The organism is Kitasatospora cineracea, from assembly GCF_003751605.1.
GTDB lineage: Bacteria > Actinomycetota > Actinomycetes > Streptomycetales > Streptomycetaceae > Kitasatospora > Kitasatospora cineracea.
Map to the genome: position 1 here is coordinate 1,305,001 of NZ_RJVJ01000002.1, position 225,697 is coordinate 1,530,697.

The 225,697-nt window shown below is 74.3% G+C and carries 198 protein-coding genes, 5 pseudogenes and 1 riboswitch (2 of these 204 running past the window's edge); of the genes and pseudogenes, 92 read left to right on the top strand and 111 right to left on the bottom strand.

Going from position 1 to position 225,697, the window contains the following annotated elements:
• Positions 1-501 carry the 3' portion of an HNH endonuclease gene (locus EDD39_RS32015; protein ID WP_030461160.1) on the top strand. 42 nt of this gene lie to the left of the window's left edge, so the window shows 501 of its 543 coding nt (coding positions 43-543); its start codon lies beyond the left edge, outside the window; it ends in the stop codon at positions 499-501.
• A gap of 103 nt (positions 502-604) precedes the next feature.
• On the opposite strand, the gene EDD39_RS32020 is transcribed toward EDD39_RS32015, so the two are convergent.
• The 6 genes from EDD39_RS32020 to EDD39_RS32045 all read right to left on the bottom strand — a co-directional run bounded on the left by EDD39_RS32020 (position 605) and on the right by EDD39_RS32045 (position 6,466).
• The gene (locus tag EDD39_RS32020) at positions 605-2,569 is read right to left on the bottom strand and encodes an outer membrane protein assembly factor BamB family protein (protein WP_123562726.1); all 1,965 of its coding nucleotides are present in this window, start codon (positions 2,567-2,569) and stop codon (positions 605-607) included.
• 122 nt (positions 2,570-2,691) lie between these two features.
• A complete protein-coding gene (locus EDD39_RS32025; RefSeq protein ID WP_030461158.1) occupies positions 2,692-2,988 on the bottom strand; it encodes a 4a-hydroxytetrahydrobiopterin dehydratase in 297 nt (98 codons plus the stop codon).
• A 157-nt stretch (positions 2,989-3,145) separates the two neighbouring features.
• The gene (locus tag EDD39_RS32030) at positions 3,146-3,913 is read right to left on the bottom strand and encodes a sulfite exporter TauE/SafE family protein (RefSeq protein ID WP_123562728.1); all 768 of its coding nucleotides are present in this window, start codon (positions 3,911-3,913) and stop codon (positions 3,146-3,148) included.
• Between the two features lie 187 nt (positions 3,914-4,100).
• On the bottom strand, positions 4,101-5,126 hold the full coding sequence (locus EDD39_RS32035) for an SPFH domain-containing protein (protein WP_030461156.1): 1,026 nt from the start codon (positions 5,124-5,126) through the stop codon (positions 4,101-4,103).
• A gap of 10 nt (positions 5,127-5,136) precedes the next feature.
• Positions 5,137-5,571, bottom strand: a complete 435-nt coding sequence (locus tag EDD39_RS32040) for an NfeD family protein (protein ID WP_123562730.1) — start codon at positions 5,569-5,571, stop codon at positions 5,137-5,139.
• A 103-nt stretch (positions 5,572-5,674) separates the two neighbouring features.
• Complete coding sequence (locus EDD39_RS32045; protein WP_123562732.1) at positions 5,675-6,466, bottom strand: ABC transporter ATP-binding protein; 792 nt, start codon at positions 6,464-6,466, stop codon at positions 5,675-5,677.
• A 132-nt stretch (positions 6,467-6,598) separates the two neighbouring features.
• Here EDD39_RS32045 and EDD39_RS32050 point away from each other — a divergent pair, with 132 nt between their 5' ends.
• Complete coding sequence (locus tag EDD39_RS32050) at positions 6,599-7,399, top strand: hypothetical protein (protein ID WP_123562734.1); 801 nt, start codon at positions 6,599-6,601, stop codon at positions 7,397-7,399.
• 33 nt (positions 7,400-7,432) lie between these two features.
• On the opposite strand, the gene EDD39_RS32055 is transcribed toward EDD39_RS32050, so the two are convergent.
• From EDD39_RS32055 to EDD39_RS32065, 3 genes are all read right to left on the bottom strand, one after another.
• Complete coding sequence (locus EDD39_RS32055; protein WP_030461152.1) at positions 7,433-8,077, bottom strand: response regulator; 645 nt, start codon at positions 8,075-8,077, stop codon at positions 7,433-7,435.
• Entirely contained in the window at positions 8,070-9,209 is a 1,140-nt protein-coding gene (locus EDD39_RS32060) for a GAF domain-containing sensor histidine kinase (RefSeq protein ID WP_123562736.1), read from the bottom strand. The genes EDD39_RS32055 and EDD39_RS32060 overlap by 8 nt, the downstream gene beginning before the upstream one ends.
• Before the next feature lie 294 nt (positions 9,210-9,503).
• Positions 9,504-12,212: an FHA domain-containing protein gene (locus EDD39_RS32065; protein ID WP_244257385.1), complete on the bottom strand. Its 2,709-nt coding sequence runs from the start codon at positions 12,210-12,212 to the stop codon at positions 9,504-9,506.
• Positions 12,213-12,483: 271 nt separating this feature from the next.
• Between EDD39_RS32065 and serB the strand changes: the two genes are divergently transcribed.
• Positions 12,484-13,746 carry a phosphoserine phosphatase SerB gene (gene serB, locus EDD39_RS32070; RefSeq protein WP_123563468.1) on the top strand — a complete coding sequence of 421 codons (1,263 nt, stop codon included), beginning with the start codon at positions 12,484-12,486 and terminating at the stop codon, positions 13,744-13,746.
• Between the two features lie 61 nt (positions 13,747-13,807).
• On the opposite strand, the gene EDD39_RS32075 is transcribed toward serB, so the two are convergent.
• The 3 genes from EDD39_RS32075 to EDD39_RS32080 all read right to left on the bottom strand — a co-directional run bounded on the left by EDD39_RS32075 (position 13,808) and on the right by EDD39_RS32080 (position 15,862).
• Positions 13,808-14,335 (bottom strand): SixA phosphatase family protein, encoded by a 528-nt coding sequence (locus EDD39_RS32075; RefSeq protein WP_123562740.1) that lies wholly within the window; start codon positions 14,333-14,335, stop codon positions 13,808-13,810.
• A gap of 101 nt (positions 14,336-14,436) precedes the next feature.
• Positions 14,437-14,559, bottom strand: coding sequence for an SGM_5486 family transporter-associated protein (locus tag EDD39_RS42350; protein ID WP_255358097.1), 123 nt, complete (start codon positions 14,557-14,559; stop codon positions 14,437-14,439).
• A 10-nt stretch (positions 14,560-14,569) separates the two neighbouring features.
• A complete protein-coding gene (locus EDD39_RS32080; RefSeq protein ID WP_123562742.1) occupies positions 14,570-15,862 on the bottom strand; it encodes a CynX/NimT family MFS transporter in 1,293 nt (430 codons plus the stop codon).
• Positions 15,863-15,939: 77 nt separating this feature from the next.
• Between EDD39_RS32080 and EDD39_RS32085 the strand changes: the two genes are divergently transcribed.
• The gene (locus EDD39_RS32085) at positions 15,940-16,614 is read left to right on the top strand and encodes a FadR/GntR family transcriptional regulator (RefSeq protein ID WP_123562744.1); all 675 of its coding nucleotides are present in this window, start codon (positions 15,940-15,942) and stop codon (positions 16,612-16,614) included.
• A gap of 87 nt (positions 16,615-16,701) precedes the next feature.
• Here EDD39_RS32085 and fabI read toward each other — a convergent pair whose 3' ends face one another.
• Positions 16,702-17,469 (bottom strand): enoyl-ACP reductase FabI, encoded by a 768-nt coding sequence (gene fabI, locus EDD39_RS32090; protein ID WP_030461145.1) that lies wholly within the window; start codon positions 17,467-17,469, stop codon positions 16,702-16,704.
• A 2-nt stretch (positions 17,470-17,471) separates the two neighbouring features.
• Complete coding sequence (gene fabG, locus EDD39_RS32095) at positions 17,472-18,191, bottom strand: 3-oxoacyl-[acyl-carrier-protein] reductase (protein WP_123562746.1); 720 nt, start codon at positions 18,189-18,191, stop codon at positions 17,472-17,474.
• A gap of 254 nt (positions 18,192-18,445) precedes the next feature.
• Between fabG and EDD39_RS32100 the strand changes: the two genes are divergently transcribed.
• The 6 genes from EDD39_RS32100 (at position 18,446) to EDD39_RS32125 (ending at position 24,210) form a co-directional block, all read left to right on the top strand.
• Positions 18,446-19,576, top strand: coding sequence for an MBL fold metallo-hydrolase (locus tag EDD39_RS32100; RefSeq protein ID WP_030461143.1), 1,131 nt, complete (start codon positions 18,446-18,448; stop codon positions 19,574-19,576).
• A gap of 148 nt (positions 19,577-19,724) precedes the next feature.
• A complete protein-coding gene (locus EDD39_RS32105; RefSeq protein ID WP_123562748.1) occupies positions 19,725-21,251 on the top strand; it encodes a TldD/PmbA family protein in 1,527 nt (508 codons plus the stop codon).
• Positions 21,251-22,645: a metallopeptidase TldD-related protein gene (locus tag EDD39_RS32110; RefSeq protein ID WP_208765697.1), complete on the top strand. Its 1,395-nt coding sequence runs from the start codon at positions 21,251-21,253 to the stop codon at positions 22,643-22,645. Before EDD39_RS32105 ends, EDD39_RS32110 begins: the two co-directional genes overlap by 1 nt.
• A 26-nt stretch (positions 22,646-22,671) precedes the next feature.
• Entirely contained in the window at positions 22,672-23,220 is a 549-nt protein-coding gene (locus EDD39_RS32115; RefSeq protein WP_123562750.1) for an RNA 2'-phosphotransferase, read from the top strand.
• Between the two features lie 142 nt (positions 23,221-23,362).
• Positions 23,363-23,713 carry a DUF3099 domain-containing protein gene (locus tag EDD39_RS32120; RefSeq protein ID WP_123562752.1) on the top strand — a complete coding sequence of 117 codons (351 nt, stop codon included), beginning with the start codon at positions 23,363-23,365 and terminating at the stop codon, positions 23,711-23,713.
• 236 nt (positions 23,714-23,949) lie between these two features.
• Complete coding sequence (locus tag EDD39_RS32125) at positions 23,950-24,210, top strand: hypothetical protein (protein WP_123562754.1); 261 nt, start codon at positions 23,950-23,952, stop codon at positions 24,208-24,210.
• Positions 24,211-24,263: 53 nt separating this feature from the next.
• Here EDD39_RS32125 and moaA read toward each other — a convergent pair whose 3' ends face one another.
• The 4 genes from moaA to EDD39_RS32145 form a co-directional block, all read right to left on the bottom strand.
• Positions 24,264-25,253, bottom strand: a complete 990-nt coding sequence (moaA, locus tag EDD39_RS32130; RefSeq protein WP_123562756.1) for a GTP 3',8-cyclase MoaA — start codon at positions 25,251-25,253, stop codon at positions 24,264-24,266.
• Positions 25,254-25,390: 137 nt separating this feature from the next.
• Positions 25,391-26,998, bottom strand: coding sequence for a solute symporter family protein (locus tag EDD39_RS32135; RefSeq protein ID WP_123562758.1), 1,608 nt, complete (start codon positions 26,996-26,998; stop codon positions 25,391-25,393).
• Complete coding sequence (locus tag EDD39_RS32140) at positions 26,995-27,372, bottom strand: DUF485 domain-containing protein (RefSeq protein ID WP_030911028.1); 378 nt, start codon at positions 27,370-27,372, stop codon at positions 26,995-26,997. Before EDD39_RS32140 ends, EDD39_RS32135 begins: the two co-directional genes overlap by 4 nt.
• Before the next feature lie 212 nt (positions 27,373-27,584).
• Positions 27,585-28,628, bottom strand: coding sequence for a zinc-dependent alcohol dehydrogenase family protein (locus tag EDD39_RS32145; RefSeq protein WP_123562760.1), 1,044 nt, complete (start codon positions 28,626-28,628; stop codon positions 27,585-27,587).
• Positions 28,629-28,752: 124 nt separating this feature from the next.
• Between EDD39_RS32145 and EDD39_RS32150 the strand changes: the two genes are divergently transcribed.
• Entirely contained in the window at positions 28,753-29,742 is a 990-nt protein-coding gene (locus EDD39_RS32150) for a DEDDh family exonuclease (protein ID WP_123562762.1), read from the top strand.
• A gap of 31 nt (positions 29,743-29,773) precedes the next feature.
• A complete protein-coding gene (locus EDD39_RS32155) occupies positions 29,774-30,571 on the top strand; it encodes an SURF1 family cytochrome oxidase biogenesis protein (protein ID WP_123562764.1) in 798 nt (265 codons plus the stop codon).
• A 47-nt stretch (positions 30,572-30,618) separates the two neighbouring features.
• Here EDD39_RS32155 and EDD39_RS32160 read toward each other — a convergent pair whose 3' ends face one another.
• Complete coding sequence (locus tag EDD39_RS32160) at positions 30,619-32,913, bottom strand: SpoIIE family protein phosphatase (protein WP_244257386.1); 2,295 nt, start codon at positions 32,911-32,913, stop codon at positions 30,619-30,621.
• A gap of 168 nt (positions 32,914-33,081) precedes the next feature.
• Between EDD39_RS32160 and EDD39_RS41610 the strand changes: the two are divergent.
• From EDD39_RS41610 to EDD39_RS32170, 3 genes and pseudogenes are all read left to right on the top strand, one after another.
• A pseudogene (locus EDD39_RS41610) lies at positions 33,082-33,507 on the top strand (carbohydrate binding domain-containing protein); the annotation flags it as partial.
• 147 nt (positions 33,508-33,654) lie between these two features.
• Positions 33,655-34,575, top strand: coding sequence for a right-handed parallel beta-helix repeat-containing protein (locus EDD39_RS41615; RefSeq protein WP_244257445.1), 921 nt, complete (start codon positions 33,655-33,657; stop codon positions 34,573-34,575).
• 42 nt (positions 34,576-34,617) lie between these two features.
• Positions 34,618-35,373, top strand: coding sequence for an SDR family oxidoreductase (locus EDD39_RS32170; RefSeq protein WP_123563470.1), 756 nt, complete (start codon positions 34,618-34,620; stop codon positions 35,371-35,373).
• Positions 35,374-35,506: 133 nt separating this feature from the next.
• Here EDD39_RS32170 and EDD39_RS32175 read toward each other — a convergent pair whose 3' ends face one another.
• From EDD39_RS32175 to EDD39_RS32215, 9 genes are all read right to left on the bottom strand, one after another.
• Positions 35,507-36,142 (bottom strand): Asp23/Gls24 family envelope stress response protein, encoded by a 636-nt coding sequence (locus EDD39_RS32175; protein WP_123817082.1) that lies wholly within the window; start codon positions 36,140-36,142, stop codon positions 35,507-35,509.
• On the bottom strand, positions 36,139-36,735 hold the full coding sequence (locus EDD39_RS32180; RefSeq protein WP_123562772.1) for a DUF6286 domain-containing protein: 597 nt from the start codon (positions 36,733-36,735) through the stop codon (positions 36,139-36,141). Before EDD39_RS32180 ends, EDD39_RS32175 begins: the two co-directional genes overlap by 4 nt.
• 56 nt (positions 36,736-36,791) lie before the next feature.
• Positions 36,792-37,124, bottom strand: coding sequence for a hypothetical protein (locus EDD39_RS32185; RefSeq protein ID WP_123562774.1), 333 nt, complete (start codon positions 37,122-37,124; stop codon positions 36,792-36,794).
• On the bottom strand, positions 37,124-37,315 hold the full coding sequence (locus EDD39_RS32190; protein WP_030461125.1) for a hypothetical protein: 192 nt from the start codon (positions 37,313-37,315) through the stop codon (positions 37,124-37,126). The genes EDD39_RS32185 and EDD39_RS32190 overlap by 1 nt, the downstream gene beginning before the upstream one ends.
• Positions 37,316-37,361: 46 nt before the next feature.
• Positions 37,362-37,838, bottom strand: coding sequence for an Asp23/Gls24 family envelope stress response protein (locus EDD39_RS32195; protein WP_123562776.1), 477 nt, complete (start codon positions 37,836-37,838; stop codon positions 37,362-37,364).
• Between the two features lie 161 nt (positions 37,839-37,999).
• Positions 38,000-38,800, bottom strand: coding sequence for an enoyl-CoA hydratase/isomerase family protein (locus EDD39_RS32200; RefSeq protein WP_123562778.1), 801 nt, complete (start codon positions 38,798-38,800; stop codon positions 38,000-38,002).
• Positions 38,801-39,040: 240 nt separating this feature from the next.
• Complete coding sequence (locus EDD39_RS32205; RefSeq protein ID WP_030461122.1) at positions 39,041-39,274, bottom strand: helix-turn-helix domain-containing protein; 234 nt, start codon at positions 39,272-39,274, stop codon at positions 39,041-39,043.
• A 348-nt stretch (positions 39,275-39,622) separates the two neighbouring features.
• Positions 39,623-41,221, bottom strand: coding sequence for an ABC-F family ATP-binding cassette domain-containing protein (locus tag EDD39_RS32210; RefSeq protein WP_123562780.1), 1,599 nt, complete (start codon positions 41,219-41,221; stop codon positions 39,623-39,625).
• 117 nt (positions 41,222-41,338) lie between these two features.
• Positions 41,339-42,253 carry a PQQ-binding-like beta-propeller repeat protein gene (locus EDD39_RS32215; RefSeq protein WP_123562782.1) on the bottom strand — a complete coding sequence of 305 codons (915 nt, stop codon included), beginning with the start codon at positions 42,251-42,253 and terminating at the stop codon, positions 41,339-41,341.
• Between the two features lie 199 nt (positions 42,254-42,452).
• On the opposite strand from EDD39_RS32215, the gene ypfJ reads away from it, so the two are divergent.
• Positions 42,453-43,340 (top strand): KPN_02809 family neutral zinc metallopeptidase, encoded by an 888-nt coding sequence (ypfJ, locus tag EDD39_RS32220; RefSeq protein ID WP_123562784.1) that lies wholly within the window; start codon positions 42,453-42,455, stop codon positions 43,338-43,340.
• 102 nt (positions 43,341-43,442) lie between these two features.
• Positions 43,443-44,525: a glycoside hydrolase family 26 protein gene (locus EDD39_RS32225; RefSeq protein ID WP_123562786.1), complete on the top strand. Its 1,083-nt coding sequence runs from the start codon at positions 43,443-43,445 to the stop codon at positions 44,523-44,525.
• Here EDD39_RS32225 and EDD39_RS32230 read toward each other — a convergent pair.
• The 9 genes from EDD39_RS32230 to EDD39_RS32270 all read right to left on the bottom strand — a co-directional run bounded on the left by EDD39_RS32230 (position 44,502) and on the right by EDD39_RS32270 (position 55,085).
• A complete protein-coding gene (locus EDD39_RS32230) occupies positions 44,502-45,677 on the bottom strand; it encodes a GNAT family N-acetyltransferase (protein ID WP_123562788.1) in 1,176 nt (391 codons plus the stop codon). The two genes, EDD39_RS32225 and EDD39_RS32230, sit on opposite strands and share 24 nt — an antisense overlap.
• On the bottom strand, positions 45,674-46,342 hold the full coding sequence (locus EDD39_RS32235) for a Wzz/FepE/Etk N-terminal domain-containing protein (protein WP_123562790.1): 669 nt from the start codon (positions 46,340-46,342) through the stop codon (positions 45,674-45,676). The genes EDD39_RS32230 and EDD39_RS32235 overlap by 4 nt, the downstream gene beginning before the upstream one ends.
• A 73-nt stretch (positions 46,343-46,415) precedes the next feature.
• Positions 46,416-47,654, bottom strand: coding sequence for a glycosyltransferase (locus EDD39_RS32240; protein ID WP_123562792.1), 1,239 nt, complete (start codon positions 47,652-47,654; stop codon positions 46,416-46,418).
• The gene (locus tag EDD39_RS32245; protein WP_123562794.1) at positions 47,651-48,451 is read right to left on the bottom strand and encodes a polysaccharide deacetylase family protein; all 801 of its coding nucleotides are present in this window, start codon (positions 48,449-48,451) and stop codon (positions 47,651-47,653) included. Before EDD39_RS32245 ends, EDD39_RS32240 begins: the two co-directional genes overlap by 4 nt.
• The gene (locus EDD39_RS32250; protein ID WP_123562796.1) at positions 48,441-50,171 is read right to left on the bottom strand and encodes a lipid II flippase MurJ; all 1,731 of its coding nucleotides are present in this window, start codon (positions 50,169-50,171) and stop codon (positions 48,441-48,443) included. Before EDD39_RS32250 ends, EDD39_RS32245 begins: the two co-directional genes overlap by 11 nt.
• Positions 50,168-51,490, bottom strand: coding sequence for an O-antigen ligase family protein (locus tag EDD39_RS32255; RefSeq protein WP_123562798.1), 1,323 nt, complete (start codon positions 51,488-51,490; stop codon positions 50,168-50,170). Before EDD39_RS32255 ends, EDD39_RS32250 begins: the two co-directional genes overlap by 4 nt.
• Before the next feature lie 4 nt (positions 51,491-51,494).
• Positions 51,495-53,054 (bottom strand): sugar transferase, encoded by a 1,560-nt coding sequence (locus EDD39_RS32260; protein ID WP_123562800.1) that lies wholly within the window; start codon positions 53,052-53,054, stop codon positions 51,495-51,497.
• Between the two features lie 296 nt (positions 53,055-53,350).
• Complete coding sequence (locus tag EDD39_RS32265) at positions 53,351-54,514, bottom strand: glycosyltransferase (protein WP_123562802.1); 1,164 nt, start codon at positions 54,512-54,514, stop codon at positions 53,351-53,353.
• 130 nt (positions 54,515-54,644) lie between these two features.
• Positions 54,645-55,085, bottom strand: coding sequence for an SRPBCC family protein (locus EDD39_RS32270; protein ID WP_030459347.1), 441 nt, complete (start codon positions 55,083-55,085; stop codon positions 54,645-54,647).
• A 263-nt stretch (positions 55,086-55,348) separates the two neighbouring features.
• Here EDD39_RS32270 and EDD39_RS32275 point away from each other — a divergent pair, with 263 nt between their 5' ends.
• Complete coding sequence (locus EDD39_RS32275) at positions 55,349-56,248, top strand: HipA family kinase (protein WP_123562804.1); 900 nt, start codon at positions 55,349-55,351, stop codon at positions 56,246-56,248.
• A 15-nt stretch (positions 56,249-56,263) separates the two neighbouring features.
• Here EDD39_RS32275 and EDD39_RS32280 read toward each other — a convergent pair whose 3' ends face one another.
• Both EDD39_RS32280 and EDD39_RS32285 read right to left on the bottom strand, forming a co-directional pair.
• Positions 56,264-57,742: a S8 family peptidase gene (locus EDD39_RS32280; protein WP_123562806.1), complete on the bottom strand. Its 1,479-nt coding sequence runs from the start codon at positions 57,740-57,742 to the stop codon at positions 56,264-56,266.
• Between the two features lie 236 nt (positions 57,743-57,978).
• The gene (locus tag EDD39_RS32285; RefSeq protein WP_123562808.1) at positions 57,979-60,888 is read right to left on the bottom strand and encodes a glycoside hydrolase family 48 protein; all 2,910 of its coding nucleotides are present in this window, start codon (positions 60,886-60,888) and stop codon (positions 57,979-57,981) included.
• Positions 60,889-61,193: 305 nt separating this feature from the next.
• On the opposite strand from EDD39_RS32285, the gene EDD39_RS32290 reads away from it, so the two are divergent.
• The gene (locus EDD39_RS32290) at positions 61,194-62,762 is read left to right on the top strand and encodes a cellulase family glycosylhydrolase (RefSeq protein WP_123562810.1); all 1,569 of its coding nucleotides are present in this window, start codon (positions 61,194-61,196) and stop codon (positions 62,760-62,762) included.
• Positions 62,763-62,811: 49 nt separating this feature from the next.
• Here EDD39_RS32290 and EDD39_RS32295 read toward each other — a convergent pair whose 3' ends face one another.
• Complete coding sequence (locus EDD39_RS32295) at positions 62,812-63,570, bottom strand: DeoR/GlpR family DNA-binding transcription regulator (protein WP_030911129.1); 759 nt, start codon at positions 63,568-63,570, stop codon at positions 62,812-62,814.
• Positions 63,571-63,664: 94 nt separating this feature from the next.
• Between EDD39_RS32295 and EDD39_RS32300 the strand changes: the two genes are divergently transcribed.
• Both EDD39_RS32300 and EDD39_RS32305 read left to right on the top strand, forming a co-directional pair.
• Complete coding sequence (locus EDD39_RS32300) at positions 63,665-64,033, top strand: DUF4406 domain-containing protein (protein WP_123562812.1); 369 nt, start codon at positions 63,665-63,667, stop codon at positions 64,031-64,033.
• Positions 64,030-64,710 carry an NUDIX domain-containing protein gene (locus tag EDD39_RS32305; protein WP_123562814.1) on the top strand — a complete coding sequence of 227 codons (681 nt, stop codon included), beginning with the start codon at positions 64,030-64,032 and terminating at the stop codon, positions 64,708-64,710. The genes EDD39_RS32300 and EDD39_RS32305 overlap by 4 nt, the downstream gene beginning before the upstream one ends.
• 84 nt (positions 64,711-64,794) lie before the next feature.
• On the opposite strand, the gene EDD39_RS32310 is transcribed toward EDD39_RS32305, so the two are convergent.
• A complete protein-coding gene (locus EDD39_RS32310; RefSeq protein WP_123562817.1) occupies positions 64,795-65,355 on the bottom strand; it encodes a GNAT family N-acetyltransferase in 561 nt (186 codons plus the stop codon).
• 160 nt (positions 65,356-65,515) lie between these two features.
• Between EDD39_RS32310 and EDD39_RS32315 the strand changes: the two genes are divergently transcribed.
• Both EDD39_RS32315 and EDD39_RS32320 read left to right on the top strand, forming a co-directional pair.
• A complete protein-coding gene (locus EDD39_RS32315; RefSeq protein WP_123563471.1) occupies positions 65,516-66,061 on the top strand; it encodes a SigE family RNA polymerase sigma factor in 546 nt (181 codons plus the stop codon).
• A gap of 86 nt (positions 66,062-66,147) precedes the next feature.
• Complete coding sequence (locus EDD39_RS32320) at positions 66,148-67,350, top strand: hypothetical protein (protein ID WP_123562819.1); 1,203 nt, start codon at positions 66,148-66,150, stop codon at positions 67,348-67,350.
• Positions 67,351-67,368: 18 nt separating this feature from the next.
• On the opposite strand, the gene EDD39_RS32325 is transcribed toward EDD39_RS32320, so the two are convergent.
• The gene (locus EDD39_RS32325; protein WP_123562820.1) at positions 67,369-68,679 is read right to left on the bottom strand and encodes a type I glutamate--ammonia ligase; all 1,311 of its coding nucleotides are present in this window, start codon (positions 68,677-68,679) and stop codon (positions 67,369-67,371) included.
• Between the two features lie 196 nt (positions 68,680-68,875).
• Here EDD39_RS32325 and EDD39_RS32330 point away from each other — a divergent pair, with 196 nt between their 5' ends.
• The 11 genes from EDD39_RS32330 (at position 68,876) to EDD39_RS32380 (ending at position 83,057) form a co-directional block, all read left to right on the top strand.
• Positions 68,876-69,511, top strand: a complete 636-nt coding sequence (locus EDD39_RS32330) for a TetR/AcrR family transcriptional regulator (protein ID WP_030459335.1) — start codon at positions 68,876-68,878, stop codon at positions 69,509-69,511.
• A 131-nt stretch (positions 69,512-69,642) separates the two neighbouring features.
• A complete protein-coding gene (locus tag EDD39_RS32335) occupies positions 69,643-71,130 on the top strand; it encodes an MFS transporter (RefSeq protein WP_123562822.1) in 1,488 nt (495 codons plus the stop codon).
• A 491-nt stretch (positions 71,131-71,621) separates the two neighbouring features.
• Positions 71,622-73,397 (top strand): 3-hydroxyacyl-CoA dehydrogenase family protein, encoded by a 1,776-nt coding sequence (locus EDD39_RS32340; protein WP_123562825.1) that lies wholly within the window; start codon positions 71,622-71,624, stop codon positions 73,395-73,397.
• A gap of 194 nt (positions 73,398-73,591) precedes the next feature.
• Positions 73,592-74,503 carry a TetR family transcriptional regulator gene (locus EDD39_RS32345; protein ID WP_123562827.1) on the top strand — a complete coding sequence of 304 codons (912 nt, stop codon included), beginning with the start codon at positions 73,592-73,594 and terminating at the stop codon, positions 74,501-74,503.
• Positions 74,504-74,879: 376 nt separating this feature from the next.
• Positions 74,880-76,217: a crotonyl-CoA carboxylase/reductase gene (gene ccrA / locus EDD39_RS32350; protein WP_123562829.1), complete on the top strand. Its 1,338-nt coding sequence runs from the start codon at positions 74,880-74,882 to the stop codon at positions 76,215-76,217.
• Complete coding sequence (locus tag EDD39_RS32355) at positions 76,217-78,241, top strand: protein meaA (RefSeq protein WP_123562832.1); 2,025 nt, start codon at positions 76,217-76,219, stop codon at positions 78,239-78,241. Before ccrA ends, EDD39_RS32355 begins: the two co-directional genes overlap by 1 nt.
• 19 nt (positions 78,242-78,260) lie before the next feature.
• Positions 78,261-79,238: an HpcH/HpaI aldolase/citrate lyase family protein gene (locus EDD39_RS32360; RefSeq protein ID WP_123562834.1), complete on the top strand. Its 978-nt coding sequence runs from the start codon at positions 78,261-78,263 to the stop codon at positions 79,236-79,238.
• A gap of 4 nt (positions 79,239-79,242) precedes the next feature.
• Positions 79,243-79,740 (top strand): MaoC family dehydratase, encoded by a 498-nt coding sequence (locus EDD39_RS32365; RefSeq protein WP_123562836.1) that lies wholly within the window; start codon positions 79,243-79,245, stop codon positions 79,738-79,740.
• Positions 79,741-79,880: 140 nt separating this feature from the next.
• Positions 79,881-81,083: an acyl-CoA dehydrogenase family protein gene (locus tag EDD39_RS32370; RefSeq protein ID WP_123562838.1), complete on the top strand. Its 1,203-nt coding sequence runs from the start codon at positions 79,881-79,883 to the stop codon at positions 81,081-81,083.
• Between the two features lie 431 nt (positions 81,084-81,514).
• On the top strand, positions 81,515-82,192 hold the full coding sequence (locus EDD39_RS32375) for a phosphatidylserine decarboxylase (RefSeq protein WP_123562840.1): 678 nt from the start codon (positions 81,515-81,517) through the stop codon (positions 82,190-82,192).
• Positions 82,193-82,205: 13 nt separating this feature from the next.
• Positions 82,206-83,057, top strand: coding sequence for a CDP-alcohol phosphatidyltransferase family protein (locus tag EDD39_RS32380; RefSeq protein ID WP_030459325.1), 852 nt, complete (start codon positions 82,206-82,208; stop codon positions 83,055-83,057).
• Positions 83,058-83,174: 117 nt separating this feature from the next.
• Here the strand turns inward: EDD39_RS32380 and EDD39_RS32385 are convergent, their stop codons facing one another.
• The 4 genes from EDD39_RS32385 to EDD39_RS32400 form a co-directional block, all read right to left on the bottom strand.
• The gene (locus tag EDD39_RS32385; RefSeq protein ID WP_435818776.1) at positions 83,175-84,455 is read right to left on the bottom strand and encodes a hypothetical protein; all 1,281 of its coding nucleotides are present in this window, start codon (positions 84,453-84,455) and stop codon (positions 83,175-83,177) included.
• A gap of 450 nt (positions 84,456-84,905) precedes the next feature.
• On the bottom strand, positions 84,906-86,027 hold the full coding sequence (locus EDD39_RS32390; protein ID WP_123562842.1) for an alpha/beta hydrolase family protein: 1,122 nt from the start codon (positions 86,025-86,027) through the stop codon (positions 84,906-84,908).
• Between the two features lie 112 nt (positions 86,028-86,139).
• Positions 86,140-86,820: a helix-turn-helix domain-containing protein gene (locus tag EDD39_RS32395; RefSeq protein ID WP_123562844.1), complete on the bottom strand. Its 681-nt coding sequence runs from the start codon at positions 86,818-86,820 to the stop codon at positions 86,140-86,142.
• A gap of 109 nt (positions 86,821-86,929) precedes the next feature.
• On the bottom strand, positions 86,930-87,298 hold the full coding sequence (locus tag EDD39_RS32400) for a VOC family protein (protein ID WP_030459321.1): 369 nt from the start codon (positions 87,296-87,298) through the stop codon (positions 86,930-86,932).
• 63 nt (positions 87,299-87,361) lie between these two features.
• Here EDD39_RS32400 and EDD39_RS32405 point away from each other — a divergent pair, with 63 nt between their 5' ends.
• The 7 genes and pseudogenes from EDD39_RS32405 (at position 87,362) to EDD39_RS32435 (ending at position 97,118) form a co-directional block, all read left to right on the top strand.
• Positions 87,362-87,820: a MarR family winged helix-turn-helix transcriptional regulator gene (locus tag EDD39_RS32405; RefSeq protein ID WP_123562847.1), complete on the top strand. Its 459-nt coding sequence runs from the start codon at positions 87,362-87,364 to the stop codon at positions 87,818-87,820.
• Positions 87,821-87,998: 178 nt separating this feature from the next.
• Positions 87,999-90,224: a rhamnogalacturonan lyase family protein gene (locus tag EDD39_RS32410; protein ID WP_123562849.1), complete on the top strand. Its 2,226-nt coding sequence runs from the start codon at positions 87,999-88,001 to the stop codon at positions 90,222-90,224.
• Between the two features lie 91 nt (positions 90,225-90,315).
• Positions 90,316-90,446, top strand: a riboswitch (cobalamin riboswitch).
• Between the two features lie 31 nt (positions 90,447-90,477).
• Positions 90,478-91,416 carry a cobalamin biosynthesis protein gene (locus EDD39_RS32415; protein ID WP_123562851.1) on the top strand — a complete coding sequence of 313 codons (939 nt, stop codon included), beginning with the start codon at positions 90,478-90,480 and terminating at the stop codon, positions 91,414-91,416.
• Positions 91,417-91,537: 121 nt separating this feature from the next.
• Positions 91,538-93,087, top strand: a pseudogene (locus EDD39_RS32420) (cobyric acid synthase).
• A 35-nt stretch (positions 93,088-93,122) separates the two neighbouring features.
• Entirely contained in the window at positions 93,123-95,129 is a 2,007-nt protein-coding gene (locus EDD39_RS32425) for a putative cobaltochelatase (RefSeq protein ID WP_244257447.1), read from the top strand.
• Between the two features lie 5 nt (positions 95,130-95,134).
• Complete coding sequence (gene cobO / locus EDD39_RS32430; RefSeq protein WP_030459316.1) at positions 95,135-95,731, top strand: cob(I)yrinic acid a,c-diamide adenosyltransferase; 597 nt, start codon at positions 95,135-95,137, stop codon at positions 95,729-95,731.
• Between the two features lie 13 nt (positions 95,732-95,744).
• Positions 95,745-97,118, top strand: a complete 1,374-nt coding sequence (locus tag EDD39_RS32435; protein WP_425269797.1) for a cobyrinic acid a,c-diamide synthase CobB — start codon at positions 95,745-95,747, stop codon at positions 97,116-97,118.
• A 70-nt stretch (positions 97,119-97,188) separates the two neighbouring features.
• On the opposite strand, the gene EDD39_RS40170 is transcribed toward EDD39_RS32435, so the two are convergent.
• Positions 97,189-98,832, bottom strand: a complete 1,644-nt coding sequence (locus EDD39_RS40170) for a DUF4190 domain-containing protein (RefSeq protein ID WP_167518089.1) — start codon at positions 98,830-98,832, stop codon at positions 97,189-97,191.
• Between the two features lie 148 nt (positions 98,833-98,980).
• On the opposite strand from EDD39_RS40170, the gene EDD39_RS32445 reads away from it, so the two are divergent.
• The 5 genes from EDD39_RS32445 to EDD39_RS32465 all read left to right on the top strand — a co-directional run bounded on the left by EDD39_RS32445 (position 98,981) and on the right by EDD39_RS32465 (position 105,250).
• A complete protein-coding gene (locus tag EDD39_RS32445) occupies positions 98,981-99,631 on the top strand; it encodes a GntR family transcriptional regulator (protein WP_123562857.1) in 651 nt (216 codons plus the stop codon).
• A gap of 5 nt (positions 99,632-99,636) precedes the next feature.
• Positions 99,637-100,119 carry an OsmC family protein gene (locus EDD39_RS32450; RefSeq protein ID WP_123562859.1) on the top strand — a complete coding sequence of 161 codons (483 nt, stop codon included), beginning with the start codon at positions 99,637-99,639 and terminating at the stop codon, positions 100,117-100,119.
• A gap of 96 nt (positions 100,120-100,215) precedes the next feature.
• Complete coding sequence (locus tag EDD39_RS32455; RefSeq protein WP_123562861.1) at positions 100,216-100,941, top strand: WXG100-like domain-containing protein; 726 nt, start codon at positions 100,216-100,218, stop codon at positions 100,939-100,941.
• Entirely contained in the window at positions 100,938-104,741 is a 3,804-nt protein-coding gene (locus EDD39_RS32460) for a DUF6531 domain-containing protein (protein WP_123562863.1), read from the top strand. Before EDD39_RS32455 ends, EDD39_RS32460 begins: the two co-directional genes overlap by 4 nt.
• Positions 104,738-105,250 (top strand): SUKH-3 domain-containing protein, encoded by a 513-nt coding sequence (locus tag EDD39_RS32465; RefSeq protein ID WP_123562865.1) that lies wholly within the window; start codon positions 104,738-104,740, stop codon positions 105,248-105,250. The genes EDD39_RS32460 and EDD39_RS32465 overlap by 4 nt, the downstream gene beginning before the upstream one ends.
• A 7-nt stretch (positions 105,251-105,257) precedes the next feature.
• On the opposite strand, the gene EDD39_RS32470 is transcribed toward EDD39_RS32465, so the two are convergent.
• Entirely contained in the window at positions 105,258-106,886 is a 1,629-nt protein-coding gene (locus EDD39_RS32470) for an ABC transporter permease (RefSeq protein ID WP_123562867.1), read from the bottom strand.
• A complete protein-coding gene (locus tag EDD39_RS32475) occupies positions 106,883-107,797 on the bottom strand; it encodes an ABC transporter ATP-binding protein (RefSeq protein ID WP_123562869.1) in 915 nt (304 codons plus the stop codon). The genes EDD39_RS32470 and EDD39_RS32475 overlap by 4 nt, the downstream gene beginning before the upstream one ends.
• A gap of 104 nt (positions 107,798-107,901) precedes the next feature.
• Here EDD39_RS32475 and EDD39_RS32480 point away from each other — a divergent pair, with 104 nt between their 5' ends.
• Positions 107,902-108,384, top strand: coding sequence for a GbsR/MarR family transcriptional regulator (locus EDD39_RS32480; protein ID WP_244257388.1), 483 nt, complete (start codon positions 107,902-107,904; stop codon positions 108,382-108,384).
• Positions 108,385-108,391: 7 nt separating this feature from the next.
• Here the strand turns inward: EDD39_RS32480 and EDD39_RS32485 are convergent, their stop codons facing one another.
• The 3 genes from EDD39_RS32485 to EDD39_RS32495 are packed head-to-tail and all read right to left on the bottom strand — an operon-like array spanning position 108,392 to position 111,738.
• Positions 108,392-109,486 (bottom strand): TolB family protein, encoded by a 1,095-nt coding sequence (locus tag EDD39_RS32485; RefSeq protein WP_425269786.1) that lies wholly within the window; start codon positions 109,484-109,486, stop codon positions 108,392-108,394.
• Between the two features lie 50 nt (positions 109,487-109,536).
• A complete protein-coding gene (locus tag EDD39_RS32490; protein WP_123562873.1) occupies positions 109,537-110,838 on the bottom strand; it encodes an MFS transporter in 1,302 nt (433 codons plus the stop codon).
• Between the two features lie 6 nt (positions 110,839-110,844).
• On the bottom strand, positions 110,845-111,738 hold the full coding sequence (locus EDD39_RS32495; RefSeq protein ID WP_123562875.1) for an alkaline phosphatase family protein: 894 nt from the start codon (positions 111,736-111,738) through the stop codon (positions 110,845-110,847).
• Positions 111,739-111,942: 204 nt separating this feature from the next.
• Between EDD39_RS32495 and EDD39_RS32500 the strand changes: the two genes are divergently transcribed.
• A complete protein-coding gene (locus EDD39_RS32500) occupies positions 111,943-112,443 on the top strand; it encodes a cobalamin biosynthesis protein (RefSeq protein ID WP_244257389.1) in 501 nt (166 codons plus the stop codon).
• Positions 112,440-113,498: an Rv2231c family histidinol phosphate aminotransferase CobC gene (gene cobC / locus EDD39_RS32505; protein WP_123562877.1), complete on the top strand. Its 1,059-nt coding sequence runs from the start codon at positions 112,440-112,442 to the stop codon at positions 113,496-113,498. The genes EDD39_RS32500 and cobC overlap by 4 nt, the downstream gene beginning before the upstream one ends.
• Positions 113,499-113,547: 49 nt before the next feature.
• Here the strand turns inward: cobC and EDD39_RS32510 are convergent, their stop codons facing one another.
• From EDD39_RS32510 to EDD39_RS32520, 3 genes are read right to left on the bottom strand one after another with little or no spacing between them, the layout of a single operon-like run.
• The gene (locus tag EDD39_RS32510; protein WP_123562879.1) at positions 113,548-114,324 is read right to left on the bottom strand and encodes an MOSC domain-containing protein; all 777 of its coding nucleotides are present in this window, start codon (positions 114,322-114,324) and stop codon (positions 113,548-113,550) included.
• A complete protein-coding gene (locus EDD39_RS32515) occupies positions 114,321-114,857 on the bottom strand; it encodes a hypothetical protein (RefSeq protein ID WP_123562881.1) in 537 nt (178 codons plus the stop codon). The genes EDD39_RS32510 and EDD39_RS32515 overlap by 4 nt, the downstream gene beginning before the upstream one ends.
• A complete protein-coding gene (locus tag EDD39_RS32520; RefSeq protein ID WP_123562883.1) occupies positions 114,857-116,014 on the bottom strand; it encodes a M48 family metalloprotease in 1,158 nt (385 codons plus the stop codon). Before EDD39_RS32520 ends, EDD39_RS32515 begins: the two co-directional genes overlap by 1 nt.
• A gap of 216 nt (positions 116,015-116,230) precedes the next feature.
• Here EDD39_RS32520 and EDD39_RS32525 point away from each other — a divergent pair, with 216 nt between their 5' ends.
• On the top strand, positions 116,231-116,992 hold the full coding sequence (locus EDD39_RS32525; protein ID WP_123562885.1) for a GNAT family N-acetyltransferase: 762 nt from the start codon (positions 116,231-116,233) through the stop codon (positions 116,990-116,992).
• 91 nt (positions 116,993-117,083) lie between these two features.
• Here EDD39_RS32525 and glnII read toward each other — a convergent pair whose 3' ends face one another.
• Positions 117,084-118,106, bottom strand: coding sequence for a glutamine synthetase GlnII (gene glnII / locus EDD39_RS32530; protein WP_123562887.1), 1,023 nt, complete (start codon positions 118,104-118,106; stop codon positions 117,084-117,086).
• 209 nt (positions 118,107-118,315) lie between these two features.
• Entirely contained in the window at positions 118,316-119,266 is a 951-nt protein-coding gene (locus EDD39_RS32535) for an SCO1860 family LAETG-anchored protein (RefSeq protein ID WP_123562889.1), read from the bottom strand.
• A 416-nt stretch (positions 119,267-119,682) separates the two neighbouring features.
• On the opposite strand from EDD39_RS32535, the pseudogene EDD39_RS41625 reads away from it, so the two are divergent.
• Positions 119,683-120,183, top strand: a pseudogene (locus EDD39_RS41625) (ATP-binding cassette domain-containing protein); the annotation flags it as partial.
• Between the two features lie 225 nt (positions 120,184-120,408).
• Positions 120,409-121,509 (top strand): annotated as a pseudogene (locus EDD39_RS41630) (SpoIIE family protein phosphatase); the annotation flags it as partial.
• A 27-nt stretch (positions 121,510-121,536) separates the two neighbouring features.
• Here EDD39_RS41630 and EDD39_RS32545 read toward each other — a convergent pair.
• From EDD39_RS32545 to EDD39_RS32555, 3 genes are read right to left on the bottom strand one after another with little or no spacing between them, the layout of a single operon-like run.
• Positions 121,537-122,211 carry a uracil-DNA glycosylase gene (locus EDD39_RS32545; RefSeq protein ID WP_123562893.1) on the bottom strand — a complete coding sequence of 225 codons (675 nt, stop codon included), beginning with the start codon at positions 122,209-122,211 and terminating at the stop codon, positions 121,537-121,539.
• 47 nt (positions 122,212-122,258) lie between these two features.
• Positions 122,259-122,864: a hypothetical protein gene (locus EDD39_RS32550; RefSeq protein WP_244257390.1), complete on the bottom strand. Its 606-nt coding sequence runs from the start codon at positions 122,862-122,864 to the stop codon at positions 122,259-122,261.
• Positions 122,861-123,946 (bottom strand): amidohydrolase family protein, encoded by a 1,086-nt coding sequence (locus EDD39_RS32555; protein ID WP_123562895.1) that lies wholly within the window; start codon positions 123,944-123,946, stop codon positions 122,861-122,863. Before EDD39_RS32555 ends, EDD39_RS32550 begins: the two co-directional genes overlap by 4 nt.
• Before the next feature lie 125 nt (positions 123,947-124,071).
• On the opposite strand from EDD39_RS32555, the gene EDD39_RS32560 reads away from it, so the two are divergent.
• Complete coding sequence (locus tag EDD39_RS32560; RefSeq protein ID WP_123562897.1) at positions 124,072-125,160, top strand: aminotransferase class V-fold PLP-dependent enzyme; 1,089 nt, start codon at positions 124,072-124,074, stop codon at positions 125,158-125,160.
• Here the strand turns inward: EDD39_RS32560 and EDD39_RS32565 are convergent.
• Positions 125,150-125,827, bottom strand: a complete 678-nt coding sequence (locus EDD39_RS32565) for an SMI1/KNR4 family protein (RefSeq protein ID WP_123562899.1) — start codon at positions 125,825-125,827, stop codon at positions 125,150-125,152. The genes EDD39_RS32560 and EDD39_RS32565 overlap by 11 nt on opposite strands.
• Before the next feature lie 166 nt (positions 125,828-125,993).
• On the opposite strand from EDD39_RS32565, the gene EDD39_RS32570 reads away from it, so the two are divergent.
• A complete protein-coding gene (locus EDD39_RS32570; protein ID WP_123562901.1) occupies positions 125,994-127,595 on the top strand; it encodes a TauD/TfdA family dioxygenase in 1,602 nt (533 codons plus the stop codon).
• A gap of 70 nt (positions 127,596-127,665) precedes the next feature.
• On the opposite strand, the gene EDD39_RS32575 is transcribed toward EDD39_RS32570, so the two are convergent.
• Positions 127,666-129,930, bottom strand: coding sequence for a PP2C family protein-serine/threonine phosphatase (locus EDD39_RS32575; RefSeq protein ID WP_123562903.1), 2,265 nt, complete (start codon positions 129,928-129,930; stop codon positions 127,666-127,668).
• 113 nt (positions 129,931-130,043) lie between these two features.
• On the opposite strand from EDD39_RS32575, the gene EDD39_RS32580 reads away from it, so the two are divergent.
• Positions 130,044-130,295, top strand: a complete 252-nt coding sequence (locus EDD39_RS32580; protein WP_123562905.1) for a hypothetical protein — start codon at positions 130,044-130,046, stop codon at positions 130,293-130,295.
• Here EDD39_RS32580 and EDD39_RS32585 read toward each other — a convergent pair.
• The gene (locus tag EDD39_RS32585) at positions 130,244-130,651 is read right to left on the bottom strand and encodes a RidA family protein (RefSeq protein WP_123562907.1); all 408 of its coding nucleotides are present in this window, start codon (positions 130,649-130,651) and stop codon (positions 130,244-130,246) included. The genes EDD39_RS32580 and EDD39_RS32585 overlap by 52 nt on opposite strands.
• Positions 130,652-130,758: 107 nt before the next feature.
• A complete protein-coding gene (locus EDD39_RS32590) occupies positions 130,759-131,526 on the bottom strand; it encodes a GntR family transcriptional regulator (protein ID WP_123562909.1) in 768 nt (255 codons plus the stop codon).
• A 350-nt stretch (positions 131,527-131,876) separates the two neighbouring features.
• Here EDD39_RS32590 and EDD39_RS32595 point away from each other — a divergent pair, with 350 nt between their 5' ends.
• The 6 genes from EDD39_RS32595 to EDD39_RS32620 all read left to right on the top strand — a co-directional run bounded on the left by EDD39_RS32595 (position 131,877) and on the right by EDD39_RS32620 (position 137,082).
• Positions 131,877-133,046 carry an ABC transporter substrate-binding protein gene (locus tag EDD39_RS32595; protein ID WP_123562911.1) on the top strand — a complete coding sequence of 390 codons (1,170 nt, stop codon included), beginning with the start codon at positions 131,877-131,879 and terminating at the stop codon, positions 133,044-133,046.
• An 8-nt stretch (positions 133,047-133,054) separates the two neighbouring features.
• Positions 133,055-134,011, top strand: a complete 957-nt coding sequence (locus EDD39_RS32600) for an ABC transporter permease (protein ID WP_208765698.1) — start codon at positions 133,055-133,057, stop codon at positions 134,009-134,011.
• Complete coding sequence (locus tag EDD39_RS32605; protein WP_208765699.1) at positions 133,999-134,826, top strand: ABC transporter permease; 828 nt, start codon at positions 133,999-134,001, stop codon at positions 134,824-134,826. The genes EDD39_RS32600 and EDD39_RS32605 overlap by 13 nt, the downstream gene beginning before the upstream one ends.
• 23 nt (positions 134,827-134,849) lie before the next feature.
• The gene (locus EDD39_RS32610; protein WP_123562913.1) at positions 134,850-135,944 is read left to right on the top strand and encodes an ABC transporter ATP-binding protein; all 1,095 of its coding nucleotides are present in this window, start codon (positions 134,850-134,852) and stop codon (positions 135,942-135,944) included.
• 152 nt (positions 135,945-136,096) lie between these two features.
• Positions 136,097-136,762, top strand: a complete 666-nt coding sequence (locus EDD39_RS32615; protein WP_123562915.1) for an HAD family hydrolase — start codon at positions 136,097-136,099, stop codon at positions 136,760-136,762.
• Entirely contained in the window at positions 136,762-137,082 is a 321-nt protein-coding gene (locus EDD39_RS32620; RefSeq protein WP_123562917.1) for a DMT family transporter, read from the top strand. The genes EDD39_RS32615 and EDD39_RS32620 overlap by 1 nt, the downstream gene beginning before the upstream one ends.
• 29 nt (positions 137,083-137,111) lie before the next feature.
• On the opposite strand, the gene EDD39_RS32625 is transcribed toward EDD39_RS32620, so the two are convergent.
• Positions 137,112-137,549, bottom strand: coding sequence for a MarR family winged helix-turn-helix transcriptional regulator (locus EDD39_RS32625; protein ID WP_123562919.1), 438 nt, complete (start codon positions 137,547-137,549; stop codon positions 137,112-137,114).
• Positions 137,550-137,657: 108 nt separating this feature from the next.
• Between EDD39_RS32625 and EDD39_RS32630 the strand changes: the two genes are divergently transcribed.
• Complete coding sequence (locus EDD39_RS32630) at positions 137,658-138,581, top strand: alpha/beta hydrolase (RefSeq protein ID WP_123562921.1); 924 nt, start codon at positions 137,658-137,660, stop codon at positions 138,579-138,581.
• A 52-nt stretch (positions 138,582-138,633) separates the two neighbouring features.
• Here the strand turns inward: EDD39_RS32630 and EDD39_RS32635 are convergent, their stop codons facing one another.
• The 5 genes from EDD39_RS32635 to EDD39_RS32655 form a co-directional block, all read right to left on the bottom strand.
• Complete coding sequence (locus EDD39_RS32635; RefSeq protein WP_244257391.1) at positions 138,634-139,884, bottom strand: glycoside hydrolase family 3 N-terminal domain-containing protein; 1,251 nt, start codon at positions 139,882-139,884, stop codon at positions 138,634-138,636.
• Positions 139,885-139,995: 111 nt separating this feature from the next.
• Positions 139,996-140,679, bottom strand: coding sequence for a phosphonatase-like hydrolase (locus tag EDD39_RS32640; RefSeq protein ID WP_123562926.1), 684 nt, complete (start codon positions 140,677-140,679; stop codon positions 139,996-139,998).
• Between the two features lie 49 nt (positions 140,680-140,728).
• The gene (locus EDD39_RS32645) at positions 140,729-141,850 is read right to left on the bottom strand and encodes a TIGR03364 family FAD-dependent oxidoreductase (protein ID WP_123562928.1); all 1,122 of its coding nucleotides are present in this window, start codon (positions 141,848-141,850) and stop codon (positions 140,729-140,731) included.
• Positions 141,851-141,990: 140 nt separating this feature from the next.
• A complete protein-coding gene (locus EDD39_RS32650) occupies positions 141,991-142,503 on the bottom strand; it encodes a pyridoxamine 5'-phosphate oxidase family protein (RefSeq protein WP_123562930.1) in 513 nt (170 codons plus the stop codon).
• A gap of 153 nt (positions 142,504-142,656) precedes the next feature.
• Positions 142,657-143,295 (bottom strand): phosphatase PAP2 family protein, encoded by a 639-nt coding sequence (locus EDD39_RS32655; RefSeq protein ID WP_244257392.1) that lies wholly within the window; start codon positions 143,293-143,295, stop codon positions 142,657-142,659.
• 185 nt (positions 143,296-143,480) lie between these two features.
• Here EDD39_RS32655 and EDD39_RS32660 point away from each other — a divergent pair, with 185 nt between their 5' ends.
• From EDD39_RS32660 to EDD39_RS32670, 3 genes are all read left to right on the top strand, one after another.
• Positions 143,481-143,849, top strand: a complete 369-nt coding sequence (locus tag EDD39_RS32660; RefSeq protein WP_030910514.1) for a BlaI/MecI/CopY family transcriptional regulator — start codon at positions 143,481-143,483, stop codon at positions 143,847-143,849.
• Positions 143,846-144,832 (top strand): M56 family metallopeptidase, encoded by a 987-nt coding sequence (locus tag EDD39_RS32665; RefSeq protein ID WP_123562934.1) that lies wholly within the window; start codon positions 143,846-143,848, stop codon positions 144,830-144,832. Before EDD39_RS32660 ends, EDD39_RS32665 begins: the two co-directional genes overlap by 4 nt.
• Positions 144,833-144,959: 127 nt before the next feature.
• Entirely contained in the window at positions 144,960-146,351 is a 1,392-nt protein-coding gene (locus EDD39_RS32670) for a GAF domain-containing protein (RefSeq protein WP_123562937.1), read from the top strand.
• Here the strand turns inward: EDD39_RS32670 and EDD39_RS32675 are convergent.
• Positions 146,270-146,770, bottom strand: a complete 501-nt coding sequence (locus EDD39_RS32675; RefSeq protein ID WP_123562939.1) for an SsgA family sporulation/cell division regulator — start codon at positions 146,768-146,770, stop codon at positions 146,270-146,272. The genes EDD39_RS32670 and EDD39_RS32675 overlap by 82 nt on opposite strands.
• A gap of 301 nt (positions 146,771-147,071) precedes the next feature.
• On the opposite strand from EDD39_RS32675, the gene EDD39_RS39975 reads away from it, so the two are divergent.
• Positions 147,072-148,043: a hypothetical protein gene (locus EDD39_RS39975; protein ID WP_123562941.1), complete on the top strand. Its 972-nt coding sequence runs from the start codon at positions 147,072-147,074 to the stop codon at positions 148,041-148,043.
• 225 nt (positions 148,044-148,268) lie between these two features.
• On the opposite strand, the gene pepN is transcribed toward EDD39_RS39975, so the two are convergent.
• A complete protein-coding gene (gene pepN, locus EDD39_RS32690; RefSeq protein WP_123562945.1) occupies positions 148,269-150,758 on the bottom strand; it encodes an aminopeptidase N in 2,490 nt (829 codons plus the stop codon).
• A gap of 135 nt (positions 150,759-150,893) precedes the next feature.
• Between pepN and EDD39_RS32695 the strand changes: the two genes are divergently transcribed.
• The gene (locus EDD39_RS32695) at positions 150,894-152,147 is read left to right on the top strand and encodes a TerD family protein (RefSeq protein WP_123563477.1); all 1,254 of its coding nucleotides are present in this window, start codon (positions 150,894-150,896) and stop codon (positions 152,145-152,147) included.
• 223 nt (positions 152,148-152,370) lie between these two features.
• On the opposite strand, the gene EDD39_RS32700 is transcribed toward EDD39_RS32695, so the two are convergent.
• Together EDD39_RS32700 and pruA are read right to left on the bottom strand one after the other, a co-directional pair.
• Complete coding sequence (locus EDD39_RS32700; RefSeq protein WP_123562947.1) at positions 152,371-153,300, bottom strand: proline dehydrogenase family protein; 930 nt, start codon at positions 153,298-153,300, stop codon at positions 152,371-152,373.
• 88 nt (positions 153,301-153,388) lie between these two features.
• A complete protein-coding gene (gene pruA / locus EDD39_RS32705; protein WP_123562950.1) occupies positions 153,389-155,017 on the bottom strand; it encodes an L-glutamate gamma-semialdehyde dehydrogenase in 1,629 nt (542 codons plus the stop codon).
• A 277-nt stretch (positions 155,018-155,294) separates the two neighbouring features.
• On the opposite strand from pruA, the gene EDD39_RS32710 reads away from it, so the two are divergent.
• Complete coding sequence (locus EDD39_RS32710; protein WP_123562952.1) at positions 155,295-156,899, top strand: PucR family transcriptional regulator; 1,605 nt, start codon at positions 155,295-155,297, stop codon at positions 156,897-156,899.
• Between the two features lie 111 nt (positions 156,900-157,010).
• On the opposite strand, the gene EDD39_RS32715 is transcribed toward EDD39_RS32710, so the two are convergent.
• The 3 genes from EDD39_RS32715 to EDD39_RS32725 form a co-directional block, all read right to left on the bottom strand.
• Positions 157,011-158,504 (bottom strand): alkaline phosphatase PhoX, encoded by a 1,494-nt coding sequence (locus tag EDD39_RS32715; RefSeq protein WP_123562954.1) that lies wholly within the window; start codon positions 158,502-158,504, stop codon positions 157,011-157,013.
• A gap of 162 nt (positions 158,505-158,666) precedes the next feature.
• The gene (locus EDD39_RS32720; protein WP_148089573.1) at positions 158,667-159,779 is read right to left on the bottom strand and encodes a hypothetical protein; all 1,113 of its coding nucleotides are present in this window, start codon (positions 159,777-159,779) and stop codon (positions 158,667-158,669) included.
• Positions 159,780-159,929: 150 nt separating this feature from the next.
• Positions 159,930-161,519: a hypothetical protein gene (locus EDD39_RS32725; protein WP_123562958.1), complete on the bottom strand. Its 1,590-nt coding sequence runs from the start codon at positions 161,517-161,519 to the stop codon at positions 159,930-159,932.
• Positions 161,520-161,894: 375 nt separating this feature from the next.
• Between EDD39_RS32725 and EDD39_RS32730 the strand changes: the two genes are divergently transcribed.
• Entirely contained in the window at positions 161,895-163,217 is a 1,323-nt protein-coding gene (locus tag EDD39_RS32730; protein ID WP_123562960.1) for an MFS transporter, read from the top strand.
• A gap of 34 nt (positions 163,218-163,251) precedes the next feature.
• On the opposite strand, the gene EDD39_RS32735 is transcribed toward EDD39_RS32730, so the two are convergent.
• From EDD39_RS32735 to EDD39_RS32775, 9 genes are all read right to left on the bottom strand, one after another.
• Positions 163,252-163,785 (bottom strand): hypothetical protein, encoded by a 534-nt coding sequence (locus EDD39_RS32735; protein ID WP_148089574.1) that lies wholly within the window; start codon positions 163,783-163,785, stop codon positions 163,252-163,254.
• A gap of 107 nt (positions 163,786-163,892) precedes the next feature.
• Complete coding sequence (locus EDD39_RS32740; RefSeq protein WP_051817190.1) at positions 163,893-164,180, bottom strand: metal-sulfur cluster assembly factor; 288 nt, start codon at positions 164,178-164,180, stop codon at positions 163,893-163,895.
• A 142-nt stretch (positions 164,181-164,322) separates the two neighbouring features.
• The gene (gene sufU / locus EDD39_RS32745) at positions 164,323-164,784 is read right to left on the bottom strand and encodes a Fe-S cluster assembly sulfur transfer protein SufU (RefSeq protein WP_123562964.1); all 462 of its coding nucleotides are present in this window, start codon (positions 164,782-164,784) and stop codon (positions 164,323-164,325) included.
• A gap of 10 nt (positions 164,785-164,794) precedes the next feature.
• On the bottom strand, positions 164,795-166,057 hold the full coding sequence (locus EDD39_RS32750) for a cysteine desulfurase (RefSeq protein ID WP_123562966.1): 1,263 nt from the start codon (positions 166,055-166,057) through the stop codon (positions 164,795-164,797).
• Positions 166,054-166,818, bottom strand: coding sequence for a Fe-S cluster assembly ATPase SufC (gene sufC, locus EDD39_RS32755; protein ID WP_123562969.1), 765 nt, complete (start codon positions 166,816-166,818; stop codon positions 166,054-166,056). The genes EDD39_RS32750 and sufC overlap by 4 nt, the downstream gene beginning before the upstream one ends.
• A gap of 7 nt (positions 166,819-166,825) precedes the next feature.
• Entirely contained in the window at positions 166,826-167,143 is a 318-nt protein-coding gene (locus tag EDD39_RS32760; RefSeq protein ID WP_030461481.1) for a non-heme iron oxygenase ferredoxin subunit, read from the bottom strand.
• Positions 167,140-168,372 (bottom strand): Fe-S cluster assembly protein SufD, encoded by a 1,233-nt coding sequence (sufD, locus tag EDD39_RS32765; RefSeq protein WP_123562971.1) that lies wholly within the window; start codon positions 168,370-168,372, stop codon positions 167,140-167,142. Before sufD ends, EDD39_RS32760 begins: the two co-directional genes overlap by 4 nt.
• Before the next feature lie 55 nt (positions 168,373-168,427).
• Positions 168,428-169,840: a Fe-S cluster assembly protein SufB gene (gene sufB / locus EDD39_RS32770; protein ID WP_123562973.1), complete on the bottom strand. Its 1,413-nt coding sequence runs from the start codon at positions 169,838-169,840 to the stop codon at positions 168,428-168,430.
• On the bottom strand, positions 169,837-170,691 hold the full coding sequence (locus tag EDD39_RS32775) for a helix-turn-helix transcriptional regulator (RefSeq protein WP_123562975.1): 855 nt from the start codon (positions 170,689-170,691) through the stop codon (positions 169,837-169,839). The genes sufB and EDD39_RS32775 overlap by 4 nt, the downstream gene beginning before the upstream one ends.
• 124 nt (positions 170,692-170,815) lie before the next feature.
• Here EDD39_RS32775 and EDD39_RS32780 point away from each other — a divergent pair, with 124 nt between their 5' ends.
• Together EDD39_RS32780 and EDD39_RS32785 are read left to right on the top strand one after the other, a co-directional pair.
• Positions 170,816-171,733: an ABC transporter ATP-binding protein gene (locus EDD39_RS32780; protein WP_123562976.1), complete on the top strand. Its 918-nt coding sequence runs from the start codon at positions 170,816-170,818 to the stop codon at positions 171,731-171,733.
• A complete protein-coding gene (locus tag EDD39_RS32785; protein ID WP_123562978.1) occupies positions 171,730-172,500 on the top strand; it encodes an ABC transporter permease in 771 nt (256 codons plus the stop codon). Before EDD39_RS32780 ends, EDD39_RS32785 begins: the two co-directional genes overlap by 4 nt.
• A 64-nt stretch (positions 172,501-172,564) precedes the next feature.
• Here the strand turns inward: EDD39_RS32785 and EDD39_RS32790 are convergent, their stop codons facing one another.
• A complete protein-coding gene (locus EDD39_RS32790) occupies positions 172,565-173,860 on the bottom strand; it encodes a choice-of-anchor A family protein (protein WP_123562980.1) in 1,296 nt (431 codons plus the stop codon).
• A 227-nt stretch (positions 173,861-174,087) separates the two neighbouring features.
• Here EDD39_RS32790 and EDD39_RS32795 point away from each other — a divergent pair, with 227 nt between their 5' ends.
• Entirely contained in the window at positions 174,088-175,038 is a 951-nt protein-coding gene (locus EDD39_RS32795; protein ID WP_123562982.1) for a COX15/CtaA family protein, read from the top strand.
• A 67-nt stretch (positions 175,039-175,105) separates the two neighbouring features.
• On the opposite strand, the gene EDD39_RS32800 is transcribed toward EDD39_RS32795, so the two are convergent.
• Both EDD39_RS32800 and EDD39_RS32805 read right to left on the bottom strand, forming a co-directional pair.
• Positions 175,106-175,438: a hypothetical protein gene (locus EDD39_RS32800; RefSeq protein ID WP_123562984.1), complete on the bottom strand. Its 333-nt coding sequence runs from the start codon at positions 175,436-175,438 to the stop codon at positions 175,106-175,108.
• Positions 175,439-175,447: 9 nt separating this feature from the next.
• The gene (locus tag EDD39_RS32805) at positions 175,448-176,695 is read right to left on the bottom strand and encodes an FAD-dependent monooxygenase (protein WP_123562986.1); all 1,248 of its coding nucleotides are present in this window, start codon (positions 176,693-176,695) and stop codon (positions 175,448-175,450) included.
• A gap of 123 nt (positions 176,696-176,818) precedes the next feature.
• On the opposite strand from EDD39_RS32805, the gene EDD39_RS32810 reads away from it, so the two are divergent.
• Entirely contained in the window at positions 176,819-177,463 is a 645-nt protein-coding gene (locus EDD39_RS32810) for a DUF2461 domain-containing protein (protein ID WP_123562988.1), read from the top strand.
• A gap of 28 nt (positions 177,464-177,491) precedes the next feature.
• Here EDD39_RS32810 and EDD39_RS32815 read toward each other — a convergent pair whose 3' ends face one another.
• Positions 177,492-178,436: a heme o synthase gene (locus EDD39_RS32815; protein WP_030461469.1), complete on the bottom strand. Its 945-nt coding sequence runs from the start codon at positions 178,434-178,436 to the stop codon at positions 177,492-177,494.
• Between the two features lie 401 nt (positions 178,437-178,837).
• On the opposite strand from EDD39_RS32815, the gene tkt reads away from it, so the two are divergent.
• The 6 genes from tkt to EDD39_RS32845 all read left to right on the top strand — a co-directional run bounded on the left by tkt (position 178,838) and on the right by EDD39_RS32845 (position 187,350).
• Positions 178,838-180,934, top strand: coding sequence for a transketolase (gene tkt / locus EDD39_RS32820; protein WP_123562990.1), 2,097 nt, complete (start codon positions 178,838-178,840; stop codon positions 180,932-180,934).
• A 96-nt stretch (positions 180,935-181,030) separates the two neighbouring features.
• A complete protein-coding gene (tal, locus tag EDD39_RS32825) occupies positions 181,031-182,170 on the top strand; it encodes a transaldolase (protein WP_123562992.1) in 1,140 nt (379 codons plus the stop codon).
• Positions 182,171-182,241: 71 nt separating this feature from the next.
• On the top strand, positions 182,242-183,801 hold the full coding sequence (zwf, locus tag EDD39_RS32830) for a glucose-6-phosphate dehydrogenase (RefSeq protein WP_123563478.1): 1,560 nt from the start codon (positions 182,242-182,244) through the stop codon (positions 183,799-183,801).
• The gene (gene opcA, locus EDD39_RS32835) at positions 183,798-184,925 is read left to right on the top strand and encodes a glucose-6-phosphate dehydrogenase assembly protein OpcA (RefSeq protein WP_123562994.1); all 1,128 of its coding nucleotides are present in this window, start codon (positions 183,798-183,800) and stop codon (positions 184,923-184,925) included. The genes zwf and opcA overlap by 4 nt, the downstream gene beginning before the upstream one ends.
• The gene (gene pgl / locus EDD39_RS32840; protein ID WP_123562996.1) at positions 184,922-185,662 is read left to right on the top strand and encodes a 6-phosphogluconolactonase; all 741 of its coding nucleotides are present in this window, start codon (positions 184,922-184,924) and stop codon (positions 185,660-185,662) included. The genes opcA and pgl overlap by 4 nt, the downstream gene beginning before the upstream one ends.
• Positions 185,663-185,733: 71 nt before the next feature.
• Positions 185,734-187,350: an NB-ARC domain-containing protein gene (locus EDD39_RS32845; protein ID WP_162870282.1), complete on the top strand. Its 1,617-nt coding sequence runs from the start codon at positions 185,734-185,736 to the stop codon at positions 187,348-187,350.
• Positions 187,351-187,375: 25 nt separating this feature from the next.
• Here the strand turns inward: EDD39_RS32845 and EDD39_RS32850 are convergent, their stop codons facing one another.
• The 11 genes from EDD39_RS32850 to uvrA form a co-directional block, all read right to left on the bottom strand.
• Positions 187,376-187,663 (bottom strand): RNA polymerase-binding protein RbpA, encoded by a 288-nt coding sequence (locus EDD39_RS32850; protein ID WP_014138616.1) that lies wholly within the window; start codon positions 187,661-187,663, stop codon positions 187,376-187,378.
• Between the two features lie 162 nt (positions 187,664-187,825).
• Positions 187,826-188,059: a preprotein translocase subunit SecG gene (gene secG, locus EDD39_RS32855; protein WP_123563000.1), complete on the bottom strand. Its 234-nt coding sequence runs from the start codon at positions 188,057-188,059 to the stop codon at positions 187,826-187,828.
• Positions 188,060-188,147: 88 nt separating this feature from the next.
• Entirely contained in the window at positions 188,148-188,933 is a 786-nt protein-coding gene (gene tpiA / locus EDD39_RS32860; protein WP_030459654.1) for a triose-phosphate isomerase, read from the bottom strand.
• A gap of 8 nt (positions 188,934-188,941) precedes the next feature.
• Complete coding sequence (locus EDD39_RS32865; protein WP_123563002.1) at positions 188,942-190,147, bottom strand: phosphoglycerate kinase; 1,206 nt, start codon at positions 190,145-190,147, stop codon at positions 188,942-188,944.
• A gap of 164 nt (positions 190,148-190,311) precedes the next feature.
• Positions 190,312-191,319 (bottom strand): type I glyceraldehyde-3-phosphate dehydrogenase, encoded by a 1,008-nt coding sequence (gap, locus tag EDD39_RS32870; RefSeq protein WP_123563004.1) that lies wholly within the window; start codon positions 191,317-191,319, stop codon positions 190,312-190,314.
• A 238-nt stretch (positions 191,320-191,557) separates the two neighbouring features.
• Complete coding sequence (gene whiA / locus EDD39_RS32875) at positions 191,558-192,538, bottom strand: DNA-binding protein WhiA (protein ID WP_014138611.1); 981 nt, start codon at positions 192,536-192,538, stop codon at positions 191,558-191,560.
• Positions 192,529-193,563 carry a gluconeogenesis factor YvcK family protein gene (locus EDD39_RS32880; RefSeq protein ID WP_123563479.1) on the bottom strand — a complete coding sequence of 345 codons (1,035 nt, stop codon included), beginning with the start codon at positions 193,561-193,563 and terminating at the stop codon, positions 192,529-192,531. The genes whiA and EDD39_RS32880 overlap by 10 nt, the downstream gene beginning before the upstream one ends.
• An 86-nt stretch (positions 193,564-193,649) precedes the next feature.
• On the bottom strand, positions 193,650-194,528 hold the full coding sequence (rapZ, locus tag EDD39_RS32885; RefSeq protein ID WP_030459657.1) for an RNase adapter RapZ: 879 nt from the start codon (positions 194,526-194,528) through the stop codon (positions 193,650-193,652).
• 2 nt (positions 194,529-194,530) lie between these two features.
• Positions 194,531-196,537, bottom strand: coding sequence for an excinuclease ABC subunit UvrC (gene uvrC, locus EDD39_RS32890; protein WP_123563006.1), 2,007 nt, complete (start codon positions 196,535-196,537; stop codon positions 194,531-194,533).
• 52 nt (positions 196,538-196,589) lie between these two features.
• Entirely contained in the window at positions 196,590-197,009 is a 420-nt protein-coding gene (locus EDD39_RS32895; RefSeq protein ID WP_123563008.1) for a Rieske (2Fe-2S) protein, read from the bottom strand.
• A gap of 112 nt (positions 197,010-197,121) precedes the next feature.
• On the bottom strand, positions 197,122-200,001 hold the full coding sequence (gene uvrA / locus EDD39_RS32900) for an excinuclease ABC subunit UvrA (RefSeq protein ID WP_123563010.1): 2,880 nt from the start codon (positions 199,999-200,001) through the stop codon (positions 197,122-197,124).
• Positions 200,002-200,256: 255 nt separating this feature from the next.
• Here uvrA and EDD39_RS32905 point away from each other — a divergent pair, with 255 nt between their 5' ends.
• Together EDD39_RS32905 and EDD39_RS32910 are read left to right on the top strand one after the other, a co-directional pair.
• Positions 200,257-201,036: a maleylpyruvate isomerase family mycothiol-dependent enzyme gene (locus tag EDD39_RS32905; RefSeq protein ID WP_123563012.1), complete on the top strand. Its 780-nt coding sequence runs from the start codon at positions 200,257-200,259 to the stop codon at positions 201,034-201,036.
• 49 nt (positions 201,037-201,085) lie between these two features.
• Positions 201,086-201,739, top strand: coding sequence for an MBL fold metallo-hydrolase (locus EDD39_RS32910; protein WP_123563014.1), 654 nt, complete (start codon positions 201,086-201,088; stop codon positions 201,737-201,739).
• A 61-nt stretch (positions 201,740-201,800) separates the two neighbouring features.
• On the opposite strand, the gene EDD39_RS32915 is transcribed toward EDD39_RS32910, so the two are convergent.
• From EDD39_RS32915 to zapE, 4 genes are all read right to left on the bottom strand, one after another.
• The gene (locus EDD39_RS32915) at positions 201,801-202,781 is read right to left on the bottom strand and encodes a TerC family protein (RefSeq protein ID WP_123563016.1); all 981 of its coding nucleotides are present in this window, start codon (positions 202,779-202,781) and stop codon (positions 201,801-201,803) included.
• A 272-nt stretch (positions 202,782-203,053) separates the two neighbouring features.
• Entirely contained in the window at positions 203,054-203,638 is a 585-nt protein-coding gene (locus EDD39_RS32920; protein WP_030459664.1) for a TerD family protein, read from the bottom strand.
• Between the two features lie 222 nt (positions 203,639-203,860).
• On the bottom strand, positions 203,861-205,951 hold the full coding sequence (gene uvrB / locus EDD39_RS32925; RefSeq protein WP_123563018.1) for an excinuclease ABC subunit UvrB: 2,091 nt from the start codon (positions 205,949-205,951) through the stop codon (positions 203,861-203,863).
• Positions 205,952-205,989: 38 nt separating this feature from the next.
• Positions 205,990-207,036 (bottom strand): cell division protein ZapE, encoded by a 1,047-nt coding sequence (gene zapE, locus EDD39_RS32930; protein WP_162870283.1) that lies wholly within the window; start codon positions 207,034-207,036, stop codon positions 205,990-205,992.
• A gap of 59 nt (positions 207,037-207,095) precedes the next feature.
• On the opposite strand from zapE, the gene EDD39_RS32935 reads away from it, so the two are divergent.
• From EDD39_RS32935 to EDD39_RS32955, 5 genes are all read left to right on the top strand, one after another.
• Positions 207,096-207,872 (top strand): pyrimidine reductase family protein, encoded by a 777-nt coding sequence (locus EDD39_RS32935; RefSeq protein WP_123563020.1) that lies wholly within the window; start codon positions 207,096-207,098, stop codon positions 207,870-207,872.
• 133 nt (positions 207,873-208,005) lie between these two features.
• Positions 208,006-208,470 carry an indole-3-glycerol phosphate synthase gene (locus EDD39_RS32940; RefSeq protein WP_123563022.1) on the top strand — a complete coding sequence of 155 codons (465 nt, stop codon included), beginning with the start codon at positions 208,006-208,008 and terminating at the stop codon, positions 208,468-208,470.
• Between the two features lie 99 nt (positions 208,471-208,569).
• Positions 208,570-209,976, top strand: coding sequence for a UDP-N-acetylmuramate--L-alanine ligase (murC, locus tag EDD39_RS32945; protein WP_123563024.1), 1,407 nt, complete (start codon positions 208,570-208,572; stop codon positions 209,974-209,976).
• A 197-nt stretch (positions 209,977-210,173) separates the two neighbouring features.
• Positions 210,174-210,578 (top strand): peptide-methionine (R)-S-oxide reductase MsrB, encoded by a 405-nt coding sequence (gene msrB, locus EDD39_RS32950; protein WP_123563026.1) that lies wholly within the window; start codon positions 210,174-210,176, stop codon positions 210,576-210,578.
• A 96-nt stretch (positions 210,579-210,674) separates the two neighbouring features.
• Complete coding sequence (locus tag EDD39_RS32955) at positions 210,675-212,762, top strand: restriction endonuclease (protein ID WP_123563028.1); 2,088 nt, start codon at positions 210,675-210,677, stop codon at positions 212,760-212,762.
• Between the two features lie 94 nt (positions 212,763-212,856).
• On the opposite strand, the gene EDD39_RS32960 is transcribed toward EDD39_RS32955, so the two are convergent.
• Positions 212,857-213,774, bottom strand: coding sequence for a GNAT family N-acetyltransferase (locus tag EDD39_RS32960; RefSeq protein ID WP_123563030.1), 918 nt, complete (start codon positions 213,772-213,774; stop codon positions 212,857-212,859).
• Positions 213,775-213,986: 212 nt separating this feature from the next.
• Here EDD39_RS32960 and EDD39_RS32965 point away from each other — a divergent pair.
• From EDD39_RS32965 to EDD39_RS32980, 3 genes and pseudogenes are all read left to right on the top strand, one after another.
• A pseudogene (locus EDD39_RS32965) lies at positions 213,987-215,247 on the top strand (MbnB/TglH/ChrH family RiPP precursor modification enzyme).
• A gap of 33 nt (positions 215,248-215,280) precedes the next feature.
• Complete coding sequence (locus EDD39_RS32975) at positions 215,281-216,327, top strand: TIGR04222 domain-containing membrane protein (protein WP_123563037.1); 1,047 nt, start codon at positions 215,281-215,283, stop codon at positions 216,325-216,327.
• An 80-nt stretch (positions 216,328-216,407) separates the two neighbouring features.
• Positions 216,408-217,163 carry a TIGR04222 domain-containing membrane protein gene (locus EDD39_RS32980; protein ID WP_123563039.1) on the top strand — a complete coding sequence of 252 codons (756 nt, stop codon included), beginning with the start codon at positions 216,408-216,410 and terminating at the stop codon, positions 217,161-217,163.
• Positions 217,164-217,197: 34 nt separating this feature from the next.
• On the opposite strand, the gene hemQ is transcribed toward EDD39_RS32980, so the two are convergent.
• Both hemQ and hemG read right to left on the bottom strand, forming a co-directional pair.
• Positions 217,198-217,908 (bottom strand): hydrogen peroxide-dependent heme synthase, encoded by a 711-nt coding sequence (gene hemQ, locus EDD39_RS32985; protein ID WP_123563041.1) that lies wholly within the window; start codon positions 217,906-217,908, stop codon positions 217,198-217,200.
• Positions 217,905-219,308, bottom strand: a complete 1,404-nt coding sequence (gene hemG, locus EDD39_RS32990) for a protoporphyrinogen oxidase (protein WP_123563043.1) — start codon at positions 219,306-219,308, stop codon at positions 217,905-217,907. The genes hemQ and hemG overlap by 4 nt, the downstream gene beginning before the upstream one ends.
• Positions 219,309-219,492: 184 nt before the next feature.
• Here hemG and EDD39_RS32995 point away from each other — a divergent pair, with 184 nt between their 5' ends.
• Positions 219,493-220,482, top strand: coding sequence for a DUF4349 domain-containing protein (locus EDD39_RS32995; RefSeq protein ID WP_123563045.1), 990 nt, complete (start codon positions 219,493-219,495; stop codon positions 220,480-220,482).
• A 19-nt stretch (positions 220,483-220,501) separates the two neighbouring features.
• Here EDD39_RS32995 and EDD39_RS33000 read toward each other — a convergent pair whose 3' ends face one another.
• Together EDD39_RS33000 and EDD39_RS42355 are read right to left on the bottom strand one after the other, a co-directional pair.
• Positions 220,502-220,780: a hypothetical protein gene (locus tag EDD39_RS33000; protein WP_123563047.1), complete on the bottom strand. Its 279-nt coding sequence runs from the start codon at positions 220,778-220,780 to the stop codon at positions 220,502-220,504.
• Between the two features lie 331 nt (positions 220,781-221,111).
• Positions 221,112-222,962, bottom strand: a complete 1,851-nt coding sequence (locus tag EDD39_RS42355; protein WP_123563049.1) for an FtsX-like permease family protein — start codon at positions 222,960-222,962, stop codon at positions 221,112-221,114.
• Positions 222,963-223,093: 131 nt separating this feature from the next.
• Between EDD39_RS42355 and EDD39_RS33015 the strand changes: the two genes are divergently transcribed.
• Positions 223,094-224,404, top strand: coding sequence for a sensor histidine kinase (locus EDD39_RS33015; protein WP_123563061.1), 1,311 nt, complete (start codon positions 223,094-223,096; stop codon positions 224,402-224,404).
• Positions 224,332-225,003 (top strand): response regulator transcription factor, encoded by a 672-nt coding sequence (locus EDD39_RS33020; protein ID WP_208765701.1) that lies wholly within the window; start codon positions 224,332-224,334, stop codon positions 225,001-225,003. Before EDD39_RS33015 ends, EDD39_RS33020 begins: the two co-directional genes overlap by 73 nt.
• Before the next feature lie 261 nt (positions 225,004-225,264).
• On the opposite strand, the gene hemE is transcribed toward EDD39_RS33020, so the two are convergent.
• Positions 225,265-225,697, bottom strand: the final stretch of a protein-coding gene (gene hemE, locus EDD39_RS33025; RefSeq protein ID WP_123563063.1) for a uroporphyrinogen decarboxylase. The gene runs 647 nt beyond the window's last position; only the last 433 of its 1,080 coding nucleotides appear in the window; the start codon falls outside the window, past its right edge; the stop codon is at positions 225,265-225,267.

A 225,697-nucleotide genomic window follows, 5' to 3' on the forward strand; every position in this document is an offset into this window, starting at 1 on the left:
AGCACGGTGCCGCTGCGCCGTGCCGTCGTGCTGGTCCTGCAGGACAAGGCGGTGGTCGAGCAGGCGCATCCGCTGCGGGTGGTGCGCGGCTCGGGGGTGCAGTTGCCGGTGCCGCGGGTGATCAGGCTGACCAGGTACGTGCGGGTGCCGTTCCGACAACGGGCTCCGTGGTCGCGGCGGGGGGTGCTGGCGCGGGACCAGTTCCGGTGCGCGTACTGCGGGCGGCGGGGCACCACGGTGGACCACCTGGCGCCCAAGTCGCGTGGTGGGGCGGACAGTTGGCTGAACACCGTGGCGGCCTGCGCGGAGTGCAACCAGCACAAGGCGGACCGGACGCCGGAGCAGGCGGGGATGCGGCTGCTGCGGCGGCCGTTCGAGCCGACGCCGGAGGCGACGCTGATGCTCGCGCTCGGGCTGCGGGCCGGTGAGCTGGGGGAGCTCGCCGCCTGGCTGCCGCAGCGGCCGGAGGACCGGAAGGCGGCCGCGGCCGCGGGCGTGTGAGAGGCCGACGGGCCCGACCTGATCAGGGGACAGGTCGGGCCCGTCGTCATTGCACGGACCGCACGGACCTCACGAACCGCACGGGGTGCGGGGCGGGGGCGGGTCAGCCCTTGCTGGTGAAGGCGGTGGCCACGCCGTAGTTGGAGGCGTGCTCGGGGACGGCCACCAGGTGTCCGGGGGCGGTGCGCACCCGGCCGGCCGTGAGCAGCGAGCCGGTGCCCTGCGGGAAGGCGCCGCCCTGGGTCTCCTGGCCGCCGGCCAGGGCGAAGCGGCTGAGGTGGGCGGGCTGGTCGCCGCGTTCGTCGGCGGCGGCCACCAGGCCGCCGGCGTCGACCCCGATCGGGCGGGCCTTGCTCTTCTCGGCGACGGGGGTGCGCCACTGCGGCTTGCCGGTGGCGAGGTCGTACGCGGTGATCGCGGTGGGGTTGCCGCCGCCGTCGGGGACGACCGCGGCGAACATGGTGCTGCCCTGGAAGTACACGGCGGGGACGGGGTCGAAGCTGCCGCGGCCGACGTCCAGCCGGCCGCCGCCCTCGACGGCCACCGGGATCTCCGCCGCCGGGTCGCCCTCCGCGCCCCAGGCGAACACCCGGTCGTCGGCGGGCTTCTCGCCGGTGGTGAGCACCACGGCGGGTTCGGCGGAGAGCACGGTGACGGTGGTGGGCTGGTTGTTCAGGCCCCGCCAGAACTTGACCTTGCCGTCGGAGACGTTGAGCGCGACGGCCTGGTCGGCGGGCGTGGAGTCGGCGCAGCGGCTGTGCAGCACCACGACGGAGGCGCCGGCGTTGCCGGACAGCGTGCAGAACTTGCCCTGGCCGGTGTACTGCCAGGCTTCGGCGCCGTCGGCGGCGGCCCAGGCGGACGCCTTGTCGTCGCCGACCGCGACGACCTTGTCGTCGGTGACGGCGACGTGGGTGGTGTAGCTGTCCTTGGCGTCGGACAGGGTCTTCGTCCAGACCGCCTGGCCGGACTTGGTGTCGACGGCGGCGACGGTGCTGCAGGGGCTCTTCGGGTCGGCGGCGGGGCGGTAGGCGACCGCGCCGAGGCCGGCGGCGTTGACGGCCGGGGACAGGCCGCAGGGGACGGCGCCGTCGGCGGGGGCCTTGAGCGTCCAGGTGGGCTTGCCGTCGGCGAGGGCGTAGGCGTGCACGCCCGTGCCGTCGGCGCGGACCACGCTGTCGGCCAGCAGCCAGCTGCCGACCAGGGTGTCGTCGGCGCCCTGGGCCCCGGCGGCGGCCTGGTCGGCGGGCACCGTCCAGGACTTGGTGTGGGCGACGGCGATGTTCTGCGAACTGCCCTGGGGGCTCTGGGCGGTGGGCTTGTCGCCGTCGTCGGACATGGCGAGCACGCCGGCGGTGACCAGTACGGCCAGCGCGGCGACGCCCGCGCCGACCCGGATCGCCAGGCCGCGGCGGCTGGGGGCGCCCTCGCCGGAGAGCACCGCGGCGCGGGCCTTGGCGGCGAAGCCGCCGGCGGCGGGGCGCTCCCGGCCGGTGCCGGTGCCGGTGCCGATGTCGGCCGGGCCGGTGGCGGAGCCGGCCGGCACGCCGGTGCCGCCGGGGGCGAACGGGTCCTCGGCGCTGGTCTGCGGGTAGTCGGCGGCGGCGGCCGGGGCGGGCGCGGCGGCCGGTTGCCCGTACGGGTCCGGCCGGCCGGCCGGCTCGGCGGCGGGAGGTGCGTAGAGCTGCTGGGCGGACGGGTCCTGGTAGCCGTTCTGTTGCTCGGCGTAGCCCTGCTGCTGCGGGTCGGCGTACGGCTGCTGCTGCTCGGGGTAGCCGTAGGACTGCTGCTGCGGGTCCTGGTAGGTCTCCTGGTAGCCGTAGGACGGCGGCTGCTGCGGGAAGGGCGGCTGCCCGTACGCCTGCTGCTGGTCCGGGTAGCCGTAGCCCTGCTGCTGCGGGTCCGCGTACGGCTGCTGCTGCTCGGGGTAGCCGTAGGACTGCTGCTGCTGCGGGTCGCCGTAGGACTGCTGCCCGTACGCCTGCTGCTCCGGGTAGCCCTGCTGCTGGGGCTGGGGGTACCAGGGCTGCTGGTCGTACCCGGGTGTCGTGGGAGGTTCCTGAGCCATGCGTTCCGTCCGTCCCGACTGCGGTCTGGCAAGGGGCCAGCATCTCACGGCGCGGGAACGGGTTTTGCCGGGGCTTTGCGCGGGGTTCGGGGGCGGGTGGGGGGCTGCGGGGGCGGTCGGGGTCAGGCGGCGTCGTCGAGGGCGCGGTCGATCAGGTGGGCGACCGTGATGTCGAGGCTGGTCAGGCCGCCGGAGCTGTGGGTGGTGAGCAGGAAGGTGAGGGTGCGCCAGCGGATGTCGATGTCGGGGTGGTGGTCGAGTGCCTCGGCCTGTTCGGCGACGGCGTCGACGACCTTGATCGCGGTGGGGAAGCTCGCGGTCTCGGCGGTGCGGGTGATGGCTTCGCCGGTGCGGGTCCACTGCGGGAGGTCGGCGAGGGCGTTGGCGATCTGTTCCTCGCTGAGGCGGGTGCGGCTCATGGCGGTCTCCGTCCTGGCTGCGGCCGCGGGGGCGGCCGTCACCGCCGAGCCTACGTCGCGCGGGGCGGCCCGTCGGGTCCGCGGACCGCAGGTCGACCTGCGGTCCGCACGGCGTGCGGGCGGCCGGGCGGGGAGGGTCGGAAGACGGCGGGGACGGTCAGAAGAACAGCAGTTTGGTGACGGCGGCCAGGCCGACCAGCACGATCAGGCCGCGCAGCGCGATCGGCGGGAGGCGGCGGCCGACCTTGGCGCCGAGCACGCCGCCGAGGGTGGCGCCGGCGGCGATCAGCAGGGCGGCGGTCCAGTCGATGTGCGAGGTGAAGAGGAAGAAGAGGGCGGCGACGCCGTTGACGATCACGGCGAGGACGTTCTTGATCCCGTTGATCGTCTGCAGGTCGTCGGGGAGCAGCATGCCCATCAGGGCGAGCAGCAGGACGCCCTGGGCGGCGCCGAAGTAGCCGCCGTAGACGCCGGTGAGGCCGATGCAGAACAGCAGCGGCCAGCCGCCGTCGGTGGCGGGGGCGGCGGTGCCGGCGGCGCGGCGGGCGGCCATCGCGCGGGCCACCCGGGGCTGCAGGACGACCAGGACGAGGGCGGTGAGGATCAGGACCGGGACGACGGCCTCGAAGGCGCTGCCGGGGAGGGTGACCAGCAGGGCGGCGCCGGTGAGTCCGCCGAGCAGCGAGGCGGTGCCGAAGCGGAGCAGGCGGGGGCGCTGGCCGGCGAGTTCGGCCCGGTAGCCGATCGCGCCGGCCAGTGAACCGGGCACCAGGCCGAGCGAGTTGGAGACGTTGGCGGTGACGGGGGGCAGGCCGACGGCGAGCAGGACGGGGAAGGTGATCAGGGTGCCGGAGCCGACGATGGTGTTGATGGCTCCGGCCGCGGTCCCGGCCAGCAGGACGGCGGTCATCTCCCACAGCGTCATTGGCTTCCCCCTCGTTGGCTGCTGTCACGCGCCGGTCGATCATGCCGGAGCGGTGCGCGGCTTGGCCAGGGTCGTCCGGAAAGTGGACAGGTGTTCCGCGATGCGAGACGCGCGGGCCGGGCGGCCCGGGACGCGGACGGGCCCCGGCCGACGCGGGGTCGGCCGGGGCCCGTCGGGGCGCTGCGGGTTACTCGTCGATCTTGGGGTACTCGCGGGTGGGCTCGACCCGGGGTCGGGCGGTCTTGTTCTCGGTGTCCACCGGGCGCGGGCCGGCGGCCGGGTCGACCGGGACGCGGGCGGCCGGCGGCGGGACGGCGGGGGCGGCCGGGGTGGCGCCGCCGCCGGTGACGCCCTGGAAGGCGCCGCCGAGGCCCTTGAGCGCGTCGCCGACCTCGCTGGGGATGATCCACAGCTTGTTGGCGTCGCCCTTGGCGAGCTCGGGCAGGGTCTGCAGGTACTGGTAGGCGAGCAGCTTCTGGTCGGCGTCGCCCTCGTGGATGGCCTCGAAGACGGTGCGGATCGCGGCGGCCTCGCCGTCGGCCTTGAGGACGGCGGCCTGCGCCTCGCCCTCGGCCTGGAGCACGGCGGCCTGCTTCTCGCCCTCGGCGCGCAGGATCTGGGCCTGCCGGGCGCCTTCGGCGGTGAGGATCGCGGCGCGCTTGTCGCGGTCGGCGCGCATCTGCTTCTCCATCGAGTCCTGGATGGAGGTCGGCGGCTCGATCGCCTTCAGCTCGACCCGGTTGACCCGGATGCCCCAGCGGCCGGTGGCCTCGTCCAGGACGCCGCGCAGGCCGGCGTTGATGACCTCGCGGGAGGTCAGGGTGGACTCGAGGTCCATCGAGCCGATGATGTTGCGCAGGGTGGTGACGGTGAGCTGCTCGATGGCCTGGATGTAGCTGGCCACCTCGTAGGTCGCGGCCCGCGGGTCGGTCACCTGGTAGTAGATGACGGTGTCGATGTTGACGACCAGGTTGTCCGAGGTGATGACGGGCTGCGGCGGGAACGGGACGACCTGCTCGCGCAGGTCGATCCGGTTGCGGATGGTGTCGATGAACGGGACCACGATGTTCAGGCCGGCGCTCAGGGTGCGGGTGTAGCGGCCGAAGCGCTCCACGATCGCCGCGCTGGCCTGCGGGATCACCTGGATCGTCTTGATCAGGGCGATGAAGGCCACCACGACCAGGACGATCAGGACGATGAGGACGGGTTCCAACGCTTCTCCCCTAGACGACCAGGGCGGTGGCGCCCTGGATTTCGACGACGTCGACCTGCTGCCCCGGCTCGAACACCGAGCCCGGGTGGAGCGCGCGGGCCGACCAGATCTCGCCGTTCAGCTTGATCCGTCCGCCCTCTCCCCCGTCGACTGTTTCCTGTACCACTGCGGTGGCGCCGGTCAGCGCCTCCACGCCCGTGCGGTAGCCCGGGCCCTTCTTGAGCTGGCGGTAGGCGATCGGGCGCACGAACACCAGCAGCGCGGCCGACACCCCGACGAACACCAGGAACTGCGGGACCACACCGCCGCCCAGACCGGCCGTCAGCGCGGCGGCGCCGGCACCGACCGCGAACATGGCGAACTCGGGCATCGCGGTGACCACCAGCGGAATGCCCAGCGCGACGGCGAGCAGCAGCCACCAGATCCAGCTGTCCACGGGCTCCATCCTAGGGAAGTCGAGTCTCTCCCCGCGTAGCTTCCCGCAGGTGGGGCGGCGGAAACCGGCCGTGTGTACGACCGGTTCCCGCCGTTCGCCCCGGCGGCGCGATTCAGCCGAGCGGGAGGCCCTGCGCGGTCCACCGGTCGCCGCGCTGCTCGAGGGTCAGCGGCAGGCCGAAGCAGTGCGACAGGTTGCGGGCGGTGAGGGTGCTCCCGATCGGACCGGCCGTCATCACCTTGCCCTGACGGATCATCAGCACGTGGGTCATGCCGGGGACGATCTCCTCGACGTGGTGGGTGACCATCACCATGGACGGCGCGTACTCGTCCCGGGCGAGCGCGGCGAGGCGGCGGATCAGGTCCTCGCGGCCGCCGAGGTCGAGGCCCGCGGCGGGCTCGTCGAGCAGCAGCAGCTCGGGGTCGGTCATCAGGGCGCGGGCGATCAGGGTGCGCTTGCGCTCGCCCTCGGAGAGGGTGCCGAACCTGCGGTCGGTGAAGGCGGCCATGCCGAGCAGGTCGAGCAGCACCAGGGCGCGGGCCTCGTCCGGCTCCTCGTAGGTCTCCTTGCCGTGCACGGTCTGCCCGTACGCGGCGGTCAGCACCGTCTCCAGCACGGTCTGGCCGACCGGCAGCTTGTCGTACATCGCGGCGCTGGCCAGGCCGATCCGGGCGCGCTGCTCGAACACGTCGACCTGGTCGAGCTTCTCGCCGAGCACCACGGCCTCGCCGGAGCTCGGGAACAGGTAGGCGCCGGCGATCTGGAGCAGCGTGGTCTTGCCCGCTCCGTTCGGGCCGAGCACCACCCAGCGCTCGCCCTCCTTGACCGACCAGGACACGTGATCGACGAGCGCGCGCCCCTCCCGGACCACGGAAACGTCCACCAGCTCCAGCACGTCGCTCATGCCTACGCCTTCCCCAAATGCAAGAATCCGGCCGTCCGTGGGACCTGGGCGTGAGGTCCTCGGGGTGCGGTCCACCTGTGTCAGGCCAAACCTACGCCACCCGCCCGGCGCGCTTGTCCGTAGGCTGGTCCGATGCTCGCCACTCCTGCCGACAATCCGTACCAAGAACCCCGTTCGGGGCGGCTCACCGCCTGGGGGAACGCGCTGCTGACCGGTGCCGCCTCCCCCGACGACGCGGCCGCCGCCGTCCAGGGCACCGACGACGCCCACCGGGTGACCGGCCTGCCCGGCGAGGCCCCGGACTCGCTGCACGGCCTGACCTGGGCGCTGGGACGGCTGCGCGTCATGGGCGCGAAGGGCCTGCGGCTCGCCCTCCCGGTGGCCGGGCACCCGCTCGGGCTGACCGGGCCGCCGGCCTTCAACTCGCTGGCGCTGGGCGCCGGCGAGGCCGTCCTGGCGGTCGGCGTCCCGTACGGGCTGGTGCCGGAGGTCGAGGTGTACGGACCGGCCGGCGACCAGGGCGTGCGGGTGCTGTGGCAGTGCCTGCCGGTGAACGACGCGCTGCCGGCCGACGTGCCCTCGCTGGACGAGGCCGAGCGCGAACTCGCCGACGGGCTGCGGCAGGCCACCGCGGTGCTGGCCCGGCTGGACGTGGCCGGGGCCGGGCCGGAGACGCTGCGGGCGCTGGAGTCCTTCCGGCGGCGCGGCCACCGCGAGGCGCTGGCGCCCGGCTACCCGCAGCGCGCGGTGCGGGTGCTGGAGTCGGCCCGGCAGGTGTCCGCGCTGCTGCACATCGCGGCGGGCGGGCACGGGGCGGCGGTCTCCGCCTCCGAGATGGCCGCCCGGCGGGACGCCCTGGCCCCGCTGGAGCGGACCGCCCGGCGGGCCCAGGTGGCGGCGCACAACGCGGCCGTGGACGAGCTGCGGGGCTGAGCGGCGGGGCTGAGCGGCGGGGCCGACGGGCGCTCAGCCCTGGTTGCGGACCGCCCACAGCGCGGCCTGGGTGCGATCGGCGACGTCCAGCTTCATCAGGATGTTGGAGACGTGCGTCTTGACGGTCTTCTCCGACAGGTGCAGCGAGCGGGCGATCTCCCGGTTGGAGCGGCCGTCGGCGATGTGCGAGAGCACCTCGCGCTCGCGGTCGGTGAGGGTGCCGCCGCGGCCCTGCGGCGGGGCCGGGACGTCCTCGGCGAGCAGGGCGGCGGCGAGTTCGGGCTGGAGCAGCACGTGGCCGGCGTGCACCGAGCGGATCGCCCCGGCCAGCGCCTCCGGGTCGACGTCCTTGTACACGTAGCCGGCCGCGCCCGCGCGCAGCGCCGGGACCATGGTGCGGTGCTCGGTGAAGCTGGTGACGATCAGCACCCGGGCGGTGCTGCCGCGTTCGCGCAGCAGGCGCAGCGCCTCGATGCCGTCGACCTTGGGCATCTTGAGGTCCATCAGGACCACGTCGGGGGCGAGGTCGGCGGCCCGCTCGACGGCCTGCTCGCCGTCCGCGGCCTCGCCGACCACCTCGATGTCGTCCTGCACCTCCAGGAAGGTGCGCAGGCCGCGCCGGACCACCTGGTGGTCGTCCACCAGCAGCACGCGGATCGGTGACGCGGTGTCAGGCACCGGGGACCTCCAGTTCGACCAGGGTGCCCCGGCCCGGGGCGGACTCCAGGGACAGCCGGCCGCCGACCGCGGCGGCCCGGTCGCGCATCGACACCAGGCCGAGGTGCCGGCCGGCCCGGCGCACCGACTCCGGGTCGAAGCCGCGGCCGTCGTCGCGGACGGTCAGCTTCGCGCCGCGCGGCGGGGTGCCGGTGAGGGTGACCGTGACGCTGCCGGCGCCGGCGTGCCGCAGCGCGTTGTGCAGCGCCTCCTGGGCGACCCGCAGCACGGCCGCCTCCTGGGCGGCGGGCAGCGCGCGGACGCCGGTGGCGGTGAAGGCCACCGCGGCGCTGTGCGCCCGGTCCAGCACCTGGGCCTGCGAGGCGAGGGTGGCCACCAGGCCGTCCTCCTCCAGCGCGGCGGGGCGCAGTTCGACCACCACGGCGCGCAGTTCGTCGGCGGCCTCGGCGGCCAGCCGGGCCACCTCGGCGAGGTTCTCACGGGCCCGGGCCGGGTCGCGGTCGACCTGCTTGGCGGCGGCGCGGGCGGTCAGGCGCAGCGAGAACAGCTTCTGCGAGACGGCGTCGTGCAGGTCGTGGGCGATCCGGGCGCGCTCGCCGGAGAGGGTGAGTTCGCGGCTGCGCTCGTAGAGCCGGGCGTTGCCGAGGGCGAGGGCGGCGTGCGCGACCAGGATCCGCAGCAGTTCCTCGTCGTGGTCGGTGAAGCCGCCGGGCTTGTTGGCCAGGAACAGGGCCCCGGCGATCTCGTCCTCGTCCATGATCGGCATCCCGAGGAAGTCGGTCATGTCCGGGTGGGCGTCCGGCCAGCCGCCGAACGCGGGGGCGGTGCGGACGTCCGTCAGCCGGGTCGGTTCGCGGTCGTGCAGCATCGAGGCCAGCACGCCGTGCTGACGGGGCAGCGGGCCGATCGCCCGCCACTGCTCGTCGCTCACCCCGTCGACCACGAACTGGGCGAACCCGCCGTGGTCGTCCGGCAGCCCCAGCGCGGCGTACTCGGCGCCCAGCAGGGTGCGGGCGGAGGCGGTGATCCGGCGCAGCACCTCCCGGACCTCCAACGGCCGGGACATCGCCAGCACCGCGGCGCTGACCGCCTCGATCGCCTGCAACGACGGGTCGCACCCGGGACTGTCCATGCCGCCCACGCTACCGCCGGGGCGGCGCCCGCCACCTCGGGCGGGAGACCTAGGCCCTGTCCGGCCGATCTCGCCGGGCGCCCGACGCCGGGCATCCCGCCTGGAAGCACCGGCCCAACACCCGAGTACATCCAGTACGAGGGCGTCGGGCCGGCACTCCCAGCCGGGCGCCCACCGCCGCGCGCCGATCCGACAAGACCGACCGGACAGGACCTAGGCCGGAGGCCCCCGGTCCGGTGGCCCCGGGAACGCCGAAGGGCCCCCGGAGGGGCCCCTCGCCGTGCGCGCCGCGGGTCAGCCGTTCTGCATGACCTCGGGTTCGTGCCGCTTCTGGAAGCGCTGGATCGCCAGTCCGATGCCCACCGAGATGACGATCATGACGGTCCAGTTGAGGAACATCATGCCCGCGGAGTGGTCCCAGATGGAGTCCAGCGGGGGCGTCTCCGGGGGCTTGACCACCACCACGGGTGAGACGTGGGCGAGGTCGAGCGTGTTGCCGCTGGCGGCGACGCCCCAGCGGGCGGGCATCAGCCAGCCGAGCTGCTCGAGGCCGGGCTTGTCGAAGAGCTGGAAGATGGCGCCGGTGAAGACCATCTGGACGATGGCGAACATGACCAGCAGCGGCATGGTCTTCTCGGCGGTCTTGACCAGCGAGGAGATCGCCAGGCCCACCATCATCGAGGTGAAGCTGAGCAGGATCACGCCGACGGACATCTCGACCGCGGGCAGGTGCTTGAGGAGCAGGCCCTCGGCGGGGAGCTTGCGGACCTTGAAGGCGATCGCCGAGATGATGCCGCCCTGCAGGAAGCTGATCGCGCCGAGCACGATGAACTTCGAGGTCAGGTAGGCGGAGCGGGACAGGCCGGTGGCGCGTTCCCGTTCGTAGATCGCGCGTTCCTTGATGAGTTCGCGGACCGAGTTCGCCGAGCCGGACAGGCAGGCGGAGAACGCGACGACCATCAGGATCAGCCGGGCGATGTCGTTGCGGCCGTTGCCGCAGGGCGCCAGGCCGCACTTGCTGGGGATGACGGCGGAGACCGCGCCGAGCACCAGCGGGAGCAGCAGGGACAGCGCGATGAAGCCCTTGTCGGAGGCGATCACCGCCAGGTAGCGGCGGATCAGCGTCCACAGCTGGGAGCCCCAGCTCTGCGGCTTGGGCGGGCGCAGCTGGTTGAGCGCGTTGGGCTGCTGCACCTGGGAGACCGCGGCGTCCACGTTGGCCGAGTACTGCTGGTAGTGGACGGAGTTGCGGTAGCGGCCGGCCCAGTCGTGGTCCGGGTAGTTCTCGAACGCCTGGAAGACGTCCGCCCAGGTCTCGTAGCCGAAGAAGTGCAGGGCCTCGCCGGGCGGGCCGAAGTAGGCCACCGAGCCGCCGGGGGCCATCACCAGCAGCCGGTCGCAGAGCGCGAGTTCGGCGACCGAGTGGGTGACCACCAGGACGGTGCGGCCGTCGTCGGCGAGGCCGCGCAGGGTCTGCATGACCTCGCGGTCCATGCCCGGGTCGAGGCCGGAGGTGGGCTCGTCCAGGAAGATCAGCGAGGGCTTGGTGAGCAGCTCCAGGGCGACCGAGACGCGCTTCTGCTGGCCGCCGGAGAGCGCGGTGATCCGGTTGTCGGCGCGCTTGTCGAGGCGCAGCTCGTACAGCACCTCGTCGATCCGGCGGTCGCGCTCGGCGGCCTCGGTGTCGCCGGGGAAGCGCAGCCGGGCGGCGTACTTGAGGGCGGTGCGGACGGTGAGTTCCTTGTGCAGGATCTCGGACTGCGGGACCAGGCCGATCCGGGAGCGCAGTTCGGCGAACTGGCGGTACAGGTTGCGGCCGTCGTAGAGCACGTCGCCGCGGTCGGCGGGGCGGTAGCCGGTGAGGGCGCGCAGCAGGGTGGACTTGCCGGAGCCGGACGGGCCGATGACCGCGACCAGGGACTTCTCCGGGACGGAGAAGCTGACGTCGTTGAGCAGGACCTTCTTGCCGCCCTTGAACTCGACCTCGACGGTCAGGTGGTGGGCGGAGAAGGAGACCGCGCCGTCGTCGACGAACTCCTGGAGCTGGTCGCCGACCAGCACGAAGGAGGAGTGGCCGACGGTGAGCCGGTCCTGCGGGCCCATCAGCTGGCGGCGGGTGGGCTGGCCGTTGAGGAAGATCCCGTTGTGGCTGCCGAGGTCGACGATCTCCCAGCGGCCGTCCGGGAGCTGGCGCAGCTCGGCGTGGTGGCGGGAGACCTGGAGGTCGGAGACCACGATGTCGTTGTCGAGCGCGCGGCCGATCCGGATGGTGCGGCCGCCGGCCAGGCTGCGGATCATCGTCGGGTTGCCGAGCCCGCCGACCGGGGCGCCCGGCTGCTGCCCGCCCTGCTGCTGGTGCACCGGCTGCGGCTGCGGCTGCGCGGGCTGCTGCGGCGGGAACTGCTGTTGGAACTGCGGCTGCGGCGGCTGGAACTGCTGCGGGGCCGGCGCGGCGACCTGCTGCTGCGGGAAGCCGGGGCGCGGGGTGGGTGCGTCCCAGCCCTGCGGGATCGGCTGCTCGACCGGCGGCGGCCGGTGGCCCTGCGCCGCGGCGGCCGGCCCGGGGCCGAACTGCTGCTGCTGGTACGGGGCCTGGCCCTGCTGCGGGCCGGGGGCCCGGCTGGTGGCGGCCTCGTGGATGCTGCCGCCCTGCGGGGCGGAGGCGGCGGCCGGCGCGGTGAAGGCGAGCCGGGGCCCGTTCTGGCCGTTGCCGAGGTGCACGACGGTGCCGGGGTGGACCGCGCTCTGGGCGACCCGGGCCCCGGCGACGAAGGTGCCGTTGGTGGAGCCGTGGTCGGCGAACTGCCAGGTGGTGCCGTCGAAGCTCAGGCTGGCGTGCCGCCAGGAGACCCTGGCGTCGTCGAACGGGAAGTCCGAGGCCGGATCACGGCCGATGGTGTAGGCACGGCCGGGTTCGAGTACCCGCTGCCGGCCGTCGATTTCTAGTACGAGTTGCGGCAACTCTCCGCCCGCCCCGCTCTCCGGTCCCCCAGGATGTTGCATCTGACGGGGGAATCATTCCAGCCCCGCCGGTGTACTCGGAAGTCGGGCCGGGCTTCTGTGACCGGTCGGCAACCAGGTCGGGACGGTGCCGGGGCCCGCGGCCGGGCCCGCGGCGGGGCTTTCCGCGGGGCCCGGGCCGGGTCCGGGCGGGGCGGCGGCCGGGGCGGCGGCCGGGTGCGGGCGGGGCGGCGGGCGGCGGCCCCGGCGGGCGTCCCACCTCGCGGACGCCCGCGGTCGGGGCGGGGGCGGGCCGGGTAGCGTGGGGGGCACCATGAACGCAACTGATCCGGCCGCTCAGGCCCTTTCCGCCGCGCCGCCCGTGAGCACCGACGCCGAGCGCACGCTGCTGGTCAAGGTGTTCGGCAAGGACCGCCCCGGGATCACCGCGGGCCTGTTCGACCGGCTCGCCGGCTTCGACGTCGAGGTGATCGACATCGAGCAGGTGGTGACCCGTGGCCGGATAACGCTGTGCGCGCTGGTCACTCCCCCGACCGCCCCGGGTGCCGAGGGCGCGCTGCGGGTGACGGTGCACCGCTGGGCGGAGGAGCACAAGCTCCAGGCCGAGATCATCTCCGGCACCGGCGACAACCGCTCGCGCGGCGAGGGCCGTTCGCACGTGACGGTGCTCGGCCACCCGCTGACGGCGGCCGCGGTGGCCGCGCTGTCGACCCGGGTGTCGGAGGCCGGCGGCAACATCGACCGGGTCTTCCGCCTCGCCAAGTACCCGGTGACGGCCGTGGAGTTGACCATCTCGGGGGTGCCGACCGAGGAGCTGCGCGCGGTGCTGGCGGTGGAGGCCGCGGTCCAGCGGGTGGACATCGCGGTGGTCCGGGCGGGCCTGCTCCGGCGGGCCAAGCGCCTGGTGGTGATGGACGTGGACTCCACGCTGATCCAGGACGAGGTGATCGAGCTGTTCGCGGCCCACGCGGGCTGCGAGGAGCAGGTCGCCGCGGTGACCGCGCAGGCGATGCGCGGCGAGCTGGACTTCGCCGAGTCGCTGCGCGCCCGGGTGGCGCTGCTGGCCGGGCTGGACGCGGCGGTCACCGAGAAGGTCCGCGCCGAGGTCCGGCTGACCCCGGGCGCCCGGACGCTGATCCGTACCCTGAAGCGGCTGGGCTACCAGGTGGCGATCGTCTCCGGCGGGTTCACCCAGGTCACCGACCACCTGGTGGAGCGCCTGGGCCTGGACTTCGCGGCCGCCAACACGCTGGAGGTCGAGGACGGGAAGTTCACCGGCCGGGTGACCGGCGAGATCGTCGACCGGGCCGGCAAGGCCCGCTGGCTGGCCCGCTTCGCCGAGCGGGCCGGGGTGCCGCTGGAGCAGACGGTGGCGATCGGCGACGGCGCCAACGACCTCGACATGCTGAACGCGGCCGGCCTGGGCGTCGCTTTCAACGCCAAGCCGGTGGTCCGCGAGCAGGCCGACACCGCGGTGAACGTGCCGTTCCTGGACACCGTGCTGTACCTGCTCGGGGTGACCCGCGAGGAGGTCGAGGCGGCCGACGAGCTGGACGGCACGCCCACCGAGGACTGAACCGACGCGGGAGGGGCGGCACCCGGGCCGGGTGCCGCCCCTCCCGCGTCGCCGCCGCGGGTCAGTCCTGCGGCATGAAGTACGAGTCGAGCCGGGCCACTCCGGGCTCGACCAGCTTCCACGGGCCCCCGAAGCTGAGCACGGCGACCGCGGCGGGCGGGAAGCCGTTCAGGCGCAGCCGGTTGAGCGCCTCGGTGTCGCCCTCGTCGCCGGCCAGCACCTGGGTGAGGCCGAGCACGCCGGGGTTGTGGCCGACCAGCAGCAGGTCGGCGTGCTCGTCGGGAGTCTCCTGGATCACCTCGATCAGCCGGCCGGGCTGGGCCTCGTACACCCGGTCCTCGTAGACCGTCTTCCGGGCCCGCTTGGGCAGCTCGTGGGCGACCAGCTTCCAGGTCTCCCTGGTCCGCAGCGCGGTGGAGCACAGCACGTGGTCGGGGTTGATCCCGGAGTCCGCCAGCCAGCGGCCCGCGTCGACGGCCTGGCCGCGGCCGCGGTCGGCGAGCGGGCGGTCGTGGTCGCTGACCTGGTTGGGCCAGTCGGCCCGGGCGTGGCGGAGGACGATGATCCTACGAGGGGTGTCGGCGCTCATACCCCTAGAGCTTCGCAGAAAACCGCCGTCCGGTCGCGTGCTCCGGGAAGCTGCCACCCCTGCGGGTGGCGGTGCCTCCGGAGCCGCCCCGGGGCGGCGGTTCAGCCCATCGCCTGCGCCACCGTCGCCACGACGGCGATGACCACGACGATGGCGGCGATCAGGCCGAGCATCTGCAGCAGCTTCTTCTGCCCGCCCTGCGGGTTCGGGTCCAGTACTGGCATGGCGCCGAGCCTAACGGACGGCCTCGTCCTCGATGTGCCGGGCCCTGGCCGCGCGCAGTCCGACCAGCATCTGCGGCACCAGCAGCAGCGCGAGCAGGCCCAGCGGCAGGTACCACCGGCCGGTGCTCTGGTAGAGCGCGCCCATCAGGATCGGGCCCGGGATGGAGATCAGGTAGCCCAGGCTCTGCGCGAACGCCGACAGCTGGGTCACCCCGCCCGGGGTGCGGGCGCGCAGGCCGAGCATGGTCAGCGCCAGCGGGAACGCGCACATCGACAGGCCGACCAGCACCGCCCACAGCCACGGCACGGTGCCGGCCGCCAACATCAGCCCGAGGAAGCCGGCGATCCCGGCCAGGCCGAGCACCACCACGTACAGCCGCTGGTCGCCGCGCCGGGCGGCCAGGTTCGGCAGCAGGAAGGAGACCGGCACGCTGACCGCCATCACCAGGGCCAGCAGCACGCCGGACGCGGACTCCGAGACCCCGGCGTCGTGGTAGATCTTCGGCAGCCAGCCCATCGCGCTGTACGCGCTGGTGGACTGCAGGCCGAAGAACGCGCCCAGCGCCCACGCGGTGCGGCTGCGCAGGATCGGCAGCTTGACGTGCGCGGCCGCCGGGCCCGCCGCCGTCGCCGTCGCCGGGCCGGACTTCTCCCGGCGGGCGAACAGCACCCCCAGCCAGACCAGCAGCGCGACCACCGCGAGCAGGCCCCAGACGCCCAGGCCGAGCCGCCAGTCGCCGCCCATCGCGTTCGTCAGCGGCACGGTGGTGGCGGCGGCCAGCGAGGTGCCCACCGACAGCGACATCGAGTAGAGGCCGATCATCGGCGCCACCCGGTCCGGGAAGTACCGCTTGATCACCACCGGGATCAGCACGTTCGCCAGCGCCACCCCGGCCAGCGCCAGCGCGGTCAGCAGCAGGAACACCACGGCGGAGCCGGTGAACGAGCGGGCCAGCACGCCCGCCGCGATCGCGGCCATGGCGGCCGTCACCACGGCGATCGGCCCCGTCCGGCGGGCCAGGCCGGGGGCGCAGACGCCGAGCAGCGCGAAGCACAGCGGCGGCACCGCGGCCAGCAGGCCGGCCGTCGTGGCGCTCATCCCGAGCCCGTCGCGGACCGGGTCGAGCAGCGCGCCGAGGCTGGTGACCACGGGACGCAGGTTCACCGCGGCGGCGGCCACCGCGACGGCGAGCAGGACGGCGGCGCCGTTGCGCACGGCGGCGGGGGTGGTCTTCTCGGTGGACGGGGCGGCGGGTGGGCGGCTCCCGGTCTCGGTGGCGGCGGGGTCTGCTGCGGTAGACATGGCGCAATCATAGAATCATGGGATGACTTACCGCACCCCGGTATCCTGATGACGTGGACCACAGAAGGAGCACGACCTTGGCGCTGTCGACCACCCGCCGCACCCCGCTCTCCGACCAGGTGATCGCCCAGCTCCGGGCCCAGATCACCTCCGGCGAGTGGCCGGTGGGTTCCCGCATCCCCACCGAAGCGGAGCTCGTCGACCAGCTCGGCGTGGCCCGCAACACCGTCCGCGAGGCCGTCCGGGCCCTCGCCCACAACGGGCTGCTCGACATCCGCCAGGGCTCCGGCACCTACGTCCTGGCCACCAGCGAGCTCGCGGGCGTCCTGCACCGCCGGTTCGCCGACGCCGACCAGGACCAGGTCGCCGAGCTCCGCTCCACCCTGGAGACCTCCGCCGCCGGCTTCGCCGCCCTCCGCCGCACCGCGCGCGACCTCGAACTCCTCGACGCCGCGCTCGCCCGCCGCGACGCCGCCTGGCACGCCGGCGTCCCCGAGGACTTCATCCAGGCCGACGCCGCCTTCCACCAGGCGGTGGTCGCCGCCGCCCACAACGACGTCCTGGCCGCCGTCTACGCCGACCTCGGCGAGGTCCTGCGCGCCCACCTGCGGCACGACGTCGGCCCCGACCTGCTCCCGCACCGCTGGGTCCCGCACGCCGCGATCCTCGAAGCGATCCGGGCCGGCGACCCGGAGAAGGCCGCCGACGAGGCGGGCCGCGCCATCGGCTTCTGCAAGGCCGAGAACCGCTAGGCCCCCGCGCCCGGTGTCGCCGGAACGCCCGCGGGGCCCGGCGACACGTGCGGTCACCGGGCCCCGCGGGGCGGAGGGGCGGAGCGCTCAAGCCCCGATCGCGTGCAGGCCGCCGTCCACGTGGACGATCTCGCCGGTGGTCTTCGGGAACCAGTCGCTGAGCAGCGCGACGACGCCGCGGCCGGCCGGCTCCGGGTCGGTGAGGTCCCACTTGAGCGGGGAGCGGGAGTCCCAGGTCGCGGCGAGGTCCGGGAAGCCGGGGATCGACTTCGCGGCCATCGACCCGATCGGGCCGGCCGAGACCAGGTTGCAGCGGATGTCGCGCGAGCCCAGGTAGCGGGCCAGGTACCGGTTGGTCGACTCCAGGGCGGCCTTCGCCGGGCCCATCCAGTCGTACTGCGGCCAGGCGAACTGCGCGTCGAAGGTCAGGCCGACCACCGAGCCGCCGTCCTGCATCAGCGGGAGCAGCGCCGTGGTGAGCGACTTGAACGAGTACGCGGAGACGTGCATCGCGGTGGCCACGGACTCCCACGGGGTGTCCAGGAAGCTGCCGCCGAGGGCGTCCTGCGGCGCGAAGCCGATCGAGTGGACGATGCCGTCGAGGGTGGGCAGGTGCTCGCGGACCTGGTCGGCGATGCCGGCCAGCTGCTCCGCGTTGGAGACGTCGAGCTCCAGGACCTTGACGGGGTTGGGCAGCTTCTTGGCGATGCGCTCGGTGAGGCTGGGCCGGGGGAAGGCGGTGAGGATGATCTCGGCGCCCTGCTCCTGGGCCAGCTTCGCGGTGTGGAAGGCGATGGAGGACTCCATCAGCACGCCGGTGATCAGGATGCGCTTGCCTTCGAGAATTCCAGTCATGGTCAGTGACCCATGCCCAATCCGCCGTCGACGGGAACGACGGCTCCGGTGATGTACGCGGCCTCGTCGGAGGCCAGGAACCGCACGGCCGAGGCGATCTCGGCGGGGGCGGCGTAGCGGCCCAGCGGGACGCCGGAGACGATCTCCTGGCGGCGCTCCTCGCTGAGCACCGCCGTCATGTCGGTGTCGACGAAACCGGGCGCCACCACGTTGACGGTGATGCTGCGGGAGCCGAGCTCGCGGGCCAGCGAACGGGCGAAGCCGACCAGGCCGGCCTTGGAGGCGGCGTAGTTGGCCTGCCCGGCGGAGCCGCTGAGGCCGACCACCGAGGAGATCAGCACGACCCGGCCCTTGCGGGCCCGCAGCATCTTCGCCGCGGCGCGCTTGACGACCCGGAAGGTGCCGGTGAGGTTGGTGTCCAGGACGGAGCTGAAGTCGTCCTCGGACATCCGCAGCAGCAGGGTGTCCTTGGTGATGCCGGCGTTGGCGACCAGCACCTCGACCGGGCCGTGGGCGGCCTCGACCTCGGTGAAGGCGGCGTCGACCTGCGCGGCGTCGGTGATGTCGGCGCGGACGGCCAGCACGTCGTACTTGGCGAGTTCCGCCGGGACCTCGCCGCTCCGGCTGGTGATGGCGACCTTGTCGCCCGCCTCGGCGAAGCTCTGGGCGATGGCCAGGCCGATGCCCCGGTTACCTCCGGTGACCAGTACCGAGCGGCTCAAGGGTCCACCTCTTCTCTCGATGTGCGTACGTTGTGCGTCCGCGGCTGCGCGCGCAGTTCACCAGCGACGCTATCGGTAGGGTGCGAGCGCGGACGAAGCGGCCTCCGACAGGGGCGTCCGACGAGAACTGTCGCATCTCCACAATGGAGTCATCCAGGGGGCGGGGAACGCCGCGCAGGCCGCGGGCGTTGCCCCGAAGGTGTTCCGGAGAGCCCGGGGCGCCGATTTCGGGCGAGCCGATCGGAGCGGACGCAATGAGTGGTGCACACCCTGACCGGACCGGTCGCCGCAGGCTGGCGGCGCTGGCGGCGCTGGCCCTGGCGGGCGCGGCGGCGTGGGCGCTGCGCGAGGTGCCGGCCCAGTTCGGGCGCCGTCCGGACGCGTCGGACCTGCGGCTGCGGGCGTCCCCGCAGTACCGCGACGGGGTGTTCCACAACGCGCCGTCCGAGGTGTCCGCCGGGGCGCCGGGCCGGCCCGACTCGGCGACGCTGCGCCGGATGCTGTTCGAGAAGGAGGGCCGGGTGCCGGCCGCGCCGGTGCCGCTGGCGGTGCCGGAGGTGTCCGGCGGGGCCTCCGAGGGCGTCGCGGTGACGTGGTTCGGGCACGCCTCGGCGCTGCTGGAACTGGACGGCTGCCGGGTGCTGGTGGACCCGATCTGGTCGGACCGCTGCTCGCCCTCGCAGCTGACCGGCCCGAAGCGGCTGCACCCGGTGCCGGTCGAGCTGGCCGAACTCCCGCAGGTGGACGCGGTGCTGATCTCGCACGACCACTACGACCACCTGGACATGGCCACCGTGCGCCGCCTGGTCGAGCTGCAGTCGGCGCCGTTCGCGGTGCCGCTGGGCATCGGCGGCCACCTGCGCCGCTGGGGCGTGCCGGAGCACCGGATCATCGAGCTGGACTGGGACGAGACCTGCACGCTCGGCGAGTTGACGCTGACGCTGACCGCCGCGCACCACTTCTCCGGCCGCAGCCTGGCCCGCAACACCACGCTGTGGGGCTCCTGGGTGGTGGCCGGCCCGGAGCGCAAGGTGTTCTTCACCGGCGACTCCGGCTACTTCGAGGGCTTCGCCCGGATCGGCGAGCAGCACGGCCCGTTCGACGCGGCGCTGATGGCGATCGGCGCGTACGACGACGCCTGGGCCGACATCCACCTGAACCCGGAGGAGGCGGTGCGGGCGCACCTGGAGCTGCGCGGCGGGCTGCTGCTGCCGATCCACTGGTGCACCTTCAACCTGGCGCCGCACCGCTGGGCGGAGCCGGTGGAGCGGCTGCTCGCGGAGGCCAAGGCCCAGGCCGTGCCGCTGGCCGTGCCGCGGCCGGGGCAGCGGGTCGAGGTGGCCAACCCGCCGGAGCTGGACGGCTGGTGGGAGGCCCTGGCGTAGGCCCCCGCCCGGCGCCGATCTGACGGCCCATCAGCGTGGCGCGGCGAATATTGGCTGGCCGTACGCCCTGCGGCCGGGGATGATGCGAGCGGGTGCGCCCTCGGCCGGGGGCGGCCCGCCGCGTCCGACCCTCGACCCAGGGAGCCCGATGCCCCCCTCCGCGCTGGATCCTCAGTTCCTCTCCTACCCGTTGCGCCCGCTGGCGGACGCGGCCCTCTCCCGGGCCCGGCAGCTGGGGGTGTCGCACGCCGACTTCCGCCTGGAGCGGGTCCGTTCGGCGTCCTGGCGGCTGCGGGACGCCCGCCCGGCCGGCTCCTCGGACACGGTGCAGCTGGGCTTCGCCGTCCGGGTCCTGCTGGACGGCGCCTGGGGCTTCGCGGCGGGCGTCGACCTGACGCCGGAGGCGGCGGCCGCGGTGGCCGAGCAGGCGGTGGCGGTGGCCCGGCTGTCGGGCGGCATCAGCCGCGCCGCGGGCTCCGCCGAGCGGGTCGAGCTGGCCCCGGAGCCGGTGTACCCGGCCGCCGAGTGGGTCTCCGCGTACGAGGTGAACCCGTTCGACGTGCCGGACGCGGAGAAGACCGGCCTGCTGGCCGACTGGTCCGCCCGGCTGCTGGCCGCCGACGGCGTCTCGCACGTGTCGGCCGCGGTGCTGACGGTCCAGGAGAACAAGTTCTACGCGGACACCGCGGGCACCGTGACGACCCAGCAGCGGGTGCGCCTGCACCCCTGGCTGGAGGCCACCAGCGTGGACGAGCGCACCGGCGCGTTCGACTCGATGCGCACCATCGCCCCGCCCGCGGGCCGCGGCTGGGAGTACCTGCGCGGGGTCGGCTGGGACTGGGACGCCGAACTCGCCGAGCTGCCCGGGCTGCTGGCCGAGAAGATGCGGGCGCCGAGCGTCGCCGCGGGCCGCCACGACCTGGTGATCGACCCGTCCAACCTGTGGCTGACCATCCACGAGTCGATCGGCCACGCCACCGAGCTGGACCGCGCGCTCGGCTACGAGGCCGCCTACGCGGGCACCTCGTTCGCCACCTTCGACCGGCTGGGCAGCCTGAAGTACGGCTCCGAGCTGATGCACGTCACGGGAGACCGGACGGCCGAGCACGGCCTGGCCACCATCGGCTGGGACGACGAGGGCGTCGCCACCCAGTCCTGGGACCTGATCCGCGACGGCGTCCTGGTCGGCTACCAGCTCGACCGCCCGATGGCGAAGCTCAAGGGCTTCGAGCGCTCCAACGGCTGCGCCTACGCCGACTCCCCGGCGCACGTGCCGGTGCAGCGGATGGCCAACGTCTCGCTCCGGCCGGCCGACGGCGGGCCGGACACCGCGGGCCTGGTCTCCCAGGTGGAGAACGGCCTGTACATCGTCGGCGACCGCTCCTGGTCGATCGACATGCAGCGCTACAACTTCCAGTTCACCGGCCAGCGCGCCTACGCCATCCGCAACGGCGAACTCGCGGGCCAGGTCAAGGACTTCGCCTACCAGGCCACCACCACCGACTTCTGGGGCTCGATGAGCGCCGTCGGCGGCCCGCAGACGTACGTGCTCGGCGGGGCCTTCAACTGCGGCAAGGCCCAGCCGGGCCAGGTCGCCGCGGTCAGCCACGGCTGCCCGTCCGCGCTGTTCCGCCAGGTCAACGTGCTCAACACCCAGCAGGAGGCGGGTCACTGATGTCCCTCACGCACCCCCACGAGCTGGTGGAACGCGCCCTCGAACTCTCCCGCGCGGACGGCTGCGTGGTGATCGCCGACGAGGAGTCCACCGCCAACCTGCGCTGGGCCGGCAACGCGCTGACCACCAACGGCGTCACCCGCGGCCGCCGCCTCACCGTGATCGCCACCGTGGACGGCGCCACCGGCACCGCCTCCGGCGTGGTCGCCCAGGAGGCCGTCACGCTCGACGAGGTCGAGCAGCTGGTGCGCGCCGCCGAGGCCGCCGCCCGGGCCGCCGAGCCCGCCGAGGACGCCCAGCCGCTGATCGCGGGCCGGGCGGCCGACCCGCGCTTCACCGAGGCCCCCGAGACCACCGACATCGGCGTGTTCACCGCCTTCGCGCCCGCCCTCGGCGAGGCCTTCGCCCGGGCCCGTTCGAACGGCGAGCTGCTGTACGGTTTCGCCCGGCACGAGCGCACCACCTCCTACCTGGGCAGCTCCACCGGCCTGCGGCTGCGCCACGACCAGCCCACCGGCACCGTCGAGCTGAACGCCAAGACCGCCGACCTGTCCGCCTCCGCCTGGGCCGGCGCCGCCACCCGGGACTTCACCGACGTCGACGTCACCGCCCTGCACACCGACCTGACCCGCCGCCTCGGCTGGGGCCGCAAGCGGATCGACCTGCCCGCCGGCCGCTACGAGACGCTGCTGCCGCCGTCCGCCGTCGCCGACCTGATGGTCTACCTGTCCTGGTCGGCCGGCGCGCGGGACGCGGTGGAGGGCCGCTCGGTGTTCTCCAAGCCCGGAGGGGGCAGCCGGGTCGGCGAGCGGCTCAGCCCGCTGCCGCTGACCCTGCGCTCCGACCCGGCCGAGCCGGGCCTGCAGGCCGCCCCGTTCGTGCTCACGCACTCCTCGGGCGAGAACGACTCGGTGTTCGACAACGGCTCCCCGCTGGCCGCCACCGACTGGCTGCGCGACGGCCGCCTCGCCCACCTGCTCACCACCCGGCACTCCGCGGGCCTGGCCGGCCTCCCGCTCACCCCGCCGGTCGACAACCTGGTGCTGGAGACCTCCGCCCCCGGCGCGCCCACGCTGGAGGAGATGGTCGCCCGCACCGAGCGCGGCCTGCTGCTGACCTGCCTGTGGTACATCCGCGAGGTCGACCCGGCCAGCCTGCTGCTCACCGGCCTCACCCGGGACGGCGTCTACCTGGTCGAGAACGGCGAGGTGGTCGGCGCCGTCAACAACTTCCGCTTCAACGAGTCCCCGGTCGACCTGCTCGGCCGGATCACCGAAGTGGGCCGCACCGAACGCTGCCTGCCCCGCGAGTGGGGCGACTGGTTCACCCGGGCGGCGATGCCGCCGGTCCGGGTGCCCGACTTCAACATGAGCTCGGTCAGCCAGGCCTCCTGAGCCGACCGGAACCCGAGGGGGCCCCGATGGACGAGAAACGCACCGTGAAGACGTCGAAGATGCTCTCCCGCATCCTGCGGCACGACCCGGGCGCCGTCGGGGTCACCCTGGACGCGGCGGGCTGGGTCGGCGTCGACGCCCTGCTCGCCGCCCTGGCCCGGCACGGCCGCCCGCTGAGCCGCGCCGAGCTGGACCACGTGGTCGCCACCAACAACAAGCGCCGCTTCGCCTACTCCGAGGACGGCCGCTCGATCCGCGCCAGCCAGGGCCACACCGTCGAGGTCGACCTCGGCCTGCCCGCCGCCGCCCCGCCGGACGTGCTCTTCCACGGCACCGCCGAGCGCACCCTGCAGTACATCCTGGCCGAGGGCCTGCGCCCGATGTCCCGGCAGGACGTGCACCTGTCCGCCGACACCGGGACGGCCGCCAAGGTCGGCTCCCGGCACGGCCGCCCCGTCGTCCTGGCGGTCGACGCGGCGGCGATGGCCCGGGACGGGCACGAGTTCCGGGTGTCCGCGAACGGCGTCTGGCTGACCGGCCCGGTCCCCGCCCAGTACCTGCGCCGCACGCCCTGACCCCCGCCGGGCCCGGCCCGCGCGCCCCGCCGGGCGCCCCGCCGGGCGCCGCGCCGGACCCGGGTGGGTCCGGTCGGCGTCAGCGGGGTTACCGTGGTCGACCGTAGGGGCCGCACCGACCCGAGGAACGGATGGGGACGACATGCCCAAGAACGCGGACGACGGCCAGGTCTTCCGGATCACCGGGGCCCGCAGCAGCCTGAGCGAGGACGTCCGGGGGCGCCAGCGCCGCTACGTGGTCTCGATGCTGATCCGCACCGCGTGCGTCCTGCTCGCCGTCGTCCTCTGGGACGTCCAGCGCTGGCTGGCCTTCGTCGCGCTGGCCGGCGGCATCCTGCTGCCCTACTTCGCCGTCCTGATCGCCAACGCGGGCCGCGAGCGCGCCCCGGGCCTGCCGTCGACGTTCGCCTTCGCCCCCGACACGCCGCTGATGCTCGGCCCGGGCGGCACGGGGGGCCGCGGCGCGGGGGCCGAGAATCAGCCACAGGACTGAGAATCCCTCAAATCTGCTGTCCGGTATGGGCGTTCATATGCCGCTATGACCGCCCGAAAGCTCAGACGATCCTCAAATTAATCATCGGACAGGCGCACCGACGGCCCTTCCGCCGTGCCATACTTCCTTAGCGCTCCGCATCCCCCGTCGGAGCGACAGACCGACGCCGGGCAGCTCCCCCCGTGGCTGCCCGGCGTCGTCATGCCCGGACACGGACCGGACATAGGATCGACCGCATGGACACCCCCGCGCACCCCCTCTTCGGCACTCCCCCCGGCGGCCCCGACAGCCCCGAGGGCCCCCCGAAGTGCTCCGCCAAGGGCTGCCGCGACCTCGCCGCCTGGTCCCTGCGCTGGAACAACCCCAAGCTGCACACCCCCGACCGCCGCAAGACCTGGCTCGCCTGCGACGCCCACCGCGACTCGCTCAGCCAGTTCCTGGCCGTCCGCGGCTTCCTCAAGGAGACCGAGCCCTTCTCCGGGCCCGTCCCGGAGTAACGCCGGACGCCGTCCCGCCCAGCCGCCGGGGCCCGGGCCGGGGCGGGCTCCGCTCAGCCGCCGATCGCCGACATCGGCCGCTCCGGCTGGAGGAACTCCGGCCGGTCGATGCCCGCGCCGGCCTTCTTGCCCCACATCGCCGCCCGCCACAGCTCCGCCAGCTCCGCGTCGCCCGCGCCGGAGCGCAGCGCGCCGCGCAGGTCGGTCTCGCCGGTGGCGAACAGGCAGTTGCGGACCTGGCCGTCGGCGGTGAGCCGGGTGCGGTCGCAGGCCCGGCAGAACGGGCGGGTGACGGAGGCGATCACGCCGACCGTCGCGGGCCCGCCGTCGACCAGCCAGCGCTCGGCGGGGGCGGCGCCGCGGGCGGCGGCCGGTTCGGGGGTCAACTCGAAGCGGGTGCGCAGCAGTTCGAGGATCTCCTCGGCGGTGACCATCCGGGTGCGGTCCCAGCCGTGCTGCGCGTCCAGCGGCATCTGCTCGATGAAGCGCAGCTGGTAGCGGTGCTCGATCGCCCAGGCCAGCAGGTCGGCGGCCTCGCCGTCGTTGACGCCGCGCATCAGGACGGCGTTGAGTTTGACCGGCCGCAGCCCGGCGGCCTCGGCGGCGGCCAGGCCGTCTAGCACGTCCTGGTGGCGCTTGCGCCGGGTGAGCCGGGCGAAGGTGTCGGGGTCGAGGGTGTCGAGCGAGACGTTGACCCGGTCGACGCCGGCGTCGCGCAGGGCGGGGGCGATCCGGGCCAGTCCGATGCCGTTGGTGGTGAGCGAGATCTCCGGCCGGGGCTCCAGCGCGGCGCAGGCGGCGATGATCGCCACCAGTCCGGGCCGCAGCAGCGGTTCCCCGCCGGTGAAGCGGACTTCGCGCACGCCCAGCGTGCCGACGGCGAGGCCGACCAGGCGGACGATCTCCTCGTCGGTCAGCAGTTCCGGTTTGCCGAGCCAGTTCAGGCCCTCTTCGGGCATGCAGTAGGTGCAGCGCAAGTTGCACCGGTCGGTGAGCGAGACCCGCAGGTCGACGGCCTGCCGGCCGTAGGTGTCGAGGAGCATCCCGGCGCCCGCCTTCCTGGAAAAAGCCCGCTGGCCCGGCCACCGTGCGGCGGCCGGGCCAGCTTAACGCCGCTCCCGGACAGCGCCGGGGAGCGGACCGTTCCGTGGGCGCCTCGGTCGGCGCCTCCGCGGCCGCCTCAGTGGGCGCCCAGGCCGGTGAGCGAGCGGACTTCCAGTTCGGCGTACTTCGCCGGGTCGGCCTTCTCCCGGGCGAGGTAGGTGCCGATCACGCCGGCCAGGAAGCCGACCGGGATGGAGACCAGGCCGGGGTTCTCCAGCGGGAACCAGTCGAAGGAGGCGCTCGGGACCAGGGCCTTGGCGTTGCCGGAGACCACCGGGGAGAAGACCACCAGGGCGACGGAGGTGATCAGGCCGGCGTAGGTGGAGGCGACCGCGCCGGTGGTGTTGAACCGCTTCCAGAACAGCGAGTACAGCAGGGTGGGCAGGTTGGCGGAGGCGGCGACCGCGAAGGCCAGCGCGACCAGCGCGGCGGCGTTCAGCTTGTCGGCGAAGATCGACAGCAGGATGGCGACCGCGCCGATCGCCACCGCGGCGAACTTGGCGCTGGCCACCTCCTCCTTCTCGGTGGCCTTGCCGCGCCGGATCACGTTGGCGTACAGGTCGTGGGCGAAGGAGGACGAGGAGGCCAGGGTGAGTCCGGCGACCACGGCCAGGATGGTGGCGAAGGCGACCGCGGAGATCACCGCGAGCAGCACCGCGCCGCCGGTGGTGCCGGCGCCGCCGCCGAGGTGTTCGGCGAGCAGCGGGGCGGCGGTGTTGCCGGACTTGTCTGCGGCCAGCGCCTTGCGGCCGACCAGGGCGGCGGCGCCGAAGCCGAGGGCGAGCGTCATCAGGTAGAAGACGCCGATGATGCCGATCGACCAGAGCACCGACTTCCGGGCGGTGCGCGCGGTGGGCACGGTGTAGAAGCGCACCAGGATGTGCGGCAGCGCGGCGGTGCCGAGCACCAGGGCGATGCCGAGGCTGAGGAAGTTGAGCTTGGTGGTGCCGTTGGTGCCGTACTTGAGGCCGGGTTGCAGGAACTTGTCGCCGCTGCCGCTGGCCTTGGCGGCGGAGCCGAGCAGTTCGGACAGGTTGAAGTGGAACTTGGCCAGCACCAGGACGGTCATCAGCCCGGCGCCGAGGATCAGCAGCACGGCCTTGATGATCTGCACCCAGGTGGTGCCCTTCATGCCGCCGATGACGACGTACAGCACCATCAGGGCGCCGACCGCGACGATGGTCCAGCGCTTGGCGGAGTCGCTCTGGGCGCCGAGCAGCAGGGCGACCAGCGAGCCGGCGCCGACCATCTGGGCCAGCAGGTAGAAGATCGACACCACGATGGTGGAGATACCGGCGGCGGTGCGGACCGGGCGCTGGCGCATCCGGAAGGCCAGCACGTCGGCCATGGTGTAGCGGCCGGAGTTGCGCAGCGGTTCGGCGACCAGCAGCAGGGCGACCAGCCAGGCGACCAGGAAGCCGATCGAGTAGAGGAAGCCGTCGTAGCCGGAGAGCGCGATGGCGCCGGTGATGCCGAGGAAGGACGCGGCGGACATGTAGTCGCCGGAGATCGCCAGTCCGTTCTGGAAGCCGGTGAAGCTGCGACCGCCGGCGTAGAAGTCGGAGGCGTCGCGGTTGTTGCGGCCGGCCCACAGGGTGATGCCGAGGGTGGCGACGACGAACACCCCGAACAGGGACATGATCAGGGTGCGGTGGTCGCTCGCGGAGGTGGCCAGCTGCGTCATTCGGCGGCCTCCTCGGCCACGGCGGTGTGGTCGGCGCCCTGGGCGGGCAGCGTGGCGTCGGCGCGGCCGCGGATCACGGCGGCCCGCGGGTCCAGTTGCCGGTCGGCGAACCGGGCGTACCAGGCGGCGATGGCGAAGGTGCTGGCGAACTGGAGGAGGCCGAGCACCAGCGCGATGTTGATGTTGCCGACGACCTTGGTGCTCATGAAGCCGGGGGCGTAGCAGCTGAGCAGGACGTACAGCAGGTACCAGAGGACGAATCCGGCCGTGACCGGGAAGGCGAAGTTCCGGAACGAGCTCCGGAGTTGCCGGAACTCGGGTGAGCCCTCGATACGTTGGAACGATTCGGGGACTGTCTCGGGCGGGGGTGCCACGCGGGGTCTCCTGACGTCTTCGGTGCGACGGACGATCAGATGGACGTGAGTGACGTCACATTGAGTGCGCTGCATGCTAGATCGAGGAGCGGGTGCCGAGAAGCTTCCCCACGCGATGTGGCCGAAAACTGACCAGAACACGCCACCGGGGCGGCCGCTTTGCAGCCACCCCGGTGTGATGATCAGTCAATTAGCCCTGTTTGCGGGCCGGTTCAGAACGCGATCCGGACCTTCAGCGCCGTCCGCTCGTCCATCGCCCGGTACCCCTCCGGCACCTCGTCCAGCCCGATCGTCCGGTCGAACACCGCGCCCGGGTCGATCGCCCCGGAGAGCACGTCCGGCAGCAGCTCGGGGATGTACGCCCGGGCCGGGGCGACGCCGCCGACCAGCCGCACGTTCCGGTTGAACATCTGGCCGATGTCCACGCCCGCGCTGCCCCCGTGCGGCACGCCCACGTAGCCGACCGCGCCGCCGTCCCGGGCGATCGACAGCGCGGTGCGCATCGACTCCTCGGTGCCCACCGCCTCCAGCACCGCGTGCGCGCCCTGCCCGCCGGTCAGCTCCCGCACCGCCTCGACCGCCGCCTCGCCGCGCTCCGGCACCACGTCGGTGGCGCCGAACGAGCGGGCGATCGCGGTGCGGCCCGCGTGCCGGCCGAGCGCGATGATCCGGCCCGCGCCCAGCCGGTGCGCGGCCAGCACGCCGCACAGCCCGACCGCGCCGTCGCCGACCACCGCGACCGTCGCCCCGGGCCGCACGCCCGCCGAGACCGCCGCGTGGTGCCCGGTCGCCATCACGTCGGACAGCGCCAGCAGCCCGGGCAGCAGCTTCGCGTCGCCGGCCGCCTCCTTGGGCAGCTTCACCAGCGTCCCGTCCGCGAACGGCACCCGGACCGCCTCGCCCTGCCCGCCGTCCGACCCCGGGGTGCCCCAGAACCCGCCGTGCGGGCAGGAGGTCTGCAGGCCCTCGCGGCAGTACTCGCACACGCCGTCCGACCAGACGAACGGGGCCACCACCAGGTCACCGACCGCGAAGCCGCGCACCTCGGCGCCGGCCTCCTCGACGAAGCCCAGGAACTCGTGCCCGATCCGCTGCCCGGCCTGGCGCTTGGACACCCCCCGGTACGCCCACAGGTCGCTGCCGCAGATGCAGGCGTTCAGCACCCGGACCACGACGTCGGTCGGCCGCTCGATCCGCGGGTCAGGCACCTCCTCGATCCGGATGTCCTGGGGGCCGTGGATCACGGTGGCGCGCATGAGGGAGTTCCTTCGTTCTACGGGGTACCGCGGGCGTCCGCACCCGCGTCTCCAGTGCCAAGGCACCGCCCGCCCCCGCTATTCCGTCCGGAGCCGCCCGCCGCTCCCCGTACAGTGGTGCGTTATGTACGCGCCATTCCCGACCTCGCCGCTCCCGGCACCGCGCACCGGCCCCGGCGGGGACGCCGGGCGCGGCTTCGCCGTGGTCGACGTGGAGACCACCGGTCTCGGCCGCTCCGACCGGGTGATCTCGGCGGGTGTCTACCAGCTCGACCCGGACGGCGAGATCACCGACCACTGGTACACCCTGGTCAACCCCGAGCGGGACCCGGGACCGGTCTGGATCCACGGCCTGACCAGCGAGGTGCTGACCGGCGCGCCGACCTTCCCGGAGGTCGCCGCCGAGTTCGCCGAGCGGCTGCGCGACCGGGTGCTGGTCGCCCACAACGCGCTGTTCGACTGGAACATGATCTCCCGCGAGTTCTCCCGGGCCGGCCTGCGCGCCCCGGTCGAGCAGCGGCTGTGCACCATGGTGCTGGCCCGCGACCTGCGGCTGCCGCTGCCCAACGGCAAGCTCTCCTCGCTGGCCGCCCACTTCGGCGTGCACCAGCGCCAGGCCCACCACGCGCTGGACGACGCCCGGGTGCTCGCCGAGGTGTTCCGCCCCTCGCTGGAGCTGGCCCGCAACGGCGGCGTCCCGCTGCCGCTGACCGCCTGCGTCGCCGTCACCGACCTCGGCGAGGACGCCGCCGCCACCGCGGCGGCCCCGGCCCGCGGCTCCTGGGGCTCCTCCTACCGCCCCGGCCGCAAGCGCCCGGCCTGCCCGTACCCGAACCCGGGCCGCTGGGCGGACGGCTCCCCGCTGGTGCAGGGCATGCGGGTGGCGATCACCGGCGACACCGCCACCGACCGCGAGCTGCTGGAGGACCGGGCCACCGAGGCCGGCCTGCACATCGCCTCCTCGGTCAGCCGGCTCACCAGCCTGCTGGTCACCAACGAGCCCGCCTCGTGGAGCGGCAAGGCCCGCAAGGCCCGCGAGTACGGCACCCCGGTGGTCGGCGAGGACGCCTTCCTGCAGCTGCTGCGCGAGGTCGCGCCGCACCCCGGTGCCTGACGCGGCGGTAAGGAGGGTTAGCGTGCCGGGTGTGTACCGATTCCTGCTGTCCCTGCGCTGGGCGGTCATCGTCCTGGTGGCCGCGGTGCTGGTCCCGACCATGATCAAGCTGGGGTTCTGGCAGTACCACCGGCACGAGGCACGGGTGGCCCGCAACGACCTGGTGGCGCGCAACCTGGGCAGCGCCCCGGTCGCCTTCGACTCGCTCTCCGCCCCCGGCTGGTCCGTCCCGACCGGCGAGCTCTGGCGCACCGTGACCGCCACCGGCAGCTACGACACCGCGCACGAGGTGGTCGTCCGCGGCCGCACCGAGCCCGGCGGCTCCACCATCGGCTACTTCGTGGTCACCCCGCTGGTGCTCGCCGACGGCAAGGGCTCGGTACTGGTCAACCGCGGCTGGGTGGAGTCCGCCGCGGACGCCGCCAGCATCCCGGACGTCCCGGCCCCGCCGTCCGGCGAGGTCACCGTCACCGGCCGGCTGCGCGCCGACGAGACGTACGCCTCGCTGGGCGTGAAGAACCGCGGCGGCCTGCCCGAGCGGATGTACAAGGTGATCAACACCGCCGAGCAGGCCAAGTACGCGAACAGCACCGTGCTCGGCGGCTACCTGGAGCTGTCCTCCTCCCGGCCCGCCGCCGGCCCCTCCCCCGAGCTGCTCGCCGAGCCCGGCCACTCCGACATCGGCCCGCACATGGCGTACGCGATCCAGTGGTGGCTGTTCACCTCGCTGATCCCGATCGGCCTGGTGGTGATGGCCCGCCGCGAGGCCGGGCAGCACGCCTCCGAACGGACCGCCGAGTCCGGGGAACTGGTCGGCGCCACCAGCTGAGCGGGGGCGGGTCGGGGCCTGCCTGACGGCCCCGCCCGGCTGGGCCGTCAGGCAGGCCCCATCGGCTGCTCGGCCCAGATGGTCTTGCCGCTGCGGGTGTAGCGGCTGCCCCAGCGCTCGGTCAGCTGGGCGACCAGGTACAGGCCGCGGCCGCCCTCGTCGGTGAGCCGGGCCCGGCGCATCCGCGGCTGGGTGGCACTGGGGTCGGAGACCTCGCAGGTCAGCACCGAGGAGCGGATCAGCCGCACCATCACCGGCCCGCCCGCGTACCGGATCGCGTTGGTGACCAGTTCGCTCAGCACCAGCTCGGTGGTGAACACCAGCCCGTCCAGCCCCCACTCCTCCAGCGTCCGGGTGGCGGCCTCGCGCACCCCGGCGACCGCCGACGGGTCGGCCTCGATGGTCCACACGGCGGTGTCCGCGGGCGGCACCGGGTGCAGCCGGGCCAGCAGCAGCGTGACGTCGTCGCTGAGCCCGGCGGTGGACATCTCGGCGACGATCGCCCGCCCGGCCGCCGCCAGGTCCCCGCCCAGGTCGGCCTCGCCGAGCCGGACGGCCAGCTGCGCCATGCCCTCGTCCAGGTCGCCGCCGGTGCCGCCCTCGATCAGCCCGTCGGTGTACAGCGCCAGCACGCTGCCGCCGCTCAGCGCGCACTCGACGGTCTCGAACGGCAGCCCGCCGACGCCGAGCGGCGGCCCGGGGTTGACCGGCAGGTACTCGACCCGCCCGTCGGGGTGCACCAGGGCGGGCGGCGGGTGCCCGGCGCTGGCGGCCTGGCAGATGCCGGAGACCGGGTCGTAGACGGCGTACACGCAGGTCGCCCCGGACGGGTCGGCGACGCCGCGCTCGCGCTCCTCCTCGCTGCCCTCGACGACCAGCTGGGAGACCAGGTCGTCCAGGTGCACCAGCAGCTCGTCGGGCTCCAGGTCGAGGTCGGCCAGGGTGCGCACGGCGGTGCGCAGCCGGCCCATGGTGGCGCTGGCCTGCAGGCCGTGGCCGACCACGTCGCCGGCCACCAGGGCGACCCGGGCGCCGGAGAGCGGGATCACGTCGAACCAGTCGCCGCCGACGCCGGTCGCGGTGTCGGTGGGCCGGTAGACGCTGGCGGTGGTGGCGGCGGGCACCGCGGTCTCGGCGGGCGGCAGCAGCGAGCGCTGCAGGCCGACGGCGGCCCGGTGCTCGCGGGTGTAGCGGCGGGCGTTGTCGAGGGCGAGCGAGGCCCGGGCGGCGATCTCCCGCAGCAGTTCCAGGTCCTCGCCCTCGTACGGGCCGTCGTCGGGGCCGCGGTGGACGGTGACCCGGCCGAGCGGGCCGCCGCGGGCGTGCAGCGGGGCGCTCATCGTGGGCCGTCCGGCGGCCGCGGCGGCGGCGCGGCCGAGCTCCTCGCGGGCGATCGGGCCGAGCGGCCCGAGCGGGCGGTCGTCGGGCCCGGGCGGCCCGGCGGTGGCGGTGCGGCGGACGGGGAGCAGCCCGTCGGCGCCGGGCACCGGTTCGTCGCCGGTGAAGACGGCTTCGGCGATGTCCACCTCGGCGCGGTCGCCGAGCCCGGGCACCAGCACGCCGGCCAGGTCCTCGGCGGTGCCGGCCACCGAGAGCGAGCCGCCGACGGCGGCGGTGGCCCGGTGCAGCACGTCGGCGCGCCGCCGGTAGCGGTGCAGTTCGGTGACGTCGCCGAACAGCGCGGTGACGCCGATCAGCGCCCCGTCGGGGGCCTGTAGCCGGAAGGCCTGCACCTCCATCATCACGGCGGGGCCGGGGTCGTCCAGGGTGCGGATCGGCAGTTCGGCCCGGACCACCGGCTCCCCGGTGTCGAGTACCCGGCGCAGGATCGCCTCGGCGTCCTCGGCGTCCCGGGGCTGCAGGAAGTCGCCGAGCCGGTGGCCGGCCAGGTGGTCGGGCAGTCCGGTGTAGGGCAGCAGGTGGGTGTTGGTGCGCAGCAGCCGCAGGTCGGTGTCGAAGAAGGCCAGGCCGAGCCGGTCCTGGAGGAACAGCTCCCGGGTGAACGCCTCGTCCTGGCGCCACCGGGTGACGGTATCGGCGGGGGTGGCCAGCACCAGGGCCCGGACTTCGCCGTGCTCGCCGGCCAGCGGCAGCACCTGGTAGGCGACCTCCAGCGGGGGGCCGCCGCCGGTGCGCAGCCGCACCTCGCCGGCCCGGCGGCCGAGCGCGGCGGCGTCGGCCGCGCCGTCGGCCAGCAGGTCGGCGGCCGGGCGGCCGGTGACCTGGGCTGCGGCCAGGCCGAGCAGCTGCTCGGCGGCGGCGGTCCAGCCCACGACGCGTCCGTCGCCGTCGACCAGGGCCGCCGCGACGCCGTCGATGTTCGGCAACCGCCGACTGTCCATGCGCTGCACCTCGGGTGGGTGGTCCGATTCCCCCATCTTCGGACGGTTCCCGGCCGCGCGCCATCGACACCCGGTCGGCGCACACCCATTGACGCCCCGTATTGGTCTAGTCCAAATTGGCCGTGCACATGCCCTGAACGCTCTTTCCCCCACTCTGGAGCGACTTCCATGACGCACCGCCTCCACCGCGGCGCCGCCGCGACCGGCGCCCTGGCCCTGGGCTCCGCCGTGCTGGCCCTGCTGCCCGCCCAGGCCGGCGCGGCCACCGAACTCCTGGCCAACGGCGGCTTCGAGTCCGGCGCGCTCTCCCCCTGGAGCTGCACCGGCACCGCCGCCCTCACCGCCTCCGGGCCGCACTCCGGCGCCGCCGCGCTGAGCGCCACCCCCGGCGCGGGCGACCTCGCCCCGTGCACCCAGGGCGTCGACGTCCGACCGAACACCGGCTACACCCTGTCCGCCTGGGTGAAGGGCTCCTACGTCACCCTCGCCGCCACCGGCACCGGCGTGTCCACCTCCACCTGGGCGAACGCCGCCGGCTGGACGCAGCTCACCCGCACCTTCACCACCGGCCCGGACACCACCCGGGTGACGGTCGCCCTCAGCGGCTGGTACGGCAGCCCCTACCAGGCCGACGACGTCTCGCTGACCGCCCTCGGCGCCGTCCCGACGACCTCCCCCTCACCGTCCGCGCCCCCCTCGCCCTCCCCGTCCACCAGCACCCCGGGCCAGGGCGACGCCACCCTGTCGCCGTCCGCCCCGGCCTCCTCGGCCGCCGCGAACACCGTCCGGGTCTCCACCGCCAAGGAGCTGCAGGCCGCGCTGAGCGCCGCCGTCCCCGGCCGCACCATCCAGCTCGCCGACGGCACCTACAGCGGCAACTTCAAGATCACCACGGCGGGCACGGCCGCCGCCCGGATCACCCTGACCGGCTCGCCGAACGCCGTCCTCACCACCTCCACCGGCGGCGGCTACGGCCTCTCGCTGGCAGGCGCCCCCTACTGGACCGTCCAGGGCATCACCGTCACCAACGCCCAGAAGGGCATCATGGTCGACTCCTCGGACTACGTGGTGCTCGACGGCGTGACGGTCCACCACACCACCATGGAGGGCGTGCACTTCCGCAACTCCTCCAGCCACGGCGTGCTGCGCAACTCGACCGTGCACGACACCGGCACCGCCCACGACGGCAAGGGCGAGGGCGTCTACGTCGGCACCGCCAACACGCTCACCGACAAGAGCGACTACGTGCAGATCGTCGGCAACACCATCGGCCCCAACATCGGCGCCGAGAACATCGACCTCAAGGAGGGCACCACCGGCGGCTTGGTCTCCGGCAACCGCTTCGACGGCAGCGGCCTGACGAACATCAACTACGACGACTCCTGGGTCGACGTGAAGGGCAACGGCTACGTCATCGAGAACAACACCGGCGTGCGCACCATGAACGACGGCTACCAGACCCACACCCAGCAGCCCGGCTGGGGCTGCGGCACCGTCTTCCGGGGCAACAGGTCCGACCTGACCGGCGCGAACGGCGCCAACGCCGCCAAGTACGCGATCGACGTCACCAACTACAGCGCCGCCTGCCCGGTCACCGTCACCGCCGACAACACCGTCACCGGAGGCACCACCCTGGTCAACCCCGGCATCCCGGTGGGCTGACCCGCCGTCCGGGATCCGTGCCGACCGGCGAGAATGGTCGGCATGGATCTCGGACTCAAGGACAAGGTGTACGTGGTCACCGGCGCGACCCGGGGCCTCGGCCACGCCACCGCCCGGCAACTCGTCGCCGAAGGCGCCAAAGTGATCGTCACCGGCCGCACCCAGGCGGCCGCCACCGCCGCCGCGGCCGACCTCGGCGAGAACGCCCACGGCGTCGGCGCCGACAACGCCGACCCGGCCACCCCGCAGCGCCTGATCGACGCCGCCCGCAGCCGCTTCGACGGCTTCGACGGCATCCTGATCAGCGTCGGCGGCCCCGCCGCCGGCCCGGTCGCCACCGCCACCGACGACGCCTGGCGCAGCGCGTTCGACTCCGTCTTCCTCGGCGCCCTGCGGCTGGCCCGCACCGCCGCCGAACGCCTCCCCGCCGGGGGCGTCATCGCCTTCGTGCTCTCCACCTCGGTCCGCCAGCCGATCGGCGGCCTCGGCATCTCCAACGGCCTGCGCCCCGGCCTCGCCATGGCCGCCAAGACCCTCGCCGACGAACTCGGCCCGCGCGGCATCCGCGTCCTCGGCCTGCTCCCCGGCCGGATCGACACCGACCGGGTCCGCGAACTCGACTCCCTCGCCGCCGACCCCGCCGCCGCCCGCGAGGCCGCCGCCGAGGGCATCCCGCTGCGCCGCTACGGCACCCCCGAGGAGTTCGGCCGCACCGCCGCCTTCCTGCTCTCCCCCGCCGCCTCCTACCTCACCGGCCTGATGCTCCCGGTCGACGGCGGAGCCATCCGCAGCCTGTAGCGCCGATACGCAGCCAGGGGCGCGAGGAACCGGGCGGCCGGCCGGGCCCGCACAGCCGGATCGCGAAGCGGGACAACCGCTCGCCCCACCCCGCGCCCCTGGTTCCGCACCGGTCCGCACCGCGCCCTCCCGGCTACTTCACCCGCGGGGCCTTCTTGCCGGAGCGCTCGCGGCGGGGCTTCGCGCCCCGCAGCCGCAGTTGGGCGGGGAGCGACGTCAGGCCCAGCGAGTGGCGGGCGTGCTCGACCGGGCCGGTGCGGTAGGCGGCGAGCAGGGCGGCGGTGTCGGCGCCGGGGGCGAGCCGGACGGCGGTGTGCACCTCGGGGCGGCGGGCCGCCCCGGTGACCTTGGCGGTGACCCGGTCGACGCCCGGGAGCGCCACCGTCTCGGCCTCGATCGCGTCCTCGACCGCCCGGCTGCGCACGTGCAGGGCGAAGTGCGGTTCGCCGGGCGCCGCGGGCGAGGGCAGGTCGACCCCGGCCGGGCCGCCCCGGCGCAGTTGGGAGAACAGCCACCACAGGCAGCCGAGGACCACCAGCGCGGGCACCGCGATCGCCACCGGCCACCACCAGTCGCGGTCGGTCCAGCGGGTGCGGCTGGCCGTGCTGAGCACGGGCTGGTCGGGCGAGGTGAGCGGCCACCAGTGGGGCGGGGTGATCCCGAGGTGCCGGTAGGCGTCGAGCCCGCCGAGCAGCACCAGGGCCCCGCCCGCCAGCAGGGCCAGCCCGACCAGGGCCAGCAGGGTGCGGTTGACGGCGCGTCGGCTCATCGGGGCGGCTCCCACTCGGCGAGTTCCCGGCGGTGGTGGCGCTCGTGCACCGGCCGGGTGCGGACGTCCAGCCGGTGCGGCGCGGCCAGCGGGATCCGGTCCAGTTCGGCCCGCAGTTCGCGCTCCGCCCCGGCCGGGTCGGTGGTGCCGGTCAGCGTGACCCGGGTGCGCCGCCGGCCGACCTTCACCTGCCAGGAGTGCACGTCGGCGCGCCGCCGGGCGCGCCCGGCGATCAGTGCGGCGACCGCGCTGCGGTGGATCGCCGCCCCGCGCGGCTCCAGCGCGAGCCAGCCGCGCAGGCCGCGGGCGAACGCCAGCCACAGCAGCAGCAGCCCGAGGGCGACCGCGCCGCCCGCGATGCCCAGCACCCACGGGTCGTCCAGGTGGCGGGTCGCCAACTGCTCCGACAGCTCCCGCCGCCAGGGCCTGGCCTGCCCGCCGGCCCGCACCGCGATCACGTCGTACAGCAGCGCGCCGGACGCCACCAGCAGCACCGCCACCACCAGCGCGGCCGGCACCGCCCGCTGGGAGCGCAGCCACCGCCCGGCCCGCCGCCGCCTGGCCTCCAGCCCGCTCGGCCCGCTCCCGTGCACCGGCTCCGCCCTCCGGACGGGCCGCGGCTCCGGCCGCGGCTCCGGTCCCGGCGCGGTCATCCGGCGGCCGCCGGGTGCAGCCGGTCCACGATCACGTCCGCGCCGGTCACCGGCGTGCCGGTCAGCTCGGCGACGGTGCGGCAGGCCGCGTCCCGGGCCGTCCGGGCCAGCGTGCCGACATCGGACGGGAACGGCAGTTCCAGGTGCAGCGTCAGCCGGACCCGGCCGTGCGAGAACAGCGCCGAGACCTTCGGGCGGGGGACCGGCCCGGGCCGGTCCCGCCAGGCCGGGGCGAGCGCGTCGGCGGCGGCGCGGGCCGCGATCCGCCGGTACACCCGGTCCGCGACCCGTTCGCCGCCGCGCTGCGCGACCACCCCCGGGTGGGCCATCAGCGCCGCCGGTCCCGGCCGCGCAGCAGGTCGCCGAGGTCACCGAGCTCGATGTCCCCCTCGATCAGCCGCCCGACCACGAAACCCACCGCCCCGAGCACCGCCACCAGCAGGAACGCGGCGAAACCGCCGAAGTAGCCGGCGAAGCCGAGGGCCATGCCCGCGAGCAGGCCCACCAACGCCAGATTCATCCGCTACTCCTTCGGCTTTCCGCTCGGCACTCGGGACGGTCACGACTCACTGCACGCGGGGACGCCGGCCGGAGGAGGCGGACTCCTCCTCCTCGTCCTCGTCCTCCTCGTCGGGCAGGTGGACGTCGTTGACGGCGATGTTCACCTCGACCACCTCCAGGCCGGTCATCCGCTCGACCGCCTCGATGATGTTCGACCGCACCTCGCCGGCCAGCGCGGGGATCACCACCCCGTACTCGACCACCAGCGCGATGTCGATGGCGGTCTGCTTCTCGCCGACCTCCGCCTTGATCCCGCGCCCCACGCTGGACTTCGAGCCCGGCACCCGGTCCCGCATCGCCCCGAACGTCCGGGAGAACCCCGAGCCCAGCGCGTGGATGCCCGACACCTCCCGGGCCGCCATGCCGGCGATCTTCTCCACCACTCCGACCGCGAGGGCGGTACGGCCGCGCTCACCGCTCGGCCGGTTCTCCGTCGCGCTCTTCTGCAGGTCCGCGGGGGTGGGGGTGTGAGGCTGCGTCATCTCGGGTCTCCTGACGTTCGACACCAGCTATATCGCACTTCCTCCCAACCCTGACATTTCGCCACGCGGTGCGCAGCACGGGTGCCTGCGGACGGGCGCACCGGACACGCCGGCAGGGGCGCGGCCCGGCGGCCGCGCCCCTGCTGGTGTCGTGCGGCCGGTCAGCGGCCCGCGAGGTCGCGGAGGCGGCGGGCCTGGGACTCGCGCTCGGCGGCGCGCTGCTGGTCGTAGGTGCGGTCGATCGCGCCGCGCAGCAGGGACTTGGTCTCGATGACGGCGTTGCGGGGGGCGGCCAGCAGCGCGGCGGCCAGGTCGGCGGCGGCAGCGTGGAGGTCGTCCGCGGGGACGGCGAGGTTGGCGAGGCCGATGGCGACGGCCTCGTCCGCGCCGATCCGGCGGCCGGTGGCGCAGATCTCCAGGGCGCGGGCGTAGCCGACGAGTTCGGTGAGCGGCTTGGTGCCGGTGAGGTCGGGGACCAGGCCGAGGGAGGTCTCCTTCATGGCGAACTGGACGTCCTCGGCGACCACCCGCAGGTCGCAGGCGAGGGCGAGCTGGAAGCCCGCGCCGACCGCGTGGCCCTGGACGGCGGCGACGGTGACCAGGTCGGTGCGGCGCCACCAGGTGAAGGCCTCCTGGTAGAAGGCGATGGTGGCGTCGAGCTCGGCGTCCGGGGAGGCGGCGAGCTGGAGGAAGCCGGTCTCGCCGGGGATGCCCTCGGGGGTGAACATGGCGCGGTCGAGGCCGGCCGAGAAGGAGCTGCCCTCGCCGCGGAGCAGGACGACCCGGACGGTGCCGGGCAGCGCGCGGCCGACGGCGGCGAGGGCGCGCCACATCGCGGGGGTCTGGGCGTTGCGGCGGGTGGGGTCACAGAGGGTGACGGTGGCGAGTTCGCCGTCCAGGTCGAGGCGGACGCCCGCCTTCTCCCACGCGGTGCGGTCGGCGTCGGGGATGTCGGTGGTCATGGCGGTTACCTTCCAGCGGCGGGGCGGGGCTGCCCGCCGACCCCGACGGGCTACTGGAGAGTAACAAAGCGGCCGACCCGCGTACAGGAACGGTCCGCGCCGGGCCCGGAAACGGCGGTCGGCGGCTCGGGAGAACCCGGCCGCCGATCCGTTGTGGAGCATCGTGCATGGCGAGCAGCGCGATGGTGAGCCGGGGCGGCCGGAGCTGCTCGGGTGTCGCCCGCCCGGGGTGACGGACCGTCAGGAACCGGCAGCGGCAGTGGCCTTGCCCTTGCCGCGGGTGGCTCCGCCACGGCCCCGGAGGTTGACCCCGGACTCGCTGAGCATGCGGTGGACGAAGCCGTAGGACCGGCCCGTCTCCTCCGCGAGGGCGCGGATGCTCGCCCCGGAGTCGTACTTCTTCTTGAGATCGGCCGCGAGCTTCTCACGCGCGGCACCTGTTACCCGGCTGCCCTTTTTCAGAGTCTCGGCCACCCGTGCCTCCTCGTAGAGGTGATCGGTCAGAATCCCATGATCACCCATTGCAAGGCTCCTGGCCACCCATTCGACAAGGTCCGTCGCGGGAAAGCAGGCTCGAGCGGTGGTGCGCGCTCCGCACCAGGGCGCTCACGGAGGGTGCGCGCGCCCCTCGGTCGTTCACCGCGGTGAGCGAATCCGCTGCTCAGCCCGGACCGTCAGCGGGCAAACCGCGCGCGGCCGGACGGAGAACGGAGACGCACCTCCCGGTGTTCCCGGGATCGACGGAGGACGAGTTCTTCTCGTACCGGTGGTGGACCCCGCGTCCACCCGCCCGGTCCGGGCGGCGGCCCGGGCGGGCGGTGGTCAGGCCAGCGACACCAGGTCGTGGTAGGCGGGGCTCCACAGGTCCTCGACGCCGTCGGGGAGCAGGATGATCCGCTCCGGCTGGAGCGCCTCGACCGCGCCCTCGTCGTGGGTGACCAGCACGACCGCGCCGGTGAAGGTGCGCAGCGCGCCGAGGATCTCCTCGCGGCTGGCCGGGTCGAGGTTGTTGGTGGGCTCGTCGAGCAGCAGCACGTTGGCGCTGGAGACGACCAGCGAGGCCAGCGCGAGCCGGGTCTTCTCGCCGCCGGAGAGCACCCCGGCGGGCTTGTCCACGTCGTCGCCGGAGAACAGGAAGGAGCCGAGGATCTTGCGGATCTGCACCAGGTCGGTGTCCGGCGCGGAGGAGCGCATGTTCTCCAGCACGCTGCGCTCGGGGTCGAGCGTCTCGTGCTCCTGCGCGTAGTAGCCGATCTTCAGGCCGTGGCCGGGGATCACCTCGCCGGTGTCCGGCTGCTCCACGCCCGCGAGCATCCGCAGCAGGGTGGTCTTGCCCGCGCCGTTGAGGCCGAGGATGACGACCCGGGAGCCGCGGTCGATCGCCAGGCCCACGTCGGTGAAGATCTCCAGCGAGCCGTAGGACTTCGACAGGCCCTCGGCCGTCAGCGGGGTCTTGCCGCACGGGGCCGGGTCCGGGAAGCGGAGCTTGGCGACCTTGTCGGAGACCCGGACCTGCTCCAGGCCGGAGAGCAGCTTCTCGGCGCGGCGGGCCATGTTCTGCGCGGCGACCGTCTTGGTGGCCTTGGCGCGCATCTTGTCGGCCTGCGAGTTGAGCGTCGCGGCCTTCTTCTCCGCGTTGGCCCGCTCGCGCTTGCGGCGCTTCTCGTCGTCCTCGCGCTGCTGCTGGTACTGCCTCCAGCCCATGTTGTAGATGTCGATGGCGGAGCGGTTGGCGTCCAGGTAGAAGACCTTGTTGACGACCGTCTCGACCAGCTCGACGTCGTGCGAGATGACGATGAAGCCGCCCTTGTAGGTCTTCAGGAAGTCCCGCAGCCAGGCGATGGAGTCCGCGTCGAGGTGGTTGGTGGGCTCGTCGAGCAGCAGGATGTCGGCGTCCGAGAAGAGGATCCGGGCCAGCTCGACGCGGCGGCGCTGGCCGCCGGAGAGGGTGTGCAGCTCCTGGCCGAGGATGCGGTCGGGCAGGCCGAGCGCGGCGGCGATGGTGGCGGCCTCCGCCTCGGCGGCGTAGCCGCCCTTGGTGAGGAACTCGGTCTCCAGCCGGGCGTACTTCTTCATCGCGTTGTCGCGGGTGGCGCCCTTGCCGTTGGCCATCCGCTCCTCGTTCTCGCGCATCTTCCTCAGCACGGTGTCGAGGCCGCGGGCGGACAGGATGCGGTCCCGGGCGAGGACGTCGAGGTCTCCGGTGCGCGGGTCCTGCGGGAGGTAGCCGACCTCGCCGGAGGAGGTGACCGTGCCGCCGGCCGGGAGGCCCTCGCCGGCCAGCACCTTCGTCAGCGTGGTCTTGCCCGCGCCGTTGCGGCCGACCAGGCCGATCCGGTCGCCCGGGGCGATCCGGAAGCTGGCGGACTCGATCAGGATGCGGGCACCGGCACGAAGCTCCAGGGCGTTCGCGGAAATCATGGCTGGGGTCTCTCCTCGGCGTGGGTATGGCTCTCAGCCATCGGACCCAAGTTTACGGGAGCATCGGCGAACTCTTTTTCGCGCCGGCCGACGCGGCTTCCGGACCGGTGACGGCGCTCACTTCCCGCAGGACGGGCGGGCCGCGGCGAACGGGACGGCGGCGGTGCCGCAGGCGGCCTCGCGGGTGCCGAGGGTGGTGTCGTACACCCAGCTGCCGATCACCGGGCCGTCCTCGACCATCACCCGGTGGCCGTCCAGCGGGCGCATCACCACGTCCGGGCCGGTGTTGAGGAAGCCGCCGTGGTCGGTGAGCGAGAACACCATGACGCCGCCGGGCAGTTGGCGGGCGGCCGAGCCGCCGGCCGGCGGGCACAGCCGCGGCACCAGCACCGCGTCGTCGGTCTGCGCGGTGCGCGCCGGGTCGAAGTCGCAGCCCGCCGGGGGGCGGGAGTTGAAGCGCAGGTCGCCGTCGCGCTCGCGGAAGCCCATCAGCAGGCCGGGGGTGACCACCGTCACGAACGCGTCGTTGACCTTGTCGTCGGACGGGTGCAGCGCGTCGGCGGCGCGCTGCAGCATGGTCTGCTTGCGCTGCTCCTCGGTGCGGGTGTCCGCGCCCGGCTCGCCGTCGGCGCGCAGCCAGTCGGCGAGGTCCGGGAAGCCGCGGTGCCAGCGCACCGAGTGGTCGGCGGTGTTGACCGCGGTGATCATGCCGTCGTCCCAGAGCACCACGGCGTCCTCGCCGACCCGGGCCAGGTGCAGCGCGGTGGCGCCCTCCCGGCGGTAGGACCACAGGCGCTCGCCGGTGGACCGCGAGTAGGCCTCCACGCCGGGGCCCACCTGGAGGTCGGCCTGCTCCGCGCCGGTCGACTGCGCGCTCACCGGGCTGGCGTCCGACGCGCCGGGGACCACCCGGTCGCCGAACGGCTCGGGCCGGTTGGCGTGGGCCGCCGCACCGGCCGCGAGGACCAGCAGGACGGCGGCGGCGGGCAGGGCCGAGCGGGGCGACAGGCTTCGCAGCGGGTTGAAGGACACGGGCGGAGTTTATCCGGCGGGTACTGACGGGAGCCCCCGGTTTACCGCCCGGCCCGCCCGGGCGTGTCACTGGTCCAGACCTTTATCCGGGCCTGACGCGACCCGGCCCGACCTGCGGGTCAGCCGGGCGGGCGGATGGACGCGGCCCGTTAGGGTACCCGTGCGGTGGCCCGACCGACTGTTACAGAGGTGAGACGGAATGCAGTTCGACGACGAGGCGGAGCTCGACGCCTCACAGGTGCAGGACCGGCGCGGCATCCCCGGCGGCGGACTGGCGGTCGGCGGCGGGGCGATCGGCATCCTCGGGCTGGTCGTGGCGCTGCTGTTCGGCATCGACCCGGGGATGTTCGGCGCCGCCGACCAGCCGGCCGCGCCCCCGGTCGGGAAGGCCACCAGCCCCGCCCAGCTGAGCGCGGCCTGCAGGACCGGCGCGGACGCCAACAAGCGGCAGGACTGCCGGATCCTGGCCGTGGTCAACAGCGTCCAGGCGTACTGGCAGGCCGACTTCGCGGCCCGCGGCCGCAGCTACGCCCCGGCCGACACCGTGCTGTTCACCGACCGGGTCGCCACCGCCTGCGGCACCGCGACCTCCGCGGTCGGGCCGTTCTACTGCCCCGGCGACCGCAAGGCCTACTTCGACCTGGGCTTCTTCGACGACATGACCCGGCAGCTGGGCGCCAAGGGCGGGCCGTTCGCCGAGGCGTACGTGGTGGCGCACGAGTACGGGCACCACGTGCAGGACCTGCTGGGCACCATGGGCAAGGTCGGCAACGACCGGCAGGGCGCGGACAGCGCCTCGGTCAGGCTGGAGCTGCAGGCCGACTGCTACGCGGGCGTGTGGACGCACCACGCCACCACCACCCCGCAGCCCTCCACCGGGCGCCCGCTGATCACCTCGCTGACCGACCAGGACATCGCACTGGCGCTGGACGCCGCCGAGTCGGTGGGCGACGACCGGATCCAGCAGCGGGCCACCGGGCGCAGCAACCCGGAGACCTGGACGCACGGCTCCTCGGCGCAGCGGAAGCAGTGGTTCACCACCGGCTACCGCACCGGCGACCCGGCGCAGTGCGACACCTTCGGCTGACCGGCCCCCGGGTTGACCCGTTGGGGTGACATGGGGCATTTATGACGGTCCGTCAGGCTAGGCTCCTGGGGCCGGAATCGTCCCTGGACCCACGGAGATCCCATGCGTCTCGGCCGCCTGACCCTGGCCGCTGCCGCGCTGCTGCTGGTGACCACCGCGAGCGTGCCCTCGGGCACCCCGCTCAGCCAGACCGAGCGCCACGCCGCGCTCTCCTCCGACGCCATCCAGCCGCGCGGCGCGGCGCCCCGGCCGGTGGTGCAGCGGGCGGTGCACGAGGTGCCGTTCGGCGCGTTCGTCGGCTCCTGGGACACCTACATCCCGAACATCGCCCGGATGTCCTCCTGGCTGAACAACGCCAACCTGCAGGTCGGCCACACCTACCTGGCGGGCAACGGCTGGCAGGACGTCGAGGGCGAGCCGATGGTGCTCGGCCTGTGGTCGCAGTGGCGGCAGTCCGACCCCGGGCGGCGGCTGGTGCTGGGCGTGCCGATGCTCGTCCCGAACGAGGGCAACGTGCCGGACGCCGAGGTGGCCCGGCTGCTGGCCCGCGGCAACCAGGGCGAGTTCGACCAGCACTTCCTGCGGCTGGCCCGGAAGCTGGTCGCGTTCGGCGGCGGCGACACCGTCATCACCCTCGGCTGGGAGATGAACGGCGTCACCTACACCTCGCGCTGCAAGCCCGACCCGGCGGCCTGGAAGGCGTACTGGCGGCGGATCGTCGGCGTGATGCGCTCGGTGCCCGGCCAGCGCTTCTCCTTCGACTTCACCCCCACCCGCGGGCTGGACGCCATCCCCTGGACGCGCTGCTACCCGGGCGACGACGTGGTCGACATCATCGGCATGGACAGCTACGACCAGCCCGCCGGCGGCACCTTCGACGAGTACGTCTCCGAGCCGTACGGGCTGCAGGACCAGGTCGAGTTCGCCGCCAAGCGCGGCAAGCCGGTGTCCTACCCGGAGTGGGGGCTGTTCCGCAACGGCGACAACCCGGAGTTCGTCCGGCGGATGGTGGAGTGGATGCGCACCCACGACACCGCCTACCAGACCGTCACCGACTACTGCCCGCACGGCTTCTGGGCCTGCAAGGACAACCCGAAGTCGGCCGCGGTGTACAAGCAGCTGATGTCGGGCTCCTCCGGGGCCGTCGGGCCGGTGAGGACCTCACCGCAGTCGCCGCTGCGCTAGCGCCTCCTTCAGCTTCGGCATCCGGGTCCGCAGCAGGTGCACGACGGCGATCCGGGCCCGGACCCGCAGCGCGCGGGCGGCCGCCGCGGGGGCCAGCCGGCCGGGGCCGAGCACCAGGCGCTGGTTGGGCAGCTGGTCCGGGCGCCAGCGCTGCTTGTACGGCTCCTGGCCGCGCAGCAGGCTGAGCTGCGGGATCCCGGCGGCGCGGACCGCGTCCAGCGCGGCGCCGAACAGCAGCCCGGCGATGTCCAGCTTCTCCCGGAGCCGGGGGTGCGCGCCGTACATGTACAGGCCGCCGAACGGGGCGCAGAGGATCACCAGGTTCACCGCCACCACCTCGCCGTCCAGCTCGAACCGGTGTATCACCGCCCGGCCGGTCGCCACCAGGCCGGTGGTCGACTCGGTCAGGTGCGCGGCGAAGCGCGCGGTGCGGTGCTCCGGGGTGACCCCGCGGTCCTGCCACTGCAGCATGTGCAGCCGCAGCAACTCCCCCACCGTGTACGGGACTTCCTCGGCCGTCGCGGAGTGCACCACCACCCCGGACTGGGCGATCCTGCGGAGCTTGACCCGGCTGCGCTGGGCGGTCTTGCCGGGCAGCCGCTTCAGCAGCTCCTCCATCGGGACGGCCGGCAGGTACTGGCAGAGCGAGTCCGCGTAGCGGTGCCGGCGGCCGCGCCAGTGCGCGTACACCCGCTGCACGGCCGCCGACGGGTGCACCTCGCGCAGCTCCAGGCTGTGCCAGGGGCGGTGCAGCGGCAGGGCGGCGGCCAGCTCGGCGGCGGCCCGGTCGGCGCAGTCGTCGTCGAGCAGCACGTCGGTGAAGTCGACCAGGCCCGCGCCCAGGTTGGTCAGGCCGCCGAACGGGCCGCGGCGGCGCAGCGCGGCGGCCCCGACCAGCCGGCCGTCGCGGCGGACCAGCACCAGCACCAGCGCGCCGGGGCGGCCGTAGCCGCGCCACCAGGAGCGCAGCCACGGGGCGGCCTGGAAGGCGGTCGCGGTGGCGCAGCGGCGGTGCAGGTCGTCCCAGTCGTCGGCGACCCGGTCCAGGGCGTCGTCGGCGCGCAGCACCTCGGCGCTCCACTGCTCGCGGTCGGCGGCGCAGCGGGCCGGCTGGGCGGGCACCCGGGGGCCGCGCCGCTGGCGGAGCTTCACCGGGCGGCCGCCGGGGCGCGGGTCTTCCCGGGAGCGGGCTCGGCGGCCTCGGCCTGGGCGGGCAGCGCGGGCTCGGGCTCCGCGGCCTGCGGGGCTTCCGGGGTGGCGGACGGCTTGCGGCGGGTGAGCAGCACCAGGGCGCCGACCAGCACGCCGGCGGCCGCGCCGACCGCGGTGTCCAGGCTCGCGGACGGGGAGGCGGGGGCGTCGGGCTCGGCGGCGGGGGCCAGCGGGACCAGGCGGACGCCGGTCTCCTTGCTGCTGGCGTTGCCGAACGCGATCAGCGACTTGGCGACCGCGTCGGCGTTCTTCACCGCCTCCTCGCCGCGGGCGCCGGTGCCGGTGATCTCGATCATCGGGGCGTCCGGGGAGGTGGTGCCGCGGACCAGCCCGGCCAGCGCGGTCACCGTCCGGCCGGTCTCGGCGGCGGCCCCGATCAGCACCTGCGGCTGGCCGGTGAGCCGGCCGTACGCCTGGGCGAAGTTGACGGCGGTGGAGTTCTCGCCGGGGTTGTTCGGGACCACCACCACGTAGGAGCTGGCCGAGTAGCTGGGGTGCGAGACGAGGGCGTAGCCGGCACCGGCCGCCGCGCCGAGCGGGACGGCGAGGGCCAGCGGCCACCATCGGCGGGCCAGCGCGCGGGCGCTGCGGCGTGGTTCGGGCATCGGTGGCTCCAGGGGGTGAGAGGGACGGACGGATCAGTGCGCGGCGGCCCGGCGGCGGGCCGGGTCGGCGGGGTCAGGCGTCGGGGCGCCGGCGGCGGCCGGCCGGTGTCCGGCGGGGGGTGCGCGCGGGAGTCCGGCTCGGACCGCGGGCGGGCGGGACCCGGGCCGGGGGTTCCGGGTGCGGCTGCGCGGGCTTGCGGCGGCCCGGCAGGGCGGCGGCCGACTCGCGGTAGAGGGCGGCGAGTTCGGCCGCGATCCGGGCGATGTCGTAGTGCGCGACGGCGGGCGGGACCGGCTGCGGGCCCGGGCGGGTGGTGGCGAGGAGGGCCAGCTCGCGGGCGTAGGGCTCGGGTTCGGAGGGGAGCAGGCGGGCCTGCGGGGCGGCGTCCGGGGGGAGTTCGGCGAGCGCCGGGCAGGCGGAGTGCAGCAGCGGCAGGCCGGCCGCCAGGCCCTCCAGGGCGGCCAGGCCGAAGGTCTCCTCGCGGGACGGGGAGACCAGCACGTCGACGGCGGTGAGCAGCTCGGGCACGTCGTCGCGTTCGCCGGTGAGCACCAGGCGGTCGCGGACGCCGAGCCGGGCGGCGCGTTCGAGCAGCGCGGCCCGCTCGGGGCCCTCGCCGATCAGCAGCAGCCGGGCGTCGGGGAGCCGGGCCAGTGCCTCCAGCGGGACGTGGAAGCGCTTGCCGGGCACCAGTCGGCCGACCGCGCCGATCACGAACACGCCGATCGGTAGGCCGAGTTGGGCGCGCAGCCGGCCGCGGTGGGCGGCCCGGGCGGCGGGGGTGAAGCGGTACCGGGCGGCGTCCACCCCGTTCGGCAGCAGCCGGATCCGCTCGGCGGGAACGCCCCAGGCGCCGAGCACTCCGGCGACCTGGCCGGAGACCGCCAGGGTGGTGGCGCCGAGCCGTTCGGCGCCCAGGTAGAGCGCCTTGACGCCGCGCGAGGTGGGGCGGCCCTCGATCACGCCGGACTGCAGCGAGTGCTCGGTGGCGATCACCGCGCGGACGCCGGCCAGCCGGGCGGCGAGGCGGCCGTACAGCATGGCCCGGTACAGGTGGGTGTGCACCAGGTCGTAGCGGCCGGTGCGGATCAGCCGGGTGAGCCGGGGCAGCACCGCGAGGTCCCGGTTGCCGCGCATGTCGAGGTGGTGGACGGTGAAGCCGTCGGCGCGCAGTTCCCGGGCGACCGCGCCGGGGTTGGTGAGGGCCGCCACCTCGTGCTCCTGGTCCTTGGGCAAGTAGCGCAGCAGCAGGGCGAGTTGGCGCTCGGCGCCGCCCGCGTGCAGGCCGGTGACCACGTGCAGGACTCTCATCGGGGCTCCCCCGCGGCGGCTTTCGGCGCGGACTTCGGCGGGGCCCAGCGCAGCCCGGTCACGGCGTCCCGCCAGCGGTGCCGGCCGTGCTTGGCGCGCAGCCGCCAGGCCCCGTCCCGGTCGCCGACGTAGCAGCGGGGCAGGGCGTGCCGGCCGGTCAGCCAGGAGTGGTCGATGGCGCAGGCGTAGTCGTACCCGGCGTCCCGCACCGCCCGGGTGGCGGGCAGGTCGACCGCGCCGTACGGGTAGCAGAAGCCGGTGACCGGGCCGCCGACCAGGTCCTCCAGGGCCCGCCGGCTCTCCGCGGTCTGGCGTTCCAGGGCGGCCGGGGACAGGCCGGGCAGGGCCTGGTGGCCCAGTCCGTGCGAGCCGATCTCCCAGCCGGAGCCCGCGAGTTCGGCGACCTGCTCGACCGTGAGCAGCTTCTTGCGCGGCCCCTCGGTGTCCCAGCCGTTCTCGCTGCCGAGCAGGTCGGGGACGACGTACGCGGTGGCGGTGAAGCCGTACTCGCGCAGCACCGGGACGGCGTGCCGGGCGAAGTCGGCGTAGCCGTCGTCGAAGGTCAGGCCGACCAGCCGGGCCTCCCGGCCGCGGGCCTGCGCGGCCAGCAGTTCGCGGACGCTGACGCCGCGCCGGCCGGTGCGGTGCAGCCAGTCCATCTGCTCGGCGAACCGCTCGGGGGCGACGGTGAGCAGGTACGGGTCCTCCTCCTCCTCGGCCACCGAGTGGTACATCAGGATCCAGGGCGCGAGCCTGGGGGCGAGTGCCTGGGCCGGCAGGCGGGAATCAGCGGCCATGCGACTTCCCTTCGGCAGCTGGTGCGGTGGGTGACGGGGCGGGCCGCGGCCGGCGGGCCCGGGCCAGCAGCCCGAGCACCGGTCCGCGCACCTCGGGGGCGCCGAACAGCGCGCCGAGGACGGCGAAGGCCAGCAGGACGGCGGTGCCGCCGGACAGCGCGGCGGGCAGCGGCCCGGCGGCCGTCCGGGCGGCCAGCGCGCCCAGGGCGGTGGCGGCGACGGCGGCGGCCAGCAGCCGGGCCTGGCCGCCGAGCACCCGGGGCAGCCGCAGCGCGACGCCGCGCAGTATCAGGCCGCGCATCAGCAGCGCCGCGGTGGTGGTGATGCCCGCGGCGTTGCCCGCGGCCAGGCCGAGCGCCCCGAAGTGCGGGGTGGCGCCGACGCCGACCGCGACGGTGACGGCCAGGCCGAGCAGCATCGCGCCGACCGGGTACCAGTCCAGCCAGGTGATCCGGTCGCCCTCGGCGCGCGGGACGTCGGCGCGGCGCACCACCGGGCGGACGCAGAAGTACGGCCGGACCATCACGCCGATCATCGCCTGCGCGGGCAGTCCGAAGGAGTAGACCCGGATCACCGCGGCGGTGGCGGCGGTGTCGGCCGGGCCGAACGCGCCGCGCTGGAACAGCAGGGCGACCAGCGCCGGGGCGCAGGCCATCAGGAAGGCGGTGCCCAGCAGGACCAGCGCGGCGGCCTGCCCGAGGTCCTTCTCGACCCGGTCGCGGGCCGCCGTGAAGTCTCCCGCGGCCATCGCCCGGGCCACCACCGGGAAGGTCACGGTGACGATCAGGATCGCCGAGGTCATCGCCAACTGGCTGACCTTGGCGGCGTAGTTGAGGTGCGAGATGGTGCCGGGCGGCAGGTCGGAGCCGAGGTAGCGCTCGATGAACACCTGGGCCTGCCGGGTCAGCGTGAACGCGGCCACCGGCAGCAGCGCCAGCGGGATCAGCACCAGCCGCCGGGCCGCCCCCCGGCGCAGCCCGCGCCGCCGCCCGCCGGAGCGCAGCCGGCGGGCGAACGGCAGCACCAGCACGCCGGCCATCAGTGCGCTGCCGACCGCCACGCCGATCGCCGCGGAGCGCACCCCGAGCAGCCGGTGGCCGCTGAGCAGCAGTGCCAGGATGCCCAGGTTGTACATCACGTAGATGACGGCGGGCGCGGTGAAGGAGTGCAGGGCGCGCAGCGCGGAGGCCAGGTAGCCGGCGACGCCGAACGGCAGGACGGTGAGCGCGGTGATCCGGGTGCAGGTGACGGCGAGCTGCGGGTCGGCCAGGCCGGGGGCGAGCAGTTCGACCAGTTGCGGGGCGCCGAGCGCGACGGCGCCGGACAGCGTGCACAGCGCGAGCAGCAGCCAGGGCAGCGTGGAGCGGGTCAACTGCCGCACCGGGTCCGGCCCGTGCGGGCGCTCCTCGCGCAGCACCAGGGCCAGGCTGAAGGCCGGGACCATCAGGAACGCCATCGCGTCCTCGATCAGCAGCGGCGCGGCGGTCTCCGGCACCGTCCAGGCGACCAGGAAGGCGTCGGTGCCCTGGTTGGCGCCGAAGTAGCGGGCCAGCAGCAGGTCGCGGAGCAGGCCGAGGCCGGAGCCGGCCGCGCTGAGCAGCGCGGTGACGCCGAACGCCTTGGCCAGGAAGCCGCGTCTGGCCGGTTCGGCGGCCGCGCGCGGGGCGGGGACGGCGGCAGTGGCGGCGGCCACCTCGGCCACCGGCTGGTCGGTCGTCATGCGCCGTTCGCCTCAAGGGAGTCGGGGCCGGGGAAGGCGGTGCGGGCGGCCAGGCCGAGGACCACCGAGGTCAGCACGGTGGTGGTGCCGCCGATGTCGGCGTAGAGGAAGTCCCAGAGCACCCAGCAGAGCAGGGCGAGCGCGGCCAGGCCGGGGCCGGTGGCGCGGCGCAGGCAGCCGAGCAGCAGGGCGAGGAACAGCGCCAGGTAGGCGATGACGCCGAGCAGGCCCTGTTCGCTGAGCACCAGGAAGTACATGTTGTGCGGGGAGAGCAGCGGTTCGCGCTGGAAGCCGATGGTGGAGTCGGCGGCGTCGCTGCCGGAGGAGAGCCGCAGCGGGGCGTGGCTGTCGCGCAGCTGCTGGAACGCCTTGGGGCCGGCGCCGGTCACCGGGTGGTCCTGCCAGATCCGGCCGGCGGTGGACCACAGGTCGTAGCGGTCGGAGACCGACTGGTCGGGGGCGGCGGAGACCGAGCCGATCGAGCTGAGCCGCTCGGTGACGCCGGAGGCGCCGAGGCCGAACCCGCCGATCAGCACCACCGCGGCGGCGGCGCCGACCAGCACGCCCTTGACGGCGAGCCGGGCGTCGGCGCGCAGCAGCAGCACGCCGGCGGCGACGGCGGTGGCGATCCAGCTGCCCCGGCTGAACGAGACCGCCAGCGGGAAGGCCAGGAACGCGGCACTGGCCCACATCGCCCGGCGCAGCATCCTGCTGCCGCCGGGGCGGCGCTCGGCGAGGGCCAGGCCGAGGGCGGCCAGCAGCCCGTACGAGACGACGGTGGACATCGCCATGATGTCGAGCGCGCCGAAGGTGCCGACGGCGCGGATCGGCTGGCCGGTGTAGGAGGCGCCGGTGCGGGTCAGGTACTGGTTCGCGCCGACCGCGCCCTCGATCAGGGCGGCCAGCACGAAGGAGCCGAGCACCAGCCGGCGGTCGCGGGTGTCGCGGACGGCGAGCAGCACCGAGACGGGCACCAGCACGAAGATCTGCACCAGCCGGACGAAGCCGGTGAGGCTGGCGGCCGGGTCGACGGAGTGCGCGGTGGCGACGGCGGCGGCCAGCACCACGCCGCCGAGCAGGGCGCAGACGGCCGGGTCGAGCCGGGGCAGCCGGCCGCGCAGCAGGTCGAGGGCGATCAGCCCGACCAGGGCCAGCGAGGCGAGGTCGGCGGGGGTGACGTGGACGGCCGCGGCGACGTCCTTCTCCCCCGTCGGCACGCACACCAGGAGGACCGTCGCGGCCGCGAGCCAGCTCGGCCGGGCCGGGACTATCGCGGACGACCTCCGCGCGGGGTGGGGAAGTCGGAGGGTGATCGCCATCGGTTCAGCTCCCGTCCGGGCGGACCACCAGGGCGGCGGTGCGGAGCAGGATCTTGGCGTCCCCCCACAGGCTCCAGCCCTCGATGTAGCGGTTGTCGAAGCGGGCCCGGTCCTCGATCGAGGTGTCCCCGCGCAGGCCGTTGACCTGGGCCAGGCCGGTCAGGCCGACCGGGACGCGGTGCCGGTCGGCGTACTCGGGGTACGCCTGGCCGAACCGCAGGACGAAGTAGGGGCGTTCGGGGCGCGGGCCGACCAGGCTCATGTCGCCGCGCAGCACGTTCCACAGCTGCGGCAGCTCGTCCAGCGAGGTCTTGCGCAGGAACTTGCCGATCGGGCCCATCCGGTGGTCCTGCGAGATGTTCCAGCGGGTGGCCGACTCGTGCTCGTCGGAGGGGCGCAGGGTGCGGAACTTCAGGACGGTGAAGACCCGGCCGTCCAGGCCGGTGCGCTGCTGGCGGAAGAGCACGCCGGGGCCGGTGTCCCAGCGCACCGCGAGGGCGCAGGCAGCCAGCAGCGGGGAGACCAGCAGCAGGCCGAGGCCGGCCGAGGCGATGTCGAAGCCGCGCTTGACGACCCAGCCGCCGCGGCGCATCGCGGGGGCGCCCAGGCGCAGGCAGGGGAAGCCCCACAGGTGGTCGCCCGCGCCCTGGACCGAGTCGAACTCGCGCAGGCCGGGCACCAGCCAGACCTGGCAGCCGAGCCGGGCGGCGTGCCGCAGCGCGGCCAGCGTGTCGGCCTCGTCGGCGGCGCCGGCGGTGGCCAGCACGTGGTGGATCCGGTAGCGGCGCAGCACCCGGCCGAGCACCTCGCGGCCGCCGAGCACCGGCAGCGCGGCGCCGGGCGGCAGCAGCACCGGGTCGGGGTCGAGGTAGCCGACCGGGCGCAGGCCGTACTCGGGGCGGTCGGTGAGCACCGCGGCGATCTGCTGGCCGAGCTCGCCCGCGCCGAGGATCAGCACCGGGCTGGGGCGGCGGCGGCGGGCCCGGCGGGTGAGGTGGTGGACGAAGGCCCGGCCGAGGGCGGCGAACGGGAGCAGCAGGAGCAGCAGGACCAGCAGCCGCAGCGGGCTGACCGGGCCGAGGTCGGCCCAGCGGCCGGCCAGGCAGGCGTCGGCGGTGATGGCGAAGGCGGTGGCGACGGCCGCGCGGGCGGCCAGGGCGGGGAGCTCGTCGAGGGCGGAGAGGCTGAGCCGGGTGCGGTAGAGGCCGCCGGCCAGGTTGAGCGGGAGCAGGGCGGGCAGCAGCAGCGCGGCGGTGGCGACCGGTCGGGTGCCGGCGGGGGTGGTCGCGGCCGCGGCCAGGCCGACCGCCAGGGAGTCGGCGGCGGCCAGGGCCAGCGGCAGGGCGACCCGGGCGGACAGCCGGCCGCGGTGCCGGCCGACCCCGGCCGAGGTCCGGGGCGCGGCGGCCCGGGACTTCGGCCGGTTCTTCGTCCGGAGCCTCGGCCGGTCGAGCGTGCCGGGGCCGGGCACGGTGCCGGGCCCGGTGCCCGCCCGGCCGCCGGGGCGGCCGGGGCCCGTCAGCGTTCTGCCGGGCCGCGGCACGCTCTCGTGGTCAATGGTCATCAGCGCACGAACTCCCCTGCTGTGTACCCGCCGCGGCCGGGCAGTCGGACCGGACGCGCACCGGCTCGGCGCCTCGACCCGGTGGACGCGGTCCAGGTAAGCACCTGCTGCCGTGAAAGGCGGTCGGCCATTTCGCTACCGAAAATGGAGACGAAGCAGGCAAAATCAGACATTACCGAACGCCGACTGGCGCGCAGGAGGCTGACATGCCATTTCATTCCACCCGCCCAATAATCAGACATTCAGGAAAGAAGGCCGCACCTTGCGCGGGCGGGCGTTCACGGCCTGACAAACGATCAGAACCGCTGCGGGACACGGTCCGAGCGGCTCGCCGGGACCGCCCCACCTCGAACGATTGTCCGGTAGACCGCCGCCACCTGCTGAATCACTCCACGGATATCGTGATGATCTGCCACATATGACCGGGCCAGGACTCCGCGCCGTTCGCACTCGATCCGGTCGCCCAGGAATTCGAGCAGCCGTTCGGCCATCGCACCGGGATTCTCCGGCGGCACCACCGCCCGCTCCCGCTCCCCCGGCGGCAGGCACTCCCGGGCCCCCGGCACGTCGGTCAGCAGCACCGGCCGCCCGCAGGCCATCGCCTCCAGCGGCGCCAGCGCCATCCCCTCCCAGCGCGAGGGCAGCACCACCAGGTCGGCCGCCGCCAGCCACAGCCGCGGGTCCGCCACGTCGCCCACCATCCGCACCCGGGACGGGTCCGGCAGGCTGCGCACCTGCTCCGCCAGCGCCTCGGCGTCCGGGCCGCCGCCGACCAGCACCAGCCGGGCCGCCGGACGGGCCAGCTGCACCCGCGTCCAGGCGTCCAGCAGCACGTCCTGGCCCTTCTGCCGGCACAGCCGCCCCACGCACACCGCCAGCGGGTCCGCCCGGTCCAGGCCCAGGGTCATCCGGGCGGCCCGCCGGGACGCCCGGTCGGCCGGCGCGAAGTGCTCCAGGTCGACGCCGTTGGGCACCACCCGCCAGTCCGCGACCAGCCCGGCCGCCACCCCGTCCGCCCGCTCCTGCTCGCTGACGCACAGCACGGTGCGCGCCCAGCGGGTGGCGTGCCGCTCCCAGCGCAGGCTGGCCCCCGCCAGCGCGCCCTGCACCGCCGCGAACGACCAGGCGTGCGGCTGGAACACCGTCGCCGGGGTGCCGCGGGCCGCCAGCCGCCCGGCCAGCCCGGCCTTCGCGCTGTGCAGGTGCAGCACGTCCGGCGCGGCACGGCGGACGATCCGGCGCAGCCGCCAGGCCTCCCCCGCGGTGGACGGGCCGGGCGAGCGCTCGGCGGGCCAGTCCAGCACCCGGGCGCCGGCCGCGGCCGCCTCCCGGGCGAGCCGGCCGCCGGGCGGGCAGGCCACCAGCACCCGGCACCCCGCCGCGCGCTGCCCGCGCACCAGGTCCACCACCACCCGGGCCACCCCGCCGTCGACCGGCTGGGACACATGAAGGATCGTCATCTGCACGGCCCGGAGCCTAAGTTGGCGAAGACCGCCGACCGGGCCCGCTTCACCCGTCCCGGGGAAGCAGAACACCCGTACGGATGACGCGCCGCACGGGTGTCCGAATGCCGCGGGGGTTCCGCCCGGCTCAGCCGAGCTCGGCCGCCAGGTTCGCCAGCACCTGGTCGTGGATCCGGTTCAGGCCCTTGGGCGCGAAGGTCCGCTCGAAGAAGCCGCCGATCCCGGTGGCGCCCGTCCAGCTCGCCTCCACGGTGACCCGGCTGCCCTTCTCGCCGACCGCGGACACCGTCCAGGTGATCACCATCGAGGAGTTGGCGTCGGTCTCCACCAGCTTCTCCGGGCTCGGCGCCGACACCGTGAACAGGCAGTCCCGCACCCGCTTCTCGGTCGCCTGCAGCTTCCAGTGCACCTGCGTCCCGGCCCCCTCGCCGCCCGCCCGCACCTCGTACTCGCTGTACTGCGCGGGCAGCAGCTTCGGCCGGGTCACCGCGTAGTCCGCCAACGCCCCGTACACCCTGGCCGGGTCGGCCTGGTACGTCCGCTCGGTGGTGGCGTGCACCTTGCCCATCGCTTCACATCTCCTCGGTCGGCTGCTCGACGGTCGGCCCCACCCAATCACCGCCCCGACCGCCCGCCAAACCGGGGGCGCCCGGCCGCGTCGGACCGGCCGTCGAATGGAGGGTGGGGGAAGGAGCGGGGTGAGGGCCGAGTCCGGGCGGTGCCGACGAGGGAGCCGTGGCGGAGCCACGGCGACCGAGGAGAAGCCGTCCGGGCGAGAGCCATCGGCCCGCGACGCCGCCCTCCATTCGACGGCCGGTCTAAGGTGGGCGGATGCTCGATGAGGTGAAGGCGTTGCGGTATGTCGATCCGCTGCGGGCGGGGGGGTCGGTGCCCGGGGTGGTGGAGGCCGACGACCTGGGGACGTACGTGGTGAAGTTCACCGGGGCGGCGCAGGGCGTGAAGGCGCTGGTGGCCGAGGTGATCGTGGGGGAGCTGGGGCGGCGGTTGGGGTTGCGGGTGCCGCCGCTGGTGCTGGTGGACTTCGATCCGGCGGTGGCTTCGGACGAGCCGGACCAGGAGATCCAGGACCTGTTGCGGGCCAGCGCCGGGCGGAACCTGGGGATGGACCTGCTGCCGGGGGCGCGGGACTTCCGGCCGGGGATGGTCGAGGTGTCGCCGCAGGAGGCGGGCCGGGTGGTCTGGCTGGACGCGCTGACCGGGAACGTCGACCGCACCGTGCACAACCCCAACCTGATGGTGTGGCACGGGCGGCTGTGGCTGATCGACAACGGTGCGGGCCTGGTGTTCCACCACCGCTGGGCGTCCGCGGCGGCCTCGGTGCACAAGCGGTACGACCTGAGCGGCCACGCGCTGGGCGGCTACGGCCCCGACCTGGCCGCCGCGGACGCCGCGCTGGCCCCGCTGGTGACGCCGGAGCTGCTGGGCGAGGTGGCCGCGCTGGTGCCGGACGCGTGGCTGGCCGGCGAGCCGGGGTTCGACTCGCCGGCCGCGGTGCGGGAGGCGTACGTGGCGCACCTGGCCGCCCGGGTGGCGCACTCGGCGGCCTGGCTGCCGGAGGGCTTCGCCACGCCGGAGCAGATCCGGGCCGCCGAGGAGCGGGCCGCCGCCGCGCGGCTGGCGGCCCGTCCGGCCTGGTTGAAGCAGGTGCCGAACCGGGCCGGTCTGGCTCCGGTGGAGTCGGACTGGTCCCGGCACGTCGGCGGGGAGTGAGCTACTGGCGCACCGTCAGTTGCGCCACCCCTCGGCCGCCCTGGCGGCGGAGACCACGCCGGCGCCGTAGAAGCCGTTGTTCTGCTCGGTGCCCTCGCAGGTGGCCGTGTACAGGCCGGTGCCGCCCGGGTCGAAGACGCCGGCCGGGCAGGCGTGCGGGTCGGCCTGCTCCACCAGCAGGGTGCGCAGTTGGTCGGGGCCGGCCCACGGGTGGGTGGAGGCGAGCAGGGCGGCGACGCCGGCCGCGTGCGGGGCGGCCATCGAGGTGCCGGAGCTGTAGCCGTACTTGTTGCCGGGGAGGGTGGAGAGCACCGAGCCGCGGCCGTCGGGGGTGTCCGGCACCTGGTAGCGGCTGTCGCCGCCGGGGGCCGCGACGGTGACCTTGTCCAGGCCGTAGCTGGAGTAGTACGCCTTGTCGCCCTTGACGCCGACCGCGGAGACCGCGACCACGCCGGGCAGTTCGGCGGGCAGGTCGAGGCAGTTCTCGTTGATCGGCCGCTCGCCGGGGGTGGTGTCGTCGGGGCTGGAGGCGTCGACGGTCTTGTGCGCGAGGTCGATGTTCTCGTTGCCCGCGGCGGCGATGTTCAGCACCCCGTTGCGGCGGGAGTAGTCGACGGCCCGGCGGACGGCCTCGCTGACCGCGGCCTGGTCGGGGTCGTCGGCGCAGTTGAACATCCACGGGTCGACGTAGTAGCTGTTGTTGGTGACCTGGAAGTGGTGCTCGGCGGCCCAGACGAAGCCGCAGATCGCGTACTCGGGGTAGATGAACCCGCCGTCGTCGACCACCTTGACGGCGGCCAGCCGGACGCCGGGGGCGATGCCCTCGATGCCCTTGCCGTTCTTGGCGGCGGCGATGGTGCCGGCCACGTGGGTGCCGTGGCTGCTGGCGGTGGGCTGCCAGGACTGCCAGTCGGTGTCGGGGCTGCCGCTGAGGCAGGACGCGGAGAGCCGGGGGTCGACGTTGGCGGCGAGGTCCTCGTGGGCGGCGTCGACGCCGGAGTCGAGCACGCCGACCACCACGGACCGGCTGCCGAGGGTGGTGGCGTGCGCCCGGTCGACGCCGATCTGCCGCATGTCCCACTGGTTGGCCCAGAGCGGTTCGGCGCCGCCGGCGGCCGCGGCGGCGGGGGCGTCGACCTCCTCGGTGACGCCCTCGGCGCCGCCGGCCTGGATGCCCGCGGTGCGGCTGGCGCCGACCGAGTCGACGGTCCTCGACGTCCGGAGCCGCGCGGCGAAGCCGGGGTCGGCGGAGCGGGCGATCACCACGCCTATCTGCTGGTAGGAGGCGACCACGGTGCCGCCGGCCGCCTTGATCTCGCGCTCGGCCTTCTGGGTCTGCCCGTGGTTGGCCTTGGTGTTGACGACGTAGCTGAGCAGGGGTCCGTCGGTGGTCGCCGCCGCCGCGCCGGTGGCGGGCAGGGCCACTGCTCCGGCCGTGGTGAGGGCGAGGCAGGCCGCGGTGAGTGCGGAGCGGCGGATCCGGGGAACGCTCATAGGGGTTGACCCTCCCGAGTGTCGTCGGCGCGATCGCGGGTGATCGACGGCGTCCGAATGGCCGGGAGACTATTCAGCAGATATGACAGAAATCAAGAGGTAGTAAAGCAATCTCCTCAGAACGGGCGAGTGCCCGGTCCGCTGTCGGTCGGACCGGGCACTCGCGCTCGGGTGACGGCCCGTCAGCCGTCGGATCGGAGGGGTGACGGCCCGCCGGCCGTCGGGGTGGCGGCCCGTCAGCCGCCGAACAGGTCGCCGTAGGTGGCCATCGCCGTGGCGATGTCGGCCTGCGCCCAGAACCGGTGGTACGTGAAGGTCGGCGCGGCGCCGCCGTTCAGGTACGACTGGACCTTGGCGAACGACGGGTCGTTCTTGTAGAAGGACCGGATCGACAGGAAGGTCGAGCTGCCGTTGATCGGGTCGCCGTTGGGCATGGTGCCGGTCCAGCCGCTCGGCACCGAGAGCGGGTCGTTGAACCGGCTGTAGTCGGTGCGGGTCTCCGGGACGGAGATGCCCAGCGCGTCCTGGTTGTTGGTCCACATGCCGTCGAGCAGCTTCTGCGCCGCGGCCTTGGCCGCCGCGTTGCCGGACTTGGCCGCGTAGTACGACAGCAGCTTGGCGTAGGAGCCGGAGACGCCCACGTCGTTGGTGTAGTCGACGACGCTCACGTGCAGGCCGGTGTTGGCGCCCGGGGAGGCCGCGTTCCAGGTGTCCGGCTTGCCGCTCCAGGCCAGCGTGGACGGGAACTTGTAGCTGCCGTCGGCGTTGAAGGTGGTCTGGGACAGCGCCCAGGTCACCCACTTGTCCAGGATGGCCTTGGCCTTCGGGTCACCGCTGGAGTAGTAGTACTCGGCCATCCGCTCCAGGCCCCAGGCCTGGAAGCCGAACCACTGGTTGGACGGCGGGTCGTGGTAGACCGGCGCCTCGTCGTAGAACATCCCGTAGAAGGTCGGGGTGCCGGCCGGCGGGGTCCCGTAGTCGCCCTCCCAGCTGTTGGTCGCGCCGCCCGCGATCGCGCCCTCGCTGGACTGCAGCCACTGGGTGAACTCCACCTGGCGGCCCATCGAGGTGGTCCAGTCGGTCTTGCCGGTGGCCGACTTGGGGGCCATCGCCGGGTCGTTGACCAGCGCGTACGCGGCCATCGGGTTCTGGTAGCCGCCGTGCGCCGCGCTGTCGCCGATCCGCCAGGACCAGCCGGCCGAGGTGTCGGTGGCGCCGCCCCAGGCGTAGTACCAGGACAGCAGGTAGTGCTCGGAGCTCTTGCCGCTGCCGGGCGCGCAGGTGCTGGCGCCGACGCAGTTGCCGACCTGCTTGAAGTACTTGTCGAAGAACGAGTACCGCAGGTAGTCGCCCATCTTGCCGGCCTTGGCCACCGTGGTGGCGACCTGCGGGCCGTTGCCCTGCGCCTTGGCCCAGGTGTCGGCCCAGTACGCGGCCTGGATGGCGCGCGCGTCGGCGTCCGGCGCGTCGGTGTACTTCCACTGCTTGGCGTACGAGTTGTCCTTGACGAACAGGTCGAGGTACCCGTTCTTGCCGCCGTACTTGAAGTTGTCGCAGGTGGGCTGCGGGATGGTCTCCCACACCGACTCCTGCGCGCCGCGCTGGTAGGTGTTGATGAAGGACGGGCCGGTGTCGGACGGGCCGGCCTCGCACTTGCCGGGCGCGTTGCCGTAGCCGTAGACGTTGTCGACGTCCTGCAGCCAGTGCATGCCGTAGATGTCGTCGGTGCCGTACGCGCTCTTCAGCTCGCCGGCGATCGGGTCGTTGCCCGCGGTGACCGAGGTGTCCAGCGCGGCCGGGTAGTCGCTCGGCAGCGGGCGCTCGGGCGCGTAGGTGGCCGGCTTGGAGGCGTTGTAGAACGAGTTCGTCGGCTGGTCGGCGTGCCCCGGGATCATGTACGTCTCCATGAGCGTCCATGCCGCGTTGAACTTCGACCAGTCCTGGGTGACCCGCCCGTACTGGGCCTCCAGCCAGAGCAGGTACGAGTACGCCTCCGAGGTGGTCTCGTGCCCCTGGTCGGGGGCCTCGACCAGCAGGGTCTCCACCGAGTGGTAGGGGATGCCCTCGGGCGAGAAGTAGCCGTTCGCCGGGTCCTTGATCTTGTTGTAGAGCTGCAGGAACCGGTCGTTGTACACGCCCGAGGCGGCGGCCAGCTCGGTCACCGTGACCGCCGAGGAGGTGTACCCGGTGGCGGTGGAGGTGAAGGTGGCCGAGCCGGTGGAGGAGGCGTCGGCGGTGAGCGTGACGGTCTGCGCCGTCGACCAGTTGCTCGGGGTGAAGGTCAGCGTCGCGCCGGAGCTGATGGACAGTCCGGTGTTGCCCGAGCTCCGGGCGGTGGTGACGGTGACGTTGGCGCTGGGCTGGCTGCTGAGCTTGACCGCGAAGCTGCCGGTCTTGCCCTGGTTGACCGACAGGGTCAGCGGGGTGGCGCTGATCGCCGGGCCGGCCGCCACCGTGATGCCCGCCGGGGTCGACTCGCTGCTCGCGCCGAGGCTGTCGTACGCCTTGGCGTAGATCGAGTGGTTGCCGCTGGCCGCGCCCGTCCAGTTGAAGGTGTACGGGGCGCTGGTGGCGGTGCCGATCAGCGTGGTGTTGTCGTAGAACTCGACTTTGCTGATGCTCGCGCCGTCCGCCGCCGTGGCCGTCGCCGCGAGCGGGATGGCCGCGCCCGCCTGGTAGTTGGCGCCGGGGGCGGGACTGGTCAGGGCGGCGGTCGGGGCCGCGTGCGCGCCGGTGCAGCTGGTGCCGTTGACCGCGAAGGAGGTCGGCGCGGTGTTGGTGCCGCTGTACGAGAAGTTGGCGCCCGCGCTGGCCGAGCCGCCCGCCGCGATGGTGCCCGCCCAGGCGGGGGCGGCGACGGTGACGTTCTTGCCGGACTGGCTCCAGGTGCCGTTCCAGCCGGAGCCGGAGAGGGTCTGGTTGCCGGTGTAGGCGTAGGTGAGCGTCCAGCCGTTGATCGCGGCGGTGCCCTTGTTGTTGATCGCCACGTTGGCGGTGAAGCCGCTGCCCCAGTCGTTCGTCGTGTAGTCGACGGAGCACTGGAGGACGGCGGCGGAGGCCGGGACGGCGACCGCGGTCGACAGGCCGGCGGCGAGCAGCGTGAGGGCGGCAGTGAGCGCCGAGACCCTGGTGCGGGGTGGAGACATGACGGCTCCTCGGTGGGGGTGGGTGGGGGAGTCCGGGGGCGGTCGTGCGCGGGCGGATCCGGGGGCGGTGCCGGGAAGCCTTCCGCGGAGGTCCGAGCCTTCCGCGGGGTCTTCCCCGTGGGGTCTTCCGGGGTGGATCCGCCGGGGTCGTTCTGTGGGAGCGCTCCCAAATATCGGGAGGGGCATGCGCACTGTCAAGGGATCGCGCACCGCCGGACCGTGTTGGCAACTGGCCTACCCCTGGCTATGGTTCGGGGCGGGCCTGTGGGAGCGCGCCCACTTTTCCCTCCTCCAAGGAGTCGGACATGACCGTCCGCACCACCACCACGGCGCTGGTCGCGGCACTGGCCGCGACCGCTGCGGCCACCCTCGCGCTCACCGGCGCCGGCCCCGCGGCCGCCGCCGGCCTCCAGTGCTCCGTCGACTACACGACGAACGACTGGGGCAGCGGCTTCACCGCGAACGTGAAACTTACCAACGCCGGCACCACCCCGATCGACAACTGGAGCCTCGGCTACGCCTACACCGGCAACCAGACCCTCTCCGGCTCCGGCTGGAACGGCACCTGGAGCCAGTCCGGCAAGAACGTCACCGTCGCCGCCCCCGCCTGGGCGGCCACCCTCGCGGCGGGCGGCTCGGTCAGCGCGGGCGCCAACTTCTCCTACAGCGGGACGAACGCGGCCCCGACCTCGTTCACCGTCAACGGCGTTGCCTGCAACGGGGCTTCGAACCCGTCCCCGTCGCCGTCCGCCTCCGCGTCCCCCTCTCCCTCGGCCTCGCCCTCGCCGTCCGCCTCGGCGTCCGCGTCCCCGTCCTCCTCGGCCTCTCCGTCGCCGTCCGGGAGCACCGGCACCGGCACCGGCAAGGCCCCGGCGCTGCACGTCTCCGGCAACAAGCTGGTGGACGCCAACGGGGCGCAGGTGGTGCTGCGCGGCGTGAACCGCTCCGGCATGGAGTTCATGTGCGTCCAGGGCTACGGGTTCTCCGACGGCCCGGTGGACGCCGCCTCGATCGCCGCGATCAAGGGCTGGAAGGCCAACGCCGTCCGCGTCCCGGTCAACGAGGACTGCTGGAACGGCTACGCCAACGTCAAGCCGGAGTACGCGGGCGAGAACTACCGCACCGCGGTGAAGAACTTCGTCTACGCGCTGCGGGACGCCGGGCTCACCCCGATCATCGACCTGCACTGGACCCAGGGCCTCTACACCGGCAACTCCTCGGGCTGCTCGGACGTCAACTCGACCTGCCAGAAGCCGATGCCGGGCGCCGGCGCGGCGACCTTCTGGTCCTCGGTGGCCACCACCTTCAAGAACGACCCCTCGGTGGTCTTCGACCTGCTCAACGAGCCCTACGCGGACCGCGCCGTCTCCGGCATCGACCAGGCGTGGAACTGCTGGCGGGACGGCGGCAGCGCCTGCCCCGGCATCAGCTACCCGGTCAGCGGCATGCAGACGCTGGTGAACTCCGTCCGCACCGCCGGTGCGAACAACGTCATCCTGCTCGGCGGCCTGGCCTACTCCAACGACCTCGGCCAGTGGCTGGCCCACAAGCCGACCGACCCGGCGGGCAACCTGGCCGCGTCCTGGCACGTGTACAACTTCAACACCTGCTCCAGCCAGTCCTGCTGGAACTCGACCGTGGCGCCGCTGGCCGCCCAGGTCCCGGTGGTGGTCGGCGAGATCGGTGAGAACGACTGCGCCCACTCCTTCATCGACCAGGTGATGTCCTGGGCCGACGCCGCCAAGGTCTCCTACCTCGGCTGGACCTGGAACACCTGGGACTGCGGCCAGGGCCCGTCGCTGATCTCCGACTTCGACGGCACCCCGACCGCGTTCGGCCTGGGCCTGAAGAACCACCTGGCCGCCGTCAACTGACGGACCGTCCGGTCCTGCCCCTCCGATCCGCCCGGCCGGCGACTCCCGGTCAGCCCGCCGGGCGGATCTCCACCCCCGCGGCGGCGAGCCGCTCCAGGGCGGGGTGGTCGGGGGCCGCGTCGGTGATCAGGCCGGTGACGCGGTCCCAGGGCAGGACGCGGAACGGGGAGGCGGCGCCGATCTTCTCGGCCGAGGCGAGGATCCAGGTCTCGGCCGCCCGGCCGGCCAGGGCGCGCTTCATCGCCGCCTCGTCGGCGTCGCCGGTGGTGAGCCCGGCCTCGGGGTGAACGCCGGTGACGCCAAGCAGGCAGAGGTCGGCGGAGACGTTCTGGGCGGCTTCGACGGCGGCGGCGCCGCAGGCCACCGCGGAGTGCTTGAACACCCGGCCGCCGAGCAGGAACAGTTCGGCCCGGGGGTGTTCGAGCAGCGCCGCCACCACCGTCGGGCTGTGCGTGATCACGGTGCAGTCGAGGTCGGCCGGGAGCAGCCCGGCGACGGCGAGCGCGGTGGTGCCGCCGTCCAGGATCAGCGTGCTGCCGGGCCGGATCAGCTCGACGGCCGCGGCGGCGACCTTCCGCTTGCCGCCGGGCGTCACCGACTGCCGCTCGGCGTAGCCCGCCATCGCCGGGGAGGCGGGCAGCGCTCCGCCGTAGACCCGCTGGCAGAGCCCTTCGGCGGCGAGGTCGCGCAGGTCGCGGCGGACGCTGTCCTCGGAGATGCCGAGTGCGGCGGCGACGTCCTTGGCCACCACCTTGCCCTCGGTCGCCAGCAGTTCGAGCAGGTGGTCGCGCCGTTCCGCAGCCAGCATTCTCATTCTCTCCTGTTCTTTCACGTTCTTGCATGTATCGTAGCGCCCCATGACCACACCGACAGCATCACCCCGCACCGACTCCGGCTCCCCCATGCTCGTCCTGATCGCCGGACCGTACCGCTCCGGCACCGGCGGCGACCCGGCCGCGATGGCCGCCAACCTGGCCCGGCTGGAGGCCGCCGCCTGGCCGGTGTTCGCCGCCGGGCACCTGCCGGTGATCGGCGAGTGGATCGCGCTCCCCGTCCTGCGCTCGGCCGGCGCGGGCCCGACCGACCCGCTGGCCGACCGGGTGCTGTACCCGACCGCGGACCGGCTGCTCGTCCACTGCCACGCGGTGCTCCGCCTGCCCGGCGACTCCGCGGGCGCGGACCAGGACGTCGCCACCGCACGCCGCCGCGGCCTGCCGGTCTACCACGACGTCTCCGAACTCCCGCACCGCGCGGGCCGGGAGGAGGCGTGAGCGGCCGCCCGGGAATCGACCTCCCCGACCACCGCGGCCGCACCGGCCTGGACCGGGCCGGGCGCGGGCTGCGCGGCAACCCGGACGTGCGGGTGCGCGAGGTGGAGCTCACCTCGCAGGGCTGGCACGTGCTGCGCCGCACCACCTTCGACTACCGCGGCCGCGACGGCCGGTGGACCACCCAGCAGCGCGAGACCTACGACCGCGGCAACGGCGCGACGGTGCTGCCGTACGACGTCGCGCGCGGCACCGTCCTGCTGACCCGCCAGTTCCGGTACCCGGCGTACGTCAACGGGCACCCGGACGGGATGCTGGTCGAGGCGGCGGCCGGGCTGCTCGACGCGGACGACCCGGTCACCGCGGTGCGCCGCGAGAGCCTGGAGGAACTGGGCGTGGAACTCGGCCCGTTGACGCACGTGCTGGACGCGTACATGAGCCCGGGCTCGGTCACCGAGCGGCTGCACTGCTACGCGGCGCCCTACCGCCCGGCCGACCGGACCGGGCGCGGCGGCGGGCTGGCGGAGGACGGCGAGGACATCGAGGTGCTCGAACTGCCCTTCGCCGAGGCGCTGGCGATGACCCGGGACGGCCGGATCGCCGACGGCAAGACCGTCCTGCTGCTGCAGTGGGCCGCGCTGGACGGCCCGTTCGCCCCGGGCGCGGCGGCCGGCCGGTAGGCGGGGTCCTGGGAGGGCCGCCGCCGACCGGGCCGCCGTCGGCCGGGGCCCGCCCGGAAACGTGCAGGAACGTGCAGCGGGGGGTCAGAGCCGGGTGGGGCCGCCGTACCGGGCGAAGAACTCCTCGGCGAACATGGCGAACAGCGCCACGTCCCGGTGCTCGCCCGCGACGAAGAAGTGCCGGCCCAGTCGGCCCTCCTCGACGAAGCCGAGCCGCCGCTGGAGCGCCAGCGAGGGCTCGTTGTGGGCGAACACCCGGGCGGTGGCCTTGTGGTGGCGGCGCTCCTCGAACTGGTGCCGCAGCACCAGCCGGACGGCCTCGGCCGCGTAGCCCCGCCGGCGGTGCTCGGCGCCGACGGTGATGCCGTACTCGAACAGCCCGCTGCGGTTGTCCGCCCGGTGCACGCCGACCGAGCCGACCGCGGCGCCGTCCGCGCGCGACTCGACCACCAGCTGGTAGGTGTCGGCGGTCGGGTCGGCGGCGGCCTTCTCCCTGGCCAGCGCCGCCCACCCCTCGGCGGAGCGCGGCGGGTCGAGCGCGTCCCCGAGGCGCTCCTCCTGCTCGGAGAGCCGGGCCAGCAGCGGTCCGTCCCCCGGTTCGACCGCGCGCAGCCTGACCCGTTCACCCGTCCAGTAGCTCGTCATCCGGTCTTCGTACCACGCCCGGAGCGCCGCCCCCGGACCGGCCCCGTCCGGGGGGTTCCCGTCCCGCCGGCCCGGGCGGCCGGAAAGCGGGCTGTGACGCGGCGGCCCGCGAACCGCGTCTGAAGGGTGACAGGGCACGGAACCTCGGGGAGCAGTGATCGTGGCATCGACGGCAGGGCGCGGCACGGACGCGGAGTACACGGACTACACGGAGTTCGCGGCCGCCCGGTCCGGACACCTCTTCCGCGCGGCCTGCCTGCTGACCGGCGGGGACACCCACCTCGCGGAGGACCTGGTGCAGGAGACGCTGAGCCGGATGTACACGGTGTGGCGGCGGCCGGGCCGGTTCTTCGGCGGCCGGGCGATCGAGAACCCGGCCGGGTACGCGCAGGGGGTGCTGTACCGGCAGTTCGTCAGCCACCACCGGCGGCGCAGCGCCGGGGAGCGGCCGATCGCCGAAGTCCCGGACCTGCCGGGCCCGGAGGGCGACGGCGCGCTGCGGGTCGCCCTGCTGACCGCGCTGGCCGAACTGGCACCGCGGGACCGGGCGGTGCTGGTGCTGCGCTACTGGGAGGACGTCAGCGTGGAGGAGAGCGCGGAGATCCTGCGCTGCAGCGCGGGCGCGGTCCGCACCCGCTCCGCCCGGGCGCTGGCCCGGCTGCGCGCGCTGCTCGGCGACAGCCTCCAGGACCTCTCCGTCCGCTGACGCCCGCCTCCGGCCTCCCGCGGCGCTCCTCGCGGCACTCCCACGGAACTTCCCCACGGAACTCCTCACAGAGACGGTGATCACGCATGTCCGAGCAGTCCGAGCACGACTTCGAGGACCGGCTGGCGCAGGTCCTGCGCCGGACCGGCGACGGCTTCCGCCCCGACGGGCCGCACCTGGTGGCGGCGGGCGCGGCCCGGGGCCGCCGCCGGCAGCGCCGGCAGCTGGCGCTGGTGGCGGGCGCCGCCGCGGCGGTGGTGGCGGCGGGCGGTCTGACGGCCGTGCTGCTGCCGCCGGGCGGCGGGGCGGCGGCCGGTCCGGCGGCGGGGCGTTCGGGCGGGCCGTCCGGGGCCGCGGCGGACGGGCCGTCCCTGGTGTCGGCGCTGGCCGAGCGGCTGCCCGCGGGGGTGCGGGTCCTGCGGTCGGCGGGCGACTGGTCCGGGGTGGCCGGGCTCCGGGTGGCGGGCGAGTCGGCGGAGCTGACTCTGGACGACGGGCACGGGGCCGGCCTGGTGACGGTGCTGGTGTCCGACGTGCGGGGCCGGCAGGTGAAGAGCGGCTGCCCGCTGTCGAACTCCTCGAACGAAGTGTGCGAGGTGCGGCCGGGCCCGGACGGCGGCTCGCTGACGGTCGGGGCGATGGACCCGGACCCCGGGCCGCGGGGCACCGGCACGGCCGCCTTCACCGGCCCGGACGGGCTGCGGGTGGTGCTGTCCGCGTACTCCTTCGCCGACCAGGAGCACCAGGACCGGACCAGGCCGACCCCGGTGCTGACGCCCGATCAGCTCGCGGCGCTGGCGGCCGACCCGGTCTGGGCCTCGTTCCGGTCCGGACTCTCCCCCGACGACCCGTCCGCCGGGGCCACCCTCGGACCGGACGGGTCGCCGGTGCGGCTGCGCGAGCTGCTGCCGCCCGGGCTGCGGACGGCGAGCGACTCGGAGTGGGCGGGCGGCCAGCGGCTGACCGCCGCGCAGGACGGGCACGAGCTGGTGCTGACGGTCCGCGCGCAGCGGGCCGACCGGGCGGCCCGGGACTGGTTCGCGGCGGTGCCGGCCGGGGCGGACGGCGTCCGGGTGCGCGCCACGACGGCCCGGGAGGTGCCGGGCTCGCAGGGGGCGACCGAGTCGGCGGTGGACGTGCTGCGCCCGGACGGCGTCCGGGTCCGGGTGACGGCGGTGAACCCGGCGGGCGCGGGGTCGCCGGACGCCGGGAAGCCGCCGCTGCTGTCCGCGGAGCAGCTGCGCGGGATCGCGCTCGACCCCCGCTGGGCGGCCCCGGACGCCCGGTAGGCCGGCGGGCGGCGGTGCTCAGTAGCGGTAGCGGACGGCTTCGACGACCTGCTCGGGGGTGCGGTCGGCGAAGCGGGCGATCTCGGCCTCGCGGACGTCGATGACGGCCTGCCAGAGCTGTTCGCCCATGGCGGTCCGCAGCACCTGCGACTTGCGCAGCGCGTCGACGGCCCGGCCGAGCGTGTCGGGGAGGCGTTCGGCCGCGCCGTCGGGGTCGCCGGTGGTCTCGGCGGGCAGCCGCAGGGCGCCGCCGAGGCCGGCCAGTCCGGCGGCCAGCACGCCGCCGACGGCGAGGTAGGGGTTGGCGGCGGCGTCGAAGCACTTGATCTCGGCGTTGGCCTGGTCGGGGGCGGAGCCGGTGATCAGGCGGAGCGCGGCCTCCCGGTTCTCCAGGCCCCAGCAGCGGTGCGGCCCGGACCAGTGGCCGGGGACCAGGCGCAGGTAGCTGGCCACGGACGGGGCGCCGAGGGCGAGCAGCGCGGGCAGTTCGGCGAGCACGCCGGCCAGGAACGCCTCGGCCTCCCGGGTCAGCCCGTGCGGGCCGGTGCCGCCGTGGCCGAGGTTGTGGCCGTCGCGCCACAGGCTGAGGTGCAGGTGGCCGCCGTTGCCGACGCCGTCGGGGGCGGTGACGGGGGCGAAGCTGGCGCGCAGGCCGTGCCGGAGTGAGACGGCCTGCACGGTGTGCCGGACCAGCAGGGCGGTGTCGGCGGCCTCGACCGGGCCCTCGGGGGCGACCGAGAGCTCGTACTGGCCCTCGGTGTACTCGGGGTGCAGCTGGAGGACGGTAAGCCGCTGTTCGCGCAGCGCGCGCAGCAGGTCGCGCAGGTAGTCGCTGTTGCCGATCAGGCGGCGCATGCCGTAGGCGGGGCCGGGTTCGCCGCCGTCGACGATCCACTCGACCTCGATGCCGGCCTTGACGGCGAGGCCGTGCTCGGCGAGCGCGTCGGCGGTGCGGCGGGCGAACTGCCGCTGGCAGCCGGGGTGCGGTTCGCCCTGCTGGGTCCACCGGTCGCCGGGGGCCCAGGCCCAGCCGGGCTGGGCGGCGAGGCGGCGCAGCCCGGCGAGGTCGGGGACCAGGCGCAGGTCGCCGACGGGGCTGCCGGAGGGGGCGAGCGAGTCGTCGACCAGGAAGGCGTCGAAGCAGGGGGCGGCGCCGACGCCCCACCGGGCGGCGGACTCCAGGGCGCGGACGGGTACGGTCTTGACCCGGGTGACGCCGGCGTTGTCGACCCAGCTGACGATCACGCCGTCGACGCCCTGGGCCTCGATCCGGGTGGCGGCCGTCCGGGCCTCGGCGGCGCGGTCGGCGCGCGGCTCTGCGGTGCTCATGGACCCATCCTGACCAGGGGTTTCGGGCGGTCCGGGGGAGCGCGCCGGGGGGTCACCCGTCCGTGGCCGCACGCATGTGACGCAGGTCACATCGGATGATGAAATTTCCGGGGAGCAGTTCCCCGTTTAGACATCTGTCCGCAACGAAACGGGGAGAGGATCCCCACTACCGTCCGCCGCTCGAAGGGAGCGCACCATGACCGTCGTCACCGCCGCTCCCGTCCGCCGGGCGGACGCGGCCCGCAACCGGGCCCGGATCGTCGCCGCGGCCCGGGAGGCCTTCGTCGAGCACGGGGCGCTGGCCTCGCTGGACGAGATCGCCCGCCGGGCCGGCGTCGGCAACGCCACGCTGTACCGGAACTTCGCCGACCGCCAGGCCCTGATCCACCAGGTGTCGATCGCCGTGATGGAACGGATCGTGGCGCACGCGCACGCGGCCACCGCGGAGGAGCCCGACTCCTTCGCCGCGTTCAGCCGCTTCGTGCACGCCGCGGCCGAGGAGCGGATCGGCGCGCTCTGCCCCCTGCTGTCCGACACGATCGACCTGAACGAACCCGAACTCACCGCGGCCCGCGCCGAGATGAAGCAGGTCACCGAGGACCTGATCGCGCGCGCCCAGGCCGACGGCCTGCTCCGCACCGACGTCGGCGCCGGCGACATCGTCGTCGCCATGGCCCAGCTCACCCGACCGCTCCCCGGCTTCGGCTGCCTCGACCTGGACCCGCACGTCCGGCGTCACCTGCAGTTGCTGCTGGACGGCCTGCGGGCACCCGCACCGTCCACGCTGCCCGGCCGTGCCGCGACCCTGGAGGACCTCACGCCCCGCGTCTGACCCCTCGGCCCCGCCCGGGCGCGGGCCGACCGGCTTCGAACGCCCCCCGACTCTCCGCAGGAACCGCCCCCGACGGCGGACCCGACCCTGCTCTCCTCCGTACGCTCTCGCACACACAAGTGGGTACCTCCATGTCTGACACCCTCCAGCCGGACCCGCGCCGGTGGAAGGCGCTCGTCTTCATCGCCCTCGCCCAACTGATGGTCGTCCTCGACGCGACCGTGGTGAACATCGCGCTCCCGCACGCCAAGGAAGACCTCGGCTTCGCCGACAGCACCACCCAGTGGGTGATCACCGCTTACGCGCTGGCCTTCGGCAGCCTGCTGCTGTTCGGCGGCCGGGTCGCCGACCTGTGGGGCCGCCGCCGGACCTTCATGGTCGGCCTGGTCGGCTTCGCCGCGGCCTCCGCGATCGGCGGCGCCGCCGTCAACACCACCATGCTGCTCGGCGCCCGCGCCCTGCAGGGCGTGTTCGGCGCGCTGCTCGCGCCCGCCGCGCTGTCGCTGCTCGCCGTGATGTTCACCGACGGCAAGGAGCGCGCCAAGGCGTTCGGCATCTACGGCGCCGTCGCCGGCGGTGGCGGTGCGATCGGCCTGATCCTGGGCGGCGCCCTCACCGAGTACCTGAACTGGCGCTGGACCTTCTACGTCAACATCCCGTTCGCCGTGGTCGCCATCCTCGGCGCGGTCATGGTCATCCGCGAGCCCGCCGTCGGCCTGAACCGCAACCGCCTCGACATCCCGGGCGTGCTGCTGGTCACCACCGGCCTGGTCTCCCTGGTGTACGGCTTCACCCGGGCCGAGCAGGAGGGCTGGGGCGACAGCAGCACCATCGGCCTGTTCGTGGCCGCCGCCGTGCTGCTCGCCGCCTTCGTGGTGGTCGAGAGCCGGGTCAAGGCCCCGCTGCTGCCGCTGCGCGTGATCACCGACCGCAACCGCGGCGGCGTCTACCTCTCGCTCGGCATGGCCGTGATCGGCATGTTCGGCCTGTTCCTCTTCCTGACCCTCTACATGCAGGGCGTGCTGGGCTACAAGCCGCTGGTCAACGGCTTCGCCTTCCTCCCGATGGTGGCCGGCATGATCACCGGCTCCACCCAGATCGGCGCCCGCCTGATGACCCGGGTCCCGGCCCGCTACCTGATGGCGCCCGGCTTCCTGGTCGCCTCGCTCGGCCTGCTGATCCTCACCCAGATCGACGTCGGCACCTCGTACTGGCAGATCCTGCCCGGCCTGGTCCTGATGGGCCTCGGCATGGGCACCGCGTTCATGCCCGCGATGAGCCTGGCCACCTACGGCGTGCAGCCGCGGGACGCCGGTGTCGCCTCCGCGATGGTCAACACCTCCCAGCAGGTCGGCGGCGCGATCGGCACCGCCCTGCTGAGCACCGTCGCCCACAGCGCCGGCACCTCCTGGGCCAAGACCCACGCGGCCGCCGCCACCGACCCGAAGCTGTTCCAGCTCCAGGCCCAGGTGCACTCCTACTCGGTCGCCATCTGGTGGGCCTTCGGCATCCTGGTCCTGGCCGGCATCACCGCCTTCACCCTGGTCAACGCCGGCAAGCCCGAGCACCACACCGAGGGCGCCCCCGCCGAGGACGCCGTCCCGGTCATGGCGCACTGACGCCCCGCCACCCCGCACGCACCGAACGGCCCGCCCGGAGCACTCCGGGCGGGCCGTTCGGCGTCCCGGCGGCTGGACTCCCCGAGTTCCTCGCTCCCGCGGGTGGGGGGCGGTCACGGCGCGACGGCAGGGAGCCCGACCGCGCCGCGTCCCGGATCCGACTCTTCCTACCCGCCGGTAGCTGGGCTACAGTGTCGGCACGCGCCAGCGCCGGGCTTCGGGAGCCGCACCGGTGGGTCGCGTTTCTCCCTGTGTGCGCGTCGGCGTCGCTTCATGATCTGGTCGGAGCGCCTGAGCACCACGGCACTGCCCATGGACGGAACTGGAGCGGACCAGTCCGTATCGCGGGTGCCGCTGTTCTTCTTCCGTTCCCGTTTCTCCCGTGCCGTCGGCACACCCTCCCCCGTCACACCCTCCGTCCGGGGTCGCGCTGTCGCGGCCGGACGGTGGCGGGGGCCGCGGCACGGGCCCATGACTAAGGAGTCCGGACAATGGAGCGTCCCTTCCCCACTGTTGCCGTGGTCGGCCTGGGCACCATGGGTGCCGGGGTGGCCGTGGCCCTCGCGCGCAGCGGGCGTCGGGTGATCGGCGTGGAGGCCGGTCCGACGCAGGCCCTGCGGGCGCTGGGCCGGATCGAGGCGTCCACCGCGCGGGCGGTGGAGCGCGAGCGGCTGTCGGCCGACGAGCGGGCGGCGCTGCTGGCGCTGATCGAGGTCGGTGACGACCTGAACGCCGCGGCCCGCGCCGACCTGGTGGTCGAGGAGGTCCCGGAGGACCTGGAGCTCAAGCGGTCGCTGTTCGCCGAGCTGGACCGGATCTGCCCGCCGGAGACGGTGCTGGCGACCGGCACCACGGCGCTGAGCGTGACCCGGATCGCGGCGGCCACCGCCCGTCCGGAGCGGGTGCTGGGCGTGCACTTCTTCAACCCGGTGCACAGCATGCGCCTGGTGGAGGTGGTCCGCACCGTGCTGACTTCGGCTCAGGCCGCCGAGCAGGTGGCCGAGTTGGCCCGGAGCCTGGACAAGGAGCCGGTGGCGGCGGGCGACCGGGCCGGGTTCATCGCCAACGGCCTGCTGTTCGCGTACCTGAACCAGGCGGCGGCGATGTTCGAGTCCCGGTACGCGACCCGGGAGGACATCGACGCGGCGATGCGGCTGGGCTGCGGCCTGCCGATGGGCCCGCTGGCGCTGCTGGACCTGATCGGCGTGGACACCGCCCGCACCGTGCTGGAGGCGATGTACGCGCAGTCCAAGGACCGGCTGCACGCGCCGGCGCCGATCCTGGGCCAGCTGGTCGCGGCGGGCCTGCTGGGCCGCAAGTCGGGCCGGGGCTTCTACACCTACGAGGCGCCGGGCTCCTCGAAGGCGGTCCCGGAGCAGCAGGCGGACGCGGGGCCGCGGGCGGCCGGGCGCGAGGTGCGCAGCATCGGCGTGTGCGGCAGCGGGACGATGGCGACCGGCATCGTGGAGGTGTTCGCCAAGGCGGGCTTCCCGGTGCTGCTGGCGGCCCGCAGCCAGGAGAAGGCGGAGCGGGCGAAGGCGCAGCTGGCGAAGTCGCTGGAGCGTTCGGTGGCCAGGGGCCGGCTGTCCGGGGCGGACCGGGACGCGGCGCTGGCGCTGGTCACCCCGACCGGCTCGTACCGGGACCTGGCGGACGCCGACCTGGTGGTGGAGGCGGTGGCGGAGGACCTGGCGGTCAAGCGGGAGCTGTTCGCCGCGCTGGACGCGATCGCCAAGCCGGGCGCGGTGCTGGCCACCACCACCTCCTCGCTGCCGGTGATCTCCTGCGCGACGGCCACCTCGCGGCCGCGCGACGTGGTCGGGATGCACTTCTTCAACCCGGCGCCCGCCATGAAGCTGGTCGAGGTGGTCTCCACGGTGCTGACCGCCGAGGACGTCACGGCGACCGTGCTGGAGCTGTGCGCGAAGGTGCGCAAGCACCCGGTGGAGTGCGGCGACCGGGCCGGGTTCATCGTGAACGCGCTGCTGTTCCCGTACCTGAACGACGCGGTGCGGATGCTGCAGGAGCACTACGCGACGGTGGACGACATCGACACCGCGATGAAGCTGGGCTGCGGCTACCCGATGGGCCCGTTCGAGCTGCTGGACGTGGTGGGGCTGGACGTGTCGCTGACCATCGAGCAGGTGCTGCACCAGGAGTTCCGGGAGCCGGGCCTGGCGGCGGCGCCGCTGCTGGAGCACCTGGTGGCGGCGGGCTGCCTGGGGCGCAAGACGGGGCGTGGTTTCCGCGACCACGCACGGCGATGACCGGCCGCCCGGTACCCGCCCCGCAGGGCCGTCCGTCGTCCGCCGGGGGCGTCAACCCGCTTGCGGCGAAGCCTCCTTGGGGTACCGGCGCGGTCTCCTCGCGGTGGCCCCGGCCCGCCGTGGCGCCGCCGGTGGCGCCGGTGCGCCGGGGCAGGCCGGCCGGGGCCGCACCGGGTGCGTGTAGCGTTCCGAACATGGATCGCCAGACCTCGTCTCCCCAGCAGCAGCCGCCGGCCGCCGGGCCCGATCAGTCGCGTTCGGGGGCGGAGTCCGGACCGGGCAGCCGCCGGGCCGCCGCCCAGCGGCTGCAGATGCGCCAGGACCTCACCGCCGCGGCGATGGAGCTGTTCGCCACCCAGGGGTACGAGGAGACGACGGTCGACCAGATCGCGGCCGCGGCCGGGGTCGCCCGGCGGACCTTCTTCCGGTACTTCCGGTCGAAGGAGGAGGCGATCTTCCCGGACCACGACGACACCCTGGTGCGGGTGGCGGACCTGCTGGCCAGCGCCGACGCCGAGGAGCACCCGCTGGACGTGGTGTGCCGGGGCATCAAGGAGGTGCTGCGGATGTACGCCTCCACGCCGGAGATGTCGGTGGCCCGCTACCAGCTGATCCGGCAGGTCCCGGCGCTGCGCGAGCGCGAGATCGCGGTGGTCTCCCGCTACGAGCGGCTGTTCACCCGCTACCTGCTGGGCCGGTTCGACGCGGCCGAGCAGACCCCGCCGGGCTGGCAGCGCGGCGGGGACGACGACTCGATGCTGGCCGAGGTGTCGGCGGCGGCGGTGGTCGCGGCGCACAACCACGTGCTGCGGCGCTGGCTGCGGGCCGGCGGCCACGGCGACGTGGAGGCGCAGCTGGACCACTCCTTCGGGGTGATCCGGGGGACGTTCTGGCCGACCCCGCCGAGCGGGGCGCGCCGCCGCGGCACCACGCTGGCACCCGGTGCCATTGGTGACGGAGTGCCACGGGAGGAGCCTGCGGCGGTGAGCGCACTGAGTGCCAGTCCGAGTGGTGAGGTACTGATCACAGTCGCCCGGACGGACGCGCCGCTGGAGCTGGTGGTGGATTCCATCAGAGCCGCCCTGGCGAGCGGAAATCCGGTGTAATCCAGGCCGTTTCCGCAGATCACAGGCAGATTCGAAGGCCCGCTCCCGGTTTCGGGAGCGGGCCTTCGGCGTCTTCGGGGCCGGCCCGGCACGGCGTGTCCTGGCTCACGTCATGACTTGGCACCGCGTGTCTTTACGAGTGGCACAGGGTGCCACTACCTTGTTCCCCACCGGCTGCGGCGCCGCGGCTCCCCACCTCGGCGCGCCGTCCGCCGGCGCCCCCTACCGAGGGGGCGAGACCAGCAGCACCCACGCGACACCACCCACTCCGTCGCACCGCAGTACCCACCCTCAGACCCTCAGCGAAGCCGGTGTCCGCTCCCGGCTCCCCCAGACGCCCTGTGTCCCTCGCACAGGTACGCCTTCGGAGGCAGCCATGCAGGAAATTCTCGACGCGATCCTCAGCGGCAACGCCACGTCCGCGGACTACGCCGCCCTGGCGCTGCCCGACTCCTACCGGGCCGTGACGCTCCACAAGGACGAGGAGCAGATGTTCGCGGGCCTGGCCAGCCGCGACAAGGACCCGCGCAAGTCGCTCCACCTGGACGACGTGCCACTGCCCGAACTCGGCCCGGGCGAGGCCCTGGTGGCCGTGATGGCCAGCTCGGTCAACTACAACACCGTGTGGAGCTCGATCTTCGAGCCGGTCTCCACCTTCGGCTTCCTGGAGCGCTACGGCCGCCTGTCGCCGCTGACGAACCGTCACGACCTGCCGTACCACGTCCTCGGCTCCGACCTGGCGGGCGTGGTGCTGCGCACCGGTGCCGGGGTCAACGCCTGGAAGCCCGGCGACGAGGTCGTCGCGCACTGCCTGTCGGTCGAGCTGGAGTCCCCGGACGGCCACAACGACACGATGATGGACCCGGAGCAGCGGATCTGGGGCTTCGAGACCAACTTCGGCGGCCTGGCCCAGATCGCCCTGGTCAAGACCAACCAGCTGCTGCCCAAGCCCAAGCACCTGACCTGGGAGGAGGCCGCCTCCCCGGGCCTGGTCAACTCCACCGCCTACCGGCAGCTGGTCTCGCGCAACGGCGCCGGCATGAAGCAGGGCGACAACGTGCTGATCTGGGGCGCCAGCGGCGGCCTCGGCTCGTACGCCACCCAGTACGCGCTGGCCGGCGGCGCCACCCCGATCTGCGTGGTCTCCAGCCCGCAGAAGGCCGACATCTGCCGGGCGATGGGCGCCGAGGCGATCATCGACCGCTCGGCCGAGGGCTACCGGTTCTGGAAGGACGAGAACAACCAGGACCCGCGCGAGTGGAAGCGCCTGGGCGCGAAGATCCGCGAGTTCACCGGCGGCGAGGACGTGGACATCGTCTTCGAGCACCCGGGCCGGGAGACCTTCGGCGCCTCGGTCTACGTCACCCGCAAGGGCGGCACCATCGTCACCTGCGCCTCCACCTCCGGCTACATGCACCAGTACGACAACCGCTACCTGTGGATGTCGCTCAAGCGGATCGTCGGCTCGCACTTCGCCAACTACCGCGAGGCGTTCGAGGCCAACCGGCTGGTCGCCAAGGGCAAGATCCACCCGACGCTGTCGAAGGTCTACTCGCTGGAGGAGACCGGCCAGGCGGCGCTGGACGTGCACCACAACAAGCACCAGGGCAAGGTCGGCGTGCTCTGCCTGGCCCCGCAGGAGGGCCTGGGCGTGCGCGACCACGAGCTGCGGGCGCAGCACCTCACCAAGATCAACGCCTTCCGGGACATCTGATGGCCGCTCAGGAACGTGACCGACCCTGGCTGATGCGCACCTACGCCGGGCACTCCACCGCGAGCGACTCCAACGCGCTGTACCGGCGCAACCTCGCCAAGGGGCAGACCGGCCTGTCGGTGGCCTTCGACCTGCCGACCCAGACCGGCTACGACTCCGACCACGTCCTCGCCCGCGGCGAGGTCGGCCGGGTCGGCGTGCCGGTCGGGCACCTGGGCGACATGCGGACCCTGTTCGACGGGATCCCGCTGGAGCGCACCAACACCTCGATGACGATCAACGCCACCGCGATGTGGCTGCTGGCGCTCTACCAGGTGGTCGCCGAGGAGCAGGGCGCGGACGTCGCCGGGCTCACCGGCACCACCCAGAACGACATCGTCAAGGAGTACCTGTCGCGCGGGACGCACGTCTTCCCGCCCGGCCCCTCGGTGCGGCTGATCACCGACATGATCGCCTACACGGTGGCGCACATCCCGAAGTGGAACCCGATCAACATCTGCAGCTACCACCTGCAGGAGGCCGGGGCGACGCCCGTCCAGGAGATCGCCTACTCGATGTGCACCGCGATCGCCGTGCTGGACGCCGTCCGCGACTCCGGGCAGGTCCCGGCGGAGCGGATGGGCGAGGTGGTCGGCCGGATCTCCTTCTTCGTGAACGCGGGCGTCCGCTTCGTCGAGGAGATGTGCAAGATGCGGGCCTTCAACCGGCTCTGGGAGAAGGTCACCCGGGAGCGCTACGGCATCGAGGACGCCAAGCAGCGCCGGTTCCGCTACGGCGTGCAGGTCAACTCGCTGGGCCTGACCGAGGCGCAGCCGGAGAACAACGTCCAGCGGATCGTGCTGGAGATGCTGGCCGTCACGCTCTCCAAGGACGCCCGCGCCCGCGCCGTCCAACTCCCGGCCTGGAACGAGGCGTTGGGCCTGCCGCGGCCGTGGGACCAGCAGTGGTCGCTGCGGATCCAGCAGGTGCTGGCGTACGAGTCGGACCTGCTGGAGTACGGCGACCTGTTCGACGGCTCGCACGTGGTCGAGGCGAAGACCGCCGAGCTGCTGGCCGGCGCCGAGGCGGAGATCGCCAAGGTGCTGGAGATGGGCGGGGTGATCCCGGCCGTCGAGTCCGGCTACCTGAAGTCCAACCTGGTCGCCTCGCACGCCGAGCGGCGGGCCCGGATCGAGGCCGGCCAGGACAAGATCATCGGCGTCAACTGCTTCGACAGCACCGAGGACAGCCCGCTCACCGCGGACCTGGACACCGCCATCATGGTGGTCGACCCGGCCTCCGAGCGCTCGGTGCTGGCCAACCTGGACGCCTGGCGCGGCAGCCGCGACGAGGCCGCCGTGCAGGGCGCGCTGGCCCGCCTGAAGGAGGTGGCCGCCACCGACGAGAACCTGATGGACGCCACCCTGGCCTGCGCCCGGGCCGGCGCCACCACCGGCGAGTGGTCGTTCGCGCTGCGCGAGGTGTTCGGCGAGTACCGGGCCCCCACCGGCGTGGGCGGCGCCCCGGTCGCGGTCGCGGCCGAGCCGGGCGGCGAACTCGCCGCCGTGCGCGAGGCGGTGGCGGCCACCGCCGCCGAGCTCGGCACCGGCAAGCTGCGCCTGCTGGTCGGCAAGCCCGGCCTGGACGGTCACTCCAACGGCGCCGAGCAGATCGCCGTCCGGGCCCGCGACGCCGGGTTCGAGGTGGTCTACCAGGGCATCCGGCTGACGCCCGAGCAGATCGTCTCGGCGGCCGTCGCCGAGGACGTGCACTGCGTGGGCCTGTCCATCCTCTCCGGGGCGCACCCGGAGCTTGTGCCCGACGTCATACAGCGGTTGGGCCGGGCCGGGGTGGAGGATGTGCCGGTGATCGTGGGCGGCATCATCCCGGCAGCCGACGCGGAGGTCCTGCGGGCCGCCGGGGTGGCCGCCGTGTTCACGCCCAAGGACTTCGGCATCACCACCATCATCGGCCGGATCGTGGACGAGATCCGGCTGGCCAACAGGCTCCAGCCGTGGGCCGCGGCCACCGCCGCGACCAGCTGACCCGGAAGGAACACCCTCAATGTCTTCGAACCGCCTCCGTCCGCGCCGTTCCTGCCTGGCCGTGCCGGGCAGCAACCCGCGCTTCCTGGAGAAGGCCCAGGGCCTGCCCGCCGACCAGGTCTTCCTCGACCTGGAGGACGCCTGCGCCCCGCTGGTCAAGGAGAGCGCCCGGCACCACATCGTGGACGCCCTGAACAACGGCGACTGGGGCGGCAAGACCCGGGTCGTCCGGGTCAACGACTGGACCACGCACTGGACCTACCGCGACGTGATCACCGTCGTCGAGGGCGCCGGCCAGAACCTGGACTGCATCATGCTGCCCAAGGTGCAGGACGCCCAGCAGGTGATCGCGCTGGACCTGCTGCTCACCCAGATCGAGAAGACGGTGGGCCTGGAGGTCGGGAAGATCGGCATCGAGGCGCAGATCGAGAACGCCAAGGGCCTGATCAACGTCGACGCGATCGCCGCCGCCTCGCCCCGGCTGGAGACCATCATCTTCGGCCCGGCCGACTTCATGGCGTCCATCAACATGAAGTCCCTGGTGGTCGGCGAGCAGCCGCCCGGCTACGGCGCCGACGCCTACCACTACATCCTGATGCGCATCCTGATGGCCGCCCGCGCCAACGACCTGCAGGCGATCGACGGCCCCTACCTGCAGATCCGCAACCAGGAGGGCTACCGCGAGGTGGCCCGCCGCTCGGCCGCCCTCGGCTTCGACGGCAAGTGGGTGCTGCACCCGGACCAGGTCGGCGCCGCGAACGAGATCTACTCGCCCGCGCAGGAGGACTACGACCACGCCGAGCTGATCCTGGACGCCTACGACTGGTGCACCTCGGAGGCCGGCGGCGCCAAGGGCTCGGCGATGCTCGGCGACGAGATGATCGACGAGGCCAGCCGCAAGATGGCCCTGGTCATCGCGGGCAAGGGCCGGGCCGCGGGCATGGAGCGCACCACCAAGTTCGAACAGCCTGTTTCCGACAAGACGGCGGGGGCGTGACGCGATGCAGTTCGGACGCACCTACGAGGAGTTCGAGGTCGGCGCGGTCTACAAGCACTGGCCCGGCAAGACCGTCACCGAGTACGACGACCACCTGTTCTGCCTGCTCACCATGAACCACCACCCGCTGCACCTGGACGCCAACTACGCGACCACCACCGTGCAGGGCAAGAACGTCGTGGTCGGCAACTACGTCTACTCGCTGCTGCTCGGCATGTCGGTGCCGGACGTGTCCGGCAAGGCGATCGCCAACCTGGAGATCGAGTCGCTGCGGCACGTCGCGCCGACCTTCCACGGCGACACGCTGTACGGCGAGACCGAAGTTCTCGACAAGCACATGACATCCAAGCCGGATCGCGGCATCGTGTACGTCGAGACCAAGGGCTACAAGCAGGACGGCACCGTCGTCTGCACCTTCCGCCGCAAGGTGATGGTGCCGACCGAGACGTACGTGAAGGAGCGCGGCGGGGAACAGCCCGGCCGCCCCGAGCCGCTCGCCTGACCGCCCTCAGAGCCCCGGACGGGCGGGCCGCCGTCATCGGCCTTCGCCCCTACCCGGTCCCGGGGGCTCCGCGGCAGCCACGCGCCGCGGAGCCCCCCACCCCTCACCCTCTTCCTCACGAGCATTCACGGAGCCGCACGATGGGACGCCTCGCACAGACCGACGGCCTCACCGAGATCCAGCGGGACATCCTCGCCACCGTGCGGGAGTTCGTCGACAAGGAGATCATCCCGGTCGCCACCGAACTCGAGCACCGCGACGAGTACCCGACCGCGATCGTCGAGGGCATGAAGCAGCTCGGCCTGTTCGGGCTGACCATCCCCGAGGAGTACGGCGGCCTCGGCGAGTCGCTGCTCACCTACGCCCTGGTGGTGGAGGAGATCGCCCGCGGCTGGATGTCGGTCTCCGGCATCGTGAACACCCACTTCATCGTGGCGCACATGATCACCGCGCACGGCACCCGGGAGCAGAAGGACTACTTCCTGCCGAAGATGGCGGCCGGCGAGCTGCGCGGCGCCTTCTCGATGTCCGAGCCGGGCCTGGGCTCCGACGTGTCGGCGATCTCCACCAAGGGCGTCAAGGACGGCGACTCCTACGTCCTGAACGGCCAGAAGATGTGGCTGACCAACGGCGGCACCTCCAGCGTCGTCGCGGTGCTGTGCCGGACGGACGAGGGCGGCAGCACCCCGTACAAGAACATGACCACCTTCCTGGTCGAGAAGACCCCGGGCTTCGGGCCGAACGAGACCGTTCCCGGCCTGACCGTGCCCGGCAAGATCGAGAAGATGGGCTACAAGGGCGTCGACACCACCGAGTTGGTGCTGCAGGACGTCCGGGTCCCGGCCGACCGGATCCTCGGCGGCGTCCCCGGCAAGGGCTTCTACCAGATGATGGACGGCGTCGAGGTCGGCCGGGTCAACGTGGCCGCCCGCGGCTGCGGGGTGGCCCGCCGGGCGTTCGAGCTGGGCATCGCCTACGCGCAGCAGCGCACCACCTTCGGCAAGAAGATCGCCGAGCACCAGGCGATCCAGTTCAAGCTCGCCGAGATGGCCACCAAGGTCGAGGCCGCGCACCAGATGATGGTGATGGCCGCCCGCAAGAAGGACAGCGGCCAGCGCAACGACCTCGAGGCCGGCATGGCCAAGTACCTGGCCTCCGAGTACTGCAAGGAGGTCGTCGAGGACTCCTTCCGGATCCACGGCGGCTACGGCTTCTCCAAGGAGTACGAGATCGAGCGGCTCTACCGGGAGGCCCCGATGCTGCTGATCGGTGAAGGTACGGCGGAGATCCAGAAGATGATCGTGGGACGCCGGCTGCTGGAGGAGTACCGGCTCGCCGACTGAAGACCCCCTCCCCGCACGGACGGTGGGCGTGCGGCCCGCCGTCCGTCGCCGCCGCGTCCGGCCCCCGGCCTGGTCAGCCGACCCCGGGCCGGACCGGCGCCCGAGGCGACCCACCGGCGCGTTTCCCCAGGTGCGCGCCGGTGGGTCGCCTCCGCACACCGCGTGTCACGCCGCCGTCACTGAGACGTGAATCACCCGTGACCCGCGACCTCTTGGGGAACCGCCTCCGCTCCGGTTACGGTCGTATGCATAGCAGGTGCCCGACTCCGCAGGCAGGCGTAGTTCGACTAGCAGGCGGCTTGCCCAGATACGGGCAGGTCCCGATAGCATCCACCCGGACAGCAGCCGTCCAAACAACTCGATCCCCGCGGTGGCCCCCAGTCCAGGGGCCATTCAGTGTCCCCGCGCGGGGCCGCGACTAAAGGTCCTCGATGCCCATCAGCCCGTCCCCTCACACCTCCGCCCAGGGTCCCGGACCCGAGGGTCGGCGCCCCCGCGTGACCATCGCGCGCGGTGCCACCCCGTGGTTCGTTCCCACGCTGGCCACCGCCGCCGTGACGACCGCCCTCACCCGGCGTTCCGGCAAGTGGGCCCTGGCGGCCGTGCCCGCCTGCGCCCTGAGCGCTGGCATGCTGTGGTTCTTCCGCGACCCCGAGCGCGAGATCGGCGCCGGGCGAGTCATCTCCCCGGCCGACGGCGTGGTCCAGTCCATCGACGAGTGGCCGGACGGGCGCACCCGCGTCGCCATCTTCATGAGCCCGCTCAACGTCCACGTCAACCGCGCGCCGCTGCCCGGCACCGTGACGTCCGTCGAGCACATCGCCGGTGGGTTCGTCCCGGCGTTCAACAAGGACAGCGACCGCAACGAGCGCGTCGTGTGGCACTTCGACACCGAGCTCGGCGACATCGAGATGGTGCAGATCGCGGGTGCTGTGGCCCGCCGCATCGTCCCCTACGTGGACGCCGGCACCAAGGTCGAGCAGGGCGAGCGGGTCGGTCTGATCCGCTTCGGCTCCCGCGTCGACACCTACCTGCCGGCGGGCGTCGAGGTCGGCGTCACGGTCGGCCAGAAGACCACCGCCGGGGTGACTCGCCTTGACCGTGACTGATCCGGAAACCCTCATGGAGCTCGACGACGAAGAGTCGACCGAGCTCCGCCGCCGACGCTGGGCCCGGGACCGCGAACTACGCGCCCCCCGCTCCCCCCAGCACCTGTCCACCGCCGACTTCCTGACCCTCGGCAACGCCGTCTGCGGCTTCCTGGCGATCTACTCGATCACCACCGGGATCCTCATGCCGCACCTCACCGACGAGTCGGCCGCCCCGGTCAAGCACAGCGCCGCCACCGCGGTGACGCTGCTGCTGATCGGCTCCATGTGCGACCTCTTCGACGGCCTGGTGGCGCGCAAGCTGCGCTCCTCCGCGCTCGGCGCCGAGCTCGACAACCTGGCCGACCTGATCAGCTTCGGCATCGCGCCGGCCTACTTCGTCGCGGTGTGGGGCCTGGTCTCCCCCGGCAGCAACCAGCAGCTCTCCGCGTTCATCGCGCTGACCGTGCTGCTGGCCGTGGTGCTGCGGCTGGCCCGCTTCTCGGCCGTGAAGATGCGACCGGGGATCTTCCAGGGCATGCCCTGCCCGATGGGCGCGATGACCGTGCTGGCCATCGTGCTGCTCGACCCGCCGTTCATCCCGGGCCTGCTGATGATCCTCGGCGTGGCCTACCTGATGGTCAGCCGGATCGAGTACCCCAAGCCGCAGGGCCTGCTGGCCACCGCGACGCTCGCCTGGATCGTCGTCTCCATCGGCTGCCTCGCCTCCTGGGCCGCGGGCCTGCCCGGCGGCGACACCCTGATGCACATCGGTGCGGTCGCCCAGATCGCGCTGGCCGCGATGGCTCCGCTGCTGGTCATCCGCCGCAAGGTCGGCGAGAAGGTCGGCGTGGTGCGGGCGCGTCGGGCGGAGAACCGGGGCTAGCCCCGGGCTGTACGCCACGAGAAAGCCGCCCTCCCGGAAGTTCTCCGGGAGGGCGGCTTCTTCGTCGGCTTCGTTCCCCTTCGCGCAGTTCCCCGCGCCCCTGACGGGGCGCATCGCTCAGGCGCCGCCGTTGTGGACGGAGAAGGCGCTGCGGCGGGCGGCGCGGGCGACGGCCGGGTCGGGGTGGACGGAGGCGACGGCGGTCAGCACGCTGGCGGCGCGCGGGTGGCCGGACTGGCGGGCGCGGTGGAACAGCCGCACCGGCTCGCCGGCCGAGGCGCCCTCGACGTGGCCGACCAGCAGCGCGGTCTCGCCGTGGTCGAGGACGGCGGCGGCGGTGTCCACCCACAGCCAGGCGGCGTCCTCGGCGCCCAGCACGTCGGCCGGGGACACCCCGTCCTCGTCCAGCTGTTCGGCCAGCCAGAGCAGCGCGTAGGGGCGCAGGACGGGCTCGTCGACGGCGGCCCGCACGCCCTGTTCGGCGGTGGAGCCGGCCACCACCCGGAGCGCCTCGAAGGCCAGGCCGCGGACCAGGGCGTCCTCGCCGCGGGCGGCTTCGAGGAGTTCGGCGACGGCGCGGTCGGCGGGGCGGGCGGCGACCCAGGCCCGGAACTCGGCGCGGGCCGGGCCGGGGCTGTAGTCGGCGCAGGCGCTGAGCAGTTCGGCGGCGCTCTGCTCGATGTGGCCGGCGGCGGTCTGCGCGACGGTGCAGATCTCCTCCAGCTTGGCCCGGACCGCCCAGTGGCCGAGCGGGGAGAGCTCGGCGGCCTCGTCGCGGCGGCCGAGCGCGCCGACGGCGGCCAGGCCGTCGAGCATCCAGTCGAGGACGGCGGCGACGTCGGCGGGCGAGTGCGGGGTGTCGATCTGCGGTTCGCGGCAGGTGCCGCGGACGGCGGAGACGGCGAACGCGGCGTGCGGGACGGGCGACAGCGGGAAGGTGCCGGAGCTGGGGCCGAGGCGGCGCTCGTCGAGGCCGCGACGGAGCAGTTCGAGCAGTTCGCTGTCGACCACCGGGCCGTCCACCAGGTGCAGGAAGGACAGCAGCTGGGGGGCCTGGTCGACGGCCTGCCCGGCCAGCTGGGCGAACACGCCGCGCAGGGCGGCGGGCGGGACGGGGGCGAGCAGCGTCCAGGCGTCGAACAGCGCGGACCAGCCGCGGATCACCGCCTCGTCGTCGTGCTCCCAGGCGTGCAGCCGCCAGCCGGGCCCGGCGCCGCCGTCGCGGAGCTCGACCAGGCCGACCAGCAGGGCCTGGCCCCAGGCGTTGGCGGCGGCGCCGACGGTCATGGCGAGGGCGCGCCCGGCGGCGCGGGCGTCCTCGGGCAGGAGTTCGCCGCGCTTGTCGACCTCGGAGAGCTCACCGGCCCAGCGGGCCACCCGGACCGCGTCGGCGAGCATCCGGCGGGCCAGCGGGGCGAGCTCGGAGGGGGCCGGGAAGCCGTCCGGGACGGGTACGCGGCCGCGCCCCGGCTTCGCGGGGACCCGGCGGCGGTTGGCGGCGGCGGGGGGAGTGCCCTCCACACGACCGACGGCCGCCGTTCCGGGCAGACGGGTCACCGTCGCACCGGTGCGGTGGGGCGGGTGCGGGGCATCACGGTCGCGCGGGTTCCGAGACGTCACGCCGTGCAGTCTTCCCCTTGTACGGGCCTTCTGTCACATCGACTGCCGAGCTGTCTCGGCCCGATGTCCGAGCGGATCGAACGGCGGGGGGACGAGTCACCGCGAAACGGGAGGAATCACTCCGCTTTTCGACGTGGACATGGCGAATAAGGTGACCACTCCGTGACGGAGACGCGGTGCGCCGGGTTCCGGTTCCCGCTCCGGCCCGGCACGGGGCTCCCGGCCGGATCAGAGCAGCGGGGTGAGGAAGCGGCGCAGCGCCTCGGTGTACCCGTCCGGGTCGGCGTTCCACAGCGCGGCGTGCTCGGCGTGCGGCACCGGGTGCAGGCTGACCAGGTCGTCGCGGCCGTCGGCGAGGCGCTGCGCGGCGCTCCACGGGGCGACCGGGTCGTCGGGGCTGTGCAGCAGCAGCGCCGGCGAGGGCAGGTCGGCACCGGAGGCGATCCGGGCGAAGTCGGCGAGGTCGACGCCGGTGCGGCCGCGGGCGGCGAGCGCGCCGAGTTCGCCGAGGGCCGGGGAGGACCAGGTCCGGGTGGCGCCCCGGCGGACCGTCTCGGACCAGTCGAGCACCGGGGAGTCCAGCACCAGCCCGGCGATCCGGTCCCGCCAGGTGGAGCGGGCGGCGGTGTGCAGGGCGACGGTCGCGCCGACCGACCAGCCGTACAGCACCACCTGGCCCGCGCCCTGGGCCAGCGCGTACCGGACGGCGACGTCGACGTCCTCCCACTCGGTCTCGCCGAAGTGGCCCAGGCCGTCGGGCGAGGGCGGCGCGTCCGCGTCGCCGCGGTAGCTGACGGTCAGGGTGGGCAGCCGCAGCGCGTGCAGCAGCGGCAGCACCGGCAGGGCCTGCTCGCGGCCGGTGCCCGGGCCGTGCACCAGGACCACCCAGGTGCCGCGGATGCCCGCGGTGCGCCAGGCCGGCAGGTTGCCGAGGTCGCTGGCCACCGCGACGTCCGCGTAGTCCAGCCCGAGCGCGGTGCGCGGGTCGCCGAGCAGCACCCGCGGGGTGACCCGGACCTCGGTGCCGACCGCGAGGGTGCCGCCGTCGGCCCGCTCCAGCCGCCGGGTGACCCGGCCGCCGCCACTGCCGAGCACCTCGCCGACCACGGCGTGGCCGTCCTCGCCCCACTCCAGCGCGTAGTGCCCGCGGCGCAGGGTGTCCGGCGTCGCGGTCAGCACCACCCGGCCCGGCCCGAGGTCGTGCACCTCGACCGGGGCGGGCGCGAACACGACCTGCGCGGAGCCGGGGCGCACCACCCGGTCCGAGACTCTCCGGCCGAGCAGCAGGAAGGCCGCCGCTCCGGTTCCTGCGGCGGCGGCTGCGACGACGGCTGCGGTTCCCCAACGCATGGCGGTCTCCCGGGTGCTGGCGGTCCTGTGCTCCCAGTGCACCTGCCCGCAGAGCGGACGGCGAATCGGGGCGGCGCTGCGGGTGACCGGACGGGGCGGCGGCGCGGGGCGGTCAGGGCGTCCCGTCGGCCCCGGCCTCGGCGAGGAGGTGCCAGAAGCGGGCGGTGGGGTCGGGGCGGGTCGGGGCGGGGGCGGCGCCCCAGGAGGTGGGGGTGTGGTGCTCGGACTGGAGGGTGGCGAGGACGTGTTCGAGGACGGCGGGGGCGACCGGGACCAGGCGGGCGACGGGGTGGAGTTGGGCCTGCCAGCGGCCCTGGACGACCTGGCGGAGGCGGGCGTCGAGGTCGGCGGTGCGGCCGGTGAGGCGGATCAGGGTGGGCAGGTCGAGGGCGAGGACCCGGGCGAGCAGGCGGGTCTGGTCCTCGTTGCCGGTCCAGCGTCCGGTGGTTTCGGTCTGCCGGTAGGTGGTGGGGGTGAGGCCGAGCAGGCGGGCGGCCTGGTCCCGGGTGAGTTCGCGGGCGATCCGGTGGTCGCGCAGGGTGGCCGGGGCGGTGCCCATCAGCCGGACGGGCGGGCACCACAGGGTGCGGGCGAGGGCGGTCAACTGCTCCTCGGTGGGCGGGAGCAGGCCGTCCTCCCAGCCGAGGACGTGCCCGGGCAGCAGCCGCACGCCGTGGGCGGCCAGCCCGGCCGCGACCTGCTCGACCGTCAGGCCGAGCGCGGTGCGGTGGGCGCGGGCGGCGGCCGGGGAGAACGGCACCGGCGCGGGGGCCGGCGGCTGTCTGCGTCGCATGCCTGCCGACGCTAGGTGCGGGGGTGGTCGGGCCACAGCCGCGGATGGCACGAAACGGGGGCGCGGCCGGGGCCGGGCGGTTGGGCGAACCGACGACCGGGGCGGGCGGTCAGGCGCGGTCGTGGAGGGTGATGTGGTAGCCGTCGGGGTCGGCGAAGGTGAAGGTCCGGCCGAAGGGGCCGTCGACCGGTGCGGAGACGATGGGGTGGCCGTCGGCGGCGAGGGCGTCGTGGACGGCCTGGACGTCGGTGGCGTGCAGCCAGAGCGCGGTGCCGAGGCCGGGCCGGGCGGCGGAGTCGAGGTCGGTGCCGGGGACGAGGTCGCGGAGGGCGAACGCGATCGGCCGGGTGGTGAAGACGACGGCGTGCGGGGGGCCGGCCGGCGAGCGGACCAGGCCGAGGTAGTGCTGGTAGAACGCCTGCGCGGCGTCGAGGTCGCGGACCTGCAGCGAGATGAAGTCGGGGCCGGTGACGGGCATGGCGGGGTTCCTCTCCTCCGTGTCAGATTCCTGACACGGATCAACGTATGTCAGACTTCTGACATGAGTCAAAGCGGCGGCGGCATCGATCTGGACACCTCACTGGGCTACCTGCTGAAGGAGGCTTCGAGCGTCCTGCGCTCGGCCATGGAGGAGGTGCTGCGGCCGCTCGGCATGACCGTGACGCACTACTCCTGCCTCGAACTGCTGGCCCAGCGGCCGGGCATGTCGAACTCCGAACTGGCGCGCGGCGCGTTCGTGACCCGGCAGTCGATGAACGTGCTGCTCCAGCACCTGGAACGGGAGGGGGACGTGGTCAGGCCCGCGGCGGCGCCGGTCGGGAAGGCCCTGCCGGCCCGGCTCACGCCCCGCGGGCGGCGGAGCCTGGAGGAGGCGAGCGCGGCAGTCCGCTCGGTGGAGGTCAGGATGCTGGCCGGGATGACCGAGGCCGAGCAGGCGGACGCGCTCCGGAGCCTGCGGAGCATGATCCACTCCCTGCGCGGGGGGAGTGCCGGCAGCTGAGTCGGCGGCGCCGATCGGATCCTCAACTGCCTTTCACATAAGGCGAGTTGGGGGAATCGGCGGCGAAAGTTTCACGGGGCGCGGACCGGAGGATTGACGGCGTCCGGTCAGTCTGGGTGGATGCGGTGGGAGCGCTCCCGAAGTACTCCACTCCCCTTCTTCCCCCGGAGGAGCAACGATGGCAGGACAGCGCAGGCGACGGGCCGGGCGCCCGGGTGCGGGGCTGGTGGCAGGCGTGCTGGTGGTGGCCGGTGCGGGCTGGGCGGTCCAGCAGCAGGCGGTGGCGGCGGGCGGGTGCCGGGTGGACTACACGGTCGTCAACGCCTGGCAGGGCGGTTTCGGGGCGGACGTGAAGGTCACCAACCTCGGTGCGGCCGTGACGAGTTGGACGCTGCAGTGGTCGTTCGGCAACGGCGAGCAGGTCACCCAGGCGTGGAACGCGGACGTGACCGCGGGCAGTACGCAGGTCACCGCGAAGAGCCTGGACTACAACGGCTCGGTGGCGTCCGGCGCCACCGTGGGGTTCGGGTTCAACGGCTCGGTGCCGGGCGCGGCCGCAGTGCCCTCCTCGTTCACCTTCAACGGGACGGTGTGCACCGGGAGTCCGACCGCCACCCCGTCACCGGGCAGCTCCCCGTCGGGGACGCCCGCCGGGCAGGGGCGGCAGGTGGAGAAGCTGGACCGCGGGCTGGTCTCGGTGCGCAGCGGGACGGCGAACCTGGTGTCCTGGCGCTGGCTGGCCACCGACCCGGACGACGTGGCGTTCAACGTGTACCGGGACGGCGCCAGGGTGAACGCCGCACCGCTGGCCACCGCGACGGACTACCTGGACGCCGGCGCGCCGGCCGGGGCCTCGTACACGGTGCGGGCGGTGGTGGGCGGGGTCGAGCAGGCCGCCTCGCCGGCCTCGGTCGGCTTCGCGGACGGCTACCGGGACGTGCCGATCACGCCGCCGCCCGGCGGGTCGAACGCGAGCGGCTCCTACACGTACGAGGCGAACGACGCGAGCGTGGGCGACCTCGACGGGGACGGGCAGTACGAGTTCGTGCTGAAGTGGAACCCGACCGACGCCAAGGACAACTCGCAGTCGGGCTACACCGGCGACACCTACCTGGACGCGTACGAGCTGGACGGCACCCGGCTGTGGCGGATCGACCTGGGGCGCAACATCCGCTCGGGCGCGCACTACACGCAGTTCCAGGTGTACGACTACGACGGCGACGGGCGGGCCGAGGTCGCCGTGAAGACCGCGGACGGCACGGTGGACGGCGCCGGGCGGACCATCGGCAGCGCCACCGCCGACCACCGCAACTCCAGCGGGTACGTGCTGTCCGGGCCGGAGTTCCTGACGGTCTTCGACGGGCGCAGCGGCGCCGCGCTGCAGACGGTGGACTACGACCCGCCGCGCGGCACCGTCTCGGCCTGGGGCGACTCGTACGGCAACCGGGTGGACCGGTTCCTGGCCGGGACGGCGTACCTGGACGGCTCGCGCCCGTCGCTGGTGACGGCCCGCGGCTACTACACCCGCACCGTGATCACGGCCTGGGACTGGCGCGGCGGCAAGCTCACCGAGCGGTGGAGGTTCGACACCGACGCCTCCGGCAACGGCGCCTACGCGGGCCAGGGCGACCACCAGTTGGCGGTCGCGGACGTGGACGGCGACGGGCGGGACGAGATCGTCTACGGGGCGATGGCCGTGGACGACGACGGGCACGGGCTGTGGAACACCGGGCAGGGGCACGGCGACGCGATGCACGTCGGCGACCTCGACCCGAGCCGCCCGGGCTTGGAGGAGTTCAAGGTCGACGAGACCACCACCAAGTACTCGGCCTGGTTCGCCGACGCCCGGACCGGCCGGATCCTGTGGCACCAGCCCGACTGCGGCTGCGACAACGGGCGCGGCGTCTCCGACGACGTGTACGCGGGCAGCCCGGGCGCCGAGTCCTGGTCGTCCGGGGTCAGCGGGCTCTACAGCGCCCAGGGGCAGGACGTCGGGCGCAAGCCGGGTTCGGCCAACTTCACGCTCTGGTGGGACGGCGACCCGGTGCGCGAACTGCTCGACGGCACCCACGTCGACAAGTACGGCACCGCGGCCGACACCCGGCTGCTGACCGCCTCGGGCGTGCACGCGAACAACGGCACCAAGGCCACCCCGTCGCTGTCCGCCGACCTGTTCGGCGACTGGCGCGAGGAGGTGGTGTGGCCCACCACCGACAACCGGGCGCTGCGGATCTACTCCACCCCCGTGCCGACCCCGCTGCGGATCACCACGCTGATGCACGACGTGCAGTACCGGGAGGCCGTCGCCTGGCAGAACACCGCCTACAACCAGCCGCCGCACCCGGGTTTCTTCCTCGGCGACGGCATGCCGACCGCGCCGCGGCCCGTCGTGCACACGCCCTGACCTGGCACCTCGCCCCTCGGCGGCCCCGGTGGCCGTATGTGACCAACCCCTCCACCCGCTCGGTTGACTGCCTCGAACCGGGCGTGGTGGGATCTTCGGGCCAAACGGAGGCAAGCAGAGGAAGCCGGTGCGAGTCCGGCGCGGTCCCGCCACTGTGACCGGACCACCCCGCGCGGGGGTGACCGGAAGTCAGGAGACTCTGGCCCCCGTTCCGTCGATCCAGGGCGCGGACCCTGAGTGAGGACACGACGCCATGGGGGCTGCCCCGTACCTGGTGGGCGCGGCCGCGGGATACCTCGCGGACGCCCGGCTCGGAGACCCCCGGCGCGGACACCCCGTCGCCCTGTTCGGCACCGCCGCGGCCCGGCTGGAGCGCCGCCTGTGGCGCGACCACCGCGGGGCCGGGGCGCTGCACACCGCGCTCGCCGTCGGCACGGTCGCGGCCGGGGCGGCGCTGGCCGTCCGGGCCGTCCGGCGCTCCCCCGTCGCGGCCGGGGCGCTGGCCGCCGGGGCCGCCTTCACCGTGCTGGGCGGGACGTCGCTGACCCGGGAGGCCACCGCGATCGGGCGTTCGCTGGCGGACGGCGACCTGGCCGCCGCGCGCGAGCGGCTGCCGCACCTGTGCGGGCGCGACCCGTCGGGCCTGGACGAGCAGCAGGTGGCCCGGGCGGTGGTCGAGTCGGTCGCCGAGAACACCGCCGACGCGGTGGTCAACGCCCTGGTCTGGGGCGGCGTCGCGGGCGTGCCCGGGCTGCTGGCGTTCCGGGCCGTCAACACGCTGGACGCCATGGTCGGGCACAGGTCGGCCCGCTACCGGCGCTTCGGCTGGGCCGCGGCCCGGCTCGACGACGTCGCCGGGTGGCCGGGGGCGCGGCTGACCGCGCTGCTGGCCGTCGCCGCGTCCGGCGCGCCCGGGCGGGCCTGGCGGGTCTGGCGGCGGGACGGCTCCGCGCACCCGAGCCCCAACGCGGGCCAGGCGGAGGCCGCGTTCGCGGGGGCGCTGGGCGTGCAGCTGGGCGGCACCCTGCGGTACGGCGAACGGGTCGAGCACCGGCCGGTGCTGGGCGCGGGCCTGCCGCCGGTCGGCACGGCCGACATCGAACGGGCCTGCCGCCTCTCGCGCCGGGTCGGCGCGCTCGCGCTGGCGGCCACGCTGGCCCTGCGGGCACTGGGCGGACGGCGGCGCAGGTGACCCCGCCGCGGTGCGGGCTGATGGTGCGACTGACATTGCCGGCACGGGACTTCGGCATGCCGCCGTCCGCCGCGTGCGGTTCCGCGAGCCCCGGTCGGGGCGTCTCGAAAGGAGTTCGCCGGTGAACGGCGCGCTGCTGGTGGCCGGTACGACCTCGGACGCCGGGAAGAGTGTGGTGACGGCGGGGATCTGCCGCTGGCTGGCCCGGCAGGGGGTGCGGGTGGCGCCGTTCAAGGCGCAGAACATGTCGCTGAACTCGTTCGTGACGGTCGACGGGGCGGAGATCGGGCGGGCGCAGGCGATGCAGGCGCAGGCCGCGGGGGTGGCGCCGGAGGCGGCGATGAACCCGGTGCTGCTGAAGCCGGGCGCGGACGGGCGCAGCCAGGTGGTGCTGCTGGGGCGGGCGGTCGCGGAGGTCGGGGCGCTGGACTACCGGGAGCGCAAACCGGTGCTGCTGGAGCGGGCGCTGGAGTGCCTGGCGGACCTGCGCGGGCGCTTCGACGTGGTGGTGTGCGAGGGCGCGGGCTCCCCGGCGGAGATCAACCTGCGGGACCGGGACATCGCCAACATGGGCCTGGCCTCGGCGGCCCGGCTGCCGGTGGTGGTGGTCGGGGACATCGACCGCGGCGGGGTGTTCGCGTCGATGTTCGGGACGCTGGCGCTGCTGTCGCCGGACGACCAGGCGCTGATCGCCGGGTGGTTCGTCAACAAGTTCCGCGGTGACGCCCGGCTGCTGGCGCCGGGCCTGGAGATGCTGCGGCAGCTGACGGGGCGTCCGGTGCTGGGGACGTTCCCGATGCTGCCGGGCCTGTGGCTGGACGCGGAGGACTCGCTCGGCCTGGCGTCGGTGGCGTCCCGTCCGGCGGCGGGCGGGCCGGTGGGGGCTCAGGTGCTGCGGGTCGCGGTGGTGCGCTTCCCCGGCTGTCGAACTTCACCGACGTGGACGCGCTGGCCCAGGAGCCGGGCGTGCTGGTGCGCTGGGCGACCCGCCCCGAGGAGCTGGCGGACGCCGACCTGGTGGTGCTGCCCGGCACCCGGGCCACCGTCGCGGACCTGGCCTGGCTGCGCGCGCAGGGCCTGGCCGGGCCGCTGGCGGCGCGGGTCGCGGCGGGGCTGCCGGTGCTGGGGGTGTGCGGCGGCTACCAGATGCTGGGGCGGGAGATCGTCGACGCGGTGGAGTCGAAGTCGTCCGGCCCGGTGGCCGGCCTGGGGCTGCTGCCGACCCGGGTGGTGTTCGGCGCGGAGAAGGTGCTGGCCCGGCCGTCGGGGGTGGCGCTGGGCGAGCCGGTGGAGGGCTACGAGATCCACCACGGCGTGGTGGCGGTCGAGGGCGGCGAGGTGTTCGTCGCGGACGCCGCCGGGCGGGCGCTGGACGGCTGCCGGACCGGCTCGGTGTGGGGCACCACCTGGCACGGCCTGCTGGAGAACGACGCGTTCCGCCGGGCGTTCCTGACCGAGGTGGCCCGGGCCGCCGGGCGCTCCTTCGTCCCGGCGCCGGACACCTCGTTCGCCGCCGCCCGCGAGCAGCAGCTCGACGCGCTGGGCGACCTGGTGGCCGAGCACGCCGACACCGACGCGCTGTGGAAGCTGATCGAGAACGGGGCACCGGCGGGTCTGCCGTTCGTGCCGCCCGGGGCCCCGGCCCCGCTGGAGATGGGGAGTAGCAAGTGACCGAGGCCCGTTATCCGTTCACGGCGATCGTGGGCATGGACGACCTGCGGCTGGGGCTGCTGCTGAACGCGGTCTCGCCGGCCGTGGGCGGGGTGCTGGTGCGGGGCGAGAAGGGCACCGCGAAGTCGACGATGGTGCGGGCCCTGGCGGGGCTGCTGCCGTCGATCGGGGTCGTGGCGGGCTGCCGGTTCGCCTGCGACCCGGCGGCGGTGGACCCGCAGTGCCCGGACGGGCCGCACCGGGGCGCGGACCGGGGTGAACGGCCCGCGTTCCTGGTGGAGTTGCCGGTCGGCGTGTCCGAGGACCGGGTGGTCGGCGCGCTGGACCTGGAGCGGGCCCTCGCCGAGGGCGTGAAGGCGTACGAGCCGGGGCTGCTGGCGAAGGCGCACCGCGGGGTGCTGTACATCGACGAGGTGAACCTGCTGCAGGACCACCTGGTGGACCTGCTGCTGGACGCGGCCGCGATGGGGCGCTCGTACGTGGAGCGCGAGGGCGTGTCGGTGCGGCACGCGGCCCGGTTCCTGCTGGTGGGGACGATGAACCCGGAGGAGGGCGAGCTGCGGCCGCAGCTGCTGGACCGGTTCGGGCTGACGGTGGAGATCGCGGCGACCCGGGACGCGGACGAGCGCGCCGAGGTGGTGCGCCGGCGGCTCGCGTACGACGCCGACCCGGCCGCCTTCGCGGCGCGCTGGGACGGGCGGGAACGGGAGCTGGCCGAACGGATCACCGCCGCACGGGAGTTGCTGCCAGACGTCGAGCTCTCCGACCTGGCGCTGCGTCAGATCACCGCGGTGTGCGCGGCGTTCGAGGTGGACGGCCTGCGCGCGGACATCGTGATGGCGCGCACCGCGGTGGCGCTGGCCGCCTGGGCGGGGCGCACCGAGGTGCTGGAGGAGGACGTCCGGACGGCGGCCCGGCTGGCGCTGCCGCACCGGCGGCGGCGCAACCCGTTCGACGCGCCCGGGCTGGACGAGGAGCAGCTGGACCGGACGCTGGCCGAGCACCAGGGGGAACCGGACGGCGACGGCGACGGGCCCGACGACGGCGGCGACGGCGGTCCCGACGGCGGCGGCCCGGACGGCGGCGGCCCGGACGGCGGCGGCGCACCGGAGCCCGGCGATCCCCACGTGCCGTCCGGGGAGGCGAGTTCGGACGATGCCCCCGCCCCGCCGCAGCAACGCCCGGGCGGCGGGCGGGAGTCGGCGCCGGTGGCGGCCGACCGGCCGTACCGCACCCGGCTGTTCAAGGTGGACGGCACCGGCCGGGGCGCGCAGGGCCGGCGCTCCCCCGCCGAGACGGACGCCGGGCACACCATTCGGGCCCGCCGCCCGCAGGGGCGGCTGTCCCGGCTGCACCTGAGCGCGACGCTGCGCGCGGCCGCGCCGCACCAGGCGGCGCGCGGGCGGGCCGGGCGGGCGCTGGTGCTGCGCCGGGACGACCTGCGGGAGCAGGTGCGCCGGGGCCGGGAGTCGAACCTGGTGCTGTTCGTGGTGGACGCCTCGGGGTCGATGGCGGCCCGGCAGCGGATGACGGCGGTCAAGGGCGCGGTGCTGTCCCTGCTGATGGACGCCTACCAGCGGCGCGACAAGATCGGCCTGGTGACGTTCCGCGGCGCGGGCGCGGAGCTGGCGCTGCCGCCGACCTCCTCGGTGGAGGTGGGCGCGGCCCGGCTGGAGCAGCTGCCGACCGGCGGCCGGACGCCGCTGGAGGCGGGCCTGCTGCGGGCGCACGAGGTGCTGCGGGTGGAGCGGCTGCGCGACCCGGACCGGCGCCCGCTGCTGGTGGTGGTGACCGACGGCCGGGCCACCGGCGGCAAGGACGCGCTGCCGCGGGCCCGCCGGGCGGCCGGCCTGCTGGCCGCGCAGGGCGTGGCCGCGGTGGTGCTGGACTGCGAGTCGGGCCCCGTCCGGCTGGGCCTGGCACGGGAGTTGGCCGCGCACCTGAACGGTGACGCAGTGAGCCTGGACGAGCTGCGGGCCGAGGGCGTGGCCTCGCTGGTGCGGGAAGCACGGACGACGACGATGACGCGAAAGGCGGCGTGAGCAGCATGCCCAAGGGAGTGGCGGAGAACGTCCCGGACGACGGCCTGACGACGCGTCAGCGCCGGACCCAGCCGATCACGGCGGTGCACACCGGGCCGGGCAAGGGGAAGTCGACGGCGGCGTTCGGGATGGCGCTGCGGGCCTGGAACCAGGGCTGGCCGGTCGGGGTGTTCCAGTTCGTGAAGTCGGCGAAGTGGAAGGTCGGCGAGGAGAACGCGCTGCGGGTGCTCGGCGAGTCCGGGCAGGGCGGCACGGTGGCCTGGCACAAGATGGGCTCGGGCTGGTCCTGGGTGCAGCGCGACATCGAGTCCTCCGAGGAGGCGGCCCGGGAGGGCTGGGAGCAGGTCAAGCGGGACCTGGCGGCCGAGACGTACCGGTTCTACGTGCTGGACGAGTTCACCTACCCGCTGCACTGGGGGTGGATCGACGTGGCCGAGGTGGTCGAGGTGCTGCGGGAGCGGCCGGGCAGCCAGCACGTGGTGGTGACGGGCCGGTACGCGCCCGAGCCGCTGCTCGAACTGGCCGACCTGGTCACCGAGATGACCAAGGTGAAGCATCCGATGGACGCGGGCCGCAAGGGCCAGCGCGGCATTGAGTGGTAGCGGGTTGAACAGCGTGATTCCCCGGCTGGTGGTGGCCGCGCCGTCCTCCGGGGCGGGCAAGACGACGGTGGCCACCGGCCTGATCGCGGCGCTGGCCGCGCGCGGGCTGAAGGTCTCCCCGCACAAGGTCGGCCCCGACTACATCGACCCCGGCTACCACGCGCTGGCCGCCGGGCGCCCGGGCCGCAACCTGGACGCCTGGATGAGCGGCCCGGAGCGGATCGCCCCGCTGTTCGCGCACGGCGCGGCCGGGGCGGACGTCGCCGTGGTCGAGGGCGTGATGGGCCTGTACGACGGGGCGGCCGGGCGGGGCGAGCTGGCGTCGACGGCGCAGGTGGCGAAGCTGCTGCGGGCGCCGGTGGTGCTGGTGGTGGACGCCTCCTCGCAGTCCCGGTCGGTGGCCGCGCTGGTGCACGGCTTCGCGTCCTGGGACCCGCAGGTCCGGCTGGCCGGGGTGATCCTGAACAAGGTCGCCTCGGACCGGCACGAGACGCTGCTGCGCGAGGCCCTGGAGGAGGGCTCGGGCGTGCCGGTGCTGGGCGCGGTGCGCCGGGCCGGGGCGGTCGACACGCCGTCCCGGCACCTGGGCCTGGTCCCGGCCGTCGAACGCTCCGCGGAGGCGCTGCGGGCGGTCCGCGAGATGGGCGAACTCGTCGCCGCCTCCGTCGACCTGGACGCGGTGCTGGCGCTGGCCCGGACCGCCCCGCCGCTGACCGACGAGCCCTGGGACGCGGCGGCGGAGGTCGAGCCGGTGGCCGGACCCCGGCCGCGGATCGCGCTGGCGGGCGGCGCGGCGTTCTCCTTCTCGTACGCGGAGAACGCCGAACTGCTGGCCGCCGCCGGGGCCGAGGTGGTGCCGTTCGACCCGCTGCACGACGAGCGACTGCCGGAGCGGACGGCGGCGCTGGTGATCGGCGGCGGCTTCCCCGAGGTGTACGTCGCCGAGCTGAGCGCCAACGCGGCACTGCGGAAGGCGGTCGCCGAACTGGCCGCGAGCGGGGCGCCGGTGGTCGGCGAGTGCGCCGGACTGCTGTACCTGGGGCGGGAGTTGGACGGCCTGCCGATGTGCGGGGTGCTGGACACCGCGGCCCGGATGACGCCCCGGCTGACCCTCGGCTACCGGGAGGCGGTGGCGCTCGCCGACTCCCCGCTCGCCGCGGCGGGCTCCCGGGTGCGCGGCCACGAGTTCCACCGCACCGCCACCGACCCGGCCGCCGGCCCGTCCCCCGCCTGGGGCTGGCGGACCCCCGCCGGGCCGCACACCGAGGGCCACCTGCACGGCTCGGTGCACGCCTCCTACCTGCACCTGCACTGGACGGGCGCGCCCGCGCTGCCGTCCCGGCTGGTCCGGCACGCCGCCACCCGGGCGGCCGGGCAGCCGGGCTGAGAGCGGCCGGGGCCGGGTGACGAGGTGTCACCCGGCCCCGGCGGCGGACGGCGATCGGTGGCGGCGGCGGTCAGACCGCCTGGTTCGAGGGGTGCTTGCCCGACTCCTCGTCCTGGGTGGTCAGGCCGAGCTGGCGGCGCAGGTCGAGGATCAGGTCGTCGCCCAGGTGCTTGTAGCCGGCGGTCAGTTCGCGCTCGGTGGTGGCGTCGTCCGGGGCGTTCGCGGCGGCCCGGAAGTGCTGGGCGGCCACCTTGGACTCGGCCACCAGCCGGTCGACGGTCGCCCGGTCGGCGGTGGTCCACCGGGCACCGGACAGCGTGGCGGCCTGCCGGTCGGCCGCGGCGGCCAGCTGCCCGGCCCAGGTGCGGAAACCCGCCGGGTCGTCCTGGACGTCGAGGTCCGTGCCCGGGCCCTCGCTCCAGGCCCGGTCGAACTGGTCGGTGGCCAGCAGCAGGTGCAGCTGGTCGTAGGTCAGGTTGGTCTGGTCCTTGCGCAGCGAACCGGTGAGCTGCCCGCTGCCGGTGAAGAAGCAGACCAGCCGGCGGCCGGAGACCGCGTCCCAGCTGTTCCGGTCGGGGTACAGGTAGCGGTAGTCCAGCGAGTCGCCGAGCGTCCAGGTGTCCATCACGTACTGGTCGACGTGGTCCTTGCAGCCCTTCTTCGCCTCGGCCTCCAGCACGCTGGGCAGCGGGTAGTCGCCCGTCTCCACCGGGATCCCGGTCCAGAAGACCTCGCCCTTGTGCGGCTTCGAGCAGTCCACCTTCCTGGCGACCAGCGTTCCCACCAGGTCGAAGCACTCGCCGACCTCCAGCCGCAGCGGAGAGGCCGCCGGCAGGACCGGGCTGCCGCCGTACCGGGACGACGTGAAGCCCGAGGAGCCGTCCTCGCCGGTGTCGACGGAGAAGGCGTTGCCGACCACCCCCGCCACGAAGACCGCCAGCCAGAGCGAACCGATCACGATCCCCGCGATCGCCAGGCCCCGGCCGCGCTCACCGGTCCGCTTGATCTGGCGCAGCGCGATCGCGCCCATGACGATGCCGGCCGCGCCGACGAAGCACAGGAAGCTCACCACCAGCGAGGCGATCGCCAGCCCGTTGGTGTACAACTGCCGCTGCGGGAAAGCCGGATGACCGGGCATCCCGTACGGCACCGCCCCCGGCGGGAACGCCCCCGGCGGCAACGCGCCGCTCCCCCACGGCTGCTGGCCACCGGGCGCCGGGGCCCACGGGTTGCCGACGGCCGCACCACCGGCCGCCGCCGGGCCGGGCACGGGGCCGGGCACGGGGCCGGGGACCGGCGCGCCGGGGGCGGGGGGTGCCCACGGGTTGGCGGCGGAAGCGGCCGCCGCGGCGGGAACCGGGGCGCCGGGGACGGGGGGCGCCCACGGGTTGGCGGGGACGGCGGGCTCGACGGCCGTCGGAGCAGGGGCGGGAGCGGGAGCGGGAGCGGCGTCCGCAACGGGCCCGGCCGGCTCCGCGTCCACGCCCGTGTCCACGCCCGCGTCTGCATCTGCATCCGCATCCGCATCCGCGTCTGCGGCAGGCTTCGCGAACGAGACCGCCGGGGCGGGCTGTTCGGCGTCCGCGACGGAGTCGGCGGGCTCGGCGGGCCCGGTCGGCCCGGTCGGCCCGGCGGGTGTTCCGCGCTTCTCCAGCGAGAGGGCGGGCGGGGCGTCCGGGCCGTCCTTCCCCGTGCCCTCCTGGTCGAGCGGCATGGCTGGTCCCCCCTGGGAGTGAAACGGTTCGCGGCTGCGCGAATATAGCGGACCCCGCCGTCGGGGTCCCAACGGGTTCCGGACCTGCGGCCGGGCGTCCCGCGCGGGGCCATTGCATACATTGCATACAGCGTTCTACGCTGGCCCCGTGCAGACCGAGAGCACCCGCACGCGACTGCGGGAACTGATCCTGGACGGCCACTACCCGCCGGGGGCCCGGCTGGGCGAGGTGGAGGTCGCCGGGGCCCTGGGGGTCAGCCGGACGCCGGTGCGGGAGGCGTTCCGGGCGCTGGCCTCGGACGGGCTGCTGGCGCCCGCCGGGCGGGGTGTGCGGGTGGTGCGGCTGGACGGCGCGGAGCTGGCGCACGTCTACCGGGTGCGGGCCGCGCTCGAGGCGCTGACGGCGGAGCTGGCCGCCGAGCGGCAGCGGGCCGGGCGGCTGGCGCCGGCCGAGCTGGCCGATCTGGCCGCGCTCGCCGACCGCACCCACCGGGCCACCGCGGACGGGGAGTTCACCGCCGCGGTCCGGCTGAACCGGGCCTTCCACCGGCGGGTCGCCGAACTGGCCGCCAACCCGGTGGCGCTGCACAGCCTGGACCGGCTGTGGGACCAGATCCAGGTCTCCACCCGGCGCACCCTCGGCCCGCCCGGGCGCACCGCCCTGGTCGACGCCCAGCACCGCGACCTGCTCGCCGCGGTCACCGCCGGGGACCCGGACGCCGCCGCGGCGGCCGCCCGGCGGCACGTCCTGGACACCTGCGCGGCCGACCGACCGGCCGCGTCCGACGAAACGGAGTGATCCGCATGGCCTTCTCGCACGCCCACCACTACGCGGTCCGGGTCGAGTGGACCGGCAACCTCGGCACCGGCACCGACCACTACCGCTCCTACGCCCGCGCCCACACCGTCTCGGCCGAGGGCCTGCCGGACCTCCTGGGCAGCTCCGACCCGACCTTCCACGGCGACCGCACCCGGTGGAACCCGGAGCAGCTGCTGCTGGCCGCGCTCGCCCAGTGCCACATGCTGTCCTACCTGCACCACTGCGCGGCCAACGGCGTCGTCGTCCTGTCCTACGCGGACGACTCCGCCGGCACCATGCGCACCGAGGGCAACGGCGGCCGGTTCACCGAGGCGGTGCTCCGCCCCCGGATCGAGGTCGCCGAGGAGTCGATGCGCGAGCAGGCGCTGGCCCTGCACGGCCCGGCGTCCCGGGACTGCTTCATCGCCTCCTCGGTGAACTTCCCGGTCCACCACGAGCCGGTGGTGACCGTTCACTCCGCCGGGTGACGGACCCGTCCCTCACCGGGCAACCGTTCCGCCGGTCGGCACGTCCGAGTATTTTGACTCCGACGCGCAGGTGCATATCAGGAAAACGGGGGCACTATGGCGATCGAACTGCCCGGTGAGGTGGTGGACTTCCTGTCCGTCATCGGAATCAACTGGCCGACGGTGAACGAGGACAAGGTCCGTGAGTTCGCGGGCCACGTGCGGGAGTTCGCGGACAACGTGGACGCCTCGCACCAGCAGTCGACGGCGACGATCCAGCAGCTGGGACAGGCCTACGAGGGCGCCTCCTACGAGGCGCTGCTGACCAAGTGGGCCTCGGTCTCCGACAGCCACCTGAACGAGCTGGTGCAGGCGTGCCACGTGGTGGCGACCGCGCTGGACGTGGCCGCCGACGTGATCGTGGCGATGAAGGTCGAGACGATCGGCGAGCTGATCGCGCTGGCCGCGGCGTTCATCGCCGACCAGGCCGCGGCGGTGGCGACGCTGGGCGCGGCGGAGGCGGCGGTGATCCTCATCGAGGAGGCCGCCAAGCGCCTGATCAACTACCTCGAACAGCAGTTGGAGCAGTACATCATCGGCCAGGTGATCGAGGCCGCGATCGGCCCGCTGGTGGACACCGTGGCGAACGCGGTGTCGGGGATGGTGTTCCAGGCCGCCGAGTCCGCCCTCGGCGCCTCCGGCGGCGGGGGCGGGGGGACGGGTTTCCGGATCGATCCGGACGCGCTGGACGAGCACGCGCGGATGATGCACGACCACGCCGAGACCGTCGCCGGGCACGCCCAGGCGTTCCAGTCCAAGCTCGCCGGGGTGAGCTTCGAATGAGCAACCAGATCGTCAAAGCCCTCGAACACGGCGCGCAGAAACTCGGCAAGACCCTCGCCGAGGACGCCGGCAAGGCGCTGAAGGGCTTCTACCGCAAGGCCGGCGACAACCTGAAGACCGTCGCCAAGAACACCCGCGAGATCGAGGAGAAGCACGCCAAGGACCTCGCCAAGATCCTCAAGGGCGAAGGCAAGGACGGCGTCCCCCACCCCCGCTCGGGCAGTGGCGGCGGGCGCGGTTCCGCCCCGCACAACGAGGGCCGGGGCCGGGACCGGGTCGCGGACCCGCACAAGCCGGGCCGCCCGCCCGAGTCGCGCTGCCAGGGCGGCGAGCCGGTCGACATGGCGACCGGCCTGATGTTCATCGAGCAGCAGGACCTCGCGCTGCCCGGCGTGCTGCCGCTGCTGTTCAAGCGCTCCTACGAGTCCGACCACCAGGCCGGCTGGTGGATGGGCCCGCGCTGGTCCTGCACCTTCGACGAGCGGCTGGAGATCGACGCCGAGGGCGTCGTCCACCTCACCCCCGACCGCACCGCCCAGGCCTACCCGCACCCCGCGCCCGGCGAGCCGGTCCGGGCCGCCGTCGGCTCCCGGCTGGACCTCGAACTCGCCCCGGACGGCGGCTACACGCTGACCGACCACGCCGGCGGCCTGGTCAAGGAGTTCACCCGCCGCCCGGCCGGGGACGTCGCCCTGCTGACCGGCATCCGGGACCGGACCGGCCACCGGGTCGACCTGGTCCACGACGCCGACGGCGCGCCGCTGAGCATGGCGCACTCCGGCGGCTACCGGGTGCTGGTGACCGTCGACGCCGGCCGGATCACCGCGCTGCGCCTGGCCGGCGCGGGCGAGGAGGGCCGCGACCTGCTGCTGGCCCGGTACGGCTACACCGACGGGCACCTGAGCTCGGTCTACAACTCCTCCGGCAAGCCGCTGCGCTTCACCAACGACGCCACCGGCCGGATCACCGCCTGGACCGACCGCAACGGCACCGAGTACCGCTACACCTACGACGGCCGGGACCGGGTGATCGACGAGGGCGCCGCCGACGGCACCCTGCGCTTCCACTTCACCTACGGCGAACCGGACCCGGACACCGGCCTGCGGACCACCACCGAGACCAACGCCCTCGGCCGCACCACCACCTACACCGTCAACGAGCGCCACCAGATCACCGCGATCACCGACCCGCTCGGGAACACCACCCACTACGAGCGCGACGAGTACGACCAGCTCCTGTCGCGCACCGACCCGCTCGGCCGCACCACCCACTACGAGCGCGACGGCGTCGGCGACCTGATCGCCGTCACCCGCCCCGACGGCCTGCAGTCCACCGCCGCCTACTTCGGCGACACCAACCTGCCCACCGAGATCACCCGGCCCGGCGGCCAGACCTGGCAGCAGACCTACGACGAGAGCGGCCTGCGCACCTCGGTCACCGAACCGACCGGCGCCACCACCCTGTTCCGGTACGACGAGCACGGCCACCTGGCCGCCGTCACCGACCCGCTCGGCCACACCACCCTGGTCCGCTGCGACCCGGCCGGCCTGCCCGTCGAGGTCACCGACCGGGCCGGCGGCACCAGCCGCTACCAGCGGGACGCCTTCGGCCGGGTGGTCGCCGTCACCGACCAGCTCGGCCACACCACCCGGCTGGCCTGGACCGCCGAGGGGCTGCTGAGCTCGTACACCGCGGCCGACGGGGCCGCCGAGAGCTGGGCGTACGACGACGAGGGCAACCTGCTCGCGCACACCGACCGCCTCGGCCGGACCACCGCGTACGAGTACACCCCGTTCGAGACGGTGGCCGCCCGGACCGACCCGGACGGCACCCGGCTGGCCTTCGGCTACGACGCCGACATGAACCTGGTCTCGGTCACCAACCCGCTCGGGCAGACCTGGACCTACACCTACGACGCGGCCGGGCGGCTGGTCGGCGAGCAGGACTTCCACGGCCGGTCCGTCGGCTACCGGCTCGACGGCGCCGGGCAGTTGGTCGCCCGCACCACCCCGACCGGCGGCCAGGTCCACTACGCCTACGACGTGCTGGGCCGACTGACCGCCAAGGACGCCGACGGCGCCCGCACCGTCTACGGCTACGACCTGGCCGGGCACCTGGTCCGGGCCACCGGCCCGGACGCCGACGTGCTGCGCACCGTCGACCCGCTCGGCAACCTGCTCACCGAGACCGTCGACGGCCGCACCCTCACCCACACCCGCGACCGGCTCGGTCGCAGCGTCCGCCGCACCACCCCCGGCGGCCACGCCAGCGACTGGTCCTACGACCCGGAGGGCCGCCGGACCTCGCTGGCCACGCCGGACGGCGCCCTGGAGTTCCGCTACGACGCGGCGGGCCGGGAGCACGAGCGCACCATCGGCGAACGGCTCACCCTGGCCAGCAGCTGGGACACCGAGCAGCGGCTGACCGGCCAGATCCTCCGCTCCGAGCACGGGGTCCTGCAGCGCCGCGACTACCGCTACCGCGCCGACGGGGTGCTGACCGGCATCGACGACCGGCTCAACGGCCTGCGGGAGTTCGAGCACGACGCCGCGGACCGGGTCACCGCCGTCCGGGCCGGCGACTGGCACGAGTCCTACGCCTACGACGCGGTCGGCAACCTCACCGACGCCGACTGGCCCGCGACCGGCGGCACCGAGGCCGCCGTCGGCGCCCGCACCTACAGCGGCACCCAGCTCACCACCGCGGGCCGGGTCCGGTACGAGTACGACGCCGCGGGGCGGATCGTCCTGCGCCAGGTCACCCGGCTCTCCCGGAAACCCGACACCTGGCGCTACACCTGGGACACCGAGGACCGCCTCACCGGCGTGACCACCCCGGACGGCACCCGCTGGCGCTACCTGTACGACCCGTTCGGGCGCCGGACCGCCAAGCACCGGCTGGCCGCCGACGGAAGCACCGTCGAGGAGCGCACCCGGTTCACCTGGGACGGCTCGGTGCTCGCCGAGCAGACCACCGAGGCCCCCTACCTCCCGGGCCCGCACACCCTCAGCTGGGACCACAAGGGCCTGCAGCCGCTCGCCCAGACCGAGTCCCTCACCGACCAGGACCAGGTCAACCGCCGGTTCTTCGCCATCGTCACGGACCTGGTCGGCACCCCCACCGAACTCGTCGACCCGGCCACCGACGCCATCGCCTGGCGCGCCACCCCCACGGTCTGGGGCCACACCACCTGGCCGTCCGACAGCACCACGTACACGCCGCTGCGCTTCCCCGGCCAGTACTTCGACCCCGAGACGCGGCTGCACTACAACCTCAACCGCTACTACGACCCCGAGACCGCCCGCTACACCAGCCCCGACCCGCTCGGCCTCTCCCCCGCCCCCAACCCCGACGGCTACGTCCACAACCCGCACACCTGGTGCGACCCGCTCGGCCTCACCGGCGAGGAGGTCCCCGACCTCAAGAAGCACCTGATGGACCTGGGGAAGAAACGGGTCGCCAAGGTCGGGGAGGGCCTCGGCGAGGACGACAGGGCGCCGGGCGCCTACACGGTCGGCCGGGACCGCACCACCGGTAAGGTCTACTACGGTGAGAGCGGCCCGGAGACCGGGCACCACCAGAAGGTGTCCGAGGCGCTGCCGTCCGAATCGCAGCGGGAGGACCACCGCCCGCCCGGGGTGTGCGGCGAGCCCAGGATGTTCACCAACGCGATCAAGGACGGCGCGGATCCGAAGAACATCGACCTGGTGACCGTCAACGCCAAGGGCAAGAAGTTCAAGATGTGTGAGAACTGCGGAAGTTGGGTTCCCGACTTCGGAGGCGAGGTGCTGACCGGATGACCGGCAACGACGAGCGCGAGGGCCTCCCGGCCCTCCGGGAGACACTGGGCGGCGCGGCCCGGATCGAGGTGCACCCGCTCGACGTCGCGGACGCCTGCCGGCAGTACGTCGAGGACGGCTACGAAGTCACCGACCTGCTGCGGGAGTTCCTCGCCGCCTGGGGGGAGCTCACGGTGACCTGGCAGTTCCGGGAGCGGGACGTGGTGCTCACCACCGCGGTCGGGCCGACCCTGGAGGCCGCCCACGCCACGCCGCGCAACCTGGGGATCTTCGGCCGGCGGCTGGGCCGGCGGGTCGCCCTGGTCGGCACCGTGTTCGACACCGAGGAGGCCGTCCTGCTCACCGAGGACGGGGACGTCCTGCTGGCCGGCGACGTCGGCTTCCAGCGGGTCGCCAACGGCTTCGCGGAGGCGCTCCGGCGGCTGGTCGCCGCCGACTACGACCGGACGTTCTTCTGGCCCGACCCGCCGGCGCCCGCCGCCGGCCAGGCCCCGTCCGACCTGGGCTGACCGGCCGTCAGCCCAGGTCGCGGCGGCGCAGCCCGGCCAGGGCGACGGCCGCCGTGAGGGCGGTCAGCGCGGTGATCCAGAGCAGCGGGGCCGCGTCGAGCCGGCCGCCGGGCAGGTGCGGGAGGTGGCTGAACGGGGAGAGGTCGAGGACGGCCTGCGGGACGCGGAGGATCGGGCCGAGCCAGGCGACCAGCACGAACACGCCGAACCCGGTCCAGCCCGCGGCCGCCCGGTGCGGCAGCAGGGCGTACCCGGCGAGGGCGGCGGCCGCGGTCAGCCAGACCGCGGGGAGCTGGACGAGGGTGGCGCCGAGCATCCGGCCGACCGCCGGGCCGGTGCCGTGGCCGAGCGCCAGGCCCTCGGCCAGGCCCGCGGTGAGGCCGGCGGCGGCCAGCGGCAGGGCGGTGCCCAGCAGCGGGAAGAGCAGGTGCCCGGCGGCCCAGCACAGCCGGGAGACGGCGCCCGCCAGGACGGGTTCGGCCCGGCCGGAGACCTCCTCGGCGCGCATCCGCAGCACCGCCTGGACCGCGTACACGGCGGCGACCATGCCGAACACGGTGGCGATGCTGGACAGGTAGGCGTTCAGCACGCCCTGCTGCCCGCCCATCCGGGCCAGCACCTCGGCCATCTGCGGGTTGTCGCCGACCAGGTCGACCACGCCCTTGGCGACGCCGCCGAACACCGCGCCGCCGACTGCCAGGGCCGCCGTCCAGCCGAGCAGCGGGCCGCGCTGCAGGCGGCGGGCCAGGGCGGCGGCGCTCGCCAGTGCCGGGGCGGCGGCGGCCGGGCCGGGGCGCTGCGGGAGCAGTCCGGCGCCCAGGTCGCGGCGGGCGACCAGGGTGCGGGCCAGGGCGGTGAGCAGGGCGGCGCCGGCCAGCGGGAGCAGCAGCACCCACCAGCGGTTCGCGGCGAACGCCCGGACCTGCTCGGACCAGCCGAGCGGGGAGAGCCAGCCGAGCCGGCCGGTGCCGGTGCCGGAGTCGCCGATCGCGCGCAGCACGAAGGCGGCGCCGACGGCCGCGCCGGCCAGGCCGTTGGCGGCCCGGGCGGTCTCGGCGAGCTGGGCGGTGACGGCGGCCAGCGCGGCGAAGAACAGGCCGGTGGCGCCGAGCGAGAGGCCGAACGCGAGCGATCCCGCGGCGTCCTGACCGGCCGTCAGCAGGGCGGCGGCGACCAGCGCGGCCAGCGCGGCGTTCGCGGTGAGCGCGGCGGCCAGGGCGGCGGTGAGCGGGGCGCGGCGGCCGACGGCGCCCGCGCCGACCAGTTCCAGGCGGCCGTCCTCCTCCTCGGCGCGGGTGTGCCGGACGACCAGCAGGGTCGACATCAGGGCGGCCAGCACGGCGCCGAACACGCCCATCCGCCAGGCGGTCAGGCCGCCGGTGGTGGAGCCGTCGAAGACCGGGCCGTACAGGGCGCGCAGCGAGCCGTTGCCGTCGATGCCGGCCGCGAAGGTCCGTCGGGAGGCTTCGTCGGCGTACAGCTTGTCGAAGGAGAAGGCGGTGGAGGCGACCATGGCGGTGCCGAGGTACACCCACACCGGGAGGGCGATCCGGTCGCGGCGCAGGGCGAGGCGGTAGAGGACGCCGGTGCCGGCGAGGTCGTGGCCGCCGGTGGCGGTCGGGGCGCCGCCGCTCACCGGACGGCCGTCGCGGCGGGTTCGCCGGTGCCGCCGCCGTCGCCCTCGTAGTGGCGCAGGAACAGCTCCTCCAGCGTGGGCGGGCGGCTGGCCAGGGTGCGCACGCCCACCGCGTTGAGTTCGGTGAGGAGTTCGCCGAGCCGGTCGGTGTCGACCTGGCAGCGCAGCCGGTGGCCGTCGACGACCAGGTCGTGGGCGTAGTCGGGGCGGGGCGGGGGCCCGGCGAGTTCGGCGTCGATCGAGGTGCGGGTGAGGTGGCGCAGGCCGGCCAGGGTGCCGGTCTCCACGGTGCGGCCGGCCCGGATGATCGAGACCCGGTCGCACAGGGCCTCCACCTCGGACAGGATGTGGCTGGAGAGCAGCACGGTGGCGCCCCGGTCGCGGGCCTCGGCGACGCAGGCCCGGAACACCTCCTCCATCAGCGGGTCGAGGCCGGAGGTGGGTTCGTCCAGGATCAGCAGGTCGACGTCGGAGGCGAACGCGGCGACCAGGGCGACCTTCTGGCGGTTGCCCTTGGAGTAGGCGCGGCCCTTCTTGGTCGGGTCGAGTTCGAACCGCTCCAGCAGGGCGGTGCGGCGGGCCGGGTCCAGGCCGCCGCGCAGCCGCCCGAGCAGGTCGATCGCCTCCCCGCCGGAGAGGTTGCGCCACAGCGTCACGTCGCCGGGCACGTAGGCGAGCCGGCGGTGCAGCGGCACCGCGTCGCGCCAGGGGTCGCCGCCGAGCAGGGCGGCGGTGCCGGAGTCGGCGCGCAGCAGGCCGAGCAGGACGCGGATGGTGGTGGACTTGCCGGAGCCGTTGGGCCCCAGGAACCCGTGGACCTCGCCCTGTTCGACCGTGAGGTCCAGACCGTCCAGGGCGCGGGTGCGGCCGAAGGCCTTCACCAGGCCGGACACCGAGATGGCGGTTGTCATGGGATCGACGCTACTCTTGTTTCACAGATTCGTGAAGTTACTGAAAGCTGTGGATCTCCGCGGGTCGGCGGGGAGCCGCGGACCGGACGGGAGGCGGGCGGCAAGTGGGCGACGTGGACGGGAGCGGGCAGCGGGATCCGGCGGTGGTGGCCGAGTTCGTGGAGCGGTTCGCCACGATCCTGGTCGACGCGGGCTTCCCCCGGATGCCCGCCCGGGTGCTCACCGCCCTGCTGACCTCCGACTCCGGCCGGCTCACCTCCGCCGAGCTCGGCGAGCTGCTCCGGGTCTCCCCCGCCGCGGTCTCCGGCGCCGTCCGCTACCTCGCCCAGGTCGACCTGGTCGGCCGCGAACGCGAACCCGGCTCCCGCCGCGACCGCTACCGGGTCCACGACCACGTCTGGTACGAGGCCACCGCCAACCGCGACCGCACCCTGCTCCGCTGGGAGGCCGGTCTGGCCGACGGCGTCGAGGCGCTCGGCGCGGACACCCCCGCCGGGCGGCGCCTCGCCGACTCCCTGGAGTTCTTCGGCTTCCTGCGGGTCGAGCTGGCCGACATGATGCGGCGCTGGCGCGAGCGGCGCCCCTGACGGGCCGTCAGCCCGGGTAGGCGGGGGCGACGGCGGAGCGGACCAGGCGGACCGGGGTCCCGGTGCCGTCGGCGGGGACGGTCCACAGGTCGGAGCCGTAGTCGCCGGGCATCGAGTACAGCAGGGTGTGGTCGTCGGACCACAGGGCCTGGTCGTCGATGTTGCGCTGCTCGGCGGTCGCGGTCTCGGCCATGGTGGCCAGGTCCAGCACGTACAGCCGCCAGGGGGCGGCCGGGTCGGCGCCCTCCACCCGCTTCTTGTAGGCGACCCGGGTGCCGTCCGGCGACAGCGAGGGGCACTCGACGTTCTGGTGCAGGGTGGTGAGGGTGCGGGCCGCCAGGTCGCCCCTGACCAGGTAGGTCCGGCCGCCGGTGGCGACCGTCGCGTAGAAGCCGCCGTCGTCGGCGAAGGTGACGCCCCAGACGTTGACGTCGGACGCCTGCACCGGGTGCCCGTCCTCGACCAGCCGGAAGTTCTCCAGGTTGTCGTAGAACTGCCAGGTGCGGGTGTCGACGATCGCGGTGCGGGTGGAGAAGTTCGTGCCCGCGTACGAGTCGCCGCTGACGAACACCGTCCAGCCCACCAGGTGCCCCGACGGGGAGACCCGGGCCCGGGTCGGGATGCCCGGCGCGGGGAAGCGCCTGACCTCGTGCAGCGAGGAGTCCAGCACCGAGGCGTGGTACGTGTCGTCCAGCGCGCCGTGCTCGGCCTGCAGGCAGATGCCGGTGCCCGCGGCGGCGTGGAAGCGCAGGCACTTCACCCCGGAGGCGGTGCGCGGGCCGTCGGGGTCGGCGGCGGGCACCGCGGCGATCTCGTCCCGGTGCGGGCCCCAGGCCAGGTTGCGCAGCAGCAGCTGCCGGCCGCCCGCCCCGTCCAGCGAGACCCGGCCCTCGCGGACCGGCGGCCCGCCCGCCTGCTCCTGGTCCCGGCGGTCGGAGCGCTGCCCGGCCCACCACACCGCGCCGGTGCCGACACCGGCCAGCAGCAGCACGGCGACCAGCAGCACCAGCAGCTTGCGCCGGACGGACACCGGCGCGGGCCCGTCCGGGCCGGGCTCGGGCGTCCCGTCGGAGACGGGGTCGACGGTGGCGGGAGCGGTCATGCCGGGTCCTCCGGGCAGGTGGGGGGACGGGGAGACGGGGTGACGGGCGGTCAGGGGGCCGTGGTGGCCGGGGCCGTGGGGCGCAGCAGCCAGGTCGCGGCGAGGGCGGCGGCGGCGAGCGCGGCCGCGGTGGCGGCGAGGGCGGGGCGGGGGCCCCAGAGCGACCAGGCGGCGCCGAAGGCGAGCGAGCAGGTGAAGCGGGCCAGCGCCTGGCCGGTGCCGACCAGGGCCTGGCCGGCGCCCTGCTGCCCGTCGGGGACGGTGGCGGCGGTGGCGGCGGCGAGGACGCCGTCGGTGGCGGCGTAGAAGGTGCCGTGCAGCAGCAGGACCGCCGCGGCGGCGGGCACGCCGGACAGCGGGGAGAGGACGACGGCGTAGCCGCAGAGCAGCACGGCGTGGCCGAGCAGGAACAGGGTGCGGCGGCCGATCCGGTCGGCGACCAGCCCGAGCGGGACGGCGAGCAGCAGGAAGACCGCGGCGGTGCCGAGCGGCAGCAGCGGGAACAGGTGCGCGGGCAGGCCGAGTCGGCGCTGCAGCAGCAGGTAGAGGAAGGAGTCGCTGACGGTGGTGAGGCCGAGCAGCACGGCGGCCAGGGTGAGCCGGCGCAGCGCGGGCCGCGCCAGCAGGGCGCACGCGTCGCGCAGGGTGGGCTTCGGGGCGGAGGCGTCGGCGGGGGGCTGCCCGGCCCGGGTGATCCGGCCGGGCACGAACAGCACCAGCAGCAGCACGCCGAGCACCGCGACGCAGCCGGAGACGGTGAACACGGCGCCGTAGCTGGAGAGTTCGGTGCGGTCGTCGGCGATCCGCAGGACCGCGAAGGCCAGCAGCGGGCCGATCAGCGCGCCGGTGGTGTCCATCGCGCGGTGCACGCCGAACGCCCGGCCGCGGTGCTCGGGGGCGGTGGCCAGCGAGATCATCGCGTCCCGGGGGGCGGTGCGCAGGCCCTTGCCGGTGCGGTCGACGGCCAGCACGCCGCTGATCAGCGGCAGGGTGTGGACCAGCAGCAGCAGCGGCTTGCACAGCGCGGACAGGCCGTAGCCGAGTCCGGCGACCAGTTTGTGGCCGCGGCCGCCGCGGTCGGCGAGGTGGCCGCCGAGCAGGCGCACCAGCGCGCCGACGCCGTTGTTGATGCCGTCGAGCAGGCCGAAGCCGAGCGGGGACAGGCCCAGCGCGGTGACCACGTACAGCGGCAGGACCGCGCCGACCATCTCGGAGGAGACGTCGGTGACCAGGCTGACCGCGCCGAGCGCGAGCACGGTGCCGGGGACGGCGGCGCGCCGCCCCGAACCGGAGTTCGGGGCGACGGCCGCGGCGCGGTCACTCTTCGTGGAGCGGGCGTCCGCGAGGTACATCGGGCGTCAGTTCCAGATGCCGGTGATGTCGGTGGCGGAGGCGGCGTTGCCGGCGTGGGCGGTCAGGCCGGCCAGGTCCTCGAGGGTGCGCAGCACGTTGTAGTGGTTGTAGGTGGTGGCGCTGCTGGAGCCCGGGGTGACGTGCTGGCCGTAGAACAGGGTCGGGATCCGGTTGCCGGAGAGGCTGTTGTCCTCGTCGAAGGTGACGACCAGCAGGCTGTTGTGGGTCTGCGCCCAGGTGGCGTAGGCGCCGAGGTTGTTCTTGATCCAGGTGTCGCCGGTGGTCACCGAGCAGTCGTGCATGTCGTTGCACAGGTTCGGCACCACGAAGGAGACCTTCGGGAGCTTGGTGTAGTCGGTGGGGAACTGGGCCATCGTGTACGCGGTGCTGGTGGGCACGTTGGAGAAGCCGAACCACGGGTTGTGCTTCTGCGCGTACTTGCCGCTGGAGTTGGAACAGGTGGTGGAGCCCTGGCTGGGCAGGCCCTCGTTGTAGGAGCCCCAGCTCCGGCCGGAGGCGATCAGCTCGGAGGCCAGGTTGGGCGCGCTCATCGAGCCGACGGAGACGCAGCTGTCGTCGGTGCGGCCCTGGTTGGAGCCGGAGAACAGCATGTAGTAGTTGGGCTCCGACGGGTGGGTCAGGCCGTAGGACTGGGTCAGGTTGGCGCCGCCCGCCTTGATGGTGTTGTTCAGGTACGGGGCGCTGGAGCTGCCGATGACCTGGCTGTACGCGTGGTTCTCCATCACCACGACGATCACGTGGTCGGGGGTGGGCAGCGCGGCGGCCTGCGCGGTGCTGCCGGCGGCGGCCCACAGGCCGAACGAGGTGGCGGCGAGGGCGACGGCGCTGCCGGCCGCGGTCAGGCGGCGCTTGGTGCGGCGGCTGAGCTGAGCGGACATGTCGGTGGTCCTCCGTGGCGGGGAAGGTGCCGGACAGGGGTGGTGGAGCGCCCGAAAGGCTAGGGCGGGGTCCGTGGCCGCCGGGACTTTTGACACATGAAGAACAAGCGAACGGTTGGCTGGGCGACTTCGGTCCGCCGACGCTTTTCGGCCAGCCGGGCGACGCTTCTCACACCTGTCCCGATTGACCCTGCTCGGACCGACATGGTGGGATTCCTGGCGGCCCGGCGGCACGCCCGGCCCGGAGCGGAACGGACGGGGAGGGCCGAGCAGCACGTGGACGCGGACGGCGCACCCGACGGCCCGGCGCGCGCCCCCCGGCTGGTGCTCGGCCTCGGACTGCGGCGCGGCACCCCCGCCGCCGACCTGCTGCGCACCGTCGACGCGGCGCTCGCCGCCCTCGGCCTCGACCGCACCGCGCTGGGGAGCGCCGCCACCCTCGACAGCAAGCTCGCCGAGCCCGGACTGCTGGCCGCCGCAAGGGAGTTGGGCCTCCCGCTGACCGGCCACCCGGCCGCCGTGCTGGCCGCCGTCCCGGGGCCCGGCGGCTCCGCCCGGGTCGCCGCCGCGGTCGGCACCCCCAGCGTCGCCGAGGCCGCCGCCCTCGCCTCGGCCGGGCCCGGCGCACGCCTGCTCGCGCCGCGCACCGCCACCGCCTCGGCCACCGCCGCGCTCGCCGCCCCGCCCCAGGAGGACAACAGGTGAACCAGCAGCCCGATCTGCGCCATCACGGCGACGCCGAGGTCCGCTCCGCGGGCCTGGTCGACCTCGCCGTGAACGTCCGCACCGGCACCCCGCCGGCCTGGCTGCACGCCCGTCTCGCCGCGACCCTCGCCGACCTCGCCGCCTACCCCGACGGCACCGCCGCCCGCGCCGCCGTCGCCGCCCGGCACCGCCGCCCGGTCGGGGAGGTGCTGCTCACCGCGGGCGCGGCCGAGGCGTTCGTGCTGCTGGCCCGGGTGCTGCGGCCGCGCCGCGCCACCGTCGTGCACCCGCAGTTCACCGAACCCGAGGCGGCGCTGCGGGACGCCGGGCACACCGTCCACCGCGTCCTCCTCACACCGGAGCAGGGCTTCCGCCTACTGCCCGGGGCGGTCCCCGAGGACGCCGACCTGGTGGTGGTCGGCAACCCCACCAACCCCACCTCCATCCTGCACCCGGCCGCCGCCCTGGCCGAGCTGGCCCGGCCCGGGCGCACCCTGGTCGTCGACGAGGCGTTCATGGACACCGACCCCGGCGAGAGCCAGAGCCTCGCCGCCGTCCGCGGCCTGCCCGGCGACGTGGTCGTGCTGCGCAGCCTCACCAAGACCTGGGGGCTGGCCGGCCTGCGGATCGGCTACCTGCTCGCCCCCGCCCCGCTGGTCGCCGCCCTGGCCGCCGCGCAGCCGCTGTGGCCGGTCTCCACGCCCGCGCTGGCCGCCGCCGAACTCTGCTCCGCCCCGGCCGCCCTGGCCGAGGCCGAGCAGGCCGCGCGCACCACCGCCGCCCACCGCGCCCACCTGCTGGCCGGCCTCGCCGCCCTGCCCGGCGTCCGGGTCCACGGCACCCCCGCCGCGTCCTTCGTCCTGGTCCGCCTCCCGGACGCCGCCGCCGTCCGCACCCGCCTGCGCGAGGCCGGCTACGCCGTCCGCCGCGGCGACACCTTCCCCGGCCTCGGCCCCGACTGGCTGCGCGTCGCCGTCCGCGACCCGGCCACCACCGACGGCTTCCTCGCCGCGCTGGCGAAGGCGCTCCCGGACGCCGGGCCGACGGGCCGCTGACGGCCGGGGCCGTTCAATACACCGGGGCCGTTCAGTACACCGGGGCCGTTCAGTACAGGCGCACCCGGTCGCCGGGCTCGACCGTGCCCGGGGTGAGCACCTGGGCGTAGACGCCCAGGCACGGCAGGGGCGGCAGTTCGGGCAGCGGCCGGACCCGGTTGTGCCGGGCGGGGCGGCGCAGCGCCTCCGGGTCGGCGGGCAGCGGGCCGTGCGCGAGGGTGGGGACGGCGCAGCGCGGGGTGCGGGCGATGATCCGCAGGCGCAGTTCGGCGCCGACGGCGAGTTCGCGGCCGGTCCAGTCGTTCTCCGACCAGGGCTCGCCGTCGTGCTCGATCACCAGGTTGGGGCGGTAGCGGGCGGCGGGGGCGCCGGCCAGCGTGGCGGTGGTGACCAGGTGCAGCGGGGCGAAGTCGAAGAAGCTGCCGGGCTCCGCGGCGCTGCCGAACTCCTGGACGGTGTAGTCGACTTCGGCGTCGATCCCGGCGGCCAGCACCTGCTCGGGGACGGAGCGGCGCAGGGTCGAACCGGGCGGCCGCTCGTCGATCAGCCGGACGGGGCGGCCGAGCAGTGCGGAGAGCGCGGCGTCGTCGAGTTCGGCGCCGTCGGGGCCGGTGATCCGCACCCCGGCGTCCTTGCTCTCGGCGCGCAGGGTGAGCAGGCGGCGCCAGGTGCGGGGCTCCTTGGCGCTGGCGATCCGGCCGTCGGTGAGGTCGAGCAGGGCGTAGCGGCGGTCGCCGTCGAGGCCGCGGCCGTCGATCCGGGCCCGGGCGACCTCCTCGCCGAGCAGCGATTTGACCGGGTGGCGGCGCAGCGTGTGGAGGATCAACTCTTGTTCCTTCCGGCCCAGTCGGCGAGGGCGGTGAAGTCGGCCGGCCGCAGGCCGAAGCGGTGGTCGACGGTCAGAGTGAGGGCGGGCGCCGGGTGGTGGGCGGCGATCCAGGCGGCGTCCTGCGGCCCGGTCTCGTCGTCCACCCAGGCGAACGGCCGGCCGGCGGCCCAGGCGACCAGGTGACGGGTCTTCCAGTGCAGGCCGTCGGGGTCGCCGTGGTGCATGGACGGCCAGTCCACGTACGGGAGTTCGGGCAGGCCGAGCAAGGGGGCGAGGTGCTCGTTGGCCTCGTTCTTCCAGGTGGTGGCCCAGACCAGTTCGTAGGGCAGGGCGCGCAGTGCCGGGCCGTGGTCGGGGTGCAGCCAGACCCGCAGCGGCTTCGGGTTGCGGATGCCGGAGGCGCGCTGGCGCTCGCGCCAACTGCCCACCGGGACGCGGTGGGTGAGGTAGCCCTCGGGCCGGCGGTAGGGGCTGCCGACGTACGGGGCGAGCGGGCCGTCGACGTCGAGCATCAGCAGCGGGCGGGCCATCAGGCCGCCTTCGCGGCGAGCCAGGCCCGGGCGGCGGCGATCCGGCGGCCGGTGCTGGGGTGGGTGGCGAGGAGCAGTTCGACCGCCCGGGGCGGGTACGGGTCGGCGACGTTGGTGACCGCGAGGCGGCGCTGCATGGCGATGAACTGCTCGGCGTCGCCGGTGAGTTCGAGCGCGTGCCGGTCGGCGCGGGTCTCGATCCGGCGGCTGGCGGCGCACTGCGCGGGGACGCTGAGCGCGCCGAGCAGGGCGGCGAGGGCGGCCAGCAGCGGCAGCGAACGCGGGTCCTGGGCGTCGGCGGCGCCGGCCGCGTCCAGCAGCGGGCGCCAGGCCAGCAGGGCGGCCAGCACCGGCACCGCGACGGCCGCGCCGAGTGCGCCCAGGGCGGTGCCGGTGGCGACGTCCCGGTGCTTGACGTGGCCGAGCTCGTGGGCGGCGACCAGTTCGACCTCGCGCGGGTCGGCGGCGGACAGCAGGGTGTCGTAGACGACGATCCGCCGGGTCGGGCCGAACCCGGAGACGTACGCGTTCAGCGCGGTGGTGCGGCGGGACGCGTCGGCGACCAGCACCTCGCGCACCGCGATGCCGTCCCGGCGGGCCAACTCCAGCAGGGCGGTGCGCAGTTCGCCCTCCGCCAGCGGGGTGAACCGGTTGAACAGCGGCTCCAGCACCAGCGGGTGCAGGAAGGACAGCGCGACGGCCAGCAGCGCGGCCCCCACCGCCCCCGGCACCCACCAGCGGCCCGGCGACCACCCGATCAGCGCGTACAGGCCCAGCGCCAGGGGCAGGAACAGTGCGAGCGTGACGGCGGTGCCGCGCAGCACGTCCACCGCCCAGCCGCCCCAGCCCTGGGTGACCAGGCCGTACCGGACCGAGACCGCCCGCACCCGGGCCGAGAACGGCAGCGTCACCGCCCGGCCGAGCAGCACCAGCGCCGCGCTCCCCGCCAGCACCTGTGCCGCCCAGCTCCCGCCGAACCACCCCCCGACCGCGCCCACCAGCCCCGCCCCGGCCGCACTGAACCCCAGTACCGCGCTCAGCCCCAGCGAGGCCAGCTGCCCGCCCAGCACCCACGGCAGCCGGGCCCGGCGCAGCGCCCGGCCACGGGCCAGCTCCGACGGGGTGAAGTCGGCGTCGGTGGACGCGGTGTCAGCCATGGCCCCAGCCTAGGGCGCCCCGCACCCGGTTATCCCGCCGAGCGCAGCGCGGCCGTGAACCAGGGCGGTCACCGGGGCCGGGCCGGCGTGCCGATCGCCACGGCCCGTCGCTGTCCGTGCCGTTCACGGCGTCCGCCGTGCCGTCTCCCTTGGCGGGAGGCTCAAGCGGCGGCAAACCCTTGGAGCCGGGCGGAGGGGGCGGCCTACGATGGCCGGATGGTCGAGGAGAGCTTGCGGGTGGCGCTGGAGTTCCGGCGGGCCTTCGCCCGGCGGCAGGCTGCCGAGGTGGTGGAAGTGCCGGGCGGTTTCGCGGTGTTGAGCGAGGAGTTCAGGTACTCGCACGAGCACAACCAGCTGGTGCTGGACGCCCCGCCGAGCGGGGTGGACGTGGCCGGGCTGGCCGAGGACGTGCTGGGGCACCTGGAGCACCGGCGGATCTCGGTGTTCGACGACGCGTCCGCCCTGGCGCTGGCGCCCGGGCTGGCGGCGGCCGGGTACCGGCACGAGACCGAGGTGGTGATGGTGCACCGGGGGCCGGTGCCGCCCGGCGGCGGCGCCGGGCCGGTCGCCCTGGACGAGCTGGCCCCGGCGCTGGAGCGGCAGTGGCGCTGCTGGCTGCCGTGGGCGGCGGACGAGTCGATCGCCCAGCTGGTCGGCCGGCGCACCGCGCGGGCGGCGGGCGCCGAGCGGGTGCTGACGCTGGCCGCCCGGGACACCGACGGCGAGTTCGGCTCCTGGGCCGACCTGTACCAGGACGCCGCGGGCACCGCCCAGGTCGAGGACCTGGCCACCGCCGAGCACCACCAGCGCCGCGGCCTGGCCGACGCCGTGCTGGCCACCGCGCTGCGGCTGGCCGCCGACCGGGCCCCGGACGGCCTGCGCTTCCTGGTCGCCGACGCCGAGGACTGGCCGCAGCAGTGGTACGCCCGGCGCGGTTTCGGCCCGGTCGGCCGCACCCACGGCTTCGTCCGGATGTAGCGGCAGCGGCAGGACGGAACGACGGCGCCCGCCGGCCCCCTTCGCGGGGGAACGGCGGGCGCTCGTCGTGTGGTGCCTGCGGGGGCGGAGGTCAGACCTGGCCGGCCTTCTCCAGGGCCTCGCAGCAGGTGTTGACGATCAGGCGGGTGACCACGTACGGGTCGACGTTCGCGTTCGGGCGGCGGTCCTCGATGTAGCCCTTCTGGTCCACCTCGACCTGCCACGGGATGCGGACCGAGGCGCCGCGGTCGGACACGCCGTAGGAGTAGACGTTCCACGGGGCGGTCTCGTGCTTGCCGGTCAGGCGGGACTGGATGTCGTCGCCGTACTGGTTGACGTGCTCCAGGACCTTCTCCTGGGAGGCGCCGAGCGACTCGCAGGCGGTGATGATGGGCTCGTAGCCCTCGCGCATCGCCTTGGTGGAGAAGTTGGTGTGCGCACCCGCACCGTTCCAGTCGCCGCGGACCGGCTTGGCGTCGAGGGTGGCGTCGATGCCGAACTCCTCGGAGGTGCGGTAGAGCAGGTAGCGGGCGATCCACAGGTCGTCCGAGACGGTCAGCGCGTCGACCGGGCCGATCTGGAACTCCCACTGGCCGGGCATGACCTCGGCGTTGATGCCGCAGATCGCCAGGCCGGCGTCGATGCAGCGGTCGAGGTGCAGCTCGACGATCTCGCGGCCGAAGACCTCCTCGGCACCCACGCCGCAGTAGTAGCCGCCCTGCGGGGCCGGGTAGCCGCCCTCGGGGAAGCCGAGCGGGCGGGAGCCCTTGAAGAAGGTGTACTCCTGCTCGATGCCGAAGATCGCCTCCTGGCCGGCGTAGCGCTCGGCGACCTCGCGCAGCGCGGCGCGGGTGTTGGTGACGTGCGCCTCACCGTTGGTCTCGAAGACCTCGCACAGCACCAGGATGTTCTCGCCACCGCGGATCGGGTCCTTGACGACCTTCACCGGCTTCAGCACGCGGTCCGAGGCGTGGCCCTCGGCCTGGTTGGTCGAGGATCCGTCGAAGCCCCAGGTGGGGATCTTGTCGGCGTTCGGCAGCACCCGGGTCTTGGAGCGGAGCTTGGCGGTCGGCTTCGTGCCGTCGATCCAGATGTACTCGGCCTTGATCGCCATTGCGGTGATCCTCACTGCTCGGGTGGTGGGTGCCCGCGTAGCGTCGCAAGCCGCCGTTTCCCGGTTGTTCCTCCTATGTAACGCCCATGTGAACCAACGGTCCGCAGCGGCACGCTCACCCACGGAGAGTGCCCGTCTCGACATCCGGGCGCAACACCGGGACGCAAGGGGCGGAACGGGCGCCCGGCCGCCGCCCGTTCCGCGTCCGGTCAGCGGTGCCGCGCGTGCGCCGCCCGCCGCCGGCGGGTCATCCACACCGCGGCGCCGCCGGCCACCAGCAGCGTCCCGCCGCCCGCGGCCAGCACCGTGCTGCCCGAGGAGCCGGTGTACGCCAGTTCCTCGCCGGCCCCCTTCGGCACCGCCCGGTTCTGCGCGGACGCCGGGGCGGACGCCGGGGCGGAGGGCCCGGTCGACGGCGCGGGCGAGGAGGCCGCCGCCGGGGCGACCGCCGGCACCGGCTTGCGGCAGGACACCGAGGCGACCGTGACGGTGCCGTTCACCTTCGCCACGTTGAGGTTCAGCGGGTTCAGCGCGATCTTCACCTCCAGCGCGGAGGCCGCCGCCGTGCTGCTGGTCACGGTCTTCCTGGCGAACTCGACGTCCACCGTGCCGATCGCCGGAACGTCCACGTGGGTGGGCGAGTTGAGGCCGACCGTGACCGACCGGCCGAGCACCGTGAGCCTGGCGGGGGCGGTGACGTTCGCGGTCGGCTGCCCGTCCACCGGGCAGTTCGCCTCGGCGCTCATCGCCTCCAGGCCGAGCAGGGTGGTCAGCGGCAGACCGGGCACGTGCACGTCCGCGTTGACCAGCTTCACGGACGCGGTGGCCAGCCTGTCGTCCGCCTTCGTCACCGACGTGCCCACCCCGGCCTTGACCAGCGTCACCGGCCGCCCGCCGTCCACCCCGTCCACCGTGGCGGTCAGCATCGCGCCGTCCCGCTGCGCGGGCGACTCCACCTTGTTCAGCGCCACGTCGACCGGCACGTTCACCGTGTTCAGCAGCGTGACGTCCAGGGCCAGTTGAGCTGTCACCGCACTGGCCTTCCCCGGCTGCGCGGGCGTCCCGCCGGCCTCGGTGGCGAAGGCGGCGGGCAGCGGCAGGGCGACCGCGAGGGCGGTCGCCGCGAGAGCCGGGGCGGCGACCGAACGCAGAACAGACATGACAGGAACCCCCACACGTGGTGAACGGAAGAGCGCGCCCGCGACCTCACCCGGCGCTCCGCACGGGGAGGGGACTCGCGCTCTCGACTGGCGCCAGTCTCTTCGAACAGTGCGTCACTCCAGCAACACGGAGCGTCAGTTCACTCCTTCGGGTGAGGTTGACGCTCCGGACTGACCGTTTCCGGAAACATTCCGGCCAGCGGGGAAAGCCCCGGCGGACACCGCCCGACCCCCGCCGCCGGCCCGTGCCCGGCCCGTACCGCCGAACGGGGTGCTCCCGCGTGTCCCGTCCGCGCCGCCCGCGGCGCCGGTGCCAGGGTGGGGAACCCGTGCCACCGGCCCTCCGTCGGGGGGCCGGGGCCGGACGGCGGAACGACCGCCGCCCGGTGGGCCGCGGAGAGGGTGGAGGTGGGCGCGTGCCCCGGGTTCCGCTGTTGTCGCTGCGCGGGATCAGCAAGTACTACGGCGCCGTCCGGGCCCTCGACTCGGTCGACCTCCAGGTGGACCGCGGCCAGGTGCTCGGCCTGGTCGGCGACAGCGGCTCCGGCAAGAGCACCCTGGTGAAGGCCGTCTCCGGGGTCGGCCCGCCGGACGCGGGCACCATCGAGTGGGAGGGCGTCCCGGTCGAGCTGCGCCGGCCCGCCGACGCCCGGCGGCTGCGGATCGCCACCGTCTACCAGGACCCCTCGCTGGTCGACCGGCTGGACGCGGTCGCCAACCTCTACCTCGGCCGCGAGCTGCGCCGGTTCGGGGTGCTGCGGGAACTGGAGATGGAGAAGCGCGCCCTCGCCCTGTTCGACGAACTCGAGCTCCCCCTCCCCAGCGTCCGGGTCCCGGTGGGGGCGCTCAGCCTGGGCCAGCGCCAGGCCGTCGCCATCGCCCGGGCCCTGATCGGCCGGCCCGAACTCGTGCTCCTCGACGAACCGACCGTCGCGCTCACCGTCGAGCAGACCGTGCAGATGCTCGACCTGATCCGCCTGCTGCGCTCCCGGGACCACGCGGTGATCATGGTCAGCCACAACCTGGACGACGTCCAGGCCGTCGCCGACCGGATCGCCGTCCTGCGGCTCGGCCGCAACGGCGGCCTGTTCGAGGCCCGGTACACCAGCCAGGAGCAGCTCGCCGCGGCCATCAGCGGCGGCCACCCGCTCGCCGTGACCCTCCAGCAGAGCCTGCTGCCGCGCGACCTGCCCGCCCAGGACGCCGTCGAGGCCGCGCACCGCTACCTGCCCGCCCACGCCGGGGTCGGCGGCGACTGGTTCGACGTCATCCCGCTCTCCGGCGCCCGGGTCGCCCTGGTGGTCGGCGACGTGGTCGGCCACGGCCTGCACGCCGCCGCCACCATGGGCCGGCTGCGCACCGCCGTGCACAACCTCGCCATGCTCGACCTGCCGCCCGACGAACTCCTCACCCACCTCGACGAGGTGGTCGCCCGGATCGACGAGGAGGAGACGGCCGGCGGCCGGGAGGGCGCGATCATCGGCGCCACCTGCCTCTACGCGGTCTACGACCCGGTCTCCTGCCGCTGCCTGCTCGCCCGGGCCGGGCACCTGCCGCCCGTCCTGGTGCACCCCGACGGCACGGTCGAGATCCCCGACACCCCCGCCGGGCCGCCGCTGGGCCTGCGCGGCCTGCCGTTCACCACCGTCGAGCTCGCCATCCCCGAGGACAGCCGGCTGGTCCTCTACACCGACGGGCTGGTGGAGTCCCGCACCCACGACATCGACGTCGGCCTGGGCCGGCTCCGCGCGGCCCTCGCCCACCCCGGGCGCAGCCCCGAACAGACCTGCCGGGCCGTGCTGGACGCGATGCTGCCCGCCGACTCCGCCGACGACATCGCCCTGCTGGTCGCCCGCACCCTGGCGCTGCCGCGCGACCGGATCGCCGAGTGGAACGTCCCGCCCGACCCCGCCGCGGTCGCCGCCGGCCGGGCCGCCGCCACCGCCCGGCTGCGCCACTGGGGCCTGGAGGAACTGGTGACGGGCACCGAGCTGATCCTCAGCGAACTCGTCACCAACGCCATCCGGCACGGCAGCCCCCCGATCGGGGTGCGCCTGCTGTACGGGCGGACCCTGATCTGCGAGGTCGCGGACGCCAGCAGCACCTCGCCCCGGGTCCGGCTGGCCGCCGGCACCGACGAGGGCGGGCGCGGCCTGTTCCTGGTCGGCCAGATCGCCCAGCGCTGGGGCACCCGCTACACCGAGGCCGGAAAGGTCATCTGGACCGAGCAGAAGCTCCCCTGACCGGCCCCGGCGGCCGCGCGTCCGGGCTCAGGCCAGCCGCCAGTCCACGGGCCGGCCGCCCTGCCGGACCAGCAGGTCGTTGGCCCGGCTGAACGGCCGGGAGCCGAAGAAGCCGCCGTCCGCGGAACGGGGGCTGGGGTGGGCGGACTCGATGCTGGGCACCTGGCCGAGCAGCGGCCGCAGTTCGCGGGCGGGACGGCCCCAGAGGATGGCCACCAGCGGGCCGCCGCGGGCCGCCAGCGCCCGGATCGCCTGGTCGGTGACGGCCTCCCAGCCCTTGCCGCGGTGCGCGTTGGTCACCCGGGCCTGGGTGGTGAGCGCCCGGTTGAGCAGCAGGACGCCCTGCTGCGTCCAGGGGGTGAGGTCGCCGCTGGACGGCACCGGCAGGCCGAGGTCCTGGTTCAGCTCCCGGTAGATGTTCTCCAGGCTGTACGGCGGCCGGACCCCGGGCGCCACCGAGAAGCTGAGCCCCACCGCGTGCCCGGGCGTCGGGTACGGGTCCTGTCCGACGATCAGCACCCGGACGTCCGCGAACGGCTGCTGGAAGGCCCGCAGGATCTGCGGGCCGGGCGGCAGGTAGGTGCGTCCGGCCGCGAGTTCGGCGCGCAGGAAGTCGCCCATCGCGGCGACCTGTCCGGCGACCGGCTCGAGGGCCTGGGCCCAGCCGGGTTCAACGATTTCGTGCAAGGGTCGAGCAGCCATGACGGAAGCCTATCGGCCGCGCTGACAACCGGAGTTCGCGCGGCCCCTCACCCCTCGTCGCCGGCCGCCGCCGGTCGCTGCCAACGCGGCGCCCGGTCGTCCGGCCGGTCCGGGGCGGCGAAGTGGAACGGGACGCCGAGGGCGGCGGCCAGCTCGCGGCCGAGGCGGTCCGCGGCGGCCGCGGCGGCCGGACGGGCGCCGGCAGGGTCGGCGACGGGGGCGCCCGCGGGGCCGTCGGCGCCGAGGTAGCGGGCACCGTTGGCCCGGTACACGGTCAGCAGGCGGTGGTCGCGGGTCTCGCCGACCGCCAGCAGGTCGACGAACCAGCCCTGGACGGTGTCGCCGTCCCAGACCGCCTCGACGGCCAGGACCGGCTCGGGGACGGCGGCCGCCCGCCGGGCCGCCTCCTGCGGGTCCAGGGGCCGCTTCGCGGGGTCGTCGACCCGGTCGCCGTAGTGCGCGCAGCGCGCTCCGACGATCGCCTCGGCCTGGCGGAGGCCGATGCCGTGGCTCGCCCGGCCCTCCTCCAGCAGGACCTTCATCGCCATCACCGACCGGAACCGCAGCACCAGCCCGTCCACCCGTCCGCGGACCTCCGGCGGCAGCGTCTCCCACCAGGCGAGCGCCTCGGCCTCGGTCGGCTCCGCGCTCACGCCACCCGCCCGTTGAGCACCACGCGGGTCGGCGCGGCCAGCACCCGCAGATCGGCGCGGGGGTCGGCCTCGTAGAGGACGAGGTCGGCGGGGGCGCCCTCGGTCAGGCCGGGGCGGCCGAGCCAGCTGCGGGCCGACCAGGTGGCGGCGGCGAGGGCCTCGACGGGGGTGAGCCCGGCGCGGGTCAGTTCGAGGACCTCCTCGGCGACCAGGCCGTGGGCAAGCGAGCCGCCCGCGTCGGTGCCGACGTAGACCGGGATGCCGGCGTCGTGCGCGGCGCCGACGGTGTCGTAGCGGCGGGCGTGCAGCCGGCGCATGTGCGCGGACCAGGCCGGGAACTTGGCCTCGCCGCCGTCGGCGAGCTTCGGGAAGGTGGCGATGTTGACCAGGGTGGGGACGATGGCGACGCCGCGTTCGGCGAAGGCCGGGATCAGCTCCTCGGTCAGCCCGGTGGCGTGCTCGACGCAGTCGATGCCGGCGGCCAGCAGGTCGGGCAGCGACTCGGTGGCGAAGCAGTGCGCGGTGACCCGGGCGCCCTCGGCGTGGGCGGCGGCGATCGCCTCGGCGAGGGCGTCGCCGGGCCAGCAGGCGGCGAGGTCGCCCGCGCCGCGGTCGATCCAGTCGCCGACCAGCTTGACCCAGCCGTCGCCGCGGCGGGCCTCGGCGGCCGCGTACGCGGCGAGGTCGCCGGGCTCGATCTCGTGCGCGTAGTTGCGGATGTAGCGGCGGGTGCGGGCGATGTGCCGCCCGGCCCGGATGAGCTTCGGGAGGTCCTCGCGGTCGTCGATCCAGCGGGTGTCGGCGGCGGAGCCCGCGTCGCGGATCAGCAGGGTCCCGGCGTCCCGGTCGGTGAGCGCCTGCTTCTCGCTGGTGTCGCGGTCGACGGCGCCGTGCGCGTCCAGGCCGACGTGGCAGTGCGCGTCGACCAGGCCGGGCAGCGCCCAGCCGGTGAGGGTGGCGGACGGCTCGGCGGCGGGGCGCTCGAAGGTCACCCGCCCGTCCACGGACCAGAGTTCGTCCCGGACGTCGTCGGGGCCGACCAGCACCCGGCCCTTGATGTGCAGCACCGCACGGTCTGTCATGCCTGGCACTGTACTCGGCGCCGGTCACCGCCCGGCGGGCGATCTGCGGCAGACTGTTCGACAGCGACCCTCCGCCCCGCCGGCCCGTCCCGGCGGCCCTCCGCCGCACCGAAAGGCCCGCCCGCATGCTGCTCGACCTCCCCCCGATGACCGCCGACCGGTTCGCCGCGATCGAGGACGGGGTGGCGGCCCTGCTGCGCACCCGCAACGACGTGATCGTCACCCAGGGCGAGGCGCTGCTCCCGCTGGAGGCCGCCGTCAAGGGCGCGGCGCACCCGGGCTCGACCGCGCTGAACGTCGTCACCGGCCCGTACGGGCAGACCTTCGGCGGCTGGCTGCGCGACGCCGGGGCGGAGGTCGTCGACCTGGTGGTGCCGTACGACGCGGCGGCGGGCGCCGAGCAGGTCGCCGCGGCGCTGAACTCGCACCCGGAGATCGACTTCGTCTCCCTGGTGCACTCCGAGGCCGCCACCGGCAACACCAACCCGGTCGCGGAGATCGCCGAGGTGGTCCGGCAGCACGGCGCACTGCTGATGCTGGACGCGGTGGCCTCGGTGGCCGCCGAGCCGCTGCCCACCGACGAGTGGGGCGTCGACCTGTGCGTGATCGGCGGCCAGAAGGCGATGGGCGGCCCGGCCGGCGTCTCCGCGGTGTCGGTGAGCGAACGCGCCTGGCAGCGGATCGCCGCCAACCCGGCCGCGCCGCGCCGCTCCTACCTCTCCCTGCTGGACTGGAAGGAGCGCTGGACCGACGCCGGCCGCACCCAGCTCCCGCACGCCCCGGCCCAGTTGGAGATGCTGGCGCTGGAGGAGTGCCTGGCCGCGATCGAAGCCGAGACCCTGGACGCGGTGATCGCCCGCCACCGCGCCGCGGCCGCCGCCACCCGCGCGGGCGCCCTCGCCCTCGGCACCCTCGCCCCCTACGTCCGGCGCCCCGAGCACGCCGCCCCGGTCGCCACCACCCTGCGCACCCCCGAAGGCGTCGACGCCGCCGCCCTGGCCGCCGAACTCCGCCGCCACGCACCCCAGTTGCCCGTCCAGGCGGGCGGCGGCCCGCTGGCCGCCACCATGCTCCGGCTCAACCACTACGGCCCGGCCGCCACCCCGGAGACCGTCATCGCCGCCCTGGAACTCCTCGCCCAGGCCACCGGCGCCCCGGCCGCGGCGGCGGTCGCGGCGGCCACCGGGGCGTGGGAGCAGGCGATCAGCTCCTGAGCCAGGAGACCTCGATCTGCTCGCACAGCGCGTCCAACGCCTCCTCGCTGGTGGCCCGCAGCGCCAGCCAGGAGTCGCCCTGCACCGCCAGCAGGGCGTCCGGGCGGGCGAAGAAACGGGTGTCGATCCCGGGCTCGTACAGGCGCGGCAGTTCGGTCCACCCGGTCAGGGAGGCCGGGTCGACCTCGCCCGCGTCCACGTACGCGTCCTCGTCGAACAGCGGCTCGGTGAGGACGACGGCCAGGCACTCGGTGGAGAACCGGGCCGTCCAGGGCTCGGTCCGCGGGGCGTCGGTGTCCGGCCAGACGACGGTCGGCGGGTCGTCCTGGCCGAGGGCGGCGAGCGGGACGCCCCAGTAGGCGCAGGACTGGTTCTCGACCCGGTAGACCAGGCAGTCCAGGTCGACGTACAGGCGGTCGGGCGTCAGCAGGGTGTCCTGGTTGCCGGTGAGGTCGGGGCGGTTGCCGAACAGCCGGTACGCCTCGCGCAGGGCGGCGGGCAGGCGCAGGCCGAGGCGGGCCTCGGCGGCGTCGAGTTCGGCCTCCGGGCAGCCGTCCTGCGGGCGCAGCGGGGCGTCCCAGAAGGCCGCGACCCGGGCGATCAGCCGCCAGGCGGCGGTGCGGTCGGTGAGGGCGGCGGGCAGGTCGCGGGGGAGGTCGAGCGTCATGCCCGGCACGGTAGCGCGCGGCGGTGACGCTCCCGGTCCGGTCCGGCGGGGCCAGGGTTCGACTGCCGGTGGCCCGCCGTTCACCGGGCGGGCGGACGGTGGACGCCCGGGCGGTCTTGGCTGAGCAGCCCCCGCGAAGTTGGCTGTACAACCGGAGGCTGACCCGATGTCCGTGCCCAACCCTTACTGGCTGCGCGACAACTGCCCGTGCACCGAGTGCCGAGACCCGCGCGGCGGGCAGAAGCGCTTCCAGATCGGCGACCTGCCCGACGGCCTGACCGCCGTCGGGGCCGTCGAGGACGCCACCGGCCTGGCCGTGCACTGGTCCGACGGCCACCGCTCGCACTACCCGGCCGGCTGGGACGCGCCCGCCGCCCCCGACGAGCGCACCGAGCACGCCAAACGGCTGTGGCGGGCCGCCGACTTCGCCCGCGGCCTGCCCGAGGCCGACTGGGCCGCGTACCTGGCCGACCCGGAGGAGCGGATCGCGGTGCTGGCGGCCGTCCGCCGCTCCGGCTTCGCGCTGCTGCGCGGCGTCCCGGCCGAGCCGGGGCGGGTGCTGGAGGTCGCCCGCAGCTTCGGGTACGTCCGGGAGACCAACTACGGCGAGCTGTTCGACGTCCGGGTCGAGCCCGACCCGGCGAACCTGGCGTTCACCGGCCTCGCCATCGCCCCGCACACCGACAACCCCTACCGGGACCCGGTGCCCACCCTGCAGCTGCTGCACTGCCTGCGCAACGACTGCGCGGGCGGCGACTCCGGCCTGGTCGACGGCTTCCGGGCCGCCGACCTGCTGCGGGCGGAGGACCCGGCCGCGTTCGCGCTGCTGGCCCGTACGCCGGTGCCGTTCCGCTACCGCGACCGGGGCACCGAACTCGCCGCCGAGAAGCCGCTGATCGGTCTCGACCCGCGCGGCGCGATCCGCGAGGTCCGCTTCAACAACCGCTCCACCGACACCGCCGCGCTGCGCGCCCTGTCCCCCGCCGGGCTGGACGCCTTCTACGCCGCCTACCGCCGGTTCGCCGCGATCACCCTGCGCCCGGACCTGCGGCTGGACTTCCGGCTCGCCCCCGGCGACTGCCTGCTCTTCGACAACACCCGGCTGCTGCACGCCCGCACCGCCTTCGAGACCGGCGACGACAGCGGCGACGGCACCGGCCACCGCCACCTCCAGGGCTGCTACGCCGACCTCGACGCGCTCTCCTCCACCCTGGCCGTGCTGCGCCGCCGCACCGCCGCCCTGGACGAACTCGAGGAACTGTTCGAGGGCGAGGGCGCCGGCGAGTACCTCGGCGAGGCCGTCACCCTGGCCGCCCACATGCTGCAGGCCGCCGCCCTGGCCCGCACCGCGGGCGCCCCGCCCGCCCTGGTGGCCGCCGCCCTGCTCCACGACACCGGCCACTTCCGGGGCAGCGGACGGGAGTTGATGGCCGGCACCGACAACCGCCACGGCGCCACCGCCGCCGCCCGGCTGGCCCCGCACTTCCCGCCCGCCGTCACCGAGCCGGTCCGCCTGCACGTCGACGCCAAGCGCTACCTGTGCGCCACCGAACCCGGCTACCTCGACCGCCTCTCCCCCGCCTCCGTCCACACCCTGGCCCTCCAGGGCGGCCCGATGTCCCCGGCCGAGGCCGCCGCCTTCGCCGCCCACCCGTTCAGCGCCGACGCCGTCGCCGTCCGCCGCTGGGACGAGGCCGCCAAGGACCCGGCCGCCGCGACCCCCTCGTTCGCCGAATTCCGGCCGCTGCTCCTGGATTCGATGCGCTAGGCCCCGTCCGGCCGACCTTGCCGGGCGCCCACCGCCGCGCGCCGATCCGACAAGACCGGCCGGACGGGGCCTAGCCGCGCAGCGGCGACAGCTCGAACCAGACCTTCCGGCCGTAGGCGCTGCGTTCGGCGCCCCACCGGTCGGCGAGCCTGCTCAGCAGCAGCAGGCCCCGGCCGGCCCCTTCCTCCGCGAGCGGGTCCACCTCCGCCAGGGCGGGCAGTTCGCGCTGGTCGTCGGTGATCTCGACCAGCAGCCGGTCGGTCCACACCAGCCGCAGCCCGATCGTCTCCTCCGCCGCCGCGACCGCGTCGGTGGCCAGTTCGCCGACCAGCAGGGTGGCGGTGTCGGCGATGGAGCCCAGCCCCCAGGCCGCGAGCTGCCGGCGCACCAGCCGGCGGAGCAGCGGCACCTCCACCGGCCGGGGCAGGATCTCGTAGCGCTCCTCCTCCGCCCGGGGCGCGCCGTCGAACGCGGCGGCCAGCACCGCGAGGTCGTCCCGGCGCTCCACCGCGCCCGGTGCCTCGAGCACGAAGTCGCACACCTGCTCCGGCAGCCACCCCGATCCGGTCAACCCGGCGCAGTGGTCGGCCAGTTCGACCCGGTTGCCGCTGCACAGCACCAGCACGGAGCCGTCCGGGACCTCGATGGTGCGGGCGGCGAACGGGACGCCGCCGACGCCGATCGGGGCGTTCGCGGGCAGGGCGACCTCCGTGCTGCCGCCGCCGGGGTGCAGCAGGACGGGCGGCAGGTGCCCGGCCGAGGCGAGTTCGCAGGTGCGGGCGACCGGGTCGTAGACCGCGTACAGGCAGGTGGCGAGGTGGTCGTCGCCGAGCCGCTGGGCCAGGTCGTCCAGGTGCCGCAGCAGCCGGGCGGGGGGCACGTCCAGCAGGGTGAAGGCCTGCACCCCGGCCCGCAGCCGGCTCATCGCCTGGACGGCGGGCAGGCCGTGGCCCAGTACGGCGCCGACCACCAGGGCGATCCGGTTGCCGTGCAGCGGGACGGCGTCGACCCAGTCGCCACCGGCCCCGCCCCGGTGCCCGCCGGGGCGGAAGCGGTGTGCCGGCCGCGCCCAGGGCGTGCCCGGCAGGGTGTCGGGGATCATCGAGCGCTGCAGCGCCCGCGCCAGCCGGGCCTCGGCCCGGTGCATCCGGGCGCTGTCCAGCAGCAGCGCCCCGCGCTCGGCCAGGCCGGCCAGCAGTTCGGCCTCGGCCCGCCCGTACGCCGCCCGGCCCCCGTCGCCGCCCGCGCCGCCGAACAGCCGGAGCACGCCGAACACCTCGCCCCGGACGGCCAACGGCAGTGCCAGCACCGGGCCTTCGGGCGATTCGGCGTGCACCGGCGCACCCTCCCGGAGGATCCGTTCGGCCTGTACGCGGGGGACCACCACCCGGGCGCGGTCCTCCCCCGCGGCCCCGGCCGTGCCGAGGCGGTGCAGCAGCAGGCCGTCCGGCGTCCAGCCGTCGGGGGCGCCGTCCTCCCCGACGAACGCGGCGCGCACCTCGACGGCGGCCGCGGCGGCCCAGCCGGGAACGAACACCGCGCACAGCTCGGCGGCGGTGGTCTCCGGGTCGGCCCCGGTGCCGACCGTCCGGGCGAACTCCCGGGTGAGCACCGCCGCGGGCGACTCCAGCTCCGCCCGGTAGTCGAACTCCCGCTCCCGGCGGGCCCGTTGGGTGGCGAGCGCGGCCTCGGCGGCGAGCAGCCGGGCCTCCAGCCGGACGCACTGCTCCTCGGCGTCGTGGCGCAGCCCCTGGGCCCGGGCGAGTTCGGCCCGCAGCAGGTCCAACTCCCGTTTCAGTTCCCGCAGTTCCTCCCGGGCGAAGTCGGCGCCGGATCCGTCCGACCGGCGCTCCAGCGCGCCGGGGCCGGTCTCGTAGCGGGCGGCGGCCCGGTCGGTCTCCAACTGCCGGTAGCGCTGTTCGGCCTGCGCGGCCTGCGCCTCGGTGGCCTGCAGGGAGCGCAGCAGGTGCCGTTCCCGGACGCCCGCCAGCTGGAGTTCGCGTTCGGCCGCGCCGAGCCGCTCGCGGAGCTCCTCGACCTCGTGCCGGGAGGCGTTGCGCACCCGCAACGCCGCCATCCGCAGCCGGTGGGCGTGCTCCTGGACGTCCGGCGAGACCGACTGCCCGGTGGTCTCGGCGACCTGCCGGAGCAGTTCGTCGACGAAGTCCTTCGGGGCGATCCGGGCGCCGCTCAGGTAGCGCGAGACGCTGCCCTTGTCGCGGTTGCACCGGGCGGCGTACCGGGTGAGCGAGAGGCCGAGGGCCCGGAACAGCTGGCCCAGGAAGGCGGTCAGGGCCGCCACCTCCGGCTCACCGCCCGGCAGTTCGAGCGTCATCGCCTTCCTTCCCCCGTTGCCGGACATCGGCAATCCGTTGCGGCTGGCGCAACGCCCGGTCCGCCCCGAAGAGTAGGAGGAATCCGCAACTCCCCGCAGCGAAAGGCCCATTGATGTTCACCGAAGCCGTCCGCGCCCTGGCCTCCTGCCAGCGCGCGGTCATCGTCGCCCTGGCCCTGCTGCCGGTGCTCCTGGTGACGGCGGCCTGCCTGCCGGCCGTCCTGCTGCTGCCCGCCTTCCCGGGCGGCGTCCGCCGGCTGACCGTGCTGCTGGCCCAGCTCCGGCGCTGGACGGGGGAGGTGCTGACCCGGAGTCAGCCCGGCAGCGCCGCCGTCAGGTCGATCTCGACCAACTGGCCGGTGTAGCCGAGGGCGGCGACGCCGAGCAGGGTGGAGGCGGTGCTGAGGGCGGGGGCGAGCGGGGAGGCGGCCAGCCGGTCCCAGGCGCCGGCGAGGACCTCGCTGCGGTCGCTGACCACGTAGACGACCGAGCGGACCACCCGCTCCGGCCCGATGCCGATCGCGGCCAGCGCGGTCAGGGAGTTGGCCACCACCTGGTCGATCTGGGCGTCCAGGTCTCCCGCGCCGACCAGCTTCTCGTCCGCGTCCAGCGGGCACTGCCCGGCCAGGTGCGCGGTGCGCCCGGCCTCCACCACCGTGATGTGCGCGTAGCCGGAGGTGGGGTGGAGTTCCGCCGGGTCGATGCGCGTGATGTCGGTCATCCGGCGATTCTCACCGGCGCGGCGGCCCGGCGGCACCCGGTTTTCCGCCGCCGCCCGACCGCCGCCCGACCGCCGCCAGGCCGCTGCCCGACCGTTGCGGCCACCGCTCAGTCGTCGTCCCGGGCGTGCCGCGAAAGGGCCGAGGACGCCAGCGAGTTGTGGATGGAGAAGGCGACGGTGCCGGGCAGGTAGCGGTCCTGGGACCACTCGACGGGGGTGCCGGTGGGGTCGGTGGTGCGGCGCTTCTCGCGCAGCAGCGGGCTGCCGCGGCGGCAGGAGAGCAGGCGGGCGTCGTCCGCGTTGGCGGCGACCACGTCGATGGTGTGGTCGGCGTCGGTGAACAGGATGCCGTGCTCGCGCAGGGGTTCGGTGTGCGAGACCACGTCGGGCGGGAGCTGGGCGACCACCTCGCCGACCCGGGGCGGGTAGACGGTGCGCTCGACCATGACGGGGGTGCCGGAGAGGGTGCGCAGGCGGAGCGTCACGTAGACCTCGGTGCCGGGTTCGAGGCGCAGCTGCTCGCGTTCGGCGGCGTCGGCGGGGCGGCGGATCAGCGATTCGAGCCGGCCGCCGGGCTCCTCGCCCATCGAGCGGGCCCAGTGGGTGAAGGAGAGCAGCTCGGAGAAGGACTGGACGCGGGCGCTGCCGAGGACGACCCGGCGGGTGCCGCGACGGGAGGTGACCAGCCCGTCGGCGCGCAGCATGGCGAGGGCCTGGCGGACGGTGCCGCGGGAGACGCCGTACTGCTCGGCGAGGGCGCCCTCCGCCGGCAGGCGTCCGGCTTCGCCGAACGAGCCGGAGGTGATCGCTTCGCGCAGGTCGGCGGCCACCTTGCGGTAGAGCGAGCCGGCGGCGCGGTCCTGGTCGAGTGCCACGTGCGTCGAGTTCCCTTGGTCGGTGAGGAGCCTGGTCGGTGAACCTGGCCGGTGAGGGCCCTGGTCGGTAAGGAGCCCGGCCGGCAAGGAGATTGGGCCGTGTCCGCGCCGTGATCGCGCGTACACCACGGACTCTAGCCCTTGCGGCCGGCGCCTCCGGCTCCGGGCGCGACCGTTCCCGCAGCCGACCCCCGGCCTGGGCCGTCCGTTCACCTTCCCGTCACCGGCCTCGGGCGTACTTGCTTCCGGCGCCGGAAGTTGGCTGGCCAACTTGGCCGGACAACCGGCCGCGCCGCGCACCGAACACTCCCGTGATCTCTGCAGCTCCACTTCCTCCAGGAGACCCTCCCGTGACCGTGCACCGCCACCGCGCCGCCGCCCTCGCGGCCGTGCTGACCGCTGCCGCGCTCTCCCTCTCCGCCTGCGGCTCCGCCGGCTCGACCGCCAAGTCCGGCGACGCCGCGAAGGGAGGCGCCAAGGACGCGAGGACCGCGACCTCGCTGGCCGACTTCGGCGGCATGGACGGCCTGGTGGCCGCCGCGAAGAAGGAGGGCAAGCTGCACGTCATCACCCTCCCGCGCGACTGGGCCAACTACGGCAAGCTGATGGACGACTTCAAGGCGAAGTACGGCATCGAGATCGAGGACGAGAACCCGGACGGCTCCAGCCAGGACGAGATCAACGCGGTCAAGTCCCGCAAGGGCCAGGACCGCGCCCCCGACACCCTGGACCTCGGCTCGGCGTTCGCGCTCTCCGCCGCCAAGGAGGGCATCCTCGCCCCCTACAAGGTGGCCGGCTTCGACAAGGTCCCCGCCACCATGAAGGACCCGAACGGCCTCCAGGTCAACGACTACGGCGGCTACGTCTCGATCGGCTGCGACGCCAAGAAGGTCGCGGTCTGCCCGAAGACCTTCGCCGACCTGCTCAAGCCGGAGTACAAGGGCCAGGTCGCCCTGAACGGCAACCCGACCAAGTCCGGTTCGGCGTTCGGCGGCGTGTACGCGGCCGCGCTGGCCAACGGCGGCTCGCTGGACAACATCCAGCCCGGCATCGACTTCTTCGCCAAGCTGAAGCAGTCCGGCAACTTCAACCCGGTCGAGTCCACCCCGGCCACCGTCGAGAAGGGCGAGACCCCGATCTCGATCGACTGGTCGTACCTGAACGCCGGCTACACCGACGAGTTCAAGGGCAAGGGCGTCGACTGGCAGGTCGCCGTCCCCACCGACGGCTCCTACGCCCAGTACTACAGCCAGGCCATCAACAAGGACGCCCCGCACCCGGCGGCCGCCCGCCTGTGGATCGAGTACCTGTACTCGGCCGAGGGCCAGAACGGCTTCCTGGGCGGCTACGCCACCCCGGCGCTGTTCGACGCGATGAAGGCGGACGGCACCCTGGACGCCACCGCCGCGGCCAAGCTGCCGGTCGTCGAGAAGCCCTTCACCACCTTCCCCAGCCCGGAGCAGGTCGACGCGGCCAAGAAGGTCGTGACCGACAACTGGGCCAAGGCCATCGCGGGCTGATCACCGACATGACCACGGCTCCCACCCCGGTGCCGGCCCCGGCCGCCGCTGACCCCAGCGGCGGCCCGGGGGCTCCCGGCGCCGCCACCGCGTCCCCCGCCCCGCGCCCCGCCCGGCGCCGCCCGCGCGGCGGTGCCTGGCTGGCCACCGTGCCGCTGCTGGCCTTCTTCCTGGTCGGCTTCGGCCTGCCCGCCGTCGCCATCGTCACCGGGGCGTTCACCGTCTCCGGCGACGCGGAGACCGGCGCCGGCTCCTTCACCACCGCCAATCTCACCGACTCGGTGCAGGGCGCGTACTGGACGGCGCTGCTCTCCAGCGTGAAGCTGTCCGCGCTGACCGCGCTGATCGGCACCGTGCTCGGCGTCCCGATCGCCCAGGCCGTGCTGACCTCCCGGTTCCGGCTGCTGCGCGAGGCGGTGCTGACCGCCTCCGGCGTGCTCGCCAACTTCGGCGGCCTGCCGCTGGCGTTCGCCTTCGTCGCCACCCTGGGCAACGCGGGCGAGGTCACCAGGATGTTCCACCTGACCGACCACGGCTGGTCGCTGTACAGCTTCTCCGGCCTGACCGTCACCTACCTGTACTTCCTGGTGCCGCTGATGGTGCTCACCATCACCCCCGCGCTGGAGGGCCTGCGGGTCCAGTGGCGCGAGGCCGCCCAGAACAACCGGGCCACCGCCCTGCAGTACTGGCGGCACGTCGCGCTGCCGATCCTGTTCCCCTCGCTGCTCGGCGGCTTCGTGCTGCTGTTCGGCTCCGCGTTCGCCGCGTACGCCACCGCCGCCGCGATGGTCGGCGCGACCGTCCCGCTGATCAGCCGTCAGATCGCCGACGCGCTCTCCGGCAACGTGCTGGTCGGCCAGGGCAACCTGGCGCTGGCGCTCAGCCTGGACATGATCATCGTGGCCGTCCTGGTGATGGCCGTCTACCTGCCCCTCCAGCGCCGGAGTGCCCGATGGCTCAGCTGATCTCCCGCCTGCGGGTCTGGCGCGGCGCGGTCCTGCTGCTGGCCGGCCTGTACTTCCTGGTGCCGCTGGCCGCCTCGGTCTGGTTCTCGATCGACGACCCGAGCGGGATCTCCTTCGACGCCTACACCGGCCTGCTCTCCGCCCCCGGCTTCACCGACAGCCTGGTGCTCACCCTGGAGCTCGCCGCCGTCACCGTCGTGGTGCTGCTGCTCCTGCTGGTGCCCGCGATGATCGCGGTCCGGCTCGGCGCGCCGAAGCTCCGCCCGGTCCTCGAAGTGGTCTGCACCCTCCCGCTGGTGGTGCCGCCGGTCGCCCTGACCGCCGGCCTGATCGGCGTGCTGCGCTGGGGCCCCGACTACCTGATGGACACGCCGTTCTTCCAGACCTTCGTGTTCGTCCAGCAGCCGGAGTTCCCGCTCGTCCTGGTCGTCGCGTACGTCCTGATGGCCCTGCCGCTCGCCTACCGCGCCCTGGACTCCGGGCTGCGCGCCGTGGACGTGCGCACCCTGGTCGAGGCCGCCCGCAACTGCGGCGCGAGCTGGCCGCGGGCCGTGCTCTCGGTGATCGTGCCGAACCTGCGCGGCGCGCTGCTGAACGCCGCCTTCCTCACCCTGGCCCTGGTGCTGGGCGAGTTCACCACCGCCTCGATCCTCGGCTACCAGCCCTTCGCGGTGTGGATCTACTCGGTCGGCAACAGCCAGGGCCAGATGTCCGTCGCGGTGTCCGTGCTCAGCCTGCTGATCACCTGGGTGCTGCTGCTCCTGCTGGCCGCCGCCGGCCGCGAGCGCCGCCACAAGACCGCCGCCACCTCCTGAACCGCTCCCGGAGACCGCCACCCATGAGCACCGCCACCACCCTCCTCGCCAAGGACACCGCCACCGGCAGCGCCACCGTCGAATTCCGTTCGCTGCGGCGGCAGTTCGGCACCACCACCGCCCTCGACGGCCTCGACCTGACGGTCCGCCCCGGCGAACTGCTCGCCCTGCTCGGCCCCTCCGGCTGCGGCAAGACCACCGCGCTGCGGATCCTGGCCGGCTTCGAGACCCACGACTCCGGCGAGGTGCTGGTCGACGGCGAGGACATCACCCGGATCCCCGCCCACCGGCGCGACGCCGGCATGGTGTTCCAGTCCTACAGCCTCTTCCCGCACCTCACCGCCGCCGACAACGTCGCCTTCGGCCTGCGGATGCGCGGCGTCGGCAAGGCCGAACGGCTGCGCCGCGCCCAGGAGTTGCTGGAACTCGTCGGCCTCCCGCAGCGCGCCGCCCACTACCCGCACCAGATGTCCGGCGGCCAGCAGCAGCGCATCGCGCTGGCCCGCGCCCTCGCCCTGCAGCCGCGCGTCCTGCTGCTCGACGAGCCGCTCTCCGCCCTCGACGCCAAGGTCCGGCTCGCGCTGCGCGAGGAGATCCGCCGCCTCCAGCAGGAACTCGGCATCACCACCCTGTTCGTCACCCACGACCAGGAGGAGGCCCTCTCGATGGCCGACCGGGTCGCCGTCCTGCGCGCCGGCCGCCTCGAACAGTGCGCCACCCCCTCGGAGTTGTACTCCCGGCCGGCCACCGCGTTCGTCGCCGAGTTCGTCGGCACCATGAGCCGCATCCCGTGCTCGCGCACCGCCGACGGCCAGGTCGAGGTGCTCGGCCGCCGCCACCCCGTGGACGGCACCCTCCCCGCCGACGGCGACCTGCACGTCCTGGTCCGCCCGGAGAACGTCCGGCTCACCCCCGCCGAGGACGGCACCGCCCTGGTCGTCGCCGCTTCCTTCCTCGGCGCCGTCACCCGCCTCACCGTCCGCCTCCCCGACGGCACCGAGATCAAGTCCGACCTCCCCACCGAAACCGCCGCCACCCTCCCCCTCGGCAGCCGCGCCGCCCTCACCCTCCCCGACCGCCCCGTCCTGGTCGACCACGCCCCGACCACCCCCTCCTGACCCCCGCCCCCGCCCCCCTCCCGCGCCCCGCCGGGGGCGCGAGGAACTGCGCGCAGCGGCAGGCATCAGCCCGACACCCGTCCACCGAAAGCCAGTTGCACGCTGCTCCACGCCCCGCCCCGCGTGCCCGAAGACCCCCGTAAGGTACCGCCATGCCTGCACCCCGCCCCGCCGCCGTCCTGTTCGACATGGACGGGACCCTGGTCGACACCGAGCACCTGTGGTGGCAGGCCGCGGCCGAACTCGCCGCCGAGCTCGACCTGGCCCTGACCGACGCCGACCTCCCGGACGTCCTCGGCCAGGCCGTCGAGCACACCGCCGCCCACTTGCACCGCAGCAGCCGCACCTCGCGTCCGGAGGCCGACCTGGTCGCGCACCTGAACGACGCGTTCGCCGCGAAGGTCGGGGCCGAGATCGTCCCCCGCCCCGGCGCCCTCGCGCTGCTCGCCGCGCTGCGCGCCGCCGGCGTCCCGACCGCGCTGGTCTCGGCGTCCCCGCGCCGGGTGGTCGACCTGGTGCTGGACGCGATCGGCCCGCACTGGTTCAGCACCACGCTGGCCGCCGAGGACACTCCGCGCACCAAGCCCGCCCCGGACCCGTACCTGGCCGCGGCCGCCCGGCTGGGCCTGACCCCGGCCGTCTGCGTGGCCGTCGAGGACACCCCGACCGGTGTCGCCTCCGCCCGCGCGGCGGGCTGCCCGGTGCTGGCGGTGCCGTCGGCCGTCCCGATCCCGGCCGTCGCGGGCACCACCGTGCTGGACAGCCTGGTCGACGCGGACCTGCCGTTCCTCGCGGCGCTGGCCGCCCCCGCGGCCTGATGCCGTACCTGCTGCTGGCCCTGGCGATCGCCTGCGAGGTGTGCGCGACCAGCCTGCTCAAGCTCACCGACGGCTTCTCCCGGCTGTGGCCGAGCCTGGCGGTCGCGGTCGGCTACGTGCTGTCGTTCGCCCTGCTGGGCCGGGCCCTCCGGCACATCCCGGTCTCGGTCGCGTACGCGGTCTGGTCGGGCGCGGGCACGGCCGCCGTCGCGGCGATCGGCGCGTCCTTCTTCGGCGAGCCGCTGGGCCGCCTGCAGTGGTGCGGCATCGCCCTGGTGATCGTCGGCGTGGTCCTGCTGAACCTCCGCTCCGCCCACTGAGCCGCCGCGACCCGCGGCCCGCGCCGCGCTCACCCCACCTGGTCCGCCTCCAGTCCGGCCCGGAGGGCGGCCAGGGTCGTGGCGAGGCGGGCCAGGTCCTCGGGGGGCACCGACGCGGTCAGCGCCGCGCTCTCGGCCTCCACCACGGGGCGGGCCGCGGCCAGTTGCGCCTCGCCCTCGGGGGTGAGCCGGAGGAGGGAGGAGCGGCGGTCCTCGGGGTTCGCGACCCGCTCGCACCAGCCCGCCTCCACCAGCCGGTCGACCGCCTTGCTGACGGCGCCCACCGTGATCGCGACTTCGGCGACGAGATCGAGGACGCGGCACCCGGGCACCCGGTCGATGATCTCCAGGAACTCGAACTGCCCGAGCCCCAGGCCCTGTTGGGCGCGCAGCCGGGCGCTCACGGCGTTGTAGAGCCGGGTCTCGACGCGGATCAGGTCGACGAGGACCGGAGTGACGTGGCTCACACTTCCCCCAATGGATTCCCAGGAATCTTCTTCTCTGGAATATGGTTCAGGTCAGCAGATGCATTCCTAGGAATCCATCCTCGCACACCGACCCCTCTGGAGGCCCCCGTGTCCCGTCAGCAGCGCGAAGCCCTGGACGCCCTGCTCCGCTCCGCCCCCCGCCCCGAGACCCCGCCCACCCCCGAGGAGCAGCGCACCGGCTTCGCCGCCGCCGTCGGCCGCCCCGCGCCGGAGGCCGTGGCCGTCCGCCGGACCGTCCTGGGCGGCCGTCCGGCCCTGGAGCTGGAGCCGGCCGACGCCGCCGACCACGGCCTGCTGCTCTACCTGCACGGCGGCGGCTACCTGGTGGGCTCGCCGGACACCCACGCGGGGCTGGTCGGCGAACTGGCCCGCCACTCCGGGCTGCGCGCGCTCTCCCCGGACTACCGGCTGGCCCCCGAGCACCCCTTCCCCGCCGCCGTCGACGACGGGTTCGCGGCCTACCGCGAGCTGCTGGAGTCGGGCACCGACCCGCGGAGCCTCGTCCTGGCCGGCGACTCCGCCGGCGGCGGGCTGGTCCTCGCCACCCTGCTCGCCGCCCGCGACGCCGGGCTTCCGCTGCCCGCCGCCGCGGTCCTCTTCTCGCCCTGGGTCGACCTCACCCTCGCCGGGGCGAGCTACCGCTCCCGGAAGGAGGCCGACCCGCTCTTCACCGAGGCCGACATCCGCGCCTACGCCGACCACTACCTCGGCACGGGCGACCCGACGGACCCCCTGGCCAGCCCGCTGTTCGCCGACCTCACCGGGCTGCCCCCGCTCCTCGTCCAGGTCGGGACGAACGAGCTGCTGCTCGACGACGCGGTCCGGCTGGCCGCCCGCGCGGCCGAGCAGGACGTCGCGGTCACCCTCGAAGTGGAGTCCGGCCTCCCGCACGTCTTCCAGCAGCAGTTCGGCCGCCTCGACGAGGCCGACGCCGCCCTGCAGCGCGCCGCCCGCTTCCTCACCGCCCACCTGGACGCGGCCCGCCTCGACGCCCTCGCCCCGGCCCGCTGAACCGGCCGCCGAACCGGCCCGGCCCGATCGCGGGCCCGGCCGGCCCGACCCGCTACCTGAGCGTTCCCCGCAGCGCGTCGACCCGGTTCGCGGAGGCGGTGAAGTCGTTGCGGTCCAGTTCCCCGGAGGCCAGTCCGGCGGCGAGGGCGGCGGCGGCGCTGTCGCCCTGGGCGACGTCCCGGCCGGAGCAGAGCAGCAGGTCGACCCCGGCCTGGGCGACTGCCATCGCGCGCCGGTCGGTGCCGCCGACCGGGTCGAGGGCCTTGGCCTCCAGCGCGTCGGTGATGGTGACGCCGTCGTAGTGCAGGCGGCTGCGCAGCTCGTCGCGGACGATCGTGCCGGACATGCCGGCGGGGGTGCCGGGGTCGAGGGCCGGGTAGACCGCCCAGGAGAGCATCACCAGTTTGACCCCGGCGGCGATCGCGTCCCGGTAGGGGCGTTCGTCGGTGCTGCGCAGCTGGTCGAGCGGCAGGCCGAGGGTGACGGGTTCCTCGTCGGTGTTGGCGCCGGCGGGGGCGCTGCCGAGGCCGGGGAAGTGCTTGGCGGTGGCGGCGACCCCGGCGTCCTGCTGGGCCTTGACGAAGGCGGATCCGAGCCGGCCGACGGTGGCGGGGTCGGTGCTGTAGGAGCGCTGCGCGGAGTCGGCGAAGTCGCCGGGGGTGCGGTAGACGTCCAGCACGGGCGCCAGGTTGAGGTTGAGGCCCTGGTCGGTGAGCGCGGTGGCGGCTTCGCCGCCGGTGCGGGCGGCGGCGGCGAGCGGGTCGGCGGCGCGGCCGACGTCCTTGGCGGACTGTTCGGGCCCGCCGGGCACCCGCCGGACGAGTCCGCCCTCCTGGTCGGTCATCAGCAGCAGCGGGCGCCGGCCGGGGCTCTGCTGTTCGGCCTCGCGGAGCCGGGCGACGGCGGTGCGCAGCGCGGTGCCGCCGCTGCCGACGTTCTCGGCGAAGAAGATCACCCCGGCGACCCGGCCCTCGCGGACCCGCTGGAGCAGCGTGTCGGGGACGGTGGTGCCGGGGTACGAGTAGACGATCCGCTGTCCGACGAGCCGGGCGTCGCCGGGGCCGGTGGTCGGCGCGGGGGTGCTCGGCTCGGGCGTGGGCGTCGGCGTGGGCGTCGGGCTCGGGCTCGGGCTCGGAGTGGGGGTCGGGGACGGCGTCGGGCTGGGGCCGGGGCTGCTCGGTCCGGCGCTGCCGGTGGTCGTTCCGGCGCCGCCGGAGGGGCTGCTGCCGCCGCTGCCGCTCCCGGAGGAGCCGCAGCCGGTGAGCAGCGCCAGTCCGAGGGTGAGCACTCCGAGCGAACGCACTGACCGCAACATGCCATCAGATAAGCACGCCGGGGCGGCCCGAACCAGTACCGCGCGGCCCCGGGGCGTCGCCGGGGCCGCGCGGTCACCGCCGGTGGGCGGCCGCCGGGGTCAGCGGGCGGCCAGCAGCGCGGGCAGTTCGGCGATCGAGGCGAGCACGTGGGTGGCGCCGTCGGCGCGCAGCCGGGGCTCGTCGTGCGCGCCGGTGAGCACGCCGGCCACCACCGAGGCGCCGGCCCGGGCGCCGGTGAGCATGTCGTAGCCGGTGTCGCCGGCCACCGCGACCTGCTGCACCGAGTCGGTGCGGGTGCGCAGCAGGGCGGTGAGCGCCAGGTCGGGGTGGGGGCGGCCGCGGCCGGCGTCGGCGGGGCAGAGCGTCAGGTCGGCGATGTCCTGCCAGCCGAGCGCGGCCAGGATGCGGTCCTGGGTGGTGCGGGAGAAGCCGGTGGTGAGCGCCACCTTCCGGCCCCGGCCGCGCAGTTCGGCGATCGCCTCGGCGGCGCCGGGCAGCGCCTCGCAGCGGCCCTGGTCGACCAGGGCGTCGTAGGCGGACTCGAAGGCGAGGTTGGCGCCCTGGGCGCGGTCCTCGTCGCCGAACAGGTGCCGGAAGACGGAGATCTTGGACTCCCCCATGGTGGCCCGGACGTGCGCCAGCATGGTGGCGTGCTCCGGGCTTCCGGTCTCCACCCCCTGGGCGCGGGCGGCGGCGGCGAAGGCCAGCTCCACCAGGCCGTCGTCGGCGACGGTGGTGCCCGCCATGTCGAGCACCACCAGGGTCACGTCGTGCGTGGTCATGTTCAGCCTCTGTCGGTTCACGGAAGGATGGGCGGGGCCGGGCGGGGGCTCAGAGCCCGGCGGCGTCCGCGGTGGTCTCGGCGATGGCCGGGGAGCAGGTCATGCCGCGGCCGCCGGGGCCGGTCACCAGCCAGGCGGTGTCGGCGAGTTGCTGGCGGTGGACGACCCGGGCGGGGTCGGTGCACTGGGCGTAGACGCCGGCCCAGCGGCGGCGGATCCGGGGCAGCGGGCGGCCGAGCAGGTCCGCGGCGACCTCGGCGAGGTGGTCGTACGGGTCCTCGACCACGTCGAAGCCGAACGGCTGGTCGTACTCGTGGGTGTCGCCGACGGTGAGTCCGCCGTCCTGGCGCTGCACCATGAGCAGCTGCATCCTGTGCTGTTCGGCGACGGGCGGCTGCGGCTGGCCGGCCCGCAGGGCGTCCAGTTCGGGGCCGGCGAAGGCCGGGTAGTAGCGGAAGGAGTCGCCGTCGGCGACGGAGGTGGTGAGGGTCTCGCCGAGCGGGTCGGTCTGCATCATCTGCAGGCGGACGCGGCGCACCGGCAGGTCGGGGGCGAGTTCGCGGACGAGTCCGCCGAGCCAGGCGCCGGTGCACAGCAGGACGAGGTCGCCCTCGTGCAGCTGCCCGTGGTCGTCGCGGACGGCACGGCCGCCGACCAGGTCGCGGACCTCCCGGCCGGGCAGGAAGGTGTAGCGGCCGGTGGCCTCCAACGCGGCGCGCAGCGCGGGCTGGGCGACCCGGGGTTCGACGGCGGCGTCCCGGGTGCAGTGCAGGCCGGCCAGGTAGCGGCCGCGCAGCGCCGGGTTGAGGGCGCGGACCTGGTCGGGGCCGAGCAGCCGGTAGCCGCGGGACTCGGCGTCGGGGAGCTCCAGCGCGGCTTCGGCGACGGCGAGTTCGGCCTCGGTGCGGGCCAGGGTGAGCGAGCCGTTGGGCCGGAACCACAGGCCGGGGACGCGGGCGCCGATCTCCTCCCACAGCTCGCGGGCCCGCAGCGCGGTCGCCAGTTCCGGCCCGGCGGCCCGGCCGCTGACCCAGACCAGGCCGAAGTTGCGGACGGAGGCGCCGCGGGCCTCGGTCTCGCGTTCCAGGTGGACGACCTCGTGGCCGCGTTCGACGGCCTGCCAGGCGTGCATGGTGCCCAGCACGCCCGCTCCTACGACGATGACTCTCATGCGGACAGGCTCGGGCGCCGAGGTGGCCGCCAGTGGTCGGACTCCCGTCGCGGAGGTGAACCGCCCGCAAGAGTTGTCCATACAACCTGGCCACCCGAGGCGCCCGAAGCAGCAAGCCCCGCGGCCCGGGGCGCCGGACCTCAGCGCAGCACGCGCGCGTGCAGGTACTCGCGCCGCCCGAACCGCGGCTCGTCCACCGCCGTCAGCTCCTCCACCTGGAAGCGGTACAGCGCGGCGGCGCCCCGCCCGGCCAGGAACTGGGCGGCGACCTCGGGGTCGGCGGCGAACGACGGGTAGCGGCTGCGGTAGGCGGCCAGCGCCGCCTCGGCCTGCCGCCCCCAGGCCTCGCCGGCGCTGCCGGTGAGCTGGATGCCGCGCAGCTGCTCGCCGTAGGCGGGCGGCTGGAGGTGGACGGTGGCGGCGGCCCGGGCCTCCTCGGCCAGGTGCAGGCTGTGCCGGGTGGAGCGCTCGCTGACGAAGTACAGCACCAGGTCGGAGTCGAAGGCGTAGAAGGCCAGGTTGGCGTGCGGGCCGCGCTCGTGTCCGGCGGTGGCGAGGCTGAGCACCGTGCTGTCGGCGAGCAGGCCCTCCACCCCCTTCCCGAGCTCGTCCGCGGGCCAGTTCCCCTGGATGACGTCGAGTCGGTACGGCATGGCGCGTCCCTCCGCAGAGCTGCAGGAAAAAGCGAGCCGGGCGGGGGAGTACTCCCCTGCCCGGCTCACATGCTCTCCCCGCGCGGCGCGGGGGCACAAGAGGCCGACCGGCCCGGATCGATCAGGCCCCGAGGGCCCCCGGACCAGCCCCGTTCAGGCCGCTCCGGCCCCCAGGAAGGACCCGAGCGGGCCGGTCCTGAGCCGGTCGACCAGCGGCGCGGCCCGGCCGGCGAGCGCGGCCAGCGGGAGCGCCACCAGGACGCCGACCAGCGCGGCGACCAGCACGTCGTGCGGGTAGTGCGCGCCGACCCAGACCCGGGAGGCGCCCATCAGCACGGCGGCGGCCAGCGCGATCCAGCCGAGCCGGCGGTCGGCGTACCAGAGCGCGGCGGCGGCGGAGAACGCGGCCACCGTGTGGTTGCTGGGGAAGGCCCAGTCGCCCACCGGCGCGCAGGACTCGATCACGAAGCTGCCGGGCAGCTGCTGGCACGGCCGGACTTCCTCGACCAGCGACTTGAGCACCGAGTTGACCAGGTAGGCGACCACCATGATCAGCGGCGAGGCCAGCACCCGGGCCATCACCACCGAGTCGGCGGCCCGGGCCCGCCACCAGGCCCAGAGCATCAGCAGTGCGAACACCGCGATGCCGTACGCGGACCAGGTCTTGACCAGCTGGTCGAACCAGTGCGGTGCGGACTCGGCCCACCCGGTGACCCGGGTGTAGAGGCCGCCGTCGATGCCGCTGCCGTCGTAGGCGAGCAGGCGGGCGGGGGAATGAACATTCGGGATCACAGGGACAACATGTACCAGAACGGGCGCGGCGGACGGCGCACTCACCGCTCCGAGCGACAGGGTCAGGGGCAAGGCTGGCGGACCTCCCATTACGTTGGAGGGCGTCCGCACGGGGACGCACCCCAGCGTCTACAGTGATGTAGACGTCCACAGGACTGTAGACGAATCCCGGAGGTTCGCGCGACATGACGGACACGCCCGCCCGTCGGCCCGCGGGAGAACTCGAGGCCCAGGTCCTGGCCGCCCTCTGGGCCGCCGACGGCCCGCTCACCCCGCAGCAGGTCCAGCACGCCCTCCCCGCCGACCTGGCCCGCACCACGGTCGCCACCATCCTGGCCAGGCTGCACGAGAAGGGCACCGTCTCCCGCACCAAGGCCGGCCGGGCCTTCGCCTACACCCCGACCGTCCAGGACGCCGACGGCCTCGCCGCCCGCCGGATGCGCACCGAACTCGACCGCGGCCGGGACCGCTCCACCGTGCTGGCCCGCTTCGTCTCCGACCTCTCCGGCGAGGACGAGCGCCTGCTCCGCGAACTCCTCGGGGAACAGCCGTGACCATCGCCATCTGGGCCCCGCTGCTGCTCCCGCTGCTCGCCGCCCCGCTCGCCCGCCGGCTCGCCGACCAGCTCGCCCCGCGCGCCGCCGCCCTCACCCTGGCCGCCACCTCGGTCGCCCTCGGCACCGCCGCGCTGGCCTCGCTCGGCCTGCTCACCGTCACCGGCCTGCTGCACCTGCCCTACGGCGCCGCCCTCGCCCACCTCTCCCCCGCGCACTGGCACCCCAGCGAACTCTCCGACCTCGAGTGGGTGCCCGTCGCGGCCGCCGCCGCCCTCGCGCTGCTCACCATCACCGTGCTGGCCGCCCGCACCGCCCGCCGCCAACTCGCCGACCTGCGCCGGGCCCGCGCCGCCACCGGCGACCTCCCGGCCGGCCCGCGCGCCCTGCTCCGCCGCCCCGGCCCCGCTGCCCTCACCGTCCTCACCGACGACCGCGCCGACGCGTACGCCCTGCCCGGCCGCCCGCCCCGGATCGTCGCCACCACCGGCATGCTCGCCGCCCTCACCGGCCCCGAACGCGCCGCCCTGCTCGCCCACGAACGCGCCCACCTCGCCGGCCGCCACCACCTCCTGCTCGCCGCCGCCGAGTACGCCGCCGCCTGCCACCCCGCCCTGCGCCCGCTGCGTGGCGCCCTCGGCTACCACCTGGAACGCTGGGCCGACGAGTGCGCCGCCACCGCCGTCGGCGACCGCGCCCTGACCGCCCGCGCGATCGGCCACGCCGCCCTCGCCGCCGCCCGCACCCCCGCCGCCCCCCGCCCCGGCCTCGCCCCCGCCGCCACCACCGGCCCGGTCCCCCGCCGCGTCCGCGCCCTCCTCACCGACCACCGCACCCCGCCCACCCCCCGCCGCGCCCTGCGCACCCTCGCCGCCCTCGCCCTGGCCGGCTGCCTCGCCGCCACCACCGCCGCCGCAGCCGAAGCCGGCCACGACTTCCACCAGGCCGTCGAAACCGCCCAGGGCGACCCCGCCGCCCGCTGACGGCTCCCCCCGAAAAACCGCCCGGCCCCCGGCGGGCACGCTCCCCGACGACTCTTCCCGACCGCCCGGTACACCCCCGCCGAACCCCCCGTACGCTGACTGCGGGACGGCGAGACGGGGGAGCGGCATGCAGCGGACCGACGGCGGCGGCACACCCGCCCGCGCCTCCCTCCGGGCCGTCCCGCCGCAGTCCTGCGAGCCTCCGCAGCACCCGCAGCGCCCGGAGATAGGCGACTCCTGGGCCCGGCTGCGCCGTCTCGGGCTGGACCCGGAGCGCGGCCGGCCGGCCCGCCACCTGCGTCCCGCGGAGCTGGAGGAGACCCGCCGGGCCACCGGCCTGGAGCAGGTGCTGCCGGTACTGCGCTCGGCCCTGTTCGGGCCGGGCGAGCCGGCCCCGGTGGTGCTCGCGGTGGCCGACCCGAAGGCCCGGGTCCTGTGGCTGGAGACGGACCGGCGGCTGCGCCGGGACGCCGACGCGATCGGCTTCGAGCCGGGCGCGCTCTGGTCCGAGGACGAGGTCGGCACCAACGGGATCGGCCTGGCCGCCCGCACCGCCCGCCCCAGCACCGTGCACTCCGCCGAGCACTACCTGCGCAGCCACCGCGGCTGGACGTGCGTGGGCGTCCCGGTCCGCGACCCGCGCACCGGCCGGCTGGCCGGCGTGATCGACCTGAGCGGTCCCGCCACCGGCGACCACCCCTACCTGCGGCAGCTCGCGCTGACCGCCGCCCGGCTCGCCGAGACCGAGCTGCGGGCCGGCCACCTGGAGGCGCTGCACCGGCTGCGGACGGTCGCGGTGCCGCTGCTGGCCCGGTTCGGCGGCCCGGCCCTGGTGGTGGACGGCGCGGGCTGGACGGCCGCCGCCACCGGCGTGCCCGGCCCGCCCCGGCTGGCCCCGCCGCCCGGCGACTGGGGCAGCGGCGGGGTGCACTGGGTGCCGACGCTGGGCGAGTGCGCGGTGGAGCCGCTGGCCGACGGCTGGCTGGTGCGCCCGGCCGCCCCGCGCCCGGCCGCGCTCGCCGAGCAGGCCGGGGCCGCCGCCGTGGAACTGGACCTGCGCCGCCCTGCCGACCCCGAACTGCGGGTGCGCGGCAGCGCGGGCGCCTGGTCGCACTCGCCGAGCCCCCGGCACGCCGAGCTGCTCCTGCTGCTGGCCCTGCACCGGGACGGCCTGAGCGCCGCCCGGCTCGCCGAGGCGCTGTTCGCCGACCCGGCCCGCACCGTCACCGTCCGGGCCGAGCTGTCCCGGCTGCGCCGCCACCTGGGCGCGCTGCTGGAGGCCCGCCCGTACCGGCTGGCGGCCCGGGCCGAGGTCGCGGTGCTCGGGCCGGACGACCCGTACGACCTGCTGCCCGGTTCGGCCGCCCCGGCCGTCCGGGAGGTGCGGGCCGCGCTGGCCGGGGGTGCGCTGCGGCTGCCGGGGCGGTCCGGCGGCGCTCAGCCGCCGGCCAGCAGTTCGGCCAACTCCTCGTCGCTGGGCAGCAGTTCGGGCGCGCCGCCGTCCGGCACCACGGTGTAGGTGCGTTCCAGCCAGGCCCGCACCTGCGGCCGGGACGCCTCCAGCAGGGCGCTGCCGTGCGGCGACCCCAGGGCCAGGTGCAGGGTCGCGCCGTGGCACGGGCAGGACGCGGGCCACAGTTTGACGTCGCCCTGGCCGCTGAGCCCCTCCAGGCCGTCGCGCAGCAGGTCGCGGGAGAAGACCCAGTCCGCCTCGTCGGGACGCCCCAGGTGGAAGGTCAGCCGCACCTCGTGCGGCGCGGCGGCCGCGTACCGGAACCGGGTGCGCACCTCACCGACCAGGTCCTGGTCCAGGGCGATCCGCAGCAGCAGCACCTCCTCCACCACCGCGGGGGGCACGGCGGCGCCGTCCCGGTCGCCGCCCATGGGGGTGGCGGCGACCGGCTGGTCGGAAGGGGCGGACAGCGGGTCGCACGGCATGACGATCTCTCCGAAGCGGCTGGGTACGGCACCAGCGTGCTCCGGCGCACGGCCGCTCGCAACGGTTGCAGGGGGTTGCACGGGGTGTTCCGGGTGGCCTGTTCAGGCCACTCCCCACCACCGGCGCGCTCCAACTCGCCGGTCCGGCACGGGACTCGATTCGGCCGCCGGGTTTCGCCCGGGATCTGGCGGTCCGTCAGACCGCTGGTAGTCTCGTCCCTCCCGCCCCGTTCGCCCGGGCCCGTCCGGGCCGCGCACGGGGTGCGGTGTCGCATGCGGACCTGTCAGGAAGGGGAGCCCGGTGGCGCTCCGCGAGCACTCCAGGCCCGTTCCCGCGGGCCGGTCGGGACGGCACGGCCGGCCCGGGCCCTTCGGCGGGCGGCTGCGGCTGCCCACCATCCGCTTCTCCGGTGCGGCGATGGCGATGTCCACGGTGGTCGGGATCAGCCTGGCCACCACCTGGCTGCTGAACGAGCAGCAGCAGCAGGTCGGCCGCCGGATCGGCGTCACCGTCGGCGGCCCGCCCGTCCCCAGCCCGGACGCCACCCCCGCCGAGAGCCCCGCCCCCGCGCCGGGCAGCACCCTGCAGGCCGCCCCCGCGACGGCCGGCGGCGCCTCCGCCACGCCCACCGGCCGCCCGAGCGACCGTCCCGGCACCGGCACCGCCGGCACTCCCGGCACCGCCCGCCCGACCACGGCCACCGCCTCCGCCCCGCCCCTGCGGCTCGCCGAGGACACCGCCACCCCGCCGCCCGCCGCGCCCTCGCCCTCGTCCACTCCCGCGCCCGCCGCCTCGCCGTCGCCCTCGGCCACCCGGCCGGCCCCGCTCGCCCCGGGCCCGTCCGCCTCGCCCTCGCCGACCGCCAAGCCCTCGCCGACCGGCACCGCCGCACTGCCCGGCACCCTGCACGGCACCGCCCGGGTGGACGCCCTGGGCCCCACCGGCACCCGGCACACCCTGCGGCTCGACCTCGACGAGGCGATGACGGCGCTCCAGGTCGAGTTCCGCCTCAACCGCCCCGCCGCGCTGCCCGGCAGCACCCCCGCCACCGACCTCCCCGGCGCGGTCGTCACCGTCGCCCTCGAACGCGACACCCTGGTCTACCGCTTCACCACCCCCGCCGACCTCCCGCTGCGCCCCGGCGGCTACACCTTCACCATGACCGGCGCCACCGCCCAGCCCGGCACCGCCCCGGCGGCCCCCGAGACCTGGACCGCCTCCGCCTTCGCCCTCCCCACCAGCCGCGCCCTCGCCGCCCGCGGCACCTTCTAGCCCGGCACCGCCCCCGCCCGTGCCCCGGCCGGGGCACGGGCGGGGCACGGGCGGGCTCCGCCCTAGTGCCGCGTCAGGCAACCTTTGCCGTGAAGGAGCGGCGGTCGGTGCGTGCTCTCGGCGTGCCGGCCGGAAGCCCTCGTACTGGATGTACTCGGGTTTTCGGCCGGTGCGGCGAGAGGGCGTGCCGGGCGTCGCGACGGGCGAAGGTTGCCTGACGCGGTGCTAGAACGCCGCCCGCACCGCCCGGGTGCGCCGCAGGTCGTCCGTCGCGTCGGCCAGGTTGCGCCGCAGCGCCGGCGTCAGCGCGGGGTCGGCGAGGACGGCCTCGGCGGCGGCGACCACCTCGGGGGCGGTCTGCGCGGACGGGAAGAGCGCCTGGCCGAGCAGCCGGGCGACCGCGTCGGTGCGGTCGGCGGCCTCGGTGATCCGCGCGAAGAAGCGCAGCGCGTAGGCGTGCTGCCGGTCCGGGTCGCCGGAGGCCCAGAAGCCGCGGGCGGTGGCCTCCAGGACCCGGTTGGAGACGCCGTCGGGGGTGAACAGCAGCTCCCAGGCGTCGGCCTTGGCGTCCTCCCCGGGCCGGGCGGCCCGGGCCCGGGCCGCGCCGAACTCCGCTTCGCTGCCCGGTTCGCGGGCCGCCTCGGCGTCGATCGCGTCCTCGTCGAGCCGCCCGAGCGCGGCCAGCCGGGCCAGGCCGGCCCAGCGCAGTTCCGGTCCGACGGGCAGGGCGCCGGGCGCCGCGTCGTCCGCCAACCAGCCCTGCAGCTCGGTGAGTTGGTCGTCTCCGCCGCTGCTCTCGACGGCGGCCCGCAGCGCGGCCAGCCGGATGCCGTGGCTGCCGTCGCCGGCCAGCAGAGCGCGGGCGGTGCGGCTGACGGCGGCCAGGCCCTCGGCCCGGCGCGCGGCGGGCAGGTAGCGGCCGGCCACGTGGGTGCGGGCGAAGGTGAGGACGGTCTCGACGATGCTGTCGGAGGTCTCGGCGGGCAGGTGGCGTTCCATCAGGTCGAGGTAGGCCGCGGGGTCGAGTTCGGCGTCCCGGACCAGGTCGCGGGCGTGCTCCCACAGGACGGCGCGGGTGACGTCGTCCTCGATCGCCGACAGCGACTGCGCGACGGCCCGCCAGGAGTCCGGGTCCAGGCGGATCTTGGCCCAGGTCAGGTCGCCGTCGTTGGGGACGACCAGGGTAGCGCCGGCCTCGACCAGGGCGGGGACGGCGACCCGGCGGCCCGGGCCGAGCTCGACCGGGACGCGGCCGGCCGGGACGACCCGGCCGTCCTCGACCCGGTAGCCGCCGACCTCGATCAGGTGGGGCCGGCTGCCCTCGTTGACGACGGTGAGCGCGGTCAGGGTGCCGTCGGCGGCGCGCTCGGTCTCGGCGCGCAGCGTGTCGACGCCGCTGGTGCGCAGCCAGGCGTCCGCCCAGCCGGGCACGTCGCGGCCGCTGCTGGCGCTCAACGCGGCCAGGAAGTCCGGGAGTTCGGCGTTGCCGTAGAGGTGGTCGGCGAAGTAGGCGTTCAGGCCGGCGAAGAAGGCGTCGTCGCCGAGCCAGGCGACCAGCTGGCGCAGCGCGGAGGCACCCTTGGCGTAGGAGATGCCGTCGAAGTTGACCATCGCCTCGGCGACCGAGCGGGTGCCGTTGCCGGCCACCGGGTGGGTGGAGCCGCGCTGGTCGGCGTCGTAGCCCCAGCCCTTGCGCCGGGCGGAGAACGCGGTCCAGGCGCCGGTGAAGCGGGTGGCCTCGACGGCGATCCGGTAGCCGAGCATCTCGGCGAACGACTCGTTCAGCCACAGGTCGTCCCACCAGCGCATGGTGACCAGGTCGCCGAACCACATGTGGGCCATCTCGTGGCAGACCACCATGGCGCGGGTCTCGTGGTCGGAGGCGGTGGCCGGGGAGCGGAACAGCATCTCGTCGCGGAACACCACGCAGCCGGGGTTCTCCATCGCGCCCCAGTTGAACTCGGGGACGAACGCCTGGTGGTACTCGCCGAACGGGTAGCGCTCGTCGAAGAGTTGGTGCAGCCGGTCCAGCGAGGCGGCCGTCACCTCGAACAACTCGGTTGCCTCGCGGTCGAGTTCGGCGGCCAGCGAGCGGCGGGCGTGCAGGCCGAGCGGGATGCCGTCGTGCTCGCCGTGCACCGAGTGCAGCGGGCCGCCGACCACGGTGAACAGGTAGGTGGAGATCGGCTTGGTCGGGGCGAACTCCCAACTGCCCTTCTCGCCGCGGACCTTGGCGCCGTTGCCGACCAGGGTCCACTCCTCGGGGGCGGTGGCGGTCAGCGTGAACGGGGCCTTCAGGTCGGGCTGGTCGAAGCAGGCGAACACCTTGGCCGCCAGGTCGGGCCCGCAGGTGGCGTACACGTACACCTCGCCGTCGGCCGGGTCGGTGTACCGGTGCAGGCCCTCGCCGGTGCGCGAGTAGCGCATCTCGGCCTCGACCAGCAGTTCGTTCTCGGCGCGCAGCGCGGGCAGCGCGAGACGGTTGCCGTCCAGGGCGGCGGTGTCCAGCGGCTCCCCGTTCAGGACGGCGCGCCGCAGGACGGCGGGTTCGACGTCGACGAAGCTGTCGGCGCCGGGCTCGGTGCAGCCGAACCGGATCACGGTGGTGCTGCCGAACCGCTCCGGGCCGCCGGTCAGGTCGAGGTCGACGGTGTAGCCGCGGACCTCCAGCAGGCGGGCACGGACAGTTGCTTCGGATCGTTGCAGTGCTGGCATGCCCGCATGCTCGCCGAGCCCGCCCGGCCCGGGCAAGCGGGTGCGCGCCGGATTCGCTCGCGGCGTATCCCGGCGGGCACGGCGGGTTGGCTAGGGTGGGAACGGCGAATCGAGGAGGAGCACGTGACGACTGTTCTGGTCCAGGGCGGCAACGCACCCCTGGCGTCGGCCCGGGTCGTGGTCGAGGTCACCGCGCCCACGCGGCTGGACGTCTCCGGACTGCTGCTCACCGCGGCCGGCAAGGTCCGCTCGGACGCCGACTTCGTCTTCTTCAACGCCCCGCAGGGCCCCGGCGTCACCCACCGCCCGGCGGCCGGCGGCGCCCCCGACGCGATCGCCGTCGACACCGCGGCCGTCCCGGACGAGATCACCCGGATCGTGGTCACCGCCTCGCTCGACGACCGGCGCGCCACCTTCGCGGGCACCGAGCCCACCGCGACCGTCCGGGACGCCGACACCGGCCGCGAACTGTTCACCTTCACCCCGCCGCGGCTCTCCCGCGAGACCGCCCTGGTCGTCGTCGAGGTCTACCGGCGCGGCACCGAGTGGAAGGTCCGCGCCGTCGGCCAGGGCTACGCCAACGGCCTGGCGGGCATCGCCACCGACTTCGGCGTCGCCGTCGAGGACGCACCCCCGGCGACCGCCGCCACCACGGCCCCCGCCGCTCCCCCGGCCCCGCCCGCCCCGCCGCTCTCCGCCCCGCCGATGCCCGCGCCCGCGGCCCCGCCGATGCCGGGCGCGGCGCCCCGCGGCGCGGCGCCGCAGGGGCCCGCGACCCCGCCCCCGATGCCGTCCGGCTCCCCCGCCGTCGGCAAGGTCACCCTCGACAAGGGCCGGGTCAACCTGGTCAAGGGCGGCTCGGTCTCCCTGGAGAAGGCCGGCAAGCCCTTCCTCGCCTCGGTCCGGATGGGCCTCGGCTGGGAGCCCGCCGGGCGCGGCCGCAACATCGACCTCGACGCCTCGGTGATCGCCTTCGACGCCCAGCGCAACAAGATCGACACCGCCTGGTTCATGAAGCTCTCCGTCTTCAACGGCGCGATCGCCCACTCCGGCGACAACCTCACCGGCCGCGGCGGCGGCGACGACGAAGCCATCACCGTCCACCTGGCGGGCCTGCCCCCCGAGGTCTGCGGCCTGGTCTTCGTCGTCAACTCCTTCTCCGGCCAGAAGTTCACCGACATCAAGAACGCCTACTGCCGCCTGGTCGACGCCGCCACCGACGAGGAACTCGTCCGCTTCGACCTGGCCCAGTCCGAACCCCACACCGGCGTCGCCATGTGCAAACTCGTCCGCCAGTTCTCCGGCGAGTGGGTCATGACCGCCCTCGGCGAGTACGTCGACGCCAAGACCGCCCGCAGCATGGTCAAGCCGGCCGCCGCCATGCTCTGACGCCCCACCGCCGCGTCGACGAGCCCCGGCAGTCGGCCCACGGCCCGAGCAACGGCTGCCGACTTCCCCTTCCCCTTCCCCTTCCCGACCGATCCGCCCGGTCCGCCCGGTCCGCGCGGTCATTTCGATCCGGGAAAACCGGATTCCGCGAGAACCACCCCGGAGAACACGAGGGCCCGGAGCGAAATGCTCCGGGCCTTTTCGGGGAACGGCGGGCGGCGGGTCAGCCGCGGGTCGCCATCGCGCGCAGGAAGAAGGTCAGGTTGGCGGGGCGCTCCGCGAGGCGGCGCATGAAGTAGCCGTACCACTCCTGGCCGTAGGGGAGGTAGACGCGCATGGTGTTGCCGGCCTCGGCGAGGCGGAGCTGCTCCTCGGGGCGGATGCCGAAGAGCATCTGGTACTCGAAGGAGGTGGTGTCGCGCTTGTTCCACTCGGCGAGCTGCCCGGCGATCTTGATCATGTTGGGGTCGTGCGAGGCCACCATGGGGTAGCCCTCGCCGGCCATCAGGACCTTGAGCGCGCGGACGTACGCGAGGTCGACGTCCCGCTTGCCCTGGAAGGCCACCGACTCGGGCTCCTTGTAGGCGCCCTTGCAGATCCGCACCCGGGAGCCCGCGCCGGACAGGTCGCGGCAGTCGGCCTCGGTGCGGCGCAGGTACGCCTGGAGCACGACGCCCAGCCAGGGGAAGTCGGCGCGCAGCTCGCGGGCGATGGCCAGGGTGGAGTCGGTGGTGGTGTGGTCCTCCATGTCGAGGGTCACCGTGGTGCCGGCGTCGGCGGCGGCCTGGCAGATCCGGCGGGCGTTCTCCAGGGCGATCTTCTCGCCGTCCACCGGGAGGAACTGGCCGACGGCGGAGAGCTTGACGGAGACCTCGGCGTCCGCGGCGAGGCCGGTCTCCTTGAGGGCGGTCAGCAGGTGCTCGTAGGCGAGCGCGGTGCCGGCGGCCTGGTCGGCGTCCTTGGTGTCCTCGCCGAGGTGGTCGAGGGTGACCTTGCGGCCGCTGGCGACCAGCGTCTCGGTGGCGCTCACGCCCTGGTCGAGCCGGTCGCCGGCGACGAAGCGCTCGACGATCGCGTGGGTGGGCGGGAACTTCTCGACCATGGTGCGCACCTGCGGGGAGCGCGAGGCGGCGAGGAGGGCGGAACGGAGCATCGTGGACTCCCGGCGAAGCGGATCAGCTGGTGGAGAAGAGGGGGCGACGGCCGGCCGGGGGTGGTGGCCGGCCGTCGAGGGGGCCTGGTCAGCCCATGTGCGGGTAGCGGTAGTCCGTCGGCGGGACGAACGTCTCCTTGATGGAGCGGCTGGAGGTCCAGCGCGTCAGGTTCTGCTTGGCGCCGGCCTTGTCGTTGGTGCCGGAGGCCCGGCCGCCGCCGAAGGGCTGCTGGCCGACGACGGCGCCGGTCGGCTTGTCGTTGATGTAGAAGTTGCCGGCCGCGTTGCGCAGCACGCGCATCGCGTGCTCGACGGCCTCGCGGTCCTGGGCGATGATCGAGCCGGTCAGGCCGTACGAGGAGACCGACTCCATCTGCGCGAGCATCTCGTCGTAGTTCTCGTCCTCGTAGACGTGCACGGCGAGGATCGGGCCGAAGTACTCGTCGCGGAAGTACTCGGCGGCCGGGTCCTGGCAGACCAGCACGGTCGGGCGGACGAAGTAGCCGACCGAGTCGTCGTACGTGCCGCCGGCCAGCACCTCGACCTGCGGGTCGGCCTGGGCGCGGTCGATGGCGGCCTTGTTCTTGGCGAAGGAGCGATCGTCGATGACCGCGCCCATGAAGTTGCTCAGGTCGGCGACGTCGCCCATGGTGAGCCACTCGACCTCGTCGCGGAAGTCGTCCTTGATCTCGGCCCAGATCGAGGCCGGGACGTACGCGCGGGACAGCGCCGAGCACTTCTGGCCCTGGAACTCGAAGGCGCCGCGGGTCATCGCGGTCTTCAGCACGGCCTTGTCGGCGGACGGGTGGGCGACCAGGAAGTCCTTGCCGCCGGTCTCGCCGACGATCCGCGGGTAGGTGCGGTAGCCGGCGATGTTCTCGCCGACGGTGCGCCACAGGTGCTGGAAGGTGGCGGTGGAACCGGTGAAGTGGATGCCGGCCAGCGCGGGGTGCTTCAGCGCGACCTCGGAGACGGCCAGGCCGTCGCCGGTCACCATGTTGATGACGCCCTTGGGCAGGCCGGCGGCCTCCAGCAGGCGCATCAGGTAGTGCGCGGCGAACTGCTGGGTGGGGGACGGCTTCCAGATCACCACGTTGCCCATCAGCGCGGGCGCGGTCGGCAGGTTGCCGGCGATCGCGGTGAAGTTGAACGGGGTGATCGCGTAGACGAAGCCCTCCAGCGGGCGGTGGTCGGTGCGGTTCCACACGCCGTCGGAGGAGATCGGCTGCTCGGCCAGGATCTGCCGGGCGAAGTGCACGTTGAAGCGCAGGAAGTCGACCAGCTCGCAGGGGGTGTCGATCTCCGCCTGCTGGGCGGTCTTCGACTGGCCGAGCATGGTGGCCGCGGCGAGGGTCTCCCGCCACGGCCCGGCCAGCAGGTCCGCGGCGCGCAGGAAGATCGCGGCGCGGGAGTCGAAGGAGAGCGCCTGCCAGGCCGGCGCGGCGGCCAGCGCGGTGTCGATGGCCTCCCGCGCGTCGTCCTGGGTCGCGTTGCGCAGGGTGCCGAGCTTCGCCGCGTGGTGGTGCGGCTGGACGACGTGGATCTCGGAGCCGCCGCCGAGGCGCTGCTCCCCGTTGATCGTCATGGTCAGCTGGATCGGCCCCTGGCCGCCCAGCTCCTTCAGCTTGGCCTCCAGCCGGGCCCGTTCGGGGCTGCCGGGGGCGTAGCTGTGGACCGGCTCGTTCACCGGCGCGGGGACCTGGGTCACAGCATCCATGGCGCGCACGCTCTCCTTCTCGTCATGGGAAGCCGGCGAGGGTCGCACGCCGGCCATGGAGGAACGCTATTCCCCGTCCCCGTCCGGCACCGTTGGCCGCGCCGCCAAATTCCCCCACTCGCCGTTGTCCGCCCGGACGAACACCGTCACGCCCCGGTCACGACGGCCGTCTCCTGTCCGCCTCACTAAACTCGACCCCGCGACCTTGTCCGCCCCGACGAACCCCGCCCCGGCGAACCGCGCCCGCCCCGCCCCTGACGCACCGAGGACCCCGACGATGACCGGCCTCCCGCTCCGCCAGCTGCTGATGTCGCTCGGCGAACCCCTGGTCGAGCTGCAGGCCGCGCCCGCCGGGCTGGACGTCCCGGTCCGGCACGTGGCCATCCTCGACCCGGAGGACCCGCCCACCTCCGCGCCGGGCGAACTCGTCCTGGCCATCGGCGCCCGCGGCCGCGCCGCACTGCCCGCCCTGCGCGCCGCCGGCCGGGCCCGGGCCGCCGCCGTCGCGGTCAAGCTGGACGGGCCGGGCCAGGCGGACGCGCTGCGCGAGGCCGCCACCGAGGCGGGCGTGGCGCTGCTCTCGGTGCGCCGCGAGACCCGCTGGGAGCACCTCGACTCGCTGGCCCGCACCCTGCTCTCCGGCACCGACGGCCCGGACGGCCCGGATCCCGGCGGGCCCGCCACCGGCGACCTGTTCTCGCTCGCCCAGACGGTGGCCGTGCTGACCGGCGGCATCGTCTCGATCGAGGACACCTCCAGCCGGGTGCTCGCCTACTCGCGCACCTCCGAGACCGACGAGGTGGACGACCTGCGCCGGCTGTCCATCCTGGGCCGCCAGGGGCCGGAGCCGTACCTGGCCAAGCTCCGCGAGTGGGGCGTCTTCTCCCACCTGCGCGGCTCCGAGGGCGCGATCGAGATCGCCGCCCACCCCGAACTGGGCATCCGCCGCCGGCTGGCCATCTCGATCCGCTCCGGCGCGCAGCCGCTGGGCACCATCTGGGTGCAGGAGGGCTCCCGCCCGCTGACCGACACCGCCGAGCAGGCGCTGGTCGGCGCCGCCCGGGTCGCGGCCGGCCAACTGGTGCGCCGCCGCCGCGAGTTGTCGGCCGACACCCGGCTGACCCAGACCCTGCTGACCGGCCTGCTGGAGGGCTCCACCGGCCCGCAGTCGCTGGCCACCCACCTCGGCCTGGACGTCCGCCGCCCCGCCACCGTGCTGGCCTACGCGCCCGCCGCCACCGACGACCGGGACGCCGAACTCACCCGCGACGAGGTGACCGGCCTGATCTCGGTGCACACCGCCGCCCGCCACCGCGGCGCCCTGCTCGCCCCCGTCGACTCCCGGGTCTACGTCCTGCTGCCCGAACTCCCGCCCGGCGTCCCGCTCGGCACCCTGCGCGACTGGACCCAGGAGACCGTCGACGCGGCCCGCGACCACCTCTCCATCCCGCTGCGGGCCGCCATCGGCCCGACCGTCCCGGGCCTGGCGGACGTCCCCGCCTCCCGCGCCCAGGCCGACCGGATCCTCGACGCGATGGGCCGCGGCGGGGTCGTCCCCGACGTCGCCGCCCTCCAGGACGTCCAGGCCGAGGTGCTGGTCTCCGAGGTGCTCGCCCTGCTCCAGGACCGCCCCGAACTCCGCGACCCCCGCCTCACCGCCCTCACCGCCTACGACACCCGCCACCACACCCGCCTGGCCGAGTCCGTCCTCGCCTACCTCGACGCCCTCGGCGAGGTCCGCACCGCGGCCGACGCCCTGCACATCCACCCCAACACCCTGCGCTACCGGGTCCGGAGAGCCGAACAACTCACCGGCCTCGACCTCGCCCAGCCCCGGCAGCGGCTCCTGGCGATGCTCCAACTCCGCCTGCACGAGCAGTAGTCGACGCCCCGCCAGGGGCGCGGGGAACTGCGCGAACGGCCCCCCGCCAACGGCAAGGTCCGCCCGCGGAGAGCAGAACCCTCCCCGGGCGGGCCCCCGCTCAACGCCGGGTCACATCCGGTGCCACGGCCCCGTGATCGCCAGCATGATCCCCGGCTCCTGGATGTTGGCGAACAGCGTCCGCCCGTCGTGCGAGAACGTCACCCCGGTGAACTCGCTGAACTCCGGCTTCTCGGCCGTCCCGAGGTTCAGCTCGTTGCGCGCCAGCGCGTACGTCCGCCCGTCCGTGGTGGTGCCGAACAGGTGCTGCAGGCCGTTGCCGTCCTCGGCGATGATCAGGCCGCCGTGGGGCGAGACGGTGATGTTGTCGGGGCCGTCGAAGTTGCCCTGGTCGGTCCAGATGTCGTTGTTGACGCCGAGGATGACCTTGAGGGTCAGCGTCCGCCGGACGGGGTTGTAGAACCAGACCTGCCCGTCGTGCTGCAGCGGTGACTCCTCGCGGGCGAACGAGGAGACGAAGTAGATGCCGTTGTCGCCCCACCACATGCCCTCGAGCTTGCGGGCCCGGGTGACCTCGCCGTCCTTGAACTGCTTGCGGATCGAGGTGGTGCGGGCGTCCCGGTCCTGGACCTTGACCCAGTCCGCGCCGTACGTGGTGCCGGGCTTGGTGGCCCGGGACAGGTCGTCGACCAGCTTGCCCTGGGAGTCGAACGCCTTCAGCGCCTCCAGCACGCCCGCGTCGGCGGCCAGCGTGCGCAGCCGGCGCTTGCCGTGCCGGAAGCCGGCCGGCGGGGTCCAGCGGTAGAACAGGCCGTTGGGCTTGGACGCGTCCTCGGTCAGGTAGGCGTGGCCGCGCTTCTCGTCGATGACGACGGCCTCGTGCGCGAACCGGCCGAGGGCCTTGATCGGCTGCGGGTCCCGGTTGGCGTCCTGGTCGTGCGGGTCGACCTCGAAGACGTAGCCGTGGTCCTTGGTGAAGCCGTTGGTGCCGGCCTTGTCCTCGGTCTCCTCGCAGGTCAGCCAGGTGCCCCACGGGGTGGCGCCGCCGGCGCAGTTGGTGGCGGTGCCGGCGATGCCGACCCACTCGCGGACCTGGCGCCTGCCGTGGCCCCTGCCCTTGCCGTGGTCGCCGCCGTGCCCGTGCCCGTTGCCGTGGCCGGAGACCTCGACGACGGTGCAGCCGCCGGCCGCGGCCGGGTCGTAGACGTGGCCCTCCAGCAGCGGCACGGGGTGCGGCCAGTTGGCCCGCGGCCCGGCCAGCTCGTGGTTGTTCACCAGCAGGACGGTCCCGCCCCGGCCCTCGAACGCGGCGGTGCCGTCGTGGTTGCTGGGGGTGGACTCGCCGGTGACCAGGGTGGTCACGCCGGTCCGGGTGATGACCTCGTACGAGAAGCCCTTCGGCAGCGCCAGGACGCCCTGCGGGTCGGACACCAGCTCGCCGTAGCCGACCGCGGCGTGCCCGCCCTTGGCGAGGGCGGCCTCACCGCCCGCCGGGGCGGCGATCGCACCGGGCGCGGTGGCCAGCACCTCGGCGCTGCCGGCGATCAGGACGCCTGCTCCGAGCATGGTCGAACGGTTCACGAAGTCCCGGCGGGACAGCGACATGACGGTCACTCCTGGAGGAGAGGGGGGCTCTGGTGACCGAAAGGCTCCGGCCCGGACGTGAACCGGACGTGAATCCGACCCGGCGCCGACGTGCCGATTTACCGACCATAGAACCACCCGTGACCCGGCCTTTACCTCATCCCGCCACCGTGCCGCCCGGGCCTAGCGCCGCGCCCCGTGCTGGGTCCGCTCCACCCGCCACTGCTCCCACGCCGTCAGCCAGGCGTCCTCCGTCCCCGACGGCAGCTCCGGCGTGCCGCCCGCCCACAGCCGCTCCCAGGCCCGCTGCGCGGGCAGGCTCGGCACCTCGCTGGCGAACGCCGTGTACCGGACGACCTCCTCGACGGCCGCCGCGCCCTCGGCCGTCCCGCTCACCCAGTCCGCGTGGTGGGCCAGCCGGCTCAGGTGGTTGACCATCGAGGTGACCGCCTCGTCCGCCTCCTCGCGGGTCTCCGACGCCAGCCGCATCTGCTGCCGCACCGCCGTCTCCCAGCGCACCTGCCGGTCCTCGCCGCGCAGGTGGCGCGGCAGCCGGGCCGAGCGCCCGGCCCGCAGCTGCGCGGCCATCGCGGCGGCCCGGGCGATCGCCTGCACCACCAGGTCCCGGTGCGCCTGGAGCCCCCACTCGGCGGGTTCCGGCTCCGGTTCGGGGGCGTGCCGGTCCGCGCGCAGCGCGGCGACCTGCCGCAGCATCGCCGTCCGGCCGACGATGTACCGCTCGAAGTCGCCGATCCGGTGCAGTTCCACCGACCCGGGCGGGACGCCGCGCCCGGTCACCGTCACCGTCGCCCCGTCCACCCGCAGCCGTCCGGCCCACACCGTGCCGTGCCCGGCGCCGGTCCGCGAGTCCTCGTGCACCTGCACCGCGTGCGGCTCGCCGTCCACGGTGATCCACTCCCGCAGTGCCCGGACCCGCCCGGCGGTGTCGCCCTCGTCGACGCCGAGGTGCTCGTAGACCCGGTCCCGCTCGTCCTCGACGACGTCCTCCAGGTCGGGCAGCAGCCCGCCCGACCCGGCCCCGGCGCGGTAGGTGCGCACCGTCACGTACGGGCCCTGCGCGGAGCTCCAGTCACCGGACCGGACCTCCACCGCCGCCAACTCCCCGTCGCCGACCTCGTACTCCGCCAGCACGTCCCACCCGGGCACCCCCCCGGCCCCGTGCACCCACCCGAACACCGGAAACCCCGCGCCCGCCAACACCCGCCGGCCGTACGCCTCCTGGTCCGAGTACATCGCCTCGATGTCCACGGGCCCGCTCGTGTGCTGCCTCTTCATCCCTCGCCGCACCCCCGGCCGCTCGCCACTCCAACGCCGACTTACCTTACGGCCAGGGGAACCTGTCGAGCCATCAGCCGGACGTGGAGGGCTTGCAGAGAACTCGCGGCCGGAGCCCCGTCCGGGGCCCCGCCGGGAGCACCGCTCCGCTCACCCGGTCTGCCCGCGCAGCGAGCGCGCCTTGACCGCCGCCCGCCGGGCCTCCTTCGCCACCTTGCGGTCCAGGTGCAGCTCGCCGACCGCCTCCAGCACCTCCGCCGTCATCGGGTGCGGCACCCGCCACACCTCGCCGAAGTAGCTGGCCGGGTTGTCGGTCACCGGCAGGTCGGCGACCAGGGCCTGCAGCCGGCCGCCCTCGCCCGCGGTGAGCAGCATGACGGCGGCCATCGAGTCGACCACCCGCCAGAGCGCGACCTCGCGCTCCGCGGCCGCGACGTCCGCGCCGCGGGCCCGCAGCCACTCGCGGGCCAGCCCGCCCAGCTCGGCGTCGTCGACGACGCCCCGCACCGGCGGGGCCGCCTCCTCGCCCAGTTCGGCCAGGCCGAGCACGCAGTAGTAGCGGCGGACCGGCGACTGCGCGTCGCGCCCCTGCGCGCCGGCCAGCAGTTCGCGGGCGGCGTCCTGCGCGTCCCGGGCGGCCAGCCAGGCCTTCAGCTCGGGTTCGGCGAAGAGCTGCCCGTTCTCGGCGAGTTCGCGCAGCAGGGCGGGGCCGTCCAGTTCGGCGAGGTCGCCGATGAGCGGGGCGTCGTAGCCGTCGGCGAGCAGCCACTCGCGGACGGCGTACTGCCCGAGCACGGTGAGCCGGACGGTGCCGAAGCGGGCCGCGTCCTCGTCGGTCAGCGGCCGGTCGGTGTCCACCACGTCGCCCTCGGCGCCGCCGTCGCCCTCCTCGAACAGGTCGGGGTCGATCGGCCGGTGCTCCAGGAGCCCGAGTTCGGCGAGGTCGCCGAGCATCGGGTCGAGGACGACCATCAGGTCGGTGATCTCGCCGAGCATCTCCTCGTCGGGCTCCTGCCCGTCGGGGACGACCAGCAGCGCGGCGAGCACGCCCAGCGGGACGGTCTCGGCGCCGGGCTCGGCGAACGCGGTGGCCTCGTACAGCACGTGCAGCGCCTCGTCGAGGATCTCGGCGGCCTGGTCGTGGGCGTCCTCGACCTCGGCGAGGCCGTCGGAGTCGTCGCTCCCGCCGCCCTCGACCACCTCGGGGTCGACCGACTCGGCCTCGGCGGCCAGCTCGCGGACCAGCTCGGCGGCCTCGAACCAGAGGCCGAGCACGGCGGCGGGCTCGCCGGCCTCGACGGCCGCCAGGTCGGGGCCGGGGATGGCGACGTGCGCGCCGTCGTCGGTGGTGCCGGTCTCGACCAGGTCGAGGTCGCAGGCCAGCGCCCAGGCCCGCATCGCCTCGACCACGTCGTCCTCGTCCGGGTCCTCGGCGCCGAGCATCCGGGCGGCCTGCACCCGGTCGGCCTCGCCGAGGTCGCCGTGCTCGTCGACCTCGCGGTGCGGGGCGACCCAGCGGGCCAGCGCGACCACCCGGGAGATCAGCGGGACGGCGAGGGCCGCGGCGGCCAGCTCGGCGTCGGCCGGCAGGGTGATCGGCGGGATCAGCACCGCCGTGTCGTCCGGGTCCTCGTCACCGCTCTGCGCGCCGTACAGGTCGGCGAGGTCGTAGTCGGCGGGCAGCAGCCCCTCGGCCTCGGACGGCTGCTGGTCAGGGGTGTTACGGCTACGTCCGGCCATCGCGCGCGTTCTCCCGGGTGGGTCGCAGGGCACCGCCGTCCGGTGGGCGGCCCGCCCGGGGGCGGCGGACGCGGGGAGCGGCGGAGCGGGCCGGTGCGTGTCGGCCCGTCAACCCAGCGTATCGGCCGCCACGACCGAACGCTTGAGCTGCGGGATCGTCCCCCCGAACGAGTGGGGCGGTGCGTCCGAACGAGTGCCCGCGGCCACGTATCCTTCGGGGGGCGACGCGCACCACCCCCGCGCGGGCGCCCCGGAACCCGGAGCGACGGCGCTCCGCACTCCACGTACCACGTGCACACCCGCACCGTCCGGGCCGCGCCGCCGCACCACGGCCCGGCCGCGCCCGGCGGCGCCTTGCCACAGGAGACCCCTGCCATGGCGGACCTCTCCCCCGCCGGCCCCGGCCTGAGCACCGCTCAGTACGCCGGCCGCCGACTGTCGGAGGCCCTGCTTCCGTTGGAACTCGCGCCCCGCAAGCAGCTCCAGCTCGCCCCGATCAGCCGCTGGAACGCGCTGCGCGGCATCCGGGTCGGCCTGGTGGCCGCCGCCCTGCTGCTGATGCTGATCGGCGCGAACCTCGCCACCCCGCTCTACCCGGTGCTGCAGCAGCGCCTGGGGCTGAGCCCGCTGGACACCACCGTCCTGTTCACCGTCTACGTGTTCGCGCTGGTCCCGGTGCTGGCCGCGGTCGGCCACTGGTCGGACCACCTCGGGCGGCGCGCCCTGATCCTGCCCGCGGTCGCGCTGGCCGCCGCCGGGGACGCGGTGTTCGCCACCGCCGGCTCGTTCTGGCAGCTGGCCGCCGGCCGGGCCGTGCAGGGCGTCGCGGTCGGCCTGTCCACCGGCGCGGCCGGCGCCGCCCTCGGCGACCTGCTGCCGGACCGCCCCACGCTGGCCGCCAAGCTGACCCTGGCCTGCTCGGCGGGCGGCGTCGCGCTCGGCCCGCTGGTCGGCGCCGCGCTCACCAGCGACGCGAAGCCGCTGCTCGGGCCGTTCCTGCCGCACGCCGTCGCACTGCTCGCGCTGTGCGTGCCGCTCGCCCTGGTGCACCCGCGGATGCCCGGCTCGGTGCGCCCGCCGGCCTCCCCGCCGCGCGTCACCACCCCCGCCCACCTGCGGCCCCAGCGGCTGCGGCTGCCGCGCACCGGGCGCCGCGAGTTCCTGCTGGCGGCGGCAGCGGGCTTCCTCTCCTACGCGGTCTTCGGCGTCTACCTGGCGCTGGCCCCCGCCTTCTCCTCCACCCTGCTGCACACCCGCTCCCCGCTGGCGGGCGCGGCCGTCGCCGCGCTGCTGCTCGGCTCCTCGGCGGCCGCCCAGCTGCTCGTCCCGCCGACCTCCGACCGGGTGGTGGTCGCGGCCGGCCTGGCCGGCCTGGCCGCCGGGCTCGGCCTGCTCACCGCGGCCGCCGCGACCGGCACCCCGGCGCTGCTGTTCGTCGGCAGCGTGCTGGCCGGCGTCTGCCAGGGCGTCGCCTTCCGCTCCCTGTTCACCACCGCCGTCGCCGCCCTCGACCCGGCCCGCCGCGGCAGCGAGCTCTCCGCCCTCTGGGTGATCGTCTACCTGGGCTCCTCCGCCCCGATCATCGCCGTCGGCGCCCTCACCCGCGCCTACGGCCTGCTCCCCGCCGTCACCGCCTTCGCCCTCACCGCCGCCGGCGCCGCCCTCGTCCTGGCCGCCACCGTCCTGCGCCGGCGCTGACCGCCGACGCCCGGCCCTGCGGCCCCCGCCGCCGTCAGGGCCGCGGCTCCCCCGGCCGTCCCGGCGGCAGGGCGTCGCCCAGCACGTGGCGGGGCCCGAGGAGCAGGTCCACCACGGAGCCGGCGATCTCCAGCGCCCGGCCGCCGTCCGGGCCGGCCGGCGGAGCCGGACTCGCCGCCCCGGCCGGCTTGCGGGCGGTCGCGGCGGGGACGGGGCCGGACCGCTTGCGAGCCGGGGCCGGGGCCGGGGCGGACGCCGAAGCAGTCGGGGCGGCCGGGGCCGAAGCCGAAGCCGAAGCCGGGGCGGAGGCGCCCGGAGCGGGCGTGGCCGAGCCGGTGGCCGCCGGGGCCCCGCTCGCGGCGGCCCCCGCCGCCGGACCGCCGCCCGCCGTCCCGCCGCCCGCGAGGCCGACCACCGCCGCACCGCCCCCGCCGACCAGGGCGACCGCCCCGGCCGCCGCCCCGGCGATCCGCAGCCGCCTGCGCCGCCGCTCCGCGCGCTCGTGCCGCTCGGCCATCGCGGCCCAGTCCGGCTGTCCCGGTCGTCCGCCGTTCGCCCCGAAATCCATGGCCCCGCAGTCTAGTTCGGCCCCGGGGCGGCGGAACGCGCGAAGGGGCGGGAACCCGGAGGTTCCCGCCCCTGTCCCGGCCGCTGCCGGTTCCGACCGCTACCGGCTCAGACGTTGAAGCCCAGCGCGCGGAGCTGGTCGCGGCCCTCGTCGGTGATCTTGTCGGGGCCCCACGGCGGCATCCAGACCCAGTTGATCCGCAGGTCCTTGACCAGGCCGTCGGTGGCAGTGCGGGCCTGGTCCTCGATCACGTCGGTGAGCGGGCAGGCCGCGGAGGTCAGCGTCATGTCGACGGTGGCGGTGTCGTCCGCGTCGATGTGCAGGCCGTAGATCAGGCCGAGGTTGACGACGTCGATGCCCAGCTCGGGGTCGACGACGTCCATCAGGGCCTCCATGAGGTCCTCGGTGGAGACCGTGCCGGCGCTGGTGAACGCGCCGGGGGCCTCGGTGGCCTCAGCGGCCGCTGCCTCGGCGGCCGGAGCCTCGACGGCCTCGGCCGTCTCGTTCTCGCTCATGAATCCAGTGTCCTAACGGGCGTCAGTCGGTGGTCTCGGTGATCGCGGGCTGGCCGCCGAGCGCCTTGGCGGTGGCGTCCTTCCAGGCCATCCAGCTGAGCAGGGCGCACTTGACCCGGGCCGGGTACTTGGAGACCCCGGCGAAGGCCACGGCGTCCTCCAGGACCTCCTCGTCGCCCTCGGACTGGCCCTTGCTCTGCATCAGTTCCAGGAAGGCCTCCTGGACCCGCTGGGCCTCGCCGACCGGCTTGCCGACCACCAGGTCGTTGAGCACGGAGGCGGAGGCCTGGCTGATCGAGCAGCCCTGCGACTCGTAGGAGACGTCGGTGACGACCGCGCCGTCGAGCTTCACCCGCAGGGTGATCTCGTCGCCGCAGGTCGGGTTCACGTGGTGCACCTCGGCGTCGCCGTCCCGCAGCCCCTTGCCGTGGGGGTTGCGGTAGTGGTCCAGGATGATCTCCTGGTACATCGAGTCGAGCTTCATGGCAGCCACCTCAGCCGAAGAAGTTGCGGACGTGGTGGAGGCCGTCGATCAGCGCGTCCACCTCGCCGGGCGTGGAGTACAGATAGAACGACGCCCTGGTGGTCGCCGGAATTCCGTACCGCAGGCAGACCGGCCGTGCGCAGTGGTGGCCGACCCGGACCGCGATGCCCTGCTCGTCGAGCACCTGGCCGACGTCGTGCGGGTGGATGTCGCCGAGCGTGAAGGAGATCGCCGCGCCGCGGTCGACGGCCGTGCGCGGGCCGATGATCCGCAGGTCGGGCACCTCGGCCAGGCGCTCGATGGCGTACGCGGTGATGGCGTGCTCGTGCGCGGCGACCTTGTCCATGCCGATCGCCGACAGGTAGTCGATGGCGGCGCCGAGGCCGACGGCCTGGGCGATCGGCGGGGTGCCGGCCTCGAACTTGTGCGGCGCGGGGGCGTAGGTGGACGAGCCCATGGTGACGGTCTCGATCATCTCGCCGCCGCCGAGGAACGGCGGCAGGTCCTCCAGCAGCTCCTGGCGGCCCCAGAGGACGCCGATGCCGGTGGGGGCGAGCATCTTGTGGCCGGTGAAGGCGACGAAGTCGGCCTCCAGCGCCTGCACGTCGAGCACGGCGTGCGGGGCGGCCTGCGAGGCGTCGATGCAGACCAGCGCGCCGACCGACTGCGCCTTGCGGACGATCGCGTCCACCGGGTTGACGGTGCCCAGCAGGTTGGACACCAGCGTCACCGAGACGATCTTCGTCTTCTCGGTGATCAGCTCGTCGATGTTCGACAGGTCGAGCCGGCCGTCGTCGGTCAGGCCGAACCACTTCAGCTTCGCGCCGGTGCGCTGCGCGAGCAGCTGCCACGGCACGATGTTGGAGTGGTGCTCCATCTCGGTGATCACGATCTCCGAGTCGGAGTCGACCTTGTACGGCTCCTCGGCCCAACCCAGCATGTTGGCGACGAGGTTGAGCGACTCGGAGGCGTTCTTGGTGAAGATCACCTCGTTGCGGCTGGGCGCGTTGACGAAGGACGCGACCTTGTCCCGGGCGCCCTCGTACAGCGCGGTGGCCTCCTCGGCGAGCACGTGCACGCCGCGGTGGACGTTGGCGTTGTGCTGCTCGTAGTAGGCGTTCAGCGCCTCCAGCACCTGGCGCGGCTTCTGCGAGGTCGCCGCGTTGTCCAGGTAGACCAGGGGCTTGCCGTCGTGCAGCTGCCGCGACAGGACGGGGAAGTCCTTGCGGATGGCGTCGGTGTCGAGGAGTCCGGTCAGATGGGAATGGGTCACTCGGAAGCGCCGCCCTTCACGTAGCTCTCGTAGCCCTCTTCCTCCAGCTTGTCGGCGAGCTCGGCACCGCCGGACTCGACGATCCGGCCGCCCGCGAAGACGTGGACGTGGTCGGGCTTGATGTAGCGCAGGATGCGGGTGTAGTGGGTCACCAGCAGGGTGCCGACCTCGCCGGTCGAGCGGACCCGGTTGATGCCCTCGGAGACGATCCGCAGCGCGTCGACGTCCAGGCCGGAGTCGGTCTCGTCGAGGATGGCGATCTTCGGCTTGAGCAGCTCGAGCTGGAGGATCTCGTGGCGCTTCTTCTCGCCGCCGGAGAAGCCCTCGTTGACGTTGCGCTCGGCGAACGCCGGGTCCATCGAGAGGGCGGCCATCGCCTCCTTGACCTCCTTGACCCACAGCCGCAGCTTGGGGGCCTCGCCGCGGACGGCGGTGGCGGCGGTGCGCAGGAAGTTGGAGACCGAGACGCCGGGGACCTCGACCGGGTACTGCATGGCCAGGAACACGCCGGCCCGGGCGCGCTCGTCGACGGACATCTCCAGCACGTCCTCGCCGTCCAGCAGCACCTGGCCGCCGGTGACGGTGTACTTGGGGTGGCCGGCCAGCGAGTAGGCCAGGGTCGACTTGCCGGAGCCGTTCGGACCCATGATCGCGTGGGTCTCGCCCTGCTTGACGGTCAGGTCGACGCCACGCAGGATCTCCCGCGGGCCGGTCTCGGCGTTGACGGAGACGTGCAGGTCGCGGATTTCAAGCGTTGCCATGGGGTACTCAGTTCTCCTGGTTGACGGAGACGAGCACATCGTCCCCTTCGATCTTTACGGGGTAGACGGCGACCGGCCGGGTCGCGGGCAGCCCGGACGGCTTGCCGGTGCGCAGGTCGAAGGTGGACCCGTGCAGCCAGCACTCGATCCGGCAGTCCTCGACCTCGCCCTCGGACAGCGAGACGTTGGCGTGCGAGCAGGTGTCGTTGATGGCGAACACGCCCTCGTCGGTCCGGACGATCGCCACCGGGACGCCGTTCAGCTCGACCTTCTTGGGCACGTCCTCCTGCAGGACGCTCAGCGCGCAGGCCCGGACGTAGCTCATGCCACGGTCTCTTCCAGTTCGGCCTCGATCTTCTCCAGCAGCCGGTCCTGGATCTCGGCGACGCCGATCTGCTGGACCAGCTCGGCGAAGAAGCCGCGCACCACCAGGCGGCGGGCCTCGTCGGCCGGGATGCCGCGGGACCGCAGGTAGAACAGCTGCTCGTCGTCGAAGCGGCCGGTCGCGGAGGCGTGGCCGGCGCCGACGATCTCGCCGGTCTCGATCTCCAGGTTCGGCACCGAGTCGACCCGGGCGCCGTCGGTGAGCACCAGGTTGCGGTTGAGCTCGTAGGTGTCGGTGCCGAGCGCGGCGGCCCGGATCAGCACGTCGCCGATCCACACCGCGTGCGCGTCCTGGCCCTGCAGCGCGCCCTTGTAGGCGACGTTGGAGCGGCAGTGCGGGGTGTCGTGGTCGATCACCAGGCGGTGCTCCAGGTGCTGACCGGCGTCCGCGAAGTACAGGCCGAACAGCTCGGCCTCGCCGCCGGGGCCCGCGTAGTTGACCCGCGGGTGCAGGCGCACCAGGTCGCCGCCGAAGGTGACGACCACGGACTTGTAGCTGGCGTCCCGGCCGACCAGCGCGTTGTGCTGGGCGACGTGCACCGCGTCCCGGTCCCAGTCCTGGATCGTGACGAAGGTCAGCTTCGCGCCGTCGCCGACCAGCAGGTCGACGTTGGCGGCGCGGACGCCGGTGCCGGTGTGGTTGAGCACCACGACGGCCTCGGCGAACGGCTTGACCTCGACCACCACGTGCCCGAAGCGGACGCCGCCCTCGCCGTGCACGTCGATCCGGACCGGCTCGGTGAGCGCCGTCTCCTTCGGGACGGTCACCACCAGCGCCTGGTCGAAGGCGCTGAACGCCTGCGCGGCGACCCGGTCCACCGGGGTGCCGGCCTTGCCGACCCGGGGGTCGTCGCGGCCGACCAGCTCGGAGGTGACGCCCTCCGGCAGGCCCAGCTCGGTCTTGCTCTCGCCCTGCTCGGCCTCGAGCGCCGTGCCGTCGTGCAGGCCGCCGAGGCGGTGCAGCGGGGTGAAGCGCCAGTCCTCCTCGCGGCCGGTGGGCACCGGGAAGTCGTTGACGTCGTAGGACGGCTTGACCGCGACCCGGGCGTCGATCGGCTGCCGGACGCTCTCGCGCCCGGTGCCCGGGCCGGCGAGCTGCGCGCCGGCGCCGGCGGTGCCGACCTCGATCGAGCCGGCGGTGGTGGAGCCGGGGGTGTTCTGCTCAGCCATGGCTGTTCGTGTTGCTCTCTTTCGGGAATCGTCGAGGGGCGGGGGTGGCGGCGCGTCAGCCGACCGCGCCCTCCATCTGCAGCTCGATCAGCCGGTTCAGCTCCAGCGCGTACTCCATCGGCAGCTCGCGGGCGATCGGCTCGACGAAGCCGCGCACGATCATCGCCATCGCCTCGGTCTCGCTCAGGCCGCGGCTCATCAGGTAGAACAGCTGGTCCTCGGAGACCTTGGAGACGGTCGCCTCGTGGCCCATCGACACGTCGTCCTCGCGGACGTCCACATACGGGTAGGTGTCCGAGCGGGAGACGGTGTCCACCAGCAGCGCGTCGCACAGCACGTTCGACTTGGCGCCGTGCGAGCCCTCGCCGATCTCGATCAGGCCGCGGTAGGAGGTGCGGCCGCCGCCGCGCGCCACCGACTTGGAGACGATGTGCGAGGAGGTGTTCGGCGCCATGTGGACCATCTTCGCGCCGGCGTCCTGGTGCTGGCCCTCGCCCGCGAAGGCGATCGACAGCGTCTCGCCCTTGGCGTGCTCGCCCATCAGGTAGACGGCCGGGTACTTCATGGTGACCTTGGAGCCGATGTTGCCGTCGACCCACTCCATGGTCGCGCCCTCGTACGCCACGGCGCGCTTGGTGACCAGGTTGTAGACGTTGTTCGACCAGTTCTGGATGGTCGTGTAGCGGCAGCGGCCGCCCTTCTTGACGATGATCTCGACCACCGCGGAGTGCAGCGAGTCCGAGGAGTAGATCGGCGCGGTGCAGCCCTCGACGTAGTGGACGTAGGCGTCCTCGTCGACGATGATCAGCGTCCGCTCGAACTGGCCCATGTTCTCGGTGTTGATCCGGAAGTAGGCCTGCAGCGGGATGTCCACGTGCACGCCCTTCGGCACGTAGATGAACGAGCCGCCGGACCAGACCGCCGTGTTCAGCGAGGCGAACTTGTTGTCGCCGACCGGGATGACGGTGCCGAAGTACTCCTTGAAGAGCTCCGGGTGCTCCTTCAGCGCGGTGTCGGTGTCCAGGAAGATGACGCCCTGCTCCTCCAGGTCCTCGCGGATCTGGTGGTAGACGACCTCGGACTCGTACTGGGCGGCGACGCCGGCCACCAGGCGCTGCTTCTCCGCCTCCGGGATGCCGAGCTTGTCGTACGTCGCCTTGATGTCGGCGGGCAGGTCCTCCCAGGACTCGGCCTGCTTCTCGGTCGAGCGCACGAAGTACTTGATGTTGTCGAAGTCGATGCCCGACAGGTCGGAGCCCCAGGTCGGCATGGGCTTCTTGCCGAACAGCTTCAGGCCCTTGAGGCGGAGGTCGAGCATCCACTCGGACTCGTTCTTCTTCGCCGAGATGTCGCGGACGACCGCCTCGCTCAGGCCGCGCTTGGCGGCGGCTCCGGCGGTGTCCGAGTCGGCCCAGCCGTACTCGTACTTGCCGAGGCCTTCGAGCTCGGGGTGTGCGATGTCAGTCATGCGAGGTTCCTCCGCGCGGACGAGCCGTTTTCGTTGGGGGACGTACCGGCAGTCGGCGCGGCACCGGGCGTCCGGGAGGACGACGGTGCGGCACCGGATGCCGGCACATACGTGGTGCAGACCCCGTCGCCGTGGGCGATGGTGGCCAGCCGTTGCACATGGGTGCCCAGGAGCTGCGAGAAGACCTCGGTCTCCGCCTCGCAGAGCTGCGGGAACTGCTCGGCGATGTGCGCGACCGGGCAGTGGTGCTGGCAGAGCTGGGCGCCGGCCGGTGCGGCGGGTGCCGCGGCGGCGGACGGGACGCGCCGCACCGTGGCAGCGTACCCGTCGGCGCTGAGCGCCTCGGCCAGCGCCTCGGCGCGCTGGGCGCCGGCCTGGTCGAGGGCGTCCTGGTAGCGCTCGCCCTGCTTGGCGAGCCGGGCCCGGGCGAAGGCGGCGACCGCCTCCTCGCCCGCGCTGCCGCCGCCGGCCGCCTCGGAGATCCAGCGCAGCGCGTCGGCGGCGAGCTGGTCGTAGGCCTGGTAGAAGGCGCTGCGGCCGCTGTCGGTGAGGGCGAACACCTTGGCCGGGCGGCCGCGGCCGCGGCTGCCGTAGACCCGCTGCTCGCGGGCGTCGACCAGCCCGGCGGCGGCCAGGCCGTCCAGGTGGCGGCGGACCGCGGCGGGGGTCAGGCCGAGGCGGCTGGCCAGGTCGGCGGCCGAGGACGGGCCGTGGTCCAGGATCGAGCGGGCGACCCGGTCCCGGGTCGCCCGGTGGCCCTCGGCGAGGGCCTCCGCCGCCGTCGCGGGCACGGCGCAGCCGGGAGCGTCGGGCTCCCCGGGCTGGGCTTCGTGCTCGCGGATGTTTTTCACAACACGATTGTTGCGTAATTCGCCGGGCGGAAACAAGCCGTGACCCACGCCTCACCGGTGTCGTCCATCACGAAAGGCAAGCCTTACCCGAAGGGGCCCGTGAGCTGCTCCTAGACTCGCCGGTATGCATGCAGACCCCGCCGTCGAGGTGACCGCACTGGTCAAGCGGTACGGCGACAAGACCGCCGTGGACGGGCTGAGCCTGGCCATCGCCCGGGGCACCGTGACGGCGGTGCTGGGCCCGAACGGCGCGGGCAAGACCACCACGATCGAGACCTGCGAGGGCTACCGCCGCCCGGACGCGGGCACCGTCCGGGTGCTCGGCCTGGACCCGGTGTCCCAGGCCCGGCAGCTCAAGCCGCGGATCGGCGTGATGCTCCAGTCCGGGGGCGTGTACGCCGGTGCGCGCGCCCTCGAAATGCTCCAGCACACCGCCAGGCTGTACGCCGACCCGCTGCCGGTCGGCCCGCTCGCCGAGCGCCTCGGCCTGGACTCCTGCGGCCGCACCCCCTACCGCCGGCTCTCCGGCGGCCAGCAGCAGCGCCTGGCCCTGGCGATGGCCGTGGTCGGCCGCCCCGAGCTGGTCTTCCTGGACGAGCCCACGGCCGGCCTCGACCCGCAGGCCCGCCGCGCCACCTGGGAGCTGGTCACCGAACTGCGCACCGCGGGCGTCACCGTCGTCCTCACCACCCACCTGATGGACGAGGCCGAGCAGCTCGCCGACGACGTCGCCGTCGTCGACCGCGGCCGCGTCATCGCCCAGGGCTCCCCCGACGAGCTGCGCGGCACCGACGCCCAGCTGCGCTTCGACGGCCCGCCCGGCCTCGACCTGGCCGGCCTGCGCAAGGTCCTGCCCGACCGGGCCGCCGTCACCGAACCCGCCCCCGGCTCCTACCGGGTCGAGGCCGCCCTGGACGCCGCCCTGCTCGCCGCCGTCACCGGCTGGTGCGCCGAGGCCGGGGTGATGCCCGACAAGCTCGCGGTGCAGCGCCGCAGCCTCGAAGACGTCTTCCTCGACCTGACCGGACGGGACCTGCGATGACCGCCACCGACCTCACCCCCCGCCCGGGCGCCGCCCCGGTCGGCCGGATGCTGCTCGCGCAGACCGCCCTGGAGACCAGGATGCTGCTGCGCAACGGCGAGCAGCTGCTGCTCACCGTGGTCATCCCGACCGTGCTGCTGGTGCTGTTCTCCGCGGTCGACGTGGTCGCCGTGGACGGCCCGGGCAAGCGGGTGGACTTCCTGGCGCCCGGCCTGCTGGCGCTGGCGGTGATGTCCACCGCGTTCACCGGGCAGGCCATCGCCACCGGCTTCGAGCGCCGCTACGGCGTGCTCAAGCGCCTGGGCGCCACGCCGCTGCCGCGCTGGGCGCTGCTGGCCGCGAAGACCGGCTGCGTGCTGGTCACCGAGCTGCTGCAGGTGCTGCTGCTGTCCGGCATCGCGCTGGCGCTGGGCTGGTCGCCGCACGGCAACCCGCTGGCGGTGCTGCTCCTGCTGGTGCTGGGCACCGCCGCGTTCTCCGGCCTCGGCCTGCTGATGGCGGGCACCCTGCGGGCGGAGGCCACGCTGGCCGGCGCCAACCTGGTGTTCGTCCTGCTGCTGCTGGCCGGCGGCGTGGTCGTCCCGCTGTCGAAGTTCCCGGACGCGGTGCGCCCGGCGCTGGAGCTGCTGCCGATCTCGGCGCTCTCCGACGGCCTGCGCTCGGTCCTCCAGCTCGGCGCCGGCGTGCCCTGGTCCGACCTCGGCGTGCTGGCCGTCTGGTCGGTGCTGGGCCTGGCCGCCGCGGCCCGGTTCTTCCGCTGGGAGTGAGCACCCGGCGCGGGAACGGCCCCGGGAGCGCCGCTCCCGGGGCCGTCGTCTTCCGGCCCGCCGCTCAGGCGCCGCTGCCGGCCTTCTTGCGGCGCACCGCGTAGAGGATGCCGCCGCCCGCGGCGAGCACCGCGGCGCCGCCGACGGTCAGCGCCGTGATGCCCTCCGCGCCGGTGAACGCCAGGCCGCCACCGCCGCTGTTCGAGCCGCCGCCGGTGGAGCCGGTGCGGCTCGCGGACGGGGACGGAGCCGCGCTGCCGGAGCCGCTCGGCTGCGGGCTCTCGGAGACACCGGGGGTCGCCGAGGCGCCGCCGGGGGTGGTGGCGCTCTCCGAGGGCTTCGGGCTCTCCGAAGGACCGGTGGTGCCCGACGGCGAGGGGCTGCCGGAGGGCGGGGTGGTGGTGGTGCCGCCGGGCAGGCAGCCGGCGAACGGGTAGTGGTGGGTCTCGGCGCCGCCGCTGCCGGTCAGCGACTTCGCCCACACCGAGCCGTTGACCGGCCCGCCGGTGCCGAGGTCGAACGCCGCGTTCGGGGCCAGCACGCCGCCCGGCCAGGCGTTGCCGCTGTGCTTGGTGACCGAGGTCGCGGTCGGGAGGTTCCACAGCAGCTCGGCGCGCTCGGCGCCGCCGTCCGCGGACTGCGTCTTGTCGTCCTGGACGTACGCGCCCTTGGCGTGGTCCCAGATCCAGAATCCGGTGGTCGGGGCCTTGGTCTGGTCGTAGGAGGCGCCGGTCACGTTGATGATCGTGGTGGAGCCCGCCGGGACCTTGAGGTAGACGTCCCCGGCCTTCTGCAGCACGTCGGCCGCGACGGTGAAGACGTTGGTGGTCGCGTCGGTGCCGGTGAAGGTGATCTTCTTGCCGTCGACGACCGGTGCGCCGCCGGTGGTCTTCGCCAGCTCGGTGGAGACGTGCCGCAGGTTGGCGAACTCCTTGGCGAAGTCGATCGGCGAGGCGCCCTGCTCGACGTTGTCGGCCCGGCCGCCGCCGACCAGGGTGCCGGCGTAGACGCCCTTGCCCTTCATCAGCCGGAAGTGGGCGCCGCCGCCGATGTTCAGGTTGCCTCCCACCACCAGCGAGTAGCCGCCGGGCAGAGCCGCGATCTCCTCGGGGGTGAGTTCGTTGCCGATGGTGAAGCCGTTGCTGAAGTCGGCGTTCCCGCCGACCGCGACGGCGCCCTCGGCGTCCGGCTTGTGGGTGTCGTCGCCCTCGACGAACTCGCCGTACTTGCCGGCGACGCCGAGGTCGAAGCAGGTGCCGCCCCGGGCGGGGGCGGCGGTCGCGGCGGTCGGGACGACCAGGGCCGCGAGGGCGAGCGAGCCGCCGAGCGCCACGGCGGCGGCGGATATGGACGTGCGCATGTGCAGGACTCCGCGAGTGGGTGCGGGCAGGAGTGTGGGAGGGGCCCACGCCGAAAAAGGTATGGACCAATGCGCACTCTTTCGGCCATTCCGGCAACTGGTCAAGACCACTGGCCGACACGCTCGAAATGATCCGGTCTGTCCGCGTGTCCGCCGGATCGCCCCCCCGCCGCGCCCGCCCGCCGCCCGGGGCCGGAGCACGGCGTAAGCCCGCCTACGATGGTCCGGTGACCAACCCGTTCTCCTTCCTCGCCGAACGCTGGCACCCGACCCCCCAGCACGTCCGCCGGGCGGCGCTGGCCGCACTGGTGATGAGCGTGGTGATCGTGGTGACCGGCGGCGCGGTCCGGCTGACCGACTCCGGTCTGGGCTGCACCACCTGGCCCGCCTGCACCGGCAGCAGCGTGACGCCGACGCCCGAGATGGGCGTGCACGGCGTCATCGAGTTCACCAACCGGATGCTGACCTACGTGCTGTCCGCCGCGATCGGCTGGTTCATCCTGGCCGCCCGCTGCGCGAAGCCGTGGCGCCGCTCGCTGACCAAGCTCGGCTGGGCCCAGTTCTGGCTGGTCTTCTCCAACGCGGTGCTCGGCGGCATCACCGTGCTGACCGACCTCAACCCGTACGTGGTGGCGCTGCACATGGTCGCCGCGCTGGGCCTGGTCTGGGCGGCCGTGCTCGGCTGGGAGCGCAGCAAGGAGGGTGACGGCGCGCCGCACCCGCTGGCGGCGCCCGGGATCCAGCGGTTCGCGCGGGTGCTGGTGGCCTCGATCGGGGCGCTGGTGCTGGTCGGCACGCTGGTCACCGGCGCGGGCCACCACCCGGGCTCGGCCGGCACCTGGCGCATTCCGGTCGACTACGACCGCCTGGCCCAGGCCCACGCCGACCTGGTCTTCCTCGCGGTGGGCCTGACGCTGGCCGCGCTGCTGGTGTTCGCCGCGGTCAAGGCCCCGCCCGCCGCCCGGGCCCGGGTGCGGGAGCTGTTCGTGCTGCTGCTCCTGCAGGGCACGCTCGGTTTCGTCCAGTACTTCACGGACGCCCCGGAGGTCATGGTCGGCCTGCACATGCTGGGCGCCGCGGTGATCTGGGGCGCCGCCCTGCGCGTCCCGCTGGCGCTGCGCACCCGGGCGGGCATCCCGGCCCAGTCCGCCGCCCCGTCCGCCGAACTGGTCGCCTGACCGGCTCCCCGGAACGCGACGACGGCCCGCCGGGGAACCCGGCGGGCCGTCGTCGTCCGCGCGGCGGTCAGAGCTGGATGCCCGCCATCCGCTTCCACTCGTAGGGGCCGGTCTTCACCTTCAGGCCCAGCTCGCCCCCGAACTCCTCGTGCAGGGTGAGCCCGGCGAGCTCGGCGGCCCGGCGGCCGACCGCGTAGCTCGGCGCGACCTGGTCGCCCCAGGCGCCGTCGGCGCCGACCAGGACGATCCGGGTGGCGACGGCCCCGACGTACTCGACGACAGCGTCGGCGCTGCCGCCGTGCTGCGCGGCGAAGCTGCTCAGGTACTTGGCAATGCGCTTGGCGCGGCGCTCGGCGCGGGCGTCCGGCGCGGCGGTGGTGGCGGTCTCTGCGCTGGTCATGCCCGCATGCTACCGACCGGTAGACCGGCTGGCGACGGCAGTTCGCTGTGCCGGGGGCCACACGCCCGCCACCGGCAGCTCGCCGGCCCCCGCGTAGGCCCGGGCGAACTCGGCGCCCTCCGGGCCGGGCCGGGCGATCCGGTGGATCCGCTCCAGCCGCAGCCGCAGCGCGAACTCCCGCTGCTCGGGTGGCAGTCCGGCCGGCAGGTGGAGCAGTTCGAGCAGCCGGTCGGAGAACTCCTGGGTGCGCCAGGCCGCCTCCAGCCGGCGCTGCTGGTAGCCGTCCAGCGCATCGCCGGCGCCGCCGGCGCCGCGCAGGTCCGCGAGCAACGCCCCGACCAGGTCGGCGGCGTCGGCGACCGCCGAGTTGAGGCCCTTGGCGCCGGACGGGGTGACGGTGTGCGCGGCGTCCCCGGCGAGCAGCAGCCGCCCGTGCCGGAACCGGCCGGCGACCCGGCCGCGCATCCGCAGCACCCCGGTCTCCAGCAGCTCCCCGGGCCGCGGGTCGTCGCCGCCGAGGTCCAGCCGCCGGACCAGCTCGGCCCGGATCCGCCCGGCCGCCCAGTCCTCGACCCGCTCCCCCGCGGGCACCTCCAGGTAGAACCGCCCCACGTCGGCGGTGCGCGGCATCATCCCGGCGAACCCGTCCGCGTGCACCGCGTACCGCACCGCCGCCACCGGCCGGTCGATCCGCGCCAGCACCGTCAGCCAGTCGTACGGGTAGCGCCGCTGCGGGCCCGCCGCGCCGTCCGGGAAGGCCGCCGCGACCACGCCGTGCGCCCCCTCGCAGCCGACCGCGTAGCGGGCCCGCAGCCCGCCCGCGGCGGTGCGCAGCAGCACCGCGCCGTCGCCGTCCGGGGCCACCGACTCCACCGGGGAGCCGAAGGCGATCGTGCCGCCGTCGCGCTCGTAGGCGGCGATCAGGTCCCGCACCAGCGACTGCTGCGGGTACACCCAGTGCCGCACCCCGCCGGACAGCGCCCCGTAGTCGACCACCACCCGCTCGCCCAGGCAGCTGATCTCGCACCGCCCGTGCCGCTCCCCCTCCGCGGTCAGCCGGTCGGCCAGCCCGAGCGCCCGCAGGTGCTCGACCACCCGGTGCTCCAGCACCCCGGCCCGCGCGGTGGCCTCCAACTCGGCCCGGGACAGCCGCTCGTGCACCGCGACCTCCACCCCGGCCCGGCGCAGCCCGTGCGCCAGGACCAGCCCGGCGGGCCCGGCCCCGACGACGGCAACGGTGGTGGTGCGGGGCGTCATCGGCGGCCTCCCGTCCTCCCCGCGCGCCCGGTGCGCCCGGCGGACGCCTGGCAACCTAGCACCTGACACCCCGTCACCCCCCGGCCGGGGCGCCGGGGGCCGGAGGGCGTGAATACTGTCCGGGTGAACGATTTCCGTGGCTGGCCGGCCGAGGCGCTGGAGTTCTACGAGCACCTGGAGGCCGACAACTCGAGGACCTTCTGGACCGCGCACCGCGCGGTGTACGACGAGGTGGTGCGGGCACCGATGGAGGCGCTGCTGGCGCGGCTGGAGCCGGAGTTCGGACCGGGGAGGATCTTCCGGCCGAACCGGGACGTCCGGTTCTCGGCCGACAAGTCCCCGTACAAGACGCACGTCGGCGGGTACCTGGAGGGCGGCGGCTACGTGCAGCTGTCCGCCGACGGGCTGGCCTGCGGGCTGGGCTACTACCAGCTGGCGAGCGACCAACTGGCCCGCTACCGCACCGCGGTGGCCGAGGACGTGCCGGGCGCCGAGCTGGAGCGGGTGGTGGCGGCCGTCCGAGCGGCCGGGCCGCAGGTGGTCGGCCGGGGCAGCCTGAAGACCGCGCCGCGCGGCACGCCCAAGGACCACCCGCGGATCGAACTGCTGCGCCACAAGGGCCTGGTCGCCTGGCAGGAGTGGGAGCCCGCGGCCTGGCTGGGCACCGCGAAGGCGTACGACCGGGTCACCGGGTTCCTGCGGGCGGCGGCGCCGCTGCACGAGTGGCTGGAGAACCACGTCGGCCCCAGCGAGCTTCCGCCGCGCTGAGGCCGAGGGTCCTGCGGGAAGGGGCGGTTCAGCCCACGAAGGGGTCGATCGCCACGACCAGGAACAGCAGGGTCAGGTAGGTGATCGACCAGTGGAACAGCCGCATCTCCTTGAGCTTGGCGCCCACGATGCCGGCCTTGGCGCGCGACTGGAGGGCGTACGCCTCCTTCATCCACAGCGCGCCGAGGACGGCGGCGGTGGCCGGGTACAGCCAGCTGGTGTGCGCGGCGGGCCACAGCAGCAGCGAGGTCGCCACCATCACCCAGGAGTAGGCGACGACCTGCCGGGCCACGCCGATGTTGCCGCGGATCACCGGCAGCATCGGCACGCCGGCCTTGGCGTAGTCGTCGCGGACCTTCATCATCAGCACCCAGGTGTGCGGCGGCGTCCAGAAGAACACCACCAGGAACAGCACCACGGCCGCCCAGGACACCGAGTTCGTCACCGAGGACCAGCCGACCAGCACCGGCATGCAGCCGGCGATGCCGCCCCAGACCACGTTCTGCGAGGTGCGGCGCTTGAGGCCGAGGGTGTAGACGAACACGTAGAACAGCAGCGCGCCGAGGGCGAGCGCCGAGGAGAGCCAGTTGACCAGCAGGCCGAGCCAGAGCGTGGAGACCACGGCCAGCACGACGCCGAAGACCAGCGCCTCGCGCGGGGAGACCATGCCGGTGACGATCGGGCGCCGCTCGGTGCGCGACATCACCGCGTCGATGTCGCGGTCGATGTACATGTTGAGCGCGTTCGCGCCGCCCGCCGACAGGTAGCCGCCGACCACCACCGCGAGCACCCGCCACAGGTTGGGCACGCCGTCCTGGGCCAGGAACATCACCGGTACCGTCGAGATCAGCAGCAGCTCGATGATCCGGGGTTTGGTGAGGGCGACGAAGGCCCCGACGCGGGCCCCGAACGGCCGGGGCGCGGTCCTCGTCCCTACCACCACCCCAGCGGGGCGGGATTCGACGGCGGTCACGGACACCTCAACAGTCGATGAACTTCCACAGGCGACCCGGTAGACCCGCAGGGTGCCCGCCGTCCGCTCTGCGCGTACCACGCAACCATAGACGTTCCATATCTCCCGATCCGCCCCGGGGTCCCCCGGCGAGCCGCGTGCGCTCCCGTCTTGCCCTTCGGACGGGCAAACCCTCCCTGGACGGGTGAAGGTAGGACAGACCAGTTGACGCCGCGCCAGGGGAATGCGACGCCGCGACCCCGCGTTGCCCGGCACAGAGGGTGAGGGGCCCCGCAAACGGTAGGCTCGCACAGAGAAGCGGGATCAACCCTCCGTGATCGGCACCAGCCACAGCGGCGTGGCCGTCCGGTCCCCTTCACGGGGTCACACTTCACAGAATCCGGAAGGAGCCCTGAGTCAGGGTGAGCACCACGCCGAACGTCTTTGAGTGGAGCGAGGCGGACCAGCGGGCCGTCGACACGGCCCGGGTCCTGGCCATGGACGCCGTGCAGAAGGTGGGGAACGGGCACCCCGGAACCGCCATGTCGCTGGCTCCCGCCGCGTACTTGATCTTCCAGCGCTTCCTGCGCCACGACCCGACCGACCCGGCCTGGGTCGGCCGGGACCGCTTCGTGCTGTCCCCCGGGCACACCTCCCTCACGCTGTACACCCAGCTGTTCCTGTCCGGCTACGGGCTGTCGCTGGACGACCTGAAGTCCTTCCGGGTCGCGGGCAGCCGCACCCCCGGCCACCCCGAGCACGGCCACACCGCCGGCGTCGAGACCACCACCGGCCCACTCGGCCAGGGCATCGGCAACGCGGTCGGCATGGCGATGGCCGCCCGCTACGAGCGCGGCCTGTTCGACCCGGACGCGGCGCCCGGCACCTCGCCGTTCGACCACACCGTCTGGGCGATCGTCTCCGACGGCGACCTCGAGGAGGGCATCTCCGCCGAGGCGTCCTCGCTGGCCGGCCACCAGAAGCTGGGCAACCTGGTCGCGCTCTACGACGACAACCACATCTCGATCGAGGGCGACACCGAGACGGCCTTCTCCGAGGACGTGCTCGGCCGCTACGAGGCGTACGGCTGGCACGTCCAGCGGGTCGCCCCGAAGTCCGACGGCGACATCGACGTGGCCGCGCTGGCCGCCGCGCTGGACGCCGCCCGGGCCGAGACCGGCAAGCCGTCGATCATCGCGATGCGCACCATCATCGCCTGGCCCGCGCCGAACGCCCAGAACACCGGCAAGGCGCACGGCTCGGCCCTCGGCGACGCCGAGATCGCCGCCACCAAGAAGGTGCTGGGCTTCGACCCGGACAAGACCTTCGAGGTCACCGACGAGGTCCTCGCCCACGCCCGCGAGGTCGTGGAGCGCGGCCGGGCCGCCCACGCCGAGTGGGAGGGCCGGCTCGCCGACTGGCGCACCGCCGACCCGGAGCGGGCCGCGGCGTTCGACCGGATCCAGTCCGGCGAGCTGCCCGACGGCTGGGAGAAGGCCGTCCCGGTCTTCCCGGCCGGCAAGGACGTCGCCACCCGCAAGGCCTCCGGCGACACCCTGAAGGCGCTCGGCGCGATCGTCCCCGAACTGTGGGGCGGCTCCGCGGACCTCGCCGAGTCCAACCTGACCACCATCGACGAGGAGTCGTCCTTCCTCCCGGAGGGCAACCCGCTCAAGAGCGCCTCGCCGTACGGCCGGACGATCCACTTCGGCATCCGCGAGCACGCCATGGGCTCGATCATGAACGGCATCGCGCTGCACGGCCGCACCCGCGTCTACGGCGGCACCTTCCTGGTGTTCTCCGACTACATGCGCCCCGCGGTCCGGCTCGCCGCCCTGATGAAGCTGCCGGTCACCTACGTCTGGACGCACGACTCGATCGGCCTCGGCGAGGACGGCCCGACCCACCAGCCCATCGAGCACCTGGCCGCGCTGCGCGCCATCCCCGGCCTCGCCGTGGTCCGCCCGGCGGACGCCAACGAGACCGCCGTGGTGTGGCGCACCGTGCTGGAGCGGCAGACCAGCCACCCCGGCCCGGTCGGCCTGGCGCTGACCCGCCAGGGCGTGCCGACCTTCGACCGCGAGGTGTTCGGCTCCGCCGAGGGCGCGGCCAAGGGCGGCTACGTGCTGGCCGAGGCCACCGGCGGCGCGCCGAAGGTCATCCTGATCGGCACCGGCTCCGAGGTGCAGATCGCCGTGGCGGCCCGCGAGGTGCTGGAGGCCGAGGGCGTCCCGACCCGGGTGGTCTCGCTGCCGTCGGTCGAGTGGTTCAACGAGCAGGACCAGGCGTACCGCGACAGCGTGCTGCCGCCGAACGTCCGGGCCCGGGTCTCGGTCGAGGCGGGCATCGCCCAGGGCTGGCGCGAGCTGGTCGGCGACGCCGGCCGGATCATCAGCCTGGAGCACTTCGGCGCCTCCGCCGACTACAAGGTGCTGTACGAGGAGTTCGGCCTCACCGCCGAAGCGGTCACCAACGCCGCCCGTGCCTCGCTGCGCACGGTCGAAGCCGTCTCGCGCTGACGCGCTGACCCGCCCGGCCCGGGGTATCCGCACTACCCCGGGCCGGCTCCCCGGACTCCACCAGACGTACGAAAAGAAGAAGAGGGACTGAGCACCATGACCGACGCTTTGAACCGCCTCAGCGAAGAAGGCGTGGCGATCTGGCTCGACGACCTGAGCCGGGAGCGCCTGAACTCCGGCAACCTGGCCGAGCTGGTGCAGGAGAAGCACGTCGTCGGCGTCACCACCAACCCGACCATCTTCCAGAAGGCCATCGGCAGCGGCAGCGCCGCCTACGACGGCCAGCTGACCGACCTCGCGGTCCGCGAGGTCACCACCGAGGAGGCGATCCGCATGATCACCACCTCCGACGTGCGCGACGCCGCCGACGTGCTGCGCCCCGTGTACGACGCCTCCAACGGCCGCGACGGCCGGGTCTCCATCGAGGTCGACCCGCGCCTGGCCCACCGCACCGACGCCACCGTCGCCGAGGCCAAGCAGCTGTGGTGGCTGGTCGACCGCCCCAACGTGCTGATCAAGATCCCCGCCACCATGGGCGGCCTGCCCGCGATCAGCCAGGTCCTGGCCAGGGGCATCAGCGTCAACGTCACGCTGATCTTCTCGCTGGAGCGCTACAAGGCCGTCATCGACGCCCACCTGACCGGCCTGGAGCAGGCCAAGGCCGCCGGCCTCGACCTCTCCCAGATCGAGTCCGTCGCCTCGTTCTTCGTCTCCCGCGTGGACACCGAGATCGACAAGCGCCTGGACGCGGTCGGCACCCCCGAGGCCAAGGAGCTGCGCTCCAAGGCCGCCGTCGCCAACGCCCGCCTCGCCTACCAGGCGTACGAGGAGGTCTACGGCTCGGTGGACGGCGCCAAGCCCGCCTCCGCGCGCTGGGCGGCCCTGGAGGCGGCCGGCGCCAAGCCGCAGCGCCCGCTGTGGGCGTCCACCGGCGTCAAGGACCCGAACCTGCCGGACACCCTCTACGTGACCGAGCTGGTCGCCCCGGGCACCGTCAACACCATGCCCGAGGCCACCCTGGACGCCACCGACGACCACGGCCCGGTCACCGGCGACACCATCACCCCGAACTACGCCGACGCCAAGGCCGTGCTCGACGCGGTCGCCGCCGCGGGCGTGGACTACGACGACGTGGTCCAGGTCCTGGAGGACGAGGGCGTCAGCAAGTTCGAGGCCTCCTGGACCGAGCTGCTCGACACCGTCACCGCGGCGCTCGAAGCGCACGGCAAGAACTGACACCTGCTCACGGAACCGACGCACGGAAAGCGGAGCACACCACAGTGAGCAACACCCAGCCGTACCCGGATGTGGAGGGCACGGAGCCGGCCGCGGGAGACACCCCGGACCGGCCCGTCAACCCGCTGCGCGACCCCGCCGACCGGCGGCTGCCGAGGATCGCCGGGCCGTCCGGCCTGGTGATCTTCGGCGTCACCGGCGACCTGTCGCGCAAGAAGCTGATGCCGGCGGTCTACGACCTCGCCAACCGCGGCCTGCTGCCGCCGGGCTTCTCGCTCGTCGGGTTCGCCCGCCGCGAGTGGGAGGACGAGGACTTCGCCAACGAGGTGCACGACGCCGTCAAGGAGCACGCCCGCACGCCCTTCCGCGAGGAGGTCTGGGAGCAGCTCGCCAAGGGCATGCGCTTCGTCCAGGGCGACTTCGGCGACGACGAGGCGTTCGACACCCTGCGCCGCACGATCGAGGACCTCGACCAGGCGCAGGGCACCAGCGGCAACTTCGCGTTCTACCTGTCGGTGCCGCCGAAGTTCTTCCCGACCGTGGTCCAGCAGCTCAAGAAGCACGGACTGACCGACCCGGCGCCGGGCTCCTGGCGCCGGGCGGTGATCGAGAAGCCGTTCGGCCACGACCTGGCCAGCGCCCAGGAGTTGAACCGGATCGTCCACGAGGTCTTCCCCCGTGACGAGGTCTTCCGGATCGACCACTACCTGGGCAAGGAGACCGTCCAGAACATCCTGGCGCTGCGCTTCGCCAACCAGATGTTCGAGCCGATCTGGAACCGGTCGTACGTCGACCACGTGCAGATCACCATGGCCGAGGACATCGGCATCGGCGGCCGGGCCGGCTACTACGACGGCATCGGCTCCGCCCGTGACGTCATCCAGAACCACCTGCTCCAGCTGATGGCGCTGACCGCCATCGAGGAGCCGGCGTCCTTCCACCCGAAGGCGCTGGTCGCCGAGAAGCTGAAGGTGCTCAGCGCCGTCAAGCTGCCCGCCGACCTGGGCGCGCACACCGTGCGCGGCCAGTACGCGGCGGGCTGGCAGGGCGGCGAGGAGGTGCTCGGCTACCTGGACGAGGACGGCATCAACCCCGAGTCCAAGACCGACACCTACGCCGCCATCAAGCTGGAGATCAACAACCGGCGCTGGGCGGGCGTCCCGTTCTACCTGCGCACCGGCAAGCGGCTGGGCCGCCGGGTCACCGAGATCGCGGTGGTCTTCCAGCGCGCCCCGTACCTGCCGTTCGACTCCTACGCCACCGAGGAGCTCGGCCAGAACGCCCTGGTGATCCGCGTCCAGCCGGACGAGGGCGTCACCGTGCGGTTCGGCTCGAAGGTCCCCGGCACCGCGCTGGAGGTCCGCGACGTCACGATGGACTTCGCCTACGGCGAGTCCTTCACCGAGTCCAGCCCCGAGGCGTACGAGCGCCTCATCCTGGACGTCCTGCTCGGCGACGCGAACCTCTTCCCGCGGCACCAGGAGGTCGAGCTGTCCTGGCAGATCCTCGACCCGATCGAGCAGTACTGGGACGCCAACGGCAAGCCCGCGCAGTACCCGGCCGGCACCTGGGGCCCGGCCGAGGCGGACGAGATGCTCGCACGAGACGGCAGGAGCTGGCGCCGGCCATGAAGATCGACCTGACGGACACCACGTCCAGCAAGATCAACGCGACCATGATGGACGCCCGCCGGGCCAGCGGCTCGACCGCCGCCGGCATGGTGCTGACCCTGGTCATCGTGACCGACGAGGGCAGCGCCTACGACGCCCTCAAGGCCGCCAACGACGCCTCCCGCGAACACCCCTCGCGCATCCTGGCCGTCATCAAGCGGGCCGGCCGCTCGCCCCGCGCCCGGGCCGAGACCCGGCTCGACGCGGAGATCCTGGTCGGCACCGAGGCGGGCAGCGGCGAAACGGTCGTCCTGCGGATGCACGGCGAACTCGCCGCGCACGCCCAGTCGGTGGTGCTGCCGCTGCTGCTGCCGGACGCCCCCGTGGTGGTCTGGTGGCCGGACAACGCGCCGCTCAACCCCGCCCAGGACCCGCTGGGTGCGCTCGCCCAGCGCCGGATCACCGACGCGGTGACCGCCGAGTCCCCGGTCGGCCAGCTCGCCCAGCGGGCGGCCGGCTACACCCCCGGCGACACCGACCTCGCCTGGACCAGGATCACCGGCTGGCGCTCCATGCTGGCCGCCGCCCTGGACCAGCGCGACGTCGAGATCACCGGCGCGGTGGTCGAGGGCGAGTCGTACAACCCCAGCGTCGAACTGCTCGGCCTGTGGCTGCACAACCGCCTGCGCGTCCAGGTCGAGCGGGTCGTCACCGGCGGCCCCGGCATCACCGCCGTCCGGCTGCGCACCAAGGAGGGCGACATCACCCTCGACCGCCCCGACGGCCTGCTCGGCACGCTCTGCATGCCCGGCGCGCCCGACCGGATGGTCGCGCTCAAGCGCCGCGACACCGCCGAGCTGATCGCCGAGGAACTGCGCCGCCTCGACCCCGACGACATCTACGCCGCCGCCGTCCGCACCCCGGTCGACCGGCTGCGCGAGCGGATCGCCGGCGTCGAGCACGCGGGCCCCGGCGGCACCGTGGAGGCTTCGGCCCCCGCGGCCGCGGAGCCGGAGGCCAAGGTCGTCGAGTCCGCCGTCGCCGCCCCGGCCCGGGTCACCGCCAAGCTGCCGAAGAAGGCCGCCCCGGCGGCGAAGAAGGCCACCGCCAAGAAGGCCGCCCCGCGCAAGCGGAGCGGCCAGTGAGCACCGAACGGGTCCTGGTCCACCGGGACGCCGCGCTGCTCGCCCAGGCGGCCGCCGCCCGGCTGCTCACCGCCCTGGCCGACGCCCAGGCCGCCCGCGGCACCGCCCACCTGGTGCTCACCGGCGGCCGCAACGGCAACGCCCTGCTCGCCGCGCTCGCCGCCCACCCGGCGCGCGACGCGGTGGACTGGGCGCACGTCGACCTGTGGTGGGGCGACGAGCGCTACCTGCCGGCCGGCGACCCGGAGCGCAACGCGGTGCAGGCCGCCGCGTTCCTGGACGCCGTCCGGCCGCTCGGCGCCCGGGTGCACGAGATGCCCCCGGCCGACGGCGGCACCCCCGCCGAGGACGCCGCCGAACAGTACGCCGCCGAGCTGGCCGCGGCCGCCGCCCCCGGCGAACGGCTGCCGCTCTTCGACGTCCTGCTGCTCGGCGTCGGCCCCGACGCGCACGTCGCCTCGCTCTTCCCCGGCCACCCCGGGGTCGAGCGGACCGACGGCACCGTCATCGCCGTCCACGACTCCCCCAAGCCCCCGCCCACCCGCCTCTCCCTCACCCTCCCCGCCCTGCACCACGCCCGCCAGGTGTGGCTGCTGGCCGCCGGCCCCGACAAGGCCGACGCGGTCGCCCTGGCCCGCACCGCCCCGGGAGCCGCCACGGCCCCGGCCGGCGCGGTCACCGGCACCGAGCGGACGCTGTGGCTGCTGGACGAGGCGGCGGCGGGCAAGCCCGCCTGAGTCCGCACGCCGCACGAGGCCCGGCCCGGTTCTCCCGGACCGGGCCTCGTGCGTCCTGCTACAACTCTGCTGTGGGAACGGAGAACAGCATCACCGGCGGCACCTTCGCGGCCGGCGTCCTGCAGGTCGGCTCGCTCAGCCTGGACAAGCCCGCCACCCGGCCGTCCGGACTGCCCCCGCGCGGGCTCTTCGTCGGCCGCGAACCGCTGCTCGCCGACCTGGTCACCGGACTCGCCGCCGGCGGGGGCCCACTGCTGGTCTCCGCACTCGCCGGCCTCGGCGGCATCGGCAAGACCGCCCTCGCCGTCGAAGCCGCCCACCGCACCCGGCATCTCTTCCCCGGCGGGATCCTCTTCGTCGACCTGCGCGGTTACGACGAGCACCCCGTCACCCCCGAGCAGGCCCTCGACACCCTGCTGCGCGCCCTCGGCGAGGACCTCCCGCCCGAGGACCCGGCCGCCAAGCAGCACCGCTACCGCACCCTGCTTGCCGCCGCCGACGGCCCGCTGCTGCTGATCGCCGACAACGCCTCCTCCCCCGCCCAGGTCACCCCGCTGCTGCCCGGCGACCCCCGCCACCACGTCCTGGTCACCAGCCGCCACGTCCTCTCCGACCGCACCCTCACCCCGCACCACTTCAGGGTCGGCACTCTGGACGAGGAGGAATCCCTCGTCCTGCTCGCCGAGTTGGCCGGCTGCCCCGACCCCGCCTTCGCCGACATCGCCCGACTCTGCGGCCACCTCCCGCTCGCTCTCCGGGTGGCCGGCGCCCTGCTCACCGACCGCACCCCCGCCGAACTCGCCACCGACCTCACTGACACCCGCGAACGCCTCACCGAACTCGACTACGGCCCCGACCTGACCGTCCGCACCGCCTTCGACCTCTCCCACCAGCGTCTCGCCCCCGCCGAGGCCCGCCTCTTCGCCCTCCTCGGCCGGCACCCCGGCCCGGACCTGGCCCTGGACGCCGTCACCGCCCTCGCCGATCTCCCCGAGCGCGAGACCCTGAGCCTGCTGCGCTCCCTGTCCCGCGCCCACCTGGTCGAGGCCGCCGACCGCCGCTACCGCTTGCACGACCTGGTCAAGCTGTACGCCGCCGAACAGCCTGCGGACGACGCCGAGCAGGCCGTGGTCCGGCTGGCGCGCTTCTACGCCGCGATGGCCGCCACCATCGAACCGAACTTGCGGGCCCGCGGGGAGTGGATCTCCGCCGAGGGCGAGAACGTCTTCGCCACACACCATGTCGTCGGATTCGAAGTCGATCCCCACGTCTCCGCCGCACTGAACGACGGCATCACGTGGTACCTGCTGCAGAGCGCGGTCTTCCGAGCCATCGCGGCCGGGAACGTCGGGGCCGCCCGGGGCCGTGCCCCACACCGTGAGGACCTCACCGAAATGATCCGAATCGAATCGGTCGACGATCTGTTCACCAGCTCCGCCGCCCTGCCCCGCGGTCCCGAGTTGAGCAGGCTGCTCATACTGCTGAAGGAACTGACCGTCAACGCCGCCCAACCCGAGCTGACTCCGGACGTGCTGCCCGAGTACCTCCGTCTGCTCTCCTCTGGTCTCTCCCGCTTCCGGGCCGGCGCCGAGCAGATGGGCGGCCTGCTCGGCCCGCAGGAGGCGGAGCTCCGCGAGTTGGAAGAGCAGTTGACCGACACGGCGAAGGGCGCCACCGGTGGCCGGTGACGCCCTTCGTGTGGTGCTGCCGCGCTCAGATCTCGCCGCGCAGCTTGGCCAGCGCCTCGGCGAGGATCGCCTCGCCGTCGGCGTCGGTGCGGCGCTCGCGGACGTAGGCGAGGTGGGTCTTGTAGGGCTCGTTGCGGGCCGGGGCGGGCGGGTTGTGCTCGTCCTGGCCGGCCGGGAAGCCGCAGCGCGGGCAGTCCCAGGTGTCCGGGATGGCCGCCTCGGCGGCGAAACTGGGGCGCGTCTCGTGCTTGTTGGCGCACCAGAAGGAGATGCGGTTGCGCGGGGCGGATTCACCGCGCTCCGCCTCGCCCATCGGGCCGGCGCCGACTCGGCTGCCTCGGATCGCGTTGCCACTTGCCACGGTCTGACTCCCTGCGTGCTGGTGCCGTCCGGCCGCGGCTGGGCGGACGGTGGCGAAGTCGTCCTAGTGTAAGCGCGAGTTAAGCCGGCGCCACCATCACCCGGCGACTTCCTGTCAGTTGTTCTTGAGCAGCAGCCCGAGCACCACGATGCAGGCGAACCACGCGATCCCGAGGATCACGGTGATGCGGTCGAGGTTGCGCTCGGCCACCGCGGAGCCGCCACCGGTCGAGGCCGCGCCGCCGCCGAACATGTCGGACAGGCCGCCGCCCTTGCCCTTGTGAAGCAGAACCATCAGGATCATCAGCGCGCTCAGGATGATCAGAGCAATCTCGAACCCGAGAACCACGACGGGACCAACTCTCTCGAATCTTCGGCGAAGGGGCCGGGCCCGCTCCACGCGGTCCGGCCCCAAAGCCTACGTTGCTGCGGCGGCGTTAGCCTACTGCCTGCTCACGGTAGCGCACGATCTTGACGAACTCGTCGGCGTCCAGGGAGGCGCCGCCGATCAGGCCGCCGTCGACGTCGGGCTTGGCCATCAGGCCGGCCGCCGACGAGGACTTCACCGAACCGCCGTACAGGACACGGACCTTGTCGGCCAGCTCGGCCCCGTACAGCTCGGCGAGCCGGGCCCGGATCGCGCCGCAGACCTCCTGCGCGTCCTCGGGGGTGGCCACCTCGCCGGTGCCGATCGCCCAGACCGGCTCGTACGCGACGACGATGCTCTCGGCGTCCGAGGCCGGGACGCCGTCGAGGGCGCCGTCGAGCTGGGCCAGGGTGTACGCGACGTGGGTGCCGGCCTTGCGGATCTCCAGCGGCTCGCCGATGCACAGGATCGGGGTGATCCCGTTGCGGTAGGCGGCCTTCACCTTGGCGTTGACGATCTCCTCGTTCTCGCCGTGGTACTGGCGGCGCTCGGAGTGGCCGATCACCGCGTAGGCGACCTTCAGCTTCGCCAGCATCGGGCCGGACACCTCGCCGGTGTAGGCCCCGCCGTCGTGCTGCGAGATGTCCTGCGAGCCGTACTTGAGCTTCAGCTTGTCGCCGTCGACCAGGGTCTGCACGGAGCGCAGGTCGGTGAACGGGACCAGGACGGCGACCTCGACGGCCGCGTAGTCCTTGTCGGCCAGCGAGAACGCCAGCTTCTGGGTGTGCTGGATGGCCTCGAGGTGGTCGAGGTTCATCTTCCAGTTGCCCGCCATCAGCGGGAGACGCTCAGTCATGATCCTTCTCAGTCCTCCAGGGCGGCGAGACCGGGGAGGGTCTTGCCCTCCAGGTACTCGAGGCTCGCGCCACCGCCGGTCGAGATGTGTCCGAACTTCGCCTCGTCGAAGCCCAGGGTGCGCACCGCCGCCGCCGAGTCGCCGCCGCCGACCACGGTGAACGCGTCGGAGTCGAGCAGCGCCTGGGCGACCGCGCGGGTGCCGTCGGCGAACGCCGGGTGCTCGAAGACGCCCATCGGGCCGTTCCAGAACACGGTCTTCGCGTCGGCGATCTTCTCCGCGAACAGCTGCGCGGTCTTCGGGCCGATGTCCAGGCCGAGCGCGCCGTCCGGGATCGCGTCCACGTCGACGACCGCGTAGTCCTCGACCGGGGCGCCGCCCTTGACGTCCGGGAAGCTGCCGGAGACCGCGGTGTCCAGCGGGACCACGAACTCCACGCCCTGCTCGGCGCCGCGCTTCAGGTAGTCCTGGACGACCGGGATCTGGTCCTCCTGGAGCAGCGAGGCGCCGACGCCGTGGCCCTGGGCCGCGATGAAGGTGTACATCATGCCGCCGCCGATCAGGATCCGGTCGGCCTTGCCGAGCAGGTTCTCGATCACGCCGACCTTGTCGGAGACCTTGGAGCCGCCGAGCACCACCACGTACGGGCGGGCCACGTCCTCGGTGAGGCGCTTGAGGACGCCCACCTCGGTGGCGATCAGGTCGCCGACCGCGTGCGGCAGCCGGGCCGGGAGGTCGTAGACGGAGGCGTGCTTGCGGTGCACCGCGCCGAAGCCGTCGCCGACGTACAGGTCCGCGAGGGCGGCCAGCTCGTCGGCGAACGCGCCGCGCTCGGCGTCGTCCTTGGACGTCTCGCCGGCGTTGAAGCGCAGGTTCTCCAGCAGCGTGACCTCGCCGTCGCCGAGGGCGGCGACGGTGGCCTTCGCGCTGTCCCCGACGGTGTCGGTGGCGAACGCCACCGGCCGGCCGAGGATCTCGCCGAGGCGGACCGCCACCGGCGCGAGGGAGAACTTCGGGTCCGGCTCGCCCTTGGGACGGCCCAGGTGCGAGGCGACGACGACGCGGGCGCCGCGCTCGACGAGCTTGGCGATGGTCGGCGCGACGGCGCGGATCCGGCCGTCGTCGGTGATGGTGTCACCGGACAGCGGCACGTTGAGGTCGGCGCGGACGAACACCCGCTTGCCGGAGACCTCCAGGTCTTCGATCGTCTTCACGGTCTTGCTCCTCAGGGGGTGGAACGGTGCGCAGACGGCGACACGACGGCGGGCCACCGGTATCGAGGGGTAGGACGGACGGGGGTGGGCGCAGCGGCAGGGCCCGGTCGGCGGTGACAGCCGTCCGGGCCCTGCCCCTCACGTCGCGTCAGCTACCGCTGGGATCAGAGCTGGTCGCCGACGAGCGAGACCAGGTTGACCAGGCGGTTCGAGTAGCCGAACTCGTTGTCGTACCAGCCGAGCACCTTGACCTGGTTGCCCTGCACCATGGTCAGCTGCGAGTCGAAGATGCAGGAGTGCGGGTCGTTCACGATGTCCGAGGAGACGATCGGGTCCTCGGTGTACGCCAGGTAGCCCTTGAGCGGGCCCTCCTGCGCGGCCTTCTGGAAGGCGGCGTTGACCTCGTCCTTGGTGACCTCGCGCTCGAGGGTGACCACCAGGTCGGTGATGGAGCCGGTCGGGACGGGGACGCGCAGCGAGGTGCCGTCCAGCTTGCCCTTGAGCTCCGGCAGGACCAGGGCGGTGGCCTTGGCGGCACCGGTCGAGGTCGGGATGATGTTCTGCGAGGCGGCGCGGGCGCGACGCAGGTCCTTGTGCGGGAAGTCCAGGGTGACCTGGTCGTTGGTGAAGGCGTGCACGGTCGTCATCAGGCCCTTGACGATGCCGAAGTTCTCATGCAGGACCTTCGCCATCGGCGCCACGCAGTTGGTGGTGCAGGAGGCGTTCGAGATGATGTCGTGCGCCGCCGCGTCGTACTTGTCCTCGTTGACGCCCAGGACGATGGTGATGTCCTCGTCGCTGGCGGGCGCCGAGATGATGACCTTCTTGGCACCGGCGGTGATGTGCTTCTTCGCAGCATCGGCCTTGGTGAAGATGCCGGTGGACTCGACGACGATGTCGGCGCCCAGCTCGGCCCAGGGAAGGTTGGCGGGGTCGCGCTCGGCGGTGACCTTGAAGGTGTGACCGTCGACGGTGATGCTGTCCTCGGTGTGCGAGACCTCGCCGGGGAAGGTACCGAGAGTGGTGTCGTACTTGAGCAGGTGAGCCAGCGTCTTGGTGTCGGTCAGGTCGTTGACACCGACGATCTCGATGTCAGCGCCCTGGGACTTGACCGCACGGAAGAAGTTGCGGCCGATGCGGCCGAACCCGTTGATGCCTACCCGGATCGTCACGAACCGATCTCCTCTTAGGTACGCCGGGCCGGAGCCCGACGGGGGTGAAATTTGGGTTGTCCCCGACCACTGCTGACCCTACCTCCCCCAAGTGTCGCAAGGCACATCGCCTCACCGGTTGGGACGGGGCGGCCCGGGTGCGCGGAAGGGGCGCGCGGAGCGGGTGCGGCGGCTGCCGCGGCCTGCTCCGCGCGCCCCCTCGGTGCGCGGTCCGACGGTTGACTTCCCGTCAGTCCCGTCAGTTCAGGGCCATCTCCTCGGTCAGGTTGGCCTCGGTGTTCGGCAGGCCGAGCTCGGCGGCCCGCTTGTCGGCCATCGCCAGCAGCCGGCGGATCCGGCCGGCCACCGCGTCCTTGGTCAGCGGCGGGTCGGCGAGCGCGCCGAGCTCCTCCAGCGAGGCCTGCTTGTGCTGCATGCGCAGCGCGCCGGCCGCGGCCAGGTGCTCGGGCACCTCCTCGCCGAGGATCTCCAGGGCGCGCTGCACCCGGGCGCCGGCGGCCACCGCGGCGCGGGCCGAGCGGCGCAGGTTGGCGTCGTCGAAGTTGGCCAGCCGGTTGGCGGTGGCCCGCACCTCGCGGCGCATCCGGCGCTCCTCCCAGGCGAGCACCGACTCGTGCGCGCCGAGGCGGGTGAGCAGCGCGCCGATCGCGTCGCCGTCGCGGATCACCACCCGGTCGACGCCGCGCACCTCGCGGGCCTTGGCCGGGATGCCGAGCCGGCGGGCCGCGCCGACCAGGGCGAGCGCCGCCTCGGAGCCGGGGCAGGTGATCTCCAGGGAGGAGGAGCGCCCGGGCTCGGTCAGCGAGCCGTGGGCGAGGAACGCGCCGCGCCAGGCCGCCTCCGCGTCGCAGGTCGCGCCGGAGACCACCGCCGGGGGCAGGCCCCGGATCGGCCGCCCTCGTCCGTCCACCAGCCCGGTCTGCCGGGCCAGCAGCTCGCCGTCCTTCACCACCCGCACCACGTACCGGCTGCCGCGTCGCAGCCCGCCGGGGGCCATCACCACCAGATCCGAGGAGTGTCCGAAGATCTCCAGGAGGTCCTTGCGCAGCCGCCGGGCCGCAATGCCGGTGTCCAGCTCCGCCTCGATCACGATGCGGCCGCTCACAATGTGCAGTCCGCCCGCAAAACGCAGGATCGCCGAGACCTCCGCCTTGCGGCAGCAGGCACGGGTGACGGGAAGCCGGGAGATCTCGTCTTTCACCGCTGCCGTCATCGCCATGGGCCGATCCTTCCATGAGTCCGGAAAATCCGGTCGTACGCCGCGGCCAAGAGCTCCGCGTCGTGTCGCGGCGTCCCGTCGTCGCGGGCCACCGAGTCGAGCACCAGTGCGGCGCCCATCCGCTCGGCGGCCTGTTCCAGGCCGGCCAGGTCGGCCAGGCCGAAGGCGCCGCCGCTGACCGCGCGCTCGTCCACCAGGATCGCATCGACCGCCAGGCCGGGGGCGTGGTCGGCGATCACCTCCAGGTGGCGCTGCGGGGTGAAGCCCTCGGTCTCGCCGGGCTGCGGGGCCAGGTTGAGGGTCAGCAGGCGGCGGGCCCGGGTCTCGGTGAGGGCCTTGGCGAGCTCGGGGACCAGCAGGTGCGGCAGCACGCTGGTGAACCAGGAGCCGGGGCCGAGCACCACCCAGTCCGCCTCCAGGACGGCCTGCACGGCCTCCGGGACGGCGGGCGGCTCGTCCGGGAGCAGCCGGATCGACTGCACGGTGCCGGGCGTGACGGCCACCGACGCCTGGCCGCGCACCGCGGACACCTCGGCGGGGCGCAGCGGGTCGTGGCCGCGCACCAGGGCCTCGATGTCGAGCGGGACGGCCGACATCGGCAGCACCCGGCCCTGCACGTTCAGCAGCCGGCCGACCCAGTTCAGCGCCTCCACCGGGTCGCCGAGCTTCTCCCACAGCGCGACGATCAGCAGGTTGCCGACCGCGTGGCCGCCGAGCTCGCCGGTGCCGGCGAAGCGCTGCTGGATCACCTCGGACCAGGTGCGGCCCCACTCGTCGTCGCCGCACAGCGCGGCCAGCGCCTTGCGCAGGTCGCCGGGCGGCAGCACGCCGAGCTCGGCGCGCAGCCGGCCGCTGGAGCCGCCGTCGTCGGCGACGGTGACCACGGCGGTCAGCTCGGTGGTCAGCCGGCGCAGCGCGGACAGCGAGGCGGACAGGCCCTGGCCGCCGCCCAGCGCGGCGATCTTCGGCACGCCGGGCCGCGGTGACTGGACGGCCCGCTCGGCAGGTCTGGTCCGGAGCTGCAGCCGCGCTGGCACGTATCCCGTCACGCCGACCCCATGTTCCTGTCTCGTGCTCGGCCGGGGCGGCGGTACGGGGGTTTCCCGGCCGCTTACTCCCGGCCCATGTCCCGGTGGACCAGCACCGTCTCGACGCCGTCCGCGATCAGACGCTTCGTCAGCTGCTCGGACATCGCCACGCTGCGGTGCTTGCCTCCGGTGCAGCCTACGGCAAGCGTCATGTAGCGCTTCCCCTCGCGGCGGTAGCCCTCGGTGATGATCCGCAGCAGCTCGGTGTAGCCGTCCACGAACTGCTGCGCCCCGGGCTGCTGGAACACGTACTCTGCCACGTCCGGGTCGGTTCCGGTACGGGCCCGCAGCTCGGGCACCCAGTGCGGGTTGGGCAGGAAGCGGCAGTCCACGACCAGGTCGGCGTCGACCGGCAGGCCGTACTTGAAGCCGAAGGACATCACGGTGGCGCGCAGCTCCGGCTCGTCCTGGCCGGCGAACTGGGCGTCCATCTTGGCGCGCAGCTGGTGCACGTTGAGGTTGGAGGTGTCGACCACCAGGTCGGCCTCGCCGCGCAGTTCGCGCAGCAGCTCGCGCTCCTGGGCGATGCCGTCGACGATCCGGCCGTCGGCCTGCAGCGGGTGCGGGCGGCGGACCGACTCGAAGCGGCGCACCAGGGCGTCGTCGGAGGAGTCGAGGAAGACGACGCGCAGCCGGACGCCGCGCTTCTCCAGCTCCTCCAGCGAGGTCAGCAGGTCGTCGAAGAAGGTGCGGCCGCGGACGTCGACCACGACGCCGATCCGCGGCACCGCGCCCTGCGAGCGGGCGCCGAGGTCGACCATGGTGGGGATCAGCGCGGGCGGCAGGTTGTCGACCACGAACCAGCCGAGGTCCTCCAGGCACTTGGCGGCGGTGGAACGGCCCGCCCCGGACATCCCCGAGATGATCACCAGCTCGGGGGTGGTCTCCCCCCCGTTGGACACTGTCACGTCTCTTCCCCGCTTCTCGGTACTGCTGTGGCCGTGCTGTCTTCGATGATCTCGCCGGTCGCGGTGTTGACCGCGAATGCGGCGGGTGTACGGGAGGCCAAGGCTGCGGCAACAGTCTCGGCGGTGCGGCGCCCGACCCCGGGCACTTCGCACAGTTCGTCGACGGTCGCCGCGCGCAGTTTCTTCAGCGAACCGAAGTGCTTGAGCAGGGCCCGGCGGCGAGTCTCGCCCAGCCCGGGGACGGAGTCCAGTTCCCCCGCCGTGAGCCGCTTGGCGCGCTTGGCCCGCTGGTAGGTGATGGCGAAGCGGTGCGCCTCGTCGCGCACCCGCTGCAGCAGGTACAGGCCCTCGCTGGAGCGCGGCAGCACCACCGGGTCGTCCTGGCCGGGCAGCCAGACCTCCTCTAGCCGCTTGGCCAGCCCGCACACCGCGACGTCGTCGATGCCCAGCCCGTCCAGCGCCCGGACGGCGGCGGCGACCTGCGGCTGTCCGCCGTCGACCACCAGCAGCTGCGGCGGGTAGGCGAAGCGCTTGGGGCGGCCGTTCTCGTCGGTCAGCGCCTCCTCGCCCTCGGCGGGCTCCTGCTCCGGCACCGCCCACTCGCCGGTCTGCTCGCGCTCCTGGAGGTAGCGGCGGAACCGGCGGGTGATCACCTCGTGCATCGAGCGGACGTCGTCCTGGCCCTCGAACGTCCTGATCTGGAAGCGCCGGTACTCGCTCTTGCGGGCCAGGCCGTCCTCGAACACCACCATGGAGGCCACCACGTCCTCGCCCTGGAGGTGCGAGATGTCGAAGCACTCGATGCGCAGCGGCACCGAGTCCAGCTCCAGGGCGTCGGCGATCTCCTGGAGGGCCCGGCTGCGGGTGGTGAGGTCGGAGGCGCGCTTGGTCTTGTGCAGGGCCAGCGCCTGCTGGGCGTTGCGCTGGACCGTCTCCATCAGGTCCTTCTTGTCGCCGCGCTGGGGGACGCGCAGGTCGACCTGGGCGCCGCGCAGGGCGGACAGCCACTCGTGCACGGCCTCCCCGGGCAGCGCGGGCACCAGCACCTCGCGCGGGACCTGCTCGCTGCCCTCGCCGTACAGCTGCTGGAGGGCGTGCTCGACCAGGCCGGCGGTGTCCACGTCCTCGACCTTGTCGGTGACCCAGCCGCGCTGGCCGCGGACCCGGCCGCCGCGGACGTGGAAGATCTGCACGGCCGCCTCGAGTTCGTCCTCGGCGACGGCCAGCAGGTCGGCGTCGGTGCCGTCGCCCAGGACGACCGCGTTCTTCTCCATCGCGCGCTGCAGCGCGCCCAGGTCGTCGCGCAGCCGGGCGGCCTTCTCGTACTCCATCTCGGCGGCGGCCTGCTGCATCTGCTGCTCGAGCCGGCGCAGGTGGTTGCCCGTCCGGCCGGCCATGAAGTCGCAGAACTCCTCGGCGAGTTCGCGGTGCTCCTCGGCGGACACCCGGCCCACGCAGGGCGCCGCGCACTTGCCGATGTACCCCAACAGGCAGGGGCGGCCGACCTGTTGGGCCCGCTTGAAGACGCCGTTGGAGCAGGTGCGGACCGGGAAGACCCGGAGCATCAGGTCGACCGTCTCGCGGATCGCCCAGGCGTGCCCGTACGGGCCGAAGTAGCGCACGCCCTTCTTGTGCGCCCCGCGCATCACCTGGACCCGGGGGTACTCCTCGTCGAGGGTGACCGCCAGCTCCGGATAGCTCTTGTCGTCCCGGTACTTGACGTTGAACCGCGGGTCGAACTCCTTGATCCAGGAGTACTCCAGCTGCAGCGCCTCGACCTCGGTGGAGACCACCGTCCACTCCACGGACGCCGCGGTGGTGACCATCGTCGCGGTGCGCGGGTGCAGGTGCGCCAGGTCCTGGAAGTACGAGGAGAGCCGCTGGCGCAGGCTCTTCGCCTTCCCCACGTAGATGACCCGGCCGTGCGCGTCGCGGAACTTGTACACCCCGGGCGAGAGCGGGATCGCCCCCGGTGCGGGGCGGTAGGTGGACGGGTCAGCCATGCCCCTACCGTACCGACTGGCGCCGACACTCCGCGGCGCCCGCCGCGGTTCGTCAGCTCTTGGTGACCTGGAGGTTCCCGTTCTGGACCGCCACCTGGTAGGTGGGCAGCGGCTTCGGCGCCGGGCCGTCCTGGACGGCGCCGTCGGCGATGCCGAACCGGCTGCCGTGGCACAGGCACTGGATCTGCTCCTTGACCACGCCGTTGACCAGGCATCCCGCGTGCGTGCACTTCGCGCTGAACGCCTTGTACTCCCCCGCCGTCGGCTGCGTCACCACGACGCCCTGCTCCCGGTAGACCTTCCCGCCGCCGACCGGGACGTCCGCGGCGGCGCCGAGGTCGACCGGGCCGGTCGTCGACTTCGCCTCGTCCTTGCCTCCACCGGAGGAGGAGCACCCGGCGGCCGTGGCACCGGCCAGCGCGACGGCCGCGCAGCACAGGACGGTACGGCGGGAGGCGGTGGGCTCGGGCATCGGGACTCCTCGGTGCGGGGAAGGGCGCCAGCAACCCAGCAACGTAGCACGCACCGACGGGTCCGCCCGGGGAGCGGCGGGCGCTCCCCGGGCGGACCCGGTGGACGGCGGGCTACTTCTTGCGGCGCTTCGCCGCGGGCGCCGCGTCCGAGACGCCCGGCAGGATGTCGCGCAGGAACTTGCCGGTGTGGCTGGCGGTGGCGGCCGCGACCTCCTCCGGAGTGCCCTCGACGACCACGCTGCCGCCGCCGGAGCCGCCCTCGGGACCCATGTCGACCAGCCAGTCGGCGGTCTTGATGACGTCGAGGTTGTGCTCGATGACGATGACGGTGTTGCCCTTGTCGACCAGCCCCTCCAGGACCTTGATCAGCTTGCTGATGTCCTCGAAGTGCAGGCCGGTGGTGGGCTCGTCCAGGACGTAGACCGTCCGCCCGGTGGAGCGCTTCTGCAGCTCGGCGGAGAGCTTGACGCGCTGGGCCTCGCCGCCGGAGAGCGTGGTCGCGGGCTGGCCGAGCCGGACGTAGCCGAGGCCGACCTCCTTGAGCGTCTTGAGGTGGCGGGCGATCGCGGGGACGGCCTCGAAGAAGTCGAGCGCCTCCTCGATCGGCATGTTCAGCACCTCGGCGATGGACTTGCCCTTGTAGTGGACCTCCAGCGTCTCCCGGTTGTAGCGGTCGCCGTGGCAGACCTCGCAGGGGACGTAGACGTCCGGCAGGAAGTTCATCTCGATCTTGATGGTGCCGTCGCCGGAGCAGTTCTCGCAGCGGCCGCCCTTGACGTTGAACGAGAACCGGCCGGGCAGGTAGCCGCGGACCTTGGCCTCCTGAGTCTCCGCGAACAGCTTGCGCACGTGGTCGAAGACGCCGGTGTAGGTGGCCGGGTTGGAGCGCGGGGTGCGGCCGATCGGCGACTGGTCGACGTGCACCACCTTGTCGACCAGGTCGGTGCCGGTGATCCGGGTGTGCCGGCCGGGGACGCTGCGGGCGCCGTTCAGCTCGCGGGCCAGGTGCGCGTACAGGATGTCGTTGACCAGCGTGGACTTGCCGGAGCCGGAGACGCCGGTGACGGCCGTGAAGGTGCCCAGCGGGAAGGCGACCGTGACGTCCTTGAGGTTGTGCTCGCGGGCGCCGTGCACCACCAGCTGGCGCTTCTTGTCCCGCGGGCGGCGGGCCGCCGGGATCGGGATGGCGCGCTTGCCGGACAGGTACTGGCCGGTCAGCGACTCCTCGTTGGCCAGCAGCTCCTTCAGCGAGCCGGAGTGCACCACCTTGCCGCCGTGCTCGCCGGCGCCGGGGCCGATGTCGACGATCCAGTCGGCGGTCTTGATGGTGTCCTCGTCGTGCTCGACGACGATCAGCGTGTTGCCGATGTCGCGCAGCCGGACCAGGGTCTCGATCAGGCGGTGGTTGTCGCGCTGGTGCAGGCCGATGGACGGCTCGTCCAGCACGTACAGCACGCCGACCAGGCCGGAGCCGATCTGGGTGGCGAGCCTGATCCGCTGGGCCTCGCCGCCGGAGAGCGTCCCCGCGGCGCGGTTGAGCGAGAGGTAGTCGAGGCCGACGTCGACCAGGAAGCGCAGCCGCTCCAGCACCTCCTTGAGCACCCGCTCGGCGATCTGCTTGTCCCGCCGGTCCAGCCGCAGCTCGCCCAGGAAGTCCGCGCAGTCGCTGATCGACATCGCGGAGACCTCGGCGATCGAGCGGTCCATCACCGTGACGGCCAGCACCACCGGCTTGAGCCGGGTGCCCTTGCAGGTCGGGCAGGGCACCTCGCGCATGTAGCCCTCGAAGCGCTCGCGGCCCGCGTCGCTCTCCGACTCGGAGTGCCGGCGCGTCACGAACGGGACGACGCCCTCGAAGGCGGTGGTGTACGAGCGGTCGCGCCCGTAGCGGTTGCGGTAGCGGACCTCGACCTGGGTCTTGTGGCCGTACAGCAGCGCCTTCTTCGCCCGGACCGGCAGGCCGGCCCACGGGAGGTCGGTGCGGAAGCCGAGCTCGCCGGCCAGCGCGTTGACCAGCCGCTGGAAGTACTCCTTGGTGGCGCCCTGCGACCAGGGGTGGATGGCGCCCTCGTCGAGCGACTTCTCCTCGTCGGGGACGAGCAGCTCCGGGTCGACCTCCATCCGGTTGCCCAGGCCCGAGCAGTCCGGGCAGGCGCCGAACGGGGAGTTGAAGGAGAAGGAGCGCGGCTCCAGCTCCTCGAAGGAGGCGTCGTCGTACGGGCAGTAGAGGTGCTCCGAGAACATCTTCTCGCGCTCGGGGTCGTCCTCCGCCAGGTCGACGAAGTCGAGCACCACCATGCCGCCGGCCAGCTTGAGGGCGGTCTCCACCGAGTCGGTGAGCCGGCGCTTGGCGCTCGACTTCACGGTGAGGCGGTCGATGACCACCTCGATCGTGTGCTTCTCCTGCTTCTTCAGCACCGGCGGCTCGGTCAGCTGGACGGTCTGCCCGTCCACCCGGGCCCGGGCGTAGCCCTTGGACTGCAGGTCGGCGAAGAGGTCGACGAACTCGCCCTTGCGCTCCCGGACCACCGGGCTGAGCACCTGGAACCGGGTGCCCTCGGGCAGCTCCAGCACCTTGTCGACGATGGCCTGCGGCGACTGCCGGGCGATCGGGCGGCCGCAGTGCGGGCAGTGCGGCTTGCCGATCCGGGCGAACAGCAGGCGCAGGTAGTCGTACACCTCGGTGATGGTGCCGACGGTGGAGCGCGGGTTGCGGTTGGTGGACTTCTGGTCGATCGAGACGGCCGGGGAGAGGCCCTCGATGAAGTCCACGTCCGGCTTGTCCATCTGGCCGAGGAACTGCCGGGCGTACGAGGAGAGCGACTCGACGTAGCGCCGCTGGCCCTCCGCGAAGATCGTGTCGAAGGCGAGGGAGGACTTGCCGGACCCGGAGAGGCCCGTGAAGACGATGAGGGAGTCCCGGGGCAGGTCGAGCGAGACGTTCTTGAGGTTGTGCTCGCGTGCACCACGGACGACGAGGCGGTCTGCCACTGCTACTGGCGCCTTTCTCCGGGTCGAAGGGGGGAGGGAGTTGAGAGCTTCATCAGTGCTTCTTCCAGGATGCGCCCGCCAGCGTACTGGCTCATTCGTTCGAATCTGAGCCTGTCCAGCCGGAGCCACCCGGACGGGTGAACGGCACCCGCGCTCGACGGTAGCGTCAACGACTGACAACCGACTCGGGCAACGCCCGGGTCCGGGTCGCACCGCCGTGCCCCGTCCCACCGACCGTCGAAAGGCACCGCCCCGATGAGCGACGCCACCACCGCAGCCGCCGCAGCCGCCGAGCAGCTGCGGGCCACCGCGGAGAGCACCGAACTGCTGCTGCACACCCTCGCCGAGCTGGAGCCCGCGCAGCTGCCCGAGCCGTCCGGACTGCCCGGCTGGACCCGCGGGCACGTGCTGACCCACATCGCCCGCAACGCGGACTCGCTGGTCAACCTCCTCACCAGCGCCCGCACCGGCGAGAACATTCCGCAGTACCCGAGCCCGGAGGCCCGGGACGCCGACATCGAGGCCGGCGCCGGGCGCCCGCTGGCCGAGCAGGTCGCCGACGTCCGGGCCAGCCAGCAGCGCTTCCAGGACGCCGCCGCCCTGCTGGCGCCCGAGCACTGGACCGTCCCGCTCACCCACCGCTCCGGCTACGTCTTCCCGGCCTGGCAGCTGCCGGTGAAGCGGCTCGCCGAGCTGGAGTACCACCACGTCGACCTGAACGCCGGCTACACCCCGGCGCACTGGCCGGAGCCGTTCGCGGTCGCCGAGTTCCGGCGGCTGGGCGCGCACTTCGGCGACCTGCCGGGCCTGCCCGCCGTGCTGCTGGTCGCCGAGGACGCCGGGCTGGAGGCCCGGCTCGGCGGCGGCGACGGCGGCGACGGCGACAAGCCCGGGCTGGTCGCGGAGGGCCCGGTGCGGGCGCTCACCGGCTGGCTGTCCGGCCGCTCGAACGGGGACGGCCTGCAGGTCCACCGCGGTGACGAGGGCCTGGTCGACCCCCGCACGGCGCTGCCCGAGCTCCCCCCGATGGGATGATGGGACCGGTTGACGGGAGAACCCCCAGCGGCGAGCGAGGAGCGGCGTGATGACGTACCACGGAGCGGTGAAGGTCGGCGGGGCGCCGGACGTCCGGGAGCTGGCCCACCTGATCGTCACCAAGGTGGCGGTCGGCCCGCACGACAACAACGCCTACCTGCTGCGCTGCCGGGCCACCGACGAGCAGCTGCTGATCGACGCCGCCGCCGACGCCCCGGTGCTGCTGGAGACCGTCGGCCCCCGGCTGGCCGCGGTGGTCACCACCCACCGGCACCGCGACCACTGGGGCGCGCTGGCCGAGGTGGTGGCCGTCACCGGGGCCCGCACCGTGGCCGGGCGGATCGACGCGGAGGGCATCGACGTGCCCACCGACCTCCCGCTGGAGGACGGCTCGGTGCTCCGGTTCGGGCAGATCGAGCTGACCGTCCGCCACCTGGTGGGCCACACCCCGGGCGCGATCGTGCTGGTCTACGACGACCCGCAGGGCCACCCGCACCTGTTCACCGGCGACTGCCTGTTCCCCGGCGGGGTGGGCAACACCTGGGGCGACCCGGCCGCCTTCGACTCGCTCCTCCGGGACGTCACCGAGAAGATCTTCGACCGGCTCCCGGACGAGACCTGGGTCTACCCCGGCCACGGCGACGACACCACGCTGGGCGCCGAGCGCCCGCACCTGCCGGAGTGGCGCGAGCGCGGCTGGTGAGCCGCACGCCCGAGGGCCCCCGCCGGACGACTCCGGCGGGGGCCCTCGGGCGCGTGCGGGATCAGGCGTCGATCTTCTCCGGCTCCGCGGCCTCCTCGGCCGCCTGCTTCTTCGCGGCGACCAGGCTGGTGACGGTGGTGACCGCCAGGGTCAGCACGATGAAGGCCAGCGAGACCGGGATGCTGATCTCCGGCACGTGCACGCCGCTCTCGTGCAGCGCGTGCAGCACCAGCTTGACGCCGATGAAGCCGAGGATCACCGACAGGCCGTAGGAGAGGTGGACCAGCTTCTTCAGCAGGCCGCCGATCAGGAAGTACAGCTGGCGCAGGCCCATCAGCGCGAAGGCGTTGGCGGTGAAGACGATGTACGGGTCCTGGGTGAGGCCGAAGATGGCCGGGATCGAGTCCAGCGCGAACAGCACGTCGGTGGTGCCGATCGCCAGCATCACGATCAGCATCGGGGTGACCAGCCGGCGGCCGTTCTCCCGGACGAAGAGCTTGGTGCCGCGGTAGTCGCCGGTGGCCGGGACGCGCCGCTGGACCGACTTGAGCAGGCGGTTCTCCTCGAACTCCTCCTCCTCGTCGGCCCGGGCCTCCTTGATCAGCTTCCAGGCCGTCCAGACCAGGAAGGCGCCGAAGAAGTAGAACACCCAGGAGAACTCGGAGACCAGCGCCGCACCACCGGCGATGAAGACCGCCCGCAGCACCAGGGCGATGATCACGCCGAACATCAGCACCCGCTGCTGGTAGATCCTCGGCACCGCGAACTTGCCCATGATCAGGATGAACACGAACAGGTTGTCGACGCTGAGCGACTTCTCGGTGATGTAGCCGGCGAAGAACTCACCGGCCGGCTTCCCGCCGCCGTGCCACCAGAGGAAGCCGCCGAACAGCGCGGCCAGCGCCACCCAGACCGCCGTCCAGATGCCGGCCTCCTTGACGGAGACCTCGTGCGGCTTGCGGCCGCCGATGAAGAAGTCGGCCACGATCAGGGCGATCAGCACCGCGATGGTGCCGGCCCACAGGCCCGCGGATACGTCCATGTCTGCTCCTCCGGCAGATAGGCGAACACTCGTCACTGCCGGAGGTCTCTTCCGCCGCGCGGCCCGCACCCGGCGGGCGCCGCACGGCCAGCGCCCCGGGACGCCGCGATGGGCGCCCGTGATGACGGGGTCGCTGAACGGGGAATACTCCCCTCCGCTCCCAGAAGGTTAACAGGAAGCCCAAGGGAAGGTAAAGAAGGTAAAGAACTCCCTCTGTCGAGCGGTCGGCTGATCGGGCGTCAGGTCCCGGAGCGGGGGTCCCGGATCCCGGATCAGAGGAAGGGCTCGATGAAGGGCAGCATGTCCCGGAAGGTGCGGCCGCTGGCGGGGGCGCCGATCGCGGTCATCTTCCAGCCGCCCTCGCCGTCCCGCTCGACCTTGGCCATGATCTGCCCGGTGTGCGGCCCGCCGCCGGTCAGCTCGTAGCGGGCCAGCTCCTTGCCGGTGGTCTCGTCGACCAGCCGGCAGTGGGCGTTCTGGACCTCCATGAAGTTCTGGCCGGTGTACGAGCTGACGGTGAAGACGATCTGGGTGACCCGGCGGGGCACCTTGGTCAGGTCGACCATGATGCTCTCGTCGTCGCCGCCCGCCCCGGCCCCGCCGACCAGGTTGTCGCCGGTGTGCCGGACCGAGCCCTCGTTGCTGACCAGGTGGGAGAAGAACACCACGTCGCTCATCACCTTGCCGTCGTACAGCAGGGCGGACGCGTCGAGGTCGATCTCCTTGGGGCGGCGGCTGAAGAAGCCGCGCTTGCCGGGGGCCGACTTCCATCCGAGGCCCATCCGGACCACGGACAGAGTCTCGCCGGTGGACTTCAACAGGCTCACGCTCTGGCCCTTGGCCAGGTTCACGGACACGCTGCCGACCTCTGCTTCCTCCGGGCCCCGCCCGGCGTCCTGTCGCACGTCCGGCCGTACCCGGAACGTCCTGGCCCCGGGCAGACCGCGCCCCACCCTACGCCGCCGTTCCGCCCTCGCGCCGCCCCTGCGGCGGGGAACGGGCGGGCTGTGGCCAAACTACGACACAGCGCCCCCGGCCGGGCGGAGAATCGGCCGCGCCCGACCGGAGGTGACGCCGGATCAGGCCATCCCGGCCTCGCGCATCTGCCGCAGCTCGCGCTTGAGCTCCTTGACCTCGTCCCGCAGCCGGGCCGCCACCTCGAACTGCAGCTCGGCCGCGGCGGTGTGCATCCGGTCGGTCATGTTCTGGATCAGCTCGGCGAGCTCGGCCGCGGGCAGGCTCTTGGCGGGCTTGCGGTCGATGCCCAGCGCCGGGACCGGCGCCTTGCCCTTGCCCTGCTGCCGGTACCCGGTGGCGAGCAGCTCCTCGGTGTCGACGTCCTCCCCCGCCATGGTGGAGAGCAGGTCGCCGATCTTCTTCCGCAGCGGCTGCGGGTCGATCCCGTGCTCCTCGTTGTACGCCTGCTGGACGGCGCGCCGGCGGTTGGTCTCGCTGATCGCCAGGTCCATCGCCGGGGTGATCTTGTCCGCGTACATGTGCACCTGGCCGGACACGTTGCGCGCCGCGCGGCCGATGGTCTGGATCAGCGAGGTGCCGGAGCGCAGGAAGCCCTCCTTGTCCGCGTCCAGGATCGCCACCAGCGAGACCTCGGGCAGGTCGAGGCCCTCGCGCAGCAGGTTGATGCCGACCAGCACGTCGTACTCGCCGGCCCGCAGCTCGCGCAGCAGCTCGATCCGGCGCAGGGTGTCGACGTCGCTGTGCAGGTAGCGGACCCGGATGTCGAGGCCGAGGAAGTAGTCGGTGAGGTCCTCGGCCATCTTCTTGGTGAGCGTGGTGACCAGGACCCGCTCGTCCTTCTCCACCCGCTGCCGGATCTCGTGCACCAGGTCGTCGATCTGGCCCTCGGTCGGCTTGACGATCACCTCGGGGTCGATCAGGCCGGTCGGGCGGATGATCTGCTCGACCTGGCCGTCGCCGCGGGCCAGCTCGTACTTGCCCGGGGTGGCCGACAGGTAGACGGTCTGGCCGATCCGCTCCTGGAACTCCTCCCACTTCAGCGGCCGGTTGTCCATCGCCGAGGGGAGCCGGAAGCCGTGCTCGACCAGCGTGCGCTTGCGCGAGGCGTCCCCCTCATACATCGCGCCGATCTGCGGGACGGTGACGTGCGACTCGTCGATGACCAGCAGGAAGTCGTCCGGGAAGTAGTCGAGCAGGGTGTTCGGCGGGGAGCCGGGCTCGCGGCCGTCGAAGTGCATCGAGTAGTTCTCGACGCCCGAGCAGGTGCCGATCTGGCGGAGCATCTCGATGTCGTACGTGGTGCGCATCCGCAGCCGCTGGGCCTCCAGCAGCTTGCCCTGCTTCTCCATCCGGGCCAGGCTCTGCTCCAGCTCGGCCTCGATCCCGGTGATCGCCCGCTCCATCCGCTCCGGGCCGGCCACGTAGTGCGAGGCGGGGAAGACGTGGATCGAGTCGTCCTGGCTGATCACCTCGCCGGTCAGCGGGTGCAGCGTGTACAGCGCCTCGATCTCGTCGCCGAACATCTCGATCCGGACGGCGAGCTCCTCGTACACCGGGAAGATCTCGATCGTGTCGCCGCGGACCCGGAAGGTGCCGCGGGTGAACGCCAGGTCGTTGCGGGTGTACTGGATGTCGACGAAGCGGCGCAGCAGGGCGTCCCGGTCGACCTCCTCGCCGACCTTGAGCCGGACCATCCGGTCCACGTACTCCTGCGGGGTGCCGAGGCCGTAGATGCAGGAGACCGAGGCCACCACGATCACGTCCCGCCGGGTGAGCAGGCTGTTGGTGGCGGAGTGGCGCAGCCGCTCGACCTCCTCGTTGATCGAGGAGTCCTTCTCGATGTAGGTGTCCGTCTGCGGGACGTACGCCTCGGGCTGGTAGTAGTCGTAGTACGAGACGAAGTACTCGACCGCGTTGTTCGGCAGCAGCTCGCGGAACTCGTTCGCCAGCTGGGCGGCCAGCGTCTTGTTCGGCGCCATCACCAGGGTGGGGCGCTGCAGCTTCTCGATCATCCAGGCCGTGGTGGCCGACTTGCCGGTGCCGGTCGCGCCGAGCAGGACGACGTCCTTCTCGCCGGCGCGGACGCGGCGCTCCAGCTCGGCGATGGCCGCCGGCTGGTCACCGTTGGGCTGGTAGGGACTGACGACCTCGAAGGGCGCCACGGACCGCTCGATACTCGTGATGGGACGCACGCCCCCCACCGTACGACCGGCCACCGACAGAGCGGGTGCTACTTGGCGGAGTCCCGGGCCAGCGCCACCAGTCGGGAGACCGCCCGCAGGTACTTCTTGCGGTAGCCGCCGCGCAGCATCTCCTCGGTGAACACCTGGTCGAACGGCACGCCGGAGGCGGTGACCGGCAGCTCGCGGTCGTACATCCGGTCGGCCAGCACCACCAGGCGCAGCGCGGTCGACTGGTCGTCGACCTGGTGCACCCCGCGCAGGAACACCGCGCCGACCTCGTCCAGCAGCGCGCCGTACCGGCTGGGGTGCACCTCCTTCAGGTGTTCCAGCAGCGCGTCGAAGTCGTCCAGCGAGGCGCCCGGGGTGCGGGCCGCGCGGGCGGTCACCTCGGCGTCGTCGTACGGCGGCGGGGCGTCCGGCAGGCCGCGGTGGCGGTAGTCCTGGCCGTCGATCCGCACCGGGCGGAAGTGCGCGGACAGGCCCTGGATCTCCCGCATGAAGTCGGCGGCGGCGAACCGGCCCTCACCGAGCTTCTCCGGCAGCGTGTTCGAGGTCGCGCACAGCTTGACGCCGTTCTCCACCAGCTTGCCGAGCAGCGTCGACACCAGCACGGTGTCGCCCGGGTCGTCCAGCTCGAACTCGTCGATGCACAGCAGCCGGTGCGAGCTGAGCGTGCGCACCGCGCCCTGGAAGGTCAGCGCGCCGACCAGGTTGGTCAGCTCGACGAACGTCCCGAACGCCTTCGGCCCGGGAACCGCGTGCCACAGCGAGGCCAGCAGGTGCGTCTTGCCGACGCCGTACCCGCCGTCCAGGTAGATCCCGGCCGGCCCGGTGGGCGCGGGCGCCGAGCGCCGGAACCAGCCGCGCCTGGGCGGCTCGGCGGCGCTGTTCAGCCCGGCGGCGAAGGACTCCAGGATCTGGACGGCCTCGTACTGGCTCGGCTGCGCGGAGTCCGGCAGGTAGCTGCCGAAGCTCACCCCGGCGAAGCGCGGCGGCGGCACCATCTCCGCGACCAGCCGTTCGGCCGGTACCACCGGACGCCGATCGGACAGGGCTATCGCGGTATGAATATCGGACTCCGAGGCTGCAGACACGAGACAACAGGGTACTCGCGCCGGAAGACCCGCCGCTTCCGCCTGCGAGACTCGGACCCATGAGGCAACTGATCGGCGAGACCCCCGGCACCCCCGGCAGCCTGGAGTGGCTGGCGCAGGCGTACGCGTACCCGGACGACGGGGCGTGGCTGCGGGCGAACATGGTGACCTCGTTGGACGGTGCGGCCCGGTTGGACGGCCTCTCGGAGGGGCTGTCCGGAGAGGCGGACAAGCGGATCTTCGGGGTGCTACGGGCGCTGTGCGACGTGGTGCTGGTGGGGGCCGAGACGGTGCGGGCCGAGGGGTACCGGCCGGCGCGGGCCCGGCCCGACTTCGCGGAGCGGCGGGCGGCCGCGGGCCAGTCGCCGGCGCCGGTGATCGCGGTGGTGTCGCGCAGCCTGGAGCTGGACCTGTCGGCGCCGCTGTTCACCGAGCCGCTGGTGCCGACGGTGGTGGTCACCACCGTCGACGCGCCGCCCGGGAAGCTCGCCCGGGTCGCCGCCGCAGCCGATGTGATCACCGCAGGAACGGGCTCGGTGGACCTCCCCCGGGCGGTGGCCGCGCTCACGGAGCGTGGTTGGCGCCGGCAGCTCTCGGAGGGCGGTCCCCACTTGCTCGGTCAGCTCGCGGAGGGCGGCGTGCTGGACGAGTTGTGCCTGTCGGTGGCGCCCCTGGTGACGGCGGGTGATTCACCGAGGATCGTGAACGGGCCGGGAATCCCGGACGCCCGGCCGATGCGGCTGGTGTCATTGATCGAGGAGAAAGGTTTCCTCTTCACCCGCTATCTGCGGCCGACCGATCCGGACCGCTCCCCGAGCGTCCCCGCCCGCACCTGAGACACATCCTGACCGATGTGGATCATGTGATCGCTGTGGCGCGTGTGCAGCGTGAGGAATCCTTCCTCCGGGCACTATGAAGGAGGGGAGCAGGGAGCCGGACCCGGGGGCCCGCACCAGCGAAGGGACTCACGTGTTCAAGACCGTACTGATGATCGAAAAGGCGCTCTCCGACGCCGACGTGGAACTGGTCACCACGCTCCACGGCGAGGAGAAGGTCTCCTTCGTCGTCCTGATGCAACCCCGCGGCAAGCAGGACGAGTTGCTGCGCGCCCTGGACGACGTGGCCCTCGGCCATCTGGACAAGGCGGTGCACGAGCACGACGAGGGCGAGGAGGAGGCGCCGACCCTCGCGGGCGAGTCCCTCGAGCACAGCCTGCGCCACCTGCAGCGGGCCGGCGCGGAGGCGGTCGGCGAGGTGGTCGGGGCGCACCCGCTGGTGCGGCTGCGCGAGGTGGTCGAGGAGAACCGGGCCGACGAGGTGCTGGTGCTGACCTCGCCGCACTTCGTCGAGGAGTTCTTCCACCGGGACTGGGCCTCCCGCGCCCGGCACGAGGTCGGCGTCCCGGTGCTGAAGCTGTTCGCCAGCGAAGCCTGACCGGTCTCCCGGTTAGGGCAGAATCGTCCCGTGCGTTCTGTACGTACAGAACGCACGGGACGCCCCGCTTCCGCCACTCACGCCCGTACGGAGCCAGCCTTGAACGACGCCGCCCACGACCTGCACGCCCCGCACTTCATCGGCATCGGCGGCGCCGGCATGTCCGGCCTGGCGAAGATCCTCGCGGTGCGCGGCGCGACCGTCTCGGGTTCCGACGCGAAGGAGTCGGAGACCGTGCGGGCGCTGCGCGAGCTGGGCGCGACGGTGTTCGTCGGGCACGCCGCGGAGCACCTGCCGGCCGGGACCAGCAGCGTGGTGGTCTCCAGCGCGATCCGCGCCGACAACCCGGAGCTGGTGGCCGCGCGGGAGCGCGGCGTCCCGGTGGTGCACCGCTCGGACGCGCTGGCGGCGCTGATGGGCGGGCGCCGGGCGCTCGCGGTGGCGGGGACGCACGGCAAGACCACGACCACCTCGATGCTGGCCGTCAGCCTGGGCGAGCTGGGCCTGGAGCCCTCGTACGCGATCGGCGGCGACCTGGACGCGCCGGGGTCGAACGCGCACCACGGGGCGGGCGAGATCTTCGTCGCGGAGGCGGACGAGAGCGACCGCAGCTTCCACAAGTACGCGCCCGAGGTGGCGATCGTGCTGAACGTGGAGCTGGACCACCACGCCAACTACGCGTCGATCGAGGAGATCTACGAGTCCTTCGAGACCTTCGTCGGCCGGATCCAGCCCGGCGGCACCCTGGTGGTCTCGGCCGACCACGAGGGCGCCCGCGAGCTGACCCGCCGGGTGGCGGGCCGGGAGGGCCTGAACGTGGTGACGGTCGGCGCCGCCGAGGACGCCGACCTGCGGGTGCTGAAGGTCGCGGCGCACGGCATGACCAGCGAGGTGACGGTCGAGCTGGGCGGCGAGCCGCTGACCTTCACCGTCTCGGTGCCCGGCCGGCACTACGCGCACAACGCGGTCGCGGCGCTCGCCGCGGGCGTCGCGCTGGGCGTCCCGGCCGAGGGGCTGGCGAAGGCGCTGGGCGCGTACACCGGGGTGCGGCGGCGGCTGCAGCTCAAGGGCGAGGCGCGCGGCGTGCAGGTGATCGACTCCTACGCGCACCACCCGACCGAGATGGCCGCCGACCTGGAGGCGATCCGGGAGGCGGCGGGCCCGGGCCGGGTGCTGGTGGTGTTCCAGCCGCACCTGTTCTCGCGCACCCAGCAGCTGGCCGAGGAGATGGGGCAGGCGCTGGCGCTGGCCGACGCCTCGGTGGTGCTGGACATCTACCCGGCCCGCGAGGACCCGATCCCCGGCGTCACCGCCGAGCTGATCATCGACGCGGCCCGCCGGGCCGGTGCCGACGTCCGCGCCGAGCACGACTTCGCGGCCGCCCCGGCGCTGCTGGCCGCGATGGCCGCCCCCGGCGACCTGGTGCTGACCATGGGTGCGGGCGACGTCACGAACCTGGGCCCGGAAATTCTGGCCGCCCTGGCGGACGTTGCACCTGCTGTCTGAGACCGCTCGGTGAACGGAGGGCGGGAGAAGGAGCGGGTCGAGGGCCGAGTCCGGGCGGTGCCGACGAGGGAGCCGTGGCGGAGCCACGGCGACCGAGGAGAAGCCGTCCGGACGACAGCCATCGGCACGCGACGCCGCCCTCCGTCCACTGAACGGTCCGAAGTCCCCGTTCCGAGCTGGAGAGCTGGAGAGTCGCCGTGAGCTACGAGGTCCAGAAGTCCGACGCCGAGTGGCGCGCCGAGCTGACGCCGGAGGAGTACCACGTGCTCCGCGAGGCCGGCACCGAGCGGCCGTTCGTCGGCGAGTACACCGACACCAAGACGGTCGGCGTCTACAGCTGCCGGGCGTGCGGCGCCGAGCTGTTCAGCAGCGAGACCAAGTTCGACAGCCACTGCGGCTGGCCGTCCTACTACGCCCCGCTGGCCGGCGACTCAGTGGAGTACCTGGAGGACAGCAGTCTCGGCATGCGCCGGGTCGAGGTGCGCTGCAAGAAGTGCGGCAGCCACCTCGGGCACGTCTTCGAGGGCGAGGGGTACGGCACCCCGACCGACCAGCGCTACTGCATCAACTCGATCTCGCTGACGCTGAAGCCCGCCGAGTAGGGCCCGGGCCCGCCCGCCCGCGTGGAAGACTGGATCTTCTTCCGGACGGTCTTGGACGTGGGTGGGGCGGGCGTGGCGCGGCGGCGTGGTTCTGGCGTGTGGTCGGTACTGGCGGAGGCGCAGCGCGAGCAGCACCGCCGGGCGGAGGCGCAGCGGCGGGCGGCGGAGGCCCGGCAGCGGGAGGGCGAGCGGGCCCGGCGGGAGGCGCAGCGGGCGGCGGCGCGGGGTGAGCGCGAGGCGCTGAAGGCGTACCAGCAGGGGCGGGAGTCGGATGCCGTCCGGCGCAGTGCCGAACTGGACGACCGGGTGGCCGAGTTGCGCGGGGTGCTGGCGGCCGGGCTGGCCGGGCCGGGGTTCTCGCTGGTCGCGGGGGGCCGTCCGGCGGTGCCGCCGTTCGACCCGGGGCCGTTGGGCGTGCCGGTGCCGATGCCGGACCAGAACTGGTACCTGGTGCCGCCCCCGGCCGGGCCGCAGGCGTACCACCCGGGGGCGCGCCGGCAGTGGGAGGAGCAGTCCGCGCAGGCCCGGGCCAGGTTCGAGCACGACTGGCAGGCGGCCTGGGCCGCCGAGCAGCAGCGGCAGCACCAACTCGCCGACTACCGTGCCCAGTACGACGCGTGGGCGGTGGAGCGGCACCGGCTGCTGGCCGGGCAGGCCGCGCAGGCGGGGCGGCTGGCGGCTCGGCTGCGGGCGGGCGAGGCGGCGGCGGTCGCCGAGTACTTCGAGGCGGTCGTCGACTGGCGCGAGGACTGGCCGGACGGCTTCCCCGCCGACGGCGAGGCCGTCTGGGACGCCGCGGCCCGGCGGCTGGTGGTGCGCTGGGAGCTGCCGCCGTACGAGGTGGTGCCCGCCCTGTCGAGGTACCGGTACGTCCGGTCGGACGACCGGGAGGACGAGGTGGCCCGGCCGGTCGGGCAGCGGCGGGAGCTGTACCGCGAGGTGCTGGCGCAGTGCGCGCTGCGGGTGCTGGCGGAGGTGTTCCGGGCCGACACCGGCGGGCTGCTGGCCTCGGTGGGGCTGAACGGCGTGGTGGTGGCGACCGATCCGGCGACCGGGCAGGAGGGGGAGCGCTGCCTGCTGGCCGTGGAGGTCGGCCGGGACGTGTTCGCGGGCCTCGCGCTGGACCGGGTGGACCCGCTGGAGTGCCTGGCCGGCGCGCTCGGCGGGCGGATCGCGGCCCGGCCGGAGAAGGGCGGGACGGTCGCCGAGGTGCCGGCCTCGGTCGAGCCCGCGCCCGTTCCCGTCCCGGTGCTCGCGGTGGACGGCGAGGGGCCGGACCTGTTCGAGATGGACCCGCTGGAGTTCGAGGAGCTGATCGCCGAGCTGTTCCGCCGCCGGGGCCTGCACACCAGCACCACCGCGCGCAGCGGTGACGAGGGCGTGGACGTGCTGGCCGAGGACCCGGACCCGATCACCGGCGGGAAGATCGTCATCCAGGCCAAGCGCTACCGGAAGACCGTGCCGCCGAGCGCCGTCCGCGACCTGGAGTCCACCATGCGCCGGCAGGGCGCCAACCGGGGCATCCTGGTGACCACCGCGGGCTTCGGCCCCGGCTCCCGCAAGCACGCCGAGGGCCAGCCGCTCACCCTGGTGGACGGCCCGATGCTGCTCGCGCTGCTGCGCGAGCACGGCCTGCCGGGCCGGCTGGGCCCGGCCGCCGCGGTGTCCGTCCGACCTGCCGTCTCCGCAGTGGAGTTGGCGCCGGGTCAGAACCTGGTGCTGCCCGGCGGCGAGGTCCGGGTCCGGTTCCGGTCCGGTGGCGCGGCGGCCGATCTGACGCTGCTGCTGCTCGACGCGGGCGGGCGGGTCCGGCACGACCGGGACTTCGTCTTCTACCACCAGCCCGCCGCGGAGGACGGCGCCGTGACGCTCCGTCCGGACGAGCGCACCGCGACCGTCCGCACCGCGCGACTCCCCGACGCGGTACGGCGGGTGGCGATCGCCGTCAACCTGGACGCGGACGGCGACGGCACCTGCGCGGACCTGGTCGACCCGGCGGTGGAGCTCGACTCCGGCGGCGGCCGGTGGCTGTTCCGCCCGCCGGCCGACCCGGCGGTCTCCGCGATGCTGGTCGCCGAGGTCTACCGGCACCCGGCCGACGGCTGGAAGCTCCGCGCGGTCGGCCAGGGCTGGTCCGACGGCCTGGCGGGCCTGGCCCGCGCCCACGGCGTGGACGTCGCGTAGCGGCGGAGCGGGAACCGGGGGCGGGAAGCGCGCGGAGGCGGCGGACCACCGCCCGGCCCGCGGCCCCGCCGCCGCCCGCGGTGCCGCCGCGCGGCTACCCGCCGAGCGCCTTGATGTGCTTCCACTCCGCCGCGCACGCGCGGTAGCCGAACCAGTCGTTGATGGCGAGCATCGGGGCGTTGCCCTCGTCGTTCTGGGTGTACGCGGCGGTGAGGCCGCGGGCCTTGGCGCGGTGCAGCGAGTGGGCCTTGGCGAGCTTGGCCAGGCCGCGGCCGCGGTGGGTGGAGCGGGTCGCGGTGAAGGAGGACCAGTAGGTGCTCCGCCCGTCGGTCTGGGCGGCGGAGAAGGCGACCGGTTCGCCGTCCGCGAGGACCACCGCGGTGAGGGTGTGGTCCTGGTCGGGGCGCTGCCAGATCTCGGCGAGCCAGCCCTCGTAGGGCTGGTCGTCGAGGACCAGGTCTCCCGGTTCGGCGCGGGCGCCGTCGATGTCGACCAGGTAGATCGGGTACGGGTCGTCCAGGAAGTCGGCGGCGGTGCGCAGTTCGACGCCCGGCGGGGTGGGCGGCAGCGGGCGCAGCGGGGCGGTGAGGTCGAGGCCGGAGAAGCGGCCGGGGCGGCCGCGCCGGTAACCGCGGGCGGCGGCGAAGCCGAGCGCCTCGGGGGTGTCGTCGGCCCAGCCGTGGGCGTCCCGGGTGCCGAGGGCGGCGAGGTCCCGTTCGGCGGCGGCGAGCAGGGCGGTGCCGATGCCCGCGCCGCGGTGCTCGGGGAGCACGCTGACGTTGAGGAAGCCCTGGTGGGGGGTGGTGCTCTCGGTCACCGGGCCGAACCGGGCGGTGCCGACGACCTGTCCGGCGCGCTCGGCGACCAGCAGGTGGTAGTGCGGCAGGGCGGCCTGCCAGGCGACCACCTCGGGGGTGGTGACCAGGTGCGGGCGGCCGGCCCGGTGGGCCTCGGCGGCCCCGGGGGCGTCGGCGGATGCGAACGGGCGGATGCGGTACGGCGTGGAAGTCATAGGCATGTCACGTTAGCCAGTCGTTCGTCCGCGCGCCGCCGAATTTCCCCCCCGCGCGCGTGTGCGTTCAGTGAAGCTGAAACCTCAAGTTCAGCTCTGAGTTTCCGGTGTCCCGCTTGGCATCGGCGCGCGGTGGATACACCCTCGGCAACGGGGAGTCGGGCGGTCCGAAAGGCCCGACGGAAAGGGGGTGGAATATGTCTTCGTCCGATATTCCGCGATTGGGCACCGGCCTCGGCTGGCGTCCCGAGATCGACACCGCGGTGGAGCGGCTGCCCGGCCTCGACTGGGTGGAGGTGGTGGCCGAGAACGTCTGCGCCGAGCACCTGCCGCCCTCGCTGGCCGAGCTGCGCTCCCGCGGGGTCGCGGTCGTCCCGCACGGCGTCTCGCTCGGGCTGGGGGACGCCGCCGAACCGGACCCGGCCCGGCTGGCCCGGCTGGCGGGCGTGGCCGAGGCGCTCGGGTCGCCGCTGGTCAGCGAGCACCTGGCGTTCGTCCGGGCGGGCGGCCTGGAGGCCGGGCACCTGCTGCCGGTGCCGCGCACCCGGGCCGCGCTGCGGGTGGTGGTGGCCAACGTCCGGATCGCCCAGCGGGAGCTGCCGGTGCCGCTGGCGCTGGAGAACATCGCCGCCCACCTGGCCTGGCCGGGCGACGAGCTGACCGAGGCCCAGTTCCTCGCCGAACTGGTCGAACAGACCGGCGTCCGCCTGCTGGTGGACGTCGCCAACCTGCACACCAACCGGGTCAACCTGGGCGTCGACCCGGCCGCCGAACTGGACCGGCTGCCGCTGGAGGCCCTCGCCTACGTGCACGTGGCCGGCGGCGTCGAGCGCGACGGCGTCTGGCACGACACCCACACCCACCCCGTCACCGCGCCCGTGCTGGAGGTGCTGGCCGCGCTCTGCGAGCGGACCGACCCGCCCGGGGTGCTGCTGGAACGGGACGGCGCGTACCCGCCGCCCGCCGAACTGTCCGCCGAACTCGACGCCATCCGCCGCGTCCAGCGCCTGCACCGGAGGGAAGCCGCCCGTGTCTGAGCACCACGAATACCTGATCCGCGACCGCGCCGACGCCGAACTCGCCCTCGCCCGGGTCGAACTGGCGCACCGCCAGGAGGAGTTGCTGGCCGCCCTGACGGCCGGCGGCCCAGCCCCCGCCGGCTTCGACCCCGGGCAGCTGCGCGTCCAGGCCGCGGGCCTGCTCGCCAAGCGCCGGGAGACCGTCGGCCACCTGATGCCGGAACTGCCCGACCTGCTCGGGGCGGACTTCGCCCCGCTGTTCGCCCGCTACGCCGCCGGCCGGCCGCTCACCGGCGGCTACCGGGCCGACGCCCGGGCCTTCGCCGAGTGGGCCCTGGACAGCGGCCCCGACGCCGACTGGCGGCCCGCGCTGCGCCGCCTGCTGCACCCCGCCGCCTCCCGGTGGAGCCGCCTGCTGCCGCACCGCGACCGCGCCGCCAAGGCGCACCCGTAACCGTCCGTACCGCACAGAAGGGAACCACGGGGGATGTGGAGCTTCCGGTTCGTCCTGGCGTTCGCGCTCGTCGTGTGCTCGATCGCCGTCGCCGCCGTCTTCAACCGGCGCAGCACCCGGGTCACCGACCCGCGCGGCCTGCCCGGACGCGGCCTGCCGCTGCTGGAGGTCGCCTTCCTGGCCGGCGGGCCCGCCCGGGTCGTCGACACCGCGCTGGTCCGGATGGAGCGCGAGGGCCGGGTGGTGGTCTCCCGGGCCCACCGGGTCACCGTCACCGCCGACCGGACCACCGACCCGGTCGAACGGGTCCTGATCACCGCGGTCGGCGGCCGGGCCGGGCGCGACCTGTCCGTGCTGCGCGCCTCGGTGCCGGGCAGCCCCGAGGTGCAGCGGATCGGCGACGGGCTCGCCGCCCGCGGCCTGCTGCGCCACCCGGGCGCGCTGAAGGCCGCCTGGCGGGCCCGGCGGCTGGTGGTGCTGGCGCTGGTCGTCACGCTGGTGCTGGGCGCGGTCTCCACCGCGCAGTGGCTGGACTCGCCCGGCCGGGACTCCACCGTGCCACCGTTCTTCCCGTTCGGCGTGCTGACCCTGTTCACGCTGGTCAGCCTGGTCGCCACCCGCCCCGCGAAGCGCCGGATCACCCCGGCCGGCCTCCGCCAGCTGCAGCTGGTGCGCGGCAGCACCCCGTGGCAGCCCCGGGAGGTGGAGCGGGCGCACGCCGAACTGGTCGGCGCGTTCGCCCTGGACGGCGCCGCCGCGCTGAAGGGCTCCGACCAGCAGGCGCTGCGCGAGGCGCTCGGCGGCGGCACGGCGCCGGCCGGCCGCCTGGTGAAGAGCGGGCGGAGCGGGCGGAACTCCGACAGCAGCAGCTCGGACTTCGCGGCCGGGGCCGGCGCCGGGGTGTGGTGCGGGTCGTCCTCGTCCTCGTCCTGCGGCTCGTCCGGCGGCCACTCGGGCGGTTCCTCGCACCACTCCTGCGGGGGTTCCTCCTCGCACTCGTGCGGCGGTTCCTCGCACTCCTGCGGTTCGTCCAGCTCCTGCGGGTCGAGTTGCGGCGGGGGCGGCTGCGGTGGGTCCTGACCGTTCCTCGAGTCACAGTTCGGTATCGCGGCGCGGGTATCCGTTCCGCTTCCGGCGCGCACAGGACTAGAACAGCAAGCATGTGGGTGTTGCTGCTGATCCCGTCCTGCGCCGCCGCGGTGCTCTCCTGCCTCCGGCTGGTGCGGGTCGCCGCGATCGCGGACGCCTGCACCGGCCGGGTCCCGCACCCGCTCCACCGGGCCTCCGGCGTCGGCCTCTACGAGACCGCGTACCTGGCCGGCGGCCCGGCCCGGGTGGTCGACCTGGCGCTGGTCCGGATGGCCGCCCTCGGCCGTCTCCACCTCGCCCACACCGGCTGGACCACCGTCGTCGACCCGCAGGGCCGCGGCCGCCTGGAGCGCGCGCTGATCGGCGCGATCGGTCCCGACGGCCAGTGCCGCACCGCCCAGTTGAAGGCCGCGCTGGCCGCCCACCCGACCGTCCGCGACATCGGCGACCGGCTGGCGCAGGCGGGGCTGGCGACGCCGGCCGTGGTCCGCGACCACGCCCTGCGGGCGATCCGGCAGGTCCGCTGGGCGCTGGCCGGGGCCGCCTCGATGCTGCTGCTGACCGTCCTGCTCGCCGCCCCCGACGGCACCGCCGCCCGCACCGCCGTCGCCTGGTACGCGCTGCCCCTGGTGCTCACCGGCGGCACCCTCCTGATGGCCCGGGTCGACGTGCACGCCTACACCGCGTGGGCCGCCCCGGCCGGCCAGACCCTGCTGCGGGCCCTGCCCTGCCGCCACACCGCCACCGACGACCTGCTCACCGCCGTCGCCATCTCCGGCCCCGCCGCCGTCCCGGACCCGCGCCTGCGCGCGGCCCTCGGCTCCTGACGGGGGAGCACGGGGCCGCGGGCACGGGATCCGCTCAGTACAGGCCGGAGAGGAGTTCGGCGACCGGCTTGCGGCGGCCGGTGAAGAAGGGGACCTCCTCGCGGACGTGCAGGCGGGCCCGGGAGGGGCGCAGGTCGCGCATCAGGTCGACGATGCGGTGCAGTTCGTCGGCCTCGAAGGCCAGCAGCCACTCGTAGTCGCCGAGGGCGAAGGAGGCGACGGTGTTGGCGCGCACGTCCGGGTAGCCGCGGGCCATCATGCCGTGCTCGGCGAGCATCGCCCGGCGCTCCTCGTCGGGGAGCAGGTACCACTCGTAGGAGCGGACGAAGGGGTAGACGCAGACGTACTCGCGGGGCCGCTCGTCGGCGAGGAACGCCGGGACGTGCGACTTGTTGAACTCGGCGGGGCGGTGCAGCGCCATGTTCGACCAGACCGGCTCCAGGTGGCGGCCGAGCCCGGTGCGGCGGAAGCGGTTGTACGCCTCCTGCAGGTCGTCGGAGTCCTCGGCGTGCCACCAGACCAGGATGTCGGCGTCGGCGCGCAGCGCGGAGACGTCGTAGGTGCCGCGGACGACGACGTCCTTGGCGGCGAGCTGCTCGAAGAGGGAGTCGACCTCGGCGGCGAGCGCGGTGCGGTCCTCGGGGAGGGCGTCCTTGAGCTTGAACACCGACCACATGGTGTAGCGGATGACCTGGTTGAGGTCGCGGGCCTTCTTCTTCACGGGCTGCTCAGTGCTTTCGGTCATGAGCCCATTGTCCCTTCTGTGCGGGGGGTGCCGGTGCCGGGGGTGAGGTGCTCGGCGGCGCGCCGGGCGCCGGCGACGACGGCGGGGATGCCGACGCCGTCGTACGCGGCGCCGCAGACGGCGATCGCGCCGAGCGCGTCGAGGTGGGTGCGGATCCGGGCGACCCGGTCGAGGTGGCCGACCGGGTACTGCGGGAGTCCGGCCCGCCAGCGGGTGACGGCGTGGTCGTACGGGGTGGCGCGCAGGCCCACGGCGGTGCGCAGGTCGGCGAGCGAGCGGGCGACCAGGTCGGCGTCGTCCAGGTCGAGGGCGGCGTCCTCGCGGTGGCGGCCGAGCGAGGTGCGCAGCAGGAAGGTGTCGGGGGCGGAGCGCTCCAGCCAGCCCCACTTGTTGCTGGAGAAGGTGGACGCCTTGATGCTGCGCCGGTCGACCGGCGGGACGAGGAAGCCGCTGCCGGTGAGCGGGCTGTCGGCGAGGTCGGCGCGCCGGAAGGCCAGGGTGACCAGGGCCATCGAGGCGTACTCGACGGCGCGCAGTTCGGCGGCGGCGCCGGGGGCGTCGGCGGCGAGCAGGGCGGCGGCCTGCGGGGCGGGGACGGCCAGCACGACGGCGTCGGCGGCGAGTTCGCGTCCGGCGGTGGTGACCAGCCAGCCGTCGGGGGTGCGGCGCAGGGCGTCGACCCGGTGGCCGGTGCGCAGGTCGGCGCCGTGCGCGCGGTCGTGGGCGGCGACGGCTTCGGGGAGGGTGCCGAGTCCGCCGCGCAGGCCCTGGAAGACCGGTCCGGTGGCGGTGGCGCGGCTGCTGAGCTCGCGGATGGATGCGGTCAAGTGGCCGCCTTGCTGGGCGAGTTGGAGCAGCTGCGGGACGGCGGCGCGGATCGAGATCTCGTCGGCGTGCCCGGCGTAGACGCCGCCGAGCAGCGGTTCGACCAGCCGGTCGACGACCTCGCGGCCGAGCCGGTCGGCGATGTAGCGGCCGATCGGGGCGTCCTCGCCGAGTTCGGCGGGCTGCTCGTGGCGGGCCCGTTCCAGGCCCTCGGGGGTGAGCACGCCGGAGGCTTCCAGCGCGTCCAGGTCTCCCGGCACGCCCATGAGCTGGCCGCCGGGCAGCGGGCGCAGGCCCTCCCGGGTCCAGATCGCGGCCTTGGCGGTGGTGGGCGGTTCGAGCTGCTCGCCGAGGCCGACCCGGCGGGCCAGCTCGACCGCTTCGGGGCGGCGGGCGAGCATCGACTCGGCGCCGAGGTCGACCCGGACGCCGCCGACCTCGCCGCCGCGCAGCTTCCCGCCGAACCGCGCCGACGCCTCCAGCACCGTCACCCGCGCCGCCGCGTCCCCGAGGAACGCGGCCGCGGCCAGGCCCGCGATGCCGCCACCGATCACCACGACGTGAGGTTTCGCCATGCCGACCAGTCTCCCAGCCCTTATCCGGTTCGCCGGAATCGGCCCCGGGGCGCCCCGAGACCGGGGCGAGTCCGCGGCGTGATCGTTCCGGTACCGGCGGTGCGGGTCCGGTCCGGGAGCCGCCGCGTCACAGTGCCGTGGGGGCGGGCGGACGGCGCGCCCCGGAACACGGGGAGGGTACCGAATGGACCTGCGGGTACGCAGAGCGGGCGCGGCCGGGGCACTGGCCGCGGTCCTGCTGCTGGCCGGGTGCAGCGCGGACGGGGAGCGCTCGTCGGGCTCGGCGGCCGCCGCCGACGCGAAGGGCCCGGCCCAGGCGCAGGGCGCGCCGGCGGCCGCCCCCGGCTCGGGCGGGGCCACCGCCGGGACCGGCGCCGGGGGGACGGCGGCGGCGACGGCGGGAACTGCGGCAACGGCCGCGACGGACCGTCAGATCGCCTACCAGGCGAAGCTGACGCTGCGGGTCGACGCCGTCGACGACGCCCGCACCAGGGCCGTCGACCTGGTCGTCCGGGCCGGCGGGTACGTCGCCGCGGAGAACCTGCGCGGCGGGACGGGCGACACCGCGCAGTCCACGCTGACCCTCAAGGTCCCGTCCGCGGCCTACCAGGCCACCCTGGACGGGCTCGGCGGGCTCGGCACCCGGCTGGGCCTGAGCAGCCAGGCCGACGACCTCACCCAGCAGATCGCCGACACCGACAGCCGGGTCAAGTCCATGCAGGCCAGCGTGGACCGGGTGCGGGCGCTGATGGCCGACGCGAAGAGCCTGTCCGAGGTGGTGTCGCTGGAGGGCGAGCTGACCCGCCGGGAGTCCGACCTGGAGTCCCTGCAGCGCCAGCAGCAGCAGCTCACCGCCCGCACCTCGCTCTCCACCGTGACCCTTGAGCTGGTGACCCGTCAGCCCGCCCGCGTCGAGCCGAAGCAGGAGGAGACCGGTTTCTGGGCCTCCGTCGGCCACGCCCTCTCCGGCGGCTGGCACGCCCTGGTCACCCTGGTCCGCGCCGTCCTGATGGTGCTGGCCGCCCTGGCTCCCTTCCTGGTCCTGCTGGCCCCGCTCGGCTGGCTGCTCCGCCGCCGCCTGCGCGCCCGCCGCACCGGCTCCCCCGCCGTCCCGCCCCGTCCGACGCACGCCCCGGACACCGACGGGGAGGGCGGCACCGGCGGCGGGGCGTGACCCGGGGCGGCGGCGCCGGTCAGGTGGCCGCGGCGTCCGGCCCGTCCCCGTCGGGGCGGGCCGGGGGCCCGGCGGGGGCCTCCCGCTCCGCCTCCTCCCGGCGGCGGCGCTCCCCCGCCTCGGCGGCGGCCTGCTGCTCCCGGCGCATCTCGCCGCGGCGCACTTCGTTCGCGACGAACAGCACGAAGCCCGACAGCGGCATGACCAGGCCGGCGAGCGACCAGTCGTCGCCGAAGACGCCCATGACGAACATCCACACGATCCCGGCCCAGCCGAGCAGCATCAGCAGACAGCTCATGACACCCCCTCCCCGTGATCCACCGTAGCCATCCGGGAGCGCCGCGTAAACGGCCGGACCCGAGAACGGGGGTCGGACGGGCGGGGAGGACGCGGGGAGGGCGTCGCGCGGCGGGCGAGGGACCGACGACGGGCGCTAGTGCCGCGTCAGGCAACCTTCGCCCGTCGCGACGCCCGGCACGCACTCTCGCCGCACCGGCCGAAAACCCAAGTACATCCAGTACGAGGGCTTCCGGCCGGCACGCCGAGAGCACGCACCAAGGGGGCACCTCCCAGCCCCCCTCGGGGCTGGGGGAGCCGCTCCTTCACGGCAAAGGCTGCCTGACGCGGCACTAGAAGCCCTCCACCGCCCGGCCTCTGGTGGCGCGCAGCGCCGCGAGCGCCGCGCAGGGGACGGTGACCAGGGCGCAGAGCAGGGCGGTGGCGGCCAGGGCGGCCCAGGGGAGGGTGAGCGGGACGGGGGCGCCCGCGCGGTGGAGGGCGGCGGCCGTGGTGGTGGCGGCGGTGCCGAGGAGGGCGCCGACCGCCGTGACCAGGAGCGTCTCGGTGGCGACCAGGCGCACGGCGCGGGCGCGGGTGGTGCCGACGAGGCGGAGCCGGGCGAGTTCGCGGCGGCGGTCGGTGGTGGTGGTGAGAGCGGTGTGGGCGAGGGCGATCGCGGTGTAGAGCAGGGCGAGGCCGAGGACGGCGGCGATCCGGCGGATCCGCTGCGGGTCGTCGGCCGGGTGGTGGGCGGCCAGCCAGGCCGCGCGGGTCTCGACGGCGGCGCCGTGCGTCCGGGCGAGGGCGGCGGCCTCCCCGGCGGGGGCGCCCAGGACGTCGATCCGGTCGGTCCGGGCGCCGGGCGCGTTGCGCGGGGTGACGTACACGGGGTTGGCGCCCGTCCCGTCGCGCAGCACGGCGGCGACCCGCAGTTCGCGCCGGGTGCCGTCGGCGAGCACGACCCGGACGCGGTCGCCGACCCGCGGATCCCCCCACTCCTCGGCGAGCACCACGCCGTCGTCGTCGAGCGTCGCGGGGTCCCCGGCGGCGACGGGGAGCCGGGTGGTGGCGGTCAGCGCGGCCGGGTCGGCGACGGCCCTGCCCTCGGCGCGGACGGCCGTCCCGTCGCCCTCGACGACCGCGAGCGGCGTCGCGGCGCTCGGTGAGACCACCGCCCCGGGCAGGGCCCGCAGGTCGGCGAGCAGCCGGTCGGCGCCGTCGGCGCCGGGGGTGAGGAGCAGGTCGGCGGCGGTGCGGGCGCGGGCCTCGGCGGCGCGGGCCCCGGCGATGACGGCGGGGACGCCGACCAGGGTGCCGGTGAGGGCGACGACGAGCAGGACGGGGGCGGCGGTGGCGCCGGTGCGGCGCAGGCCGCAGAGCGCGGCGGCCCGGACCAGCCGGGGCGGCCGGACGGCGGGGCGGGTGAGCAGGCGCAGCAGGGGACGGGCCAGCACGGGGGCGAGCAGGGCGAGGGCGGCGATCAGCAGCATCGGCTGGAGGGTGTAGGTCTTGCGGTGCAGCAGTTCGGCCGGGTCGTCGGCGAGCGCGGCGGCCACCACGGCGGCGTACGTGCCGAGCAGGGCGAGGGCGGCCGTCCAGCGGCCGGCGGTCATCACCTGCAGGTCGACGTCGGCCTCGCGGAGCGCTTCGAGCGGGCGGACCCGGCCGGCCCGCCGGGCGGCGACCGCGGTGCCCGCGAGGGCGACCAGCGGGCCGGCGCAGAACGCGGTGGCCAGCGGCCAGCCGGGGGCGGCGGTCCGGAAGCCCGCGGGGGCGAGTCCGGCGGCGCTCAGCGCGTGCGCCAGGACGGGGGCGGCGGCCCGGCCGAGCGCGCAGCCGGTGGCGGCGGCGAGCAGGCCGAGCAGCAGGGACTCCAGCAGGACGGTGCGGGTGAGCTGGCCGCGGGTGGCCCCGGCGAGCCGGAGCAGGCCGAACTCGCGGCGGCGCCGGGCGATCGCGTAGGAGGAGGTGGAGGCGACCACGAACCCGGCGGTGAACAGGCTGACCCCGCAGGTGGTGCCGAGTTGGGCGGTCAACGCGGTGCGGTCCTCGCCGGGCGGCAGGCCGGCGGCTGCGGCGAGGCCGAGCAGGGTGGCGGCGATCAGCGCGACGCCGAGGGCGAGCGCGGTGAACGCGCCGAGCAGGGCGGTCCGTCCGGCGTGCAGGGAGCGTACGGCGATCCTGGTCAGTGCGGTCGTCATGGGACCGAGCCAACCGGCGGCGAGCCGTCCGCGCAGTGATGCCCGGTCCACCGTGAAGAGTAGAGACAGCCCTACCGACACGGGCCGGGCGGGCTCCTAGGGTGGGACCGTCTCGTGGAGGGAGGTGCCGGATGTCCGACTGCTGGCGAGCGCTGCGCCGGCCGGGGTTCCCGCTGACGGCCTGGCCGTGGCGTTCGGCCGCGTACCTGCTGGGGTGCGGGCTGTCGGGGGCGGTGCTGTGCGCGGTGCTGCTGCTGTGGGCGGCGGTCGGCGGGGTGCTGTCGGTACTGCTGGTGGGGGTGCCGCTGCTGGCGGCGCTGCCGCTGGCGGGGCTGGTGTCCGGGGCGTGGGAGCGGCGGCTGGTGCGCTGGATGGGCGGGGCGCCGGTGGCCGATCCGCACCGGGTGCCGGACGGCCCGGGCCCGCGGGCCTGGCTGCGCGTCCGGTACGGCGAGGCGGCGACGTGGCGGGAGGCCGGCGGGGCGGCGCTGTCGGCGTTCCTGCTCTGGCCGGTGGAGCTCTCGGTGGTGGCGGGGGCGCTGCTGCTGCCGGCCTGGCTGGTGACGACGCCGCTCCAACTGGCCCTGGACGGCGAGCAGGTGAACGTGCTGAAGGTGTGGCAGCTGCACGCGCCGGGCCAGGCCTGGGCGGTGGCGGCGGCGGGCGCGGCGCTGCTGGCCCTGGCGGGCTACCCGCTGACGGTGGCGGCGGGCGCCCGGGCGGCGCTGGCCCGGCTGCTGGCGGGCGGTCAACAGCGGGTCGGCGAGCTGGTCCGCTCCCGGGCCCGACTGGTGGACGCGTTCGAGGCCGAACGCCGCCGAATAGAAAGGGACTTGCACGACGGCGCGCAGCAGCGGCTGGTCGCGCTGTCGATGTCGCTGGGCCTGGCCCGGCTGGACGCGCCGCCGGGCGGCCCGCTGGCCCGCCGGCTGGCGGCGGCCCACGCGGAGGCGGACGCGGCGCTGGCCGAGCTGCGCGAGCTGGTGCACGGCATCCACCCCCGGGTGCTCGCCGACCGCGGCCTGCCGGACGCCTGCACGGACTTGGCGGACCGCTCGGTACTGCCCGTCGCGGTGGACGTGTCGCTGCCGGGCCGGCTGCCGACCGCGGTCGAGTCGGCCGGGTACTTCGCGGTCGCCGAGGCGCTGGCGAACGCGGCCCGGCACGGCGGTGCCTCGGCGGCCCGGGTGCACGGCCGCTGGTCGGGCGGCCGACTGCTGCTGGAGGTCTCGGACGACGGCGCGGGCGGGGCGGACGCCGCGGCCGGCACCGGGCTGACGGGGCTGGCCGACCGGGTCGCGGTGGTGGACGGCAGACTGTCCGTCAGCAGCCCGCCGGGCGGCCCGACCCTGCTGCGTGTGGAGATCCCGTGCACCCCGACGACCGTCGCCCGCTGCGCCTCGTCCTCGCCGAGGACTCCGTCCTCCTCCGCGAGGGCCTGATCGGCCTGCTGGAGCGCTTCGGCCACACCGTCGCGGCGGCGGTCGACGACGCGGACGCCCTGCTCGCGGCGGTCGCCGAGCACCGCCCCGACCTGGTCCTGACCGACGTCCGGATGCCCCCCGGCCGCAGCGACGAAGGCCTGCGCGCCGCGCTGCGGCTGCGCGCCGAGGAGCCGGCCCTGCCGGTCCTGGTGCTCAGCCAGTACGTCCAGCGCTCGTACGCGGCCGACCTGCTGGCCAGCGGCGACGGCTCGGGCGTCGGCTACCTGCTCAAGGACCGGATCGGCCATGTCGAGGAGTTCCTGGCCGCGGTCGACGCCGTCGCCGCGGGCGGCACGGTGGTCGACCCGGAGGTGGTCCGCCGCCTGCTGGCCCGCCGCCGCGACCCGCTGGAGCGGCTCACCCCGCGCGAGCGCGAGGTGCTCGAACTGATGGCCCGGGGCTGCTCGAACGCGGAGATCTGCCGCCGCCTGACGGTCTCGGAGGCCGCGACCTCCAAGCACATCGGCAACATCCTGCTCAAGCTCGACCTGCCCCCGGCCGAGGACACCCACCGCCGCGTCCTGGCCGTCCTCGCCCTCCTCGGCACGGACGGCTAGGTCCTGTCCGGTCGGTCTTGTCGGATCGGCGCGCGGCAGTGGGCGCCCGGCTGGGAGTGCCGGGCCGACGCCCTCGTACTGGATGTACTCGGGTGTCGGGCCGGTGCTTCCAGGCGAAGGGGGCACCTCCCAGCCCCCCTTGGGGCTGGGGGAGATCCGGCGTCGCGCGCCCGGCAAGATCGGCCGGACCGGGCCCAGCGCCCCCGCCGGGGGCGCGGGATCAGGGCCGCACCGTCCCCCGCGCCGCTGGTCGCGCCGCCCTCAGCGGGCGCTCGCCTCGTGGACGAAGGCGACCAGCCGGGTCAGGGCGTCCGGGTCCATGGTGGGCATGACGCCGTGGCCGAGGTTGAAGATGTGGTGGCTGCCGCCGAGGGCCTGGGCGGCGTGCAGGACCTCGCGGGCCTTGGTCTCGACGACGTGGGTGGGGGCGTAGAGGACGGCGGGGTCGAGGTTGCCCTGCAGGCCCTTGCCGGGGCCGACCCGGTTGGCGGCCTCGTCGAGCGGGACGCGCCAGTCGACGCCGACGATGTCCGCGCCGGCCTGGCCCATCAGGCCGAGGAGTTCGCCGGTGTTGACGCCGAAGTGGATCCGCGGGACGCCGTAGGGCTCGACCGCGTCGAAGACCTTCGCGCTGGCGGGCATCACCGAGCGGCGGTACTCGTCGGGGGCGAGCGCGCCCGCCCAGGAGTCGAAG

What these genes read in the sequence shown, in the direction of transcription:
- EDD39_RS32020 (WP_123562726.1), bottom strand. Translation starts at nt 2,569, where the DNA reads ATGGCTCAGGAACCTCCCACGACACCCGGGTACGACCAGCAGCCCTGG.
- EDD39_RS32025 (WP_030461158.1), bottom strand. Translation starts at nt 2,988, where the DNA reads ATGAGCCGCACCCGCCTCAGCGAGGAACAGATCGCCAACGCCCTCGCC.
- EDD39_RS32030 (WP_123562728.1), bottom strand. Translation starts at nt 3,913, where the DNA reads ATGACGCTGTGGGAGATGACCGCCGTCCTGCTGGCCGGGACCGCGGCC.
- EDD39_RS32040 (WP_123562730.1), bottom strand. Translation starts at nt 5,571, where the DNA reads ATGGAGCCCGTGGACAGCTGGATCTGGTGGCTGCTGCTCGCCGTCGCG.
- EDD39_RS32045 (WP_123562732.1), bottom strand. Translation starts at nt 6,466, where the DNA reads ATGAGCGACGTGCTGGAGCTGGTGGACGTTTCCGTGGTCCGGGAGGGG.
- EDD39_RS32050 (WP_123562734.1), top strand. Translation starts at nt 6,599, where the DNA reads ATGCTCGCCACTCCTGCCGACAATCCGTACCAAGAACCCCGTTCGGGG.
- EDD39_RS32060 (WP_123562736.1), bottom strand. Translation starts at nt 9,209, where the DNA reads ATGGACAGTCCCGGGTGCGACCCGTCGTTGCAGGCGATCGAGGCGGTC.
- EDD39_RS32065 (WP_244257385.1), bottom strand. Translation starts at nt 12,212, where the DNA reads ATGCAACATCCTGGGGGACCGGAGAGCGGGGCGGGCGGAGAGTTGCCG.
- serB (WP_123563468.1), top strand. Translation starts at nt 12,484, where the DNA reads ATGAACGCAACTGATCCGGCCGCTCAGGCCCTTTCCGCCGCGCCGCCC.
- EDD39_RS32075 (WP_123562740.1), bottom strand. Translation starts at nt 14,335, where the DNA reads ATGAGCGCCGACACCCCTCGTAGGATCATCGTCCTCCGCCACGCCCGG.
- EDD39_RS42350 (WP_255358097.1), bottom strand. Translation starts at nt 14,559, where the DNA reads ATGCCAGTACTGGACCCGAACCCGCAGGGCGGGCAGAAGAAGCTGCTG.
- EDD39_RS32080 (WP_123562742.1), bottom strand. Translation starts at nt 15,862, where the DNA reads ATGTCTACCGCAGCAGACCCCGCCGCCACCGAGACCGGGAGCCGCCCA.
- fabI (WP_030461145.1), bottom strand. Translation starts at nt 17,469, where the DNA reads ATGACTGGAATTCTCGAAGGCAAGCGCATCCTGATCACCGGCGTGCTG.
- EDD39_RS32100 (WP_030461143.1), top strand. Translation starts at nt 18,446, where the DNA reads ATGAGTGGTGCACACCCTGACCGGACCGGTCGCCGCAGGCTGGCGGCG.
- EDD39_RS32105 (WP_123562748.1), top strand. Translation starts at nt 19,725, where the DNA reads ATGCCCCCCTCCGCGCTGGATCCTCAGTTCCTCTCCTACCCGTTGCGC.
- EDD39_RS32110 (WP_208765697.1), top strand. Translation starts at nt 21,251, where the DNA reads ATGTCCCTCACGCACCCCCACGAGCTGGTGGAACGCGCCCTCGAACTC.
- EDD39_RS32115 (WP_123562750.1), top strand. Translation starts at nt 22,672, where the DNA reads ATGGACGAGAAACGCACCGTGAAGACGTCGAAGATGCTCTCCCGCATC.
- EDD39_RS32120 (WP_123562752.1), top strand. Translation starts at nt 23,363, where the DNA reads ATGCCCAAGAACGCGGACGACGGCCAGGTCTTCCGGATCACCGGGGCC.
- EDD39_RS32125 (WP_123562754.1), top strand. Translation starts at nt 23,950, where the DNA reads ATGGACACCCCCGCGCACCCCCTCTTCGGCACTCCCCCCGGCGGCCCC.
- moaA (WP_123562756.1), bottom strand. Translation starts at nt 25,253, where the DNA reads ATGCTCCTCGACACCTACGGCCGGCAGGCCGTCGACCTGCGGGTCTCG.
- EDD39_RS32135 (WP_123562758.1), bottom strand. Translation starts at nt 26,998, where the DNA reads ATGACGCAGCTGGCCACCTCCGCGAGCGACCACCGCACCCTGATCATG.
- EDD39_RS32145 (WP_123562760.1), bottom strand. Translation starts at nt 28,628, where the DNA reads ATGCGCGCCACCGTGATCCACGGCCCCCAGGACATCCGGATCGAGGAG.
- EDD39_RS32150 (WP_123562762.1), top strand. Translation starts at nt 28,753, where the DNA reads ATGTACGCGCCATTCCCGACCTCGCCGCTCCCGGCACCGCGCACCGGC.
- EDD39_RS32160 (WP_244257386.1), bottom strand. Translation starts at nt 32,913, where the DNA reads ATGGACAGTCGGCGGTTGCCGAACATCGACGGCGTCGCGGCGGCCCTG.
- EDD39_RS32170 (WP_123563470.1), top strand. Translation starts at nt 34,618, where the DNA reads ATGGATCTCGGACTCAAGGACAAGGTGTACGTGGTCACCGGCGCGACC.
- EDD39_RS32175 (WP_123817082.1), bottom strand. Translation starts at nt 36,142, where the DNA reads ATGAGCCGACGCGCCGTCAACCGCACCCTGCTGGCCCTGGTCGGGCTG.
- EDD39_RS32185 (WP_123562774.1), bottom strand. Translation starts at nt 37,124, where the DNA reads ATGGCCCACCCGGGGGTGGTCGCGCAGCGCGGCGGCGAACGGGTCGCG.
- EDD39_RS32190 (WP_030461125.1), bottom strand. Translation starts at nt 37,315, where the DNA reads ATGAATCTGGCGTTGGTGGGCCTGCTCGCGGGCATGGCCCTCGGCTTC.
- EDD39_RS32195 (WP_123562776.1), bottom strand. Translation starts at nt 37,838, where the DNA reads ATGACGCAGCCTCACACCCCCACCCCCGCGGACCTGCAGAAGAGCGCG.
- EDD39_RS32200 (WP_123562778.1), bottom strand. Translation starts at nt 38,800, where the DNA reads ATGACCACCGACATCCCCGACGCCGACCGCACCGCGTGGGAGAAGGCG.
- EDD39_RS32210 (WP_123562780.1), bottom strand. Translation starts at nt 41,221, where the DNA reads ATGATTTCCGCGAACGCCCTGGAGCTTCGTGCCGGTGCCCGCATCCTG.
- ypfJ (WP_123562784.1), top strand. Translation starts at nt 42,453, where the DNA reads ATGCAGTTCGACGACGAGGCGGAGCTCGACGCCTCACAGGTGCAGGAC.
- EDD39_RS32225 (WP_123562786.1), top strand. Translation starts at nt 43,443, where the DNA reads ATGCGTCTCGGCCGCCTGACCCTGGCCGCTGCCGCGCTGCTGCTGGTG.
- EDD39_RS32235 (WP_123562790.1), bottom strand. Translation starts at nt 46,342, where the DNA reads ATGCCCGAACCACGCCGCAGCGCCCGCGCGCTGGCCCGCCGATGGTGG.
- EDD39_RS32240 (WP_123562792.1), bottom strand. Translation starts at nt 47,654, where the DNA reads ATGAGAGTCCTGCACGTGGTCACCGGCCTGCACGCGGGCGGCGCCGAG.
- EDD39_RS32245 (WP_123562794.1), bottom strand. Translation starts at nt 48,451, where the DNA reads ATGGCCGCTGATTCCCGCCTGCCGGCCCAGGCACTCGCCCCCAGGCTC.
- EDD39_RS32250 (WP_123562796.1), bottom strand. Translation starts at nt 50,171, where the DNA reads ATGACGACCGACCAGCCGGTGGCCGAGGTGGCCGCCGCCACTGCCGCC.
- EDD39_RS32255 (WP_123562798.1), bottom strand. Translation starts at nt 51,490, where the DNA reads ATGGCGATCACCCTCCGACTTCCCCACCCCGCGCGGAGGTCGTCCGCG.
- EDD39_RS32260 (WP_123562800.1), bottom strand. Translation starts at nt 53,054, where the DNA reads ATGACCATTGACCACGAGAGCGTGCCGCGGCCCGGCAGAACGCTGACG.
- EDD39_RS32265 (WP_123562802.1), bottom strand. Translation starts at nt 54,514, where the DNA reads ATGACGATCCTTCATGTGTCCCAGCCGGTCGACGGCGGGGTGGCCCGG.
- EDD39_RS32270 (WP_030459347.1), bottom strand. Translation starts at nt 55,085, where the DNA reads ATGGGCAAGGTGCACGCCACCACCGAGCGGACGTACCAGGCCGACCCG.
- EDD39_RS32275 (WP_123562804.1), top strand. Translation starts at nt 55,349, where the DNA reads ATGCTCGATGAGGTGAAGGCGTTGCGGTATGTCGATCCGCTGCGGGCG.
- EDD39_RS32280 (WP_123562806.1), bottom strand. Translation starts at nt 57,742, where the DNA reads ATGAGCGTTCCCCGGATCCGCCGCTCCGCACTCACCGCGGCCTGCCTC.
- EDD39_RS32285 (WP_123562808.1), bottom strand. Translation starts at nt 60,888, where the DNA reads ATGTCTCCACCCCGCACCAGGGTCTCGGCGCTCACTGCCGCCCTCACG.
- EDD39_RS32290 (WP_123562810.1), top strand. Translation starts at nt 61,194, where the DNA reads ATGACCGTCCGCACCACCACCACGGCGCTGGTCGCGGCACTGGCCGCG.
- EDD39_RS32295 (WP_030911129.1), bottom strand. Translation starts at nt 63,570, where the DNA reads ATGCTGGCTGCGGAACGGCGCGACCACCTGCTCGAACTGCTGGCGACC.
- EDD39_RS32300 (WP_123562812.1), top strand. Translation starts at nt 63,665, where the DNA reads ATGCTCGTCCTGATCGCCGGACCGTACCGCTCCGGCACCGGCGGCGAC.
- EDD39_RS32310 (WP_123562817.1), bottom strand. Translation starts at nt 65,355, where the DNA reads ATGACGAGCTACTGGACGGGTGAACGGGTCAGGCTGCGCGCGGTCGAA.
- EDD39_RS32320 (WP_123562819.1), top strand. Translation starts at nt 66,148, where the DNA reads ATGTCCGAGCAGTCCGAGCACGACTTCGAGGACCGGCTGGCGCAGGTC.
- EDD39_RS32325 (WP_123562820.1), bottom strand. Translation starts at nt 68,679, where the DNA reads ATGAGCACCGCAGAGCCGCGCGCCGACCGCGCCGCCGAGGCCCGGACG.
- EDD39_RS32330 (WP_030459335.1), top strand. Translation starts at nt 68,876, where the DNA reads ATGACCGTCGTCACCGCCGCTCCCGTCCGCCGGGCGGACGCGGCCCGC.
- EDD39_RS32335 (WP_123562822.1), top strand. Translation starts at nt 69,643, where the DNA reads ATGTCTGACACCCTCCAGCCGGACCCGCGCCGGTGGAAGGCGCTCGTC.
- EDD39_RS32340 (WP_123562825.1), top strand. Translation starts at nt 71,622, where the DNA reads ATGGAGCGTCCCTTCCCCACTGTTGCCGTGGTCGGCCTGGGCACCATG.
- EDD39_RS32345 (WP_123562827.1), top strand. Translation starts at nt 73,592, where the DNA reads ATGGATCGCCAGACCTCGTCTCCCCAGCAGCAGCCGCCGGCCGCCGGG.
- ccrA (WP_123562829.1), top strand. Translation starts at nt 74,880, where the DNA reads ATGCAGGAAATTCTCGACGCGATCCTCAGCGGCAACGCCACGTCCGCG.
- EDD39_RS32355 (WP_123562832.1), top strand. Translation starts at nt 76,217, where the DNA reads ATGGCCGCTCAGGAACGTGACCGACCCTGGCTGATGCGCACCTACGCC.
- EDD39_RS32360 (WP_123562834.1), top strand. Translation starts at nt 78,261, where the DNA reads ATGTCTTCGAACCGCCTCCGTCCGCGCCGTTCCTGCCTGGCCGTGCCG.
- EDD39_RS32365 (WP_123562836.1), top strand. Translation starts at nt 79,243, where the DNA reads ATGCAGTTCGGACGCACCTACGAGGAGTTCGAGGTCGGCGCGGTCTAC.
- EDD39_RS32370 (WP_123562838.1), top strand. Translation starts at nt 79,881, where the DNA reads ATGGGACGCCTCGCACAGACCGACGGCCTCACCGAGATCCAGCGGGAC.
- EDD39_RS32375 (WP_123562840.1), top strand. Translation starts at nt 81,515, where the DNA reads ATGCCCATCAGCCCGTCCCCTCACACCTCCGCCCAGGGTCCCGGACCC.
- EDD39_RS32380 (WP_030459325.1), top strand. Translation starts at nt 82,206, where the DNA reads ATGGAGCTCGACGACGAAGAGTCGACCGAGCTCCGCCGCCGACGCTGG.
- EDD39_RS32385 (WP_435818776.1), bottom strand. Translation starts at nt 84,455, where the DNA reads ATGCTCGCCGACGCGGTCCGGGTGGCCCGCTGGGCCGGTGAGCTCTCC.
- EDD39_RS32390 (WP_123562842.1), bottom strand. Translation starts at nt 86,027, where the DNA reads ATGCGTTGGGGAACCGCAGCCGTCGTCGCAGCCGCCGCCGCAGGAACC.
- EDD39_RS32395 (WP_123562844.1), bottom strand. Translation starts at nt 86,820, where the DNA reads ATGCGACGCAGACAGCCGCCGGCCCCCGCGCCGGTGCCGTTCTCCCCG.
- EDD39_RS32400 (WP_030459321.1), bottom strand. Translation starts at nt 87,298, where the DNA reads ATGCCCGTCACCGGCCCCGACTTCATCTCGCTGCAGGTCCGCGACCTC.
- EDD39_RS32405 (WP_123562847.1), top strand. Translation starts at nt 87,362, where the DNA reads ATGAGTCAAAGCGGCGGCGGCATCGATCTGGACACCTCACTGGGCTAC.
- EDD39_RS32410 (WP_123562849.1), top strand. Translation starts at nt 87,999, where the DNA reads ATGGCAGGACAGCGCAGGCGACGGGCCGGGCGCCCGGGTGCGGGGCTG.
- EDD39_RS32415 (WP_123562851.1), top strand. Translation starts at nt 90,478, where the DNA reads ATGGGGGCTGCCCCGTACCTGGTGGGCGCGGCCGCGGGATACCTCGCG.
- EDD39_RS32425 (WP_244257447.1), top strand. Translation starts at nt 93,123, where the DNA reads ATGGACGACCTGCGGCTGGGGCTGCTGCTGAACGCGGTCTCGCCGGCC.
- cobO (WP_030459316.1), top strand. Translation starts at nt 95,135, where the DNA reads ATGCCCAAGGGAGTGGCGGAGAACGTCCCGGACGACGGCCTGACGACG.
- EDD39_RS40170 (WP_167518089.1), bottom strand. Translation starts at nt 98,832, where the DNA reads ATGCCGCTCGACCAGGAGGGCACGGGGAAGGACGGCCCGGACGCCCCG.
- EDD39_RS32450 (WP_123562859.1), top strand. Translation starts at nt 99,637, where the DNA reads ATGGCCTTCTCGCACGCCCACCACTACGCGGTCCGGGTCGAGTGGACC.
- EDD39_RS32455 (WP_123562861.1), top strand. Translation starts at nt 100,216, where the DNA reads ATGGCGATCGAACTGCCCGGTGAGGTGGTGGACTTCCTGTCCGTCATC.
- EDD39_RS32460 (WP_123562863.1), top strand. Translation starts at nt 100,938, where the DNA reads ATGAGCAACCAGATCGTCAAAGCCCTCGAACACGGCGCGCAGAAACTC.
- EDD39_RS32465 (WP_123562865.1), top strand. Translation starts at nt 104,738, where the DNA reads ATGACCGGCAACGACGAGCGCGAGGGCCTCCCGGCCCTCCGGGAGACA.
- EDD39_RS32475 (WP_123562869.1), bottom strand. Translation starts at nt 107,797, where the DNA reads ATGACAACCGCCATCTCGGTGTCCGGCCTGGTGAAGGCCTTCGGCCGC.
- EDD39_RS32485 (WP_425269786.1), bottom strand. Translation starts at nt 109,486, where the DNA reads ATGACCGCTCCCGCCACCGTCGACCCCGTCTCCGACGGGACGCCCGAG.
- EDD39_RS32490 (WP_123562873.1), bottom strand. Translation starts at nt 110,838, where the DNA reads ATGTACCTCGCGGACGCCCGCTCCACGAAGAGTGACCGCGCCGCGGCC.
- EDD39_RS32495 (WP_123562875.1), bottom strand. Translation starts at nt 111,738, where the DNA reads ATGTCCGCTCAGCTCAGCCGCCGCACCAAGCGCCGCCTGACCGCGGCC.
- EDD39_RS32500 (WP_244257389.1), top strand. Translation starts at nt 111,943, where the DNA reads ATGGTGGGATTCCTGGCGGCCCGGCGGCACGCCCGGCCCGGAGCGGAA.
- EDD39_RS32515 (WP_123562881.1), bottom strand. Translation starts at nt 114,857, where the DNA reads ATGGCCCGCCCGCTGCTGATGCTCGACGTCGACGGCCCGCTCGCCCCG.
- EDD39_RS32520 (WP_123562883.1), bottom strand. Translation starts at nt 116,014, where the DNA reads ATGGCTGACACCGCGTCCACCGACGCCGACTTCACCCCGTCGGAGCTG.
- EDD39_RS32525 (WP_123562885.1), top strand. Translation starts at nt 116,231, where the DNA reads ATGGTCGAGGAGAGCTTGCGGGTGGCGCTGGAGTTCCGGCGGGCCTTC.
- glnII (WP_123562887.1), bottom strand. Translation starts at nt 118,106, where the DNA reads ATGGCGATCAAGGCCGAGTACATCTGGATCGACGGCACGAAGCCGACC.
- EDD39_RS32535 (WP_123562889.1), bottom strand. Translation starts at nt 119,266, where the DNA reads ATGTCTGTTCTGCGTTCGGTCGCCGCCCCGGCTCTCGCGGCGACCGCC.
- EDD39_RS32545 (WP_123562893.1), bottom strand. Translation starts at nt 122,211, where the DNA reads ATGGCTGCTCGACCCTTGCACGAAATCGTTGAACCCGGCTGGGCCCAG.
- EDD39_RS32555 (WP_123562895.1), bottom strand. Translation starts at nt 123,946, where the DNA reads ATGACAGACCGTGCGGTGCTGCACATCAAGGGCCGGGTGCTGGTCGGC.
- EDD39_RS32560 (WP_123562897.1), top strand. Translation starts at nt 124,072, where the DNA reads ATGCTGCTCGACCTCCCCCCGATGACCGCCGACCGGTTCGCCGCGATC.
- EDD39_RS32565 (WP_123562899.1), bottom strand. Translation starts at nt 125,827, where the DNA reads ATGACGCTCGACCTCCCCCGCGACCTGCCCGCCGCCCTCACCGACCGC.
- EDD39_RS32570 (WP_123562901.1), top strand. Translation starts at nt 125,994, where the DNA reads ATGTCCGTGCCCAACCCTTACTGGCTGCGCGACAACTGCCCGTGCACC.
- EDD39_RS32575 (WP_123562903.1), bottom strand. Translation starts at nt 129,930, where the DNA reads ATGACGCTCGAACTGCCGGGCGGTGAGCCGGAGGTGGCGGCCCTGACC.
- EDD39_RS32580 (WP_123562905.1), top strand. Translation starts at nt 130,044, where the DNA reads ATGTTCACCGAAGCCGTCCGCGCCCTGGCCTCCTGCCAGCGCGCGGTC.
- EDD39_RS32585 (WP_123562907.1), bottom strand. Translation starts at nt 130,651, where the DNA reads ATGACCGACATCACGCGCATCGACCCGGCGGAACTCCACCCCACCTCC.
- EDD39_RS32600 (WP_208765698.1), top strand. Translation starts at nt 133,055, where the DNA reads ATGACCACGGCTCCCACCCCGGTGCCGGCCCCGGCCGCCGCTGACCCC.
- EDD39_RS32605 (WP_208765699.1), top strand. Translation starts at nt 133,999, where the DNA reads ATGGCTCAGCTGATCTCCCGCCTGCGGGTCTGGCGCGGCGCGGTCCTG.
- EDD39_RS32610 (WP_123562913.1), top strand. Translation starts at nt 134,850, where the DNA reads ATGAGCACCGCCACCACCCTCCTCGCCAAGGACACCGCCACCGGCAGC.
- EDD39_RS32615 (WP_123562915.1), top strand. Translation starts at nt 136,097, where the DNA reads ATGCCTGCACCCCGCCCCGCCGCCGTCCTGTTCGACATGGACGGGACC.
- EDD39_RS32620 (WP_123562917.1), top strand. Translation starts at nt 136,762, where the DNA reads ATGCCGTACCTGCTGCTGGCCCTGGCGATCGCCTGCGAGGTGTGCGCG.
- EDD39_RS32640 (WP_123562926.1), bottom strand. Translation starts at nt 140,679, where the DNA reads ATGACCACGCACGACGTGACCCTGGTGGTGCTCGACATGGCGGGCACC.
- EDD39_RS32645 (WP_123562928.1), bottom strand. Translation starts at nt 141,850, where the DNA reads ATGAGAGTCATCGTCGTAGGAGCGGGCGTGCTGGGCACCATGCACGCC.
- EDD39_RS32650 (WP_123562930.1), bottom strand. Translation starts at nt 142,503, where the DNA reads ATGCCGTACCGACTCGACGTCATCCAGGGGAACTGGCCCGCGGACGAG.
- EDD39_RS32660 (WP_030910514.1), top strand. Translation starts at nt 143,481, where the DNA reads ATGACGGACACGCCCGCCCGTCGGCCCGCGGGAGAACTCGAGGCCCAG.
- EDD39_RS32670 (WP_123562937.1), top strand. Translation starts at nt 144,960, where the DNA reads ATGCAGCGGACCGACGGCGGCGGCACACCCGCCCGCGCCTCCCTCCGG.
- EDD39_RS32675 (WP_123562939.1), bottom strand. Translation starts at nt 146,770, where the DNA reads ATGCCGTGCGACCCGCTGTCCGCCCCTTCCGACCAGCCGGTCGCCGCC.
- pepN (WP_123562945.1), bottom strand. Translation starts at nt 150,758, where the DNA reads ATGCCAGCACTGCAACGATCCGAAGCAACTGTCCGTGCCCGCCTGCTG.
- EDD39_RS32700 (WP_123562947.1), bottom strand. Translation starts at nt 153,300, where the DNA reads ATGCTCCGTTCCGCCCTCCTCGCCGCCTCGCGCTCCCCGCAGGTGCGC.
- pruA (WP_123562950.1), bottom strand. Translation starts at nt 155,017, where the DNA reads ATGGATGCTGTGACCCAGGTCCCCGCGCCGGTGAACGAGCCGGTCCAC.
- EDD39_RS32710 (WP_123562952.1), top strand. Translation starts at nt 155,295, where the DNA reads ATGACCGGCCTCCCGCTCCGCCAGCTGCTGATGTCGCTCGGCGAACCC.
- EDD39_RS32715 (WP_123562954.1), bottom strand. Translation starts at nt 158,504, where the DNA reads ATGTCGCTGTCCCGCCGGGACTTCGTGAACCGTTCGACCATGCTCGGA.
- EDD39_RS32720 (WP_148089573.1), bottom strand. Translation starts at nt 159,779, where the DNA reads ATGAAGAGGCAGCACACGAGCGGGCCCGTGGACATCGAGGCGATGTAC.
- EDD39_RS32725 (WP_123562958.1), bottom strand. Translation starts at nt 161,519, where the DNA reads ATGGCCGGACGTAGCCGTAACACCCCTGACCAGCAGCCGTCCGAGGCC.
- EDD39_RS32730 (WP_123562960.1), top strand. Translation starts at nt 161,895, where the DNA reads ATGGCGGACCTCTCCCCCGCCGGCCCCGGCCTGAGCACCGCTCAGTAC.
- EDD39_RS32735 (WP_148089574.1), bottom strand. Translation starts at nt 163,785, where the DNA reads ATGGATTTCGGGGCGAACGGCGGACGACCGGGACAGCCGGACTGGGCC.
- EDD39_RS32740 (WP_051817190.1), bottom strand. Translation starts at nt 164,180, where the DNA reads ATGGAGGCCCTGATGGACGTCGTCGACCCCGAGCTGGGCATCGACGTC.
- sufU (WP_123562964.1), bottom strand. Translation starts at nt 164,784, where the DNA reads ATGAAGCTCGACTCGATGTACCAGGAGATCATCCTGGACCACTACCGC.
- sufC (WP_123562969.1), bottom strand. Translation starts at nt 166,818, where the DNA reads ATGGCAACGCTTGAAATCCGCGACCTGCACGTCTCCGTCAACGCCGAG.
- EDD39_RS32760 (WP_030461481.1), bottom strand. Translation starts at nt 167,143, where the DNA reads ATGAGCTACGTCCGGGCCTGCGCGCTGAGCGTCCTGCAGGAGGACGTG.
- sufD (WP_123562971.1), bottom strand. Translation starts at nt 168,372, where the DNA reads ATGGCTGAGCAGAACACCCCCGGCTCCACCACCGCCGGCTCGATCGAG.
- sufB (WP_123562973.1), bottom strand. Translation starts at nt 169,840, where the DNA reads ATGACTGACATCGCACACCCCGAGCTCGAAGGCCTCGGCAAGTACGAG.
- EDD39_RS32780 (WP_123562976.1), top strand. Translation starts at nt 170,816, where the DNA reads ATGCATGCAGACCCCGCCGTCGAGGTGACCGCACTGGTCAAGCGGTAC.
- EDD39_RS32785 (WP_123562978.1), top strand. Translation starts at nt 171,730, where the DNA reads ATGACCGCCACCGACCTCACCCCCCGCCCGGGCGCCGCCCCGGTCGGC.
- EDD39_RS32790 (WP_123562980.1), bottom strand. Translation starts at nt 173,860, where the DNA reads ATGCGCACGTCCATATCCGCCGCCGCCGTGGCGCTCGGCGGCTCGCTC.
- EDD39_RS32800 (WP_123562984.1), bottom strand. Translation starts at nt 175,438, where the DNA reads ATGACCAGCGCAGAGACCGCCACCACCGCCGCGCCGGACGCCCGCGCC.
- EDD39_RS32805 (WP_123562986.1), bottom strand. Translation starts at nt 176,695, where the DNA reads ATGACGCCCCGCACCACCACCGTTGCCGTCGTCGGGGCCGGGCCCGCC.
- tal (WP_123562992.1), top strand. Translation starts at nt 181,031, where the DNA reads ATGACCGACGCTTTGAACCGCCTCAGCGAAGAAGGCGTGGCGATCTGG.
- opcA (WP_123562994.1), top strand. Translation starts at nt 183,798, where the DNA reads ATGAAGATCGACCTGACGGACACCACGTCCAGCAAGATCAACGCGACC.
- EDD39_RS32850 (WP_014138616.1), bottom strand. Translation starts at nt 187,663, where the DNA reads ATGGGCGAGGCGGAGCGCGGTGAATCCGCCCCGCGCAACCGCATCTCC.
- tpiA (WP_030459654.1), bottom strand. Translation starts at nt 188,933, where the DNA reads ATGACTGAGCGTCTCCCGCTGATGGCGGGCAACTGGAAGATGAACCTC.
- whiA (WP_014138611.1), bottom strand. Translation starts at nt 192,538, where the DNA reads ATGGCGATGACGGCAGCGGTGAAAGACGAGATCTCCCGGCTTCCCGTC.
- uvrC (WP_123563006.1), bottom strand. Translation starts at nt 196,537, where the DNA reads ATGGCTGACCCGTCCACCTACCGCCCCGCACCGGGGGCGATCCCGCTC.
- EDD39_RS32895 (WP_123563008.1), bottom strand. Translation starts at nt 197,009, where the DNA reads ATGCCCGAGCCCACCGCCTCCCGCCGTACCGTCCTGTGCTGCGCGGCC.
- EDD39_RS32905 (WP_123563012.1), top strand. Translation starts at nt 200,257, where the DNA reads ATGAGCGACGCCACCACCGCAGCCGCCGCAGCCGCCGAGCAGCTGCGG.
- EDD39_RS32910 (WP_123563014.1), top strand. Translation starts at nt 201,086, where the DNA reads ATGACGTACCACGGAGCGGTGAAGGTCGGCGGGGCGCCGGACGTCCGG.
- EDD39_RS32915 (WP_123563016.1), bottom strand. Translation starts at nt 202,781, where the DNA reads ATGGACGTATCCGCGGGCCTGTGGGCCGGCACCATCGCGGTGCTGATC.
- EDD39_RS32935 (WP_123563020.1), top strand. Translation starts at nt 207,096, where the DNA reads ATGAGGCAACTGATCGGCGAGACCCCCGGCACCCCCGGCAGCCTGGAG.
- EDD39_RS32960 (WP_123563030.1), bottom strand. Translation starts at nt 213,774, where the DNA reads ATGACTTCCACGCCGTACCGCATCCGCCCGTTCGCATCCGCCGACGCC.
- EDD39_RS32975 (WP_123563037.1), top strand. Translation starts at nt 215,281, where the DNA reads ATGTGGAGCTTCCGGTTCGTCCTGGCGTTCGCGCTCGTCGTGTGCTCG.
- EDD39_RS32980 (WP_123563039.1), top strand. Translation starts at nt 216,408, where the DNA reads ATGTGGGTGTTGCTGCTGATCCCGTCCTGCGCCGCCGCGGTGCTCTCC.
- hemQ (WP_123563041.1), bottom strand. Translation starts at nt 217,908, where the DNA reads ATGACCGAAAGCACTGAGCAGCCCGTGAAGAAGAAGGCCCGCGACCTC.
- hemG (WP_123563043.1), bottom strand. Translation starts at nt 219,308, where the DNA reads ATGGCGAAACCTCACGTCGTGGTGATCGGTGGCGGCATCGCGGGCCTG.
- EDD39_RS32995 (WP_123563045.1), top strand. Translation starts at nt 219,493, where the DNA reads ATGGACCTGCGGGTACGCAGAGCGGGCGCGGCCGGGGCACTGGCCGCG.
- EDD39_RS33000 (WP_123563047.1), bottom strand. Translation starts at nt 220,780, where the DNA reads ATGAGCTGTCTGCTGATGCTGCTCGGCTGGGCCGGGATCGTGTGGATG.
- EDD39_RS42355 (WP_123563049.1), bottom strand. Translation starts at nt 222,962, where the DNA reads ATGACGACCGCACTGACCAGGATCGCCGTACGCTCCCTGCACGCCGGA.
- EDD39_RS33015 (WP_123563061.1), top strand. Translation starts at nt 223,094, where the DNA reads ATGTCCGACTGCTGGCGAGCGCTGCGCCGGCCGGGGTTCCCGCTGACG.